Raw genomic sequence first — 230,686 nt, 5'->3', positions numbered from 1 at the left:
TGGATTTGAATGGAAACAAAAAGCGGGTAATACCGGATCGCTCCGGTATCACCCGCCCCTTGAAAGACTCAGTGCCTTCTATAAAACTCAGTGTTCGCCATGCTCCAAGGCTTCGGCTTCCATGGCTTCTTCGTAGGTCACGTGGATGGTGCCATGTGCGTGCTCCGGCGGAGCGTAGATCGAGTAGACGCGAAGGGGCTCATCACCGATTGCGGTGACGTTGTGCCAAGAGCCAGCCGGAACGAAAATGGCATCATCGTCTGAGGCTTCGGCCTCGAAGGACAGATTATCCTTGGTCGGCCCCATCTGCACCAGGCCTCGCCCGCCTTCGATGCGGAGGAACTGGTCGTGGTCTTCGTGAATTTCCAGGCCGATGTCGTGTCCGGGCTGGATGCACATGACGGTGAGCTGCAGGTTCTTACCAGTCCACAGGGTGGTGCGGTAGTTGGTGTTTTCCATCGTCGCATCTTCGATGTTGACGACGTACGGGTTGGGTCCCATGTCTTGGGTCATTGCGCCCTCCTATTGACGGATCATCTGCGGCCAGTAATGACCGCGCTCCCTTTCAAGAATAGAGGCACCCCTGTAGGGGTGCAGTGGCAACGAGAGATGAAGGTTAGAATCCCATGAGTTCGCGGGTCACATAATCGGCAAGAAGTCGCCCTTTCAGGGTCAGAACGACCCGCCCTTTCAGCGCATGTACTCCGTCGATCAGCTGGTCTGCGATCAAGCCTGGCAACGCGTGGATATTGATGACATCCGACGTGCGTATGCCTTCGGAGGTGCGCACGGCGAGCATGATTTTCTCCAGTGCTCGAGCATCGGATTCAAGTATTTCGCCCGCGAGCGCCGGAGAAACTCCCGCTTGCACGCGCCCCGCGTAGGCGGTCGGGTGTTTGACGTTCCACCAGCGGTAACGTCCCACGTGCGAGTGCGCGCCGGGCCCTAGCCCCCACCAGTCCCAGTCACGCCAATAGGCCAGGTTATGTCGACTTGCGTGGCGCAGTTCGGTCGGTTCCACGCCAGCTTCGTTTACGTCCGGGCGCGCAAAATTCGAGATTTCGTACCATTTGAAGCCCGCATCAGTAAGGACCTGGTCAGCGAGTTCATACTTGGTTGCTTCGTCGTCCGGGTCCGGCATGGGCAACTCACCGCGAGCGACCTGCGCACCCATTTTTGTGCCCTCTTCGATAACCAGCGCATACGCACTAATGTGATCCGTTTCCAGGGCGACCGCAGCATCCAACGACCGATGCCAATCATCGATGCTCTCCCCCGGCGCCCCATAGATCAGGTCGACGGACACGTCCAAGCCAGCATCGCGCGCGGCTTGGACGACAGAGGGGACTTTCTGGGGATTGTGCGTGCGGTCCAACGTTGCAAGCACCTGAGGTACTGCTGACTGCATTCCGAAAGAAACCCGAGTGACACCCGCCTCTTTTAGCTTGAGCAGCCCCTTGGCGTCGATTGAATCGGGATTCGCTTCAATCGTGAGCTCGGCTTGGTGTGCGATCCCAAAATGATTTCGCAGGCTATCGAGGATGCGTGCCAGTTCGTCGGTGTCAAGAAGAGTGGGCGTTCCACCACCGATGAAGACAGTTTCGGCTGGTCGCGGTTCAAATCCGGCATTCACGAGGCCGCGCATACCGAATTGTGCTTCGGCTTCAATTGAGCGCGCGTATGAGCCCGGCTCTGCCCCCACGCCGAACCCTGTTGTGTACGTGTTGAAGTCGCAGTATCCGCATCGAACCGTGCAGAATGGCACATGCACGTAGAGCGAAAGCGGACGCCCTTGGTCGACTTCAGCTAATGCTGGCTCAAGATGGCCATCTTTTGGCCATTCAATTCCATCGGGTTGGACCGGAGGCAACAGCCAGCTCCTTATTCCGCCTGATCGGAAGTATTTTCACCCTGGGTCGTACGCGCATTCGTGGTTTCACGAGGCAAACGAACTCCGACAACGTCGTGGGCAACGCGACCTTCGTTAAGGCCTCGGGTTTCGAAGTGCGTGACAATGCGACCTGCAAAGCGAGGGGCAAAACCACCGCGAGTCGGTTGTTCATCGGCTTCGTCGGGGCGCTCGCCTTCGTAGGGATTAGCCAGCAACGGGCATCCCTCTACTACGTCGCGCATCTGCCAGGCGTAGTCGTCCCAATCGGTTGCAAGTCGCCAGATACCGCCGTCAGCGAGGATTCGGGCAACCTCGAGCGCAAACTTGGGGGACACAAGACGACGCTTATGGTGACGCGACTTCCTCCACGGATCGGGGAAGAATGTCCACACCTCGTCTGCGACTGAGTCAGCGAAAACAATCGGGAACGCCTGCTGAGCATCGGCTTCGATCACACGAATATTCGTTGCTCCAGCTTCAACGGCTTTGGAGATCAGCTTCGCAATACCGGGCACCCACACTTCAAACGCCAAGTAATCACGTTCGGGGTGTGTGCGAGCCGCTTCAACGATCTGTTCACCCGTGCCCGATCCGATTTCAACGGTCAGAGGGGCCTTGCGAGCGAAAAGTTGAACCGGATCCAAGCGAAAAGTATCGGCGACAGTCGTATGGCCGATCCCTCGCTCAGGTTCGATCACATACTTCGACGCGTGAGCATCCCAGGTTCGCTGGAGATTCAGCGGGAGCTCACGACTACGACGTGTAAACGACTTGGTCCGCGCGAAGAAGACTTCCCCTTCGGGAGCCTCTCCTGGGCGATAGCTGGGGCGATCCGCCACAATCACTTCTTTCCGGTTGGAACATCCGATGTCAGAGCTGCGATGAAGGCTTCCTGTGGCACGTCCACGCGACCGATGGACTTCATGCGCTTCTTGCCTTCCTTCTGCTTTTCGAGCAGCTTGCGCTTACGCGTAATGTCACCGCCGTAGCATTTAGCCAGCATGTCCTTACGCAATGCCTTGATCGTTTCGCGAGCGATAACTCGTGCACCTACTGCCGCTTGAACAGGGATTTCGAACTGCTGGCGGGGGATCAGCTCCTTCAGACGCTTCGTCATCCGCTGACCGTACGCATATGCAGCATCGCGGTGAACAATCGCGCTGAACGCGTCAACGCGGTCACCGTTGAGCAAAATATCGACCTTCACCAGATCGGCACTCTGCTCGCCCTTCTCCTGGTAATCGAGCGAGGCGTATCCGCGAGTGCGCGACTTCAACTGATCGAAGAAGTCGAACACGATTTCTGCCAGAGGCAAGGTGTAGTGGAGCTCGACGCGGTCTTCGGACAGGTACTCCATGCCCTTCATGGTTCCGCGACGATCCTGGCAGAGTTCCATGATCGTGCCGGTGAAATCAGTCGGCGTCAGGATTGTTGCTTCAACAAGAGGCTCGCGAACCTCAGAGATCTTCCCTTCGGGGAACATCGCCGGGTTTTCAACGATGATCTCGCTCCCGTCTTCTGCAACGACCGTGTAGACAACGTTCGGCGCTGTTGCGATCAAGTCGAGTCCGAATTCGCGTTCCAATCGCTCCCGGATAATTTCGAGGTGCAACAGGCCCAAGAAGCCACAACGGAACCCAAAGCCGAGGGCTGCCGACGATTCAGGTTCGAAGGTGAGCGCTGCGTCATTGAGCTGAAGACGTTCAAGGGCATCTCGCAGATCAGGGAAGTCCGAACCGTCAACCGGGTAGATACCGGAGAAGACCATCGGACGCGGATCCTTGTATCCGGACAGCGGTTCCTCAGCGCCTCGAACGTTCAATGTCACCGTGTCACCGACGCGCGACTGACGCACGTCTTTCACGCCCGTGATGAGGTAGCCTACTTCGCCGGCGGCAATACCTTCGCTGGGCATCGGTTCTGGCGAAATCACACCGATTTCAAGCAGTTCGTGGGTCGCGCCGGTCGACATCATCTTGACGCGCTGGCGCGTGGACAGGGCACCATCAACGACACGAACATAGGTCACCACACCGCGGTAGGTGTCGTAGACGGAGTCGAAAATCATGGCTCGGGTTGCACCGTCTGGGTTGCCATTCGGAGCTGGAACGACTTCGACGATACGATCCAGCAACTCGGCAACGCCTTCACCGGTCTTACCCGACACTTTCAGGACCTCGGATTCATCGCAACCAATCAGCTGAGCAACCTCGGCAGCATACTTTTCAGGCTGAGCACCGGGCAGATCGATCTTGTTCAAAACGGGAATGATCGCAAGATCGTTTTCCAGAGCGAGGTAAAGATTCGCCAGAGTCTGTGCTTCAATACCCTGCGCAGCATCAATCAGAAGAACCGCGCCTTCACACGCTGCAAGCGATCGAGAGACCTCGTAGGTGAAGTCAACATGACCGGGCGTATCGATCATATTGAGCGCGTACGCCTGGCCATCTCGTGTCCACGGCATACGAACAGCCTGAGACTTAATGGTGATGCCACGCTCACGCTCAATATCCATACGATCGAGGTACTGAGCGCGCATATCACGCTGCTCAACAATGCCGGTCAACTGCAACATGCGGTCAGCAAGCGTGGATTTACCGTGGTCAATGTGCGCGATGATGCAGAAGTTTCGCAGGCGTGACTGCTCGGTGTGAGCAGGACGAATCGTTTCCACTTGTGCGGGCGTAGGGATTGGCACGGTACCTCCAATAGATATTCCCCTTTATCGTCCCATTAACGCGCCCCCAAGTGCCAACTATGAGCGCGCGACCTCGCGCACATCACGTTCTTCCGTGTAAAAGAACTGTGTCGCATCCCTACTCTTCACCTTCCATGACAACGATCTGACGATAGCTTTCACTAATCTGGCGGAAGGTTTCGATCTCTTCTTCTTCCAATTCTTCGGGGGGATCATTGACAAGCATCTCTGAGAGGTCGATAACCGCCTGCGAATCATCCATATCAATCGACGCAGCAAGAAGAACACAATGAATCTCAAGTGTCAGCGGATTATGTGCTCCAAGAACCTCTACGCAGTCGGTGAACGTCTGTTTCCACTCTTTCATCGCCTGTTTTCTGCGTCCAAGCAAGAATTTTGTTCGAGCAATTTCCCCGCGCAGGCGAAGAGTTCTTCCGTCTTCAAGCCCCCACTTCTTCTTTGAGATCCCATGCAGACTTCTATAGATTTTTAGTGCAGAGTCGTACTTATCAGCCAGCACCAAGGCTTCAGCCAAGTTGTCTTGCGCGGCCATCGCCAGCGAGTCGTCTTCGGCCAAGCGCGTCCCCATATCGCGCACAACGCGCCGATAAATTGAAACGGCCTTTGTAAAGTCACCCCTAGCTTTAGCGGGCATCGCGGAATTTGTTCGCACCGCCCACGCAAGTTCGCTGTGGTTCCCCATGACATGCTCAACATCGCGAATCAGAATCCGGTAGTTCTTATCGATATTTTGATAGTTTCCCAGCGTCACCTGCCAGTAAAGCTCAGAATTACGGGCAACCAACACATCCTCATCCAACGGTCCCAGGTTGCCCATTCCGATCTCGGTGGCGATACGTGCCACGCGAAGACAGTCGGTTGCTTGGTCATTGAGCGCATACCAATCAACAAGTGCGCGAGCAATCGTCAACCGCTCGTGCACATCAACTGATTCATCCTTGACCAGCTCCTCAATCTTTGCGATTACCTCGCCCGAGTCTGATTGGAGAGCCTCTTCCATACGCTCGCGCACACGCATGTGTGGAAAAACCATTCCGGTCCCACCCCAGTCAGGCGCATGCGAATCGGCGGGATTCCCTGCCTCGTCGATAGGGGTGGCAGACGTGCACTGAAGTGCCATGATCGCGTTCCTCCTTGTACGCATTGGTCACTGGTGCACCCACTGTCTACCTTCGACGACAAGTGCGCCACCTTCCCGGTGACACATTGTGGATAACTCAGGGGGTGTGCACTGTGTGGATAACTTCGCGCCCGCCATCACGCGGAAGTCGGAATCCTCGTGTCACACTTGACCGCAGAAAACAGTAAGGAAGGACCTCACGTGGCACAGGAAGCACCTAACGGCAGGTACTGGCTGGATATCGGATCGGGCACATGGGACACATCAGGTCGCCCATCCGAGGTTCGCTTGGACCGAGCTCTTGTCGTGAGCCCCAGCGCTATCAGGCGTGAGGGCGCCACTGTGCCTCGCGACACGTGGGAAATGATGCTTCAAGCGCTCAAGAAGCACCCATAAGCGCGTTTAGTGAGCGCATTCACGCCCACTTTCCGCTAAGAAAATAGCGTTCGACGTATCGCGCTGGTAACGTTGTTAGTCGGACTCCCGGCCTGGTCGGGCAGGGGGTCTGGTCCGAGCCGTTTGCGGATGTCCCCACGTCCCAGTCCCGGTTCTGACACAGCCCTCACCGACCCTGTAATCACTTCAAGCAAGGAGTTTTCCGACTGTGGCGAATATTAAGTCTCAGATCAAGCGGATCCGCACCAACGAGAAGCGTCGTCTTCGTAACCAGTCTGTGAAGTCCGAGCTCAAGACGCTCGTTCGCAAGACCCGCGAAGCTGTTGAAGCAGGAGACAAAGAGCTCGCAATCGAGTCCCTCAAGACTGCTTCCCGCAAGCTGGATAAAGCCGTTTCCAAGGGCGTTATCCACAAGAACCAGGCCGCTAACCGCAAGTCCAAGCTTGCAAAGCGAGTTTCTTCGCTCGGCTGATCGCTCATTCTTCACCTTTGGGGTCGCATCCACGTGAGATGCGACCCCAAAGTGTTTGTGTACGGCGTGTTCATCAGGCAACGGACGGACGTGTTGGGTAACCCGTTCGCCCCGCGAACTTGAGCGTTTAATGCCTTCGACGCAACCGACAGATCGTCGTAATGGCCTTTTCAACTGCGTAGCGCGGGTCTCGGGATAAGCCTTTTGTTTCACTGTCTGCACGTCCAAGCGCTTGGATAGCATCTGCGAGCGAACGATCGTTCCACCCCCGCAACTGGCTACGCACGATATCCACCTGCCACTGTTGCATTCCCACGTTGACTCCGCGTCCGCTTGATGAGGCAGATACTTTCACCATCTGTCGGATCTTGATTGCCAGGGCAGCGACAAGCTGTTGAGGTTCAACACCCGTAGCGAACGCGTGCCGTACAAGGGTGAGGGCTCGCGCTGTTTCACCAGCGATGGCTGCATCGGCTACTTCGAATCTGCTTGCTTCAATGCGTCCCGCGTGATAACGATGCACGTCCTCTAGCGTGATTGTGCCGTCGCAGTCAGAGAGAAGCTGGGCAACTGCGGCCGCCATTTCGCGCAGGTCGGAGCCAAGCGCGTCAACGATCGCTTGCATCGCATCACGATCCATCTGACGGTGAGCACGGCGAACATCAGAGCGGATCAGCTCAAGCTTGTCCCGGTCATATTTAATGATTTCTGCGGAGATAACGGGGAATTTAGCTTTTGCGATAGCGTCGGTGACCTTTTTTCCCTTCGCGTTTCCGCCGGGGTGAACCAGAAGAAGCCACACATCGAAGGCAGGGGCCGCAATATAGGTCAAGAGGTCATTGGCAAGAGCGTCGCTCATCGTTTCAAGGTCACGAATGATCACCAGTCGGCTTTCACCAAACAGTGATGGCGAGGTAATCATGTCTAGTTCACCCGTCTGATAGGTGGCAGCGTTCAGGTCTGTGCGTTCAAGGTTTGGATCTACAGAACGCGCCTGCGAGCGCAGAGAATCAAGAGCGCGATCGATCAGCAGCCCTTCTTTGCCCTTAATCAAGACAATAGGAGCCAGTTCAATAGCAACCGGAGCTGGCGGTTTATTTCCCCGACTAGCCATTGATTACCTCTCTTTCTTCGCACGCCCTATAAGTCTGACACGTTCCATGTACACATGCGTTTGCACTCGACGTAGTAGGGGGATGACGAGCGCACGCTTCCAGTAGAGCACCAGTGCCGCGCTCACAATGCTAGCGACGATCACGTCACGCGACGAAAGCTGATGACTAGCCCCTGGAAGGTGTGCAAAGAAGAAAGCAACGTTCGTAATCCACCGCGTGAAGAACGCTGATCCTTGCGCGCACGCGTGAGCGAGCCAAGGAGAGACTCCAAGCAGGCATGTTGCCGCGATCGCCAGCAATGTCGCCGGCGCAACCGCTACCGAGGCCATAACATTCGCAGGTATGCCGTATACCGGGACGCGTGGGTTGGCAAGAAGCAGGATGGGGAAAGTCATCGCATAGCAACTGACTGGGATTGCCAAGTAGTCAATCGCGACGCCAATTGTTTTGCCGATGAGTGTGTCCGAACGGATTTTTCTGCGCCGATAATCGAGGATGTGCCGAGCGATCACAACCATTCCAAAGGTCGCCGCTACGGAGAGTGAAAAACCGAAGTTACTTGCGACCCACGGGTTGAACAGGATTGATCCGATGGTGACTGCGCTTAACGTCGTCACCCCCTGTTTTCCCCTACCGCTAGCCTCTGCCCCAATCCCCAACGCCGAGGTGAGTACCGCTCGCATTACTGCAGGCGTTGCCCCAACTATTGCAACCACAATGGTCAGAACTACTACGATTCCGAACAGACGAAAACGTGTGCGGCCTCGTAGGACGAGGGCGGCAACTCCCATGATGATCGCCAAGTGCGAGCCGGAGACTGCAGTTAAATGCAATAGTGAGGTCCGGCGAAAAGCTTCCTTCAGTTCTTTCGTCATTGCAGAGTCATTACCGATTGCCATTCCCGGAACCAAAGCTTGCGCTTGAGGTTCCAAGTCAGCAACCAGATCGACGAGGCCGGTGCGAATTCTTCGCACCGTAGCTCGCCACCCTTGTGGCCTAGCAACACATTTCAGTTTCGAGGTGTGAATGATTCCTGCCCAAGGAAGATGCGCGCTGAACTCAGTGTCGATCACTCCCCTGGTTTCAACTGTGTCCCCACGATAGAGAGTGGGCCAGTGGCTTCCTGTTAGTCGCACTTTAATAGGGCGAGTTGGTCGCATCCCTTGTGTGCCCGCGCCTGTCACGCGAAGGGAAACGATCTGCGAATCTGACGAGAACTTCCCTGAGACTTCAGATGGATCATCTTCTAGCTCGCCACGTATCGTGATCAGCGATCCGGTTTGAGCCGCTTGAAAGACCTCGGTGCGCCGCGCACTGTTGTGAGCGACCGCCCCCAAACACACGGCCACAACAGTGGCAAAACAGACCAGTGCTAGCAGGGCTCGCAGGGAACCAAATGGGATCAGGGTGTGACGCCCTTGGCGTGGATGAACCGCATTCAACGATGCCAGCATCCACACGCACCCCAGGCTTGTAGCACCAGCAACAGCAGCTATGGCCGTGTTGCTGTCCGTTTTCGTTCCGAAGAGGGCACCGCACCAGACTGCCACCGCCACGGGGGCAAGACGCCAATCATGCATTGCCGGTGGCGGTTTCATTGACACGCCCGAGAACGGATCTTCTCTAGTAGTGCTGGTCCTATCCCCGGCACCGCATCAACGTCATCCACCGATTGGAACGGACCGGATTGGTCTCGGAACTCTTTGATTCGCCGGGCAAGTGCCGGACCAACGCCATCTAACTGCTCGAGAGCACCAACATCGGCCGTATTCAGGTCAATACATGAGCTCCCAGTTGTTGATGCGGTCGGTGACGAGGAATCAGAACGGGTGTGTGCGACCTCGCCCACCCGAGGAATCACAATATGTTCCCCGTCCACCAGTGGGCGCGCTAGATTTACTTGTTCAACATCGGCATCTTCTGCCACTCCGCCCGCTTCTTCGAGTGCGTCAGCGACCCGTTTGCCCATTTCTAGGGTCAATAGGGACGGCGAATTGACCGCTCCCGTCACATAAACGGTGACCTGTTCTCTGTTCTGTTGAGGTGCCGGAAGCGACGTGGGTTGGCTGGCGGATGACGCTACCCGAATCGACTGCCCAGACTCAGTGCTGGCGTAGTCTTCACTGTCATTCATCTGTTTCGCCGACGATGCCGTGGTTGTTTTCCACACACCGATCCCCGCAACAAGAAGAACAACGACTCCCAGTAGCACCATCGATTGAACCGACGGGAGCAGACGCACCTTCCACTCGGGACGCGGCTCATCGAGCGGATCCTCATCTTCAGGCTCAAACACTGCCTCGGTCAGACGAGCGACATTCAGACGATTCGTGACATTCATGCGCACACACTAAGAAGCAACACCTCCTCGCGCACCTACGCAATAAGAAAACTGTGGATAACTCATCCGGCTATCAACAGGTTGGCTTGAGTCACGCCACCCGGCCTCGTCCCCCTTGAGGATGAAAGGTAGAACGTCGAGTTCAGACATTCCCCGAAACGCCTTTGGCGTTGAACGAGGTTCTGACGCATCGTGGTACCGGACAAGCAGGTGTCACGGTTCTCAATGAATCAGGTCGCCCAACTCCGGTTGCGCCGACGTCCATGTGGGCACCGCTTGGGTCATGGGACCGGCAAGCGCTGACTTTTGAGAAGGACTCCAAATCAGACAGGCGCGCACACTACGGTCTATCCCAACTAAGCTAAGGGTTTAAGGAACACAGCAGTGGCGAGCATCTCGCTTCATCCACTGCGGGATGCTTCTTCATCAAGCAGAGCCTGAAAGAGGAATCGACATGCGCATCGGATTTATTGGAGCCGGTTCAATGGTCGCCGCAATTGCACGTGGTGCGGTTGCGGCCGGAATGAACGGAGCTGATTTCCTTTTCACTGACGCGAATGGTGTCCATGCTCCGGCGCTTGCCCGCGAAGTTGGTGGGCAGGTTGCTTCATCCAATGGGTCGCTCGCTCATCAGGTTGACCTGCTTGTCCTTGGGGTGAAACCTCATATTCAGTCTGAAGTGATCAAACAGATCGCTCATATCGTTCGCGAGCGTCCAGATATGGCCGTTGTTTCTTTGGCTGCCGGTCGCACCCTTGATTCGATGCTCCACGATTTCGGCGCAGCGGTTCCCTTGATCCGCGTGATGCCGAATGTCAACGCACAGGTTGGCCAGTCAATGAGCGCAATCTGCTCTCAGGATGCAACCGAGGCTCAGCTTGGAGCAACCGAACGCCTGCTCGGCGCTGTCGGGCGTACCGTGCGAATCAGCGAGAAAGAATTCCCTGCGTTCATGGCGTTGGCAAGTTGCTCGCCCGCGTGGGTTTTCCAGATTATTGAGACGCTTGCCCGAGCCGGCGTGAAACATGGGCTGACGAAGTCTTCTGCCACCTTGATTGCCGCCCAGGCTGTTGCTGGCTCAGCGGACCTGCTTCTTGCAAGCCAAGAACGCGGTGTGAATGCTGCCCAGCTTATTGATTCGGTCTGCTCGCCCAATGGCACCACGATTGCCGGTCTGCTGGCCGCTGAAAACGCCGGTCTGTCCCCCGCACTTGTGACAGCTGTCGACGCTGCTATTGCACGCGATCAGGAAGTGTCTTCCTGATCTTTGTCTATCCGGCGCGTCATCGCTCCCAGTTGCGCGAACCCGACCAAGAAAACCCCATCTCACAATGAATGCTGTTGTCCTCTGATTGCGGATTTCACACTCGCGTGACTGGCTACGAAGGAGACTTCGTAGCCAGCCTTTATTGTGTTTCATTGACGAGGTTCCTCCCCGGGCCTCGTTGATTGATCGCCAGGGGGCAAAGGTCGCGAATACCCGATGCGCACGTTTGGTTTTCCCCTTGAAACCCCACTACTCTAGTGGGGTACATGTCCACGACTCGGATGGAGAATATTGATATGGGTGGCCGTCTTTCGACCCCGACTTCTGTTGTAGCACCGACGGTTCCTGACCGTGTTGGCGCTGAAGGTTTGGAACACAAGTGGGGTGAGAGCTGGGAGAACGCAGGTACCTACGATTTCGATCGTACGGCAACGCGCGAGCAGGTGTACTCGATTGACACTCCGCCACCCACGGTTTCGGGTTCTCTTCACGTTGGACACGTGTTCTCGTACACCCACACTGACGTTATTGCGCGTTACCAGCGCATGATGGGTAAGTCCGTTTTCTACCCGATGGGTTGGGATGACAACGGTCTGCCGACTGAGCGTCGCGTGCAGAACTACTTTGGTGTTCGCGTTGATCCGACGCTCCCCTACGATCCTGACTTTGTTCCCCCACATGAGGGTGGCGAAGGTAAGTCGATCAAGGCTCGTGATCAGAAGCCGATTTCGCGTAAGAATTTCGTTGAACTCTGCGAACGTCTGACGGTTGAAGATGAGGCTCAGTTCGAGGCGCTGTGGCGCTACCTTGGTCTGTCCGTGGATTGGAAGCAGCATTACCAGACGATCGGTAAGCGCGCCCGCAAGGTCGCTCAGGCTGCATTCCTCCGCAACTTGGCTCGCGGTGAGGCCTACCAGAGCGAAGCTCCCGGTCTTTGGGACATTACATTCCAGACCGCTGTTGCTCAGGCTGAGCTTGAGTCGCGTGAGTACCCGGGCTTCTACCACCGTCTGGCGTTCCACCTCACAGATGCTGATGCTGCCGCGAAGGCTGTCGCTGCCGGTGCTCCCGTGGAGAACGGCGTGGATGTCTGCATCGAGACAACTCGTCCAGAGTTGCTCGGCGCGTGTGTTGCCCTTGTTGCTCACCCGGATGATGAGCGTTACAAGCCGTTGTTCGGAACGACCGTTGCCTCCCCCGTCTTCGGTGTTGAGGTTCCTGTTCTTCCTCATCCGCAGGCCGAGATGGATAAGGGCGCTGGTATCGCCATGTGCTGTACCTTCGGTGACACCACGGATATTGACTGGTGGCGTGACCTCGACCTTCCTCTGCGCGCGATCCTACGTAAGGACGGCCGTATCATCGCTGAGACGCCCAAGTGGATCACGTCCACTGAAGGTATCGCAGCATTCGAGGCGATCGCCGGTAAGACGACGTTCTCCGCACGCGAGACCCTGGTTGCGATGCTCGCCGAGTCCGGCGAGATGCGCGGTGAGCCGACGAAGACGATGCGTCAGACGAACTTCTTCGAGAAGGGCGATAAGCCACTCGAAATCGTGACCTCGCGCCAGTGGTACATCCGTAACGGTGGCAAGCCGTGGACGAACCCGGCGTCGGGTAAGGATCTGAACGAAGAGCTGGTTGCTCGCGGTCGCGAGCTGGCATTCCATCCCGACTTCATGCGTGTACGCTACGAAAACTGGGTGACTGGCCTGAACAATGACTGGTTGGTTTCGCGCCAGCGTTTCTTCGGTGTTCCGTTCCCGCTGTGGTACAAGGTGAACGAGGCCGGCGAGGTCGATTACAACCAGATCATTACGCCGGCCGAAGACGAACTGCCCGTCGATCCTTCGTCTGATGTTCCGACTGGATACACCGAAGCCCAGCGTGGCGTTGCCGGCGGTTTCGTGGGAGAACTGGACATCATGGACACGTGGGCAACGTCGTCCCTGTCCCCGCAGCTGGCATGTGGTTGGCTCGAGGACGAGGATCTGTTCAGCCGTACGTACCCGATGGATCTGCGCCCTCAGGGTCAGGACATCATTCGTACCTGGCTGTTCTCGACCGTTGTTCGCGCAAACCTCGAGTTCGGAGAACTTCCGTGGAAGCACGCTGGTATCTCGGGCTGGATCCTTGATCCTGATCATAAGAAGATGTCGAAGTCCAAGGGCAACGTGGTCACCCCGATGGGTCTGCTTGAAAAGTACGGTTCGGATGCGGTTCGCTACTGGGCAACGTCCGCTCGACTGGGCTTGGATGCGATCTTCGACGAAGCGCAGATGAAGATCGGTCGTCGTCTGGCAATCAAGGTTCTGAACGCTTCGAAATTTGCTCTGACCATGGGTGGTGAGGGCGCAGCGATCGATCTGGATCCGGCGCAGGTGACGGTGCCACTGGATCGTTCGGTTCTGGCGACGCTGGCCTCCGTCATCGACGAGGCCTCGGCTGCTCTGGCGTCCTACGAGCACTCTCGCGCGCTCGAGGTCACGGAGTCGTTCTTCTGGACGTTCTGCGACGACTACCTGGAGCTGGTCAAGGAGCGCGCCTACAACCGTGATGGCGCGTGGGACGAGGCCTCGGCCGTATCCGCCCGTGCGGCTCTGGCGATCGTTATCGACAACGTCGTGCGTCTGCTCGCCCCCTACCTGCCGTACGTGACGGAAGAGGTGTGGAGCTGGTACCGCGAGGGCAGCGTGCACACCGCTCCGTGGCCGGTCGTAGCTGACCTGGCTGGCGTCGAGGGCAATCCCTCAGTGCTCGAAGCCGCCTCTTCTGCTCTGATCGCACTGCGTCGCGTGAAGTCTGAAGCGAAGGTGTCGCCGCGTACGCCGTTCCTAGCGGTGACGGTGTGCGCCCCGCAGGCTCAGGTCGAGGCTCTGAAGTCCGTGAAGGGTGACCTGGAGGCCGCGTCAAAGGCCGTGGATGCCCTGACCGTGACCGCCTCCGATGACGCTGAGGCCACCGAGGCCGTCGTCGAGTCCTTCAAGCTGGGCGAGGCTCCTGCCAAACGCAAGGGCTGAGCGTTAGGCTGCTGGGGCCTCCGTGGGAAACCACGGAGGCCCCTCGTTTTACCCAGTATTGAAAGACGGGGCTAATGTCCGAAAGACACAGGTCTCAACAGCACTGATCTGCACGTTTACGACCTAGGGTGAAGCCATAGCACTCAAGAGGCTCAATGGGTTCCTGGCGGCCATCCCACACTCCGACAACCGCGCTCGGATGGTAGAGGTGGCGGACTGGGGTGTTCACAACTCCCCGGAACTGGAGCTACGCATCGCGTGGAACCAGCCGATGTTCACTCACCACAGCACGTATATCATTCGCGCTGAACTGGGATTGAATAGAACGAGCGATGCTCTCGCCTGATCCTGTCCCGCAAGGCTCGGCGACAGTTCAGAGAACTTCGACGCTCCCTCTCCCCCGTTCTACGGGCGCGTAGGATAGGGGGGGGGAAACAGTAGGAGCGCCGCTGGCCCCGTCCCGCAGCACACACCGCCCAGCGACCAGGGAGCAGACATGACCGCCGAAGAAACCCCGGCCTCGTCCAACGACGACACGACGACGCAGGCGCAGACGACCACCAAAGCCCTTGAGTGGCACGCCCCCGTCCTGGTGCGCATCGACGACCACACGACGATCCCCCACCTGCTGAAAGAGCGCGTGCAGCGCAGTGCCACCCGCCCCCTCATCCTGCGCAAAATCGGTATCGGCGACACGTGGCGTTCCATCACGGCGCGCGACTTCTACGATGAGGTGCACGCGCTCGCCGCTGGCCTCATCGCGCGGGGCCTCGAACCCGGCGACCGCGTCGCGATTATGAGCCACACCCGCTACGAGTGGACGCTCCTCGACTTCGCGTGTTGGGCGGCCGGCCTCGTCCCCGTGCCCATCTACGAGACCAGCTCCATCGACCAGGTCGCCCACGTCCTCGTCGACGCGGACGTCAACCTCATCATCACCGAAACCGTGTCCATGGCAGAGATCGTGCGCGCGGCAGCAGAGCGAGAAAACCGGGACAGCACCCACGTGCTCTCCCTAGACTCCGAGGCCATCGAGACCCTCATCGCGGAGGGTTCGGCCACCCCGCGCGAGCGCGTCCTCGCCCGCTCGGAGGCCCTCACCAAGGACGACATCGCAACCATCGTCTACACGTCGGGCACGATGGGCACGCCCAAGGGCGCAGTCCTGTCCCATGAGAATTTCACGAACCTATGCCTGAACGCCCACTCGTGGATGCCGGAGATTGCCGCCGGCAAGGACTCGCGCCTGCTCCTCTTCCTACCGCTGGCCCACGTGTTCGCGCGCTTCCTGCAGGTCTTCCAGATCAGTGGCAACGGCGTGCTTGGCCACGCCTCTAACATCAAGAACCTGCTGAACGACCTGGCATCTTTCAAGCCGAGCTATCTCCTCGTCGTCCCGCGCGTCCTAGAAAAGATCTACAACTCGGCGGACACGAAGGCTTCCGGCCCCAAGCGCAAGATCTTCCGCTGGGCCGCCAAGATCGCGATCGCCTACTCGCGTGCCCTCGACACTGAGGAAGGCCCCAGCGCCTCCCTCAAGGCCCAGCACGCGCTGGCGAATAAGCTCGTCTACCAGCAGATCATCCGCCTGGTGGGCGGCAACGCAGACTACATCGTCTCGGGCGGCGCACCCCTGGCCACTTGGCTCGCCCACTTCTATCGCGGCGTCGGTATCCCCGTTCTAGAGGGCTACGGCCTGACAGAGACGGTCGGCCCGGTCTCTGTCAACACGCCCCACCTGTCCAAGATCGGCACCGTAGGCCCGGCTCTGCCGCCCATGTCCTTCAAGATCAGCGACGAGGGTGAGATCCTACTCAAGGGCCCAAGCATCTTCCAGTACTACCACAACGACCCCGAAGCAACGACCGCCTGCTTCACCGAAGACGGCTGGTTCCGCACGGGCGACCTGGGGTCCCTGGACCGCGACGGCTACGTGTCCATCACGGGCCGCGCGAAAGAGATCATCGTGACGGCGGGTGGCAAGAACGTCGCCCCGGCTGTCCTCGAAAACCCGATGCGCTCCCACCCGCTCATCTCCCAGGTCCTGGTCGTGGGCGACCAGAGGCCGTTCATCGCCGCGCTTATCACGCTGGACGCGGAGATGCTGCCCGATTGGCTCGCCACCCATTCGCTGCCCCCGATGAGCGTGGCGGAGGCAGCCACGAACGTCGAGGTCCTGGCCTCCCTAGAGAAGGCGGTGGCCTCGGCGAATAAGCACGTCTCGCGCGCCGAGTCGATCCGCAAGATCAAGGTCCTCACGACCGACTTCACGGAGGCAAACGGCCTGCTCACACCCTCGCTCAAGGTCAAGCGCCTGAAGGCCACGCATCGCCTTGCCTCCGTCATCGACGAGATCTACGGCGGTCCCGTGCAAAACTGACCTGCTCATGAACAAAGCCGTGGCCGGCTCGCTCCCCTCTCGGTGTCGGGGTTGGCGAGTCGGCCACGGCTTTCTTATGTGGGCAACCTACTGCGAGGCGAGCGCCGCTGTGGGTGGCGTGCGGGCCGCTCGGATCGCGGGGTAGAGCCCGGCGACGGCGCCGATGAGGAGAGTGGAGCCGAGGCCTGCGGCGATCACCCACCAATGCAGAGTGGGCGGCCAGCCGTACGCGTAACACATGCCCCAGGTGACACCGGCGCCGATGAGGCATCCGGCGAGTCCTCCGAGGAAGGACAGCAGCAGGGCTTCGGCCAGGAACTGCACGGTGACGTGTCCCCGCTTGGCGCCGAGCGAGCGGCGCAGGCCAATCTCCTTGCGACGTTCCAGGACGGAAATGATCATCGTGTTGGCCACGCCGATGCCACCGACGAGCAGGGCGATCGAACCGACGCCGGCGAGCAGGGTCGTGAGCGTCTGGTCGGCCGCGTTTTGGGCGGCCAGTGCGTCGGAAGGGCGTGAGACCTTGAGGCCGGTGGCGCCCTGCGGGGCGAGCGTGGGTCCGAGGAGCTCGCGGACGTTCTCCACCTGGTCCTCGGAGGAGCGCTCATAGATCGTCGTGGGGGTCTTGCCCGCGCCGAAGTACGTGTCCGCGGCGGCAACGCCGATGAGGGCGGCGTTATCAAGTTCCTCGGCCAGGGGTGCTGGATCCATAATGCCCAAGACGGTGAACGACATGCCACCCAGCCACACCTGGGTGCCTGGCTCGACGACGCCGAGCAGCTGCGCGGCTTTCGAGCCCAGGACGACGCCCGGATACTTCGCGGTGGCATCGTTGAGCCACGTGCCCTTCTTCATGGTCCCGGATACGACATTCAGGAGGTTCGTGTCAGCCGCCATCGTGATGATGCCGCCGGTCGCGTTCGGGTCGGACAGGCGCGAGCGGTACACGGAGACGCCGCTCAGCGTCGACGTCGAAGCCGCGTCGGTGACGCCCGGGATCATGAGAGTGCGGCCCACGGCGTCCTCGGGCAGGATGAGGTCCGTCCCCGACAGGTCAGCGCCGCTGCGCGCCGTCAGCATGTTGGTACCCAGCGCCCGCAGCTGCTCTTGCAGGCGGGCCTGTGAGGATGCGGAGACGCCGACGACGCCGACCATGGCCGCGATGCCGATCGCGATGCCCAGGGCCGAGAGGACGGCACGCATAGGGCGAGCGCGCAGGCCCGTCAGGCCCAGGCGCGCGACGTCCGAGAGGCGCAGGGCGGAGCGACCGGTTTCTGAATTCTTCTCACTCTCCATGGCCACCTCCCGGGTGTGCGGAGTCGGAGACAATCTCGCCATCGCGGATGGCGATCTGCCTGGGCAGCGAGGCCGCCAGGTCGTTGTCGTGGGTGATCACGATGATGGTGGTGCCGGCCTCGTTGAGCTCGCGCAGGAGGGTGACGATGGACGCGCCCGAGCGCGAGTCGAGGTTGCCGGTGGGCTCGTCGGCCAGCAGCAGGGCCGGGTGCCCGATGATGGCACGAGCGATTGCGACGCGCTGGCGTTCACCGCCCGACATCTGGTGGGGCTTGTGGTCCATGCGGTGTCCGAGGCCCACGCGGGTCAGAGCCTCACGCGCGGCCTCGCGACGCTTGGCACGGGGCACGCCCCGATAGAGCAGTCCGTCTGCGACGTTGTCAAGGGCGCAGACGCCGGCCGTCAGGTGGAACTGCTGGAACACGAAACCGATCAGCGACGATCGCACTCCCGACAGCTCCGTGTCACGCAGGGAGGACACGTCTGTGCCGTTAATGCACACGCTGCCCGAGGTGGGGCGGTCGAGCGTTCCGATGAGGTTGAGCAGAGTGGATTTTCCGGAGCCGGACGGCCCGACGATGGCGACGAACTCTCCCTCGTCGACGGCCAGGGATACTCCGTTACAGGCATGCACGGGCGGGCTACCGAAGGACCGGTGCACGTCGGTCAATTGCAGGATGTGGCTCATCGGTTGGGCACCACCACGCGCTGGCCTTCGGCGATCTCGTCGCCGCTCACTTCGACGCGGTCTCCCGCGAACAGGCCGACGGTGACAGGGACCCGACGAATCTTGCCCGACTCATCCACGACCTCGACGCCGAACTGGTCGGCACTCAGGGCCACGAGCGCGCTGAGGGGCACGGACAGCACGTCCGTGCGAGTCTCGGAGGTCAGGCCCAGGGAGACCGAGGCCTCCTGGAGCCCTTCGAGGGCGGAGGTGTCATCGGGGGTGACGGTGATCGGAATAATTCGTTCCTTGGTCGTCTCCTCGGATCCCTCCTCGCTGGCTTTTTCGCGCGGGGGTTCGACCGAGGTAATCGTTCCGGTCGTCGTGGTGGTGGAGCCGGGCAGGCGCACGGTCACTGAGTTTCCGACGACGCCGAGAGCCTGGTCGGAGAGCTTCAGGTTCGCGGAGATGACTTGACGCGAGGAAGAGGCCGTGAACAGTTCCGTCTCCATCGTCGCGTTGTCGCCGACGCGGGCCTTCAGGGCACCAATACGCAGGTCCTCAGGTGCAAAGAGGACGGTGCCCAGCGGCAGTGAGCCGGTTTGGGGCAGGTTGAGGGCCTTTTGCCACCTCTGGATCGCCACGGTCGTGTTCCAGTCGAAGTGGGCATCGGGGGTAGCCTCGAAATAGCCGAGCTCGGACAGCGCGGTCTCCAGCTGGGTGACATCCTCGCCGTTGTCCATGCCTGCCTCAAACGTGCGCCAGGCGGGGGTAGAGCCGTGGAGCAGATACGTGTTGTCGCCACCGACCGTATACACGTGCGATCCCTGGGTGAGGGTCGTGCCGGGCGTGGGCAGGGAGGTGACAACGCCTTCGAAAGCACTCTTGAGGGTGTAGGAGTCGGCGTAGTGGAGGTTTCCCTGGACGGTGGTCTCCCCCGCCAGGTCTCCCTTCGTAATGGTCTCCGTCGCACCGTCAAAGGACTGGGGGGCTTGGGCGTCTGTGTTGGTGCCCGAGCAGGCGGACAGGGTCAGCGCGCCGATCGCCAGGATCGCGAGTGCCGCGGGGCGCAGGGTTTGCGAACGCTTCACTTGGCGGCCCCTGACTGTTGGAAGCACTTGTTGAGCACATCCTCGGGGATGTCCTTGACGCTGATGCCTTCGCCCGCCTGCGGGTCCTTGACGTCATATCCGGCCTCACGCAGGCACTGCGCTGCCTTGACCATTGACTCGCGCGCTGCGGGGTCGTTCGCAATGTTGTCCTCGCCGGTCAAGCCGGAGACCTTCATCATGCACTCGTTGAGGGCAGAGTCGAAGGCGGTGGAGTGATCGTTGAGCTGATCGGGCGTCAGGCCCGTGTCAGGCACGTCGAAGCCCTTGTCACGCATGCACTGAGCAAACAGCAGATTCGGGTCGTTGCTGGCCGCGTTGGTGGCCGTTCCGCTCTGGCTCTTGGTGCTGGACGCGGACGAGGTGGACGAGCCGGTCGATCCGCATGCGCTGAGGACCGTAGCCAGGGTGACGGCGACGACGGCAAGAGCGCGCATCTGCGTGCGATTCTTCATCAAAAAACTCCTTGAGGACTGCTTATCGGCAATGGTTCTCACTGCCTGAATAGATTACAGTCCACAACCCTGAAAGCTGCCTGAAAACTATCGGGGAGCCTGCGCAGAATTTCATCAGACAATCCTGAGAGGGCAAAACGAGACGGGGGACGCTCGCACATCCACCGTCTCTCAACAGATTCTCCTCCTCGTCGGGTGCTTATACGGTCAGTCTTCGCCCCCTCGGAGTGAGCCGTGTTTTTCTTGAGGATGGACAGGATCTCTACGTGCTTGGCCTCACTCAAGGCAACCTACCGGGTGCCCATCATCTCCCAACAATGCCATGCTTCGGTATTGAGTGGGTGCTCCCCTCGTCGTACTCGGCCTTGATGTCTTCGTGGTGGCGAATAACTTCCTTCACCATGAAGGCAAGGAACTTTTCAGCAAAGTCAGGGTCGAGGCCGGATTCTTCGGCGAGCGATCGCAGACGCGCAACCTGTCGTGCTTCACGTGCCGGGTCAGCCGGCGGAAGATCATGGAGAGCTTTGATGTGTCCGACTCGCTGGGTACAGCGGAAACGCTCAGCAAGAATATGGACGAGCGCAGCATCGATGTTGTCGATGGTTCCACGCGCGTCAGCCAGCTCGGCAGGGATGCCTGTTCCGATCAGGGCCTCCCCGGACGTGTGGGCGCTGATCTGCGTTTCTTCTGCCACTGGTTTTCCCATCCGGTTCAGGCGGTGCGAATCTGATGAGCGCGCTCGGCGTAGAGCTCAGGCTCACCTTCACCAAGAACGTACTCGCGCGTAATCACAACGCGCCCCACGTCGTCACGGCTGGGCAGCTCAAACATCAGGTCAGACAGTGTGTTCTCCATGATCGACGACAGGCCACGGGCACCGGTCTTACGCTCGTTCGCCAAGGCCGCGACCTCGAGCAACGCCTCGTGCGTGAACTCCAGATCAATGCCGTCAAGCTCGAAAAGATGCTGGTACTGGCGAACTAGGGAGTTCGTCGGCTCGGTCAGGACGCGGACGAGGTCTTCTTCGGTCAGTTCCTGCGTGGACGTCAGGATCGGCAGACGACCAATGAATTCTGGAATCATGCCGAACTTGTGCAGATCTTCCGGGGTGATCTCTTTGTACAGGTCACCCATTTCAGCAGCAGACTTCAGGTCTGAGCCAAAACCGGTGGAACGCTGACCCAAACGAGCCTTCACGATCTCTTCAATACCGGCGAAAGCCCCCGCTGCGATGAACAGGATGCCCGACGTGTCAATCTCAAGGAACTGCTGGTTCGGGTGCTTGCGTCCGCCCTGCGGCGGCACCGAAGCAACCGTGCCTTCAATAATCTTCAGCAGAGCCTGCTGGACACCTTCGCCGGAAACATCGCGTGTGATCGAGGCGTTCTCTCCTTTACGGCCAATCTTGTCGATTTCGTCGACGTAGATGATGCCCCGTTCAGCCTTTTTAATGTCACCATCCGCGGTCTGGATCAGACGAAGAAGAATATTCTCGACGTCCTCACCAACGTAGCCGGCTTCCGTCAGCGCAGTCGCGTCAACGATCGCGAAAGGAACGTCAAGCATACGCGCCAGCGAACGCGCCAAGTGAGTCTTGCCCGTACCCGTGGGGCCAAGCAGCAGAATGTTCGACTTGGTCCCCTGCATATCTTCAGCATGCCCAGCGTCACGCGACTTCACACGCTTGTAGTGGTTGTAGACCGCGACAGACAGCGCACGCTTCGCACGATCCTGACCGATCACCCACGAATTCAGGAAGTCGTTGATTTCAATTGGCTTCGGCAGGGGCAGCTCCGAGGTTTCTTCGGGAGCCTTGCCCAATTCCTCAGCGATGATTTCGTTGCAGAGGTCTATGCACTCGTCGCAGATGTAGACACCGGAACCGCCGATGAGCTTGCGCACCTGCTTCTGACTCTTTCCACAGAACGAGCACTTGAGCAGTTCAGCTCCGTCGGTCAGTCGAGCCACGTTAGCCCTCCATCGATCAAAATTCATCACTACCGCGCGCCACCGGGACGTCACACGTAGATATGTTGGTTGCCACCTAGGATTGGCGTGCAAACGCTTCCGTTCAGCGTGTCTTCAGCCTATGTGAGGACAGGTAAGTCCGCCATTCGGCGCGCCATTTTCTCCCCACAGCGTAGCCACCTTCACGCTAGTGAGCGCCAGCGTTTTAGCTCTTGCGGGACTGAAGAACCTGGTCGATCAGGCCGTATTCTTTCGCCTGGGGAGCGGTCAGGATCTTGTCGCGCTCGATGTCACGGCGGACCTGCTCAACCGGGGTGCCCGAGTGATGCGCGAGCGTATCTTCCAGCCACGCGCGCATACGGTCGATCTCGTCAGCAACGATCTGGATATCGGATGCCTGCCCCTGCATGCCTTCCATGGCCGGCTGGTGGATCAGAACACGAGCATTCGGCAGTGCCAGGCGCTTGCCCGGTGAACCGGCCGCCAGCAGAACGGCTGCAGCCGATGCGGCCTGACCAAGGCACACGGTCTGGATCTGTGGCTTAATGTACTGCATCGTGTCGTAGATTGCGGTCAGCGCGGTGAAGGAACCACCGGGGCTGTTGATGTACATGGTGATCAGCGAATCTGGATCCTGGCTTTCCAGAACCAGAAGCTGCGCCATCACGTCATCAGCAGACGCGTCATCAACCTGCACGCCGAGGAACACAATGCGATCCTCGAACAGCTTGGCGTAGGGGTCCTGGCGCTTAAAACCGTAAGCGGTGCGCTCTTCGAAATTCGGCAGAACATAGCGAGCCTGTGGCATCTGACGGGCGATACCTTCAAAGTACGGGGTGGTGCTCATCAGTTTTCTCCATCCTGGCCGAGCGTGCTAATTTCCTGCGGGTTCACGATGACCTTGTCAACGAAGCCGTATTCCAGGGCCTCGTACGCCGAGAACCAATTGTCACGGTCCGCGTCCAGTTCGATCTGCTCAACGGACTTGCCGGTACGCTCAGCGGTGATCTCGGCGAGTTCCTTCTTCATCTTCAGAATCAGGTCCGCGTTAATACGAATCTCAGTGGCGCTACCACCGGCACCACCAAGAGGCTGGTGGAGCAGGACGCGAGTATGCGGGGTGATGAAGCGCTTGCCCGGCGCGCCTGCGGTCAGCAGGAACTGACCCATCGAAGCAGCCAAGCCCATTGCGACAGTGACAACATCAGGCTTGACGTACTGCATAGTGTCGTAAATTGCCATGCCTGCGGTCACCGACCCACCCGGGCTGTTGATGTACAGGTAGATGTCGCGGTCCGGATCTTCGGCGGCAAGCAGAAGCATCTGGGCGCAGATCGCGTTGGCGTTTTCATCACGGACCTCGCCGTTCAGCCAAATGATGCGTTCTGCAAGAAGTCGCTGGTACACGGAGTCGGACAGACCCATCGGCGATTGCACGCCGCCGCCTGCCATTACAGCCTGGTCGCTCACGAGGATTCTCCTTGGTCGAATAGATCCGCTTTCAGATCCCACTGGGTATAACTTATCGGTTTCACGCGGACAAGGCTCAGCCAATCCCCCTCTGTTCGCTGTAGGCGCAGTGCTCATAGCAGTATGAGGCCTCCCACATGCAATGTGGCCGGTACCCGAAAGTACCGGCCACATTCACTAGCGTGTGTTGCTAGCGCATGCTTGAATCAGGCTTCAGTGGTCTCTTCTGCCTCTTCAGCTTCTGCTTCTTCCTTTGCAACGTCGCCGAAGAACTCAGAGAGGTCAACGACCGTGCCTTCGGTGTCCTTGACGGTGACCTGACGCAGAGCCTCGATCATAGCCTTGGAACGTCCGAGGTCTGCGACAACTGCTGCCATCTGCTGCGAGGAGGAGAACAGCTGGTTGATGTCGATGCCGAGGTTCTGCGACATCTGGATCGCGTAGTCGATGAGTTCCTGCTGGGAAACCTGAACATCGAACTTCTTCGCGATTGCCTCGGAGAGGAGTTCAGAACGCAGTTCGCGCTCGACGGCCGCGCGCGCTTCCTTCTTTTCTTTCGGCTTGGCATCTTCGGAGACGCGGCGCGAAACCTCGTGCTCGATGACCTCTTCAGGAAGAAGAATCTCAACCTGTTCGAGGAGGTCGGTGATCAGGTTGTCGCGGGCCTGTAGCGCCTGCTGCGAGGTCTTTGACTGGCCGGCCTGCGTGCGCAGGTCTTCCATGAGCTCGTCGATGGTGTCGAATTCAGAAACCATCTGAGCGAAGTCGTCGTCCGCCTTCGGCAGTTCGCGCGCCTTCATGGACTTCACGGTGATGGTGATGTCTGCTTCTTCACCTTCGTGGTCGCCGCCCTTGAGGGTGGACGTGAAGGAAACCTCGTCGCCTGCCTTGGTGCCACGCAGAGCCTTGTCCTGACCATTGAGCATGTTGCCCGAGCCGATTTCGTAGGACACGTCTGCGACCGAGTCGACCTCTTCACCGTTGATGGTGGCAACCATGTCGATGGTTGCGTAATCGCCGGTCTTGGCCTTGCGGTTGATGGTCTTCAGAGTTGCGAAGCGAGAGCGGAGCTCGTCGAGTTCCTTCTGGACGTCTTCGTCGGTGACCTCGGTGGTGTCGACGGTGACAACGGTCTTCTCGTCGAATTCGGGGAGCTCGAAGTCCGGCACAACCGGGACCTCAGCGGTGAAGATCAGCTGTCCCCCCTGTTCGCCGGTGGTGTTCGGGATCTCGGTGACCTCGACCTGTGGCTGTTGCATCGGGCGGAGCGAATGCTCTGCGACTGCATCCGAGTAGTGACCCGGCAGGACCTCGTTGACGACCTGTTCGATGACGGCTGCGCGACCGAAACGCTGGTCGATGATGCGAGGTGGCACGTGGCCCTTACGGAAACCGGGGATGGAGACCTGCTGGGAGATATCCTTGTAGGCCTTGTTCATCTCATCGGACAGTTCCTCGTAGGGAACCTCAACGGTCAGGCGAACCTTGGTGGGTTCGAGAGTCTCAACGGTGCTCTTCACGTGCGTGCACTCCAAAACGTTTCAAATTTGCGGGAGCACCCAATTCGGGCGCATGACAACTCGCCTAGTTTACGACAGACCCGCGTCAATGTCCCTATCGAGACCAGGTTTATGGCTTAAATGCGCGCAACTCCACTAATCGAGGGCGACTCCACCTTCGAAGTTTCCAAGGAGTGATCCACAGACCAGTCATTCGGCAGTCGTGCGCAAACTCGAGGATCCCTAGGCTCTCACATACATAACCCCGACACTGCAGCTTTCGCCAGTGAAAGATCTGGGGTCTTCATCTCAGGCATACAGAAATTATCGCGAGGAGTATCCGCTGGGCGCGCCATTTCCCAGAAGGAGATCCACTCAATCCGTCTGCCTCGCCCTACTTAATCGCCAGAAGAAATCATGGACGCACGGCGTATGCGTAGTACACCGACGAGGCCGAGGACAAGGAAGAGGCTCGCGGCTAGGAGCGCCCAGCTTGTGGCATCGCTAAAGCCCCTCGTCAGTGCTTCCACGGTGAGAGCAGTTTGATCACCAAGGGCGCTGTGATCGCCTTGAGCTCGCAGTTGCGCGATCATGACGCCGGCGGACGAGCGCGTTGCCTCGGCAATGGAATCGAATGCCTCCCCTGTCAGTCCGGCGTCTTCAAGCGCTTGAGGAAGAGCCATCGAGAGCGAAACGGAGAGCATGGCCCCCGCAACAGCAGTTCCCAAAGCCGAACCAATCTGCCTGACCGTACTCTGTGTCGCCGATCCTTGACCGGAGAATTGAACAGGAATATCCCGAAGTACCGTGCCCGTCAACTGCGCTGATGCAAGACCGAGTCCAAGACCATAGACGGTCAGAGGCAGGCCAATCCCCCATCCCGGGGTCGTCGGGCTCACAAGAAGTGCGAGAACCAGAATGCCTACCACTTCCAGAGCCAGTCCGATCAATACTGTCGCCGGAGCGCCGAACCTCGCCGCAAGATGTCGCGCAGACGCACCCGACAAGAACGCACCAACTGCCATCGCCGCAAGGACGAGCCCCGCGCCCATGATGTCCAAGCCAAGTGCGTTGATGAGATACAGGGGAAGAACAAAAATGATCGCGAATTCTCCCACTGCAACCATTCCGGCAGTCACGTTCCCCCACGCAAAGGTCGGCAGAAGGAAGAGGTCCAGGCGAAGAAGAGCTGTGCGCTGAACCTTCTCACGATGGCGTTCCCACATCACGAAGAGAGCCAGCGCAATCACTGCGACTCCCAAGGCAACGGGGACGGGAGAAAGCGCAGCAGTTGTCGGCCAATCCCACCCAAAGATGCTGAATTCACCCTTCGGAGTCCACCACCCAAGGTCAGGGCCCTCGATAATGGCGAAGACAAGAGCTCCGAAGCCAATCGCGCTGAGCATGGCTCCATCAACATCGATGCCGGGACGCCCACTCTTCCCCCGAGTATTCGGCACGGTAAACAGCGCGGCGACGAATACCAGCGCGCCAATCGGAAGGTTGACCAGGAAGATCCACGGCCACGAGGCCCACTGAGTCAGCGCTCCACCCGCAAGTGGCCCAACTGCGGCAGCGCCGGAAATAACGGCACCCCAGACACCGAATGCCGCCGCCCTATATCGACCACGGAATACCGCGTTTACCGTTGAAAGCGTCGAGGGCATGATGAAAGCCGCCCCCAATGCTTGGATCGCGCGCGACGAGATCAGAACCCCCGCGGTTTCGGATTGGGCAGCTAAGAGACTCCCCGCTACGAACACGACGATACCGATCAGGAATACTTTTTTACGCCCCCACCTATCAGCCAAGTTGCCCGTCGAAAGCAGAAGCGCTGCGAGCAGGACTGCATAGAGACTGTTTACCCATTGCGCGTCGGTGATATTCAGCTGCAAGTCCCCAATAATGACAGGGAGAGCAACTCCGACGATTGTGCCGTCAAGGACAATGAGCCCCAGACCGATGGAGAGAACTGCTAGAGCCATCCAGTCACGGCGCGTGGGTGCTACTTCAGAATTCTGGTTTACTGCGCTCATACTTCAATGACCTTTGACGTGGATCAACGAACGAATGCCATATACACAATTATTATGACACTCTGTCAGATACTTTGCTGAGCGAAACGCACATAAAAGAGGCAAAGCACCGAAGAGGGACAATCTCGCAGCGCTGAGGGCAAACTTTATCTGGCCAAAGAAGCGAAACCTCACCCCCGCTACCTCGCCACCTCGCCACCCCGCCCTTTTAACGCCACCAAGACAACGGCGGGCAGGTAGTCGCGTTGGGGTTACCTGCCCACCCTGCTGGCCGGCAGCAGGCCGGATACGGACTTGCGAGGGGCGGATGTTAGGAGTTGGCAGACGCGAGAGCGAGACAAGCCCATAATGTAGCTAATATCTGCCAGAGAATAGTTGGCGTCTTTGAGTGCTCGTATTGCTTTTCGGGACGCTACGGAGGCTACTTTGGCGGATTCTTCAGCTGTTTTAGATGCTTCGATGGATTGTTTTACTTGGCGGATTGCTCTATCTCAGGGACGATAGTGATGTTCCAGGTGGAGTGATCGACGTTTTCTTCCATCGTGTCGAGGTAGTCGATTACTTGCTGGCGGGCTTTGGGAAGAGTGCGCACTTGTGTCCAGATGTCGTCCCCGTTCCACAGTTCCCAGCCACCACTCCAGCGGCGGGCGGTGATGGTTATCGTGTTCATTTTGTGTTCCTTTTGCTTGCTTCGATTGTTTTGAGCGCTTTGCGGGTCAGACCTGGGGAGATTTCGCGGGTTTGGGTGATGGAAACGCTGAAAGACCCGTTTGACCATATTTCGTGGTCACCTTTGCCTTGGCGTGAAGTGAAGCCTGCCTGTTTGAGGAGTGCGGTCAGTTTATGGCATCAGGATCCGTAAAATCCTGACGAGTACTGGAGTCGAATCCTATTCAGAACGGCAATTCAATGATCTCAAGGCTGTTGGGAAGCTACTTGATCGTACAGAAACCGGGAAAAAGTACATCCTGGTAACTGGTAGGCATACTGCTGTAATCAGAAATACAGGGAGCAGATACGAATATTTGGAGCTACAAAGCCCCTATCCAGACGAAAACAGTTGGCATGAGCTCACAAAAACAGAACTGCGAGAGCGTTTCGCCTGTAAAATGTCACATAGTTTCCGAGGTTTTAGGTACGAGGCTGACTCGACAATCGCGGAAATCACCACACTTGCTAGCAGTGATGGCTACGCTGAATTGATGGGCTACCTTAACACTATGGAAACAGCGCAACGAAAGAGGTTGTTAGGTGCTGTTAAATGATGAGTTTGTCATCGACGACCCCGAAGTCGATGATCCTCATATGTGGACCGTAGAGCGCATCTCTGAAGATGGATCTTTTGAGATAGGCCCCCTGTATGTCACGTTCGATAAGAAAACAGTATTGAACCTGTGGACGGACTACCCGCAAAAGTTCACTCCAGAGCAGATTCAGATCCTGCGGGAAGAACAACCGTATTGGTATAAGTTCTTCCTGCCGAGGCTAGAAGAAGCTTGAGGGCTCTATTCAGACGCAGCACCAATACACATCGACATCAGTCGGGCCGAAAGCCGTTTACGACTACAAGCCGGTGCAGATTCATTTCAGCGTTCCCCAAGGAACTCGGGCGGTCAATCCGATGCGGATTGGTCAATACGGTGCAGCTGAGCGCGAAATCATTCTCCACCGTGGCCTGAAATACAGAATCGATCACGTGCAAGAAGATGAAATGGCGGATCAGATTCACGTCTTTGCTACGATTCTCGAGGAAAAAGAGTAGAATAATACCATGGAGCCGAAGAGGAAGAAGCCGCTCTCGAATGAGGAGCTGAACAGGCTCGTCGAAGAATCCGGATGGATCAACGGCGAGTGGCATTCTGCCGCTGCGGCAAGTCCAGCCGGCGAATCGTCCCTCCCGGAGGGTCGCTACCCATGCATGATTTTCCTCGTCGACGAGACGCCAGTCTCATGGGTTGACCTGATCCGCGATGGCAAGGTCGTCGCCATGATCGCCTGGTACGGAGACCCCGTCACCTACATCGACACGGACTGGATCTGCCTCAGCACGCGCGATGATGAGCTCCAGCACTACATGGATGAACTCGGGATCCGCGGGTTCACCATGACTGAGGCGCGCGACCACATCCTGGAGATCTGGGAGCACACCGAGATCCGCGCAGTCACCCTCGGAGAGTACAACGCGATCTACAAAGAACGGGTGAACAAGCTGAAGAAGCCCAAGCGTTAACAGCACCAACACCTTCAACACACAGAGAGAACCCCGAAGCCACTGAGGCTCCGGGGTTTCTTCATGCCGAGGCTAGAAGAAGCCTGAGCGACCAGAAGCTCACAAGCTACTCCCAACCCCTGTCACCCGTTAGTGGTGCCGGGGTTTTCTATACCCAAGTTTCCCTGACCACTGGGGTTCAGTGGGTTCACCATGGCCGACGGGCCTTGTACGGAGAGGACACACTATGGCAGACCAGCAGACCGAGCTATTCCCGATGGATTGATGAATTCACCACTTCCCGCGGCCTGCCGTCAGCGCCCCTCACAATCTGCACGGGAAAGTGAGGGCGTTTTTGCGTATCTGTCATCAATTGGTTGGCTTTGACCAGTTGCCGCGTCCTGGGCGGCGAGCGTTCCACTCGTCGATTGTTTCTGCTTTCCAGCCCATTGTGCGCCTGCCTTCGAGTCCGATGTACACGTCGGGCTCTGGAAGCGTGTAGCGCCCTAGAGTGCCTACTTGTACGCCGATACGGCGGGCAAGGTCAGAGCGAGACAGATAGACGGGTGTCTGGTCTGTCATTTCTTATTCCTTCCCATGATGAATGCAATCAGGTAGATGACCCCTGCGACGACAAGCAACGTGCCTGCGATTGCTGCGTAGACCGTATAGCCTTCGACGGCAAGCCAGACAATGATGCATACGAGGGCGAGCAAGATCAGGATGTCCTTGATGTTGTTCATATTGTGTGGTGGAATTTTTCGTAGGGGCCGGTGGCCCGGAGTTGCTAGTGACATCTCCGGACCATCGGTCTCATTTGCACTTGCTCCTCGATGCTGTGATCACCTTGGCGCTTGCCTTGATGATTTCAGCGATCCCGAAGAGAATTCCCAGTAATTCCTACGAAATCCGTTTCCTTCACCTCCTTCCTACACCCCCATAATACCACACTAGTAAAGTGTTGACAGGTGGAAAGAGGATACAAAGCAAGAAAATGACTAGAACTTAAAACTCTCCCCCAGCTTCCGCACATTCGGCTTCCTCAGCTTCCTTCTGACGCTTACGGCGCTCAGCAGGTGTGATATACACCCCACAAACCATCTCTGACTTCGCAATCGCCATCGCGTTTTGGGCGTCTTTCAGATTGGAATACGAGCCGATTAGATATCGTTTGCCTTCAAAACTGAAGCGAACGCGATATTTTCCTCGGTATTCCTCGATTCCACGCGGTAAATGTGGCATTTCAGCTCATTGTTTGCGCCTGGTATCAATTTCAGCGGCTCTTGGTATCAGACGGGCTTGATACCAGCATGATACCAATTTCAGGTATCTAAACGGCTTTCACTCTCACCCGCACCACCCCACCACAAACGGCGTGATAGCAACAAAAACCCCCGATTTTCAACGAGAACCGGGGGTTATCAGAGCGGATGACGGGAATCGAACCCGCGTGATCTGCTTGGAAGGCAGAGGCTCTACCATTGAGCTACATCCGCAGACGCATCAAAGCGCGCATGGTCGATAGTAGCGGGTTTTCACGTCGATTGCGAAATTTAACCCTCTAGGCCTTATGATCTTCCATGTAGCATTTCGCTTCGGCGCCCTCAAACGCCGTTGCGTGTGTTTCGGGGTGTGGCGCAGCTTGGTAGCGCGCCTGCTTTGGGAGCAGGATGTCGCAGGTTCAAATCCTGTCACCCCGACAGCCAAAAAGAGGCCGTGACCCGCATAAAGGTCACGGCCTCTTTCACTTCAATGCTCATGAAGCAACGTATTTCAGAACGTTGCCGTATCGATCACGTAGCGGTAGCGCACCTTGGAGTCGACAACGTTGTTGTAGGCCTCGGTGATGTCTTCGCCACTGATGATCTGAACCTGCGGGGCGATTCCATGCTCGCCACAGAAGTCCAACATTTCCTGCGTTTCGGGGATGCCACCAATGTTGGAACCAGCAACGATTCGGTTACCGCCAATGACCGCACGCCACGGCAGGGTCAGCGGCGTCTCGGGCAGGCCGACGTTCACGAAGGAACCGAGCGGACGCAGTGTTGCAATCAGCCCCGCGTAATCAAGGTTCGCGGCACTGACGGTGCAGATAATCAGATCAAAGCTGGAAGCAAGCGAGGCGACTGTCCCCTCTTCACTGGTGGCGTAGAAGTGCGTTGCGCCGAACCGACGCGCATCTTCTTCCTTCGAACGACCGTGCGAGATCACGGAGACCTCGGCACCCATGGCTGCCGCAATCTGGACCGCCATGTGCCCCAGTCCGCCCATGCCCACAATTGCGACCTTCTTGCCGGGGCCAGCTCCGAAACGCTTCAGTGGCGAATACGTCGTAATACCCGCGCACAGCAACGGAGCCGCTGCCTCAAACGGGATTTCATCCGGGATGCGGCACGCAAAGTTTTCCGACACCGTGAAGCCCTGGGAGTAACCTCCGGCAGTCGGATTTCCATCGGCATCCAAACCATAGGTCCAGAGCGCTCCTGGAAGGCCGGCCTCGTCCCCCGTACAGAACTGTTCGTAGCCCGAGGTGCACATTTCACACGTGCCACACGAGTTGGTCAGGCAACCGACGCCGACCTTGTCGCCGACCTTGTACTTCGTGACGCCTTCGCCGACTTTGGCGACGATGCCGGCGATCTCGTGGCCGGGGACCAGAGGGTACTTCTTCGGGCCTCACTCGCCCCTGGCGCTGTGAATGTCGGAGTGGCAGACGCCGGCGTACTTGACCTCGAAGTAGATTTTGCCGGGGCCGGGTTCGCGCAGGTGAATGGTGGTTTTGTGGAAAATGCTGGCGGTGTCGTCGCACGCGTAGGCGAGAACGTCGGGCATGATGCCTCCAAAGATTGTGAGGTGGGTTCGCCGATTATCGGCATCGTTTCATTATCCGCGTTGGGTGCAATTCGCGCACGCCGACGACGGTGATGAAGTTGCTGGCGGCATGAGCACGGTGGACGTGGGTGGATTCAGTTGCCATAAGTGGATCATTCCACGATGCACGAGATCGCACCCCTGATGAGGGCTCAACGCCTATTTGGCGCGAATATCACGAAGCATTTCCGCTGAGCGCTCTGGGGATCCTCGTAGCTCGTCGCCTTACCAGCGACGAAGCGGCACCAACCGTAATCTGAAGGTCGCGGTGGCTGAACCAGGTTTGCCTTCGTCTTCACACACAAACGAGAAAAGATCATCAATCATTTCTCGCAATTCGCGGAGCGTGTGACCCTGCGTGTGGTAGGTCTGCCCAGCGTACGTTAAATGAGCGATCCACCAGCCACGATCACGAGCGACCTCAACGGTCATCATTTCCCCTCCAGTTCCTCGTAGGAAAAATACCACTGTAGTCCTCAGGCATTCGCGGAGCACCCCTTATTCCCCTTATGCCCCCGTCAGCGTAGGAAACTCCTTACGAAAACAAAATCCCGGAACCGCAAGGTTCCGGGATTCATCTGGGTGGCTGACGGGACTCGAACCCGCGACGTCCTGGACCACAACCAGGTGCTCTACCAACTGAACTACAGCCACCATTGAAGCGCTTAGCGCAACGGAGAAAACTCTAGCAAATAAGTCACCTCAAATGAAAATCGTACTGGGTACTAGCGCGTGTCATTCGCCACGTCGCCCCCAACAAGCGCAAAGCCACACCAAGCAAGGCGCCACGTCACCAACCGCACCCAACGCGACAAAACCGAGCTTTTAAACCCACATTCGTCGCACCAAGTGCACGTGGGAACAGAAAAGACTCAGCCAGGCACCGATGCAATATCGGAATCAGACCCTTGAGACCCTAACCACCTAGAATTAAACCAGTCCAACTTCCGGGGGCTAGTTCACCAACTGCCGGGGGCTAGTTCAGGCCTTCGCGGCGTCCTCACTCAAGCGAGATGCTCACCAGTGCGCACGCACCGAGATTGCGTCAGCAAAGTTTCCGAGCGCTTCCGGCGTCGCCCCCAGGTACAGGTCAGCGTCAACCAAAGACACTTCCATGACCAGGAACGAGCCCTTACCGTCCGGCACCAGGTCCACGCGGTTGAACAGGAACTGTTCGTCGCGTCCAATGCGTTCCTTCACGTATGCGTGCAGGTTACGGCGGATTTCTTCGCCCCACTGCCATGCGACAGAGTCGGCTGCCTGAGCGGTAACGACTGCTTCGTGCATGCTCGGGTCGGTGACGGATGCGGGGTGCAGCTGCGCACGCTTCACAACAGCGTGCGAGACCAGACCATTGAAGAACACCAGCGAAATCTCACCGTTGGTGTCGATTTCTTCAAGGTAGCGCTGAACCATGACCGCACGTCCCTCGCCCAACAACTGCTGGACCTGCGCGATGGCGGCTTGACGCTGCGGGGTGGAAAGAGTGGTGTATCGGCCGATATCACGCACGCCGGACGAAACGGCGGGCTTGACAATGAACTCACCAGAGGCCGGGAATCGTGTGTGGATCTGGTGCTTCGACAGATTCTGCTCAGGTTCCAGCCAAGTGGTGGGAATGGTGGGCAGACCGCGCTTCGCCAGCGAGCGCAGGTAGGTCTTATGCGTGTTCCACTCGAGAATGTCGGGGTGGTTCAGGATTCGCGGAACCTTCTTGGTCCATTCGAGGAAGGTGTCGCGTTGCAACGGGTAGTCGCTGACCGAACGAACGATAACCATTCCGGCTTCGTTCCAGTCCACGTCCGGGTCGTTCCAGACTTTAATGTGGGGGTCGCATCCGCGTTCCGCGAGAGCATCCAGCAACCCTTCCTCACCGTGGTAGAGGTTCGGCATTGCAGATGATGTCACCAGCGTGACTTTGGGCTTGGTCGTCATAGTTCCAAAGATACCGAATCGGCGCATGCTTGTGGGAGTTAAGTCCTGAGAGCCAGCGCACGCCACAGTGGTCGTTTGTTCGCTCAGCGACGAGGCCGCCTCCACTTAGAAACCGTCTCACCACTACAGGGGCGGGGCACACTCGCGCCTAAGATCAAGGAGGGGCGTACTCAAATCTGGGTACGCCCCTTCCCGTTGTCATTATCGGTTCGACACTTATCGCAATCCGAGTTCCCGATCGAGCGCTTCTTCAAGAAGTGTGTCAATCAAGCTGGTGTAGTCGAGTCCTCCCTTTGCCCACATTTGCGGGAACATGGAGATCGGCGTGAATCCGGGCATGGTATTCACTTCGTTGATGATGACGGATCCGGTTTCTTCATTGTGGAAGAAGTCGACACGTGCCAGACCTTCGCATTCCAAAGCGTCGAACGCGCGGGCAGCCGTGTCGCGGATCTTCTTTTCGAATTCGGGCCCCACGTTTGCCGGACACACGAGGCCGATGGCTTCGGTGTCGACGTATTTGAGTTCGTAGTCGTAGAACTCGCCTTCGGGGACCTCGATTTCGCCGAGGGGCGCGGTGCGCGGGTGTCCCGTGGCGGATCCGAGGACGCCGCATTCGATTTCGCGTCCAACGATTCCGGCTTCGACGATGACGCGCGGGTCAGCGTTTTGCGCTTCCTTCATGGCGACTGCAAGCTCGCCCGCGGAATCGACTTTGGTGATACCGATGGAGGAGCCTGCGCGACAGGGCTTCACGAACACAGGGTATCCAAGTGCGCTCACGCGGTCGGTGCATGCCTTGGGGTCTTCTGCCCATTGAAGAGCGGTGATGAGTTCCCACTGCCCCACGTCGATTCCGGCTGCGGCAAGCACGGTCTTCGTCAGGTGCTTGTCCATAGAGATTGCGCTGGAGGTGACGCCGCATCCGACGTAGCGGACGTTCGCCATCTCGAAGAGGCCCTGGATGGTGCCGTCTTCGCCGTAGGGTCCGTGCAACAGAGGCAGGACAACGTCAACATGTCCAAGGTCTTCAACGCCGGAGACATGAGAATCTAAAGCCGAGGGATCGCCTTCGTAGGTGACGTCAAGCAACGACCCAGAACCGGGAGCAAGAACAACGCGCGAGGCGCCGGCCGTCACGCTCTGGCCGTGTCCGTCTTTGAATTCCAACGCCGAAGGGTCATCGGCTACGCGCACCCATTCCCCATCGTGAGTAATACCGACGGGCAGAACATCCCACTTCTCGCGATCAATTGCGCGCAGAATTCCGGCCGCTGTCGCACACGAAACCTCGTGTTCACCTGAGCGTCCACCAAAAACGATGAGGACGCGACGCTTTTCAGTTTCAGTCATGCGTTAAGAGTATCGCCACCGCGCGCCCGTTCGACTACGCGGTGGCGGTGTGCCCGTTTACTCGCATTGCCGAAGCCGCGTTCGGCATATTTTCACGCTACGCGTGAACACCGCCCGAACAAGGGCGCGAATAGGAACCTCAGAGTAGAGAGATCTCCCAGCCATCCATCTTCTGCGGGCGCGCAAGGAGCATCTGCCCCATCTGTTCGATCGTGGCGTCACCGCTGACAACGGCTAGAACGGCTGCGCTGATCGGCATATCGATGCCCAGCGAATCAGCGACGGCAAGGATCGGCTCGGCAGAACGCACGCCTTCAACAACGCCAGGTGACAACGCGAGGGCCTCGTCCAAACTCAAGCCCGTACCCATACGATGACCCAAGGAGAAGTTACGTGACAGGCGCGACGAACAGGTTGCCATCAGATCACCAATACCGGCGAGTCCAGCAAAGGTGGCGGGGTCTCCCCCAAGCGCTTGACCCAGGCGAGTCATCTCAGCAAGACCTCGTGTAATGAGAGTCGCGCGGGTATTGAGCCCCAGCCCCATCCCCTCTGCAGCGCCAATAGCCACGGCAATGACATTCTTCGTCGCGCCCGCGATCTCACAGCCAATAACGTCCGTCGAGACATACGGCCTAAAGTACGAGGTGTGACACGCCTTCGCAATATCGATAGCCAACTGCTGGTTCGTTGAGGCAACGACTGTGGCCGTCGGCTGATGCTCGGCGATTTCGCGCGACAGGTTCGGCCCGGAAATGATAGCAATACGATCTTGGCCTAGTCCCGAGGCTTGTTCGATAATCTCGTCGACGCGCAGATGACTGACAAGCTCCAAGCCCTTCGCAAGAGACACGATCGCAACATCATCACTCAAGCATGGGCGCGCAGCCTCCAGAGTCGAACGCACACCGGCAACCGGCACAGCGATAACGATCAGTTGAGCGCCGGTCACAACCTCTTCGATAGAGGTCGACGCACTGATCTGATCCGACAGTTCAATACCGGGAAGATAGGTCGCGTTCTCACCCGAGTTGATGAAGTCAACCGTGGTAGCTTTACGACCCCACATTGTTACATTGAGCCCAGCATCCGCAAGAATCTGCGCAAAAGTAGTACCCCAAGCGCCGGTACCTAAAACCGCCGCGCGCGTAAACACACGTTCCTTACTCATATGTGAGACCCTACTAGCACCTCGACAATTATGGCGGTGAAGATTCAATGATGTCTCGTAAGCGTGTGATTGGCGTTGCCCTGCTGGCATCCTGCGGTGTGATCTTGGGCGCGTGCGCACCTCAAGTCGACGACACTATGAGTGATGGATCGACACCACAACCGATGCCCTCACAATCTGGCCAGTCAGGCCAGTCGGGTGATGCCACCCCAGAAGCTGGCCCTGACGCACAAGAACAGGGCACGCAGCCAATTAACGGCGACGCTTGGGTCAACGAGTTGGAAGACGCCCCGTCTCAACCTGGTAAAACCCCCGCGATCTTCCACGATATGCGTGTTGGCGAACACGACACTTTCTATCGCATTGTCGTTGAGTTCACCGGCGAGGCCACCCTGGGCTACTACCAATCGTGGGCCGACAAGCCGATCGAACAGGGACGCGGACAGGAATTGGACGTGGAAGGCGTCGCCTATCTTGATTTCGTCCTGACCGGAACATCAATGCCGATCATGGACGGACAACTCGAGCAGTATTATCAGGGGCCACGAAACCTGCGGGTTGGTCCCTTGGACGTACGCGAAGACGGAACCTTTGAAGATTCGACCCACATCGTGATCGGTATGGATCACGCGAGGAATTTCCAGCTCGGCTTCCTGACACATCCGCTTCGAGCAGTAATCGACATCCAGAAATAGCAAGCAGAGCTAATCCAGAAATAGCAAGCAGAGCGAGAGCCTCGGGAGAGCTTGTCTCCCCCAGCCTATTTGCCTGCCTTCTTCGCCTTCTTCGCCTTCTTCTCTTCGAGTTTCTTACCTTCTTTTTCCCACCACGGGCCGGCCTTCGTCTTCGCCTGCCACATACGAGTCGGAGGTTCAAGGCCGCGCAGTTGTGCCACTCCCTTGGTCAGCGCAGTGTGCATGCGCGAAGTTGCTTCTTTAACTGCCTCGTGATTATCTGCCCCTTGGTCACTCATCAGATCCGACAGGTCAACAGGAGGCATAATCTGGTAGCGAATCGTGCGCCCAGGGCGGAAATCAATCTTCGACGAGTATGGGCCCTTGACGAATTGAGCACCCCATTGGGCAATCGGAACCACCGACACACCGGTGTCCAACGCCAGGCGCGCAGCACCCGTCTTGAACGACATCGGCCATTGATCGGGGTCTTGAGTGAATGTGCCTTCCGGCCAGATAGCGACAATATCGCCGTCTTTCAGAGCCTCGGTGGCAGCTTCCAAAGACTGAGCGGGATTCACTTCGCGGTCAACGGGGATCAGCCCCATGCCCGCAAAAATTGTGCCCATCACCGGCACAGAGAACATCGACTTCTTCGCCAGAAAACGAATCTTCGTCTTGCGCTTCATGTAGAACCAGCAGAGACTCAGCGGATCAACGGCTGACAAATGGTTCACAATCAGCAAATACGGGCCGTTTTCCGGGATGTTTTCGGTACCCTGCGCATCAATCTTCACCCACGGTGTCATGATCGGACGCAGGACGTTCTGGGCGAAGCGGTAGACGCCAGTGATCTTCGTGCTCATGGATCGAAGTCTAACGTGAGAACAGGCACTCACCGCGGAATGTCAGGGTGCTGTCCACCTGCACCTTTGCGTCTAAGGTCGGCGAATGGGTGCAAGAGCGATCCGCCACGCCTTACGCCGACTACGTTCCTCAGACCAGAACGTCGACGATGTGCGGCGCCGAAGTCACGGTGAAGGGAATCTCGGCCACCTTATCGCCGTCCGCCATGGCAACCATGCCAACGGGCTGGGTAATTTCAATCGACGAAGCCGGCTCCACATGGATGACCTCATGCCCCTGCGAGCGGCCACCCACAACCTTCGCCAAGATCGGAAGAGCCTTCAACAACGGGATGTCTTCAACGTGGCACAGTTCCATGATCCCGTCCGTCATATCGGACTGAGGAACAAGGCGAACGCCACCACCCAATCGTCCAGAGTTAGAAACGGACGTGATCCACCCAGTAAGCTCGCGTTCTTGCCCATCAATCTTCAGCGTAATGGTGGAAGGGCGATGGGTTGCGAGAGCAGCGAACGCTCCATAGCCATATGCGATAGGACCAGACGTAAACATTGACTCGTTCGCCAATAGATTCGCCTTCGCATCCAAGCCCAAAGAGACCAGGCCCAAAACCAGGGAATGAACAGTTCCGTCTGGGGTGGTCACCCACATTCCGTCCATCGGACGAATTCGCGAAGCAAATAGCTCGTCGCTTTCTTCGTTCACAAAACCCAGTTCTGCCAACTGTTTCGCGCGAGCTGACGCATCGGGGCTGATCCCAAGAGCTCGACAAAGATCATTGCCTCGTCCGCCAGGAATCGGCGCGAACAACGTGCCAGCTTCGTGGGCGCCTCGTGCGATCGCCGAAATGAAACCGTCACCACCCAGGGCGCCAATCACATCCTCGGTTGTTGCAGACGCAATCTGACAAGGGTCATCCGACGCTCTGGTGACGCTGACTCGGACCGCCCAACCACCGCCACGTAAAATGCGGACAACTTCGGGACCGACGTTCACTGAACGACCACCGGCTGACATAGAAGAAATCAGCAGATGGATTGATCGCCTCTCCGCCGTAGTGTGCGCAGTCATTGATTCGCTTACTTCACGTAGTCGACGCGAGCATCCAGCTGGTGCAGCTTCTTCGTAAAGTGCTCATAGCCTCGAGCAATCACGTCAATGCCAGCAACCGTAGACGTTCCCTGAGCGGCAAGCGCAGCAATCAGATGCGAGAAGCCACCGCGCAGATCAGGAACCTCGATGTCCGCACTATGCAGCGGAGTGGGGCCGGAAATAACAGCGGAGTGGAAGAAGTTACGCTGGCCGAAACGGCACGGTGTTCCGCCCAAGCACTCGCGGTAGACCTGAATATTTGCGCCCATCTTGCGCAGGGCCTTCGTGAACCCAAATCGGTTCTCATAGACGGTTTCGTGAACGATGGACAGGCCTTCAGCCTGAGTCAAAGCAACGACAAGAGGCTGTTGCCAGTCGGTCATAAAGCCCGGGTGCACGGCCGTTTCAAGGGCAATCGACTTCAGTTCGTCACCGGGATGGTAGAAGCGGATGCCGTCAGAGTCGATGTTGAACGCTCCACCAACCTTGCGGAAGGTGTTAAGGAAGGTCGTCATGTCGGGCTGGTGTGCGCCACGGACATAAATATCACCGCGGGTTGCCAGCGCAGCGGCGGCCCATGATGCAGCCTCAATACGGTCAGGAAGTGCGGTATGGCGGTAGCCCTTCAGCGTGGGCACGCCTTCGATGCGGATCGTGCGATCCGTATCGACGGAGATGATGGCACCCATCTTCTGCAGGACGTTAATGAGATCCATGATCTCAGGCTCGATCGCCGCCCCCTTCAAGGTGGTAATACCTTCAGCACGAACAGCGGTCAAAAGGGTCTGCTCGGTGGCACCGACTGAAGGGAACGGAAGCTCAATAACCGCACCGTGCAAGCCCTCTGCGGGCTTCGTGATGTGGACGCCGTCAACACGCTTATCGACGTTCGCGCCAAACTTGCGCAGGCCTTCAAGGTGGAAGTCAATGGGGCGACCACCGATGTTGCACCCACCCAGTTCCGGGATGAAGGCTTCACCGAGCTGGTGCAACAACGGACCGCAGAACAGAATCGGGATGCGCGAAGCCCCGCCGAGGGAATCGATGTCAGAGCGCGACGCAACCTGAACGTTCGTCGGATCCAGCGTCATCACACCGGTTGTTTGGTCGAAATCAACAGTCACGCCGTGAAGGCGCAACAGGTCCGACACAACATCAACGTCGCGAATCAACGGCACGTTCGACAGCTGTGACGGAGATTCACCAAGAAGCGACGCAACCATCGCTTTGGGCACGAAGTTCTTGGCACCACGAACAGTGATTTCACCGGTTAGCGGGTGACCGCCTTCAACGCGAAGCACGGAGGGCATGAATCAGGCTCCTCAAAAAGATGAATAGTCTGCCTCAACTTTAAAGCACGGCGTGCCGTGAGCGTCTGCAAAGGAGAGTCACGTCTCCCACAGATTCACTCACGGCACAACACACTCAGATGAAACCGAGTTTCGAAGTATTCAGTGATCCGAACTCGTTCAGCGAGCGGACGGCATTCCCAGCCCAACAGGACGAGCAGGAATGACCTCTTCCTTCGGAAGATACTTCGCCGGAAGCGTCTTCGGCTTGAAAGAAGGACGGCTGGTTTCGTAGGCGTCGATTGCGTCTTCGTCGCGGAGAGTGAGAGCAATATCGTCGAGGCCCTCCATCAGGCACCAGCGCACGTAGTCATCAATCTGGAAGGACGCGGTGACCGGACCGGCGGTCACCGTCTTGTTTTCAAGCGAGACAGTGACTTCGGTGCCCGGCTCGTTTTCGAGGATCTTCCACAGGGACTCACAGTCTTCTTGAGAGATCACGCCAGCAACAAGACCCTGCTTGCCCGCATTGCCTCGGAAAATATCGGCAAACTTGGCAGACAGGACGACGCGAAAACCGTAGTCCTTCAACGCCCATACCGCGTGTTCACGCGACGAACCGGTACCGAAGTCGGGGCCGGCAATCAGGACAGAGCCAGAGCGGTACGCATCCTGGTTCAAAATGAACTCGGGATCGTTACGCCAAGCAGCGAAGAGAGCGTCTTCGAAGCCACTGCGAGTAATGCGCTTCAAGTAGACGGCGGGAATGATCTGGTCGGTATCGACGTTCGAGCGACGAAGCGGAACACCAACACCGGTATGGGTCGTGAACTTCTCCATGAGTGTTATCTCCTTCTTCGTTTCTTACAGATCAGCGGGGCTGGACAGGGTGCCTCGAACCGCGGTTGCAGCGGCAACCAGCGGGGAAACCAGGTGGGTGCGACCACCCTTACCCTGGCGACCTTCGAAGTTACGGTTCGAGGTGGATGCTGAACGCTCCCCTTCCTTCAGCTTGTCGGGGTTCATTGCCAGGCACATCGAGCAACCGGCATTACGCCATTCAGCGCCGAAGTCGGTGAAAATCTTGTCCAGTCCTTCAGCTTCAGCCTGCAGGCGCACGCGAGCAGAGCCGGGCACGACCAGCATGCGCAGGTTGTCTGCCTTCTTACGACCCTTGATGACCCCTGCCGCTGCACGCAGATCTTCGATACGACCGTTCGTGCACGAGCCGAGAAAGACGGTATCGATCGGGATTTCACGCATCGGAGTGCCCGCCTCGAGCCCCATGTATTCAAGCGCACGCTCGGCTGCCATCTTGCCAGTCTCATCGGTGAAATCATCCGGATTCGGGACAGCGGCTGAGAGCGGCACGCCCTGGCCGGGGTTTGTGCCCCAAGTGACAAATGGCTCAATATCGGTGGCTTCGAGGATGACCTCGTTATCGAAGACGGCATCATCGTCGGATCGCAGAGTCTTCCAGTATTCGACTGCGCGTTCCCACTCTTCCCCTTCGGGAGCGTGCGGACGGCCCTTGATGTATTCGAAGGTGGTTTCGTCGGGAGCAACCATGCCGGCGCGGGCGCCCGCTTCAATCGACATGTTGCAGATCGTCATGCGGCCTTCCATCGACAGCTCGCGGATTGCTTGGCCTCGATATTCCAGAACGTAGCCCTGGCCACCGCCGGTGCCGATCTTTGCGATGACAGCGAGGATGATGTCCTTCGCAGTCGACCCTGCAGGCAGGGAACCGTTGACGGTGATTGCCATGGTCTTGAACGGAGCCAGTGGCAGGGTCTGGGTTGCCAGAACGTGTTCGACCTGGCTGGTACCGATACCGAATGCGAGTGCGCCGAATGCACCGTGCGTCGAGGTGTGCGAGTCACCGCAGACAATTGTCATACCCGGCTGAGTGATACCCAGTTGCGGGCCGACAACGTGAACGATGCCCTGGTCGGCATCACCCAGCGAGTGCAGACGAATACCGAACTCTTCAGCGTTCGAACGCAGAGTGTGAATCTGTGTACGGCTGGTCTCATCAGCGATCGGCAGGTCGATATCGAGGGTCGGGGTATTGTGATCCTCGGTGGCGATCGTCTGATCGGGACGACGAACCTTTCGCCCTGCCAAGCGCAGCCCTTCGAAAGCCTGGGGACTGGTCACTTCGTGAACAAGGTGGAGGTCAATGTAAAGAAGGTCAGGGGCGCCACCTTCGCCCTTTTTCACAATATGGTCTTGCCAGACCTTTTCGGCCATTGTGCCGGTCATGTTTCCCCCTTGCGTGCGTTCAAAATAGTCCTGAACAGCGCTTACTTACAGGCAAACGGTCACCGAGCGACTTATTCGCTTGCTGTTTCCTTGTTCATCGTCTGCCGTTTCAGCATGCGAAGAGTTGCAGTCTCATTGGTTGAGATGGCAAACTTTTGAATATGGAGGATTCAACGACTAGTGGAGTCGGAGTTCTTGACAAGGCAGCACTCGTTCTCGGCGCGCTTGAAGCCGGACCTGCTACCTTGGCTCAACTCGTCTCCGCGACAGGTTTGGCCCGACCCACCGCGCACCGTCTAGCGGTTGCCCTTGAGTACCACCGCATGGTTGCTCGCGACATGCAGGGACGTTTTGTTCTCGGTCCCCGCCTCCAAGAACTCGCTTCGTCTGCTGGCGAAGACCGTCTGCTTGCGGCGTCGATGCCCGTCCTGAAGGCTCTTCGGGATCATACGAAGGAATCCTCACAGATCTTCCGTCGCCAAGGCGACTACCGTGTCTGCGTTGCCGCATCCGAACGTGAGATGGGTCTGCGCGACTCCATCCCGGTTGGCGCAACTCTATCGATGTCCGCCGGTAGCGCAGCACAGGTTCTGCTTGCATGGGAAGAACCCGACCGCCTCCACCGTGGTCTTTACGGAGCCTCCTTCAACGCGACGACGCTCTCTCAGGTTCGTCGGCGCGGGTGGGCACAGTCTGTCGGCGAACGCGAGCCGGGAGTCGCGTCAGTTTCCGCTCCGGTACGAGGCCCCTCGGGTCGAGTCCTCGCTGCCCTGTCGATTTCCGGTCCGATTGAACGCATGGGGCGCCAGCCCGGTCGCCAGCACGGCCCGTCCGTCGTCGCAGCAGCAAACCGCCTGTCTGACTTCCTGCGTAGTGTCGAAGACGGCGAGCTCTAACCTCCTCTTCCGCCTTTAACCTCCAACGCATAAAAGTGTGAGTCCCAAGAAAACTCTTGGGACTCACACTTTTGACTATCGAGTCGTCAGCAGTCCGTTGTCGTGTTCAGACGCAGGACACCGTAGGTCCAACCGTGTCGGTGGTAGACGACGCACGGTTGCTTCGTTTCCTTGTCAATGAACAGGAAGAACGGGTGGCCAACCATTTCCATCTGGTTGAGTGCTTCATCAACCGTCATCGGTTCGGCTTCGTGAACCTTTTGACGAACCAGGATCGGAGTATCGCCAAGCTGCTCTTCGCGCGCTTCACCAACCTTGAGGTCTTCCGCAGAGCGAAGTTTGAGCGGAGCGGCCTCTTCGATGGTATCTTCAACCGGCGCAGGTTCTTCGAGGAACTCGACCTCATCCATCTCGTGAGAGTAGCGACGACGATGATCCTTGGCGCGGTCACGCAAGCGACGGAGGCGTTCGAAGAGTTTACCGGCCGCAATATCTACAGCTGCGTAGCGGTCGCCGGATTCTGCTTCTGCTCGAATGATTGGACCCTTGCCGTAGACCGTGAGCTCAATTCGCTCGGCGGTATCTGCTTGGCGAGGATTACGTTCGTGTGTCAGTTCCACGTCGACGCGCTGAGCGCGCGGGTAGAACAGGGTAATCTTCGAGACTTTCTCTTCGACGTACTCACGGAAGTTCGGGTGGATTTCCGCGTTGCGTGCGACGACAGTGATGTCCATTTTTCCTCCATGGGAAGCTGGCGAGCTTCGTTGCTCGCGGGGTTGAATGTCCGATTGCCTCATCGCATCGGACGGTGATCGTAGCTATCACCCCCAGTCGCTGGGCAAAGACGCCATTCTTCGGGTCATCTTTGCTCTATCGGTTATACGCCTATCATACCCCTTTTTGCGTGAGCTGCGTCATAGAAAGGCTAAACTCGGGCACATACGCCGACCGCGTCAACCCGTCCAACAGCGCGCGCCACCTCACGGCATGTCGCTCCTGTTGTCAACACATCATCAACAATCACTACCGCCACATTGGCGGGAATATGAAGCCGCCGGCGCATGGATCCGGCTCGATCGAGACGGCGGCCTCGTCCCCCACGACCCGCTTGAGAGCGCACGCCAAACCGCAAACGAACTGCGCCAACCACCCGCGCTGGCCGTCCACTGACCTGCGCAAGCCCTAACGCAACACCCCGGGCAAAAGCGCCGGTCACATTCTTACCGTGAAGCACTCGTTTCCAGCTCGACGGCGCAGGAATCACCCACCACGGCTCATCGCCTGGAAGCGCAGTGGCAAGACAACGCCCCACACTTGCGCCCGCGTCATATAAGAAGTCGTCGCCACGAAAGGTCGGCGAATGTTTAGAGGCGATGATGATGTTCCTCAACTCGCCGTCATACCTTCCGATAAACGCCATCGGCACGGTGGCGCCACTTCCGTCATTATCACAGGGCGCGCATGGCATTCCCGTTTCGCTCTTCCCTAAGGTCACGAGACCGATCCGCTCTAATCGAGCGGATCGAAGCGCGATACTACGACAACGCGGACACACGACATGATCCCAGACCATACAACCCGCACATTGAGCAGGCATCAGTATTGACAGCAGGGACAAAACCGCGATGCGTAAACGCTGAAGAAACTCCATTTCTCCATCATGTGCCTCTGCTTCAAGGAGAGCGAACGGGGAATCTGCATTCTGTGGATAACCCGCCTCAATTGCTACGGTGTTTAACAATTGTTCACTTTGACGTGAAAACGAAACTGAAAACGAATCAGATATGCACTCTAGCCGGGGAATCGCACGTCGGCGAAAGTTGCGGGCATAGCCTGCCATAAAGCACCCGTTCGACACGTGACGCTACCCGAACGGACCTTCACACACACATTCGCCGTCGTCAGACCAGCACTGACTGCTAAGGCCTGATCTGGAACCTCGGACTGGGAAACAAAGCCACCAATCGCAACTTCATCGAGTTCCATATCGTCACTATCAGCCGACGATTCAGCCGAACGAACAACCACATAGGACGACGAACCAGCCCACGAAAGATCAGCAATCTGCCCGTGAATACCGAGAATCGCCTGACCGTCTTCAAGGCCTAATGGCACACCGCTACTATCTCGCGCAACCGCGAACATCCAAGCGGTCGCGTTCGACGGCGTTCCAGACAAAACAAGAGCTCGCGCGCCATCGGGCGAAATGGCAACGCGAAGCACGCTCACAACACCTGTTTCATTCATGGGAACACGTCCAACCTGGCCGTCGGGAGTCGTTGCAATGATCGGTCCGCTTGTTGAAGCGGGCGACCAGACCCAGCCGAAGCGGTCAATCGAAGGAGCCCCGGCCTCGTTCCCCGCCGACCCCACGTCCACCGACGAATGCGCGCCTTGAGCACCCGAGGCGGACACGACCAGCGAATTTCCTTCGCGCCATGCCACAACATCGCGGTTAATCGGCGACACCGCCGGATACGACGCGGAAGACGCAGGAGAAATCGGCAAGTCGAACGGTGTCAGAGTGGAGCCCGCCAGCGATCCAATGCGACCTGCCTGCAAAGCAATTCGCGTATCCAACGAATAGGAGGGCAACGACGGAGTCTCGACCCCTTCGAGAGAAACCCCGGAAAGACTCAGATCCACTGTGGAAATCTGCGAATCCTGAAGGAGGGTTTCCGTCACCTCCCACGCAAGAAGCTGACGCGGGGTTCCCTCGCCAACCGTGGGGGCGCTCAGATCCACTTTCGCGATCTGATCACTGATTTCAACACCCTGAGCCGGGAACGTCGTTCCACCGGGAATCGCATTCGTGACCGCCGCTTCGATCGTTTGGCTCGGCCCAGCGATCAGACCTGAGAGCAGATGCGAGGCAAGGCGACGCGAAGGATACCAACGAGGATCCGCAACCAAGGCATCCCCGGTCGTCGCCGGGAAATAGAGGTTCGCTTGTTCATAGGCGGCACTGAACGCCGTTTGAGAAACGATGAACGCATCTTCGGGGGAATCGATGCGCCACTGCCCGCCCTCTTGGACCAGGTTGAACGTCGACGAGATCATGGAGTCTTCGCTCCGCGTCATCACGCCTTCACTGTTCACTGACGCGACAGCGGGAACAGTCACCGTTGCTGTTAACGTTCCCGATCCCTCATCACCTTTAATTGAAATCGACGGCGACGAAGCAGTGTCATAGATCAGAGCCTCATCATCTGGTGCCCACGCCTGCTGGGAAGCAGCCGTTAAAAACAAGCGCGCAGTCGCAAAATCATCATTCGTTCCCGCAGCGCTTGCAAGAAGAAAATCAGAAATCAACGTCTGCGGATCAGAATTCTTCAAAGGCCCATCAGCAGCAAATTCAACGGGATCAACGTCAGGAACAGACACCTCAAAGGGCGCTGGATCCGATGCCAGAGGCAAAGCAATACAGCCGGCAAGGCCAAACATGAGGATTCCGGACAATAATCCGGACGCACATCGTCGCTTGAGGGCACACCTCATCATGTGGCTTCCTCCCACAATTCAAGAGGAGTCGACACTACGGTCCCACCCGCCACCTTCGGCAGGGTCATCACGAACGAGGCTCCTTCGCCAATCTTTCCTGTCGCAACCAAAGTGCCCCCGTGAAGCGCCACGTCCTCTGCAGAAATGGACAGACCCAACCCGGTACCACCCGTTGTGCGTTTACGCGAAGAATCCGCGCGGAAGAAGCGGTCAAAAACGTGGGAGGCTGTTTCCTCACTCATACCGGCACCATGGTCGCGCACTCTGACAGCAACGTCTGTTTGACTCTGAGCGACCGTAATATCAACCGGAGTTCCTTCGGCGAATTCAAGAGCATTCACGAGTAGATTGCGTAGCACGCGCTCGATACGACGCACATCAATCGGGCACGCGCACCGTTCTTCGCCCGCGTGAAGTGCGACGGGTACACCCAGTCGATATGCCAGCTCAGTATTAGCTTCAATAACCCTGGCAACAACCGTCTTCAGGTCCGTCATTTCAGCTTCAAGATCAGCTGAGCGAGCATCGTAGCGTGAGATCTCAAGCAGATCGGTAAACAGTGAATCCATTCGTTCTGTCTGATCGTGGAGAAGTTCAGCCGATCGTTTCGCCGGAGCGGGTAGGGCATCCCGGTTATCCCAGATGACTGAATCCGCCATCTTGATTGTCGTCAAAGGCGTTCGAAGTTCGTGGGACACATCGGAAACGAAGCGCTGCTGAAGCTGTGAGAGCTCGTCGTATTCTTCGATCTTTAATTGTAAGGATTCAGCCATCAGGTTGAAGGCCCCCGACAGCTGAGCCATTTCGTCACTGCCCTTCACGTCAAGACGAACGTCCAGATCACCGGTAGCAAGTTTCTTCGCCGCATCTGCCGTTTTGCGAACGGGACGAAGCAACTGAAATAGCATCCAAAACGCGCCAACTGGCAGAGCAATCATCAAGGGAGTGGCGGCGACCAAAAGGACACGCATCACCATATTCACCTGGCGCTGATCGGAGGCAAGGGAATAGACGATGTACAGTTCGTGCGTTCCTGCTCGAGGAAGACGCACCGTCGTTCCGACAAGGATTCCCGGATCCACGTGATCGCCGTTGGCTGGGATGGCAACAGACTTCCACTGAGCCTGTCCCCCGTTTTGCACGGCATCGCGCATTTCGGTGTCGATCAACGCATCAACATTCGCGTCGACGATCTGGTTGATACGGAACGTCGATGTCGAGGTCTGAGAACGCAAGAGAATAACAGAAACAGCACCCGCACCACCGGCAGATGTCCGAATGTTCTGAACAACCTGACGGGCAGCTTCCTGAACCTGATCGGGAGTTGAAGCCGTTGACTGGTCGAAAACAACCTGGGCGCTTGAAAAACGCAGGGCTGCGTCTTCGAGGATCTGAGTTCGACGCGACTCAAATGCGGTATCTTTCAACTCAGCAGACACGAGCAGTCCGAAAACAGTGATCACTCCGAGGGCTGCAACCGTGATCGCTAAAGCCGAACGAAGTGATAGCGAGGCGCGGACCGCGCGCGCAGGCCCAGAGCGATAGACGGCTGTGTAGACACGCGAGTTCGTCCACTTACGCACACGTGAACGAAGGCTCTGAACCCACTTCTTCAGCCACGGGTACTTGTGATAAGGCGTGTCAGGCGAGCTGGCAACATCGCTGGTTGAAGCCACCGCGTCATCTTGAACGAGCTCCGAGTCAGTGTCGCTTGCCACGCCACGGTCAGGCGCCTGCGCCGGCACGGTAGCCGACTCCCCTCACCGTGATAACAACTTCAGGCTTTTCCGGATCTCGTTCGATCTTCGAACGCAGACGCTGGATATGAACATTCACAAGACGTGTGTCCGCCGCATGGCGGTACCCCCACACCTGCTCAAGAAGTTCTTCTCGACTAAACACCTTCCACGGTGCTCGCGCCAGCGCGACAAGAAGATCGAATTCAAGCGGGGTCAGCGAAATTGCTTCGCCCCCACGCATGACCTCATGCCCAGGAACATCAATCTCGACGTCATTAATCGACAGCTTTTCGTCACCTGAGTCGTCACGCCCACGCAGACGTGCACGAATTCGAGCAACAAGCTCCTTCGGCTTAAACGGCTTTGCCACATAGTCGTCCGCACCTGCTTCAAGGCCAGCCACAACATCTGACGTATCCGTGCGAGCGGTCAACATGACAATCGGAACATCCGACTCCAGACGAATCTGTTGGCAGACTTCAATTCCGTCGATACCGGGCAGCATGAGATCCAAGAGGATCAAATCAGGATTCGACGCGTGGAAAGCCGCGAGCGCTCCGCTTCCATCTGGGCAGGTGGCGATAGCAAATCCTTCGGCTTCTAATACGATGCCAATCATCTCTGCAAGGGCGACGTCATCGTCGACTACTAGGATTCGCGGAGTCATATAACGATCGTGTCACGATCGAACGGTTTTTGTGACTCGACTCGCCAAATGGTTCAACGTTCCCCTTTTCGCTGCCCATTTTCCTTATCTCTTTATCGTCTCATGCCATACTTTTTTCATCTTCATTGATTGAAGTGACCTCCAGAGAGCCGTCATGACTGATTCACACGACTTCCGCCACCTCCACGTGGGTTCATGGGGAGAACCGGATTCTCCGAACACTCCGCAGTTCCACCCACAGGACAATGCCACTGTGTGTGCCTCTCAGGATCCTTCGTCCACTCAGGGCTTCAATCAGCCTCCCATTCAGGCAATGAGCTCCACGCCGATGTCGCCCGGTTCTCCCTCCCCAGTTCAGCCCGGAATTGTCCCCCTGCGCCCACTGGGCGTGGGTGACCTGTTTTCTGGAACGTTCGAGGCTCTTTCAAAGAACCCGTTCATCTTGTTCATTCTTCCCGGAATCGTCACGATTGTTGCTGGGATCATTACGCTCGTCACGATCTATTTCGCGTTACCGAATTTCACGTCGCTTGTTGATTTTGACGGTCACATATCGACCGATGACCTGTCGACAATCGGGATGACGATGGCGCTTCGTACTATTCCCTTCGTTCTGATTCTGCTTGGTCTAGCTGGCTTGTTCCCAGCGATCGTGGTTCCAAACGGTACGGCTGACGCGATCATCGGTAAGAAGCTATCCGCCGAAGATGCCTTCAAGCGCTTTAAGTCCAGACTGCTTGCCATGATCGGTTTAAACATTCTCTGGGCATTCCTCTTCACCCTGATCGTCAGCGTTACGTTCGCCGTATTCTCGCTGGTCGCCCTAGGCGTAAACTACGTCACCGACCGTAGCCACACTCAGATGATGATGGTTTTCTTGCTCTTCGGCTCAGTTGGAGCGATCACGACATTCCTTGTGTGCGTGTTCTTCCACGTTCGGTTCATTTTTGCTCAAACGGTATGCGCGGTAGAAAATCTCTCCCCATTTAAAGCGTTGAAGCGCTCGTGGAAGCTCACACAAGGCGTAGCGTTCAAGACTCTTGGACGCACCATCCTGATTGCAATGGTGATGGGCGCGATCGGAAGTATTTTCTCCGGAGTGCTCTCCACATTCACTACGTTCACCATCAGTACCGACTTCACTTCGTTCACCATCAGTACCGATCCGCAGATGTATCTGACCGCAATTCCGTTAGCGGCAGTAGCATCCACGATCGTGCAGATGCTTGTCATGCCTCTTTCGCAGACATACATCGCGTTGATGTACGTCGACGAACGTATCCGCAAAGAAAACTTCGCTTACACGTTGATGGAGCAGATTCGTCACTGAGCCTGCTGAGCGCGTCCGTTTAGTGCGAGTGCGGAGCGTCAGAATCAGAAATAACCGTGAACTGAGCCCTGCGTTTCGCATACGGAGACTGCGGGTCAAGAGGGCTTGAAGTATCAGGATCTTGGGACGTAAACGGACCTCGTTCGCAGGCCTCGTAGGTTCGCGGTCTGGAACTACGCGATGGCGAATCCGTTGCCTGAGAGGCGGACGAACGCGGAGGAACTCCAGCCTGCGATGCTTCGGATGACGAGGTAGGCGTCTTGGCGGCCTGGCGAACCGCGTCCACAAGGGCAAGCAGATCGTCGCCCGAAGGCGGAACCGAATCAAAGTGGGTGACAAGTCGGATGAGCTGCCAGTCCTGAGGCGGATTAAAGCGGTTCGCGTGGTCTTCGCACATGTCATACGCGTTGGGTTGCGCATATGTTGACAGGGGGCCGAGGACAGCCGTAGCGTCCGCATAGTCATAGGTCAACGTGGCAACTGCCGGACGCGAGCATCCTGGCTTAGAACAAAGACGAGCCGAAATCACCCCCATAGCCTACGCCAGGATTACCCATTCGGGGCGTTGGCACTCTGGCTAAGGCGAAGCACGTTAATGTTGTGGGGTGCCTAGTCGAATTCATCATCCTCGTCGCGATCCTCATGGTCGTGGTGGCAGGGGTCCCGTCTTTTTCCCGGGAACACCCGCATGGCGAACCAGGCGCGAAGCCTTCGATGAAATGATCGGCGCGCACATCGTAGAGCTCACTCGACGCTGGCCCGAAGTGGCAACAATCGAATTCGCTACCGAGGATGTTCCTCCGTCAAATCCAGCTCCGTGGGAATCACACGCTGAAGTGCTTGCGCGCATTTTCCACGCTGATCGCAGGCGAGGTCTTCGAGACAGAATTGTCATCTATCGGCTTCCGATCGTTCTTCGCGCAGGCGATCAGGACGTCGTGAAGATTACACGTCAGATTCTGGTCGACAGGATCTCGCACATCTTGGCGATTCCGCCGGATGAATTAGACGAATACCTGCGCTGACAGGTTGAAGACACACTGCCAGCCGAACACGTTGTCAGCGCGTCGGCTAATATGCGTGCCTTACCTAGTTGAAAACACACTGCCAGCCGGGACACCGTCAGGGGCCGACGTGGACCCTAGCTTGTTGCGTTGCCAACCCTCCGGTGCCGACATTCCACGTTGCGTGCACAACACCATTCGGAGTTGTTGCGCTGACAACGATGGAGGCGTAAATCTGCTGATCAGATGTCACTTTGCCGTTATCTCTAGGAAGATCAACGACGGTGGATGTGCCCGCAGGAACTTGGATTTCCCGACCAGCAACGCTGACCGTAGCGTCTGAGGACGCATCCGTGAGAGGATTCACCAGTACCATCTGCGCATTCACGTCGCTCACACCGGAGTTACTTTCCAGAGACGTTGCGCGCAGAGGCGTGGCACTCAGTTCCTTTGTTACCAGATCACTCAGGGTTGTTAGCCCTGGAACATCTGCCTTCGAGAGAGCGTTCGCAGTGGCGATACTCGACAGGATCGTCCACGTCTGATCCGTCTGCGCCCACTTTCCGCCATCCCACGATTGTTCAATGGCACTCACGACCGGCGCATCGGAAGTGACCATAATGCCACTGGCGGTTGACGCGATACCCGTCAGTGGAATATCCAGAACGGTTTGGGCATCAATTTCCAGTTCTGTTCCTTCGACAACCTTTGACCCGTCCTCGCCGATCAAGGTGACCTGAATCGACGCGGGGTCTTCCCCGGGGACACCGATGCGGAGAAGAGACGCTGTTTCGCCACCAAGACCCGCGAACACTACTTGTGTCGCAGGTTTCGTCGACGCACTCCATGTGGCACCAGCGGGGATTTCGCCATCCAATCGGGAAGTTTGAGCCCACGCGGAGATGCCCACCGAATCGGACTCAATATGCAGGGCGATTCTCTCTTCGTCGGGGTACCAGCCCGAGGGCACGACGGTGATCGTTTTCCCAGCGGGCACGGTGAGCGTGTGCGGAGCATCGTCCAGCAATCCAATCGGCCCATAGCCGGTCACGGAAACGGTTGCTGGGGTTGCGCTGGGATTGGCCAGAGCAAGAACAACGTCATTACCCGCATACGTCGAGCCCGTAAGAATCCATTGATCACCGCTGGGAAGTGAGCAACCCGTGGCTGACAATCCCAGTAGTTCTCCGCCGCCTTGGCCAGTGATGACAACACCTGTAGGAACGCTGATTTCTTCATTTGGCGCCCCTGAGGCAGTGATCGATCGGGCCAGTTCATCACCGTCTGTGGGGGCAAGAGTCGACCAGATGTGTCCTGCAGTCGTGGTGGCAGGAGTCGACGCGAATGGGTCAATGATTCCCGGTGGACATGCAAGCGTCACCGACGACGGGGCAGCCGTGATGACGGGTGTTTCAATCGTCGTGGGTTCTTCACCGGACAGGAACGTTGTAGCGCTAGCGGCAAGCCCCAAGAGTGCAAGCGCACCAAGGGAAGCGAGCAGTGCGACCGGTTTGTTCATGCGTTCAGTCATGAGCGACGCTTCCTCCACGGCATACCGGCCAAGAACGCGAATCCTAGAGCCACCAGTGATGCGATCATCCACGGGAGTTGCCACCAGCTTTGATGCCACACGTGAAGCTCTCCGTCGGTAACCCCACTAAATGCTTGCGCCCAGCCATTGGAGGCCAGCTGCGGGGTTAGCTCGGTTCCGTTCACTGTTGCTTTCCAGCTGGAATGCGCGCGTTCTGCCAGTTGCACTGTCGCATTCGTTCCGGTGTTTTCAACCGTTCCACGCGCATCAAGCAAACCGGAGTCGAGGCTGGCGACGGTGTTGAACGCATTCAGTGTCACCCGCGCAGGGGTACGGCCTTGCGGGCGGATACGCCACAGGTATCCCGCATCGGTTTCGCCAACGCGTTCAATGTCGGGGGCAGATGCCAGTGCTTGCACGAACTGCTGGACTTGTACAGAATCAGAGCGCACCAGAATCGAGTCGATTCCGTGTTCACCGATTGCCTGGACTGTAGAGGCGTCAGGGTAGGAAACGAGCGTGAGCACCAGCGTTTGAAGGTCTGCTGTTGCTGCGTCCGATGGTGCACCCGCGGCGGCCTCGTGGTAGGCGATCGCGCGGGTAAGCGCTGTTGAGTCGGTGAATGACGGTCCGTTTGCGCGCCATACGTTGGCATCAATGACGAAGAATGTTGCGTCTGCGTCCAGGACAAGGACGCGTCCTGCAGTTTCGGACGTTTGCGCCTGCTTGGACACTGCCGCGATCACATTCGGGTTGGCGACGACGTGGTCTGAAGTCAAGCGTTGAGTTTGCGTCAAGTCGCCGTCAGCGCCAAGCGCACGAATGTGAGTAAAAGCAGGAAGCACCCCACCGGCGACGATTCCGATTGTGCCGATGAAAGCGACGAGTTTCAGCCAGAACGGTGCTTTGGCGTCCCACGTCTTGACGTGAGAGGACGAAAGTGCGATGGCAACAAGCATGCCGACCGCGCCAAGCGAGAAGTAAGTGCCAGTCCAGATAGTTGTCGTGGCTGCTCCGCTCAGGCCTGCATCGAGTCTGGAGGCGAAGGGTGTCGACGCAAGAATCAGTGCACTGGTGAACACGATCAGTGGGACGACGCGGTTGCGACGGTGCGCGCTAAGCGTCGACGTGGTCATGACTGCGAAGGAGCATGCCACTCCCCCGATGATTAAGAATGCCGAAGGCGCGACCCAGATGCTCATTTCAAGAATCGACGAGGCCGTGCTTCCCAATCCGAGCACCGTGAACCACGAGGGCGCGGACGTGGAAGCAAAGGTTCCGCCCGAAGCATCCAGCAAGGCTCGCCAGCCTCCGGGACTGGTCAGGGCGAAAGCGTAGAGCGGAGTGATAAGAACAACCGAAGGAAGAAGAGCGAGCAGAGCGTGAACCCATGGCAGGCGCCGGGTTGCGGTAGCCACAATCAGTGCGAAGAGCACTGCAAGAAGCCCGGAAGGAAGCGCTGCAACAAGGAAGGCCGAGGTCAACGCAAAGCGCGCTAACGCACCGGTTCGTTCTGACCTGAGCAGTTCCACGGTGCCTTGCGCTCCGGCAATTCGCAGAGGCTCTGGCGCAATGAGAACGCGGAACCATTGGTCAACGGCAAGGGGAAGCAGGACGTGGAAGAGTGCCGGTCCGATACGCCCCTGCGAGGCGGCAAGGCTGAGGGGCGGAAGGAATGCCCATGCGAGCGATCCTAGGGCACGCACTGCGATGGACTGAGTCAGACGACCGGTCAGGTGCCATGCGCTCAGGCAGGAAAGTGGCCCGGTGAGCATCGCAATGATGCCGATAACGGTAGTCGGTTCGATGCCGGCAAAAGAGAAAGGCCACGTAATAAGTGCGAAGGGAATCAACAGCGGATCGTTAGGGCCGGCCATACCATCGCCACCGGGGATCCATGAAGCCCATGCTGCGTCCCAAAGATCGCTCCACGACGAAGGGAGAGTACGCCACGCGCCACCACTCACTGACGAGGTACGTCCCCACCAGAAGGCCACGCCAAGGGCGATCGTGGCGAGCATGATGGTCGCGAAAGCTACGCGTGAGCGCGAACGATACTGAGCGCGCGATGCGGTGACCAGCGGGTCTTCGTCTTTGTCTTGACCGATTGCCTGGCGTCGTCTGCGCGCACTGTCACGCACCTGTCGACCGCTTACGTACAGCTCGCGAAGAACCTTGACGGGAACGATACGACTACGTGCTGCACGGTGACGCGCTAAGAGCAGGTGCGGGGTTATCGCAATCAGAGCCAACCATGCCCGCAATTCAGGCCAGAACAGTTCACCGCGACCGCTGACTAAGCGCCCAAAAGCACGTGCGGGCGACCAGAAGGCAAGCCAGAGCGCCAAGAATGGCAAAGTGAAGACTCGCACGCCCTTTGCCCAGTTATAGAGCTGGGCAAAGCGACGCTGGCCAAAACTCATATCGCGGGGGACGCGCACGGAAATGGAGGAAGGCTGGTTGAACAGATCGAGAACGCGGGCATCGTCACTCGCCGTTGCAGGCTGGTCGTCTAAAGACTCTTCAGTGTTTTCGCTGAGCGCCAGTAGTGCCGGAGGAATGTACGAGGTACGAAGGTGGCGAATCCTCGCTTTGGGCGCTACAACAACGCGATAGCCGGCAAGGTGCAACCGGCGGGAGAAATCGAGGCCTTCTCCGAACGGACCGAGAGCAGTGTCAAATCCTCCCACTGCGTTCCAGGCAACGGTGGAGACGAGCATTCCCGCAGTGCCGACGCCCAGGACATCAGAGGTTGAGTCGTATTGTCCTTGGTCGATTTCGCCACGGAGAATTCCGTCAGCTCGACGCGCGCTGGACGTTGCCTGAATACCGCATTCAATGATGTGGGACCCATCGGAGCACATTTGTTTTGGACCGACGGCACCGATGGTGCGTGAGCGGTCTGCATGTGCCCAGAGGGCATTCAAGCAGTCTGGTTCAGGAATGGAATCGGAGTGAAGGACCCAGGCCCACGCGTAGGTGTTCAGAGCAGCGTCTTTATCGGCGAACGCCCGATTGAGAGCCTGCGAAATGTTCTTGGCGCGGGGCGCGCTGATTCTGTGGGCCGTGGGAGCAATGCGACCAATGAGCCCAGCAATTTCAGTGTCTGACGCTGGAGAACAATCAATAACATAGATTGCACCAGGCTTCATTGTCTGGGCTTGAACAGCAACGAGGACATCGCTGAGGATTTCAGTGGCCTCGTGAGCAACAACGAGAGCTACGACAGAGGAGCTCACTGGAGAGTCATCTTTCAGATAGCGAGGCGACGCATACGACGGCGTTCGCGCTCTGACAGCCCGCCCCAAATACCGAATCGCTCGTCGTGGTCGAGAGCGTACTGCAAGCATTCTTCACGAACTTCGCAGGACTGGCAGACAGCTTTTGCTTCGCGTGTTGACCCGCCCTTTTCGGGGAAGAAGGCTTCCGGGTCGGTCTGAGCGCAGAGTGCGTGCTCTTGCCATGCAAGAGGACCGTCAATCGACGCGTAGAAGTCAGCATCGAGTGCTTCAGACCAAGAAATCGGTCCGTCACCGAGAATGTTCCACACGCGAATATCTCCTTGCAGTTTTACATCAATATAAGAATTACACGCGTGTCATCTTCATAAGTCAAGCCCGAGGGAGTAATTGAGAAATCCTTGCCTGCCAGTTGCAAGAAGTGAACTATTGTGGTTAGCCAGTATTTGTGCGCCTCAAGCAGGTTTTCGGCAGGAATCCGGCATTGTTATTCGATGAGCTTGGAGAACATCTGTCCACTACGATTCCACTTATGACCACTTTCCCGCAACTCATTTCGCTTCTGGCAACACGTCCATCCCCGCAAATGACGATCTATTCGCAAGAACGCGTTGAGTTCAACGGACCGGTCATTGCCCGCTGGTTCGCGAAGGTCGCCAATCTTCTGGGAAGCGACCTTGCTCCGAACCTGTTTGATGGCCCCTTTGGCTTCGAAACTCCCTCGACCGTCTCTTCTGACTCCAACAATGAGACGCGCCAAACACTGTGCCTCGCCGTGGGCCCGTGGCAGAAGCTCACGTGGAGCGTTCCCGCGCTTGCTATGGGATTGAAGCTCTGCAGTGATTCAGCAACGCTAGGTGTTTCCGACATCCTTGTGACAGATTCGGTTGACGAGGCCTCACGCGACGCGCTGAAGCGCGGCGCGTGGGTGTTAGCCCAACCAAGCACCTACCTCACGTTTTCGTGGAATGGAGAGCCCCTGCCTGATGGAGTGCTCGATGCACTCATGGAGGTCGGCGCTCAAAGCGACGCACTCGAAGTACCCATTCCACAGCGGGCACCCACATCCGTTGAAGAAGCGTGTGGCATCACCCACCCGCTTCCACCAGACACCGCGTCTTCTGAATCGCAACGCATTGCCCTTTATCAGTTGGATCATTGCGCCCCCATCGCAGTCACGCACTGGTTAACTGGGCGCAGCCTCGTACTTATTGATCCGAAACTGTATTCCGAGCAAGAGGCACAACGAATCGCTCAGTCAGAAGGCGCATCGCTCCTTCACGACGGCGCGCACTGAACGCGACCGAACAATCGGCGACTACCACACGCCCAATACGTGTGCGAGCGCCAGCTGGAAACCTTCACGAGGCTTGCGTCGAATCTGACGCCAACGACGAGCGAACTTCAGACGACCAGAAACAGACGTGTCCTCAAGCTCGCCGATCAGTGAGCTCAGATCCGCCATCACCTGATCGTCGTATCGTGCCACCTGACGCACAGCACGCGCGACCGCCAAAAACTGACCACGATAGAAACCGCTACGCAGACGCGCAAAACGGTCGGCATACGCTCCCAATCCCCTATTCGCGCCCTGCACATTCGCTTCATGCTGACGATAATCCAGGGTCGGCGTCGCACTCACAATCCACTTGGCACCAATCGCACGCGAAATCGCATACACGTACCAATCGTGGACCCCGATGGCAGAGTAGTCCAAAAGCTCTAGAGCATCACGAAGTTTTTCATGGAATTCCGGCGTAAAAACATAGGTCGACCCCGGTCCGGCAGCCTCAAAAATGTGGTCCCACCGTTGCATGGCACCCGCTTTATCAATCAGAGTCTTCTTCCCCGACTGATCGAAGCTCGTGACATTCGAGGATGTCACATCCGCATGTTCAGCTTCAAGAATCGCAATCTGTCTGGACAACTTATCCAGATGCCACACATCATCTTGATCCGTAAACGCAACATACGAACCATCCGGACGATGCGTCATGAACAGATGAAGGAAATTCCCCGTCACACCCGGCGTACCGTCGCGAGGCGGAAGAAGGCGAATACGTCGATCCTGACCAGCGCGCTGTGCAACGTGTTCAACAGTGCCGTCTGTTGACCCGTCATCAGAAACGAGCAACGTTACGTCGACTCCCCTCTGATCAAGGATTGAATCGATCTGTTCGTCAATCCACGTCCGACCGTTGTAGGTCGCCATTAAGACCGTGACGCGCGGGTTTTCACCCAACGCGCCACGTGCGTGGCTATCCACGAATCAGTGACCTTCAGCCGCGTACTTCGCTTCGACGGCTTCCTTCAGCGGCGCCCACCATGCTTCGTTATCGGTGTACCACTTGATCGTGTCGGCAAGACCCGAGCGGAAGTCCGTAAAGTGGGGCTCCCACCCAAGTTCTTCGCGGAGCTTCGTGTTATCGATCGCGTAGCGCAGGTCGTGGCCAGGGCGATCGGCGACATGATCGAAATCGTCTGCCGGGTAGCCCATCAGTTCGTTCAGGATCGTGACAACATCATGGTTGTTCGTTTCACCGTCAGCGCCGATCAGGTATGTTTCGCCGATACGACCCTTCATCAGGATGTCCCAGACCGCCGTGTTGTGGTCGCGAACATGGATCCAGTCGCGAACGTTCAGACCATCGCCGTACAGGCGCGGACGGACACCGCGCAGACGGTTCGTGACCATGCGAGGAATGAACTTCTCGATGTGCTGGTAGGGACCGTAGTTGTTCGAGCAGTTCGAAATCGTTGCTTCCACACCGAACGAACGCACCCACGCGCGAACCAGATGGTCCGAGCCGGCCTTCGATGCCGAGTAGGGCGACGAGGGGTTGTAGGGAGTGGTCGGCGTGAACTTAGCGGGATCGTCCAGTTCCAGATCGCCGTAGACCTCGTCGGTTGAAATGTGGTGGAAACGAACCTTGTGGCGTCGGACTGCTTCAAGCAGGGTGAACGTACCAACCAGGTTCGTCTGAATGAACGGCGACGGATCGTTCAGAGAGTTGTCATTGTGCGACTCGGCAGCAAAGTGCACGACAGCATCAGCTTTCGCAACGACTGAATCGACAAGATCAGCATCCGCAATGTCGCCTTCAATGACGCTCAGACGTTTCGCCATGTCCTCGGACACGTCGGTCAACGAGCCACGGTTGCCTGCGTAGGTGAACGCATCAAGAACAACAACATCCACATCCGGATGGTCTTCAAGAAGAGTGTGGACAAAGTTGGCTCCGATGAAACCAGCACCACCAGTAACGACGATTCGCACGATGAACTCCTAACGAATAAACAGTTATAGGCAATTATGCCGTACGAGGACAGTGAATGAACCTCAGACGCACCATCAATAGGAAAGAGAAGCCGAGGGAGGCACATTTCTTGATGCCGTGCCTGCGAGTAAAAGAAGCCCCGGCCCCGCGGGGAGAAACACGCCCTCCCCTGATCCCCATCAGCAAGATGTGCATCTCAGGAATCAAAGCTCCGCAGAAGATCACGACCGAACGCCCAGATACCCCGCGAATACTTCGAGTAGTTGCCTTTAGACGCCTCCCCCATAAGCGATGGGATCCGAGAAAGATGCCCTTTGGGCATGAGTGAACGAGCCTGCTGATGCTTCACAGCTTCTTCAAGGCGGTGTCGTTGTTCGGCTGTGCCACGCTGTGTTGTATTGACGAAGTGGGATGCGCTGAGGGCTCGCGTCAAGCGCCGCGCATCATCATCAGAGTCTGCTGAAATCTTGCGTTTGATCTGAACAAATAACGGTTCTTTTTTCGCGCCGATTTGGTTGTTCTCATGCTGGCGATAGTCCGTCAGAGCTTCTGGAAGAAGAACCAGCTGACAATCGAAAGCGGCAATGAACCCAAGCCACTCGTCGTGGATCCAGCCGTCAGGAACCGGCATAATACTGCGCGCGAATTCCCCCTTCACCGCAGCCGTTGCGCCCGTAACAAGGTTCCGCTTGAGTAGTACCGCGAGCGCATCGCCATCGACGAGGTTCCGTTTCTCCCACGCGCTGACGTTGAGCTCTTCAAGAAGCGCCGATCCCTTTGGATTCCCCTCAGCGTCGACAAGGCGGGCATCAGAATGAACGAGCTCTTTGTCGTCAAGAGTTTCAACTAGTTTCTCAACTTTGTCCTGATGCCAGACATCATCCTGATCGCACAAAATAATGACGTCACCGGTCGTCGCGCTGATTGCATCAGCAAAGTTACTCCTGACGCCAAGGCCGGGATTATGACGCCGGACCATGAGGTCGATGTTTGTTCCAGCAACACGCTCTTCAACAATCTGAACTGTGTTGTCACTAGAAGCGTCATCGCCCAGAACAATTTCATCCACCGGCATGGATTGAGCCAGAATCGACTCAATCTGCTGAGCGATAAATCGTTCGCCGTTATACGTACACAGGGCGACGCTGATGCGCGGAGAATCAATCATTGAAAGTAATTGTTGGCATCATCGCAATCGGCCCCGTACCTGCATAAGGCCCAGCAACGATCAAGTCCCACGCGTTGTGGCGATGATTGATGGTCCTCCCAAGTCCATCTGCAATCCCCGCATGAAGGCGATACATTCCATCCCCAAGAGGAAGATTAGGAATCGAGAATGTGACTCGATTCTGACCCGTAACTGAAGGCATCACCGATTTTGAGGCATTGGTATCAAATGTAAACAAGTGCTGACCAAGATTGGTCTCGAATGTAATACCAACCAGCCAGTCATCCATTTTCTCTTCAGTGGTGAAAACCATCTGGACTTTCATATCATCGCCAGTATTCAGGCGATGAACACGATTACCGTGTGCGTCCTCAATATAAACATCATCGAGACGGACTTTGCCAAACAAGTAATCTGAAGGATCGCTTTCCTTCTGTTCCCTATCGGCAAGCTCAAATGCTTCACGAAGAGCATGAACTGCTTCTTGCGTATTACCGTCAAAAACAACGTGTCCATGATCGAGAACAACACCGCGGTCACAGACCGCATTCACTTGATCTGCTGAGTGCGAGACAAGAAGAATCGTTCGTCCTTCACGTTGAAATTCGGAAATCTTATCCATGCACTTTCGTTGGAATGGCTCATCACCAACCGCAAGGACTTCATCAACAAGAAGAATGTCCGGATCCGAGTGAACCGCAACTGCAAAGGCTAGGCGCACATACATTCCGGAGGAATAGAACTTCACCTGAGTGTCGATGAAGCGTTCGATTCCAGAAAAGGCAACGATCTCATCGAACTGTCGTTCAGTCTCCACGCGAGTCATGCCAAGAACTGATGCATTGAGAAAGACGTTCTCTCTACCAGTTAAATCCTGATGGAAGCCAGCTCCAAGCTCAAGTAAAGCCGCCATGCGCCCACGTGTAGTCACCGTTCCTATCGTCGGACGAATGATCGAGCCCATGATTTTAAGCAGTGTAGATTTACCAGAACCGTTGTGTCCCATCAGACCGACTGTTTGATTCATTGGGATCGACAAAGAAACGTCTTCCAACGCATTAAACTCTTCGATATGAGCTTTTGAAGAATGGACGACTCGATCCTTTATCGACATATCTCGATGGATCTTAAAAGATTTTGACACATTATCTACACGGATAACATCTGGATAAGTCTTAGCCATTATCACAGCTCCTGTGCGAAGTTACCTTCGAGACGCACAAACACGCGGTGCGCTCCGAAAAGAAGAAGAATTCCGACAATCAAAGCAATTGTCATGCGGAGAATCATATGAGTGGGATAGGGAGCATCGACTCCTGCCGCCCACATTGTCCTTTGGAACCCAAGAATTGCTAGGGTAATTGGATTAGCCAGGTACAGTTCAAGAATCCATCCGGAAACTGTGTTTGCTACGAAAGAATAGGAATAGACAATAGGGGAAGCCCAGAATCCTAGAAATGTAATCACTTCAATCAGATGTTGAACATCACGCAAGTAAACATTTATTGCTGAGAGAAATAAGCCTCCAGCCAAGCCGTAAACGATAAGGAGAAGAAGGGCTAGCGGAAAGAATACGAGTAAATGCAGATGCGGGAATTGAAAAGTACATACGACAGCAATCAGGAGGATGATGAACTGAGTTAAGAAGTTAACAAGCGCATTTCCTGCAACAGATAGTGGGAATACCTCACGTGGAAGGTAAACCTTCTTTACAAGCCCGGAATTTGCGACAATTGATCCGGTTCCTCCATTAATGATGTCAGCGAATAGCGTCCATGCTGTCAACCCGGAGAAGACGAAGATAGCAAACTGCGGGATACCTCGCGCTGCTCCAAGAAAATGACCAATAACGATGAAGTAGATCAGCAATTGTGCCAGTGGCTTCACTAGCGACCAGGCAAAACCGAAAGTTGAGTCCTTGTATTTTGCTTTAAGCTCTCGTCTGACAAGGTAACCGAACAGTTCTCGACGTCGCCACAGATCTCGGACAGCCGTCCGCGTACCTTTGATAATTCCCGTCTTGTCCCCGAGCTCTTTAAGAGGTTCTTGAACCAGGCGTGCTTCCCGATCAGCAACGATCTTGTCGAGTGTTTCTGGTGTCATCCCTGATAATTCGGCTCCTGATTCAGAGGGGCTATGAAACTCTGAGTTCGCTCTTGTAGTCACTTCACTCTCCCCCTCATTCTCCATAGCGCTTCAACGCTGAACGCACTCCTCGACGTACGCCTCGCCAGCGCTGGACATGATAGGCCGGGTTCACAAGCAATCCGTGAAGCTTGCGTTTGGTTGTAACCTCGCGATCACGAACTAAACGAACAGCATCCCGAAGCACTCCACCAACAACAAGCTTTGCGACTGTAGGAATCGACGGAAGGGCTACATCAATCCCGACTTCGCGAAGGCCCTGCGTTTCTTCGAACATACGATCGTCGTATTCTAAGATCGTCATCTCGTTAGAGTGCCAAACGACAGCTCGCGGAGCGTACGCCTTAATATAGCCAGCATCAATGACATCTCGGCCAAGCAACTGATCCTCGGCATACGAAACATCGCGGTAAGGAATCTCGCCTGTGAGAACTGAACGACGAGCTGCCGAATTCACGTCGGAATAGAAGGTCACCGCATTACGCACGCCCTCGTCCTGAATGAAATCATCGTCGTAGAACAAGGTTGTACCGTGCATCGGCCCAAAACTGGCAAAGGTGTTTTTCACGTCGTAGCGCAGCAATGGGAATGCATCTGCACGAGGCACTTGAGAACCCATAACTGCAACAATGCGCTCGCTAATATCAAAGGGAGCAGTGATCTCATGAAGCCAGCGATCAGATGCTGGAGTCGCATCGTGAGTCAGGTAGACAACATAGCGCCCCTTAGCCAAGTGGGCACCAAGGTTGCGTGTTTTTCCATGACCAAACTCGCTATTCGGGATCTGATGAAGCCTGACCCACGGATTCTTCGCGATGATGTCGAGCGTCGAGTCTGTGGATCCCGAATCAATGACGAGCGTTTCAAACGTGCCACCATAGCGCTGAGCATGAACCGCATTAAGAATTTCCTCAAGGTGTTGCTCACCGTTATAGGTCAGAATGACGACTGTTGCGTCGAATTCATATTCTTTTTCAGAAGCCATGTTCACAAATCTCCTGCCACGTACGTTGAATACCGACCTCAAGTTCAGTCATTTCGAACGGTCCGAACTCGTTTTGGATGCGTGTCGTGTCAAGAACGCTACCGTGGACATAGGTGCTGGGAACGTCACGGTATTCGATAACAGGATGCCTACCCGTCACGTTGACCATCGCGTCGACAAGTTCGTTCACCGTAGTGCCACGTCCCGAACCAACGTTGTATACCGGCTGGCTTGGGCCCGTCGAAATCATCGTAGCGACGATATTCGCGAAATCTTTGACATAGATGTAGTCACGGAACATCGTTCCGTCTCCCATCACTGTCAGAGGCTTATTGTTCAGAATATTCCTCAAGAAAATCGGAATAATTCCCTGGCGCTTATGCGGGTTTTGACGAGTCCCATACGGGTTCGAAATACGGAAACTCGTTGAACGCAAACCATATTTCCGTTCAAAGAAACGCATGTAGTTTTCGATGGCAAGCTTTCCAATGCCATAGGGAGAAACTGGAAGCGTCAGATCCTCTTCGGAAAAGTTTTCTTGATCGCGGTCTCCGTAGATCGTGCCACCTGAAGAAGCAAAGTAGACATGCTCAACTCCCTCGTCAGCACAGATCTGGAACAACTCAACCGAGCCAAGAATGTTCGTGCGAATATCCACGATCGGGTCATTTTCTGCTGTTGCAGGATCCGTCGTCGACAGCATGTGAACAACAATCTGCTTGCCGCGAACCGCCCGTCGAAGATCAGCTATGTTCAGAAAATTTCCATCAACGATATCAACGCCTTCCGAGGCCCAATGGGTAGTCCCCGAAAACATGTCGAATACGGTGACACGATGCTCACGCACTACGAGAGCATCCACGAGGTGGGATCCAAGAAAACCGTTTCCGCCAATGACGAGAATGTTAGCCACGCATTGCCTCCTCGAAGGCGGTGACAAATTGAGCCCCCGCATCGTCCCATGAGAAATCCGAAACGGACGAGGCTGCCTCGCAAGATTTTTCAATCTGCTGAGAATCATCGAGAATTTCAACGATTCTATGCGCCAATGCCTTTGGCGACAGTGGCGTGTATGCGATATGCGGATTAGCTGAAACCAGACGGTTATTCTCTGCGTCATTGACGACCGGGATCGTTCCACACGAAAGCAATTCAAGTGGGAGCAACGACATGTTCGTCAGTGACATCACCAGAGCGGCCGCACATTTGTTGTAGAGAGGACTCAAATCACTGATACTCATCGCACCATGATCGATAAAGTCGAATGGCACATCCCAACCACCGAGAGGCCATCCTGCCATGTGAATCGTTGTTAGAGGACGTAGCCGTTTCACTTCAGCAAGAGTCATGACCCCCAGCTCAAACCCTCGACGAGCCGTCACTGGTCGCGCATAGAAGAACACATCTGATCGGCGCTGTTCATTCGTTCGCTTATAGAGTGAAAAATCTGCCGCAAAATCGAAGGGATGTGTTTTCATTCCGTAGTCAGTGGAAAGCTTCTTTGCAAGCCAGCGTCCAGCAGTGAAAGCTTCAAAGCCAAAGCGGTACGTATTTTCGGCAAGCACGGATTCGGAGCCAACAGAGTAGAACGACGGCTCGAAGTCCTGCACAAAGTAGTATCTGCGCGCATTCGAACGGTCGAGGTACGAGGGGTATGCCGTCTCCCAACCGGTGGAGAAGATCGCGTCGACTTCTTCGCCGACTCCAGCCGATGGCGAATACACCTCGATTGAAGCATTCAACTGAGGATAAGCAACCGAATCACGAAGTATCTTTTGGATGCCCTTGATGTTGATCGGCAGGGGGTTAGAGGAATAGAGAAAGATCTTGACCGTATGTCCGGCTTGTTCCAAGAAAGAAAGGAAACGGAATATATTCTGGTGTCCACCTGAATGCTCTCCGGGGGGAGACATAATCCAGGCAGTCGTAAATGGGCCGTCTCCGACCGATCGAGGCTCTTGTTTCCACTGCGGAGCTACTGTCCAGTCAGCAACCGCCGCGTCCTCGAACTTCACCAACGAAGCATTCCTTCGTCCGCTGAGCCCACCCGCATTTTTGGGAGAGGATAAGTGAGTGCCCACTCCAAGGAAGAGGCGCCCTACTGTCAGTCGTGCGCCGTTACGTTTGTAATACGAGGCGCCCAGCTTTGAATAGTTCGCGAGCTTCTTCATTCCATTCATACGCGTCAGTGTATATGTCCGAGGCCTTGATACAGGGCAGTACATACACAGGTCTGCCAGTTCCCCATCACACGACGTTGACGGGAAACTGACAGATCAGATCACTTCAACAGGTCCAGCAGGTACTGCCCGTAACCGGACTTCACCAGCGGTTCAGCGCGCTGACGCAGTCCTTCATCATCAATGAAGCCCATACGCCAAGCCACTTCTTCAGGAGCTCCAACCTTCATCCCCTGGCGTGCTTCCACTGTACGAACGAAGTTCGTTGCATCAGCAAGGGAATCAAATGTTCCAGTATCGAGCCAAGCAGTACCTCGAGGGAGAACCTCAACTTGAAGCTTTCCTGCTTCAAGGTAAACCTTGTTCACATCCGTGATTTCGTATTCACCGCGTACGGAAGGCTTGAGATTCTTCGCGATCTCTACGACGTTATTGTCGTAGAAGTACAGACCGGGAACCGCATAGTTCGACTTCGGATGAGCAGGCTTTTCTTCAATAGAAATTGCGGTGTAGTTATCATCGAATTCAACGACACCGTACGCGGTTGGATCTGCCACATGGTAGGCGAACACTGCACCACCATCAGGATCCACATGACGGCGAAGCTTCGTGCCCATACCGGGACCGTAGAAGATGTTGTCACCAAGAACGAGAGCCGCGGGGTCAGTTCCAACATGATCAGCACCAAGGACAAATGCCTGGGCAAGTCCGTTCGGCACTTCTTGAACGGCATACGAGATATTGACACCAAGCTGCGAACCGTCGCCCAGCAGGCGGTGGAAAGCTTCGGCATCATGTGGTGTCGTAATGACAAGGACGTCTTGGATACCTGCAAGCATCAGCGTTGACAACGGATAGTAGATCATCGGTTTGTCATACACCGGAACAAGTTGTTTTGACGTTCCCAATGTAATCGGATTCAGTCGGGTTCCTGATCCGCCGGCAAGAATAATGCCTTTCATCGTTCCTCCGCAGGTTGAGTGCGCGCACTGGTCGACTTACTTGTGCACCTTGACGCTCATTATGCCAAGACTTTTTCTCATGTTGCGCATCACACTCACACATGTACCAGAGTGCAACTGAGGAATATCACCGTCTGCTTCACCGATAAACAGCCCCCTATCACCTAAACTCGTTCCAGTACTAGTTTCCACTCAGCGCCAGCCATGGATGTAGGAGCACGATTCACGATGACGACAGCGACAGGAAAAGCTCTTGGCATTGAAGAAACCCCTATTCCTGGCTTCCTACGCATTGATCTCACCGTGCATGGAGACAACCGTGGCTGGTTTAAAGAAAACTGGCAACGAGAGAAGATGCTTGCTCTTGGGTTACCTGACTTTGGCCCCGTGCAGAACAACATTTCTTTCAACGATGAAGTTGGCGTAACACGCGGTATTCACGCTGAGCCGTGGGACAAGTTTGTTTCGGTCGCAACCGGCCGAGTCTTCGGCGCGTGGGTAGATCTGCGCGAAGGCCCTTCGTTCGGAACGGTTTACACGACTGAAATTGACCCCTCGGTTGCAGTCTTCGTTCCTAGAGGCGTGGGCAATTCATACCAGACTTTGGAACCAAATACCGCATACACCTATCTGGTGAATGACCACTGGTCTGCCGACGCACAATACACCTTCTTGAACCTCGACGATGAAACTGTCGCAATTGATTGGCCAATTCCGTTGGAGGACGCGATTCTGTCCGATAAGGACAAAGCTCATCCCAAACTCGCAGATGTTATTCCTTTCCCTTCCCCGGATACGCGACGTGTTTTGGTAACCGGAGCAAATGGTCAGCTTGGACGCGAACTCCTCAAGCAACTCCCCGAAGCTGGGTACAACGTGACGGGTGTCGATCTTCCAGAATTTGATATTGCTGACGATGCCGCCATGGACGCGCTCGACTGGTCGCAATACGACATCATTATCAATGCAGCAGCGTGGACAAACGTCGACGGAGCAGAGACACCTGAAGGACGCCCGCTTGCTTGGCGAGCCAATGCCCATGGACCTGCGAATCTCTCTCGAATCGCAAGCAAACACCACTTGACGGTGGTGCATATTTCTTCCGAATATATCTTCGACGGTTCAGTGGAATTTCACACGGAGACCGAGAATCCAAGCCCTCTAGGCGTGTATGGTCAGTCGAAAGCTGGCGGCGATGCAGCAATTGTCACCACTCCCCAGCACTACTTGGTTCGGACCAGCTGGGTTGTTGGCGATGGAAAGAACTTCATTAAGACGATGAAGGGTCTTGCTGATGAAGGTGTTAATCCCACCGTTGTCAACGACCAAAAAGGGCGTCTTACCTTTACTACCGACCTAGCAGCTGGCATCATTCACCTTCTTTCAACTAACGCCGAATACGGAACATACAACCTTTCTGGTGGAGGTCCCGTTGTCTCGTGGTGTGACATCGCGAAACGAGTTTTCGAATTAGTCGGCCGTTCAGCAGACGACGTTACCCCCGTAACAACCGTTGAGTATTACGCAGGAAAAGAACAGATTGCTCCCCGTCCTCTCAACTCGACGCTTGATTTGACGAAGCTTGAACAGACAGGCTTCACACCACGAAACTCGATGCAGGTTCTTACAAAGACTCTCAGCTGAGAGCAACTTACCCGTTATGACCGCCCTGGATACCAAACCAAGCGAAGGCACTCGCACCATCATGAACATGAAACTGTATCGGGATGCTTCTGAGGCGCCACTGTGGGTACGAACTATTCTTTTGGCTCTTATCTTTACGGCGCTCTCAGCGCTCGTCGGTTATCGCTATATTTCGGAGCATAGTGCGATCTCCCCGCAAGACGAGTACGTATATATCGACGCTGTTGATAAAGCAATGCACGGCGAAGTTACTCGTCAATACTCTGAAACGGACGAATACGCGCGTTCGCTCATTACATGCGTAGGCATCGAGATTTACGGCCCGCAAGGTCCTGCCTGTGGTGACACCAATGCGCCCTCTGAAGATTATCCCTTTAAAGGCTATTCAACCGCTTCAGTTCACTCACCTCTCTATTTCTTTATCACTGCTTTCTTGACGAAGATTCTTCTCTTCCTCGCCCCCGGCAAGCAGATGTATTTGTTAGCCAAGTTCACCGGTACTCTGTGGCTCGGGCTGGGATTAACTGCGACATGGCGCCTTGCACGATACCTTGGCGGTTCACGCCTTATCACAGCATCAGTGACCGCCCTTATGCTTGCAAGTCCCGCGATCAGGTGGGCGAACTTCTATGTCACCCCTGACTCGTTCAGTTTGCTCGCAGGTTCATTCATCTTCTTATCTACGCTGAAAATGGTCCGCAAAGAATGGACTTCGATTCCCCTCATCGTTGCTTCGATTTTTTTTGGTCTGATTAAGTTCCAGATGCTCTTTGCAACGGGTGCAGCACTGCTGTTTATCCTCATCTATTTCATACGCGTTAAAGAGGAACGTTCTTCACTCAAGCGACCAATTCTTCTTGCATTATTGGCCCTACTTTTGGGCCTTGTCGCTCAATTTGCTTACCAGCATTACAGGAGCCTCACTGCAATCCACATCAGAGAAGATTATTCAATCGATGCCCATGTTCCCTTCTCGCCGACTTTTGCGGTCGAGCAACTAGATAATTTCCTTACCTACCTTTACATGGGCCCTGTATCACTCAATGGAGGCTTACTCAGCGCAGTCGGGCTCCCTTATGCTTTCACAACGTTATCTTCCTTGCTTCTAGTTTCAGGTCTCGTTGGAGCAGCTCTCTTCGCTGTTAACACTGAAGTACTTAACCAATCATTCGCGCTTGCCCTATTGTTGGCCTCAATCTTCGTAGCCCCCGCGTTCTACATCTACCTGAACCTCACAATGGGTGTTGGGTTTGACCTTGCTCCGCGATATGGTGCCGCTCTTCTACCGGCTCTTGCGATAGGTCTACCCGTGACAGTAAAGTCCAAGAGTTCTTCGGTTCTAGTGGCAGTATTCGCCGTGTTTGCACTCGCGTTTGCTCTGATTGCAAACAGTATTGTCTAGGTCGATACATCCACTATGCACTCGACACCGATGAACAGAAAGTAACAGATAATGGCTGAAGCAAAATCACGAATCTTGGTCATCGTTCCGGCATGGAACGAAGAAGCAGTCATCGGACCTGTGCTTGAAGAACTTCGTAGCGAAGTCGGCTCGATGGCTGATATAGCTGTTGTCTCTGACGGCTCCGGCGATCGCACAGCAGCAATTGCCAAAGAACACGGCGCGATAGTTCTTGATCTGCCAATCAACCTCGGTGTCGGAGGAGCGATGAGGACAGGTTATTCCTATGCTCAACGCAACAACTACGACTATGCTGTTCAGCTCGATGCAGACGGGCAACACGACCCCAAGGAGATCTCGAATCTCTTGGCATCCGCGAAGAAAACGGATGCCGATGTTGTGATCGGCGCACGCTTCGCAGGAAAAGGCGACTACACCGTTCGAGGCCCCCGTCATTGGGCAATGAAAGTTCTCTCCACAATCCTTTCGAGAGTATGCGAAACAAAATTGACTGACACAACGTCGGGCTTCAAACTAAGCAACCGAAAAGCTATCGCTTTGTTTGCACGGAACTATCCGGCTGAGTACCTGGGTGACACAATCGAAGCACTTGTCATCGCAAAACGTCACGGTTTATCGATTCGGCAGGTCCCCGTAGAAATGCGTCCCCGTGCTGGAGGAGAACCCTCACATAATCCTCTTAAAGCTGCTCGATTCCTGATTCGCGCGTTCATTGCACTGTCCGTTGCCTTGACACGCCCCTCTGTTGGCTGACGAGTGAGAGAAACTGGAGATCAGAAATGACATCAACATACTGGCTCGGCATCCTTTTCGCGCTCGTCATCTTTTACGCAATCTTCATCAAGATGCGCAATGCTGGAATGAAGGAACGCTACGCGACGTGGTGGTTCGTCATTGCAATCGGGGTATTGATCGTTTCCTTGTTCCCGAAGGCCCTGAGCTTTGTTGCTCACTTCTTGGGAGTTCAGGTTCCTTTGAACCTCGCTCTAGTAACCGGCGCGGTCGTTTTTATGCTTCTTACGCTCCGAATGAGTGTTGATCTTTCCCATGCCAGCGAAGAACGACGAAAGCTCACTGAAGAAATCGCAATCCTCAACTACGAGCTCGACATCATTAAATCCCAGCAAGCTGGAAAGCAATCAGATCACTAAAGTCACTCAACGTGTTATCTCGGAGAGCTAAGACCTCACTGGCAACGTGACGAGCACCAATCTTTCCGCTATCAAGAACTCTAGATCAGTCAGGTACGCTCAAAACATGAATTTGCAGTTCCTAAGAGACTCCGTGCGTGCCACGGCACTTTTTCTGTTTTCTTTGATCGCAGTTGCTCTATTCGGAATGGTCGTCAAGACTGGCATCGCCTTGGTATTCTGGACAGCCATCATCGTTGCGCTTGTCCTTATTGGTGCCGTCATCTATCGGAACTACCAGACACTGAATCGTCGGTCTTTCTTCACCGCACTCGCAATTCTTCTTCCCTCTCTTGTCGGTGTCGCTTCAGTCGTCTATTTGCTCTCGTACTATGACGGTGGCGTTCCGGTTCAGTTCACGCGTAACGATATGGTGATGAATACCATCGAAGCGCTGACAATCCACCAGAACGGCGGACTAGGCTCCGGCGATGAGGTCAAACCTGTCTTCCTTACTGCGGTTATCACCTCAATTTTCTATGGGCCAGGTACTTCCTTCAGCCCACTTCTGACGATGTTGTATGGCAATATCGTTGCGGGTCTCGTTGTATGTTGTCTCGCCAGTATGTTTACCGGCTGGTTGACGTGGGCGTTGTTGTCACACGCTCCATGGCCTCTACGTACAGCTGCCGTGTTTGTTATCGGATGGGTCCCCTTTACTCGTAATATTTTTGGCGCGGTTGAATTTGATGGCTACCTCAACATCCCAGTTATCTATTTGATCTTGATCCTTTCGTGGATTACCTATCGGACCCTCCGTCCTGCCCAAGCACTCATCTGGCTTCCTGTGCTACTGGTCGCCACTCTTGCTACGTGGTCTCCGGCTTCCCTGATGCCCGGCCTGTTGCTACTAATGGCACTTGTACGTTGTCTGCATAATCTTCCCGCACATCGCCCAACGTCACGAGAGTTGATTTGGATCGCACTGACTTGGCTCTGCGTTGCAGTATTCTTCTTCGCTTGGTCACTCCCAGCACTCCGCGTCGACGGTGATTACCTCTCTGCTGGTCCCGGCTATTTTGCTGGTGAGATAAGCGACCACCTTACAATTGCCAGCATTCTTCTGCTTCTCCTGCTCTTCGTTTTCGCTGCTGCCCTTCCCCGGCATCGCTCGCCCGAGGCAATGGGACTTGGCGCCTTTGCAGTTGGCAGTTGGCTCGCGATCTTCTTCCTCCTCTTACTGCGAGAATCTGGCGATTCTCGCTGGGGCTACTATCCCCTGAAGATGATGTGGATCTCAACGATCACATTTGCAACCATCATGACGATTGAAGCGCTCCGCCAAGCGTTTACCCCTCGATCAGCATCTGACCGACGCTCCTACGCATGGTGGCGAGGGCGTTGTGTTCAAGCCGCCTTCTTTGCCCTGTCGGTAGTCATCATGGGCGTAGGCTCTCTTCTCCCATTTGAACATTTCGGTCGGGGTGGGACTCTCTTCCCCACGCTGCCTCGCTACGCAACAATGCCCACCGATAAAGACCACAAAATGCCGACCCCTGAGGAAAAGAAACTGTACGACCAATTGGTTGAAGTTTTTGACGAAAACCAGGGCGCTCCTGTCGTGTTCATTCGTCACGCGTCCAACCTCGCATTCGATGGTGATCGAAATCGGTACCTTATTCAATTCTCAGCGCCTACCAGTTATGATGTGCGTATTCACGCATACCGCGAATGGCACGGCGACTACTACGGAATGCTCTGCCCGCTCCTACGCGCTTGGGATAAAGAAGCGACTGTTATTACGTCCACTGAGGGCTACAAAACTACGCGCGAACAGATTGACTACTGTGGTCTATCGGATCGCGTCAAGCTCATCACCCTCGACAACTGATTCAGTCTTGTCTTTAGCTCTTGAGGAATCCATGCTTGATAAGCTACGAAAGACCTTCGTCCAAAAAGATCTCAGTTCTCGAGATAACTCGCTGAATTTTCTACGTTTGCTCTTCGCTCTACTCGTCGTCTTCTCCCACGCGCAGATTCTCACCGCTACAGGTGATGGCGTCGTTGTTCTAGGACAACACCTCGGAAGCTGGGCAGTTGTTGGATTCTTTGGAATTTCGGGTTACCTCATTACCGGAGCCCGAGTCCGAAGCGATGCGGGAAAATATCTGATTAACCGCGTCGCCCGCATCTATCCTGCATTCCTTGTAGCACTAGCATTCGTCGCTTTCGTGCTCGCTCCTATTGCCCACGTGATTGAAAAGGGCACTATTGACGGATATTTTGGTTCTTCCCCTACCCCACTTGACTACGTTTATAGCAATATCCTGCTGAAAGTCAGCTACTACCACATCGGTACAACCCTGTCAGATCATCCGCTTACGGCGTGGAATGGGTCGCTGTGGACGCTCTCATATGAATTCTGGTGCTACATCATCATCGGCGTATTCATGTCCTGGGCATTTATGCGCAAGCATGTCTGGCCAACTGCCGTTCTATTCGCAGTTTCAGTGTTGGCCCACGCTGGTATTGGACGCCTCAATCCCTACATCGATAGCAACTACGATTTGGGACTACTCATTTTCATGCTTCCCTATTTCTTGGGCGGTGCGCTGATTTTCCAGCTGAAAGACACTCTTCCAATGCGTGGTCGCTATGCACTGATCGCTGCTATCGCTTCAGTTGGCATCATCTATGCCCTGCCAGACTTCGGTAAGCAACTCGCCTCTCCACTCATGGCATACTTCGTTCTCTACCTAGGTACGATCGTGCCATCACCACGTTGGGTGAAAACACATGATATTTCGTACGGGATCTACGTATTCCACTTCCCCATCATTCAGTTCCTGATCACTCTTCACCTAGACAAACTCGGATTCATTCCATTCTTGATTGTCACTGCACTTATCACGATGACACTGGCGACTCTCAGCTGGTTTGGAGTCGAACGTGCTGCGATGCGGTGGGCACGTGGAAAATCACCATGGGGTGGCCTAAAGAAGACTTCTTCTATTTCTCCGGTGCCAGCGAGTGAACACACAACCGAAGACAGCTCTGTTGTACGTTAGAATCTGCTTTCCCTCACCGGGAATCTAGCTCGAAACCACAGCTGAGATTCCAAAAGGGTACTCAGATCATTAGACTCGCCTTATGGGATCTCATCGCATTCGCTCTGTTGCGTCACTGTGCTTCGCGCTGACACTGCTACCTTCAATGGCACTTTCTTCCAGCGCTGCACCAACTCCAGCCTCCCAGGACGGATGGTCACTCCAGGACAATAGTTGGGTGTTCACCCGTTCGGGACACATTCTGCAGGGCTGGTTCCAAGATCGCGGTTCTTGGTATTGGGCTGACTCAGAAGGTCGAGCCGTCCTTGGATGGAAGCAGATCAATTCTTCGTGGTACTACTTCAGTTCCTCGAACGCGATGACTACTGGCTGGCAGTCCATCGGTGGCAAATGGTATTACTTTGCCACCAGTGGCGCCATGCAAACTGGGTGGCTCCACAATGGAAACACGTGGTACTACCTCGACTCTTCCGGAGCAATGGCCACCGGCTGGACCCTCGTCAACAACACCTGGTACCACTTCACCCAGAGCGGCGAAATGAAAACCGGCTGGGTCGACAACGGTGGCACGTGGTACTACCTCACCACCTCCGGAGCAATGGCAACCGGTTGGCGATCAGTGAACGGAACCTGGTATTACTTTGAAGCATCAGGCGCCATGAAAACCGGTTGGCTGGAAAACAACGGCACCTGGTACTACCTAGCCCCTTCAGGAGCAATGGTCACAGGCCAGCAGGACATTGATTCGGCCACCTACTACTTTGCCTCCGACGGAACGTGGTTTACTCCTACGCCGATCATGGGAGCCCCCCACACAAACCGTGCCACAACAATCCAAGCAATGCTGAACGCATACGCCCAATCGGGTCACTCCTATCCCTCGGGTGCACTCAGCATTGGGGGCGCTCCCACCGCTTTAGACTTCTTCTCGATCCTCTATGACGAGGCAATAGCCGAAGGCATCAACCCGGAAGTTGTCTTTGCCCAGTCCATGCTAGAAACCGCGTGGCTCTCATTCGGTGGCGACGTCAAGATCCAACAGTTCAACTTCGCAGGACTTGCCGCAACAGGTAACGGAGCACAAGGCAACGGCTTCCCCGACGTGCGCACCGGTCTGCGGGCACAAGTCCAGCACCTACGCGCATACGCTGACCCACATGCAACTGAATCTAGTCTTGCCTACCCCTTGGTAGATCAACGGTTCGCCTACGTTTTAAGGGGAAGCGCGCCCATCGTTGAATACCTCGGCATTCAAGAAAATCCCCAACACCGCGGGTGGGCGACCGCCAAAAACTACGGGTTCCACATCGTTGCCCTGATGAAGCGGTCTTTCAGCTAAAAAGTGAACAGAGTGTACCCCGCGTTGGGATTGAAGTTGTTTCGGCTCTCACATACGACTACTGTTCGACGGCTTTCTTATCCCTGTTCGCCACCAGTACGAGTCCGAAGATCATGGAGAGCACGGTCATCGCTATCCCATAGGCAATCGAAGCACCCATAATCTGATAACGCGGGATCAGAATGGGAACAAGAGCTGCAATCGTCAACGCTGACACGGCGTACCCTACAAAGACCAGCTTCTGCTGGCGCATCGTCGTAATCGCGTAATACAGAATCACACTGGCAGAGTTCATGGCTCCACCAAAGACAAGAACGATCAGCTCCGTTCGATATGGAGCAATATCTTTACCGAAAACAAGATTGAGAATCGGAACACCAATAAAGTAGGTCACAATCGCAACCGCGACAAATGCGCCCGCTGTAGCGGTAAGCCCGCGACGCACGATCCCAACAAATCCTGACCAGTTGTGGCGAACCCAATGATGAGCCATCTGTGTGAGGAGTGGTCTAAAAACAACCAACGCCAGCAAATTGATTGCTACCGCAGGCATGTAAAGAATTGCGAAAATACCCTGTTCTGTCAGGCCCAAGTAACGGTCAATACCGAAACGTGGAGCATTCGCAAGATACATGGAAATAAACGATGCAAGAGCAAGCGGTAGACAATCAATGAGGAGAGCAGAAATCTCGCGTTTTGTCCATAGCGGTTTGAAAGCAAAAAGTCGCACGCTCTGAGGAACAAATAGAACGATCATCGCTACGAGCGACGCAACCAAAGTTGCAATTACTGTCATCCAAAGGCTCTGCGTAATGACAAGCCCAGCGCTAAATACAGCTGTAGTGACAAAAGTACGCCAGAACCCTGCTGCACCAGCAATATCCAGATGGCCACTACGTTGAAGCTCGCAGTAGTAAACATCTTCGAACGCATCAAAGACGCGGATCGAGGCAACCAGGATCATGAGCATCACAGCGGAGAGCCCATCGCCACTCACAACCGCGTATCCTGCAATGCCAATAATCATTGCACCGACGGTCAAGATTCTAGTTGCATGATAGGTGCCGAAAGTAAACTTCCCCGACGCATCTGTCACATGGTACGTGCGTACTTCAAACATTCCCAGCGTCTGGAATTGTTGACCGACCGCAATTGCTAACGAATATAAGCCGGCAATCTCAATACCGAGAACACGAGTGACAACGATCAACATGACTACCGTCGCAGCAGACTGCATCAGAGAATATGCAGTATTCCAAAAGTAGTCACGTTTGAGAGAACTACTGGCACTGGCGTCCGACATGGACTCGTCCTTCTCTCAGGCGAGGCTTTCGTAGGGACCGAAATCGATTTCTACCGGCTTATGGTTACGGCGCTTCTCTTCCGGTGGCATCTGCATGTAGTCGCCGTACGAACGTGTCAGAACCGCGTCGTACTCGCGCTGGAGTTTGACCGTAATGTCTTCAAACGGAACATCCAGAGCTGGGAAGAGCTCCTCGCGAGTCACTGTCCAGTTCCACGGATCACGCATCGAAAAGTCAGCGTAGATCCCTGTATCAACCGATTCGAAACGACGAGCAGCCTTATCCCACTTGTTCTGCAACATTTGTGGGGTTACACGGAATAAACGCATAGCCCAATGAGCAAGCGAGGTTGCACTGTGGATCGCAAAACGCTTGAAGCCGTGTGTGTCAATCAAGTAGGGAGTCGGGGTTCCCTGTACGTAGAGCAGACGACCCCACACCCATGTTCTGCGACTCATTGCTTTAACCGCTGCAGGATCATCGCCCGGAACATTATCGAGAGGGAGTAGATCGATTGCTAGGCGCATCCGGTACTTCGAGTCCTTGCCAAACTCAGGAATGAAGACAGTTCCATCCAGCCCAAGTTTGGTAAACATGAAGGGATATTCTGGCACCGTACGCGTATTGTCGAAACGATAGTCTTTCGACATAATCTTCGGCGCCTCGGCAAGGAAACGCTCGTAATCGGCACGAGTCATAAGCACGTCAACATCATCGTCCCACGGGATGAACCCCTGATGCCGCACAGCCCCAATAGATGTTCCACCGTAGACCGTGTACTCGACCCCAAGCTCGCGACAGGCTTGATCAAAATCCTTCAGAATCTTTAGGAGAACTGCCTGAATCTTCGCAAGTTGCTCCGGATCTGAAAATGCATCAGGCGTTGCCATACGTTGTCCTTAAACTCGAGCATCATTCCAACTTGATCGTTACCCGATTATCGCACAGGAGAGTATTTCAGCCGAGAAACACATCGTGCTTCAACAATGATCCCAGACTCGTTACGCCACAAGAATTCACATGCACATCCACGTTGTTCACCGCTGTCGTAGGTTGCACACGAGAAACAAGAGTCGATCAAGGGGAGCCAGATATGCGTCCATTACACTAAGTGACCATGCATCTGCCCCAACCATATACGCGAGATCTTGGCTCTCGCGATAACGCCCTCAACCTCCTGCGATTAGCCCTTGCGTTTCTGGTTGTGTTTTCTCACGCCCAGATTCTGGCAGGTGTTGGAGATGGTGTTGTCTGGCAGGGACAACACCTGGGTAGCTGGGCAGTCGTTGGTTTCTTTGGTATTTCCGGCTTTCTTATCACGGGCGCACGAACTCGAAGTAATGGCGCACACTATTTGATGAATCGCATTACTCGCATCTATCCCGGATTCTTGCTGTCCCTCGTTGCGGTTGCTTTCATCTTCGCACCGATTGCCTATTACGTTGAAAAGCACTCGTTCGACGGGTTCTTCGCAACTCCGACTACGCCACTCCACTACATTTACTCGAATATCTTCCTTTTAATTAATCACTACGATGTCTCGGGCACTCTTGCATCGGTGCCTTATCCGTCGGCTTGGAATGGTTCCCTCTGGAGTTTGTACTACGAGTTCTGGTGTTACATCATCATCGGTGTCTTCCTGTCATGGGCGTTCACAAAGAACCACGTGTGGCCAACAATCCTGCTATTCCTCGTGTCGGTAGCAATTCACGCGAGAATCGGTTGGTTCCTTCCCTACGTTGGAAATAGTGGCGATTTTCAGCTACTCATCTTTATGCTCCCGTACTTCCTTGGGGGCGCGATTATCTTCCAGCTAGGCGATAAGTTGCCAATGAGATGGGAGTACGCTTTTGTTTCCCTCATCCTTGCGCTTGTGTGTATCTACGGTTCGGACGGTTTCGGTAAGCAAGCAGCATCACCATTTATGGCCTACGTGATCCTCTGGCTGGGAGCTGTTCTCCCCTCTCCGAAACTCATTCAGGTTCATGACATCTCGTACGGCGTGTATATTTTCCACTTCCCCGTCCTTCAGCTTCTTATCCTGTTCGGCGTTCACACGATGGGGTTCTGGTTCCTTTTAATGGTTGCCACGTTCATCACTGTCATCTTGGCGACAGCGAGCTGGTTGGGTGTTGAACGTGCAACGATGCGTTGGGTTCGCGGAAAATCCCCCTGGGGAGAGCTCTCCTTAGCTGCTCGTTAGTAAGCCTCAGCAAACAAGGCTTTTCGCTACAGAGAACTCACTTCCCTCATTTCCGCCATTGCCTTCCAACGAAGTGATAGCCATTCACTGAAAGAGGTTGGTGGGCGCTTTTCAGAAGCACCCACCAACCTCTTTCAGTGTGCTCTGACACACTACGAAATCACATGCTTCAGAAGTTGCGAGACAGCCGCGTTATCCTTCTGCTTCAAGGCTTGGGGAAGCAAAGTCAGAGCATGTGCTCTCGACGTTGAATGAATACGCGCAGCACGTGCAGCGCGCCTCCAGCCATTCTTCAATACGAGCTTCTCGGCAATCGCAAAGTAATCGCGTTCTCCTTGGAAACGACGGCCATCAAAAAGTGCAGTCGACGATGCAGATTCAGCGTGACGACGGTATGCAAAACATACATAGGGATCGAAGAGCAGAGAGCCTCCAGCCACGATGACATCCATGACAAGCGCAAGATCCTGAATAATCGGGAAACCCGGACGGAACTGCGTTGTTTCAAAAACCTCACGCTTGAAGACGAGCGAAGGCCAGTACAACCAATCGGCTCGCAACAGCGATACGGCAAGATCCTCACCGGACAACAGACGAGGCCGCTGCGCATCAGGTCGCAGTAGGGACTTAACCCGGTCGACAACAGGAGTGACCGCAGAGCTGCTCTCATCAATGATTCGAACTCCCGGCTGGATAATGGATGCAGAGGGAAATTCAGAGTGAAGCTTCAAGATTCGTTCGACGAAGTCGCGTTCTGGAACATCATCGCATCCAAGCAACATAATGAGCTCCGCCGAGGCAAGTTCAACGCAGTGCTCATAGTTCTGAGTGATGCCCAGATTGTTTTCATTGCGAATATAAGTCACGCGCTCGTCATCAAGGTGCGAGAAGTACTCGCCCACCTGCGGATCTGGGTAGCAGTCATCAACAACCGTCAACTTCCATCCGCCCACGCTTTGGTTACGAACGGCCTCTACTGTTTCAAAGAGGTACGACGGTTCGCCCCAAAACGGCAACATAATGTCGAGGGTATGCATAGCTCAATCTCTCAGATTCTTCGGGGGAAGGTAGACAACGGGTCTGGCTTCTACCTTTCAGATAACTCCATCTTAGTTGCTCGATTATTATCTCGGCAGAACCTACAGGGAACGCCAAGATAGTGCGCGAACCCTCACCTATATTTTTCAGCTCACGGTGTCTGATTTAGCTCGTTTTATACGAGGTAATGGCAAAGCCAACTGATACCATCACACCTATGCGAAAGACTGTTCTCGTTACTGGTGCCGGTGGCTATATTGGTCGCCATGTCGTCGACGCTCTGCTGAAGCATGACGTCAATGTTTCTGTCGTGGATTTGAAGTTTGACGGAATCGATGAACGCGCTAAACGCCTGAACGTCAATATCTTTTCAGGCGACGCTGACATCTACGAGCAGCTAGGCAAGCCCGATGTTGTGCTTCACATGGCCTGGAGGGACGGTTTCAAGCACAATTCTCAGGCGCATGTGGACGATTTGGCTTCCCACTACCACTTCATCTCACATCTTCTTGAAGGTGGGTTGTCTCAGATTGCAGTGATGGGCTCAATGCATGAGGTCGGATATTGGGAAGGTGCTATTGATGCTGACACCCCCTGCCACCCCGCGTCCCTCTATGGAGTAGCAAAGAATGCTCTGCGTGATCTCACCGCTATTCGCGCTTCTCAAACTGGCTCATTGATGCAATGGATCCGTGGCTACTACATCGTCGGCGATGACAAATTCGGTAATTCCATTTTCAGCAAGCTTCTTCAGGCTGATGAAGAAGGCAAGACATCTTTCCCCTTCACCATGGGAAAGAATCTGTACGATTTCATTTCCGTTGATGGTCTAGCGCAACAGATCGCCGCGATCGTGACGCAGGATGAGTACACGGGCATCATTAACGCGTGCTCGGGTCAACCGATCTCATTGGCTGACCGCGTTGAGGCATACATCAAGGAAAACAATCTTTCTTTGACACTCGAGTACGGCGCCTTCCCCGATCGTCCTTATGACTCCCCCGGCGTTTGGGGCGATCCAACGATCATCAACCAGATCATGGCAAAGAACTGACTTCGCGTTCATATAGGTGTGGCCTCCCTACAGACAGGGAGGCCACACCTTTTTTGACCAGGATCCTATGTGAACTGCGAACGCAGTTCCTTCCAGTTCGGCGTAGCAGCCAGAACCGTACCCACCAAGATAACCACACAGCACACGATCTGTAGGACGCTGGGAACGGTCCCTTGCAAAAGGAATGCGAAGATCACCGCCCACGCAGAGTAAGAGATGTTCAGTGCCATCCCTCGCGAGGCGCCGACTGTGTCGATGGCCTTGTAGTAGAAGAGATACGAAGCCGTTCCGGCGATTGCGGCAATCGCGATCACACCAGTTCCCGCCGTCGGGATTGCACGGAGGGTAAACCCGACGACCCCAGCGATCGGAGCAACAACAATGACATACACGAGCGCCGATGTTGTTTCACGAATATGGAGGGCAGTCTCGTTGTCAACGGCATCGTCACGCATTCCCCACGCGAGAATGACAGCTTCGGAGCCCCAACCAAAAACACAGGCAAGAGCGGCAATGACGCCAAGGACAGGGTTGCCCTCGGTAACCGTCTGCGTTGACGAATAGCCGATCATCACAATGGCTCCAAGAGCTACGAGCAAAGCAATAATCTGCTTGGGGCTCATACGTTCTTTCAGGAATACGAACGCCAGAACGGTACCCACGGCCGGGTAGAAGGTGGAAATGATGGCCGTAAAGCCCGGCCCGATGTGATTGATCGCAATCAGGTACCCGGTCATACCGAACGGACCACCCAGCAATGCGCCGAGCATGACGGCTCGACCCGATCGAGTCTTCACCGCAGCTAAAGAGTCACGTAGACGACCTCTCAGGCCCATATAAACAAGCAGGACCAGGGCGGCCGTCACATCGTGCAGTAGTGCTGATGAAAGCGATGATTCTGACGCATCGAGGAACGGGACAAAGACTAGTGCGAGAGCCAGGATCGATGTGTCCAAGCCCCAGAGAGCACCCGAAAAAATACCCCACTTCATTGCGTGTCTCCTCTTCAGTTATCCAGCTCGGCGTTCTCGTACGCAGCAAGTAATTCGTTGAGCTTTCCGGTTGCGTGCGAGTAGTAGATGTACAGCCATTCACCGACGTTGTCGCCCTCTGCTTCCTTTACGAGGGACCAGATGTACCAACACCACCCGGCAAAGACAACGTATGACCAGAAGTGACGCTGTTCGGTTGGGGTGGGTGTTCGGCCAAAATAGTATTCGAGGGCTTGGGTAGCAAGCTCATCGGTGAGATCGGTCGCGCAGACGACCATTGTCCCGAAGTCAGCAGCGATATCGGACATCCCCGCGTATTCCCAGTCGATCAGGTCAAGATGCCCGTTCTGAGAAACAAGGAAGTTCAGGTTGAAGAAATCGTTGTGGCTGGGACCCAGCGGGAAGTTGTCCGCATCGGCGTGTGTCTTCAGCCGAAGGACCTTGGTGCGAAGCTCCTCATATCCAGGTACGTCGATGGGACCAAACTGTTTCAGAATCTCTTCGTATCGCAGACCTTCAGTGACGAAGTCAAAGTTGCGCGTGAGAGTCTTCCCGCTGTCATGTAGGCGTCGGGACATCTGCATCGCGCGACGAAGCTCGTCGGGATTCGTCACGTCAAGGTTGCGACAATCGGGGATAAAGCGAGAGATCTTCCATCCTTGAATCGGGTTGGAAGCAAGGAATGTCGAGTCTAGTTCCAGTTCACTCGCCAGATTCAGTGCTTCGCTTTCGGCTTGTCGGTCCACGATCTTGTCAGTTCCCAGGCCCGGATGGCGATAGACATACTCTTTGTCTCCCACAGCAAAGTGGCATGACAGATTAGTAATTCCCTGCTTGAGGGGGTAGACATCCTGGATATCATTCACATCGCAGTTCAATGTTGCCGTGATGTTGTCAAAAATCTCGGAGTCAACGTTCTCCATGAAGAACGGGTCAAAAGAGCGAAGTTCATCAAGAGAATCAAATTCGTTAATCAGGCCAGCAGGGTATGTGCGCATGACCATCGAGAACTGCTTGATATTGTCGACATAGATCTGTTCCCAGAGCTTCGGGGCGGTTTCTGGAAGGTGATAAACGCGCTCGAGGATCTCCACAAACGTGGCTGAGAATTCACGATCGAAGTAGACGTGGCCAAGCATGATCCACGCGTCATGTCCGCCAACTTCAACGCCGGTAATGCGACCGCCAGCGCCGGTTGTCAGACACCACTCATCGGTCTCACCTTCAACATACTGGGCCGAGTAGTAGGCGCGGTAAACGTGGGATTCGAAAGGATTCTCGGTGAAGTAATCGTCGGACGAGCAGACGTAGGTATTGGCCAGTTTGTCGCGTACTAGCCACAGCGAACCATTGTTGTTTCGCGTGGCGTATTCGGAGTTCACAACGATTTTCACGCCGTATTTTTCGACGAGGTAGAAGAAGTATTCCTTCTTGTAACCGACAACAACGGTGATGTCTGTAATTCCGGCTTCGTGGAGCTGCTCGATCTGGCGTTCGATCAGAACCTCTCCGTGAACACGCAGGGTCCCCTTCGGTCGTTCATAGGAGATGGGGGCAAAACGTGATGAGAGACCTGCTGCCATAATGACTGCGTTATCGACAGCATATGGCGCGAGAGCTTCCAGGCCAGCGTCAGTGATCTGACGGGCCGCAAGATACCCGCTCGCTTCAAGCTCACGAACAGCCGAGTTCACACGTCCTAGTGACATACCCGTTATTGCTTGGATCTCACGCTGAGTGAGCGTTTCTTCGTTACAGTTCACTGCGTAAAGAACATCGAATTGCGCATGTGACAGTGGTGCAGACATCAGCCATCCGTTCAAGAATTGTTTTCCGAGACTCACGTTCAAACATAAGCCTTGTGTAAATAATTATGAACATACAGCGTGGTGATGTCACGCATTTTTGCGTATTTCACATATTTTCAATCGACTTCAACGAAGCAAATACGTGCACTTCATCGACTTTCTGGCACGTTATTCACCAATAACGACGCGTGGCACCCCCGCCCACAACTCGGGTGAGGTCACGCGACGCCCATCGAGTAGCAGACGAATTCCTGGGCAATCCGCTGGGGTGAGCGTGCGGTACAGTGCATGATCGGCCTGAACAATGGCACAGTCGCACACATCAGCCCCCAGATGATACGGCTCCCAACCGAAGCCTCGTAACTCATCGTCTGAGTACATCGGATCATGAACGGCGACGTTTGCCCCGCGAGCGCGCAGAGCCTCAACCGTGGCGAACACGCCGGAGAACGCCGTCTCTTTCACTCCCCCACGGTACGAGGCACCTAGAACCGCAACTCGTAGCCCCGCTAGCGAACCCAGCACGGACTCCGCGCGAGACACAACGTATTCCGGCATCGTCGCGTTGTAGGAACGCGCAGTGCGCACGATCGATGCATCCGGGTCGGTCGACAGGTAGAGACGCGGGTAGACGGGAATACAGTGTCCTCCCACTGCGATCCCCGGACGGTGGATATGCGAGTAGGGCTGGGAATTGCACGCGTCGATCACTCGCTCAACATCAATCCCCACCTTGTCCGCATAGACTGCAAACTGGTTGGCCAAGCCAATGTTGACATCGCGGTAGGTAGTTTCAGCGAGTTTCGCCATCTCTGCAGCCTCGGCGCTTCCCATATCCCAGACTCCGTTGGGGGAAGGCAGGTCAGCGCGCTCATCGAAGTCGAGAACCGCTTCATAAAAAGCAATGCCCGCCGCTGTTCCCGCATCGTTCAGCCCACCAACCAGCTTCGGGTATTTACGCAGGTCAGCAAAGACTCGTCCGGTCAGCACGCGTTCGGGTGAGAAGACGAGATGGAAGTCTTGCTTTTCCTTCAATCCCGAAATCGACTCGATCATTGGCTTCCACCGGTTGCGGGTTGTCCCCACGGGCAGCGTGGTCTCGTAGGAGATCAGAGTATTCGGAGTGAGATGCGTGGCCAGCGAGCGCGTCGCATCATCCATCCACCCGAAATCCGGCTCCCACGTCTTGTCATTAACGAAAAGCGGAACGACAAGGACAACAGCGTCAGCGCCGGGAATCGCTTCTTCATACGACGTTGTCGCACGCAAGCCCCCTGAAGCAACAACGTCGCGCACGTATTCATCAAGGTGCGCTTCACCTGGGAAAGGTTCGACACCCTTATTCACCAGGTCAACGGTCGTTTCATTCACGTCGACGCCGATGACGTCATGCCCTTTCATCGCATACTGCACGGCCAGTGGCAGTCCAATTTTTCCGAGGGCAACAACAGCGATACGCACGGGTACTCCTTCAGGGCTCTGTTCGCCATCAAGTATGCGCTGAAGAAGCCGTGACTCTCTTGATTCACGCGCGGAGCGCCGGTATCCGTGGGCGCACACAGCAGATAGATAGAATGAATTCCATGTCACGTCCCCAGATTCTGGTCCTCTCATTTTCTCCGCTTATGCGCGATGCCCGCGTACTGCGTCAGCTCAGCGTCGTTGCTGAGTTTGGTGACATCACGACCTGCGGATACGGTCCTGCGACGCCCTATTCCACGCATCATGTTGAAATCCCAGCAGGCGCGGCCTCGTTGCCCCAGACTCCCCTGGGAGTTGCGTGCTTGGCACTTCATTGCCACCGCGCATCGGACTTGGCAGCCCCCGGCACGCGCGCAGTCATTGACGACTTACGGGCACGTCACTTCGACGCAGTGATCGCCAACGATGCGCGCGCACTTCCGCTTGCGTACGAGGCCGCCCAGTCTGCACCGATCTGGGCTGACCTGCACGAGTGGGCACCTGAAGAGCGCACCCACGTTGCAGCGTGGAGGATCCTTATTGCGCCGTGGATCGATTCGGTCTGTGAGCGTTATCTTCCCAGGGTCGCGAATGCGACGACGGTTGGCACAGAAATTATGAAGCTCTACGAGCGCCGTTATGGTGTTCGCCCGCAGCTCATGCGTAATGCCGCTCCTTTCGCGGACCTCACGCCATCAACTACTCCTACACACAGGCCACTACGCATCGTCCATTCGGGTGCGGCAGTGCCCGGGCGTAGCCTCGAAACAACGATCGACGCAACCCTGGCTACGGACGGCGATTTCAGCCTTGACCTGTACGTGGTGCCCGGTGGGGATAAGGGCGCTTATCTCAAAGAATTGAAGGCGCGAGCATCCGGTTCGGACCTCGTTCGTTTCCACGATCCTGTCGCTCCCGCTGACCTGCCGGCCACCCTGAACGCCTACGACATTGGTGCATTCTGGATGCCACCGGTGACAACAAACGCACGCCTCACGCTACCCAATAAGTTCTTCGACTTTGTGCAGGCACGTCTTGCCCTGGCAATTGGGCCGAGCATTGAAATGACCGCTTTACTCGAAGAACACGAACTGGGCGTCATCTCCGCCGGGTACGAGGTTCCTCAAATCGTTGATTCCCTGCGCCAGCTGACACCAGAAGTGGTTGACCAATTCAAACAGGCTTCGCACACCGCCGCACCCGAGCTCTGCTTTGAGAAGGAAGCTGAAGTCGCACGCGGAATCATGCGCGACATGTTGGGATGTTCTTAACGAATAGTTCGCTCCCACATCAGCACATTGAGTCGCAGGTTCCCCGAAGTGACCCCCTGTTGAAACTCAGCGTGAAGATTGAGCCACTTCCAGCACGATTGCGGTAGCTCGCGCAGATGAGACCGCAACCGATCGGTGTTCTACAACCCAGCGATGAAGGCGCGCACGATCACAGCGCGGATCATTGTCATCAAGAGTTGACAGCTCAACCATCGCATCACACACCGCATCGACATCTACATCAACTGCGCACCCCAGGTTTGCTTCCGCCACGTCGAGTGCAGCCTGCCCGGGACCAGCAAAAATAACAGGAGTTCCCGCTGAAAGGGACGATAAAATCTTCGTCGGATACGCGTAGTCGTAGGCGCCGGGCTTCATTGAGGCAAGCGACGCAGTGGCGAGCGCGTACCAGCGTTGGGCTTCCTCGGCGCTGACAGTTGGGTGGAATTCAATTCCAGCAATCCCGCGAGCGCGATCGCGCAACTGCGCCCACGCACTCCCCTGCCCTAAATAAATGAGGCGCGCCTCCGGAAGCTTCTCCTTCACCTTTTCGAACGCATCGATAAAGATCTCCGGAGCGAGCCACTGGGCGACTGTGCCCGCGTAAAGGAAGACGGGGCCTGAAGTTTGGGGGAATCCTTCGGGGACGAGGCCACGATCCCCGCTCAATTTGCCGTCGCTTGTTTCATCGCGGGTCGTATCAATGCCATTGGGGACGACGACCGCTTCCCGACCTGAAATGGCCTGGACTCGATCTGCGACCCCCTGGGATACGGCGATGACTGCCGTTGCTCGCTTCATTGCGGTTCGTTCCATCCACGTCACCGCGTCAACGACAAGTCCAGTGGTTCCTTGGGCGCGCGCCGCGTCCGACACGATATCCGCCGCATAGTAAATGTGAGGAATACGCCGTATACCACATGCGATAGCGGTAACAAGACCGGTGGTCGGCGGCGGTTCGTTGACCACTGCATCTGGGCGTTTCGCCGTGAGCAGGCGGAAAAAGAGCGGAAGGTCGAAAGACATATAGGGAACGTATCCGCGTACTGCTCCCGTTGCGTCACGAAGAACCGGCCAGCGCCTGACGTCGATATCGTTCATCCACGATGGGAGTGGGAGGCTCCGCAGTGATTTTTCGGGCTTTGAGGTGAAAACACTCACCTGAGCCCCGCGCGCATGCAGGGCACGAGCGAGAGCACTCAAGCGAAGTGCCGCGGCAGCTGGATCAGGCGTAAAAGTACGAGTCGCAATAACGACACGAGCCTGTGATCGCGATGGTGAGCGTCGTCGTTTCACCCTTTAAGTGTGCAGTACTCTCCCCTGATACTCCAAGCAGGCACCGTAATGGCACAATTGCACGTATGGGTTCGTCTATCCTGCGTCGAATGCGAGCTGAGCATCCTCAGCTGGCACATATTTCGACGCTTCTGACGGGAACCGTCATTGCACAGCTGATTGTCCTTGTGACAACCCCCATCATCGGGCGTCTCTATACTCCCGAAGATATTGGATCGTTTGCCGCGTTCCTTGCTGTTCCGCAGATTGTCGCAGGCGTGAGTGCTGGCAGATACGACATGGCAATCGTGCTTCCCGCCCGTGACAACGAGGCGCGACGCCTTGTCCGCGTTTCGCTCACGCTGACATCCATCGTTTCAGCGCTGACGTCCGTACTCTGTTGGATCTTTGCCCGCCCCATTTCCCGCGCTTTAAACCACGAGGAATTGGCAGGGATTCTTGGCTGGTCAGGCATTGTTGTCATGTGCCTTTCCGTCACGTCAGTGATGAATTACTGGCTCACTCGGCTCGAACGATTCTCAGCCATTTCATCAAATAGGGTGCTCAATTCTGCCGGTATTGAGTTGAGCCGCATCGGAGCCCCATTTGCTGGCTTAGCTCCCCTAACGGGTCAGATTTTCAGCCAGTTCTTCGGGCAGATCCTCTCTACTTCTGCTCTGCTGTATCGTGGCCGATCGAGCCTCGTTGCCCCCGAGACTGGCGGACGCACCACGAAGCAACTCCTGCGCCGCTACCGGCGAATGCCATTACTTAACGCTCCCAATGTGTTGGTTGATGCTGTGCGAGTCAACGGAATCGTCCTGCTGATTGGCGTGTGGTATTCAGCTGATCCGCAGGGGCAGTTTGCCAAAGCGTGGCTCCTCATGCAGGCGCCCGTAGCTCTGATTACCAGCGCAGTTTCTCAAGTGACCTATCGTTCCCTCGCGGTTGCACCCCGCGGAACAATGCTGGCCACAGTCCTCAGGTCGATCCGTTTATCCTTCTTTGCCTCCATCGGCCCCTTCGTTCTGCTTGCCTTGATCGCTCCTTCGTTGTTCCCCTGGTATTTGGGGTTCGGTTGGGAACAGTCTGGGCTGATTGCTCAAGCCCTCCTCCCCTGGCTTCTGCTCAATGTCGTGACATCGCCGATTTCAACGGTTTTCGTTGTCACAGACAGGCAAGGTCTGATGCTCGCTTTCGCGTGCATGTATGCGGCAACTCCCCTTGGAATCATCCATATCATGGGTGGCGCAGGCTTTCCGATCGTCACCACGCTCTGGGTTGTCTCCATCGTCCAGGCACTGTTACTTGCCGGCCTCACCGCGCTCACGGTTCGCGTTGCTAGAGTCTGGGATAAGTCTGACAATACGGAGTCTTACCCCGTTACGCCACGCACTAGTGGCGTGGCGCCCATGACCGTTGAACAGGCAGATACCGAATGAAAGTCACACTTGCCAAAGGTACCCTGTCGATTCCTCCCACGTATTTCGCCACCGCCCATGCGCTCGCAATGCCGGATATCGACTGGACCATCGTGACTCGTACGGCGTTCATCGATGATCCATCAATGAGCATTCCTGTTCTCCAGGTGGTTCCCGATCGTCTTGCCCCTACAGTTCAACGCGCTGCGAAATGGGCGTATGGGCACGCCATGACACGCATGATTGTTGCCAGCCACCCCGACATCATTCATCAACAGCAGGCAACGTGGTCTCTTCCAGCGGCTCGAGCATCACGCAAGCTCGGTGTTCCACTGGTGACAACCGTGCACGGTGGGGATGCCTATCATCATTCCAACCTTGGAATCCATCTTCCCTCTATACCGAGAAGAGCCGGCGCATATTGGAATGACCTCAATATTGAGGCTGCGTTCCATCAATCTACACAGGTGCTCGCCGTGTCGAGGTTCCTTGCTGACAAAGCTGTTCAATCTGGAGTAGATGCCCGCAAACTGACTGTTCATTACCAAGGCGTCGACACCAGCTGGTGGACTCCCGCCACTTCTTCCATCACCGGCGAACAATCTCCGCTTGCCACCGATGATCCAATCCTGCTTTTCGTCGGAGCGCTGAGCGAGCTCAAAGGGATCCCCGACCTGCTTTCTGCTCACGATTCCCTCTTAAGTTCGTACCCCCATCGCCTTGTCCTGATCGGAGATGGGCCGCTACGTTCTCAAGTCGACAAGGCCGCTTCCGCCGACCCATCAATTCACGTGCTCGGACGCGCAACAAAGGAAGAGGTCCGCAAGTGGATGCGTTGCGCGACCGGCCTCGTACTCCCCACCCAAACAACGAACGGTAGAGCCGAAGCCGCCGGACTTGTCCTTCTTGAAGCGCAAGCGTGCGGGACCCCCGTTATCGCGAATCGGGTCGGTGGAACTCCTGAAATGGTCGCACCATCGTGGAGTGAACATCTCGTAACGGAGCGCGATGTGCAATCCCTTGCATCCCAGATGACAGCCCTGTTGAGCATGAACGAGTCTGAGCGCGAAGAACGCGCTCAGCGTGCGTCACGCTGGGTCAAAGAGAATCGCAGTATCACACGCGCAACCAAGCAACTACGGGATATCTACAGTCAACTCACACACTCGTGAGCCTTGTGAGCGAGCGACTTACCGAAAAAACACCGTGGGCGTGTGAGGAGTATTCCTCACACGCCCACTTTGCTGTTTCTGGTCATCTAGCTGCGCACATCCGGGCTTTCATGAGAACTTCGTCTGAAACGGCACCGGTTCCACCGAGAGCGACAACCTTCTTGGGTTTAACGTCCTTCAAGTAGTCGCAGACACTGGAGGGCAATGAAGCGGTTTCGGTCAACAGACGAGGACCATCGGTGAGGGTGCCTGATGCAACACCATCCATGAAAACATCGCCACGGACAAGATAGACAATTGAAGGCTTTGTCGGATACGAGTGACGCGCTGAAGCAACCGACGTGGAGTAGCGATCTGTCCCTCCGAGCGAGGTGGCGCCAGCAGCTAGGGACACCGAGCCCAGCTGATACTTCTTTCCACCCAGCTTTGATGCCAAAGAAGCAGACGCACTATCCAAGCCAACTCCCGGCTTCGCCAAGAGAATCGGCCCGTCTTCGGCGTTCGCAGCAACCAGAGCGTCAGCTGAACCAACCCCGTTCACACCCAAGCCATCTGCAACGTAAACCGCTGCGGATCTCGTGGGAAACACGTATGAAGCAACACGACGAGCAGTATCAAAACGATCAGCTCCGCCCAAGCGCACCCGAGAAACACCCGGAAGCGAGTTCCAGAGCGAATCTGGCAAGACTCCGGTTCCACCAACCATGACGACCTTTGAAACACCAAGGCGCCGGATTTCGTTGACTGTTTCAGGCTTCACTCCCCCGCGCGAAGCGAAGAGAATTGGTCCGTCTTTAACAACGCCGGCAGCCAAAGCATCAACCGGCGACAGACGGTTCACCAGATAGGCTGTCGTCGCTCCCGAGGGGAAACGCGCTTGCGAAATGGCAACTGCGGTGGAATCACGGTCTGCACCCGAAAGACGCCCGCCTTCAGCGGAAACAGCTCTGGGCCTCTCCTGAACATTGCCTGCTCCGTCAATCCACGCGTTGTTGCCTTCAACGAGGCTGGCAACAACCTTACGCAGACGCGGAAGCTTGTCATAGAACGCTTGACCTGGGCACTCTGTTCCCCCAACGTCACGGTGGCCCGACAATGCTGGAATCCAACGACCACCGGCTGGCTGACCCTGAACCCAGATACCCTTGTAGGGATCCTCGATACCGATTCGTTTAAACAGCCACGCAGCAACCTTTGCCACGGAATTCTGAGCTGCATATGGCGGTTCTTCGTAGACGAAATTTCCGACAACAGAAATGCCCAGCGTGTTCGTGTTCGCGCCGTAGGCATGACCGCCTTCGTAGAAGCCAGTCAAAGATCCTTCGCGACCTTCATATACGGTGCCATAGCGATCAACGAGGAAGTGGTAGCCCACATCACCCCAATCATTCACGTTAGCGTGAAAATTCCAAATCCCCTTCACCACCGCCGCGGCGTCTGCCTTGGAGTAGTCGTTTGCCGAGGCAGTGTGATGGATAACAACACCCTGAGGCTTAATCGCTTCAAGAGTCCAACCTGACGACCGCGGCAGACCGTATTCTCCACGGGACAAAATATTCAGTCCCTGCATTCCAGTGTTGTACGAAGCACCTCGTAAAACAGTATTCACTGCACGCGCGTCTGATTGCTCCTTAAAGTCAACCTTCTTCAACGAAGAATCAGAGCCAAGTTCATTTTCCTGGGTTTCGGTGTACACCACGGCCATATGAACGTTCCCCAGGGCCTGGACATCAGTATCAGTGCCAGGCGCCGCTTTCACGACAGCTTCGATTTTCGAGGCATCCTCAAGATAAATGGGATTCGTGCTCTGCGTCATTGTCTCAGCAACAGCATCCTCAAGTTCGACGTCTGTCCAGCCAGACCACATACCATCGGCTTCGCTTCGGTATGCGATCGTGACTGCGCCTTCTTTAATACCGTCTTCGAACACAACACCGGCAATAACAACACCTGAAGGAAGATCAGACGCGACGTGCAGAACAGATTCTTCATTCTCTTCGGGAACTACTTCGGAAGCATTGTGAAGAGAGCGCTGTTCAACCTCAACAAGGAACGGATCTTCACTTTCACCAGTTCCGTATTCACTTGGAGCGACTTTTTCTTCCATGGGAGCTTCAGCGATGTCTTCCATGCCATGAATATCAGCAATGGAAACCGTGGCAGGAGCAACATCCATGTCAGAGGGAAGAACTAAGTCAGTAGCAGTCGAAGGCGTCGATGGCTGAAGGGCAAGAGCAGCAGCTAACGCGCCCACACTCAGAAGCGACACAATAGACAATCGGCGCACAATTACTCCAAAACGCGGTGACAGATGTTGCTAGTGTGACACATGTTGTTAATGGAAACAATGTGAATTCACCAGTATCACGCCATTGAGCCCCTATTTGTTACAGGGTCACCGCGTACCCTTCGCGCGCAGACTCCAGTATCGCTTCCGTGATTCGTAGGGTCTCTAAAGCTTCACGCATCGAAACATGATTCGCCCCTATACCGTTGATCGCATCGCGGAAGTTCTCCTGTTCAACAACAAGAGGTTCACGCTTATCAATCGCATAGCGAGTCACTGTTCCCTCACTGACACCCCTAAAAGCTGCCACTTGATCCCACTGAACGCGTGTTGAGCCGTTTTCGTAGAACGTCAGGTCCGCCATCGCAGTATCGGCGACCAGGGCCCCCTTCTCTCCAACGACAATCGTCGTGCGATCTTTATAGGGAGAAAGCCAGTTGATCTGGTGGTTGACCAAGATGCCATTATCCAAACAGCCCGAAGCAACCAGCATGTCTTCATCTTCGCGCCCCGAACGATACGCCGTTTGGGCAAAGATTGTCCGATAGCTACTCCCCGTCACCCACTGCGCAAGATCAATGTCGTGCGTTGCCAGATCCTTCACTACACCGACGTCGGAGATGCGCGCCGGGAAAGGTGATTGCCTCCTGGTTGAAATCTGAAAAATTCTTCCAAGCTGACCGCCAGCGATGCGCTGACGCATTTGCATGAGCGCAGGGTTACAGCGCTCAACGTAGCCAACAGCACCGATAACACCAGCATTATCGAATGCTTCAACGATCTTCTTGCCCGCTTCGTATGACGTGGCAAGTGGCTTTTCAACCAATGTGTGAACACCAGCGTCAGCAAGGCTCAGTGCCACTTGCTCATGGAACACCGTCGGTACAGCAACGATCGCCGCATCAATACCTTGGGAAATCATGTCATCAACGCTAGGCAGGACGTTCATGTCATTGCCGACACCAAAGCGATCTCCTGCTGGATCAACAAGGGCAACCAGCTCAACTCCATCGGTTTGTCGAGCAATGCGAACGTGATGGCGCCCCATTGAGCCAACGCCAACGATACCCAAACGAATAGTCATCGAAACCTCATGCCCCAGCGCGAGCAAGCGTGTTCACGGCTTCAACGATGCGTTCACGTTGCTGGTCGATCAAGGATGGATATACGGGCAACGACAATACCTCGCGCGCAGCGCGAAGCGTATTGTCGAGTTCGGTCGATGGCGCATAGGGTTTCAATGACTCAAGCCTATGATTCGGAATCGGGTAATACACTCCGCTTCCCACTCCCCATTCCTCAGCCAATGCCTTCATGAAACGGTCTCGATCAGTATCAATCAGACGAATCGTGTACTGGTGATATACGTGAGTCGCTCCCTCAGCGACACGAGGAACAATTACTCCTTCTAAATGAGTGTCAAAGAATGCGGCATGAGCTTGACGTTGCTTGGTCCACTGTCCAACTTTCGTCAATTGCACCCGCCCGATTGCCGCATGGATGTCGGTCATGCGGTTATTCAAGCCAACCAGCTCATTCGCATACCGTTGTTCCATACCTTGGTTACGCAAAAGACGAACGTTTCGTGCAATCGTCTGATCCGTTGTCGTCACCATGCCACCCTCACCGGATGTCATGTTCTTCGTCGGATAGAAACTGAAAGCTCCAAATGCTCCAAATGTTCCAACGAATTGACCATCAAGCTGAGCCCCGTGTGCTTGGGCCGCGTCTTCAAAGAGCATAAGCGAGTATTTGTCCGCGAGCGCTTTCAGCTCATTCATCGGCGCCGGATGACCATAGAGGTGAACCGGCATAATGGCTTTCGTTCGCTCAGTGATTGCATTTTCAACCGAAGCGGGACTCAGACAGAACGTATCAAGATCAATGTCAGCAAAAACAGGCGTTGCTCCGGCGAGTACAACTGCATTGCCCGTTGCCGCGAAAGTAAACGACGGAACAATAACCTCGTCGCCGACGCCGACCCCCGATGCAAGAAGACCCAAATGAAGCGCAGAAGTTCCTGAATTAACGGCAACGGCATTGGCGCCACCAGCAAGCTGAGCTGAAAACTCGTTTTCAAATGCGGCGACTTCTTTACCCTGGGCAAGCATTCGAGAACGTAGAACTCGGCAAACAGCGTCTACTTCCTCTTCGCCGATAAGGGGATGGGCGGCAGGAATCATTGCAGGCATCAGTCATCGTCTTTCGTCAGGACAGTATCGCCAACGACAGTGTAGGTTTCACCCGTCTTGGGGCAACGCAAACGCGACGGTTGTCCCTCAATCTCTTTCAGTGGAACGCCAGCCGTTCCTACCCAGCCAACCTGTCGGGCAGGAACACCAGCGACAAGGGCATAGTCTGGAACATCTCGCGTAACAACAGCGCCTGCTGCAACCATCGCCCAACGACCAATTGAGACGGGAGCAACCACAACAGCTCGCGCGCCCACCGAAGCTCCATCACCAATTGTGACGCCGACAGGTTGCCAATCATCAGCAGATTTGATGGAGCCATCTACGTTCACTGCTCGTGGAAAATGATCGTTTGTCAGGACGACTGCTGGCCCAATAAAAACTCCGTCACCCAATAGGGCAGGTTCGTACACCAAGGCATAGTTCTGAACTTTGCAGTTAGCTCCCAGCCTGACACCTTCGCCGATATACACGCCGCGACCGATGATGCAGTTCTCGCCCAGAATCGCGGCCTCGCGAATCTGAGCGCAATGCCAAACCGCGCACGAAGGCGGAACTGAGGCGTTCTCGCTCACATCCGCGCTTGCTTGAATACTCACCGGTCATCCTTTCATAGGCAACACTCCTACTGTACCGGCGACGTTTCTTTCCTCTCAATGCTCTTCATCCCCATACACTCACGTCGCCACGCTGCATATAAGAGTGCGAGAATAGCGGTCATGAGGATTGATGACGATACGTGGATCATCATCCCTACGTACAACGAGGGACAGATGATCGGCACCGTTATCGATGCTTTGATGCCTTATTTTTCTCGGATTCTCTGTGTAGACGACGGGTCAAACGATGATTCTGCCAAGGTCGCCCGCTCACATGGAGCCACTGTCATTACCCACCCGATCAATCTTGGTCAGGGCGCAGCTCTGCAAACAGGAATCGAATGGGTGAAGACTCATACATCGGCGCGCTGGATTGTCACTTTTGATGCTGACGGTCAACACGATCCGAAAGATGCTCGTTCAATGGTGGAATACGGGAAAGAGAATCAGCTGGGTTTCGTGCTTGGATCTCGTTTCTTAGGAAGACACGGCAAGTCCGTTCCGCTACTACGTCGCGTTGCGCTAAGAACAGTGGCATTCATTTCCGGTCTACTCGGGGGGCTTCGTCTGTCGGATGCACACAACGGGCTTCGAGCTCTGAACCGTGATGCTTTTAGCCACGTGCACCTGCATCACAACCGCATGGCACACGCCTCGGAGATTAATTCTCAGTTGGCACGCACTCACTTGCCTTATGCTGAGTACCCGGTCCACATCACGTATTCGGACTATTCGCAAGCTAAGGGACAATCCCTTTTAAACGGCGTCAATATTCTTGTTGATCTTATGTGGGAGCGATGATGACAGAGTATTTTCTTATCCGCGCCCTACTGATCATCGGTCTTGCCCTTGTCACGTGGCTACTGGTTCGCCCAGTTCAAAGCCAATCGCATCTTGCCGCCCAACGGCTACTGATCCTCGTCATCGTTATCTTTGCCATCATCACAATTGTGTATCCGCCACTTCTGAACCAGATTGCGCGGGTTGTCGGTGTAGAACGGGGCATTAACCTTTTGGTCTACGCCCTCATTATCTGTGTACTCGCCCAGATGAGCGCGTCGTATCGCAATTCCATGGCGCTGGAAAAACGAATCACTCTTCTTGCCCGCCAAGTCGCGCTTCGCAACGACCCACCTTCGCGCGAATCCCCTCTGACGACGCATACTCACACCACCGACGAGCCCGGGAATCCCTCAAGTGAGCCAAGTACCACTCTGAACAACACGGGCGATTAAAAACGCCACTTTTGGGTGCCCAACCGCCGAAAACGCTTCTATTCACGCTACGATCGACACCGATGAGTAAAAAAACGTTGAAGAATCGGGCAAACCTGGTTCAGCATGCCGCACGGAACCCCTTCCGTTTTGGTGTTCTGCGAACCGTGCTCGCATCTCTTTTGACCGTGACGCTATTCGTTGGCTCCACTGCGGCTTTCGTCTATCGGAGCCTTGCCAATCAGGTGAAGAACGCGTCGCTGGATATTTCTGCGCTTGAGGCACCTCAATCCACCAAACCAGAACCAATGAAGCTCATCGATGCTTATGTGGGACAACCGATCAATATTCTTGTCTCCGGTGTCGACTCACGCTATAACCAAAGCTCTGACTACGGTGACGCCGAAGAACTGACGACGATTCAGTCCGACACGACGATGATCGCCCATATTTCCGCCGATCGTTCGGAAGTCACATTTGTCTCCATTCCTCGCGATCTTCTGACCCATATCCCTTCGTGTATGCGTTCAGATGGTTCGATTACGTCGTCGTACTACGGAATGTTTAACTCAGCATTTGCAATGGGTGCCGGTACAAACGATCTGGCAGGTGGCGTTGCCTGTACCAAAGCAACGGTCGAAGAACTGACTGGTTTAACGATTGACGGATTCATTGTTGTTGACTTCACCGGCTTTAAAGGGTTGATCAATGCTGTCGGTGGCGTGTGGCTAGATATTCCTGAAGAAATGTACGATCCCGCGTCCGGTCTCGATCTTGAGGCAGGGTGCCAGTACCTCGACGCGAATAGCGCGCTAGCGTACGCGCGCGCTCGTAAAAATGTCGGCGACGGTTCAGATATTTCTCGTATTGGACGCCAGCAACAGCTGATCGCGGCAGCGCTTCGTGAACTTTTGTCCCGAAACTTTATTACTGATTTCCCCGCCCTGATTTCTTTCGTTCAGGCAGCAATTGCTTCTCTTACAGTGTCACCGAACTTCGGCGACATTAACGCTGATGCCGGTCTGTTTGCCTCCATGCTGAAGTTGCAGGCATCGAACATTCGCTTCACAACGATGCCGTGGGCTGAAGCCCCCGAGGATCCCAACCGAGTGATTGAGATTGAATACCTTTCGCGACCATTGTGGCAGGCATTAGCAACTGACACTCAGCTACCGGGAGGTACAGAGTACACCGACGGGACCGGGGCTCACATGACGATCCCTTATGAAGACGCACCTGCTGATTCCACTCAATCAGTTGCTCAGGCTTCTTCCTCCTCTTCCGGCGGAGTCATTGAAGAACAAGATGAATCTGACACGACTGCCGTGTCAGATACTGCATCATCTGCTTCCAGCGACACCGCTCAACCTGTCCCTGCAACCTGTCCCCCGAACCGATGAGCACCGAACCTCCCTCTTTCGTCCCTTCATCTGGTCGAAAGCGTCCTACACGCGCGGATGTAAAGAAGGTGAATGGCGAGACACGCCACCCTGATTCTCCGGGCATTCCTCGCCTCTCTGTCGAACAGCGAGCTATTTCGTCCTCAGAATCGGGAGCAGATTCGAAGGATCAGGTTCTTCAGCGCCCCGTTATTCGGCTCCGTGAACGCCCTCGTGTCAGCGGTATTGCGGCAGACGATGCCGAACCGCATGCGTGGCGAATCGGATCAGAATCAGCAGATGAACAGATGCCGAAGCGTTCTTTGCTCCCAACAACCGCTGACCAACCTGCTGAAAATCTTCCTCCATCTTTTGCTCCCGGACGCAAACATCGCGTGGGGCGAAACTCAGATTCAAGCGAGCATCGGCAAACAGCAAATCCCCCTGCTTATACTCCGGGTCGCACGATGTCGAAGCCTAGCGGGATCACTCATACTCCACCTACTCAGGAATCTCGCCAACGTGGAATGTCAACAACCACGTCTTCTGTTCAGCGCTTTCAACCACGGGGTCAATCAACGAACGCTGTCTCTTCGAAAGCGTCGCTTCGTCACCCTGTAGCACCAAAGAAACGTTCTGCTCATTGGGGACGCAAACTCGTCTCCCTTGTGGTCGCCCTTCTTGTCCTGATCGTTGCGTGGGGAGCTTTTTTGGTGTGGGATGCTAATTCTCACCTTGGTCGAACAAACGCTTTGACAAGCGGAGCGAACACGCCCGGTACAACCTATCTTTTAGCAGGATCTGATTCCCGCGCAGACGGCGCAGTGCAGGATGATTTTGACGGGAATGATCGCTCGGACACCATTATGTTGGTTCACGTCGCTCAGAATGGTCAAGCAACAGCCCTCTCCATCCCGCGCGACAGCTACGTGGAGATCCCCGGCTACGGCTGGGACAAGATCAATGCTTCTTTCGCATATGGTGGAGCAAATCTGCTGACACAGACAGTTGAAAATCTGACCGGATTGCACGTTGATCACTATGTTCAGGTCGGCATGGGTGGCGTTGCGAATATTGTCGATGCCGTTGGCGGAATCAATGTATGTTTCGACGGTGATGTCAGCGATGATCCTTCTGGGCTTGTCTGGCAAGCTGGATGTAGCGACGTTGATGGGATGACAGCCCTAGCCTTCTCACGTATGCGCTACTCGGATCCGAAGGGCGATATTGGTCGTGCTGAGCGGCAACGTCAGGTGATTTCAAAAGTTATTGACAAGTCCGCAAGCATCGGAACATTTGTTAACCCTGCACGTACTTTGCGCCTTGAGCGAGCTGGCTCTGAGTCTTTCACTGTCGATGAGGATTCGTCCGTTGTCGATGTTGGGAAGCTTGTTTTGGCGTTCCGCTCTGCATCGAATAACGGATTGATCGGCGCTCCCCCCATCGACGAGATTAACTATCAGACTGATATGGGCACCTCTGCTGTCCTTCTTGAAGGAACAACAGCCCCTGATTTCTTTGAGAAGCTGCGTTCAGGCTCACTCTCCACCGAAGATTTCAATATCTTCAACGGTTAATTCTCAGTTTCAGTATTGTTCGGTATCTATACGATAAGATTGCGATTGTCCCACCTGCGCTACTGCGTAGCCCTTCTTGAATCATGACTGGAATACCGAGAATGTCGAACTACCCCCCCCCGTTCATTTGCGCACTCACGTGAAATAATCGGATTATTAACGATTACTACAAGCATTATTCTGGGGAGTTCCGTTCTAGCGTCACCAGCGTTTGCGGAAGATAATCCTACTCATCCGGCGAAAAGCGCAACGGATGACAAGATCCATGTGATGGCGTTTGAAGGAAGTGACGCCATTATTCTTGAATCGAATGGGCGCTTTGCTTTCGTCGATTCAGGAGAAGATGCTGATTATCCTGACGGTTCGGATCCTCGTTATCCGCTTCAGCCAAACACCACACGGTCAACAACGTATGATAAGAAGCTCTTTCAGTACCTTGATTCACTCGGTGTCAACGAAACCAACGTCGACTTTTACCTAGGAACCCATCCGCACTCGGATCATATCGGGACTGCCGACGAGGTCATCTATCGGTATCGCCCGCATCGCGTTTATACACCAGAATATGACGACTCTTGGATCACCGAGCCAGCACGTCTTTGGGATAACCAGTATGTCTACGACCGTCTAGTCAGTGCGGCAAAAGAGACTGGGGCACATCTTATCCAGCATTTAGCACCAGGAGCTCCCCTTATTCCCGACGACGATAATCCCGGGGTCGCTTCACCCGAATTCGATTTTGGTGATATGCATATCGAGATTGTTCACTACGGCGAGGAATACCACCACGCAGGAGCGATCGCCGACGCAAACGAAATCGCTTGGGGCGTGAAAGTCACTGCTCACGGACATAGTGCTTTCTTGGCCTCAGATATTCAGACAACTCATGGTGCTGAACATGAGGTCGCCCAAGTAGTCGGAGACGTTGATTTCCTTAAACTTGGCCATCATGGAACATACACGTCGAATAGCGAAGAAATGTTGACAGCATTGCATCCCGAGATTGCTGTTCAAACTGGCTCTTTTGCGTATATGTTTGCTGATTCCGTGCAAGTTCTAGAAAGAATTGGAACGGAATGGTACCCGGTTGATGAGGTTCTCGCAGCCGGTTATCAGGCACTCGTTGTGAATTTTGCCGATGACGCACTCACCATCAGTGACCTCGGAAACGATGTCTTTTTCAGAAGACGTTTTAATGCTTCACCCTATGTGACCGCATATAGTGCAGGACATCCTATTGCTCAATATGGCTGGCATCGCATGAGCGACGGAACATATTTTTGGTTTGAGAACAGCCCCTATGCAACTGAGAATGACTGGATCCACACCGATAGAGAAACATACTATGCAGGAAGCAACGCACAGCTGACGCGTGGCTGGGCCAAAATCGACTCCTCTTGGTATCTGTTCAGTTCAACGGGCACATTGCAAAAAAATCAGTGGGTTTCTTCGAATGGCCGTTGGTCATATTTGAATGCCGATGGCCAAGCTGTCACCGGATGGCAGGAAGTGAACGGTGTTCTTTATCATTTTGACGACAATGCCGTTATGTCCACAAACGCCTGGGCACAGCGTGACGGTCATTGGTACTACCTCAACTCCAACGGGCATCCCGTCACTAATCAGTGGCTGAGCGATAACGGAGCTTGGTATTACCTGACTGCATCCGGGGCAACGGCAACCGGATGGAAAACCATCGGAGGCACCAGCTACTACTTCTTAGCCAGTGGCGCAATGGCGTCAGGTCAGTGGATTGAGGACAACGGCACTTGGTATTACGCTTCACCTTCAGGTTTTCTTGAACGAAATGCGTGGAGGAAATCTGGAAACACCTGGTACTACCTGACAGCATCAGGTGCAGCTTCTACTGGATGGACCAGCGTAAACGGAGTCTGGTACTACTTCTTTGAGAATGCTTCGATGGCATCGTCGCAATGGGTGAAGGACAACGAACGCTGGTACTACCTGGCTTCATCGGGAGCGATGGAAACGAACCAGTGGAAGCAATCTGGAAACACCTGGTACTACCTGACAGCATCAGGTGCAGCTTCTACTGGATGGACCAGCGTAAACGGAGTCTGGTACTACTTCTTTGAGAATGCTTCGATGGCATCGTCGCAATGGGTGAAGGACAACGAACGCTGGTACTACCTGGCTTCATCGGGAGCGATGGAAACGAACCAGTGGAAGCACTTCGCTTCTGACTGGTACTATTTAACTGGTTCTGGAGCAAGCGCAGTCGGGTGGTACAGCGTCGGGCACACGTGGTATCACTTTGGCCCCGATGCAAGGATGCAGTCAAACACGTGGGTTCGCGAGACTTCAGGTGGGGCTTCCAAGTATTTCCTCGGACCCACGGGCGCAATGGCAACCAACCAATGGGCACTCGATGGAGCAGAGTGGTACTACCTGTCTAACTCCGGATCTCCTGCAACAGGATGGCAAGCAATCCGTGGAAGCTGGTACTATCTTGGAAAGCTTGGCCGTATGGTGACTGGAACTATCCAGATCGGCGAGAAGACATATTCATTTGAACCGACAGGACGCTGGATTTCCTCAGTTTCAAGCTGAAGATCATGCAACGGGGTGTGGGGGATGGTCGTAACGACCATCCCCCACACCGCAAGTAATCGAAGACTTACTTCATGTACTTTGTCACGTCGATACGGCGAGGTCCGGCCTGCCAGCCGGAAAAACTTGACTCCAAAATATCGTGAAGCGTATGGCGTGCTACCCAACCGAGTTCTTCACTGATCCGTGTTGCGTCCCCAACAAGGACGGGGGGATCACCCGCACGCCGCGATTCCTCAACGACTTCGAAATCCCAACCGGCAACGCGTCGCAGTCCGTCAATGATTTCGCGGACAGAAGTGCCCCTCCCGGTTCCAACGTTGAAGACGTTATGTTGAAGTGGACGAGAATCAGCAAGAGCATCGAGGGCAGCGATATGAGCTTCTGCAAGATCTCGAACGTGGATGTAGTCGCGAACGCATGTACCGTCCGGAGTGTCATAATCCGATCCGAAAATCCTGGCGGGCTCATCGCGTTCAACACGATCGAGAACCATCGGAACCACGTTCAAGATTGCCAGATCTGCTAGATCATCCCAGCCAGCACCGGCAACATTAAAGTAGCGCAACCCGATCCATTTGAGGCCCCATGTGACCTCGCAGTCATGCATCATCCACTCGCCTATAAGCTTCGTTTCACCATAGGGATTAATCGGATGGCATTCGGTATCTTCGCTAATGATATGAACGTCCGGCATTCCGTAAACAGAGGCTGACGATGAGAAGATGATCTGTTCAATACCAGCATCGTTCATGGCGCGAAGGAGATTCGCGAGGCCACCAATGTTCTGCTGGTAGTACCACATGGGGCGTCGAACCGACTCCCCTACCTGCTTTCGTGCTGCACAATGAACAACGGCAGTGACGTCTTCATCCAGCATGACGTTCGCAAGATCTGTGCTTGCGCTATCGGTAGCGATATCAAGAGTGATGAGTTTTGCGTCTTCTACCCTTGATGCTGTGCCCGTTGAAAGATCATCGACAACGATGACCTTTTCGCCTCGTTCCAATAGCAGTCGGACTACGTGGGATCCGATATATCCAGCGCCACCAGTGACAAGAATGCTCATGCTCTCATCCTAGTCACCGTATAGCCGCCTCAAAGGACTTCGTCGGTTTCTTCCGCCTTTGTCCACCTATTGGCGAGGCCCAGCTAGGTCGTACTTCCGTCACACACAATGCGAGCCACGATGCCCGCGGGAATCTTGCGGAGCCACGTTTGTCTTGGCGTTAATGCTTAGCTCAACGAAGCTTTCACTGTGTCAGCTAGGGCGCTCCCCTTTGCCGTTGCAACGTCACGCAGAGCAACTTGGAATTGACGCATTTGGGCGCGCAGTTTCTCGGCCTGGGCTCCTTCACCTGCTCCAAGGATTCGTGCCGCCAGAAGGCCAGCATTGCGCGCACCGGCAATCGAAACCGTAGCAACGGGAACGTCTGCCGGCATCTGGACGATCGAGTGCAGGGAATCGACACCATCAAGGTGTTTGAGAGGAACGGGAACACCGATGACTGGAAGTTCCGTAAGGGCTGCGAGCATACCCGGCAGGTGCGCCGCACCGCCTGCGCCAGCGATGATGACGCGCAAACCTCGAGCGGAAGCGCTTCGCCCGTACGCAACCATGTCTTCGGGCATACGGTGTGCAGAGACCACACCCACCTCGCAGGCGATACCGAATTCTGCGAGCGCAGCAACAGCGGGTTCCATGGTGGGCCAGTCGGAATCGGATCCCATGACGATACCGACTGCAGGGTTGTCTCCGGTCTTTGTCAGAGTGATATCGAGCTGGTGTGTTTCGGTTGTCATCGATGGCTCCTTCACTAAAACGGTCAATGGGTCATGTATGCGGGCATGATTACGGATCGGGGGTGTGAGTGCCACCCGGCCTCGTCGGTGACGAAGAACGAGAGGCGAAATATGTGAGCGTTAGCCACGCAGAGTGGCGACAACGGCTTCAGCTTCGGCGCGTGCAACGGCTGGGTCCTTGTCGACGACGGTGACGTGACCGAGTTTGCGCCCGGGGCGAACCTCTTTGCCGTAGAGATGCACTTTGGCGCGCGGGTGGTCTGCGAGCGCAGAGGCAAGGTGGCGTGCTGGGTCGGCGAATTCGGAGCCAAGCAGGTTCACCATGACCGCGTGTGTTCCAGGATTGACGAGGTCTGTTGAACCGAGGGGCAGGTCAAGGACAGCGCGAAGATGCTGTTCGAATTGGCTGGTGAACGCCCCATCGATCGTCCAATGGCCGGTGTTGTGTGGGCGCATCGCAAGCTCGTTCACAAGGACGTGCTGGTCGCTTCCTTGTCCGACGACGAACATTTCGACGGCTAGGACACCCGTGACGCCAAGTTCACGCGCGACCGTTTCACCAATCGATGTGGCCTGGGCACGTGTTTCCTCAGTCAGGCCTTGAGCAGGCGCGGTAACCACGGAGCAGACTCCGTCCACCTGTTCGGTGGATGCGACCGGCCAGGATGCGATCTGACCGGAGGGAGTACGTGCGCTCAGGGAGGCGACTTCTGAGGTGAAGGGGACGCAGTCTTCGGCAAGAAGAGTTCCTTTGGCAAGCCAATCGACGGCGTCTTCAGCTTGGTGAATCACTCGTACACCGTGGCCGTCATATCCGCCGACCGGAGTCTTCACGACGATCGGCCACGTGCCAGCATCACCGAAAGAGGCGAGTTCTTCAAGGGTGGACACTTTCGCCCAACGGGGACATGGAATGCCCAGCTCGGTTAACTTTTCGCGCATTGCAAGTTTGTCTTGGGCATACAGCAACGCGGTTCGCGGGGGCTCTGCTGGAAGGTAGCCCTTGGCGACATCAAAGACCGAAGCCGGAATATGTTCGTGTTCGAACGTGACCACATCCGCACCGTCAATCAGCTGTGCAACGGCGTCGGTATCGCCTGGCATTCCGACGATCGACGTGGCGAGTGCCTGTCCTGTTGACCCATCCGAGGATTCAACAAGCGCACGAAGTTCAAAACCGAGGGCGATCGAACTTTCCGCCATCATTCGGGCAAGCTGCCCACCGCCAATTACTGCAACAACCGGACGAGTGTCCTTGGCTTGATCCATGGCTCTTAATCTAGTCGCAAGGGGCTTATGGGCGCACCTACGTTCACGGCGATGTCAGAGCCTCATTGTTCTTCCATTGGGATGCGCGCGAAAGCAACGCCAATTTCAGAAGCGACGAGAACGACGCCCCATCGAGACAACCGATCCCTGTGGCATGACGTGATCCGGGTCCATCGAAGCAGGAATCGCAGAAAGCGAAACGGTGAAAATCGGAGGATGGTTCTGTGTCAGTTCCAGACGCCCACCCATCGCTTGAGTCAGGTCTTTCGCCAGCGCTAAGCCGATCCCCGTCGAACCGTGGCCGGAAACTCCCTTGGCAAAAATATCGGGAGCAAGATCATCGGCGACACCCGATCCTTCGTCTGAGACTTCGATAATGACTCCGCGCTTGTTCGCCGACTTCCGTGCGACGACCAGGGTTGTGCCTTCACCGTAGTTCAGCGAATTTTCAATCAATGTGGCAAGGACCTGGGAAAGCTTGCTGGCGTCGGCAAGCAACGGCAGTTCAGCTTCGTCGGTGAATACGAGGCTGCGCCCGGCTTTTTCGAACGCGGATTCCCATTCTTCGCGCTGTGTGTTGAACGCTTCAAGAATGTGGATTGCTTCAGTTTGCGCAGATGCTCGGGCGTTCGCATCAAGGAGTTCAGCCACAACGCCCGTGAGGCGTTCGACCTGTTCGAGACAGTTGCGAGCTTCTTCTTGTACCTCGGGTTCAGTGGAGATCATTTCAATCTCTTCGAGGCGCATGGAAAGTGCAGTCAGTGGAGTGCGAAGCTGGTGTGACGCATCGGCTGCGAACTGACGTTCGGCAGCTAGCCTGCCCGCCATGCGTTCACTGGTACGCGACAGTTCTTCTTGGACCAAGTCGATTTCTTCGATGCCCGAAGGTTTGACCTGAGCACGAACCTGGCCCGCACCGACCTGCTCAGCGTGGGCTGCCAGGTAGATGAGGGGCGCGGATAGCTGGCGTGAAAAGCGGAGGGCAAGGGCTAAACCAACCAGCAGGCACACTGCGATTCCGGCAATAAAGATTCCGAACACGAATGCGATACGTTTCAGCGTTTGTTCTGCGGATACTTCCATGCGGATCGACGTTCCCGCCGTGGATGACGCATGCACGACGAACGACATTCCCCGGGGTTTTTCCCCGGCAAGCATCAGTCCGTGTTGGCGCGTGTTCACACTGATATAGGCATTACCCCGCATGTCGGTCACTGGTTTCGCCAAAGACGTGACCGTGTCTTGATCGACATCTGCACCAGTCGCTATACGACGATCGATTGTGTTCACAATCGTCTGTGCCCTGGCTTGGACGCGATCCTGATCAGCCTTCCACACAATGGTGGACGTTGCGACCGCACCGGGAATACCCATCAGGAAACACACCACTGCAACAGCAGTGACAATCATGCGAACGGCTTTTTTACGCATGGTCCCCTTTCATTCCCTACGATTCCCGGCGAAGCGATGCTGTCAGATCGTTCCCCTGAAATAGGTTACCCGCGGCGAAGGATTCGCCGCGGGCCCCATAAGGTTGTCAGTGTGTCAGCGGACTTCGAACCGGAAGCCCATACCCCTGACGGTGGTGATGTAGTGCGGTTTGGTCGCATCATCGCCAAGCTTTCGACGAAGCCATGAGACATGCATGTCCAGAGTCTTCGTGGATCCTGTCGGGTCCGATCCCCAGACCTCACGCATCAGAGCGTCACGTTCGACAACGCTTCCCGCGTCGCGAAGCAGTACGCGCAACAGGTCGAATTCCTTCGCCGTCAGCTGTAATTCTGTTGAACCAACGAAAGCACGGTGAGCGTTCACATCAACGCGAACATCCTGAGCGCCCAGGTCACCCTCGACGCTTTCGGTTCCCGTGCGACGCAGAAGAGCACGGACGCGCGCAAGAAGTTCTGCAAGGCGGAAAGGCTTGGTCACGTAATCATCGGCGCCGGTATCCAGGCCAACAACCATATCGACTTCATCAGTGCGCGCCGTCAGGATCAGAATCGGAACGCTCTTTCCCGACGCACGAATTTCACGCGCGACATCCAGACCATCCATGTCTGGAAGGCCAAGGTCAAGCAGAACGAGGTCAGCGCCATCTACTTCAGCGAGTGCGCCACGACCGGTGCCGTGCGCACGCACTTCGTAGTTCTCGCGGCCAAGGGCGCGAGCGAGAGGTTCGCTGATCGCGGGATCATCTTCAACGAGCAGAACAGTAGTCACGTACCCCATCATATACTTTCAAGATAATTTCTTTCAGATTTCTTGACCTTTTGGACACGGGTTTGTTGAGAAGCTCATGCACGTCAAAGTGCCCGGCCTCGTATATAAAAGCGGGCCCCTAGTCTTGGAGCGTCAGCAAGTAGGGGGAAACCGGACCAAATCCGTGGAGGTCCGCGGAGGGGAATTCCTCCAAGCGATACCCATCCCCCGCCTTCGAAGCAACGGCAGTAGCGGTCGCTGGGTCCGTCAAAATCTGACCGACCGGCGCAATATCAACCAAACGAGAAGCCAAGTTCACCGTCGGGCCGAACACGTCACCCGAACGTGAGAAGACATCGCCACGGACGAAAGATGCACGAACAGGAAGGATCGTATCATCCGCATTCAAGCGCTCAATCAGCGAAAAAATCACGTTCAAACCGGTCTCAAGATCATCGGCAATGTACAAAACAGCATCGCCCAGCGTCTTCACCACGCGACCGCCAGCCTGCGTGATCGCCTGACGCGATTCGGCTTCAAAGTGCTCGATCAGTTCGACGACCTCACCACCCAGGATTGTCGACGACGACGTGTAGGACACCATGTCGACAAAGCCCAACGAACGATTGAGTGGGAACCGAGCCTTGGAGTTCTCGTGACCGCGCTGGGACACTTCCTTATCCAAGCGCGACAGCAATGCCTCCATCTGACGCTGCCACGAGTGAATGAACATCCTCTCGAATGCCTCGACACGGTCCTTCATATGGTCTAGAACGTAGAGGCGAGCCGTCGTGTCATCCAAGCCTAGGCGTCGCACCGCGTCTTCAACAAGCGCTTCACACTGCCACAGCGCTAGACGATCGGCCAAGTGGGAATTCGCCCTCAGAAGCGAATGGCTGGTTGCCGTGTCAATCGCCTGTGAATCAATCATGTCGTTCCACGAGACGAACACGTCCAGATCACGTTCGGTGAACGTCTTTTCGCCAGGCTCAGGGGGGCGGAATCCCAGTGAATTCCAAAAGTCATTGATTTGTTCAACGGTAGTACCAGCGTGCTGGGCGAGCTCGTCGGCACTCATCGTCAGAGGACCGCCCAAAAGGCGGGGAACGTAGCGTTTAACGGTCTGATGGTCGTCCGAAGTAGGGGACTGAGACTGGTGAGCTTGAGCTTCGCCATTGGGCACAGCGCTGTCCATCTCTCCCCTTCACATACAGATCCACACAGATACTTTAGTAGCGTACATCACGTTTGACAGATTCGTGCAGTTACTGCACACAATTATCAAGATGTATCAATTGCCGATTGAAAAGGCAAAATAGACCTATGCGTTTTCTTCTTGCCTCAAAGTCACCGGCTCGCCGAGCAACTCTGATTTCCGCTGGCATCACACCTATTGTTCGCATATCCGACGTTGATGAAGACCTCGTGCTCGCCGACTTCTGCGCGCGTAGCGCCGGCGTTCCTTCGCCCGGCGATCAGGTGACAACCCTGGCAGACGCGAAGTGCGGTGCGGTCATTTCCGGCTTAGTCGATGGCACGATTGTGATCGACGAGGCCCACTGCGAACGCCTCCTCGTCGTTGCGTGCGATTCGATGCTGCTGCAGGACGGGCAGATGCTGGGCAAGCCCCACACTGCAGAAATTGCACGCGAGCGCATCCGAGCTTTCAGAGGCTCCGAAGCAATTCTGTGGACCGGCCATAGCGCAGCGCTCGTCGAGCGAGATCCCTCTACCCCGCTAGATTCCTACGCTCTGATTGCGCGCACCCACGCCTCGACTTCAACCATCGTCCGATTCGGCTCGATGAGCGACGCCGAGATTGATGCCTACGTAGACTCCGGCGAACCGCTCCACGTTGCGGGGTCTTTCACGATCGACGGTCTTGGCGGACCCTTCATTGCTGGGGTCGACGGCGATCACCACAACGTTGTCGGGATTTCACTCCCACTGGTTCACACGATGGCTGAAGAAATTGGTGTTTTCTGGCCGGATCTCTGGGATCATCGCCAGCCTCGCTGAACTTTCCCAGCATTTGGGAGCACTCATCACACCTTGCAAACCTGCCGAAAGGCGGAATGGGCACCCCACAGCGGGCACTCTCGCTTTACAGTAAGCCCATGGATACGAATCAGGCATGGGGCATTGGCCTCGCAACAGTGACGAAGAACGGCGAGACTCTCGACGTCTGGTACCCGCGCCCACACCTGGGTCAGATGGAACCTGGCGATGACACAGATCTGCTCGACACCCTGACTCACATGCAGCGCCACAATGATGCGCGCGGTGTTCGCACCACGGTTGTCACCTGCAGGTCAGATCTGGACGATCAACCGCAGTCCACTGCGGATTCCTACCTGCGCCTCCACCTGCTTTCCCACCGAATGAAAAAGCCGAACACCATCAATCTTGACGGTATTTTTGCTCGCCTCCCCAACGTCGTATGGACCTCCGAGGGCCCGTGCGCAGTCGCAGACTTCGAAGAAACACGTCTGCGTATGCGCGCTCACCTTGGCCACCCGGTCACCGTGATCGGCGTCGACAAGTTCCCCCCGATGGTGAACTACGTCGTACCGAAGGGCGTGCGTATTGCAAACGGTGCAACCGTACGCCTGGGCGCCTACCTGTCTGAAGGAACAACCGTCATGCACGCCGGTTTCGTGAACTTCAACGCCGGCACCCTCGGTCGATCCATGGTTGAAGGCCGTATCTCTCAGGGCGTTGTCATCGACGACGGTTCCGACGTGGGCGGCGGCGCATCCACAATGGGCACCCTGTCCGGCGGTGGCCGCCAGCGCGTGAAGCTTGGTAAACGGTGCTTGCTCGGCGCAAACTCCGGTCTCGGAATTCCTCTTGGCGACGACTGCGTCGTCGAAGCTGGTCTGTACTTGACCGCAGGAGCAAAGGTTGCCGTCATGGAATCCGGTGGCGTCGTCCCCGGTTCGAACGGCCTCTTCGCAGAACCTCGGACGGTTGCAGCGCGCGAGCTTGCAGGCGCATCAAATGTCTTGTTCCGACGCAATTCTCAGTCGGGTCGAATCGAAGCACTGGCCCGCGGTGGCAAGGGCATCGAATTGAACGATGAGCTACATGCAACCAACTGATGAAGGCTCGATCCTTTTCATGCTCACGGGGGTGGCAGACCACGGTCTACCACCCCCGTTGACGTTCAGTTGATCGGCCTCGTCCACGCGCGGCAAGGACTTTGGCTATGCGCCGAGCGCAAACCCGACAGCGCGTTAGTCAATCACGCGAGCCGAGCGCTGGCGAAGAAGCACATAGTCGCGTTCAGTCGAGCCAACGTACACCTGACGCGGGCGACCAATCTTCGTCGACGGATCCTCGGTCATTTCAACGTACTGCGCAATCCAACCGGGCAGGCGACCAAGTGCGAACAGTGGCGTGAACATCTTGGTCGGGAATCCCATCGCCGAGTAGATCAGGCCCGTGTAGAAGTCGACGTTCGGGTACAGCTTGCGCTCCTTGAAGTAATCGTCATTCAAAGCGATATCTTCAAGCTCCATCGCAATATCCAGGAGCTCGTCGCGCTTGCCGAGGCGAGACAGAACATCGTGTGCGGTTTCCTTCACCAGAGCCGCGCGCGGATCGTAGTTCTTGTACACGCGGTGCCCGAAGCCCATCAGACGTACACCTTCCGCCTTCGACTTCACCTTGTCCACATAGCTCTGGACCGACTCACCAGTGTCGCGAATCTGATTGAGCATGCGCAGAACCGCTTCATTCGCGCCACCGTGCAACGGGCCAGCAAGCGCGCCCACGCCGGCCGCAACAGACGCATACAGGTTCGCTTGCGAGGACCCGACCAAACGAACGGTCGAGGTCGAACAGTTTTGTTCGTGATCAGCGTGAAGAATCAGCAACATATCGAGTGCTCGAACAATCGCAGGATCAATGTCGTACGCCTGATAGGGCATGCCGAAGGTCATGCGGATGAAGTCTTCGGTGTAGCTACGTTGCGAGTCTGGGTACAGCAGTGGCAAGCCTGCGGCACGCTTCGCGATGTAGCTGATCATGGTCGGCACCTTCGCCAGCAGAAGCACCAGCGCGGTATCCAGCTGAGTGCGGTCGCGCGGATCAAGCGTGTCTTCGTAGTAGGTTGCCAGGCCTGCGACACCCGCTTGGAGAATCGCCATGGGGTGGCCCCTGTGCGGGAACGCGGTGAAGAAAGCCTTGAAGTCTTCGTGAAGCAAGCGGTGACGGTGGACGGCGCGAATGAAGCTTTCCAGTGTGGAGGCATCAGGGAGTTCGCCGTAGATCAGCAGGTAAGCAACCTCTAGGAACGACGAGCGCTTTGCCAATTGTTCGATCGGGTAACCGCGGTAGCGCAGAATTCCCGCACCACCATCGATGTAGGTAATCGCAGACTGGCATGACGCTGTGTTCGTAAAACCGGGGTCGAGGCTGACTACGTCGCCGTCGGCGAGCAAGCGGGAGACGCTCAAGCCATCATTACCGACGGAGGCGCTGGTGCGCGGGAGAACGATCTTCTTTTCCCCGACGGTAAGCACACCGTCGGGAGTAGTGTCGACCGATTCCACTTTTGCCTTGGCCATGAGGACTCCTTAACGCGTTGGGCAATGCGGAGCCATGCAAGCACACAGGTTGGAAGAATGCGCGAAAGCGCTTTCGTTCTCAACGAGTCGCTTCACTGCGACCACAATCGCCACTTAGGACGAAAGTCCGTTATTTCTGTCACTCTATACGCCACTGTTCGGCCTGTAAAGCGCTAGAACATCAAACTTTCTCAAAGTTATTGTAAAGGACTAGTCAACAACATGCTAAGTGTGGGCCATTATTCGAAAACAGGAAGACACCACGCCCGGGAGAGTTTCCCCTTACGCAAGGAAATTGACGCACGTTTCAAGGCGCTGCGAGGCAGCCTCGATTCGCTCATCATTTGCCGTCAGAGCCACTCGCACACGCCCCTCCGCAGCCTCCCCATAAAAATCGCCGGGGGCAACCAGAATTCCCAGTTTCGCGAACGCGTCAACCAACGCCCACGAATCCTGCGTGCGCGGATGTGCGAGCCAGAGATAGAGTCCGGCAACAGAATTTTCATCATTCACGAGGCCAGCTTTACCGCACGCTTCGACCAGCCTCTTACGTCGCCGTTCGTACACAGCACGCTGAGCCTCGACATGCGCCTCGTCGCGAAGAGCGATTGCCATCGCATGCTGAACGGGAGCAGGAACCATCAGTCCAGAGTGCTTGCGGACCTCGACGATCGGGGCGACGAGCTCAGGATCCCCGTAGACGAGTGCGGCGCGATACCCCGCGAGGTTCGACTGCTTGGAGAGCGAGTAGAGGACGAGGAGGCCGCTCGGGTCGCCCTCGCACACGGTCTCGTCGAGGAGGGAAGGGACGCCCTCCGAGATCCAGGGCTCGGCCCAGGGCAGGGCCGCGTAGCACTCGTCGGACACGACAACGGCATCGTGCTCACATGCCCACTGACGAACGGCACGAAGTTCGTCAGCTGACAGGACATGACCATCCGGGTTTCCAGGAGAATTGAGGAAAACAAGAACGGCATCCGGCCACGTATCCGGCTTCCTAGGATCAACTGGAACGGGGGTCGCGCCCGCGAGACGCGCACCAATGTCATAGGTCGGATAAGCAACCTCTGGGACAAGCACCGTATCCCCCGGGCCAACTCCCAGCAGACGCGGAATCCAGGCAACCGCTTCCTTCGAACCGATGGTGGGAATAACGCCGGACAAGCCAACGTCCACCATATTGCGACGTTGCCCCCATGCAAGGATCGCTTCGCGCACTTCCCGAGTGCCAATAACCGTCGGATAACCGTGAGCATCCGACGCTACCGAAAGTGCCTCGCGGATAAAACCCGGCGTCGAATCGACGGGGGTTCCCACCGAAAGATCGCAGATCCCATCGGGATGCGACGAAGCAAGCGCCTTCGCGGGAGCGAGGAGGTTCCAGGGGAACTCGGGCAGTCCGAGCGGGCGGGGCAGTGTGATCATCACTGGTGCGACTCGAGGTAGTCCGCATTCTGCGGGGGCAGCGCGGCGACCATCTCGTCGTCGAAGTCCTGGACACCGGTCTTCTGCGCGCCACCGGGGGAACCAAGATCCTTGAAGAAGTCAGCGTTTGCTCGGTAGTAATCCGACCATTCCTCGGGCAGATCGTCCTCGTAGAAAATTGCCTCGGTCGGACACACCGGCTCGCACGCACCACAGTCCACGCATTCTTCGGGGTGAATGTAGAGAGTACGCGCACCTTCGTAGATGCAATCGACCGGGCACTCATCAACGCAAGCGCGGTCCTTCACGTCAACACAGGGCTGTGCGATGACGTAGGTCATGGCAACTCCTCATTGGAATCGATAGGGAAGCTTCTGCCCTCTATTATCTCCTTTATGAGTCAAAGTGCCCCAATTGAAAGCGCCAATGCGCATAATCGCGCCGAAGACAAGGCCTCGTCCCCCACGAGCGAGACCAACGCGAAGGCGCGATTTTCCAAAGACCCACGGGGCGCAATTCCTGCCAACATAACCGAAGGCGCGAATCTACCACCACTCCCATGGCTCGCATGGATACCTGGCGAACGCGTTGTTGTCCGCTACCGTTTAGCCGACGGACTCCATGACGCTCTTGGCACCCTCAAAACAACGTCCCGCGACTACGTCGAGATTGAAACCCGACGTGGACTGGTCCGAATCGATGCCGAAACCATGGTCACGGGTAAAAAAGTTCCGCCCCCACCAGCCTTCGGATCGTTTCAGAAGGAAAACTGACGGGGACGGAATCTATAGCTGAGCTAGTAAAGCATGGTCGCGCCACTCACTTCGCTGCGCGACGCTCGCGTGCTGCGATCTTGAAACGTTCCTGCGCATCCAAGACGACCTTGCGGACGCGAACCGCTTCAGGCGTGACCTCGACACATTCGTCGTTAGCCGCAAATTCAAGCGACTCTTCAAGAGTCAGCTTGCGCGACGGAGTCAGCGATTCGTACACATCAGCGGTAGCTGAACGCGTGTTCGTCTGCTTCTTCTCACGGCAGATGTTGACGTCCATATCTTCGCCACGCGGATTTTCGCCAACAACCTGGCCTTCGTAAACCTCGGAAGAAGGCTCAACGATGAAGGAACCGCGTTCCTGCAGATTCGTCATCGCATACGGAGTTGCCTGGCCTGCACGGTCAGCAACCAGCGAGCCGGTCAGACGCTGCTCGATGACACCCTGCCACGGGGCGTAGCCGTCAGCGATCGACGATGCGATACCGGTACCGCGCGTTTCGGTGAGGAAGCGGGTACGGAAGCCGATCAGACCGCGCGCCGGAACGACAAACTCCAGGCGGATCCAGCCCGAACCGTGGTTCGACATGGTTTCCATGCGACCCTTACGGGCTGCCATCAGCTGCGTAACGGAGCCGAGGTACTCTTCGGGAATGTCGATAGTCATACGTTCCATCGGCTCACTGCGAACACCTTCAATGTCCTTCGTGACAACCTGAGGCTTACCGACGGTCAGTTCGAAGCCTTCGCGACGCATCTGCTCGACCAGGATGGCAAGAGCCAGCTCCCCGCGACCCTGAACCTCCCAGGCATCGGGACGCTCGGTCGGCAGAACCCTCAGAGACACGTTGCCCACCAGCTCGCGGTCAAGACGATCCTTGACCTGACGTGCGGTGACCTTCGCACCCTTGACACGACCAGCCATCGGCGAAGTGTTGATACCGATCGTCATCGAGATCGCCGGATCATCAACGGTGATCAACGGCAGAGGACGAGGATCTTCAAGGTCGACCAGCGATTCACCGATCATGATGTCTTCAATACCGGCAACAGCGACGATATCGCCGGGGCCAGCAGTCTCAGCAGAAACGCGCTCCAGGCCTTCAGTGCGTAGCAGTTCGGTGATACGCACGGAACGAATGGTGCCGTCATGGCGGGCAAGACCCACATTCGCACCCTTGGTCAGCGTGCCATTGTGGATACGAAGCAGAGCAAGACGACCTAGGAACGGCGATGCATCAAGGTTCGTAACGTGTGCCTGAAGCGGAATGTCCTCTTCGTATTCTGGGCCGGGGATACGGTTCAGAATCGTTTCAAACAGGGGCTCGAGATCCTCGGTCGGAAGCTGGCCGTCACCGGGGTTTTCCAGCGAGCACACGCCAGCCTTGGCGGACGCGTAAATAACGGGCACATCGAGCAGAGAATCAACATCGGTTTCAATACCGTCATTCAGCAGATCTTCACCCAGCGACAGCAGAAGGTCGGTCGTTTCAGAAACGACCTCTTCGATACGAGAGTCCGGGCGGTCAACCTTATTCACAACGACGATAACCGGGAGCTGTGCCTGCAGAGCCTTACGTAGAACGAAGCGAGTCTGAGGAAGCGGCCCCTCGGAAGCATCGACCATCAGGACAACACCATCAACCATGGACAGACCACGTTCAACCTCGCCACCGAAGTCAGCGTGACCGGGGGTGTCAATAACGTTAATGGTGACGCCGTCTTCAAGACCGAGCTTCTGAGCGGCTGGACCACGGTAGTGGACAGCTGTGTTCTTCGCGAGGATCGTAATGCCCTTTTCGCGTTCAAGATCGCCCGAGTCCATGACGCGCTCGCCCGTCTTCTCGACGGTGTCACGGTCAGAAAAAGCGCCGGACTGCCAGAGCATCGCGTCGACCAGGGTTGTCTTACCGTGGTCAACGTGCGCCACGATTGCGACATTACGCAGGTCAGAGCGGGTTGGCATAGATGAACTCCTCAATAACACGATGGCCAGCAACACCTGAATCAGTCAGTGCGAGCATGGCCGGTGGGTACACATTCGACCCACAAAATAGCTGAAACCAGAATATCGGCTTAACGCCGGCATTCCCCTACCCATACCTGCGACGTTCACCACGTCATGTGGGACGCTCATGCACGCTCGCGAGCGGGCGTACTACCGTTAGAGAGGAAGTGAGACCGCATGATGCGCCTCGTCGCCCATCATTGTCGAACACCACACAACCACCCCGAAGCACCCACCATCGAGAGGGACACTGTGCGAATACGCCCGCTGATCGCCCGCACGTACATGAAGTTCTCGCGTTGGACTCTGTCCGCCGAGCCACTGCCTGAAAAAGTCATGGTCATCGGTGCGCCTCACACGTCCAACTGGGATGGCGTTTTCATGGCGCTCGCATTCTGGTCGATTAACCGCGAATTCACGTTCCTCGTCAAAGACTCCGTGGTGAAGGTCCCCGTCTTCGGTAGGTTCGTCAAGTGGATCGGCGGACGTGCGATCGATCGCAGTGGTGCACACGGCGTCGTGGGGCAGATTGTGGAGCAGTCGAACGTCGCGGATAAATTCACCATCGTGCTCACCCCGAAGGGTACGAGGTCCCCGCGCGACTACTGGAAGTCCGGTTTCTACCGGATTGCGACGGGTGCCCACTTGCCTGTTCAGCTCGGGTTTGTCGATAAGAAGACGATGACTTTCGGATGGGGTCATAACATCACCCTGACCGGCGACGTGCGCGCTGACATGGAGGTCATACGCGAGTTCTACGCTGACAAGGTGGGCGTGAACCCCGAAATGGCGTCGGTTCCACGCCTGCACGCTGAGGACGAAGAGGCCTAACCCCCTGGTTTTTTACGGGCAGAACGCCAGATTGTGTGGCCTCGTCTCCTATTTTGCGTTGAGAGAAGTCGCTCCCTTGGGGCGCGCAAGGCACCGTCGCAGGCCTCGAGTCCGGTGGCGGCGGAACGGTCGCAGTGGTCATCATTTCGATCCTTCTGATTGCGTTCTTCTGGCTGCCTCAGGCAAACGCATGTTTCATCAGGACCACTGAAGAAGCTGACCGGGCATCGGGCATGACCCCCTAACCACACAGCTGATTTCAGAAGCAGCCGAAGAGCGTTCCCTAGTCGATGACGAGGGAACGCTCTTCGCTTACAACGAGCACCTCGGCCCCCTTGAGGGCCTCACCGAGAACGTCGTTGACCGCCCACTCAAGAGAGTCAAGGGCGTCTTCTCCCCCGCTGATGGCCTCAGCCTCGCAGTCGTTGACCCGGATGAGCGCAGCCCCGCCGATTGACACAACACCCTCGGCATCAGAACCGTGCTCTTCAACAATGCGCGCCCACGCGGAGTCCAGCGCTTTCGGCGTTATGACACGCACCCGGACTCGGTATGCCAGGTCTTGGGTTGTGTGCCGATCAAACCAGTCATCAGACACTTTCCACATCGTCATGCTTCAAGTATCAGACCGAGCAGCAGAAAACTGCAATGGGTGGGGCACCTCGCTCAACGTTGAAGCGGAGCTCAACCACGTTTCGCACGAGACGAACGTCACAGCCTCTATTCTACTTCTTTGATGTAAGCCCCGTTCGGAACTTGGTCAGAGGTTCAGACGTTGAACCTGAACTCGACGATGTCGCCGTCAGCCATCACGTAATCCTTGCCTTCCATGCGGACCTTGCCGGCCGCGCGGGCTTCCTGCATGCCACCGTATTTGATCAGGTCGTCATAGGACACGATCTCAGCTTTAATGAAGCCCTTCTGGAAGTCCGTGTGGATAACGCCGGCAGCCTGCGGAGCAGTATCACCGCGATGGATCGTCCACGCGCGCGATTCCTTCGGACCTGCCGTCAGATAGGTCTGCAAGCCAAGAGTTTCAAACCCAACGCGCGCCAGCTTGTCCAAGCCGGCTTCGCTCTGTCCGGATTCTTCCAGCATCTCGCGCGCATCGTCTTCATCAAGCTCAACCAGTTCGGCTTCGAACTGAGCGTCAAGGAAGATGGCATCAGCCGGAGCGACCAGCTCACGCAACGATGCTTGCAGGGCCTCGTCTTCCATCCCCTTCGCGTCCATGTTGAACACGAAAATGAACGGCTTAGTCGTCATGAGCTGGAACGATTTCAGCGCATCGGGATCCAAGTCAGCGCCCGCAGGGCCCGACAGGAGCTCGCCACGTTCGAGGATTTCAAGAGCTGCCTTGGCAGTTTCAAGAACGACCGCTTCGGTCTTCTTACCTCGTACCTCTTTTTCGAGGCGCGGGATCTGCTTTTCCAGCGTCTGGATATCGGCAAGAATCAGCTCGGTCTGGATCGTCTCAATGTCGGAAGCAGGATCAACCTTGCCGTCAACGTGCACGACATCCGGGTCTAAGAATGCGCGAGTTACCTGGCAGATCGCGTCGGCCTCGCGAATATTCGCGAGGAACTGGTTGCCCAGGCCTTCACCCTCAGACGCACCTCGGACGATACCTGCAATATCAACAAAGGAAACCGTCGCGGGAATGATCTTCTCTGAATGGAAGATATCCGCCAGCACCTTCAGGCGAGGATCCGGCAAAGGCACAACGCCAACGTTCGGTTCAATGGTTGCGAACGGGTAGTTCGCCGCCAGAACGGTGGCGCGAGTCAGAGCATTGAACAGGGTCGACTTGCCGACGTTGGGCAGTCCTGCGATTCCGATAGTAAGAGACACGCTGACCATTCTAGGTCAGCGCGCCATCGTATGGAGTATCAGCTAGTGTGATCAGGGCCAGCCTTGCGCGGTGCGTGCGGGCGCGCGTCGACTAAGCCGTTCGCTTTCAGTTCCGTTCGCAAATTACGAGGCAACGCGAAGGTGATCGTTTCCGTTTCAGTTCGAACAACGTCAACCGTGGGGAACCCACGAGGTTGCAACCACTCAATAACATCGCGAACCAGGATCTCAGGCACGGAAGCACCCGAGGTCAGTCCGACCGTCTTGGCGCCTTCAAACCAGACTTCCTGCAGTTCTTCAGCCTTATCCACGCGATACGCTGCACCGGCACCGGCTTCAAGAGCGACTTCGACAAGGCGCACCGAGTTCGAGGAGTTCGCCGAACCGACAACCACCATGACGTCAACCTTCGGGGCAATCGTCTTAACGGCAACCTGACGGTTTTGGGTCGCGTAGCAAATGTCATCCGACGGCGGGTCAATCAGATTGGGGAAACGCTGACGCAGACGGTCAACCGTTTCGCGCGTCTCGTCAACGGACAGCGTGGTCTGTGAAATCCACACGACACGGTCAGGATCACGAACCTCAACGTTTGCGACCTCGTCGGGGGTTCCCACGACCTGAATATGCGAAGGGGCTTCACCGAAAGTACCTTCGACCTCTTCGTGCCCCTGATGTCCGACCAGAATGATGTCGTAGTCTTCCTTCGCGAAACGCATGGCCTCGCGGTGAACCTTGGTCACCAACGGGCACGTCGCATCAATCGTGGCAAGCCGACGACGTTCAGCTCCATCACGTACTTGTGGCGAAACACCGTGCGCGCTAAAGACAACGCGAGCTCCTTCGGGGACCTCGTCAGTCTCTTGGACGAAAACCGCACCACGCTTCGTCAGTGACTCAACGACGTATTTGTTGTGCACGATCTCTTTACGCACGTAAACCGGCGCACCGTAAAGGTCCAAGGCCTTTTCAACGACATCAACAGCCCTGTCCACTCCGGCGCAGTACCCACGTGGGGCGGCCAAGTAGATATGGCCGGTCTCGTTCCCCGATTCCTTCGAAGAAGCGGAGTAGGTCGAATCGATGGCGGGAAAAGCATCCGTCAGGTCACTCATGCTCTCAATTTACCGACATCTGTGTCGTGAGTGCGCGCTGAACGAGGCTTTGAGCACAGCTCCACATTTCTGCAATTCGATTCACCCATGGCCTGTGGCATTCTTGGATGCGTGACGAATCAACCTCTGGCACTTCGGGCCGCGGACACAACCGCAGATAACCCCTGGCCTCTCCGCAAGCTAACGGAGAACATCAAAATCTACGTCGAACGCATGTCTACGCTCTGGGTCGAAGGCCAGATCGTTGAATATAAGCCACGCGCTACCTCGAAAATCGCATTCTTCGTCCTCCGTGATGTTGAGACCGACACTTCGATGACCGTCACCGCATGGCCGGGGATGCTGAAGGAACTTGGTGGCGCTTTCACAGAGGGCGCACGGATCGTCACGCGTGTTACCCCTCAGTTTTGGACATCTAAGGGTTCCCTGAATCTGCGCGCACAAGAAATCCGTATCGCGGGCTCGGGCAATCTTCTGCTTCAGATCGAGCAATTGCGCGCTCAGCTTCAAAAAGAAGGACTCTTTGCCCTTGAGCGAAAGAAGCCCATCCCCTTCCTGCCCGGTCGAATCGGCCTGATCTGCGGGTCGAACGCGAAGGCGAAAGACGATGTCCTCGTCAACGCCACAGACCGCTGGCCCGTCGCCGACTTCGAGATCAGGGAAGTCGCCGTTCAAGGCGAGCGCTGCGTACCCGAAGTCATGAGTGCTCTCAGTGAATTGGACGCACGGCCTGATATTGATGTCATCGTCATCGCACGCGGCGGCGGCTCCGTCGAAGACCTTCTGCCGTTCTCTAACGAGCGACTACTGCGCGCCGTCGCATCAACTTCCACTCCGGTCGTGTCGGCGATTGGACACGAGGCCGACGCTCCCCTGCTGGACTTTGTCGCCGATTTCAGGGCGTCGACTCCGACGGATGCCGCGAAGCGAATCGTCCCGGACTATGCAACTGAGCAAGCGCACATTCAAACAGCAATCGACACAATGCGCGGAGCCATCATGCTTCGATTGGGCCGCGAGCGCCAGCTCATCGATTCATACGCTTCTCGCCCGGTTCTGCTCAGCCCGGGGGCAGTCGTCGATACGCATCGCGCGGGGCTTGCTCAAACGCTCACCGGTTTGCGACATGCAGTCGAGCGACGCCTTTCAGCTGAAACAACCGCACTGGGACGGATGCAGGCAACACTCACTGCTCTTTCCCCGCAGGGAACACTCGATCGCGGATATTCAATTCTGAAGCTTCCCAGTGGAGCAATCATCAAGGATGTTGCCGACGCACCAAAAGGTAGTTTGATCGAAGGCATCCTTGCATCGGGCCGAATGGTCGCTCAGGTTGTGGGAACTACGCCCGCGTCGCCGACAGGCCAAGCGAACGGATAAATGGGCGCGACCTCGTCCCCCTTTCTTTGCACATCAACCATTCACTCTCACATCGACTGTCATACCCCGGAGGTACATATGGATAACGAACTGGCTCCCGTCGAGTCACTGTCCTACGAGCAAGCACGCGACGAACTCGTGCAGATCGTCAAGCAACTCGAATCGGGTCAAGCACCGCTTGAAACGACTCTGTCTCAGTGGGAGCGCGGGGAAGCGTTGGCCACTCACTGCAAGCAGATTCTTGATGTTGCCGCGTCTCGTCTGGATAAGGCTGAGGCCCCCACACAGTAAGCTGGCAGGCGCGAATGATGGTTCGCGATAGAGCTTGTATCAGATTCATTTGGGAGTCTTTGTGGATGTGCTTGAGATCCAGTTGATATCCGCTTTGGGGTCGAACACGGCGACCATGGCGGGCAACAGACCAACACCCTGCGCACAGATGCCACACGCGAGCATCGATTGGGCACGTTGATACCCTGCTCAGACTAAAATCGGTACAGATCGCGCAGCCTGTCTGCGCACCCGACAAAGGATGTGCCATGGATCTTGCTCACGAGCCTCATATTCTCGCCATCGGCGAAGCGCTCATTGACATCGTTACGCCTATTTCTCACCCTGAAGATGCACGCGAAATCCCCGGTGGTTCGCCAGCGAACGTCGCTATGACCCTCGGGCGTCTGGGACGCCCGTCGGTGCTCTCCACCTGGTTTGCAAACGATCAACGTGGCAAGGTCATCGAGGAACACTTCACCGCTTCCCACGTGGTCATCACCCCCGAATCGCGCGGGGCTCACCACACGACCACTGCTCTTGCATCCATTGATGACAAGGGCGCGGCCACCTACACCTTCGACTTCGACTGGAACCCCACCAGCCCGATCCCCGTTTCTGACCAGGCGCTGATCGTGCACGCAGGCTCGATTTCCGCGGCCGTCCAACCCGGTGCCGACACCGTGTACGAGGCCCTGAAAACCGCGCGCCCTCACGCACTGATCACCTTCGACCCGAACGCTCGTCCTGCCATTATGGGCTCGCCAGAAAAAGCCATGCCCCTGGTCGAAAAATTTGTCGCAGTATCGGACGTCATCAAGGTGTCCGACGAGGATCTTGAGTGGCTTACCAATGGTGAAGACCTCGATCATGTGATTGCCCGTTGGCTTGACCTTGGGCCTTCGTTGATTATCGTCACTCGTGGCAAGAAGGGCGGTCTAGCCGTTTCGAAGTCAAGTGTCCGCGTCGAAGCTACCCCCGGCGATGTCAAGGTCGTCGACACCGTTGGTGCCGGTGATTCGTTCATGGGTGGCATTTTGGATGCAATGTGGGGTCTTCAGCTGTGCGGTGCTGAAGGACGCGTCGCTCTTGAGACAATTGATGCTGACCAGGTTCAAACAATTCTTGACCGCGCTTCCCGCATCTCTGACGTGACCGTGTCGCGCGCGGGCGCTAACCCACCGTGGTCGTACGAAATCGACTGACGCGCTACGTACAATACGGGCGATACCTCATGAAGTATCGCCCGTATTCTTTATCCAACAGGTGGCTTTACTCCACCAGTGTCACACTCCGACGGATCTATTTTCCCAGCCTGCGTTCACGTTGAGCATAGGAGCGCAGAGCACGCAGGAAGTCCACGCGCCTAAAGTCCGGCCAATAGGCCTCGCAGAAGTAGTACTCCGAATGGACTGACTGCCAAATCATGAACCCGGACAGTCGTTGCTCGCCGGACGTGCGGATCACCAAATCGGGGTCCGGTTGGTCTTTCGTGTACAGGTGAGCAGTGATATCCGCATCGGATAGACAGTCCGCGACTTCGTCAAGGTTCTTCCCCTGGGCCGACGCCTCACGCATGATCGCGCGAACAGCTTCGGTGATTTCGTGGCGTCCTCCGTAGCCGACGGCAACGTTGACTTTCATGCCCCGAACGGTCGCGGTCGATGCAACCGATGCGCGGATCCGCGCTGCTACGTCTTCGGGGAGTAGGCCCAAGTCTCCAACGACGTTGAGATGCCATTTTCCTTGCATAGCCAAGTGGTCAACGGCGTCGGCGATGATACCAAGGAGTTCGGTCAGTTCCTCTGATGTGCGAGAAAGATTGTCGGTCGACAGCATCCACAAGGTGATGACTTCGACGCCGAGTTCTTCTGCCCAGACGAGGAATTCGGAGATCTTTTCGGCGCCGGCACGATGACCTTGCGACGCTTGTTTTCCGGTGGATTTGGCCCAACGACGGTTTCCGTCAAGAATGACACCAATGTGTCTGGGGATGGCCGACTGGGGAAGCTGCTTGCGCAGACGTTCCTCGTACAGGTCATAGGCCAGAGCGAGTCGCGCCATGGTCCCTCCCATTTCAGACTACCGGTAGCAGTTGACAGTGTCGTAACCGTTAGCGACACCGTATTGGGCAACCGCTAGCGATCGTTGATCTGCGTTAAGGGTAATCGTTTTTCATAGTGAAAGTGACCTTACCTGCGCGCGTATGCACAGTGGAGGTGCGCGATGACCACGATTGTTGGAACCGAACACCTTGGAGGCCTTGGAAGATGTTCATCTGCTGAATTGCCACTCGTACGCATTCGTTAACTTACGGTAACGTAGGTTATGTGGATGTCAGCGTGAGACTGACAGCCACGGTTTGATTAATTCGCGTTTGAATTCGTTGTGGGAGGCATCATGAAGGTCGCATCGCTTCATCCGAAGTCGTGGGTTCCAAACCAGCTGATCGCTATTAAGCCTCACCTGCGAGGATGGTTGCATCTTGTTACAGCCCCACTCTCGCTAGCGGCATCAATTGTGCTGATCTGTCTTGCCCCAACGACTCCGACGAAGTGGGCATCCGCGGTTTACCTTGCCTCGTCTCTTCTTCTTTTTGGCATCTCGGCTCTCTATCATCGCTTCTACTGGAAGCCGAACTGGGAGCTCGTGTGGAAACGGCTTGATCACTCGAATATTTTCCTTCTCATCGCTGGCACATACACTCCCTTGTCGGTTGCCTTGCTCACCAGGCACGATGCAATGGTTCTGCTGTCGATTGTCTGGATTGGGGCCGTCATCGGGATCCTCATCAACCTTTTCTGGCCGACCGCCCCGCGGCGGCTCTCAACGTTAATCTACGTGGTTTTGGGATGGACTGCTGTCGCATACCTCCCTCAGCTCTGGAGCGCTGGTGGCCCGGCTATGGTCTGGCTGATCGTCGCGGGGGGCATTCTTTACACACTGGGCGCAATAGTCTACGCAACAAAGCGTCCGGATCCTTCCCCGACGTGGTTCGGGTTCCACGAAATCTTCCACGCTTTCACCGTTGCCGCCTGGGCATGCCACTGCGTGGGCGTGTACTTGGCCGTTCTTCTCTGATTTTCTCTGCCCGTGTTGACGAGGCCGGACGGCTCATCTGCACGTTACGTTTGCGCCCGGAATTCACCTGACTACTTCACATTCGGGCAGGAATGTTTTGACATTGCTAGACTGACTGAGTCTTAGCGCCGGTACCATCGTTCCGGCTATCGTTTTTGGAGGACACTTATGGCCGACACTCAGTGGCTGACTCAGGCTCAGTACGACCTTCTGCACAAAGAGCTCACCGAGCGCATTGAAATCAAGCGCCCGGAAATTGCGAAGCTGATCGATGCGGCTCGCCAAGAGGGCGACCTGCGTGAGAACGGTGGCTACCACGCTGCACGCAACGAACAGTCGATGAACGAAACGCGCATCCAGACTCTCCAGGAGATGCTCGCTTCAGCAGAGGTTGGCGAAACGCCCGCTGATGACGGCATCGTTGAACCCGGCATGGTTGTGACTGCTCTGGTTGGCGGACGCGAGATGACGTTCCTTCTCGGTTCACGTGACGCTGGTGGAGACTTGGGCGTGCAGGTCTTCTCTGCGAAGGCTCCTCTGGGTGCCGCGGTCACCGGGCACAAGACGGGCGACAAGGTGTCATACGAGGCTCCAAATGGCAAGGAGATCGAGGTCGAGATCCTCACAGCAAAGCCTTTCGCGGGCTGATCCGCTCTAGAGCGCCCCTTCATTCCTACTCTTTCACGGTCAGCGTTTCAAAGAAGATACGCTTCCGTAGAACACCCGGAGGGAAATAGCGCCGAAGCATGTGTGGCGGGGTCAGTAGTCTTTGGCTACTGACCCCGCCACACGTGTTGAACAATCTTAAACGCTACCTAGCCTCCCTGGGCTTTCCATGCTCTGGGCACTTTCAGTGCCGTCCATATCCGGTTTTTCCCCTGGAACGGGGGCCTCACGCCTAGAAGTGGACGCAACCGATCCGTCAGCCACGATCTGAGACGCCGCGTCTTGGGATGAAGATTGAGCTGGGGCCTCGTTGACGTGCGTCTTCGACGCGTACGATGCTGCGACCATTTCATCGAGCATTCCAGGAGGACCGCCGGGACGATCCTGCTTTGTTGCCAGCTCTGGCATGGAGTCATATCCGTGCAGGTAGAGGAACGTGGCATTCAAGAACGCCGCAATCGGAACACCGAAAACAGCGCCAGGAATGCCACCCAGCGAACCAGCGCCTGCCACGACAAGCAACACGGCTATCGGGTGAAGAGAAACAGCGTGAGACATCAACAGAGGCTGAAGAAGATTCGATTCGACCTGCTGAACCACCAAGATAACAACCAGCATGATAACGCCAGCCGTAATCCCCTGATCAACCAAAGCAACCAAAACAGCGATGGCACCAGACACCATTGCGCCAGCAATCGGAACGAAGGACGCAAAGAATACGACCACAATGATCGGAAGAACCATGGGGAGCCCTAAGAAGAAGGCTCCCAAACCGATACCCACCGCGTCGATAGCGGCAACTTGAATCTGGGTTCGAACGTACGAACCGAGCGTCACCCAGCCACGAATCGCAGATTCGTGCAGAGGAGTACGTGCCGGAGCTGGGAACAGTCGCACAATCCACAGCCAGATTGTGCGTCCCTCTTTAAGGAAGAAGAACAGGCAGAACAGCATGATCAGGAAGCCGGAAACCAGCGATACCACCGAGGATGTAACCGAGTAGGCCTGGCTGAAAATCTGCTGCACGTTCTGCTGCACATAGTTGGTAATCTGAGTCATCGCACTGGTGACAACGTTGTCGAAGACCGTCATGTCGATCTTCCATGGCAACTGAGCCAACCAGTCACGGAACGTATCAAGACCACCGCTAGCCTTCCTCATCAGATCAGGCAACTGCATGGCAATTTCTGTTCCCGCCTGCGACAGAGCACCGGCGACAAGCGCAACCAGGAATAGCAGACCCAGAGCTGCTGCCAGCGTCCTCGGGAGCTTTGCCTTTACTGTCAGCCAACGCACAAGCGGTTCAAGTAAGACAGCAAGAAGCAAAGCGATCGCGACGGAAATAATCAGCGTCCAGATCTTGGAGGCAGCCCACGCGATACCCGCAGTTGCGATCGCAACGACAATCAGACGCCATGACAGTGCGGCAGATAAGCGAAGGGGCCAGGGAACGGACCTTGTTGCATCGCGTTCACTTTCAAGCGTATCCCCGCGGTGAAACTCCATCGTGGGCTCTTCTGCGCCGACGGCATTCTTGTGCTCCGCTTCTGACGCAAACCGAGCAACAAACGCACCAAGGCGCGCTTTGTTTCGTCCGCTGCGATCAAACATCGCGACCCCTTTCACTGTTGAACTGTTTCAAGACTACCCAAGACCATGTACAAATTCCTTTGTAGCCTATTTCCTCCTCCTGTCGCGCCTTGGCGTATTCAGTGTTTGGATGAAGCCATGAAAAACCTGACTGACCTTTTCAGCGGTGGCAGTTTCATTGCCCCTGTCGCTCTCAACGCTCCCATTCACACCGAGCCCGGCGAAAACGAAGAAATCATTTATTTTGCAGCGGGGTGTTTCTGGGGAGTCGACAAAGCCTTCTGGAATACTCCGGGGGTCGTTGCAACCGCAACGGGCTACATGGGTGGCACGCTGGAAAACCCCTCCTACGAAGACGTCTGTAGCGGGCTGACCGGCCATGCTGAAACCGTGCGTGTTGTCTATTCAACCGAAAAGACCAGTGCGGCTCAGCTCATTTCCCTCTTCTTTGAGATTCACGATCCGACTCAAGTGAACCGCCAGGGTAACGACCGTGGACCCCAGTATCGCGGTGCAATCTGGACTTCGACGGATGAACAGTTGGCAGTGGCTCTCGCTGCCCGTGATGCGTATCAAGAAAAGATCAGCGAAGCTGGCTTCGGCCAAATCGCAACTGAGATCGCCCCTGCATCTAAAGCCGGTCAATTCTGGTACGCAGAGGACTATCACCAAAAGTACCTGTTTAAGAATCCCAACGGATACGAATGCCACGCACGAACAGGGATCCCCTGCCCGATCGTCTAGTCACCTCGCACGTCAACACCCAACGTTTTCCGTTCGGCTTGTGCGCATATATACGAGGCCGCGCCCGCAGCAACGCATTGTGCTTGCTACGGGCGCGGTTCGTTGTCTCTGAACTCAGGCAACGCCCATGATGTCGGTGACGAACACCAGCGTGTCACCGCCACCGATACCTGCCTGCGGAACACCACGTGCGCCATAGCCGTATTCCGGCGGAATGGAGAGCAGAACGCGCGAACCAACGCGGTGGCCTAGCAGGCCCTCGTCCCATCCGCGGATGACCATGCCAACGCCGATCTGGAAACTCAGAGCCGCCCCACGATCGTAGGAGTTGTCGAAGATATCGCCACCGAACACCTGGCCAAGGTAGTGGCAGTGGATGGTGTCTCCGGCTTCAACGACATCGCCGTCGCCTTCTGTCAGGACCTCGACAAGAAGTTCGTCGGAGGGATCATTTTCGAAGGCGAGCTGAGGCTTACGGGCAAAGTCGCCGGTAACAGTGATGTTTTCCATGAGGATTCCTTCAAGATTCGTGATGCACGGTAAGGATTCGATTCCTTGCGTTGGAATCGGAGAGGAAGAGTCAGTTGTCCCTGAATGCTGCGATGAGTCGCAGAATCTCCAGGTACATCCACACGACGGTGACCAGAATACCGAAAGCACACATCCACGCATACTTTGCAGGAACGCCCTGCTCTACACCGATTCGCGCTTGGTCAAAATCGCCGATCAGACAGGCTGCTCCAACGAAGACAGCCAGCAGACCAACGACAATGCCCAGCGGAATACCCATCACAGTAATCGAGTCGAAGCCACCGGAGGAAAGGACACCCGTCAGGGTCAAAACCCATGACAAGAGTCGGTAAACGAGGATGCCGATCAGTGCAATCAGCGTGAACTTCATCAGCTTCGACGAATTACGGACCTTACCGGAAGCAAAGAGCGCAAGGGTCACACCGAAGACGGCGGCCGTCGCAACGAGTGCTTGAACGACGATTCCGGGGTACATCAATTCGAAGACGGCAGAAACTGCGCCAAGAGCCAAACCCTCGAAGGCTGCATAAGCGAGGATCAGAGCGGGACGAATCGTCTGAGAGAACGAATTCACCATCGCCAGAATGAAGCCAACAAGCACGCCAACACCGGACAGCGCGATCGCCATCGACGGGTTCACGGCAGACAGCATCCACGTTGCCGTAGCGGCAACCAGCAGGACACCCAGGGAAATTCCGGTCTTCATAATGACGTCGTCGTAGGTCATCACTCCACGGTCAACAGCATCCGCGGCCGGCGCTTGATACATCGACTCCATCTGAGACTGCGTGTACTGCCCGTAGTCCATCGACGAGGCCGACCCAGCTTGGGTGGAATACGAGTTCGCCGTCGAATATGGGTAACGCTGATCCGCAGCGTTACCGGCGCTCGGCTGCGATGATGGAGTGTATCCGGGCATTGCGGGGTATCCCGCCGGCGTATACTGCGATTCCTTTGCCCACTGAGTTTCAAGCTTGTCAAAAACTGGGTTAGACAACTTCTGGCCTCCTAGGTCTTACGTGTCTATCTCTATTGTCCCATGACTATCACGGACTTTCCCTAGAAGAAACCGCACAAAACCGCCACAAAACCTGTGTCTTTCCTGAAAACACTCGTCCCTCGCCAGAGGGAGAAGGCCTAAGAAATCGGTGAACAAGCGCGCATGGCCGGCAGATCCTTATGCTCAGGCAGTGCGTTCTTTAGGTTAGAATGAGACGCGCACATGCGCGGCCCCCATGGCCCAATTGGCAGAGGCAACCGACTTAAAATCGGTGTGTTGTCGGTTCGAGTCCGACTGGGGGTACTTTTCACTCCCCACCTATCTCAGGCAATTCCTCTGGGCCTAAGCAAGCGATATGGCAATGCCATCAAGAATGTCATGCTCGGACGTCACAACATGGTCAATGACACTCCCCTGCTCAGTTGCGCGAGCAACAACACGCTTGACGATACGGCTCCAAATCAGCGCACCCGCCGCAATCACATCTTCACGCCCCTCAGGCATAAACCCGAGAGCGGCCTTCACCTTCGTCGGTTGATCCACCATGAAACGCACCGCTTGATCAATCTGATCAAGACTCAACGACGCACCGTGAATGAGTTCCGGCTGGTATGTCGCAAGCCCCAAAGCCTGAGCGGTCAACGTCGTGACAGTGCCAGCAACACCCACCAATGTCTTCACACGCTCAAGGTCAACAACCTTTTGCGCCCCATCGAGCTGTTCATCAATCCACTCGATTGCACGCTCTTGATGAGCAAGGGGAATTCCCGCTTCCGGATCACAGTCAGCAAAGAATTTTTCTGTCACGCGCACTGCACCCATATCGACAGAAATTGCCTGACGAACCTCAGTATCGCCCAAGACCAGTTCGGTCGAGCCACCACCAATATCGACGACAAGCATCGGGCTTTCGACGCCTGCCCCTAGGTCAGAGACTGCGCCCGAGAAAGACAGGGCGGCCTCGAGCGTTCCTTCAACAACCTCCGGCTCGATGCCGAGAATCGAACGAACAGCATCGATAAATTCATCACGATTGGACGCATCCCGCGACGCAGACGTCGCCACAAACCGCACCTTCGACGCACCCAGGCGGGAAATCATGCGCTCATACTCAACAACGGCATCAATTGTGCGATCAATCGCAGCCGGATCGAAACGACCCGTCTTATCTACTCCCTGCCCCAAGCGAACAATACGCATCTGACGAGTCAAATCAGTCAGGCGCACACCGTTTTCATCACGCTCCACATCGGCAACAAGCAACCTGATGGAGTTCGTTCCACAATCAATACCAGCGACACGATTCATTAAATACACATTCCTTTTCGGGGCACACTCCCAAGCTACGCCGTCACCTAATCAACGACACCATCATTGCCACACAACAACCGCCGGTCGGAAACCACCAATTAGCAGGAGCAGTGCTGAGCGCTCCACATCCCTCGTTCTTCCATCATCGCTAACGCGCGATCACCAATCGGATTCACACCGGGACCCGCTGCCAGGGCATGACCAACCAGAGCATGAAGGCACTTGACACGCGTCGGCATGCCACCAGCGGAAACACCCGAGATTTCAGGAACATCCCCCAATTCGAGACGACGTTCAATATAGTCATGATGAGCTGCCTGGTACTGAACGGCAACCTCTTCATCATTGGCCAGCAGGTCATTGAAATCTTCCATGACATGCTCGGCCTCGAGCGTTGAACACGCCTTCACGATCGGAGGGCTGGTCAGATAGAACGTCGTCGGGAACGGACTACCGTCTTCAAGACGCGGGGCCGTCTTCACGACAGTCGGACGGCCGCACACGCAACGTGCACCAATACCGACAACACCACGAGGCACACGATCCAACTGCTCACGCAAAACATCCAGATCTGCTTCGGTAGCGATCGACGGGTCTTTCCCCACTTCGGTCACGATAACGTGCTCCTTACGATTTGGCCGCGACACGCGGCTATTGAGATTGAGCGCTTTGCGCGCCACTGGGCGCTGGCTGATCACCAGACTGCGATGGTACAGCCTTCGACTGACCCACTTCAGCTTCGTCAGCTTCTTGAATCAGTTTACCGACAACTTGAATCCACGGCCTTGCTGGACCTTCAGGCGACGCAGCGTTGATCTGCGCTTTGTCCACATACTCCTCGCCAGGATCAACCACCGCGTACTGCACCTCACCCGGCTTCACGTACCCGAGTCGTTCACGAGCCTGCGAGGCAATGAACTCCGGGTCGCTCCACAAGTCGAGCTGCTCACGCATCTGAGCATTCTGTTGCTTCGTCTGTTCTACCTTCGCGGTGATGTCGCGAAGCTCCTGCTCCTGTTTCCACCACGCATACAAATTGGGGACGAGCAATGCCCCAAGCACACCAACAAGAACAACAACGGAGAGCAAACGCGTCGAAAGCTCCAGACCGCCAACAAGGAACGTCTTTCCTTCAGCAAGACGGCGTTCTTGGCGAGCTTTCTTCTCTTGACGACGCTCGCGAACTTTAGCTCGACGGCGTTCTTCACGACTCTGCGGAACACGTGCAGGACGGAACTGATGAGCTGAAGCGGCGACATTCGCCTTATGAGCGCTACGAATCTCCCGTGCTCGCTCTAGGCGTTCTGCGGGAGAGGGTGGCACCTGCACATCTGCCTGCACCTTTGCGCTATCAGACTTCTTGGAGCGCTTGAACAAGGATGATTTTTCTGAAGCCTTCTGATCCTTTTTGGGCGCGGTTCCACGCGATAGACCACGATTGTGGTCTGGTCGTCGGGGCGCTTGGGGACGCTCACTGCGTGGATTACGAGGCATGCTTCTAATGGTGCCCCACTTCGGGCTTTGGCGCGCGTCAGCCTAACGGCGAGCCGAAGCGTGCACCTGTGATGTGCTCCAACTTTTAGGTTTCATTGACTTGATACAGCAGTGGGCCCCGAACCGTCGGTTCGGGGCCCACACGTCGCCTCAGTGCGTGGAGCACATCGTCAACGAAGCGTTTTTCCTAGCTACGCTCAGTTCAGCGACCGAGGCGCGGGAAGGAGGAGCGGCCAGCGTAAACAGCTGCATCGCCGAGTTCTTCTTCGATGCGCAGGAGCTGGTTGTACTTGGCAACGCGCTCGGAACGAGCCGGTGCGCCAGTCTTGATCTGACCGGAGTTGGTGGCAACTGCGAGGTCAGCAATGGTGACGTCTTCGGTCTCGCCGGAACGGTGCGAGGTCATCGAACGGTAGCCGTTACGGTGTGCTTCCTCAACTGCATCGAGGGTTTCGGTGAGCGAACCGATCTGGTTGACCTTGACCAGCAGAGCGTTGGCGGCACCGAGCTCGATGCCCTTGCGCAGACGCTCCGGGTTGGTAACGAAGAAGTCATCGCCAACGAGCTGGACGCGATCGCCAATCTTGTCGGTGAGGGACTTCCATGCATCCCATTCGTCTTCCGACAGCGGGTCTTCGATGGAAACCAGCGGATACTTCGAGATGAGGTTCTCGTAGTACTCAACCATGTACTCGGTCGTGCGGCCTTCGCCTTCGAACTGGTACAGGCCGTCTTTGAAGAACTCAGAGGAAGCAACGTCGAGGGCGAGAGCAACGTCTTCGCCTGGCTTGAAGCCGGCCTTTTCGATTGCTTCGATGATCAGGTCGAGTGCTGCAGCGTTGGACTCGAGGTTCGGTGCGAAACCGCCTTCGTCGCCGAGGCCGGTGGACAGACCGCGTTCCTTGATGACGCCCTTGAGGGTGTGGTAGACCTCTGCGCCCCAACGGAGGGCTTCGCGGAAGGTCGGTGCACCGATCGGAGCGATCATGAATTCCTGGATGTCAACGTTGGTGTCGGCGTGCGAACCACCGTTGAGGATGTTCATCATCGGGACGGGCAGAACGTGAGCGTTCGGGCCACCGAGGTACTGGTAGAGCGACAGACCAGCGGATTCAGCTGCTGCGTGCGCAACAGCGAGGGAAACACCGAGGATGGCGTTTGCACCAAGCTTGCCCTTGTTCGGGGTGCCGTCGAGATCCAGCATGATCTGGTCGATGGCGCGCTGATCTGCAGCGTCCTCGTCGATCAGTTCGGGGGCGATGATGTCGTTCACTGCGTCAACGGCGTCCTGAACACCCTTGCCCAGGTAACGACCCTTGTCGCCGTCGCGACGCTCAACTGCTTCAAATGCGCCGGTGGAAGCGCCTGAAGGCACGGATGCACGTGCAAGCGTTCCGTCTTCGAGCAGGACCTCAACCTCAACGGTCGGGTTACCGCGCGAGTCCAGAATCTCGCGAGCTCCAATAGCCTCAATCCTTGCCACGTCATTCTCCAATCGATCAATTTCGTGGACTGTTGTCAGTCATAACGGTAGTACGTTTGCGGCCATTCGGCCTAGTTGCAGACGCAAATCTGAACAAGCATTCACGCCGTGTGGGGTGCGATGATCCGTTCAGCCGCCTTTGGTCCCGATCTTTGACGGAACCAAGGAGGAATGGATCACACGATCACTCGCCAGACTCAGCTCCGCCACTGGTCTGGTCAGCCGTGAAAACGGAGGCATCCACAACGTCACCGAAGATCGGTGCCTTGAGGCTGCCATCTTCTGTAATCGTGCCGTAGCGGGGGTTGATGTCAACCTGCTGCGTAGCAGCGATTTCCTGGTAGTCCTCCGCGAGGGTGGCAAGCGCATCCTGGCCCATCTGGTCCAGCTGAGCTTTGATCACCGAGTAGCGAAGAATCTCGGTCAGAACGGGGCTGAGGTCACCGGATGGAGCATGAATACGTCCCTGGTCGACGAGCGACGCAACGAACTCATTCACCTGCTCATCGGTTGCAGAAATCTGGTTCTCATTAGCCAGCTGCGTGAACTTCAAAGCATCGGGAAGCATGGCCACAAGGGTTGCGCGATCCATCGGCTGGCCGGTCAACTCAGCGTACTGGGAAAGGGCGTCTGAGACATCAGCTTCGGAGTAGTTGACGCCGTTCACTGAAACTGCGGTGCCCGGGTGTGCCGAGCATGCTCCGAGTCCCAGGATGGAAATGCTTGCTACAGCAACCATTGCTGCTTTCTTTACGCTGAACACGTAGGTCCTCCCTGCCGTATAGCCCATGTTGGCCATGGTTATTTTATGACACGTTCCTTTAAAAGTGCTGAAAGCGCCGTGATGATGAAATCAGGCGTTGAAAGGGACAAGAATCTTCGTTACCAAAGTTTCAACCCAATCCAGCAACGCTTCATCCGTGAGCGGTTCTCCGCCGATTCGACTAGTCATGGGAAGGGGAACCATGACCTGTCGAACAGCAGCTTTAATGACCGCACCCGGGTGTAAACGCTTCAAGCGAAGAAGCTGAGACTCGCGCAGGTCTACCGGACCAACACGCAGATACTTGCCCTGGGTCACGATCTCTTCAATACCGGTTGCGCGCACGATAGTGCGAAGGCGAGCAACATCGAACAGCAATTCCACATTTCGGGGCAACGGCCCGTATCGGTCAATCAGTTCCTCGCGCACATCGGCTGCTCGTTCGGGCGACGTGATCGACGCAATCTTGCCGTATACCTCCAAGCGCAGACGCTCACCGGGCACATAGTCCTCAGGAATGTGGGCATCAACGCTCAGATCCATCCGCAGGTCGCTCTTCTCTTCAGGAGCCTCGCCCCGATAGGCTGCGACCGCATCGGCGACCATCCTCACATACAGGTCGAAGCCAACCCCTTCAACATGACCGGATTGAGCCCCGCCCAGCAGGTTGCCGGCACCTCGGATCTCTAGATCCTTTTGTGCGACAGCAAGCCCTGCACCCAGGTCGGTGTTCGCAGCGATAGTTTTCAGGCGCTCATGCGCGGTTTCCGTCAGAGTCTTGTCCGCCGGATAGAAGAAATACGCGTACGCACGCTCGCGGCCTCGTCCCACTCGACCACGCAACTGGTGCAATTGGGACAAACCGAACACATCGGCGCGATCCACGATCAGCGTATTCGCGTTGGAAATATCCAAGCCGGTTTCCACAATGGTGGTACACACCAGAACGTCGAACTCGTGGTTCCAGAAGTCGACGATCACGTCCTCTAGCTGGTGTTCGCTCAGTTTTCCGTGAGCGATCCTCACGCGCGCCTCGGGAACGAGTTCCTGAATGTGGGCTGCGACCTTCGAAATTGAATCCACGCGATTGTGGACGAAAAACACCTGTCCGTCGCGTAGCAACTCACGGCGAATTGCCGCGCTGACCTGCGCATCCGTGTACGCTCCAACAAAAGTCAAAACCGGCTGACGTTCTTCTGGCGGAGTCTGCAGAATCGACATCTCGCGAATACCTGACACTGCCATTTCCAGCGTTCTTGGGATCGGCGTGGCTGACATCGACAGCACATCCACATCGGTGCGCAGCGCCTTCAGCGTCTCTTTATGCTCAACGCCGAAACGCTGTTCCTCGTCAATCACGACAAGGCCGAGGTTCCTGAACACCACCGTTCCCGTCAGCAAGGAATGAGTGCCAATCACAAGGTCAACGCGCCCCGAGGCAAGCCCCTCTTTCACCTCTTGCGTTTCCTTCGGCGTTGAAAAACGCGAGAGGGACGCAATGGTCACGGGGAAGCCCGCGTAGCGTTCGGTGAAAGTTTCGACATGCTGTTGTACAAGCAGGGTCGTCGGAACAAGCACTGCAACCTGCTTGCCATCTTGAATTGCTTTAAACGCAGCGCGAACAGCGATTTCTGTCTTGCCGTATCCGACATCGCCCGTCAGCAGGCGATCCATGGGGATCGGCTTCTCCATATCAGCTTTCACTTCATCAATTGTCACCAGCTGATCGGGGGTTTCCACATATGGGAATGCATCCTCAAGTTCGCGTTGCCACGGAGTATCGGGGCCGAACGCGTGTCCTTTGGTTGCTTGGCGAGCAGCGTAGAGACGAATAAGCTCCTTAGCAATCTCGTTGACCGCTTTCTTCGCCTTCGCTTTCCGCTTCGCCCAGTCAGCTCCACCCATCTTCGTCAGCGTCGGCTGATCCGAACCCGTGTACTTGGAAATCTGTCCAAGGGCATCGGTCGGAATAAACAGCTGATCCCCACGCTGGCCTCTCTTTGAAGGCGCGTACTCCAAAACCAGATAGTCACGGGTGACAGATGCGGAGCCACGTCCCACGGTGCGCGAGACCATCTCAATGAATCGGCCGATACCGTGTTGCTCGTGGACGATGTAGTCACCCGGGTGCAGTGACAGCGGGTCGACACCCTTCTTGCGACGCGAGGGCATCCGTCGCATGTCCCGGGTTGTAGAACCCGTACGACCCGTCAGATCCGACTCCGTGAGGATAACGAACTGCTCATCCGGCAGGACAAAACCCTGTCCAGCTTGCGCGGTCGTAACGGCAACCGAACCGGCTTCGACAGGAGTCTCAATATCGTCGCGCAGAGTTGCCCGAACCCCTGCTTCAGCCATAATTGTGCGGATTCGGCGTGCAGGACCGGGGCCTTCGGTTGTGATGACAATCCGCCAGCCCTGCGACGCAAGCTGCTTCAAATCTGCGCTCGCCGACACAAAATCGCCCCTGTACGAGCGTACGTCACGCGCTCCCATGCTCATCAGAGTTGGGGACGCAACCACTGCCTTCGTCTCTTCCGCGAGCGCGTCGGAAGTGTCCTCGCCAAGCGCGTCGGCAAGTTCGGGTGGGGGGAGCGTGGTCAATTCCCACCAGGCACGATCGTCCGACTTCCAGATGTCCTCGTACTGAAGGAACGAGGCCTCGCCTGCTTGAATGGGCACGTGTCCCCCACCGGCGGCGGTGGACCAGGCGGCCGCTAAGAATTCTTCGGTCGTTGCGATCAGGTCTTGGGCGCGGGCAGCGATCCTCTCCGGGTCGCAGGCGATAATCGGGCTATCTGCGGGCAGAAGGTCAAGCAGACGATCCATGCCGGAGGTCAGAACCGGTGCCAGGGATTCAATGCCGGGCGCCGCGATACCTTCGGAAGCGAGTGCCAGCATTTCTGCCGCTCCTGGAAGCTTGGTAGCCAGTTCGCGTGCGCGAGCTCGCACGGCCCTATTGAGCAGGAGCTCACGGCATGCGGTTGCCCAGAGGCCGTCCGGTGCTTCCCCTAAGGTTCGCTGGTCTTGAAGAGAGAAGGCACGAATCTCGTCGACTTCGTCCCCCCACAACTCGATGCGTAGTGGATGCGCTTCCTGAGGCGGGAAAACGTCAAGGATTCCACCGCGAACGCTAACTTGTCCGCGAGATTCGACCATGTCGGTGCGCTGGTATCCCAGTTCGGTCAGTCGGTCAACAAGATCCGTCAAGTCAACACGATCCCCGACTTTGACGCGTACGACTTCAATGTCAGCCAGACCTCGAATAATTGGCTGGAGGAACGCGCGGATCGGGACAACAAGAACCGAAAGTGGACCCGCATGCGGATCGCCTGCAACGGGATGGACCAGCCTGCGGAGCACAGCAATACGACGGGCCATCGTGTCGACCTGAGGTGAAAGACGCTCATGCGGGAGCGTTTCCCAGGAAGGGAACATTTCAACACTGTCCGTCCACGACCTCAGGGCAGCAGTCAAACGTTCAGCTTCACGCCCTGTCGCAGTCAGGGCAATCAGTGGCTGTGCCTGTCCGTATTCGCTTAGAGCAGCAAGAACGGGAGGATGCGCGCCAGCGGGAGCAACAAAACAACCGTTCCGTGCCGACGAGATCGAACCGCATGCCTGATCAAGTGCAGAATCTGAGGCAATGATGCCTTTTAAACCGGTAAGGTTCACTCTTTACTTCCCTGAGTTCGCTGAGTGCAGAGCCATCTGAGTCGGAGCAAAACCGTTTGTCACGATGGATTCGACGACGTCGGCAGCATTTTCAAAGGTCACGTCCCATTCGGGGCGGTCTTTGGCGCTCAGACGAGCAAGAACAAAGTCTGCGGGGGCCTGCCTGCCTGGCGGGCGACCGATACCAATACGCAGGCGATGATAGTCCTTCGTTCCAAGGACCTGAGAAATGGACTTCAACCCGTTGTGGCCACCTTCGCCACCGCCCTTTTTCAAGCGAAGCTCATGCGCAGGAAGATCCAGATCATCGTGAATGACTAGAAGATGACCGGCATCGATTCCAAGGAACTTCATCAGTCGGCCAACCGGGCCACCCGAGGTGTTCATATAGGAATCCGACTTTGCAAGCACAACCTTCGGGCCGGGCACACCACCAGGAAGAATTCCAAGACGCACATCCGCTACGTGGGTGCCACTTCGATGAGATGACCACGATGCACCTGTACGTTGGAGCAACACATCTTCGGTCAACTGACCGACATTGTGACGGGTCGCAGCATACTGCTCCCCCGGATTACCAAGGCCAACAACAAGCCACGTGGATGAAGACGTCATACGTCGATTCTGCCATTAGCGTCCACACAATGACGTATAAGGCGTTGCACACCACGCGGACCGAAGTGGGTTAGCGGGCATATGCGTTGCTCACGTAGGCTTGTCAACAGCTACTCCGCTTGTTCACCATCTACCCTAGGCATTGCAATGTTTCTTCCTCAGCGTTCCCCCGGCCAAGACTGGCTCGGTGTCGTTGTTGCAATCCCGGAGCCGTGGGTCACACAGCTGACAGAACTTCGCTTGAACCTCGGAGATCTTCAAGGGTCGATGGTGCCGGCGCACATTACGATCCTTCCGCCGACGCCGTTCCCCTCGGGCGAGCGTCCCGAAGTCATTCGTCACCTGCGTGAAGTGGCAAAACACCACCGCCCCTTCCGCCTGACCCTCAAAGGCAGTGGCTCATTCCGTCCGATTTCACCGGTTGCCTTCCTCAATGTGGATCACGGTGCACGTGAATGTGAAAGCCTCGCCGACGAAGTCCGCACTGGGCCACTGAACATCGAGCAACGTTTCCCCTACCACCCGCACGTCACCTTGGCGCAGGGTCTTGAGGATCCTGTGCTTGACTTGGCCGAAGATATCGGCGATACCTTCGAAGCCTCGTGGATTGTCCCCGGATTCCGCCTCGACAAAGTCGATGAACGAGGTATGTACTCCACCATGGCCCTATTCGACTTCGAAGCAGCCACACTCTAATCTCTTCACCCCCTCACTAAAGGGATCCGTCACGTTCGTTGTGTCCATTCATCCACCACCGTTACGGTGAGTACATGACCAAAGAACAGGCGGCCTCGTCCCCTCAAACACAAGAGGATGCCATCCCCACTTCCGCACCCCCGCGTCTCGGCGACGCGCTCCGCGCCCCGACCCTGGGCGATAAGGTCGCCCAACTTGGCGCCTGGTGGGCACATACGCGCCTGGCGCGCATGCTCGCACGCTACAACGGGGTCTCCGGCAACCTAATTTCTTCAGGCATGGCCCTGACCGCAATCCTGTCATTGACCGCCGCTTTGACCGTTCTTGTCACTGTTTTCCTGTCGATCATCGGCGACAATCAGGAGCTCCGCACCGCATTCTTCGATGCGATTGCGCATGCCATCCCATCCCTGATCCAAACAGATGACAACCCGAACGGCATGGTCAGCCCCGATGATTTCGTGATGACCGGAGCCGTGTCGATCACCGGCATCATCGCTCTTGCGATCATGGCGTGGAGTGCCATCGGCGTGATTGGACAGCTCGCGAATTCGATTCGCAAAATGTTCGCGATCCCCACGGTCCCCGACAATCCGGTGATACAGATTCTGCGTAACGCGCTGGGGGCACTCGGCCTTGCGCTCTCCATCATTCTGGGCGCCGGCCTTGGCATTGTCGTCGATCTTGGTGGCCAGTGGATCCTAGGCACGATTGGTTTGTCTTCCGGACCCGTTGCCACCGGCCTGCTGAAAATTGCTTCCTACGTGGTCGCTTTCGTCGTCTATGCGCTGGTCACATGGCTTCTCATCTGGGTTGTCGCACGCGTTCATCCTCCGCGCAAAGACCTGATCTGGGGGCTGGCAATCATCTCAGTCGCATCGATCGTGCTACGAATTCTTGGCACGTCTGCAGTCAGCGCTTCGTCGAGCCCACTCCTTGCGGCGGGCGCTTCCATCATCACGCTGATCCTCTGGATCAACCTACAAATGAGAGCTTTCCTGATGGCATGCGCGTGGATGGCAAACCCGCCGGCACCCGGAAAGCCCGCGGATGCTGACGAAGTCCATTTCACAGAACGCCCGAACTACATCACCTGCTCGGATCCGCGAACACTGCTCTGGCCACACCACCCGATTTCCGGGGAAGTTCGCCCCGACCCGTTGTATTCGGCAAGCCGTGACTTGGAGTGGCAGACGATCAAGTAACTGCCCTCCGCCGTTAGTTCACGAGGCCGGGCAAGCTGAATACGACTGTGGGGGAACACCAGATGGTGTTCCCCCACTTCGCTTGTTTCATGCTCGAGTTGAAAAGAAATCCAGAAGATTCCCTTCCAGGACCCACGACAGCCCTAGCGGTCAAACCTGGTAGGTCACGGTGAGTGGTGCATGATCAGAGAATCGCTGGTCGTAAGCCTGAGCGCGCCCGATCGCGAATGCAGTCGCGGTCGATGCCAGAGTCGGAGTTGCATAGTGATAGTCGATGCGCCAGCCCGTGTCGTTATCGAAGGCTTTGCCTCGCCACGACCACCACGTGTACGGCCCCTGCACGTCACCGGCTAGGTCACGAACAACGTCATGCCAGCCGGCATCGACCCAATCGTTTAAGAATACGATTTCCTCGTCCAAGACACCCGCACGTTTATTGTGGTTCGGCGTCCAGTTCTTTATGTCCTGACGTGAGCGAACAACGTTGTAGTCACCGCAGACGACAGCCTTTTCACCCGACGCAAGAATCTCAGCCATGCGCTCGCCAATGCGAGGCAGATGAGCCATCTTCGCTTCTTGCTTCGGCGTATCCTTTTCACCCGAATGGAAGTATGCGGACACAACACGAACACTCTGAGAGTCCGCGGTGACAACGGCTTCAATCCAACGCCCAGAGTCAACGTCAGTGTCCGAGTCCCCCAACCCTGCGCGAACATCATCTAGGGTTGCACGGCCTCGTCGCACTGCAATCGCAACACCCGCGCGACCTTTGATGCGACACGGCTCGGTGGCAAGCAACCACTCTTGCCCCAAGATGTCTTCGGTGATCTGAGTATCGGCGCGCACTTCCTGCATCAGCAGAACATCCGGGTCTTCGACCGCAATCCAATCAAGAAAACCACGTTTTACCGCTGCGCGGATCCCGTTCAGGTTAATGCTTGTAATCTTCACGCTTATCCCTTGTGCGTTGAATTCGGCAGGGTGTCAGTCGCCCAGCGTGGCAACCATGACCGCCTTGATCGTGTGCATACGGTTTTCTGCCTGATCGAAGACGATCGAAGCGCCTCCTTCGAAGACCTCGTCGGTCACTTCGATACCATCCATACCGGTGGCTTCAAACAGCTGCTCACCGATCACGGTCTTACGATCGTGATACGCCGGCAGGCAGTGCATGAACTTTGCCTGCGGGCCAGCCTTTTCCATCAGCGAAGCATTCACCTGGTAGTCACGTAGCATCTCGATGCGTTCATTCCAGACATCTTTCGGCTCACCCATCGACACCCAAATGTCAGTGTGGACGAAGTCAACACCCGCAACACCTTCATCAACGTTGTCGGTCACCGTCACCTTCGCACCGGTTTCTTCGCCAATACGGCGTGCGTGAGCGATGCATTCTTCATCCGGCCAAAGTTCACGCGGCGCAACAATGCGGACATCAGCTCCGATCAACGCGCCATTGACCAGCAGGGACCGACCCATGTTGAAACGAGCATCACCAACGTAGGCGTAGGACACCTGATTCAGAGGCTTACCAGCGTGTTCACGCATGGTCAGTGAATCGCAGAGCATCTGAGTCGGATGCCAGTCATCGGTCAGACCATTCCACACCGGAACACCGGAGAGCTCCGAAAGAACCTCAACCTTTTCCTGCTCATCACCGCGGTATTCGATACCGTCAAACATGCGACCCAGAACGCGAGCGGTATCAGCAGTCGACTCCTTGTGTCCCATCTGCGAACCGGAAGGATCTAGATAGGTGGTGTGTGCCCCCTGATCGAAAGCTGCCACCTCGAAGGAGCAACGCGTGCGCGTCGACGTCTTCTCGAAGATCAGCGCAATATTGCGCCCCTTGAGGTGCTGAACCTCGGTACCATTCTTCTTCGCGGCTTTGAGTTCAGCTGCCAGATCAATCAAAGACAGCCATTCGGCAGGAGTGAAGTCGATTTCGCGGAGGAACGGACGACCATGAAGAGCGTGAGGCATGGATGCTCCTTGTGAGATTGTGTAGGTCTGAGAGTAGGAACGTTGAACGTTCGAGGCGTCAAACGTTAAACGCGTGCGGGTAAAGTATCGCGCACAATCGGGCAAGTCATGCAGTGCGCCCCGCCACGTCCGCGACCAAGTTCATTACCGGGGATCGTAATGACCTCGAAACCCTGGTCCGAGAAGTAGTCGTTCGACACCGTATTTCGTTCGTATGACATGACGACACCGGGCTCTAGGGCAAGGAGATTCGAACCGTCATTCCACTGTTCGCGTTCGGCGGTCAAGGAATCCGTGGGGACCGTCAGCACGCGGATGGAATCGAATCCCAATCCGGCAGCGATGACGTCATACATCTCATCAGCTTCGTGAACGGTGATATCCAATTCGCCAGCAGCACCGGGGCGAATCACCTGAGTACGAACCTTCCCCAACCCGGCATAGGCAGTAAATGTTGCTTCATCGAGCATCGTGAAAATCGTGTCGAGGTGCATCTGAGCACGCTTCTTTTCGATCTGCAAAACAATCACGGTGGACGCTACTTCGCCGGCAAAAAGCCTGCGAGCAAGACGTTCAATTCCCTGTGCAGTCGTACGTTCTGAGGCGCCAATAATCAGTGTGTCGTTTCCAGCGTTAATGATGTCGCCACCTTCGATTGTGGCCTGGCCGTCAAGAGTCCCGTGATTCCAGAAGGGGATGTTGAGATCAGCGAAACGCGGGTGCAACCGGTAGACGATCTCTTGGTTGATCGTTTCGCGACGACGAGCCTGTTTCCGCATAGACAAAACCGCAACTCCCCCGCCGATCCACGACGAGGTGTCACGAGTGAACAGGTGGTTCGGCAACGGGGCAAGAATGAAGTCATCCAAGTCCATTCCGGAGATCCAGGCGGACTTCGGTTCATCGATCTGTTCTAAAAGCTCACGCTTCGTCATGCCGGCAATCAAGATCTCGGCAAGGTGAGACGAATCCAGTCCGGCTGTAAAAGCGCGGAGTGAATCCAAAGCTGCAGGACCAACCGTTTTATCGGTGAAAACGAGTTCCAGGGCTTCATCACGACCGCCTGGAACTTCGAGGGCTTCAGTCAAAAGAGTCGAAAAATCAAGAACCTCGATGCCATGACGACGCATCTTTGAGGTCATCGCATCGTGTTCTTCTTGGGCGCGCTCCAACCAGATCACGTCATCGAAGAGGAGTTCTTCCATGTTCGTTGGCGTAATACGCGACATTTCGTTACCGGGACGGTGAACGAGGACTGTCTTCAGCGCACCAACTTCAGATGTGACTGACGGATTCAATGAACTCACTATCTTCAACTCCAACATATGTGGCACTGGGGCGGAGCCTCAACGCCAAGGCTCCACCCCACCACCACAAACAGTTACGCGAGGCGCTCTGCTGCCTCGACAACGTTCGTCACCAGGAGCGCGCGAGTCATGGGACCTACGCCCTTCGGGTTCGGGGACAACCACGATGCGACCTGGTCAACACCGTCTGCAACGTCGCCGCGCAGGCGAGCCTTACCGTCTTCACCTTCAACGCGGGATACACCAACATCGAGCACTACTGCGCCCGGCTTCACCATGTCTTTGGTGATCAGTCCAGCACTACCCGCTGCGGCCACGACAACGTCCGCCTGACGCACGTGAGCAGCAAGATCCTTCGTGCCGGTGTGGCAGACGGTGACGGTTGCATTGATTTCCTTGCGGATCAGTAGCAAACCAATCGAACGGCCAACAGTGACACCGCGACCAACAACGCACACATCCTTGCCACGAAGGTCAATGCCGTGTCGTTCCATCAGTTCGATGACGGCGCGAGGCGTGCACGGAAGCGGAGTATCGATCGGCCCAGAGCCACGAAGAACCAAGCGACCAAGGTTCATCGGGTGCAGGCCATCTGCGTCCTTCGCAGGATCAATGCGTTCTAGGATCGCGTTCTGGTCGATGTCCTTCGGCAGTGGCAACTGAACGATGTAGCCCGTGCATGCCGGGTCAGCATTCAACTGGTCAATCGCTGCTTCAATTTCAGCCTGCGAAGCCGTTTCCGGCAGGTCAACGCGGATGGATTCGATACCCACTTCAGCGCAGTCGCGGTGCTTGCCCGCAACGTAGGACACCGAACCGGGATCTTCACCGACGAGGATCGTGCCAAGGCCGGGCACAACACCACGAGCGCGGAGATTCTTCACACGCTGGGCAAGTTCCGCCTTGATTGTGGCAGCTGTACCCGCACCGTCGAGGACCTTAGCGGGCCCTTCCCAGGGAGCCCTCATTCGCCAAGTCCAACGTAGAGCGGACGAGCGTCGGTCAGAGCCTTCACGCGTGCGCACAGGCCGTCAACGTCAACCGATGCGCCCGATGCCCCCTGAACCAGCGTGGTGCCGATGATGTCGGCGACCTCAGCGAAGTCCTTGGCGTCGAAGCCACGGGTTGCTAGAGCCGGCGTGCCGATACGCAGACCGGAGGTGCGCATCGGGGGACGCGGATCAAAGGGAACTGCGTTGCGGTTGACGGTAATGCCGACCTCGTGCAGAAGATCTTCTGCGTCGCGACCGTCCAGCTTCGATTCGACGAGGTCAACAAGGACCAAGTGAACGTCGGTACCACCGGTGACCAACTTGATGCCGGCTGCTTTCGCATCGTCTGCATTGAGACGATCAGCCAGTAGCTGAGCACCTTCGAGAGTGCGACGCTGACGATCCTTGAATTCTTCGGTCTGCGCGACCTTCATGGCGATTGCCTTTGCGGCAATCGCGTGCATGAGCGGACCGCCCTGCTGGCCGGGGAAGACTGCGGAGTTAATCTTCTTGCCCCACTGCTCGCCACGAGACGACAGAATCATGCCCGAACGCGGGCCACCGATCGTCTTGTGGACGGTAGTGGTGACAACGTCAGCGTGCGGGACTGGGCTGGGGTGCAGGTCTGCTGCGACAAGGCCGGCGAAGTGTGCCATATCGACCCAGAGTGCTGCGCCGACCTCGTCAGCGATCTCACGAAATGCCGCAAAGTCCAGATGACGCGGGTAGGCGGACCAGCCGGCGATGATGACCTTGGGGCGCTCACGCAGAGCAGCTTCGCGCACCTGCTCAGCCTCGATACGCATGGTCTGACGGTCGACCTCGTAGGCCACCGCGTTGTAGTTTTTGCCGGAGAAGTTGATCTTCATGCCGTGGGTCAGGTGACCGCCGTGAGCGAGGGACAGGCCAAGAATCGTGTCGCCCACGTTTGCCATCGCCATCAGGGCTGCAGCGTTTGCCTGCGCGCCGGCGTGTGGCTGAACGTTGACGAAGTCGGCACCCTTGAAGACCTGTTGTGCGCGCTCGATCGCAAGGTTTTCTGCGACGTCAACGGCTTCACAGCCACCGTAGTAGCGACGACCCGGGTAGCCTTCCGCGTACTTGTTCGTCAACACGGATCCCTGCGCTTCTAGGACTGCGCGCGGGACGAAGTTCTCTGACGCAATCATTTCGAGGGTCGCCCGCTGACGTGCCAGTTCAGCGTCGAGCACAGCCTGAATCTCGGGATCCAGCTGGGCAAGGGTCATGTCATTAAGGGAATCCATTGGGTTCTCCTGCTCCTTGAACTGCCGATTTCTCGGTCGGCGCCTTAGCCCAGGCGGGCGGCTATGGTGCCTGTTCATCGCTCCCCGGTGGTTTCCCACCTGTTCGCCAGTCACGACTCATCCACCATATCGCGAAGCGACCAGTTCGCGCACTGCCTTCCCACGTACGAGGCCACCTCCATCTAGGCACTCCCAGCCTGCTATGGGGCGGATGTGGCGAAAGCCGAAACCGTCGCTCACACTCACCAGCGAGAAGCGGTCTCGGCCTCGTGAATCAATTCCTCAGCAGTGCGTGCGTCACGCATCCGCCTGGGGAATAGACGAAAACTAGCGGGAGAACACCACGGTTCGCGTGCCGTCCATAAGGACGCGACGCTCGGCGTGCCAACGGACTGCCTGAGCCAAAACGCGACGCTCCACATCCTGGCCAAGCGCCACCATGTCCGGCGTGGAGTCGGCGTGCGTCACGCGCGTGACGTCCTGCTCGATGATCGGGCCCTCGTCCAGGTCGGCGGTCACGTAGTGTGCGGTCGCACCAATGAGCTTCACGCCACGATCATGCGCCTGCGCGTACGGGCGAGCACCCTTGAACGACGGCAGGAACGAGTGGTGAATATTGATGACGCGCCCCTGCATTTCTTCGCAGACCTTCTCAGACAGAATCTGCATGTAGCGTGCCAGAACAACTAGCTCCACCTTTTCCGAGCGGACCAGGTTGAGCAACTCACGCTCAGCGTCAGCCTTCGTTTCCTTCGTCACCGGAATATTCAGGAAGGGAACGCCGTAGAACTGAGCAACGGGAGCAAGATCCGGGTGGTTACCCACGACCGCGACAACCTCGATCGGCAGGCCCTGGCTACGCTGACGGTAGAGCAAGTCAGTCAGGCAGTGGCCCTCGCGCGACACCATGATGACCGTACGCAGGCGACGACCGAGGGCATCAATATGCCAGGTCGCATCAAAAGTCTTCGCAACCTTCGCCAGACCTTCTTCGACGGGACCTCGACCGACCGGCGAGTCAACCTCAATACGCATGAAAAACAGTCCCGAATCCGGATCCCCGAACTGCTGGGACTGAATAATATTGCCGTTCACACTGCCGATCACACCCGTCACCGCGTGGACAATACCCGGCTGATCCGGGCAGGACAGCGTGATGACAAGCTTCGTGTTTTCTACGGTCGATTCACTCATGGGTACAGATTAGCGGAGGCGGACGAGATCGGGTCGGACCGCCCGGCCCTCAGTCGCGGAGGCGGTCGGCCTCGCGGAGCATCGCGAGGGCCCCCTTCTCGTCGACGATGAGGGCGTTCGCGATTCCGATCCGCAAGGAGACGACCAGGGGCAGGGCCTTCGCTTCGCCCCAGCCTATCGCGAGGGAGCGCTTCGACGTCCGCACCGCGTCGAGGGAAACAGCGATGGTGCGCTTTTCGAGCTCAGGTGAGATCGCGTTGCCGTCAACGTCGACGACGTGGGAGAAGAGATCGGTGACGGCGCCGAGCTCGCGCATCCTCTGCATGCCCTCCGCCGTGAGGAAACCCGAGCGGACGAGGACCGACCCCGGCTCGAGGATGCCGGGCGAGAATACGACGAGGTCGGCCCTCGGGCCGGCGTCCAGAGTCGCCGCGACCGAGGGCTCGCGCAGCAGTCGGACGCTGAGCTCGGGGTCCGTGACGATCGCCGGGGCGGGGAGCATGTGGCCGACGCCCTGCCCGCGACGCGCCATGAGACCGATCGAATCGGCCACCTCGTCGTCGTTCGAGCGGACGAGGCCGCCGTACATCTGGTAGACCTCCAGGCCGCTCGTCCATTCCTCGGGCATCGCCCGGGCGACCGCGGTGAGCGATCGGCCCCAGGCGATGCCGAGGGATTGCGGAAGCGGGCGTTGGGCGGTGATGTAGTCGGCCGTCGTCGCCGCGACGAGGGCGCCGGTCGCCGCCTCGGAGTCCTGGCTGCGGACGACGAAGACCTCTGAGATCCCGAAGCGCTCCGCCAGCTCCTTCTCGAGGTGGCGGACCCTCGCGCGGGGGTGGTTGATCGTGATCCTCACGATCCCCGACTGGCGCTCCTCCTCGAGGAGGCGCCCGACGGTCCAGCGCGTGCAACCGAGACGGTCGGCGATCGAGTCCTGCGTCATGTTCTCGTAGTAATAGAGCTGCGCCGCGCGGAGCACAGCCATTTCCCGATCGTCGTCCATCACGTCGGATCCGTACCTCTCTTCAGCCGGTCACTCCCCGGTGAGGGCGCGGTCGCGCAACCTCTTAAGGGAGTACATCCTGTTGTCGCCGCGGCCGAAGGAGTCGTAGAGGTCCCTGTACACGGCGTAGAGCTCATCGTATACGGCAGCGGCCTCCTCGTTCGGCTCGTAGGCCGTCTCGGACACTCCGCCCATCGCCTCGGCAGCGGTCGGCACATCCTCGTAGAGCCCCGCGGCGACGGAGGCGAAGATCGCGGAGCCGTGCGCGCCGGCCTGCAGGGTACGCGCGGTCTTGAGCGGGCGGCGTGTGACGTCGGCGTACATCTGCATGAGGAATGCGTCCTTCAGCAGGCCGCCGGCGACGCGCACCTCGTTCACGGGCACGCCGTGCTCCTCGAAGTTCTCGATGATCATGCGTGCGCCGAAGGCCGTCGACTCGAGGTGGGCGCGGTACATGTCCTCGGTACTCGTCCGGAGAGTCTGCCCGATCATCAGGCCGGTGAGATTCGAGTCGACGAGGATCGATCGGTTGCCGTTCCACCAGTCGAGAGCGACGAGGCCGTGCGCGCCGACCTTCTGCTCAGCCGCCTTGTTGCCGAGGACGCGGTGGATCGACACGCCCTGGCGCTCGGCCTCGTCGAAGTAGGACTGCGGGACGCAGTGGTCGATGAACCAGGCGAAGATGTCGCCGACTGCGGACTGTCCGGCCTCATAGGCCCAGTAGCCCTCGCAGACGCCGCCGTCGACGACACCGAAGACGCCAGGGACCTCCTCGAGGGTCGCGGACGGGAGGATCCAGCACGTCGACGTCCCGAGGATGCCGGTGAGCTGGCCCGGGAGCACCGCCCCGACGGAGACGCACTGGACGTGCGCGTCGATGTTGCCGGCGGCGACCGCGATTCCCGCGGGCAGGCCGAAGGCCTGCGCGTACTCCTCGGTGAGGCCCGCGACCTTCGAGCCGAGCGGGACGATCGGGTGGCTCATCTTCTGGGCGAAGACGTCGCCGAAACCGGGGGCGAGGGCCTCGAGGAACTCGGGGTCGGGGTACTTCCCGTCCTGGTACATGCGCTTGTAGCCGGAGTCGCCGGCTGCGTAGACGAGGGTGCCGCTGAGCTCCCAGGTGAGCCAGTCGACGATGTCGAGGACCTCGGCGGTCGCCCGGTAGAGCGCAGGCGCCTTCTCGAACATCTCGAGGGTCTTCGGGAGGAGCATCTCGGCGGAGAGGACGCCGCCGTAGCGGGAGAGCCACTCCTCGCCGCGCTCCTTCGCGAGCGCGACGATGCGCTCGGACTGCTCCTGGGCGCCGTGGTGCTTCCACAACTTGAGGTAGGCCTGCGGCTCGTCGACGAACTCGGGGTACTCGCACATCGGCTTCCCGTCGGCGTCGGTGACGACGACGGTGGCGGAGGTGCAATCGAGGCCGATGCCGACGACCCGGGAGGGGTCGACGCCGGATGCGAGGATCGCTGCGGGAACGACCTCGCGCATCGCCGCGATGTAGTCGGCCGGCACCTGGAGCGCGAAGTCGGGGGGCAGGGGCGCTCCCCCGCCGACCGCGAGGGTCCTGTCCATGATGGGGGTCGCGTATTCGCTGACGGCGTCGGCGAGCACTTCGCCGTCGCTCGTGCGGACGACCGCGGCGCGCACGGAGAGCGTGCCGAAATCGAGGCCGATGGTGTACGTGATGTCGAGGTCTTCCTTGATCATGCTCTTCGCCTTCTCATGAGTCGAACGGGCCCGCCCCGACGGGGCGGGCGGCGCGAGGGCGCCGGAGCGGGCCCCTGTGAGCCCGCGGAGTCGGCGCGCCCGCCGCCGAGTGATGGGCGGTGGGCGCGCCGACGGGTCTCAGGCCTCCTTGTGGGCGTGACGGCCCCAGTAGCCGTCCTCGGAGAAGAGGCGCTCGACGACCTCGTCGAGCATCCCGAGGTCGGTGAGCAGGTCGAGCACGGTGTAGCGATTGCGGATGGTCTGGGCCTTGATGTGCGTCTCGCGGAAGCGCGCCATGTCGATGCCGATCATCTCCGGGTGGTACGGGGCGCCGACCTTCTTCAGTCGGTCGACGGCCTCGTCCGCGGTGATGAGCTGGTCCTTCACTCGCGCGACGATGCGGGGCCAGGCCTCGCGGATGGCGGCGATGCGGGCGCGCAGTTCGTCGCCCTGGAGGTTCTTCTCGATGGAGTGCTTGACGGCCTCATCGGCGATACGCGGGATGAGGAGGCCGCGGACCTTCGCCTCGATCTCCTTGTCGGTCTTCGCGGCCGCGACGATCGCGTCAACGTCGAGGGCATCCATGTCGATCTTGAGGGCCTCCTCCCAGATCGCGCAGGAGGCGACGGTGCCGACGCCGACCTTCATGCCGTGCGAGAGCGGCGGCTCCCAGTCGAGGCCGTGGCCCTCCATCTCCCACACGTGGGAGAACTGGTGGCCGGCGCCCGAGGCCGGGCGCGACGACTGGGCGGCCTGCATCGCGAGGCCGGACATGATGTTGCCCTCCGCGAGTCCGGTGATGGCCTCGGCGTCGCCCGCGCCGATGCGCTCGGGATCGGCGAGGGCGCCGCGGAGCGGGCCCTGGACGAGAGACCACACGTAGTCGTCGATCGGTTCGATGCCGAGCTCGTCGGCGAGTATCCAGTCGGCGCCCGCGGGGATCTTCTCGATGAGATCGCCGTAGCCGGTGGCGATGAGGCGCTGGGGAGCCGCGGCGATGACGCGCAGATCGGCGACGAGAGCGGTCGGCGCAGGGCAGGAACGGGTGATCTTGAAGCCGTCTTTCGAGATCGACGCGCCGAAGGCGGCGTAACCGTCGACCGAGGGCGCGGTGCAGACGTTCATATACTTGCGGCCGAGCTCGCCCGAGGCGAGCTTCGCGATGTCGTTGAGCGTGCCCGAGGCTATCGAGCAGACAACCGTGTTCTCGAGGGGGCGGATGTGCTCGCGGAGCTTCTCGACGTTCTCGTAGCCCGCGTAGAGGGTCGGGGTGCCGGGGAAGACGTAGGGTTCCTCCGCGAATTCGATCCCCGCGGCCTTCAGGGAGGCGACGACCGCCTCGCCGGCTGCGGCGAAGGTGTTGCCGTCGGCGACGACGAGGACCCTCGCTCCGGGGAACATGCGGACGAAGAGCTCGCCCGTCTTGTCAAGGACGTCCGTGCCGAAGACGATGTCCTTCGTCTCGGTGGCCGTCTTCAGCGCCTGTTCGATGAGTTCTTGCGACATTTCTTCTTCACTCCTTGCCGGTCACGCGAGGTGATCGATCATCTGATGCGAGAGGTCCTGCATCTGCGGGTAGGTCTCCATGTACTTCTCGAGGTAGAACTGGTACTCCTCGTGAACGTCGGGGCGGGGCTCGATGCGCGCAGTCTCGCGGACCATGTTGCGGGCCGCGTCCTCGATCGACTGGTACTGGCCCGAGCCGACGGCGGCGAGCATGCACGAACCGAGGACGACGGCGTCCCCGACCTCGGTGAGCGTGATGGGCAGGCCCGTGACGTCGGAGTGCATCTGCATCCAGTCGCGCGACTTCGTGGCGCCGCCGCAGGCGACGAGCTCGGTCGACTCGAAGCCCGCGTCCTTGAAGGCCTTGAGGACGTGCGCGGTGCCGTAGCAGACGGCCTCCTCGATCGCGTGGTAGACCTGCTCGGGCGTCGTGCCGAGGGTGAGGCCCCACATGATGCCACGGGCCTTGGAGTCGGTGTAAGGGGTGCGGTTGCCCTGGAAGTACTCGTTGATGATGAGCCCGTTGGAGCCGACCGGGATGTCGGCGACTCGCTCGTCGAGGATCTTGTAGGGGTTCATGCCGAGGCGCTCGGCCGCGCCCGTGAGGTCGCGGCAGAAGTTGTCCTTGAACCACTTGAGCACGGATCCGGAGGAGACGAGACCTCCCTCGCACGTGTACTGGCCGGGGATGACGCCGTCGGTGTATCCGCCGAAGAAGCCCTCGCCGTGGAGCGGGTTGCCGGACTGGCCCGTGATGACGTGCGAGGAGCCGGTGATGACGGCGGTCTTGCCGGGCGAGACGACGCCGAGGCCGATCTGGCCAGCCCACGCGTCGGCGCAGCCCTGGGCAACCGGAGTGCCGGGGAGGAGGCCGAGCTCCTGGGCGGCGGAGATCGAGAGGCCACCGATCGGGTGGCCTAGATCGTAGATCTTCTCGGGGATCTTCTCGAAGACGTCGCCGCAGCCGATGTGCTCGTAGAACTCGACCGGCCAGCCGCCCTTATCGCGGTTGTAGTACATGCGCAGGGCCGCGGAGTTGATGTTGAGCGTCCACTCGCCGGTGAGCTTGTAGGTGAGCCACTCGGGCGCGTCGACGAGGCGGTAGGCGTTCTTGTAGGTCTCAGGCTCGTTCTCCTTGAGCCACGCGGCCTTGAAGGGGTACCACTCGGCGGTCGCGGGCATCGTGCCGCCGCCGTTGTAGAGGCGCGCCCAGTGATCGATCGTTTCGGCGCGGGCGGACTGCTCGGTCGCGCGGACGTCCATCCACATGATCGCGTTGCGCAGCTCACGGCCGTTCCGATCCATGGCGACGACGGTCATCGTCGTCGCGTCGTAGGAGATGCCGGCGATGTGGCGAGCGGGGATGCCGGTCTCGTCGAGGACCTTGCGGGTCGAGGCGACGAGGGCATTCCACCAGTCGGCGGGGCTCTGCTCGGCCTGGCCGGGGCGGGGGTGGTGGGTCTTGTAGGGGGTCGCCGCGAAGGCGATCGGGTGTCCGGCGAGGTCGAAGATCGCGGCTCGGCACGACTCCGTACCGTAGTCGAATCCCATGACGAACGGGCCTTCGTATCCGGGTGCAACCATTTCTTGGTCTCTTTCTTGTCTGCCGCGGCACTGCGGCTCGGGTGCTGTTGGAGTGGGGCGCTCGGGGCGCTCAGACGATGGGGTCGTTTTCCTCGGTCCAGCCGATCTCGTCCCAGAGTACCTTCGGGATGAGGCGGTCGACGCGGTCGAGGACGTGGGTGGGGCGCTCGGCCTCGGGGAGGGCGAGCGCCTCCTCGAGGGTGGATTCCCCCGTGAGGGGCATGGCCGAGAACATGCCGGTGTTCACGGCCATCTTGATGTCGGTCATGATGCGGTCGCCGACCATCACGCATCGGGTCGGGTCGACATCCGTATTGCCGAGGGCGGCCTCGGCCATGACGGGATCGGGCTTGCCGACGACCATCTCGCACGTCGTGTTCGTGCACGCCTCGATGGCGGCAATGATCGACGCACAGTCGGGTTCTCCGCGTCCACCCGGGAACGGGCAGAAGCGGTCGGGGTTGGTCGCGATGAGGGTCGCGCGCTTGTGGAACCAGATCGCGTCGAAGGCGATCTGGAGCTTGCGGTAGTCGAAGGTCCGGTCGTAGGAGGCGACGACGACATCGATCTTCTCCGGATCGTCGCTCATCTCGATGCCTGCCTCGTGGAAGGCACGGATGAGGGGCTCCTCGGCGATCGGGAAGACGACGGCGCCGGGCTTGTTCTCGAGGAGCCAGCGGGTCGTCGTGACGACCGTGTTGGCGATCTCCTCGACCGGGGTCGGCAGTCCGAGCCGTTCGAGCTTCTCGACGTACTGCTCGGGATCCTTCGTCGGGTTATTCGAGAGGAAGCGGACCGGGATGCCGCGCCGCCGCAGCTCCTCGATGAGGCGCTTCGCCCCGGGGAGGAGGTGGTCGCCGAGGTAGATGGTCCCGTCCATGTCGAAGACGTACGCGTCGTAGAGGCGCTCGGGCCAGGCGGTGAGGGCTGTGGCGGACACGGCGTTCCTTTCGGTCGGTTCGGGTCGCCGTTCAGGCGACGAGGGCGGCGGCGGAGACCGCGAGGGTGTTCATCAGCCAGATGACGCCGGCGGGCGGATCGATGTGCGTGTCGCCGTGGGCGTAGGTCCAGCGGGCGAAGTACTCGCCGGCGAAGCCCGCGAGAACGCCGAAGCAGGTGCCGACAAGGACAGCGAGCATTCCGGAGCCGGTCGCGTTGAAGAAGAGGACGGCGGCGAGGCCGGCCGAGATCGTCATGTGATGCGTGACCGGGAACTTCAGGCCACCGGCGACGAAGAAGATGCAGAGCGCGGAGATCCCGAAGGGGATCGCCTGGGCGTTCGCGATGATGACGTCGCCGTTCGCGCTGTTCGGGGCGATGTAGCCGACGAGCATCGTCGCGATGCCGGAGGCGAAGAGACCCGCGAAGGCGGAGACGGTGAGGAGCTGGCCGGGGGTCTCCTGCCAGTCGAGCCAGCGGGTCGTGCCCTCGGGCTTCGTGATCGAGTGGAAGACGCCGGTCTTGCCGAAGATTACGCGGACGAGGATGCCGGAGCAGACCACGGTGAAGGCGACCGAGTCGGTGTGCGTGCCGAACCACGGGACGAGGGCGACGAGCTTCTGGAAGAGGTAGCCGCCGACGCCGAAGAGGGCGCCGATGAGGAGCACGTCGGGCTTGCCGAGGCCGGCGAGCGGGCTGTTGATGTCCTTTCCGCCGGACTTGAGGTAGCCCTTCTTCGCGGCGTAGGCCGCGGCGGCGACGCCACCCGCGAAGGCGATGTGCGGGCCGAAGGCGGGGCCGAAGGAGACGTAATCGAGAACTGTGGTAGAGCCGGTGGCCGCGGCGACGCCGAAGCCGAGGAGAATCGTCACGCCGGTGAACGAGAAGGCGTAGTTCGCGCCGATCATCGTGCCGAACACGCCGCCGGCGGCGGCCATGAGGAGCCAGAAGAGGTTCATGTTCGAACCGATGGCGAGTGCTGCGTCAGGTGTCATGTCTTCATCCTTGAAGATTCGGGGGTCGGCCTCGTCCTCGAGGCCCTCGCCCTGCTGTCAGATGGGGTGGTCGCGAGCGATGCCCTGGGGAGGGCGCCGGGACTGCTCGTGCTCGCAAACGAGCGGTCCCAGGTTCTGGGGGCTTCAGCAGCCGACGAACTGAAAGTCGGGGTCACGGTCGTAGGCCTCGAGGGCAGCGACCTTGGGGGCGGAGGCGGAGGTCTCGTCGAAGGTGTAGCCGAGCCACTCCTTCGCGAGGCGCCGGGCCAGCTGGAGCCCGATGACGCGGGCGCCGAAGGTGAGGACCTGCGCGTTGTTCGAGAGGATGAGGCGCTCAACGGAGAAGGAGTCATGCGCGACCGAGGCGCGGATCCCGGGGACCTTGTTCGCGGCCATCGCGACGCCCATGCCGGTACCGCAGACGAAGAGACCGCGATCGGCCTTCCCGTCCGCGATCATGCGGGCGGCGGCGACGGCGACGTGCGGGTAGTCGACGTCCTCTCCGGGCTTAAGGCCGGCGTCAATGACCTCGTCGACGCGCGGATCTGCTTCGAGATCCTTCTTCAGGACATCCTTGTACTCGACGCCAGCGGAATCGGCGGCGAGAACGATTCTTAGACCCACGGTGGCCTCCTCATCGATCCTAGGCGGCGCCCGGGTGGCTCCGCTCCTTCGCGATAGGTTCATCCTAGCCACCGCGCACGGGGTCGCGCTGGGAATGCGCACAGGTGCGAGGGGTCCCCTCACGCTCATGCGTTGCCGAGTGCGCGCCGCCCACAAATGTGCACATCGAACCCGGTTGCGGAAATCCGCCGGGGCGTCTCCCCGGGGCCCTCGGGTCTCCCGATCCGCGAAGGCGAGGCCCGGACACGACGAGGCGGCCGGGGATCACGAGGATCCGCGGCCGCCTCAGCCCCGAGCGCGGGGCCTACAGGCTCACTTGATGAAACCGAGAGCCTTCACTGCGTCATACTCTTCCTGCAGAGCCTTGATGTTGTGATCGATGCCTGCGCGAGTTGCCTCGGAGATCTCCAGACCGTCGACAATCTGCCACTCGCCACCGTCAGAGGTGACCGGGAAGCCGAAGCAGAGGCCTGCTGGGACGTCGTAGTGGGTGCCGTCGGACATGACGCCCGCAGTGACCCATTCACCCTCGGGGGTGCCGTGGATCCAAGAGTACATGTGATCGATTGCTGCGTTTGCAGCCGATGCTGCTGAGGATGCGCCACGAGCTTCGATGATGGCGGCGCCACGCTTTGCGACAACCGGACGGTAGGTCTCAGAGAGCCATGCTTCGTCAACCAGGTCAGCAGCCTTCTTGCCAGCAACGGTCGCGTAGGAAACGTCCGGGTACTGGTCTGCGGAGTGGTTGCCCCACACGACAACGTCCTTAATGTCGGCAACTGCTGCGCCGGTCTTGTGGGCCAGCTGAGCAACTGCACGGTTGTGGTCAAGGCGCATCATTGCGGTGAAGCGGGATGCCGGAACATCCGGAGCAGCGTTCTGAGCAATGGTGGCGTTGGTGTTGGCCGGGTTGCCAACGACGAGGACGCGGATGTCGTCTGCTGCGCCATCGTTGATAGCCTTGCCCTGCGGGCCGAAGATGCCTGCGTTGGCTTCCAGCAGGTCTGCGCGCTCCATGCCCGCCCGACGCGGCATTGCGCCAACGAGGTAGGCAACGTTGGCACCTTCGAATGCCTTGGTGGCATCGTCGAAGATTTCAACGCCGGCAAGAGTCGGGAATGCACAGTCATCGAGCTCCATTGCGGTGCCCTCAGCGGCCTTCACGCCCTGGGGGATCTCAAGAAGGTTGAGCTTGACGGGGACATCGGGACCGAACAGCTGGCCGGAGGCAATACGGAAAAGCAGGGCGTAGCCAATGTTGCCGGCGGCGCCGGTGACGGTAACGATGCGAGGTTCTGCCATGATTCGGCACTCCTTCTTAGTTTGTGTGCGTCGGCGGTGTTCGCCGTCGCCTGGTGGCGGTTTCGCCACATACTGACGTTCCAAGCCTAAACGCTTTCGGCGTGGGAAAACAGGGCTAGCAGTCCTACTTTTCATATACGCAAGCACGTGATCTAGACCATGATTAGAGTTGCACATACGTACATTCGTTTTCGAGCCTTGCATTTTCTAGGTTGCGTCGAGGTCATGCGGTGGAGGTCATCATGGAATCGAAAGAAAACACAGGTCAGGAGTCACCTGAAGACACCATGACCTACGTGTCTGGGCCGTCGAAGTATTGGACGGGTGATCCGCGCGATCTGCTGGTTGCCTCTGAGGCGTTCGACCTGAATTCCTTCATTCGTGACGCCACGCCCGGTTGGGGCGCAAGCAAAAAGAAGGCGTTGAAAGCGATGGCTAAGCGGGCAGTTGATTTTTCTGAACTCCAAGAACGCCTGTATGCCGCGTCGAAGGAAGGTGCGTCGGATTCAGTTCTGTTGATCCTTCAGGGTTTAGACACGGCTGGTAAGGGCGGAATCGTTCGCCACGTCATCGGGCAAGTGGATCCGCAGGGTGTTGCTCTGAAAGCATTCAAAGCGCCCACGGAAGAAGAGCGTGCCCACGATTTCCTTTGGCGTGTCCGCCCACACTTCCCCCGCCCGGGATACATCGGTGTTTTTGACCGCTCGCACTATGAGGATCTTCTGGTTCCCACCTCCGCGCGTAACGCCAACCAAGAATCTATCTTCACCGCTGATGAGGATGAGCTAAACCGTCGCTATCACGATATCTACGAGATGGAATTAGAAGCCGTTCGAGCCGGGATGAAGATCATTAAAGTCTGCTTGGTCGTCTCCTATGAAGAACAGGGGGAACGTCTGATGGAGCGCTTGGAGCGCCCAGATAAGCACTGGAAGTTCTCCACGGGTGATCTCGATACTCGCGACAACTGGAGCGCCTACCAAGACGCCTATTCCGAAGTGATTCGCCGGACCTCGACGCGTATTGCTCCGTGGTATGTCATTCCTGGCGACCACAAGTGGTATGCACGCTTGGCAGTCCAAGAGCTCCTTGTCCGTACGCTCGAAGGCATTAACCCCACATGGCCACAAGCCGATTTTGATGTCGATGCTGCGAAAGATCGTCTTTCGGCTTCGCTCACTCCTGAGGTTCTGTCATCTCATGCCCACGAGAAGTCGGGTGACGCGGGATCCCAAGATAAGAATGAGGGCGAATCAAAGTCCAAGAAATCCAAGAAATTCGACAAGAAGAAGTCGGATGCTTCCGCTTCACAAGATGCGCCCCACATTTCCGTGAGCGCCTGGGGATAGGTGCTCCCCGCTCACTCCCGGCTATGAAGGGAGAGAGCGACAATAAAGTTTCGGCCTCGTCGATAATGAAATCAACGAGGCCAAAACTGTGGCGCTACGCTTGTCGCGCACAGCCGTCAAACCGGCGCAGCACTTAAGCTGAGAAGGGTCACTTGCGGTTCGCGCGGTAGTACTCGATGAGAGCCTTCGTGGAGGCATCCTGCGCGTCGAGTGCAGCCGAGTCACCTTCGATGGCCGGCAAGATCTGCTTGGCCAGGACCTTGCCTAGCTCTACGCCCCACTGGTCGAAGGAATCGATGCCCCAGACGGCGCCCTGGACGAAGGTGATGTGCTCGTAGAGAGCAATCAGTTCGCCAAGAACACGCGGGGTCAGGGCCGGTGCCATGATCGACGTGGTCGGCCGATTACCGGTGAAGACGCGAGCCGAAACGATGGCCTCCGGGGTGCCCTCGGCGCGAACCTCGTCCGAGGTCTTGCCGAATGCCAGAGCCTTCGTCTGAGCCAGGAAGTTCGACAGGAACAGCTCGTGCATGTCAGCCTCGCCATCCTTCAGGGGCCACGCCGGATTAGCGAAGGCAATGAAGTCGGCGGGAACCATGCGGGTGCCTTGGTGAATCAGCTGGTAGAAGGCATGCTGACCGTTGGTTCCCGGTTCGCCCCAGAAGACCTCGCCGGTCTCGTAGGTGACGGGAGCACCATCGCGCCGGACGGACTTGCCGTTCGACTCCATGGTCAGCTGTTGAAGGTAGGCCGGGAAGCGGTGCAAGTACTGCGAGTACGGCAAGACAGCGTGTGTGTCGGCACCGAGGAAGTTCGAGTACCAGACGTTCAGCATGCCCATGAGAATAGGTAGGTTTTCTTCCGGCTTCGCGGTGGCGAAGTGGACATCCATCGCGTTGAAGCCCTCAAGGAATTCAGCGAAGCCATCCGGGCCGATCGCGATTGCCAGCGAGGTGCCGACAGCGGAATCCACGGAGTAGCGGCCGCCAACCCAGGACCAGAAGCCGAAAGCATTGTTCGGGTCGATGCCGAACTCAGCGACCTTGTCCAGAGCGGTGGACACGGCGACGAAGTGCTTGGCGATGGCGCCCTTCTCGGTTGCCTCGTCGGTAACGATGCCACGGTCGCGCAGGGCGCCGAGGAACCAGTCGCGCACAACCTTGGCGTTCGTGATCGTTTCAAGCGTCGTAAATGTCTTCGACGCAACAATAACCAGGGTGGTTTCCGGATCGAGATCCTTCGTGGTCTCACCCGCGTCGGTCGGATCAATGTTCGAGATGAAACGGCATTCAAGACCATCCTGGACAAAGGGCTTCAGGGCCTCGTAGGCCATGACCGGGCCCAGGTCCGAGCCACCGATACCAACGTTGACAACCGTTTCAACCGGCTTGCCGGTAATACCGGTCCACTCGCCGGAGCGAACGCGCTCTGCGAAGTCGTAGACCTTGTTCAGAACCTCGTGAACGTCCGCGATCGCATCCTGGCCGTCAACGGTCAGCTCGTCGGTTGCCGGGCGACGCAACGCGGTATGCAGAACAGCGCGGTCTTCGGTGACGTTGATGTGCTCACCGGCGAACATGCGATCGCGCAGGTCGTAGACGCCAGTCTGCTCAGCAAGAGCCAGCAGGTCAGCAAGCACGCCTTCGTCAATCAGGTTCTTCGAAAAATCAACGTGCAGGTCGGCGCCGTCAATCGTCCAGCGAGTTGCACGGTTCGGATCAGCTCCGAACCAAGCGCGAAGATCCGGGTCAAAAGCGTCGGCACGTCCGTCCAGTGCTTCCCACGCGGGAGTCATTGTGGGGTCAACGACCGGATTGTCAGTCATGAATTCTCCTGTATCAATGGATCTGCGATGAGTTCGCGGTTCTTGAATGAAAAAACAGTTTTGGTCGAATCAGACGATTCGGCGATGTCTTACTCGGGATCTGCGTCTGCGATGGAAATCTCGACAGCGGGCTTACCCGAATCCTTCATCGAAACGATGCGCTGAACCGGGCTGAGCTCTCGCCACCACTGATCGAACGGACGACGATTGCGGATATCCAGATCCTCAAACATGTTCTTCACCAGGCGAGCTTCGATCTGGTTGCGCACCTGACCGATGTACACGCCCTCGGATTCGCCACGATTGAACTGGTTGTTGATGTGGTCGAGCGCGCGGTGAGCAAGACGCGTTGCCAGCAGGCGGTCGAACGGGCTGGGCGAACCCCCCTGTTGCAGGTGGCCGAGCGCCGCATGACGCACGTCGTACTTGCCGTCAGATTCTGCCTCGTACACGGACGCAAGGAATTCGCGGTCGTAGTACTTCGACACTGCCTCGTTGACGAGGACCAGGAACAGGCGGCGTCCTTCAGCGAAGGAATCAACCATGCGCTTCGTGTCATCAGCGATCTCATTCAGAGTCACATCATCTTCGTTGAGATAGATGTACTCAGCACCGGATGACAGTGACGCCATCAGCGTCAGGTACCCGCAACGTCGTCCCATGATTTCGGCGACGAAACAACGCTTGGTCGCTGCGGCGGATTCCTTGATGCGGTCAAGCGCCCAGGTGGCATTGTTGATCGCGGTATCGGCACCGATCGATAGTTCCGAACCGGGCAGATTGTTGTCGATGGAGGCGGGAACCAGAACGATCGGGATACGGAACGCCGGGTAGCGGTCACGCTCGGAGATCATCGAGTGGACAGCAAGGTAGGCGTTGAGGCCGCCAATAACAATCAGCGCATCCAATTCGTTACGTTCAATAGCGCGTCCCAGGGCGTAGAACTGCTCAACTTCGGGGACATCGCGCCTCGTGCCGAGTTCCGCGCCACCCTTGAACGCCCAGCCTTCAACGTCAGCCCAGGTCAGTTCTTTGACCGCGTTATCGGCCAAACCCTTCCACGAGCCTTCGATTCCCAGCATCGTCCAACCGCGAGCGATGCCTAGGCGGACTGCCGCGCGCGCTGCCGTGTTCATGCCAGGTGCAAGACCGCCAGCGTGCAGGATACCGATTCGACGAGGCTTTTCAGTAGGTTCGGGCGTCAGCTGAGGCGGAGTCGAAAGGATCGTGTTAATTTCGACCATCGTCGTGAAAGAAACACCGCGCGAAGCCTGGGCAGCTTCATAGTCGCCAGCCACAATCAGGTGCTTGACCGCACGAGTATCGTGCACCGCCTTCATCAGCGGAATACGGGTCACACGATTGTGGCGGACACCCAGAACATTCGGGGTGTTTTCCGGCGTTGCTGAAAGCATTTCCTGAACAGCGGCGTAGCCAAGCAACGATGACATCCAACGGTCATAGGCTGACGGCGAGCCACCACGCTGGACGTGGCCAAGGATCGTCACGCGAGCGTCTTCACCCGTGCGCTCAGTAATCACATCGGCAATGTGTTGAGTGGTCAGTACATTACCCTCGCGGTCGGTTGCACCTTCGGCGACCAACACGATGGATTCGCGTCGCCCTGCTTCACGACCCAAACGCAGGTGTTCAGCGAGGTCTTCTTCCCAGCCCGGTCCAACCGGATCTTCGGGGGTAAACACGTAGTCAGCACCACCGGCAACCGCTGCCATCAGGGGGAGGTAGCCACAATGGCGACCCATGACCTCGACAACGAATGTGCGCTGGTGAGATGCTGCCGTGGAGGTCAGCTGATCCATCGCGTCCAAAATGCGATGGAGTGCAGTATCCGCACCGATTGTCATGTCGGTGCCCACCATGTCATTGTCGATCGAGCCGACAAGACCAACAACCATCAGAGCCGGATGCTTTGCCGCTTCTTCTTCACTGAGCACGCCTTCATCAACGAGTTCGCGAATGTGCTGCGACCATTCGCCTCGGAATTCATCCGTGCCAGAGAGGGAGCCGTCGCCACCAATAACGACAAGGTGGTCAATACCGTGTTCGACCAGATTCTTCGCGGCCGCATGCCGGCCCTCGTAATCGCGGAATTCTGGACACCGGGCCGTACCGATGACCGTGCCACCCTCGGCGAGGATTGATGAGACGTCCGACCAGCAGAGCTTCTTGATCGCATCTCCGCCTTTAACGGCGCCGGCCCACCCTTCCATGACCGCATAGGGTTGGGCGCCCACGGCAAGCGCGGTTCTCACGACGGCGCGGACGGCCGCATTCATTCCCTGCGCGTCACCGCCTGATGTGAGAACGCCGATCTTGAAGTCAGCAGGGGCTTTGAGCGGTTGCGGAGTAGCCATTGCGTGAAGCTCCATTCCTGTTCACGGTCTGAAAGTGTTACCAGCTTCGTCCAGTTTACGTTTCGTCCAGTTTACGGCGAAGCGGGAAGTGATGGGTAGAGCAATCGGGTATTCAGGGGTGTCAGAACACTTTTCGGGAATAAAAGAGTGGTGGCCCGCATGTCTCATTGCGGACCACCACTCTGAAGGGGCATGTGAGCTCGTGCGTTGAAGAATCAGCGTCTATTCGTTTGATGACGAATAATGACGGGTACGCGCTTGAGCCAATCCGTCAGTTACTCGCCGACGGGTTCGCAGCAGCAGATGCAGCGAGGTCTTCGGCGCTGACAACGCCTTCGACCGAGACGCGGTCAAGGTAAGCCATACCGTCGAAGGAAAGCTCACGAGCGTTCTCCGGATCGCCTTCTGCGCCGATCTTGCCACCGGCCATCCGGTCAACGATGATCGCGATTGCGCCGTCACCGGTCACATTGGTTGCGGTGCCGAAGGAGTCGAGGGCGATGTAGGTGGCGATCATGAGGGCAACCTGGGCATCGTCGAAGCCAAGCATCGACGAGAGTAGACCGGTTGCTGCCATGATTGCACCGCCGGGAACGCCGGGGGCTGCGACCATCGTGATGCCGAGCATGAAGATGAAGCCAACCCACTGTACAGGGCCGACATCGATGCCCTGGGTGATGACGATGGCGAACGCGAATGCGAAGATCTTCGAGGTCGAGCCTGCCAGGTGGATCGTTGCGCAGAGCGGAATGGTGAAGGATGCAACGGCGTCGGAGATGCCGTTCTTCTTTGCCTGACGCAGAGTGACCGGGATAGTCGCCGCGGACGACGAGGTGCCGAGTGCCGTCAGGTAGGCGGGCATCATGGTGAGCAGCGACTTAATCGGGTTCTTCTTGCCGATTGCGCCAGCAACGATGTACTGCGTGAGCAGGATGACGACCTCAAGCAGGAGGACGACGACAACAACGCGGACCAGGGTGCGCATAATGTCCCACGCCTCACCGGTGTAGGTGAGGTTCAAGAAGATACCAAAGATGTGCAAAGGCAACAGCGGGATGATGATGCGCTCGATGAGCTTGGTGATGATGGCACGGAATTCAATGAAGCCCTTACGCATAACACCACGCGGGATCATTGCAAGTCCGATGCCGACCACGAAGGAGAGCAACAGCGCGGTCATAACCGGGACAGCTGCAGGCATTTCGATGGTGAAGAACGATTCGAGTGCCGAGCCGGGCTCGGTAACATCAGCAAGACCGTTCGAAAGGAGCTTCGGGAAGACGGCTGCTGCGACCAGGTAGGTCAGGAAGCCTGCGAAAAGAGTCGAGGTGTAGGCCAGCGCGGCGGTAATGCCGAGCCACTTGCCCGCGCCACGTCCGAGATCAGCAATAGCCGGAGTGACCAGACCGATGATGATGAGCGGAATCGAGAAGGACAGGAACTGGCTGAAGATAGCTGAGAATGTCGCGAAGACTCGTCCAACTGCGACAGGCACCAGGTGCGAGTCACCCACTTTGATGGATCCCAGCACGAGGGCGAGGATGATTGCGACGAGCACCCACACGAGGATGCTGCTCTTCTGCATAAACTTTCGCATGATTTTCCTTGAGTCGTTCGACTGATCGGGATACGTACAGGATGCCCACAGACCGCATTCCGATTAGTTTTCGTTCACTATTCGAACATTCCGACACCGCTACTCGGGCAGTTTCACGCGCTATAGAGACGAAACCGGGGCGGGCAAGCCGAAGCTCACCGCACCCCCGTTTCGTTGAGTGAGCAGATCAAGCGAGGGCTTTCGCCAGATTATCGTCGAGCGCTACAAGGAACTCTTCGGTGGTGAGCCACGGAGTATCGCCACCGACCAGACGAGACAGATCGCGCGTCATCTTGCCTGAAAGAACCGTGTCAATGATGACCTTCTCAAGCGTGTGGGAGAAATCGATAATCTCAGGCGTATTATCAAGCATTCCTCGGTGAGCAAGAGCGCGGGTCCAAGCGAAAATCGAGGCAATCGGGTTGGTTGACGTTGGTTCCCCCGCCTGATGCTTGCGGTAGTGACGGGTAACAGTGCCGTGAGCGGCTTCAGCTTCCATCGTGCGACCATCTGGGGTCATCAGGACGGAGGTCATCAGACCCAGCGAACCGAATCCCTGAGCGACAGTATCCGACTGAACATCACCGTCGTAGTTCTTGCACGCCCAGACGTAGCCGCCTTCCCAGCGCAAGGACGAGGCAACCATGTCATCAATCAGACGATGTTCGTAGGTCAAGCCAACTTCGGCAAATCTTTCCTTATATTCGCGCTCGAAAACATCGGCGAAAATGTCCTTGAACGCACCATCGTAGGCCTTGAGGATCGTGTTCTTCGTCGACAGGAAGACCGGATAGTTGCGCTTGAGTCCGTATTCAAAGGATGCTCGAGCGAAGTCTGCGATCGATTCGTTGAAGTTGTACATGCCCATCGTGACGCCACCACCTTCAGGCATACGGATCACTTCGTGCTCGATCGGTTCCGAACCATCGTCGGGAGTGAAGGTCAGCGTGATGGTGCCCGCTCCCGGAACCTTAAAGTCAGTCGCACGGTACTGGTCGCCGAATGCGTGTCGACCGATAACGATCGGCTTGGTCCATCCGGGGACGAGGCGCGGAATGTTGTCAATAATGATTGGTTCACGGAAGACAACGCCACCAAGAATATTGCGAATCGTGCCGTTAGGGCTACGCCACATCTTCTTCAGGCCGAACTCTTCAACACGCGCCTCATCGGGAGTGATTGTCGCGCACTTGACGCCCACACCATGCTCTTTGATCGCATTGGCAGCATCAATCGTCACCTGGTCGTCAGTCGCGTCGCGATTCTGGATCGACAGGTCGTAGTAACGCAGATCAACATCCAGGTAGGGGTGGATCAGACGGTCTTTAATGAACTGCCACATGATGCGGGTCATTTCGTCACCATCGAGTTCAACGACTGGGCCTGCAACCTTAATTTTCGACATCGTTTCTCTTTTCGTCGGGCGAGCTGGCGCTACGCGAGAAATTATCTTGACATCAAGATTAGTTGATTAAATACACTCGCGCTCATAGATGCGACAGAAGAAATACGTTCGCCAACCCAAAGACCCCGACAGCACAACCATGTCGGACCGAGCGGTTAGGACAGAAGGTTCATCGTTGCCGTGAACGGCGAAAAATACCAAATACCAAGCGCCAAGAAAGCGAGCACCACGGCATCCATCCACCGATTACGTGAAGCAAACCATGGGCGTCCCGGCAAAACAAGACGCGCACAGGCCATCACAAGCAACGTGCCAGCAAGGGCATAGACCGCACGATGAGGGTGGTTCAAAAGCGCCAAAATCGCCGTAACACCAACACCGACGAGGACGAAAACGATCGTCCCCCAGTACGCATACGACGGCGAAGTATTCATTCGCACCTGCTTCTTCACACTGCAAGCCTACGGGGTAATGCATTATTCACACATCTTCACGTCTTAATTTGCCTCCGGAGCGCGCTACCATGTTCATGCGACCGTGCAGGCCGCGCACATTTTCACGTGTTGAAGGAGCATCAGTGACTTCCCGTTACATCGTTGTCGGGCCCGATTCCGCAAATGCTGCAACAGACGCAGCTCACGAACTTGCCACCGCGCTTTCAGCGCGTGGAACGCTTGCGCGCATGAACGCGCTCGCTGGCACGACCCCATCCGCAGCAGCGACCTCCGGCACCTCGGCTTTGCCGGCAGCTGTCGAAGCTGTTCGCGCAGCTGACGCAGACTTCGTCCTCATCGACGGAGTTGTCGCCGGAGAAGCTCGCACGTTCGATGCCATCCGTTGGAACGTGAACCTGGCAGCATCGGCTCGCGCAAACGTCATCTTGGTCCTCGACCCCGAAGGTGTTCCAGCCGAACTGCTCACCGAAGAAATCAACGTTTTCGCTGCCCGCTGCAAGTCGCACCAGGCGCAGCTCGTGGCAGTGATTCTGCCCGGCACCCCCACTGCTCTCGGCGTCGACGTCCCCGTCTTCTCCCTTCCCCTTTCCGACGAGGCAATCAAAACCCTGGTTGAGGCCCCCGCCCCGACCGCAGTCACTCCCCTCGCTTTCCAGGCAGATCTGATTGACCGCGCACGCGCAGACCGCAAACGCATCGTCATGCCCGAACCGGAAGACGATCGCGTCCTCCTAGCAGCTGCTGAGGTCCTCGCTCGCGGTATCGCAGATGTCATCCTCGTTGGTGACGCAGCTGCCGTTGCAACCCGCGCAGGTGAACTTGGTATTGACCTCACCGCAGCATCCGTCGTCTCCGTAGACGACCCAGAACTGTCCGAAAAATACGCCGTTGAATTCGCACGCCTGCGTGAAAAGAAGGGCGTCACCGTCGAGCAGGCTCGCGAAAAGATCAAAGACGTGTCCTACTTCGGCACGATGATGGTCCACATGGGCGACGCAGATGGTATGGTTTCCGGCGCAGCCCACACGACCGCGCACACGATCGTTCCCTCCTTCCAGATCATCAAGACCGCTCCCGGTGTCTCGATTGTTTCTTCTATCTTCCTCATGCTGATGAAGGATCAGGTGTGGGCATTCGGCGACTGCGCCGTGAACCCAAACCCGACTCCAGAACAGCTTGCCGACATCGCCATCTCCTCGGCACGCACCGCCGCTCAGTTCGGTGTCGAGCCTCGCGTTGCAATGCTCTCCTACTCCACCGGCACTTCCGGCTCCGGCCCGGACGTCGACGCCGTTGTGGAAGCAACCCGCATTGCTCAGGCAAAGGCTCCAGAGCTCGCTCTGGAAGGCCCGATCCAGTTCGACGCAGCCGTTGACGTGGCCGTTGCTTCGAAGAAGCTCCCCGGTTCCCCCGTTGCCGGCAAGGCAAACGTCTTCATCTTCCCGTCACTATCCGCAGGCAACATTGGCTACAAGGCCGTTCAGCGTTCCTCCGGTGCCGTTGCTGTCGGCCCGGTTCTGCAGGGTCTGAACAAGCCGGTCAACGATCTGTCGCGTGGCGCACTGGTCGAGGACATCGTCAACACCGTTGCTCTGACCGCCGTTCAGGCACAGGGCTGAAGCTTCCAAGTTTTTACCGATTACTCACAGGAAAGGCGAACTCGTGTCCCAGACCGTTCTCGTCATTAACTCCGGCTCTTCATCGATCAAGTACCAGCTGGTCGATCCCGAAACCGGTGAAGCAATCGCCAAAGGCCTTGTCGAACGTATCGGCGACCCGGTCGGCAAGATCAAGCACACCCACGGTGACGACGTCACCATCGAAGAAATTCCGATCGCAGACCACGAAGTTGGTATGCGTGAGGTTCTTCGCCTCTTCGACAACAAGGGCCCGAAGCTTGCAGAAGCTGGCATCGTTGCCGTCGGCCACCGTATCGTTCAGGGTGGCAAGTACTTCGATGGCCCGGCCGTCATCAACGACGAGGTCCGTAACCTCATCGAAGAGCTCTGCCCGATGGCTCCCCTGCACAACCCCGCACACCTCAAGGGCATCGACGTGGCTCGCGAGCTCATGCCGGAAATCCCTCACGTTGCAGTCTTCGACACCGCGTTCTTCCAGGCTCTTCCCGAAAAGGCCTACACCTACGCACTCAACGCCGAAGTCGCTGAGAAGTACGCTGTTCGCCGCTACGGCGCACACGGCACCTCGCACCAATTTGTTTCCCGCGAGGTCGCAAAGTACCTGGGTCGCGATGATCTCAAGCAGATCGTCATGCACCTCGGAAATGGCGCTTCCGTGTCCGCAGTCCTCAACGGTAAGCCGATCGATACCTCCATGGGCTTGACCCCGTTGGAAGGCCTCATGATGGGCACCCGCACCGGCGACATCGATCCGGCCGTTGTCTTCCACCTGGCTCGCCAGGGTGGCATGACGATTGACGAGATCGACACGCTGTTCAACAAGCAGTCCGGCATGAAGGGCCTGACCGGCGAATCCGACATGCGTAGCGTGTGGGAAATGATTTTCAACGATGACGACAAGGAAGCGCAGCACAAGGCTCGCGTTGCCATGGACGTCTACATCAACCGCCTGCTCAAGTACGTTGGCTCCTACACCGCTGAACTCGGTGGCCTGGATGTCATCACCTTCACCGCTGGCATCGGCGAGAACGACTGGGATGTTCGTAAGGAACTCGCCCAAGCATTAGAGCCCTTCGGCGTGAAGATCGACCTGGCAGCAAACGACGGTCGTATCGGCGAGCCTCGCGTGATCTCCACCCCCGATTCGAAGGTCACCCTGCTGGTGTACCCAACGAACGAAGAGTTCGCGATCGCGCGCCTCGCACGTGAGGTGATCTGAGTTCTGCTCGCGCCTCGCACGTGATGAGCTGTGGTGGGCTGGCTCGAAAGAGCCAGCCCACCATTGTTTTTCCTGCCATCAGCTTTGAGCGTAAGCGCGTGGGCAAACGGATGGGTCATGGGAGACAATAGAGGCAACACTAGGAGGAAAGTTGAACTTCCATTCGCTTTACGATCAGGGCTTCGCGCGCGTTGCTGCGGTGACGGTTCCTGTTCATCCCGCTCAGCCACTTGCTAACGCTAACGAGGTCATTGACGTTGCTCGCGAGCTTGATGCCAAGGGTGTTGCCGCGGCCGTCTTTCCCGAGCTGGGCATTTCCGGCTACGCCATTGATGATCTGTTGCTTCAGGATGTCGTGCTGGATGAAGTGACTGAGGCTCTGCATCGCATTGCTGTTCAGACGAAGGATCTGTTGCCGATCCTCATTGTTGGTGCCCCGATTCGCAACGATGGTTCCCTCTACAACTGTGCGGTAACGATCCACCGAGGCAAGATCCTGGGTGTCACCCCGAAGTTGCACCTGCCGAACTATCGCGAGTTCTACGAGAAGCGCCATTTCGCGACTCCCGGCCCGACAACTCCTTCCTTCATTGACACAACCGCGTGGGGTTTTGTCGACGATGACTGTGCTTCGGCATCCGTTCCTTTCTCTCCGATCACAATCGATGTTGAGGATGTTCCTGGCCTCGTCATTGCCCCCGAAGTGTGCGAGGACATGTGGGTTCCGCTCACCCCGTCGACTCTTGCTGCTCTGAATGGCGCAACGGTTCTGATGAATCTTTCCGCTTCGCCGATCACCGTTGGTCGTGCGGAAGACCGCCGACTGTTGGTTCGCAGTTTGTCAGCGCGCCTCAACTCCGCCTACGTGTACTGCGCGTCGAGTGCGGGCGAATCGTCAACCGACCTGTCATGGGACGGCCAGACGATGGTGTACGAGGCCGGCGACCTGCTGGCAGAGGGTGAGCGTTTCAAAGCCGGCGGTCGTCAGATCACGATCGCTGACGTGGACATTGATCGTCTTGTCACTGAACGTACGCGCCAGAATTCGTTTAAAGACAACGCGGATCGCTACCTGGGCGAGGATCAGGGGCTGAAGGCAACCGCTCCTATGGACGTCTACACCCAGCTGAACCCACCCCGCACGGATCTTGGTTTGGAACGCGCCGTTGATCGTTTCCCTTTCGTTCCCGACGATCCGGAGCGCCTGGCTCAGGACTGCTACGAGGCCTACAATATTCAGGTTCATGGTCTGGTTCAGCGCCTCAAGGCGATCGGTAATCCGAAGATCGTTATTGGTGTTTCCGGTGGCCTCGATTCCACGCATGCTCTGATCGTCGCGGCGCGCGCAATGGATATGCTGGGTCGGGCGCGAACGGACATCTTGGCCTACACGATGCCCGGTTTCGCAACGTCCGATCACACGAAGTCGAACGCGATTGCGCTGTGCGAAAGCCTCGATATTCCCTGCCAGACGATCGATATTCGCCCGGCGGCTCGCCAGCTGTTGGCCGACATGGGGCATCCCTACGCCGACGGCAACGACACGTATGACGTCACCTTCGAGAATGTTCAGGCGGGTCTGCGCACCGACTACCTGTTCCGCATTGCCAACCACAACGGAGGAATTGTTCTGGGCACGGGTGACCTGTCCGAGCTGGCGCTCGGTTGGTGCACGTACGGCGTGGGCGACCAGATGAGCCACTACGCCGTCAATACGGGTGTTCCGAAGACTCTGATCCAGCATCTGATCCGCTGGGTTGCAGCTTCCGGCCAGTTCTCCGATCGTGCGGGCGAGGTTCTAACCTCGATCCTCGGCACGGAGATTTCTCCCGAATTGGTTCCCGCTAAACCCGGTGAGAAGATGCAGTCCACGCAGGACAAGATCGGCCCGTACAACCTGCAGGATTTCAACCTGTACTACGTGTTGCGTCGAGGGGCTCGTCCGTCGAAGATCGCCTTCCTTGCTGAGAAGGCGTGGGCTGATGTGAATGCTGGCGAGTGGCCGGCCGGGTTCCCCGAAGGCGACCGCGTCGCCTATTCACTCGAAGAGATTGTCAAGTGGGAGACCCTGTTCCTGCGCCGCTACTTCACGCAGCAGTTCAAGCGTTCTGCTCTGCCAAATGGCCCGAAGGTTGTGGCTGGTGGCGCCCTATCGCCTCGTGGTGACTGGCGAATGCCGTCCGACGTGACTGGTGCACGGTGGATCGCAGAGTTGGAAGAGGCCGTCGCGGGCGTTCCTCACAGTGGTGTTCCGGCTACTCAGACGAAGGAGAACTGATGACGACGCTGACGTTGACCGGCGTGATCGGTTTTGCCGTGATCGCGTGTGTTTTCGGCTTGGTTGCCCTGAAAGGCAGGGCCGGCACTCTGGCACGAGGCTCAGGCTTGGGTCTTCATTCGGCAGTGTTGGAGTCCTCCGACGACGCATGGAATACGGGTCACGAGGCCGCCTGGCCGATCATGGCCATGGCCTGCGTTGTGGCGGTGTTTCACGCGGTTGGCTGCGGTCTTGCTTCACTCATGGGCAATGACGGCGAAGCCTTCCTTCACGTTCTGTTGATCTCCGGGATTATTGTGTCCCTCGCTCTTGGGGCGTTGGCGCGCGCGGCCGCGATTAACGCGGCAAAGCGCCAGGCGGAGTCTGATCAAGCCGAGAGCTGATCTTTATCCTTGATACGGCGCGCCCCCCGGGTTTCTACCCGGGGGGCGCACGCTATTTCACAGTCAGTGTTTAACGCTCAGTGTCAGCCGGTGGCGCATACGCTGACATCGGGGTGAGCGCCGATTGCGGGGTGTTCACTTCTGCGTTTATACCTGCCGGCTGAATCATATGAGGAATCCGAGGCACCGGATGAGTGCCAGCGCTTCGTGCCACTGCTCGACGGAGAAGAACCTCCAGGGGACCTCGTTGATATCCCTTCGATTCGAGCACCCAGCAGAACAGCGCCATCAAGGTCCAGACCGCGAGCGCAATAGCAAGCCCGAGGGTCTGGGAAACTCCTCGAATACCCGCCAAGCCGAGAGCAATGAACGTGGCAAGGAAAAGAACGGTCTGGCCAACATATGCGGTCATTGAACGCTTACCAACCGCGATAAAGAAGTGGCGCACTCCCCCGAGATTTTCGCGTGCAGGACCGGCAAGCAACCCGAGCAGGGCCAGCCAACCTGCAGCTCCAAGCAAACCAGTAATCTCGTGAAGAGCGTCCTGACCGAAGAAGTAGGAATCCATCAGGCCCGAATCCTTCAAGGAATAGGACAGGCCACCAAGGGCACCCAGAGCAAGACCCAGGAACGCCACCAGCATCAGGCGCCCCTTGTGAACGTCCGGGCGCGAAATATAGTCCGTGGTGGCCAGCCAAGCACCGAAGACGGTCGCAGGAAGGATGGTCGTCATGATCAGCCCAAGGAGCGACGAGAATACCCAGCCAAAGACGCTGATCAGCGGGTAGTACCAGCCGAGCATCAGGTCGGCGGGAGCGTTCGTCATCTGCGTATTGGTTGCGCCACCAAACCCCTTCAGGCTCTCGCCCCAGTTCACGAACGATTCGGCTCCAAACTGGCTGAGCATCATGATGACAAGGACGATGAGAGCAATCACGGTCAAGATCGTGAAGCGTCGCCGCGCAATGAGTCCTGCGAAAACAATCGCAACCAGCGCATACGCGCCGATAATGTCGCCGGAGAAGAAGAGTGCGTGGACAAAGCCGAAGAGGAGCATCCACCAGCCGCGCCTACGGATCAGACGGCGAGAGTCATCAATACTCTCGTTTTCGAATCCTGCGATCCACGTTGCGCGCACCTGCTCAGGCATTCCGGGCAGGTTCTCATCAAGTTCGTCGATTCGACGTTCCACGTATGCACGCTGGCGTCGCAACACCATCGTCATCAGACCGAAACCGAAAAGCATCGAAAAGAGCGGATACGAGCGGTGGTCGATGAACATTCCGCGAATGAACACCCACCACTGATCGCTCAGTGAGTATTCGGGATTGTCGGGGAAGAAAGAAAGCCAAAACGGCACGTTTGCGACCGCGATCAGAATCAGCATGAAGCCGCGCGCAAGATCCGGCGCGGGATAGCGGACAGAGTTCTTCGGGGTAAACGAGGCCGAGCTAGACATACTCGAACACTATCCAAGGATTCGGGCTCGCTTCAATCAGGTGTCTCCCTGATTTGCTTGTAGGCGCTCGCTGAACAAGCGCGACCGCAAGCTAGGCAAACGGTGAACAAGCGCGGCTGAGCAAGGTAGCGAAAATAAAGGAGGCGCGGCCTCGTCGAAGACAACACGACCACGCCACATTGAAACTTTTCGCTCAGGCGAACAGCTTCTCACCCACGTAGGTGTCGGAATCCTTCACGCCCGGCAACATCAAGTACATGCCGGTCGCGATGTGCTGGAGGTACTCCGTCATCTGGTCGTTCACCATATTCGACAGGATCGGAATGAAGTTCGTCGAAGGATCACGGACGAAAACGATGAAGAACAGGCTGGCTTCGAGGCGACCCAGCTTGTCCACCTGCTCTTTTACCGCGCTTGTTCACCGCTTCACCCCTCTATTCGAGCAGGAAAGGTTAGGCAAACCGTAGAGATATCCGCAAAATACGTAGCCCGTTAAGCGTCGCAAATCCGCGCCACAGACAAGGAAAGACACTAGGAATGTGGGCGTGGCCTCGTGAATTCATCAGTGCACGTCACCGAATTATTCGCACCAGCTTGCGAAAAACAAAAGGCGAGAAAAACACCAAAAGATCTGACGCTTTCAAACGGGACAACGGTCCCGAATTGGTGAACAAGCGCGCAATAGCGTGGGGACGAACATGGCGTTTTCTGGGCGCAATCCAGCGCACGGAAACTGCCAGATCTACTGACACATTCCCTTCCAAGGAGTCCTAATGACCGAGTTCTTCTACGAAGACATGCTGCCGCTGGGTGAAGACACAACCGAGTACCGTCTGCTCACCACCGAAGGCGTCGAAACCGTTGAAGGCCCTGACGGAACACAGTTCCTCAAGGTTGCCCCCAGCGCACTCGAACTACTGGCGAAAACCGCGTACCACGACATCTCGTACTACCTGCGCACCGCGCACCTCGAACAGCTGGCGAAGATCCTCGAAGACCCGGAAGCATCCGCAAACGACCGCTTCGTCGCACTCGACCTACTGAAGAACGCAAACGTTGCCTCCGCAGGCGTTCTGCCGATGTGTCAGGACACGGGCACGGCCATCATCAAGGGCGAACGTGGCCAGCGCGTCATCACCGAAGGTGTGGACGGCAAGCCCCTGGCGCACGGTGTCTACGACGCCTACACCGAGCTCAACCTGCGTTACTCGCAGAACGCTCCGATCACCATGTACGAAGAGAAGAACACGGGCTGCAACCTGCCGGCGCAGATCGAACTCTACGCGGACACGCAGGTCGGTCACGAGCTCGACTACCACTTCCTGTTCATGGCTAAGGGTGGCGGTAGCGCGAACAAGTCGTACCTGTACCAGATGACGAAGGCAATCCTTGATCCGGAACACATGATGCAGTTCCTGGAAGAAAAGATTCGTTCCCTCGGCACCGCAGCATGCCCGCCGTACCACTTGGCAATCGTCATCGGTGGCACCTCCGCTGAATACGCGCTCAAGACCGCGAAGTACGCGTCCGCCCACTACCTCGATACGCTACCGACCACCGGTTCGGAACTGGCGCACGGCTTCCGCGATGTCGAGATGGAAGACGAGGTCTTCAAGCTGACCCAGCAGATGGGCATCGGCGCCCAGTTCGGCGGCAAGTACTTCTGCCACGACGTCCGCGTCATTCGCCTCCCTCGCCACGGCGCATCCCTACCGGTCGCCATCGCGGTATCCTGCTCAGCTGACCGCCAGGCAAAGGCAAAGATCACGCCCGAGGGTGTCTTCTTGGAGCAGCTCGACTTCAACCCCGGCCGTTTCCTGCCGGCAACCGACCCGTCTGAGCTGGGCGAAGACACCGGCGCCGTGTCGATCGACCTCGACCGCCCGATGAGCGAAATCCTTGCCGAACTGTCGAAGTACCCGGTGAAGACGCGCCTGTCCTTGAACGGCACGATGATCGTTGCCCGCGATATCGCCCACGCGAAGATCCGCGAGCGCATCGAAAACGGCGAGCCGATGCCGGAATACATGCTCAAGCACCCCGTCTACTACGCGGGCCCAGCGAAGACTCCGGAAGGTATGCCGTCCGGCTCCTTCGGCCCGACGACCGCGGGCCGCATGGACTCCTACGTGGATCAGTTCCAGGCGCTCGGCGGATCCATGATCATGGTCGCGAAGGGCAACCGCTCCAAGCAGGTCACCGACGCCTGCCACAAGCACGGCGGTTTCTACCTCGGCTCAATCGGTGGTCCGGCTGCTGAACTGGCCGCAAACTGCATCAAGAAGGTCGAACTTCTTGAATACCCGGAGCTCGGCATGGAAGCCGTGTGGAAGATCGAAATCGAAGACTTCCCAGCCTTCATCGTCGTCGACGACAAAGGCAATGATTTCTTCGCTGGCACGCAGGAGGTCACACTGACAATCGGCAAGCGCCCCGGCATGTGCTGATTGTGTTTCTGCCGGCGGGCATCGCGGTTGCGTGGTGTCCGCCGGCAGCTGCGTGTCGGCTTCGTGATTGAGATGAACGAGGCTGCCGCCACGCCCTACCCCGCGCTTGTTCACGTTCCTTCCGGTTCAAGTGCGCGCTTGTTGACCACTCAATCAACCTCAGAGGGGAATGACATCACCGTCGGCGGTGAACAAGCGAAGTCCTCAGCAAGTAAGTCGGTGAACAAGCGCGGTCGGACCTAAATTCCGATCGCGAGCGCGAACTCGGCCTTGATGGTTTCGAGTCTCGCCCGAGCCTCGTCCCACGGCACTTCTCCGCCACCTGGAGCATCGAGAATGACCTCAAGGTAGCACTTGAGCTTCGGCTCGGTGCCGGACGGCCGAGCGATGACGCGGTCGTTCGCCTCAGTGGTGACCATGATCGCGTTCGTACCCGGCAGGCCGTCCCACCCCTGAGACATGTCGACGACGGAGACGACCGACGAGCCCGCGAGCTGCGCCGGCGGGTTCCCGCGCAGACGATCCATGCCCTCGGCGATGAGACCGAGATTCTCGACGCGGAAGGTGAGCGGCATCGTCACGTAGCAGCCGTAGGCGCGAGCCATGCGCTCGAGCTCGTCCTGGCCGGTGCGGCCCTGCGCCTTAAGCTCAGCGAACAGGGAGGCGGCGACGACCGAGGTCGAGATGCCGTCCTTGTCGCGCACGTGCTCGGGATCGGGGCAGAAGCCGATGGCCTCCTCGTAGCCGAAGACGATGCCCGGGGTGCGGGCGATCCACTTGAATCCAGTGAGGGTGTGGCGGTAGTCGAGGCCGTGCGCCAGGGCGATCCGCTCGAGCTGGCGGCTCGACACGATCGAGTTGGCGAAGACCCCGCCCTTCGGGGCCCGCCCGGCCAGGAACTCGCCGAGGATCGAACCGGTCTCGTCGCCGGTGAGCTGACGCCATCCGCTCGCCGAGGCCTCGTCCGGAATGGCGAGGGCGCAACGATCGGCGTCGGGGTCGACTGCGATAATGAGGTCCGAGCCGTGCTCGCGCGCATGCGCCATCGCCAGATCGAGGGCGCCGGGCTCCTCCGGGTTCGGGAAGGAGACGGTCGGGAAATCGGGGTCGGGCGCCGCCTGCTCGGCGACGAGCGACACCCGGGTAAAACCCGCCTCCTTGAGGACGCGCTCGGTGAGCGCTCCGCCGACGCCGTGCATCGCGGTCAGGGTGATCTTGAGGTCTCCCCGGTGGTCGCCGGCGGCCAAGGCCGCGGCGACTGCAACGTAGTCGTCGCGCGGATCGACCTGCTCAATGCGCTCCTCGTCCTGGGGGACCTCGTCGGCCGGGGCGGCTGCCGCGATGGCGGTGGCGATGCCCGCGTCGTGCGGAGGCACGATCAGGGCGCCCTGACCGGCGTCGGTGACGATGCTTCCGCCGAGGTAGACCTTGTAGCCATTGTCCTTGGCGGGGTTGTGCGAAGCGGTGATCATGATGCCCGCGTCGGCGTCGAGGGCGCGCACCGCGAAGGAGGTGAGCGGGGTGGGGTGCGAGACGGGGAGGGCCAGAGCCCGGCAGCCCGCCGCCGACACAACGCGCGCGGCCACACGGGCGAAATCGACGGAGCCGTGCCGGGCGTCGCAACCGATGACGACGCGAGGTTCGCGCTCGGTTTGCGTCTTGAGGTAGGCGGCGAGGCCCGCGGTCGCACGGATGACGACGGCGAGGTTCATCCGAGATTCACCCGGGCCAATCTCGCCGCGCAGACCCGCGGTGCCGAACTCAAGGGGCCCGTTCATCGCGGCCCGCAGTTCGGCCAGGGCGCCCTCGTCACCCGCCGAAGCGGCCTCGACGGAAGCACGGAGCGCTGAGGAGGTCTGGCCGTCCGGATCATGGGTGGCCCATTCGCGGGCCGTCGCGAGAAGCTGATCGTTCATCGTCTCACTCTTCGATCCCCTCGAGGATCGCGACCGTCGCAGATACGCCGAGACGCGAGGCTCCGGCCTCAATCATGGCGAGCGCGGTCGTGGCATCGCGGATCCCGCCCGAAGCCTTGACGCCAAGGCGGTCGCCGACCGTTTCGCGCATGAGCTTAACGGCGTGCACCGAGGCGCCACCGGCGGGGTGGAAGCCGGTGGAGGTCTTCACGAAGTCGGCCCCCGCGTTCTCGGAGGCGCGGCAGGCCATGACGATCTCCTCATCGGTCAGGGCAGCGGACTCAATGATGACCTTGAGGACGCGTGGAGCGGGGACGGCGTCGCGCACGGCGCGGATCTCAGCTTCGAGCTCAGCCTCACGGCCTTCTTTCACGAGGGCGATGTTGATGACCATGTCGACTTCGTCGGCGCCGTCCTCAACGGCGCGCGTGGCCTCGGCGGCCTTGATCTCAGGCTTGACAGCGCCCGAGGGGAAGCCCGCGACGCAGGCGACCATGAGGCCCTCGGGGGTCTCGAGGGGCAGCATGGAGGGCGAGACGCACACCGAGTAGGTGCCGAGTTCGGCGCCCTGGGCGACGAGGGCCGCGACATCGGCGGCGGTCGCCTCGGGCTTGAGGAGGGTGTGGTCGATCATCTGGGCGACTTCAGTCTTCTTCATGGTGGTGCCTTCCTCAGATCTGCGCCAGGGGTGGCGCGAGTTCCATCATCTGGGTGAACGCTGTCTCGCGTTCCTTTGCGGTTGTGGCTTCGCCCGGGACGGCGAAACCATTCGCCGGGCGTCCTTGCGCCGGGGTCCGATTAGACTAATCAGAGGTATTCCAAAGTGTCAAGCTTTACTTTTACATTTGTTTGCGACGAGGGCGGGGCTCAGGCGGGAGAGGATTCGGCGAGAAGCATCCTCGCGAGATCCTGATCGACCACGACATGCGTCGCCAAGCCCATCCGCAGAGCTGCCGCAAAAGCCACAGCCTTCTTCGGACCGCCCGCGACGAGCACGCGGATTGGACGCGAGGCAAGATCCTTCAAGGAAATGCCCACGGTCCTCTCATCGATTCCCGGCACCGCGATCTCGCCCTCGGCGGTGAAGAAGCGCGAACACGCATCCCCCACCGCCTTAGCGAGCAACTCAGTCACCTCGGATCCCTTGAGGCGGGAATGGCTAATCGCCAGGCTCTCGGCGGCGACGTCCCCGACCGTGAAGACCACGAGATCCGTCTGCCTGCCAGCCTCGAGGATCGCCGCGATATACGGGTCCGAGCACACGATCTCCAAGGTGCGGACATCCTCGAAGATCACCGGCAGGGGCAAGTAGCGCGGAATCGCATTGAAGGCCTCGCAGAAAGCCCTCATGACCTCGAAATCATTGGCCACCTCCGAGGAATGCGAGATCCCGCCCTTGAGCTGCACGATCTCGATATCGCGCCTCAGCGTGCGACCCAGACGCGACGCGATTGCGTTCATCGTCCGCCCCCAAGAGACGCCGACGCTCATGCCGTCCTTGACGAGGGACTCGACGAGGCCGGCGCCGACGCGCCCGAGATCGTCAAGGTTCTCGCGCTCGGATGCACCGAAACCATGGACGACCCGCGCTTCAACCAAGCCGAATCGCTGAGCGAGCTGCTCGCCCAGCACAGACGAAGTCTCTCGTGGATCGTGGATCTCCACGGTGACGAACCCGGCCTTTTTCCCGCGTAGCAGGAGCTTGGCGACGGTCGGACGCGAAATGCCCATCTTAGCCGCAACTTCGGCCTGGCTCAGGCCACGCTCAAAATAGAGCCGGACGGCGTCGATCGCCTGTTCGTCTCTCTTATCCACTCCTCCTCCTTCCGAATCGTGATCCGCGCCCCGATGCACGCAACCACGGGCATCCTTGCCAGGGGATCGGAATCGAAACGGGCATCAACTTTGACATCCCGCAAATCCCAAGATTAACAAATAGACACCCTACTCGTGAACGAAAATCATTTATTTACTTCTCAAAGACCCTTATTGTCCGCCCGAGTATGCGAATACAGAACATCCCAGTCGGGATCGAAGCACACATGGTTACCACGGGGCCCTCACCCTAGTAAGGGCCACCTTGCTCCATCAAACATGCCGAAGCCCCCACCACACACTCGCCCTACAACGGCTAAACGGAGACGAGAAGCGCCCAAGCACGGCAAAGAACCGCGACCGTACGCACCTAGGCGATCCCACAATGGAGGTTGAAGAAGTCAGCTTGGCTGATAGGGCGAGACCACCACATCCACCTTCTGCAAGTCTTTGACTTCCGAATAGCCGGTCGATGCCATGGTTCTCTTCAGGGCACCAACAAAGTTCAGGGAACCGTCTGCACGCGTCGAAGGACCGTAGAGAATCTGCTGCAGGCTTCCGGATGTGCCTACGTGAACACGCTGACCGCGAGGCATGTCTGGGTGCGTGGCCTCGGAACCCCAATGCCAACCGCGCCCGGGCGCTTCTTCCGCGCGAGCCAGAGCGGCACCCAGCATGACCGCATCCGCACCACAGGCGATGGCGCGCGATAAATCACCAGAACGCCCGATGCCACCGTCAGCAATGACGTGAACGTAGCGTCCTCCGGATTCATCCATGTAATCGCGACGCGCAGCGGCCACATCGGCGATTGCTGTTGCCATCGGGGCGTGCACGCCGAGCGATTGACGGGTCGAGTGTGCCGCTCCCCCGCCAAATCCGACAAGAACACCGGCGGCACCCGTGCGCATCAGATGCAACGCTGCCGTATTCGTGCAGACTCCACCAACAATGACGGGGACGTCGAGTTCATAGATGAACCGCTTGAGGTTGAGGGGCTCAGATCGGCTGGAAACATGTTCTGCAGAGACTGTTGAGCCTCGGATGACGAAAAGGTCCACGCCCGCATCGACGACTGCTCGCCAGTACTTTTGGGTACGCTGAGGCGACAACTTACCTGCAACAACTACGCCGGCTTGCCGAAGTTGAGCGAGGCGAGCAGTGATAAGCGACGGCTTAATTGGTTCCGAATAGATCTGTTGGAGTCGCGCAATAGACTCGTCTTCTCCAAGATGGGAGATTTCTTCGAGAAGCGGCTCCGGATCTTCGTAGCGCGTCCATAGACCGTCCAGATCTAGAACACCCAACCCGCCGAGTTTTCCGAATGCGATTGCTGTTTCGGGGCTCATGACCGAGTCCATGGGGGCAGCCATGATCGGAATATCGACGTGGTAGGCGTCGATTTGCCAGCCGACGTTCACATCTTCGGGATCACGAGTGCGCCTTGAGGGAACCAAGGCAATATCGTCCAGACTGTAAGCGCGTCGCGCACGCTTTCCACGACCAATTTCAACTTCGTTGCTCACGACTTGATACTAACCACTTTGGGCCACTGACATGCGCTTTTGTTGATGATTGCAGCGTGGGTGCGATGAGGTAGTCGACGAGGCCGGCTTCGCCGACCTGATGATTGCCATTTTGTTTCTCCATGGTTTAGGCGACACTAGTTCCATGAATGAAAACACTTCTTGGATTGATCAGCCTTGGCTTGGTTTCGACACAGAGACAACCGGCACAAATCCTCTTTCGGATCGCCTTGTCACGGCTGCGCTTGTTTTGCGACGCGGGGGTATCAACCCGTCTGGCCCTGACGAAGTTGTCACATGGCTAGCTAATCCCGGGGTAGAGATCCCTGAAAGCGCCAGCGCTATTCACGGGATTTCCAACGAAAAAGCTCAAACCCAGGGACGGAATATTTCCGAGGTTTTAAATGAGGTTGCTGATTCTTTGGTTGCGCACTGGCAACGCGGATTCCCTGTTGTTGTCTTCAATGCGGCGTTCGATATTACGTTGATGAATGCCGAGCTCACTCGCCATGGTCTGCAGACTTTGGAAGAACGCCTTGGTGGCCCTGTTGGACTCATTCTTGATCCGATCGTCCTTGATCGTCACTTCGATAAGTACCGGAAGGGAAAGCGAACCCTGACCACCATGGCACCGCACTACGGTGTGGATCCGGATCCGAATGCTCACACGGCAGAAGTTGACGTTTCGATGACATTAGACGTGTTGGCGAAGATTGTCCAGGCGTTTGGCGCTCCGCTCACGCTAAGCAGCGCTCATGCGTTGATGGCATTGCAGGCCAGCGCTTTTAAAGAATGGGCTCAGGGGCTTGAAACCTACTTTGCACGTCAGGGTAAACCCCAGCAGATTGATTCCCAGTGGCCACAAAGGGCTCTCAATAGCTGAAGGGGTTAGCATCCCCATCATTAAACGGGTCGGTTAATGAAAGAGGTCGATGACCCAATAGAACGCCCTTGTTGCTATCGGGTCACCAGTCTTCAGCGCGCTGTCACTTCCATGTGCGGGCGCGACTTCGTCCCATAGGTGGGACTGATTGGACGCGTGGTGGTCAGCGCTAAGCGCTGTCCACCACTGTGACGTCACTTGGTATCGATCAGGTCTTTCCATGTGCGCTTCTCACCGACCAGAAGGCTGAAGTGCTTGTTCTGTTCAGCGATCGCCGCATCGGTTGCGGGATTCTTAATCAGTGCCGCAAGAACCTCGGGGGCAGCAGTGATAGCACCAACGCCCTGGCGGACCAGTTCAAGAACCTGTTCAGAGTTCTTGAAGGACGCAGCTAAAACATCAGCTTCCATCCCATACGACTTCAGCGTGCGGTGGATTTCGCTAGCAACGCGAACACCATCAATGCCGTAGTTATCCATGCGGTTCACGTAGGGAGCAACATAGCGGGCACCAGCCTTTGCTGCCATGAATCCCTGCATCGAAGAGTGAATGCCTGTTGCCGTCACCTGCATGCCCTCTGCGACAATGCGAGGAATTGCCGCGAAGCCGTCGCGAGTGACAGGAAGCTTCACAAATAGGTTGCCACCAATTTCTTCACGCAGAGCACGCGCTTCGGCAACCATATCGTCGGCTCGTTCCGACACGATCTGAACATGCAACTGCGACCCATAGGGCAGCAAATCTTGGATCTTATGCAGAACATCCAAAGGCTCTTTGCCCTCGCGGTACAAGATGGTCGGGTTAGTCGTAACACCGTCAATCGGAAGGTAGGACAGTGTCTGTTCAATTGCTTCGACGTTTGCATAATCGATCAGGATGAGCATGTGCGCGATCCCCTTTTCAACAGTGTGAAAACATGTTCCGACAGGTTCAGATTAATGCCCAATTTGGCACAAAAATAGGACCCCCGTCGCATGCGTGAAACCGCCTGCGACGAGGGTCAATACCTGTCAAACGTTTATCAGCGAGAAGACCCTGACGAATGGTAGTTCGGAGCCTCGCTGGTCATCTGCACATCGTGCGGATGAGATTCGCGCAGACCTGCAGATGTGATTCGAACAAAGCGACCATTCTTCTTGATCTCCTCGATCGACGAAGCACCCAGATAGAACATCGTCTGATGCAGGCCACCAACAAGCTGGTAAATCACCGAGGCAAGTGAACCAGTGAACGGAACCTGCCCTTCAATACCTTCTGGAACGATCTTGTCATCACTGGTGACATCGGCCTGGAAGTAGCGGTCCTTCGAGTAGGACTTGCGACCACGCGAACTCATTGCGCCCAGCGATCCCATACCACGGTAACGCTTGTACTGCTTACCGTTCGTGAAGACAACCTCACCCGGGGACTCTTCACAGCCGGCCAGAAGCGAGCCGAGCATGACCGTATCAGCACCGGCCACAAGAGCCTTACCGATATCGCCCGAGTACTGCAAGCCACCATCAGCGATCAGCGGAACACCGGCGGGCTTACACGCTTTGGCAGCCAAGTAAATGGCAGTAATCTGCGGGACACCGACGCCAGCAACCACGCGGGTGGTGCAAATCGAGCCCGGGCCAACACCAACCTTCACCGCATCGACACCGGCATCAATCAGCGCTTGAGCACCTTCAGTGGTTGCGACATTGCCACCGATGATCTGAATGCCAGCGAACAACGGATCCGCCTTAATACGGCGAATCATATCCAGCGCAAGCTGGGCGCCACCGTTAGCCGTATCAACAACAAGAACGTCAACACCTGCTTCAGCAAGCGCGGTTGCACGTTCCCACGTATCACCCCAATAACCAACAGCAGCGCCGACAACCAGACGACCACGGTCATCCTTCGTCGCGTTCGGGTACTGCTCGGTCTTCACGAAGTCCTTGACCGTGATCAAGCCGGTCAACCTATTATTCTCGTCAATAATCGGAAGCTTCTCCACTCGATGCTCAGCCAGCAAAGCCTTCGCATCTTCACGAGAAATACCAACCTGACCCACAACAAGATCCTCGCGCGGGGTCATGCAATCGCGAACCTTCAGCGTTGCCCACTGGGATTCAGGGACAAAACGCAGATCACGGTTCGTGATGATGCCAACAAGACCATTTTCTTCGTCAACAACAGGAAGACCAGACACACGATAGTGACCGCAGAGCTCATCAAGCTGTTCGATGGTCGCATCGGGACCAACAGTCACTGGATCTTCAACCATCCCAGATTCGGAGCGCTTCACCTGACGAACATGCTGCGCTTGTTCTTCAATCGAAAGATTGCGGTGAAGGATGCCAATACCACCCTGACGAGCCATGGCAATCGCCATACGAGCTTCAGTCACAGTATCCATTGCTGCAGAAAGCAACGGAACACGCAGGGTAATTTTCTTCGTCAGCCGCGACGTAGTGTCAACAGTGGATGGAACGACGTCAGTCAGCTCTGGGAGCAGAAGAACGTCATCGTAAGTAAGGCCAGTCAGTGAGAACGGATCATGCTCTAAAAAGTCTCCCATGAGCCAAGTCTAGGCTGTGGCTCAAGCCGGATAAAAACTTCGGACGAACCTCACAATTCCGAGTGGTCGTGTGCCCTCAACTGCGCTAATGCCGCCGCAAATCCGGGATACAAGCCAATACGAGGCAACAGCAACATCTGACCGACATGGTAGGCATCAGCCTTGCCTGCCCAGACACTTTCACTCTCGTGTCCATCTGCGTCGACTTCATGGATCCAGCGTCCTGGGCCAGCATGAATGACCTGATCCGCCCACGCCACATAGCGGGCGAAACGCTCCGACTGGACCATGACGTCGTCATCATTACCTAGTTCTTCACTGACTTTCCCCAGAGCGAGCGTTGCATTCACAGCTTCGCAAGCAACCCAGTGCATGCGAGTATCCACAACAGTCTTTCCATCAAAGTCCGTCGTGTAAACGATCCCACCCTTTTCACTGTCCCAACCATCCTCATCCGCTCGATCAACAAGGCAATGCGCAACGTCATACATCCATTCACCCGGAGTATCCCCGCACGCAATGAGCGAGGCTCGACCATGCAGGATCAAACGCGCCCACTCAAACCCGTGTCCCGGAGTTGCACCGTAAGGACGGAAAGGATCAGCGGGATTTTCAATGAACATCTCGGGACAAACAACCCAGTTTTTATCGAAGTGCTCAGGCAAGCGCCAACCAAAGCGAGCACCAAGATCGGCAACAAAACGCATCATTTCGCGCGCACGATCCAACCAACGTCGTTCACCCGTCGCATCGAAGGCAGCAAGATACGCCTCGACCGTGTGCATATTCGCGTTCAGACCTCGATATTCTTCACACTCGCTCCAGTCGCGGTTCCACGAGTTCGCGACGCGCCCATACGACGGTTCCCACCAGTGCGCGTCCTGATCGGCAAGCGCTTCATCAAGCAACGCCCGGCCTCGTTCATGCCCAGCCAAATAGGACGCGGCAGTCGCGAGAATCACGAACGCGTGCGCATAGGCTTCCTTGCGGATCGGTTCAACCGGGCGAGCCTGCTCCCCCGTCGCATCCAGAGCGGAGAACCACCCGCCGTATTCATCGTCATGCAACGAGGTGGACAGCGCATCAAGCCCGTGCTCGACAAGACCAGACACTCCCTGGACACCACGCATCTCAGCAAGTGCAAACATGTACGTCATTCGACACGTAATCCACAGCTCAACGCCCTTGGACTCTGTAATAGCACCATCAGCATCCAGATAACCGAAGCCAGCAGGGCACGCTGAAGCTGAGGCGAACTCAACAAGCGCAGAGAAATCAGCATCAAAAGCGTCGATAAGAGCGGAATCATTCCAGGGGGTCTTCATTGTCACTCCCGGTCAAAAGATGTGCGTAACACCGATAAAGGTATCACTGCCTCAAGTTTCGATGAGAGGTTCTATGGGACTTGTTAAGACACAACCGAGGAAAGATCAACACCGGGCGCAAGTACCGCAAGAGTTTCTTCTACGCCGGCAGCAATTGTGCGCACGCGCAGGACGCGCTCATCAACGACCTTCGGAGCATCCGCGCCAACCAGCATGACATCAAGGTCAAGATCAGTAGTAAGACCATGAATAAATTTCTCGCAGGTTGCTCCAGAACCCATGACAATAGCCAACACGACCGGGCGTTCTTCGGTATGAAGCGCAACGCGAGCACACGCTCCCTGATCATCAACTGTCGCAGTCGAAACGACGCGCACATCAATGCCGTACCAGCCAAGAGCAACACCAAGAACGTGCGCTCCCAGCTCGTGGGCAACGTCCGTAAGAACAACAACAGCCCCCGGGGCTGTCTGAGGAGAAACGCACTCGCTAGCAAACTGAGCAAGCACATCAAGGAAAGCGTTTTGAAGAATCGTAGACGGCGCACATCCAGGCTTCTGCCCGCATGTAGAGGCACGCAAGGTGTCGAGCGCTGGGCTGACTAAGCGACTCCAAGTATGAACAAGCCCCTCGTCGCCCACCGCGGAACGAAGGACATTCTTCAGCTGATGCCCGTGGCAGGCCGATACACAATTCAGTAGTTCAGAAACCGTATGAGGAACGGGCAGGTCTTCTTGACGTGAACGCGCAGGGGCCGTCGCCAACACGGTAGCGGCAGCATCTGCGGGAGAAACCCCCTGATGCACAAGGTCAACCATCGCGGTCAAACGCGCAACATCGCTGGCACGATAGCGACGATGAGTTCCTGCTTGGCGTTCATCTGGGCCAAGACCATAGCGTCGTTCCCAGGTGCGAAGAGTCGAGGGGGAGATTCCGAGACGAACGGAAACAGCAGTCACTGTCAGCGGAGCATCGACGCCTGAATCAGCTGAAGACGCAAGATGTGCGCGAGGCATGTCGTTTCCTTTCCGCTCGCCAGCTACCAACGTTTTTATTCAACGTTGTTCACCCCTACAACGATTGTTCACCGAAGAGCGAGCTTTCGCCACCGGAGCGAAGAAGATGTGTCAAGTAAGTGAGACAAATCTTCTTCATGGCATTCCGCATGTTTTGTAGCGATATATTCAGATTTTTCTCAGGTTTATTGCCTTTTCTGAGAAATAACTAAGAATGTATGAACGGGTCTTGAACAACTTACGAACAATATCTAAACTGATGGAGGCTGCTCGCGAAGAAGTACTTCGACTGGCAGTCACCGAATGAGAGGTACACATGTCTGACGTTTCACGTCTCCCCGGCCCAATGATCGACGCTTGGGATTGGCAGTACGACGGCGCATGCCGTGACCTCGACACCGAGCTCTTCTTCCACCCTGAAGGCGAACGCGGTTCAACGCGTCGCCGTCGCGCAGCAAACGCAAAGGCAATCTGCGCAACATGCCCCGTGATCGACCAGTGCCGCGAATACGCGCTGGCATCACAAGAGCCCTACGGCATCTGGGGCGGAATGACAGAAGAAGAACGACGCGAAGAAATACGTTCATCGCATCGTCAGCGTCGAGCGTCGTAATCTACCCCAGTCTTACAGAGGCGTTGCGCACATAGCGCGACGCCTCTTCACTTCTCATGCCACACTAAAGAATCATCGATAGTTTTCACTATTCCCCAACAACCAATCGGAAGCGAAGTCGTGACATCACCAGTTGTTTCATCCCAGCCACGCCGTAAATCCCGATCGCTCATCATTTCGATCGCACTCATCATCATTGCAGCATTCGTCCTTGCCGTCAGCATTTGGACAACTAGTGGAAACAAGCAAGCAGATTCGGCAGCATCAGCGCAATCGTCAGACTCGACGCACACTCAATCTGCCCAATCTGCATCAGCGACGCCAGGAGCCTCGTCCGCTGCCGCGGCGGCCGCCGACGTTGACCCGAACGTCGCAGCACCCAGTGAGAAGAACGCAGAGCTCCTTGCAATCATTCGATCCGCACCCAAGCGCGACGCCAACGACAATCAGGCCAAAGGCGCTCTGGACGCTCCGGTTGTCCTCACACTCTTCTCTGACTTCTCCTGCCCCTACTGCACGCTGTTTGCTAAAAAAATCGAACCCCAACTTGCCGATCTGATCGAAGACGGAACTCTTCGCATCGAATGGCGCGACCTGGCACAGATCACCCCCACGTCCCCCTTAGCAGCTCAAGCGGGACGTGCGGCAGCCGATCAGGGCAAGTTCTGGGAATTCCACGACCTGCTGTATCAGGCAACCAACGAACACGAACACCCGGAATACACCGAGGAATCTCTCGTCGCATTCGCTGAACAAGCTGGCGTTTCAGACATCGACACCTTCCGCGCCACGATGAATGCGGCCGAAACCGTTCAGGCTGTCGCCGACGCGAAGAAGGAAGCCTACTCCATCGGCATCACCGGCACACCTTTCATGTTCATTGGGGACACCTACATTTCGGGCTACCGCGATTACGAGTATGTGCGCACAACGATTGAACTTCAGGCGGAGGCTGCCCGTTCATGACTTTGACCCCATTGGCTGCCCTGCTCGGTGGCGTATTGACGGTCTTCGCCCCCTGTTCGGTGATGATCCTGCCAGCATTCTTCGCATACGCATTCCAGTCGCGTTCTGCACTGCTACTGCGCACCGGAATCTTCTGGCTGGGTTTGCTGACTTCTCTTCTGCCTTTGGGCGTACTTGTCGGCGCGGCGGGATCAGCTCTGCGCGATCACCTGGATCTGATCACACGCATCTGCGCCTTCATCATCATCATCCTTGGCATCGTTGAGATTATCGCTCTTGAAATCCCCACGCCCCATCGCAAGGCGTCGGCGGGAGTACGCAAAGAACGTGATCGCACTCATCCTCTGTCGATCTACCTTTTGGGGCTCACCTATGGCTTTGCCGGTATCGGTTGCGCTGGGCCAATCCTAGGGGCCGTTTTGGTGGCCGCAGGTATCGGAGCTTCGCCGGCAACAGGCGCTGCTCTGATGGCTCTGTACGCCACTGGCATGGTTGTTCCTCTGGCAGTGCTCGCATTGGCGTGGCAGTCTACGAATTTGTCCTCAAGCACCTGGTTGCGTCCCCGCCCCCTTCGACTATTCGGTCGCGATACAACGTGGACGAACGTTGTCTCAGGCATCGTTTTGGTTGCGCTGGGCGCGGCGCTTCTGGTCGCTGGCATCGCGAATCCACTTGGGGGATTGATTTCAGCAACGACCTTGGCTTCGTGGGAACAGTCTCTGATGCGGTTCGGTTCGACGATTCCTACGTGGGCAATGATCACAGTTGTTGTCTTGGTGATTGCCGCCGCGTGGTTCGCGTGGCCTCGTCGGACAAAGGAGACGGAAACAAACGCCGCGTAGTTCTTTGCTGTTCTCGATACAGTGTGGGCCTGGCACCTGAGGTGCCAGGCCCACACTGTTTGTCAGTGGTGAACTCTAGGTTCAGCGCTCAACGATTGCGAGGACGTCGCGTGCGGAGAGGATCTGGTATTCCTTGCCTTCGTACTTGACCTCGGTACCACCGTAGCGCGAATAAATCACAACGTCGCCGACCTTCACGTCGACGGGAACGCGGTTTCCATTGTCATCAACGCGGCCAGGGCCGACTGCGATAACTTCGCCTTCCTGTGGCTTTTCCTTGGCGGTATCCGGGATAACCAGGCCAGAGGCGGTGGTCTGAACTGCCTCGACCTGCTGGATAACAATACGGTCTTCGAGGGGCTTGATGGAGATCGACACTGTCGCTCCCTTTCTTCTTGAAAGTTTCCGTCATCCCTTCCCTGCCGTCGCGGGGGTCAGGGGCAGGATCGCTTCGCGGTTTTCACCGCTTCATGCATGAGCATATTCCGCCTCTGGCACTCGAGCAACCTGAGTGCCAAACAGTTCACTTTCAGCAGATTTCCCACCGCGCTTGTTCACCAAACCACCACCTCCACCACCGCGCTTGTTCAAGAAAAGTGACCAGTTCATGTGCGCGGCCTCGTCCCCAACATCTGAAATCCAGACGCACTAACGCTGAACAAGCGCACTAAATCGGGGAAAGCGAATGCCCAACAATGTGCGTAAACGTCGAACAAGCGCGGTCCGTGGCAGAATCGGAGGGTGAATTCTTCCCTCGACCCTGTTCTGACGCGCGAGGGGTGGGACCTGCTTACCCACCTGCAGGCCCTCCCGCACACAACAGAAGCAGACCAGGCACAATTGAACGCGCTCTTACGGAAAGAAGGGATCGAGCCGGCGCTCGTGTCAGCGCTCCTCACCCAATTGGATCTGCGCGTTCACGCTCACACGAAGTTCGGCGAATTTGCCAACCTTATGATTTTCACGCGCGACGGGCTGGAGCAGGCAACGCGCCTTAATGTCGCCGCACACCACGCTGGGCGGTTTCGGGACAGCGGAGCAACCTACGTCGCAGACCTCGGATGTGGGATTGGTAGTGACTCGCTGGCGATTGCCGGCCTGGGATTAAAAACGCTCAGCGTCGACCTGAATCCCGATGCCGTCGCATGCGCAGCAACCAACCTGCGCGATTTTCCGGACAGCGACGTGTTGCTTGGGAATGTCCTGGATCTTGACATTCATGAGCTTGCCGACCGTGGCGTCGACGCTATCTTCGCTGATCCTGCACGACGCACCGGAGCAAAACGCGGATCCAGGCGTCTCATGAATCCTGAATCCTGGTCTCCCTCACTTTCAACGGTACTGGGCTGGCGCGAGGCAATTCCCCGCGTTGGCATCAAAGTCGCGCCCGGAATCACCTATTCGGCTCTGCCTGAAGACGCGTGCGTGCAGTGGACAAGCGTCGATGGATCCATAGTCGAGGCGGCAATTTGGACTGGCCCGCTCGCCCACGATGGCTCGGGTCGGGTTGCGTGCGTCATCAAGGGATCGCGGACGTTCACCTTGCGCGCAATTCACGAGGCCCCAGCAAACGCTCCACTTATCCCAACCCCCGTCGGAAAGCTGGCGGATTACTTGGGTGAACCCGACGATGCAGTGATTCGAGCCGGGCTCATTTCAACGCTCGCCGACCAGTTGGATGCACACCTGATCTCTGAGTCGATCGCGTATGTGAGTGCGACTGAGGCAACGCCGAGCGAATTCATCCGCTGGTTCAAGGTCGAAGATGTCGTCACGTTGAAACCGAAAACAATTTCCGCTGCTCTTCGAAGCCTTGGCATCGGACGCATTGAAGTCAAAAAGCGAGGCGCCGACATTGACCCTGCGACTCTGAGGCGTTCACTCAAGCTCTCAGGCGATAAGGACGGCGTCGTCATTGCCACGCGCATCGAGGGACGTCACCGCGCGATCATTGCAACGCGTGTCAGCTGATCCGCGCACACATGCGCAGTGATGTGACGGTCAGTGACCTCGTCAATTAACTTCTTCGCGCCGCCGACGCGCCAACCTGAACGGTGAACAAGCGCGACCTCACCCCACACAAACGGTGAACAAGCGCGGTGGTGATTAGGCGCAACCGATAGCAAAGAGGAAGATCAGGCGCTAGGCAACATTGACGTCTGCGTCAGAGGCATACCCGAATCTGGCGAGAAATTCCAATCCGACGGAGCAACACCTGCGCGAACAAGCTCCGACCCCATCGCAGCGATCTGCGCACCGTTATCCGTGCAGAAACGCAACGGGGGCAGGCGAACCTCAAGACCAGAAGCCTCAGCACGCTCAGCAAGAAGCGCACGCAGGCGAGAGTTCGCAGAAAAACCGCCACCCACAACGATCGTCTGGCACCCCGTGTCCAACGCCGCGCGCACTGCTTTAGCGGTCAGAGAGTCATTCACTGCCTCAGAGAAGCCTGCGCACACGTCTTCAGCGTTCACAGCTTCACCGCGAGCCTCAGTACCCTCTATGTAGCGAGCAACAGCGGTCTTCAGACCGGAAAAGCTGAAATCGTACTTGTGACGTTCTTTATCCTTGCCACCGGACAAACCGCGCGGGAACTTAATGGCATTCACGTCGCCAGCCTGGGAGAGCCGATCGACGTGCGGCCCACCCGGGTAAGGCAGATTGAGCAGGCGTCCAACCTTATCGAAGGCTTCGCCGGCAGCATCGTCAAGCGTGCCACCCAGTTCTTGAACGTCGGTTGCAATGTCGTTAACCAGCAAAATATTCGAGTGACCACCGGAAACAACCAGACCGATAAAGCGCTCAGGGAGCGGGCCGTCAGCAAGCTTATCGACAGCAAGATGGCCGATCACGTGGTTCACACCGTACAGGGGCTTACCAAGGGACGAGGCAAGCGCCTTCGCAGCACAAATACCGACCGTCAAAGAACCAACGAGGCCCGGGCCAGCAGCAACAGCAATCGCATCCACGTCATCAAGCGTCACGCCAGCTTCATCAAGCGCCGCATTCAAGGTTGGGATAAACGATTCAAGGTGAGCGCGCGACGCAATTTCTGGGATGATACCACCGTAGCGGGCATACTGATCCATCGATGTGGCCGTGCGGTCGACGAGCAGTTCGCACCCGCGCACAAGACCAATGCCAGTTTCGTCGCAGGTGGATTCGATTCCGAGGATGAGTGGTTCCTTCACCCTTCCAGTTTATGCCGGCAAAGAACGAGGCCGTGAATCCAAATGTGTGACATCCGCGCCGTGGCACGGACCGCCATCACTGTGAGTTTTCTACGGGGTCATCATCCTTCAGTGGAGTCCGCTTGTTGGCAACGATCATCGCAACACATGCAACGGCGAAGGCAACAAGCGACCAGGGGAGTGCTTTATCCGCGGTGACCTTGATTGCATCCGAGCCGAACACCAAGCCGAGCAGAAGCAGGATCGACAGAATCGCGAAGACAATCATTGCTCCGATAGCAATCGATGATGAAACCTTGTAGCGACGAGTGTGAGTGTTCGGGCCTGTTTCGTCGAATTTCTCCATTGAAATCACCTTCCGCATCGACGCCGAACAATGACGCTGACCAGCAGTTTTATCTGCTCTTATTCTAGCCTCTTCTGCATTGAGTAGTCGGCGAGATGGGCCGATGCTTCCAGACTTAATGTGTAATTCTGAGCGCCCGATGGTGAACAAGCGCGGTATTACTTGGAGGCGAAACGGTGAACAAGCGCGGTCAGGGAAGACGGATATAGGGCAAGGAAGATGGAGAAACAAAAGCGGGGTCCCGGTGGCAAACCACCGGGACCCCGCGAAGGCCACAAGCCGGATCAGACGCCCTTCAGGGCAGCCTTTCCGAGCTGACGGTTCAGCGTGGAGATGACATCAAGCGGGATCTGCTTCGGGCAGACCGCAGCACACTCACCGATGTTGGTGCAGGAGCCGAAGCCCTCTTCATCCATCTGGTTGAGCATGTTGACAACGCGCTTGTAGTTCTCCGGCTTGCCCTGGGGCAGAAGCTGGAGGTGCGTCACCTTAGCCGAGGTGAACAGCATCGCCGAAGCGTTCGGGCAGGCTGCCACGCAAGCGCCACAGCCGATGCATGCAGCCGCTTCGAATGCGCGGTCTGCGTCCTGCTTCGGGACCGGGGTTGCGTGAGCATCCGGGGCTGCACCGGTGTTGACCGAAATGTAGCCACCAGCCTGGATGATGCGGTCCAGTGCGGAACGGTTGACAACCAGATCCTTGATGACCGGGAATGCTTCTGCACGCCACGGCTCAATGGTGATGGTGTCACCGTCATGGAAAGTACGCATGTGAAGCTGGCAGGTCGTGGTGACCTCTGGGCCGTGGGCAATGCCGTTGATGACAATGCCACACTGACCGCAGATGCCTTCACGGCAGTCAGAATCGAATGCGATGGGTTCTTCACCACGTGCGAAGAGTTCCTCATTGAGGACGTCAAGCATTTCAAGGAAGGACGACTCCTCGGAGATTCCCTTCACCTGGTACTCGTGCATCGCGCCACGGTCCTCGGGACCATCTTGGCGCCAGATCTTCAGTGTCAGGTTCACTTGTAGCTCCGCTGCTTCAGCTCGATGTTGTTGTAAATGAGGTCTTCCTTGTGGAGGATCGGTGGCTGGTCTTCGCCACCCCACTCCCACGCGGCGACGTACAGGAACTTGTCGTCATCACGAAGCGCTTCGCCTTCGGGGGTCTGTGACTCGGCGCGGAAGTGGCCGCCACAGGATTCCTCGCGGTGAAGAGCGTCGATGCACATGAGTTCACCAAGCTCCATGAAGTCGGCAACGCGACCAGCCTTTTCGAGGGACTGGTTGAGTTCACCAATGGATTTGCCGGGAACGCGAACGTTCTGCCAGTACTCTTTGCGAAGTTCGCGAATCATACCGATTGCCTTCTTCAGGCCTTCCTCGGTGCGCTCCATACCGCAGTATTCCCACATGATGTGGCCGAGTTCCTTGTGGAAGGAATCAACCGAGCGGGAACCGTTGATCGACATCAGGGTGTCGATGCGCTTCTGAGCCATCGAGAGAGCTTCGACAACGTCAGCGGACGATTCGTCCAGCTTCGGCAGATTGAAGCACTTGGAGAGGTAATCGTTGATTGTGTTCGGCAGGACGAAGTAGCCGTCCGACAGCCCCTGCATGAGCGCGGATGCACCCAGGCGGTTGGCGCCGTGGTCGGAGAAGTTTGCTTCGCCAGCAACGTACAGACCGGGAAGGTTGGACTCGAGATCGTAGTCAACCCACAGCCCGCCCATGGTGTAGTGGACTGCCGGGTAGATGCGCATCGGCACCTCGTAGGGGTTGTCGCCCGTAATGCGCTCGTACATATCGAACAGGTTGCCGTACTTCGCAGAGACGGCGGCCACACCCATGCGCTCGATCGCATCGGCGAAGTCGAGGTAGACGCCGCGGGCGACGCCGGCGATCTTCGGGCCGACGCCACGACCTTCGTCACACATGTTCTTTGCCTGACGCGATGCAATATCGCGGGGAACCAGGTTGCCGAAGGACGGGTAGATGCGCTCCAGGTAGTAGTCGCGATCCTCTTCGGGGATCTGACGCGGGTCCTTTTCGCAGTCTTCAGCCTTCTTAGGAACCCAAATACGACCGTCGTTACGGAGAGACTCCGACATGAGGGTCAGCTTCGACTGCTGATCACCGTGCTGCGGGATGCAGGTCGGGTGGATCTGCGTGAAGCAGGGGTTACCGAAGTAGGCACCCTTGCGGTATGCGCGCCAGATTGCGGTGGCGTTACACCCCATCGCGTTGGTTGACAGGAAGAAGACGTTGCCGTAACCACCGGTTGCCAGGACAACTGCGTCAGCGACGTAGGTTTCCAGCTTGCCGGTTGCCATGTCACGGGCGACGATGCCACGGGCGCGACCATCGGAAACGATGATCTCAACCATTTCGTGGCGCGAGTATTCCTTGACCGTGCCGGCTGCAACCTGACGCTCCAGCGCCTGGTAGGCGCCGATCAGGAGCTGCTGACCTGTCTGGCCACGCGCGTAGAACGTACGGGAGACCTGGACACCACCGAAGGAGCGGTTGTCGAGCAGACCACCGTATTCGCGCGCGAACGGAACGCCCTGTGCGACGCACTGGTCGATGATGTTCGCGCTGACCTCTGCCAGACGGTAGACGTTGGTTTCGCGGGCGCGGTAGTCACCACCCTTAACCGTGTCGTAGAAGAGGCGGTAGACGGAGTCATTGTCATTGCGGTAGTTCTTCGCAGCGTTGATACCACCCTGTGCAGCAATAGAGTGCGCGCGACGAGCGGAGTCCTGGTAGAAGAACACGTCGACGTTGTAGCCCATTTCGCCGAGCGAAGCGGCAGCAGCGCCACCCGCAAGGCCGGTGCCTACGATGATGACACGGAGCTTACGACGGTTAGCCGGGTTCACCAGAGCGGCGGAGAACTTACGCTGTTCCCAGCATTCGGCGATTGGCACATCAAGAGGAGCCTTGGCGTCAGCGATCTTCTCGCCTTCACGGTAGAGGCCCTTGATCAGGGTTTCAGTCATGAGTAATCAGCTTCCTCAAGAGATGAATCCGGCGGCGATTGCGATCGGAGGTGCCATGAACATCACGAAGATGATGGCGCCAACGAGGCCGGAGAGGACGATCATCGGCTTACGAGTCGCGGGGCGAACCCAACCGAGCGTCTGGAACATTGACCAGAAGCCGTGCGAAACGTGAATGCATGCAAGACCGACGAAGATTGCGTACACGATGACGAGCAGCGGCGAGTTGAACGATGCAACCATGCGCTCGTAAGGCGTCGAATCAGCGGTGAAGCCCGTGCGGACAGTGCCGGTCGTGAAGTGCAGGATGTGGAAGATGAAGAGGAACAGGATCAGAACGCCGGACATGCGCATGGTGCGTGCAGCGTACGAATCGGTAACGGACTTCTTCACGACGTAGCGGGTCGAACGTGCGCGACGCGAACGCTTCCACGTGTATGCAGCTGCGTACAGGTGGATGACAAGCATCAGGAACATCGCGGCGCGGAATACCCAGATGAATCCGCCGTGCGGGAAGATCGGCACGAAAGCCTCTTCCTTCAGCCAGTGCGCGTAATGGTCATACGCTTCCTGACCGAGGAACATCTTGAGGTTGCCGTAGGAGTGGAACAGCAGGAAGAAGACGAAAATGAAGCCCGAGATGGCCATCAGTTGCTTAATAAAAACACTGGTGGTCCACGCGCGGCGCTTCTTCGTTGCGACATTTGTAGTGGCCATGTCCCAAGAATATCCACACGTCTTCGAGCGTTTTAGGACTGTTGTCCGCCCTTGGTCCTAGATGAGCGTTTTGTCAGCTCAGTTTTCCGCGTAATTTAGCAAAATTCTAAGGGGCTTCCTTGGCAGTTTGGAGGCTGCTTACGCGTGTGACAGAGATGTTTCAGGCGGGTATTGACTGTCTTTTACCTAACCGTCCTGTTTCAAATTTCGGGCATATGACAGTTTTGAGAAACCCGTCGTAAAACGCAGGTGCGCGCCTACTTGTGTGCTCTCTTCCGCCACCGTCACGCTCGACATTGAAGGGACGAGGCCACCCACACTTTCAGTTCGTCAGGTCCAATCGCATGGCGATGCCGTCTTCGAGTGGATTCTTGAAATATCCCCTCAAACGGTCCAGGACGATAAAACCTGAGCGTTCGTAGAGGCGTCGCGCAGCTTCATTCGACTCGCGAACTTCAAGGAACACGTAGTCCGCTCCAGCTTCACGTGCGCGAGATACCAGCAGGTCGAGGATCTGTTTACCCAGGCCCTGGCCTCGTACATGGGGGAAAACGCCGATTGTCATAATGTCGGCGCCGTCGCCCACCACTTTCACTCCCCCGTAGCCGACAACCTGCAGGTCAGGGCCATCTGGGAGCGCCGCCAGGTAGTAGGTGGAAAACGGGGAGGCCAGCTCGTCGGCGATCATTCCCCACGTCCATGGGTCCTCCGAGAAAAGAGCTTCTTCAAGCGTAACCAGGATCTCTTCATCCCCCGGTTTTGCCTGATGGAATTCAACCGGAACGCCGATCACATGCGCTCCATCGGCTGGCCGTGAATCTCGGGACGGCGCAGGTAGAGCGGCTCGGTGCCGAGACGATCTTCTTCACCCCTGGCCAAACGAGCAGAAACAATACGCGACAGAACTGCCGGATCTCCATCAACGATCGGCCCCTTACCTGCGGAGGCAAGGCAGTCGACGGAGTGAGCGGGAAGTTCACCCGCGCTGATGATCAGACCGTCCGCATCACGCATCGAGTTGAGCAGGCTCTGAGCCGTGCCGACCTCAAGGCGGCCGATCAGACGCACATCATCGGCACCTTCTGCGACGTAGTGTCCCCAGTACAGTTCCTTACGGCGCGCATCAGAAACGGCGTACACGTGGGTGTCCGGGGGAAGCAAGTCGAGTGCCTGGCGGGCAATGACATCCAAGCTTGAGGCTCCGTAGACGGGCACGCCTGCCGCGAGCGCAAACACTCGCGCGGAGACGAGGCCCGCGCGCAGACCGGTAAACGGTGCAGGACCCGTACCAACCAACACGCGTTCAATACCAGCGTCCTTCGCCTCGACCGGCAGACCGGCTTGACCGAGTGTCTCGCGGACAAGCTCGGTGATCGATTCAGCGTGGTGACGCGTCGATTCGTTGCGAGCGTGTCCCACCACGGTTCCGTCTTTCAAGAGGGAAACGATCGTGGCGGCGGAGGTATCAAGGCTCAGTTCAATCACAGGGGTAATCCTACTCGTCGGATCAGCGGGTCACGATGTACGCTTCGGGAGCGGGCGACCCCAAGAAACGCGTGGCTTGCCAATCAGTCTTCGTCCAAGGTGGCAATCAGTTCGCTGGCGCGCGCCATGACTGCTTCGAGAACGCCGTCCCAGCGGTTGCCGTGCGGGTGGAGTGTAATGACGCGCTCGCCGTCATCCATCGTTTCAAGGTCGATCGTGTCTCCGTCGTGGGCAGCTTCACCACCGGTCTTGCGCGTGACATCAATTTCGAGGCGCTCATCAGACAGGGCTTCCGTCTTACCTTCGCCCCATTCGACGACGGTCACGGACTCTGCCAGAGAAGAATCGAGGTCCAGGGTTTCGAGGTCTTCGAGGTCGCGGATGCGATAGGCGTCGGCGTGGATCAAGTCAGGACCGTCGCCGAGGTTCGGGTGAACGCGGGCCACGATGAACGTTGGGGATGCCACACGGCCTCGTACCCCGATTCCTTCACCCACGCCTTGAGTGAACGTCGTCTTACCCGCGCCCAAACCGCCACGCAACATGATGAGATCGCCGGCGCGCAGGTTTTCACCCAAGGCGCGCCCGAGGCACCGCGTTTCATCAGCGGAAGCAGACACCAACGACTGGGGTTCAGCGGTCATGAACAGTTCTCCTCACGTCGAGCCGCGCCAATATAGAGGCGCGGGATGCGTTCGCCCAAGCGGGCAACGATTTCGTAGTTGATGGTGCCGGCTTGGCTTGCCCATTCGTCAGCCAGTGGCGCGCCGGTGGCCGGGTCACCGAAAAGGATGACGCCGTCTCCAACCTGTGCGGGCGCATTCTCGGTGCGGCCAGTCGACAGACCCGCCTCCCCCGATGCTGGGCCAAGGTCGATGATGAACTGATCCATACACACTCGGCCTACAATATGCGTGCGAATCGGACCCCTATCCGTGTTAACAAGGACGGGGGCGCCGTTCGATCCGGCGCGCAGAATACCGTCGGCATATCCGAGGGGCACCAGACCAACCCAACGCCTCGAGGGCGAACGCCACGTGCCACCATATGAAGCGGGGGTGTCCTCTGCGATTACTTTGACGCTGGTCAGTGGCGCTTGCAGGGTCATCGCGGGACGCAACCCCAAGTCAGATGCGGACGCCACAGCGGAGTCGGGACTCAGTCCGTACATACCGATGCCGGCGCGCACCATGTCGTAGTGCGCTTCGGGATGCCAGAGGATGCCTGATGTGGCACTCAGATGGCGAAGTTCCGGCCTAATTCCAGCCTGCGCCAGAATTGTGCAACCGGCCTCGAAAATGTGGACATGCGAGGCGGTCGATGCATTGCCCTCGTCGCTGGGGTCGTCCGCGCGCGACAGGTGACTCCACGCGCCGATCACCTCAACAAGACCCTCGTCGCGGGCCATCCGCACTGCCGAAGCAAGCGCCGGCAGATCCGCAAGCGTTGAACCCGCGCGCGACATGCCTGTATCGATCTTCACGTGAATGCGCGCCTTCTTACCCGTTTCGCGTGCAGCCGCGCAGATCTGGGCCAGCACCCAGGTCCAGGACACCGACAGATCTAAGTCTGCTTCGAGCGCCTGCGCCCAGTCAGCTCCCGAGGGGGCGATCCACGTCAGAATCGGCGCTTTCTCACGTGCTATTCCAGCTTCGTCGAGTGCGTATCGCAGAGTGAGTGCTTCACCGAGTTGCGCGACACCGAGCCACGAGGCTCCTGCCTCAAGCGCAGTCATCGCAACGGGAAGAATTCCATGCCCGTAGGCATCTGCCTTGACAACTGCCATCTGAATGGCAGTCGGCGCAGATTGTTTCAGCACCGCCAGATTGTCGGCAATGGCGCTGAGGTCAACGACAGCGCGCGCCGGGTACTGGGCGAAAGCGGAAGACTCTTCGTTCATCACGCTTCTAGTATTGCACCGGTGAACAAGCGCGCGTTACGGAGGGTCATCATCGTTGCGTCCATCTTCGGATTCGCGCGTCTCCCACCGCGCTTGTTCACCGTTTACTCATCAAACAACACTGCGCTTGTTCAAGAAAACAGCTCGTCAGCACCAATTTGTTGAAACGGAGCACTGAACAAGCGCGGTAAAAATCAGGCGAGCAACTCCCCGATCACGCTCGACACGCATTTTGCAATCTGGATTGCGGTCACCGGGCCACCGCTCACACTCACCTTCGACGCAGCGCGTTCGCCGGCACGCGCGTGAACAAGCGCACCCGCAGCCAGAGCTTCAACAAGCGAAGTAGTTGATGAGCCTCGTTCACTCTTCGCACCCCACTGTGCCGCAAAGCCTGCGAGCAGGCCCGCCAGCACATCGCCACTTCCTGCGACTGCGGCCCAGCCACTCCCTCGCGGAACAACAACGATTTCGCCTTGCGGTGTTGAAAGAATGCACGAGGCCCCTTTCAGCAACACATTTGCTCCACTGAGCTTCGCAAGAAGACGCGCTGCCTCTACCGGGCACTGCTCAACCCACCAGCGAGGGCGCTTCTGGCCCCATTGGCTAAACATAGCCTCGGCTTCGCCTGCGTGAGGGGTGAGGAGCACCCGCTCCAAGCCTCCCACCGTCGCCACTTCTCGGACAAAGGACAGCGCACCAGCATCAACAATCAGGGGAAGATGCGAGGCAACGCAGAACTTTGCCAGCTCGAGCGCGTTCACACGCGTGTCATCATCCATTCCCGGACCAACCAGACCCGCCTGGATTCGACCACCGACACCAACGATCCCCGGCTCGCGCGTCAACACCAAGTCAAGGACTTGATCGGGCGCATCCAGACGCACCATGCCCACGCCGGAATAGCTGGCACCCAGACAACTCAGAGCCCCTGCTCCGGGGTAGGTTTTTGAGCCGACTACCAAGCCTGCGACTCCGCGCGTGTACTTGTGGTCCGCCCAATCGGGGCGAATGACAGTGCGGGCAACATCTTGGTCGGTCACGACTCGAACGTCTGATTCTTGGGCGTTAAAACCCAGAGGAACACACTGCAGAGTCCCCGTGTAATAGGCGGAGGGAGGAAGGACGAGTGGTGTCTTCAGCAATCCCATAGTGACGGTCGTTGTCGCAGACACTACTGGCCCAGTCACTTCCCCATCATCTGAGAACTGCCCGGAAGGCACATCGACTGCGACGACCTTCACTCCCCGCGCTTGTTGAAGCTGGACAAGCTCATCGATGAACGAACGCGTCGGTTCCCGAAGCTCGCCTGACGCGCCGATTCCAAGAATTCCATCGATCCAGATAGGAGCTTCCAAAGCCGTAGCAATGTTTGAAATGTCAGTGAGCGCCCACAACTTCGACCGCGCTTGTTCACCGTCAGCGCCACCGGCTGGATCCTGCTGATCGGCAAGCTTTTCCTGAACAAGCGCGTAAGCATCAAGAATCTGCGCACCTGCCTCAAGCGCAACTGATCGGCCTCGTGAATGAGGCTTCGGAGCAAGAAGCAGAGCCGAGCAGGAAAACCCCTGTTCAGCTAGGTAGGCGAGCGCATACAGAGCATCGCCTCCGTTGTCCCCGCCTCCAACAAGCGCGCACACGCGAGGAAGCGTCAGACAATCATCGCTTTCAACGCATCCGGGTGAAAAAGCGGGTGAACGGTGAACAAGCGCGGTGTTGCCGCTGTGAACAAGCGCGGTCACGGCTTCAGCTACTGCGTGTGCCGCTCGCTTCATTAACCGATCCGGATCGCCATCTCCAGCTTCTGTGTGGCGCGCTAAAAAGTCAGCCTCAATGGCACGCGCAGTCGCGCGATCGTTCACGAAGATCATGCAGTGATAGTGTCACCCCTTTGGGTACGCATCAACCTATTGCGCGGATTGTCGCGGTTTCTTCACTCTCAGGGGTCGGTGCCGCACGGTGAACAAGCGCGGTCGTATACACCCCAAACGGTGAACAAGCGCGGTGGCATAAGACCGGGGGATGTGCGCCAAGGCGCGGACGAAAGAGCACCTCAGGCGACGTCGAGCCCCTTAGCGACCCCCGCAAGCACCGCGCCGACGATAACCAGCGCAACACCAATGACAGTCCAACGCAGTTCGCGACCCGCGCGGTGTTCACCCAGCCAGAGGATACCGAGAGGGGTCGAAATCAGAATGCCGAGCTGCGACAGAGTGAAACCGGTCGCGACACCTACGCGTCCAGCGCCGACCTGGAGCAGGACGACGGCGGCACCCCACATCAGGCCGAGTGCCGTCATTTGCGCCATTGGGAGACTCACTAGCTTTGGAGCCTCGTCCCCCTTCCGGCGCGCGTCGACAACGTACGCGATCAGGGCAACAAGGAAGTAGCCCGTCGCCTGCGGCAACAGGATCGAGGGACCATCCAACCCAAAGGCACGACCGATCAGCACGTAACTCGAAAAAGCGAAGGTCGATGTAATCAGCAAACGCGTTCCGCGTGCCCAATCCAGGTTCTTCGTATCGGAGCCTTCCTCGGTGCGTGAGACGAACCAAATACCCAGAATGAGGACGATAATCGCAGTCGCACCGACCGGGAGCGCCCCACCGTGACGCCATTCGCCGAACAGAAGAACACCACCCAGCGAGATCGCCGCCAACTGCCCGCCCGTCGACACCGGCATCGTGCGCGAAACGCCCAGCACGTTGAAAGCAGCGACCTGGTCCACCAAACCCCAGCCGACAATCAATCCGGTAACAAAAGCGACGATCACATCGCGCACATTCCACTGAACCCCAAGGAAGGGCGTGACGGCGAGCGCAAAAATAAAACCACCCATCGTCAAACCGAGAACACGCTGCTGGTCAGTTGTCTTGACCGCGCCGGTGATGGTGGTTTGAAGGCCAAACAAAATCGATGGAACGAGCGCCCAGAGAATGTCGATCACGATAATCTCAATCCTGTTTTTGGTGTACGAGGCCGGGCTCGCATACTCGGTCAACAAGCGGATACAGCCCGATGGTAGTGGGATTTGTCCCACGAAAGCGAAAACGTCCGCACAAAACGAATCCTGCGTCTGCCACGACGTGTGGCAGACGCAGGAAAAGTCCAGTCAGGGATGCTTACTCAACGGTCACAGACTTAGCGAGGTTGCGTGGTTGATCGACGTCAAGGCCCTTCACGGTTGCAAGTTCGCAGGCGAAGATCTGCAGTGGGACAACCGTCAACAGGGGTGCGTACAGCGTCGGAATCGGAGGAATCCTGAACACGATTTCAGCGAATTCGTCGACGGAGGTGTCGCCTTCTTCAGCGATGACGATGGTCTTTGCACCGCGAGCGCGAACTTCCTGAATGTTTGCCAGAACCTTGTTGTGCAGTTCGGGACGACGCGGGGTCGGAACAACGATGATGACTGGCTGGCCTTCGTCGACCAGTGCGATCGGGCCGTGCTTGAGTTCGCCGGCCGCGAAGCCTTCTGCGTGGATGTAGCAGATTTCCTTGAGCTTCAAGGCGCCTTCAAGGGCAACCGGGTATCCGACGTGGCGACCGAGGTAGATGACGGACGTCGCGTGTTTCATGGTGCGAGCAAACTGTCGGACAGTCTCGCCCTGATCGAGGATCTTCTGGATCTTCGCCGGTGCTTCAGCCAGCTTTTCCATGTAGTCGATGATCTCGTCGGAGTACTTGTTGCCACGAACTTGGGCAAGGTACAGGCCAAGGATGAAGCAGGCGGTGACCTGAGACGTGAACGCCTTGGTGGAGGCGACAGCGATTTCCGGGCCCGCGTGGGTCAGCAGAACAGCGTCGGACTCACGCGAAATAGTCGAGCCCGGAGTATTCACGATCGCCACGACCTTCGCGCCCTGCTCGCGAGCGTGACGGATCGCCTGGATCGTGTCCATGGTTTCACCGGACTGCGAGATGGCCACGACCAGTGTTTTTTCGGTGACGACCGGGTCGCGGTAGCGGAACTCAGAGGAAAGCTCGACCTCGACGGGGATACGGCACCAGTGTTCGATCGCGTACTTGGCGACCTGACCGGCGTAGGACGCGGTACCGCAACCGATCATGACGATCTTGTCGACGCCACGCAGAATGTACTCGGGGATACGGACCTCGTCGAGTGCAAGGTGACCGGTGGAATCGATACGGTCTTCCAAGGTTTCGCGAACACCACGGGGCTGTTCGTGAATTTCCTTTTCCATGAAGGTCGGCCAGCCGTCCTTCGTCGCGCGATCCGAAGTGAAGTCAACTTCGTATTCCTTGAGCGGAACAACATTCCCATCATGGCCAAGAACAGTCACGCCACGAGCCGTGACAATGGCCATCTGATCCTGATCGATCTCGACAGCGCGGTTCGTGTGCTCAATGAATGCCAAAACGTCAGAACCGAGGAAGTTTTCGCCGTCACCCAAACCAACGACCAGAGGCGAAGAACGGCGTGCCGCAAGAATAACCTCCGGCGCATCGGCTGAAACGAGTAGCAGCGTGAATGTGCCCTGCAGGCGCTCAGTAACAGCGCGCATCGCAGCAATCAGGCGACGAACAGTATCTTCGCCAGCGTGCACTCCGGCAAGAGAGCCGCCCCACTGCCCAGCGGTCCCGGCCTCGTACATCTTGGCAATCAGGTGGACGACAACCTCAGTATCCGTATCGGACGCAAAAGTGACGCCATCGGCGCGAAGTTCGGCGCGCAACGCGTCAGCATTTTCGATGATGCCATTGTGTACCAGAGCGAAACGACCGTCTGCGGACGAATGCGGGTGAGCATTCGCAACAGTCGGACGACCGTGCGTCGCCCAACGAGTATGACCGATCGCAGCGAAAGCATCGGCAGGCTTGAGGACCTCGATCTTGTCAGCAAGGTTCGCGAGCTTACCGACCGCGCGAATCACCTCCAGGCCGTCCGGAGTTGACAGAGCCAAACCGGCAGAGTCGTATCCTCGGTATTCCAGGCGAGCGAGGCCCCCCATGACGACCTCACGCGAACGAGCCGAAGGGGCACAACCAATATGTCCAACAATTCCACACATGCAAGCAATTCCAGCACATCGAGCGGAGTTGCGCTCGTCGCCTTGCCCATGTCCGACAGATACCCGCCATTCTTCACACTTTTGCCTCAAAGGTGCATTCGAACAAGCGAGTGCGAGACAATGCCATCGTGACTTCCCACAACGCACACGCCTACTCTGCGATCTCCCCTTTTACGCGCATTGAACGCGCCGATTGGGATAGGTTGGTCGACCACACTCCCCTGCCGTTGACGCAAGAAGACATCACCAGGATCGCTTCCTTGGGCGACCCCATCGACATGAGCGAAGTCGACGCGATTTATCGCCCTTTGTCTGCGCTCCTTCAGCTGTACGTTGACGGCAGGCGACGCACCGCCCGCGAGCGCGCCACCTTCCTGGGCGAGCAAACGCCCACACCCACCCCTTTCGTCATCGGAATTGCCGGCTCTGTTGCCGTTGGAAAGTCAACCGTCGCCCGCCTTCTACAACTTCTGCTCCAGCGTTGGGAGCACACCCCGCGCGTCGACCTGGTGACAACCGACGGCTTCCTCTATCCGAACGCCGTGCTCGAAGAAAAGGGCATCATGGCACGCAAGGGCTTCCCGGAGTCCTACGACCGTCAGGCTCTGCTGAATTTCTTGGCCGCCGTGAAGTCGGGGGCGGGCGACGTCACTGCTCCCGTGTACTCGCATGTCATCTACGACGTTGTCCCGGGCAAAATCCTCCACGTTGAGGCTCCCGACATTCTGATCGTCGAGGGAGTGAACGTTCTGCAACCCCCGCGCCTACACCCTGGGGCGCTCGGTGTTTCCGTGTCTGACTACTTCGACTTCTCGATCTACGTCGATGCTGAAGAATCCGACATCGAGCAGTGGTATGTCGACCGGTTCCTCACTCTTCGCCAAACTGCCTTCTCGCGTGAAGATTCCTTCTTCCGCACTTACGCCAGTTTGACGGACACGGAGGCCGAAGCGACGGCGCGCATGGTCTGGTCGGCAATCAATTTGCCAAACCTGCGTGAAAACATCGCTCCCACTCGCGAACGCGCCACGATGATCTTCCACAAAGACCAGGATCACCGCGTCGATTCGTTGCTACTGCGTAAGGACTAGCGACCACCTTTCCCAGTTCGTGTCAGGGGCGACGAGGTCCCTTCTGAGACGCTGAACGCCTCTGGTGGTGAAGACAAAGCTCAACGGGCTCGGTAGAGGATTCCCCTACCGAGCCCGTTGATTGTCTCAGTCACGCCCCTAAGCGGATGCCTCGTATCAGATCGCCAAGTTTTCCTTCACCACGTCAGCGAGTGAGGCTGCGACTAAATCAGCCTGTTCCTGGGTGGCGGCCTCAACCATGACGCGCACCAACGGCTCGGTGCCCGACGGGCGAAGAAGAACACGACCGGTATCGCCGAGCTGTGCTTCAGCAGCCTTGACAGCCGTCGCAACAGCTTCGTTCGTCGCTGCACCGCTACGGTCAACCCCGCCCACATTGATGAGTGTCTGGGGCAAGCGCTCAACGAACGCAGTCAGATCCGCCAGGGAGCGACCGGATTCCTTCACCATGCGAGCAACCAGCAGGGACGACAGGATGCCATCACCCGTCGTTGCATGGTCGAGATCAATAATGTGGCCGGACTGTTCGCCGCCCAGCACATAGTTGGAGGCGCGCATTTCTTCGAGCACGTAACGGTCACCGACTGCGGTCTGAACCGTCTTAATACCTTTGTCACGCATCGCGAGAATCAGACCGAGGTTCGACATCACGGTCACGACAAGGGTGTCTCCCTTGAGCTTGCCACGCTCACGCGCATCCTCCGCGAGTGCGCCCATGATCTTGTCACCGTCGATCAGGTTGCCTTCAGCATCGACTGCCAAGCAACGGTCTGCGTCACCATCGTAGGCGACACCGAAGTCTGCCTTGTGCTCGACGACGGCCTTCTGCAGGCCTTCAGGGTGGGTTGAACCAGCATTGAGGTTGATATTGCGGCCGTCGGGTTCAGCGTTGATCACGATGACCTCGGCACCCGCTTCACGTAGCGTTAGCGGACCGAGCTCGAAGGCGGCACCATTAGCACAGTCAACGACGATTGTCAGACCATTCAAGTCCGTGTTCACAGACTTCACCACATGGTCAACGTACAGGCGCTTCGCCTTCTCATGTTGCTCGTCGACCTCGCCGACACCGTCGCCGGTCGGGCGATCCCACTCGGTTCCGATCAGTGCTTCAATCTCATCTTCAACCGCGTCGGGGAGCTTGTAGCCACCCTGCGCGAAGAACTTAATGCCGTTGTCAGCCATCGGGTTGTGTGACGCCGAGATCATGACACCCAAGTCAATGTCGTCCTGCGAAGCAGTCAGGTAGGCAACGGTCGGAGTCGTCACAACGCCAAGAAGAGTCACGTCCATGCCTGCGCTTGCAAGCCCGGCAGCCAGAGCGTGCTCAAGGAACTCACCCGAAATGCGCGTATCTCGACCAATGACGACACGCGCTTTCGTCCCGTCACTGCGGAGCGCACCAAAGTAGCGAGCAGCAGCTTCACCGATCTTCAGCGCCAGGTCAGCCGTAATATCAACATTCGCGAGGCCACGGACACCGTCGGTGCCAAACATTCGTGCCATTTTAGTTCCTTCATTCACGCCGGCATCGCGCCGGAAAGCGTTGTGTCAGTTGCCCCCTAGCGTACCCGTGGCCCCGGCGAGTTCGGTTCTTCTGCGGCCCCGTCTGTCACTTTGCGAGAATTTCCACCCTCGCGTATTTCCGGTATCGCAAAGGACCACGAGGCCCGGATTCCGCTCTTCCCACCGCGCTTGTTCACCGCCAACACCGCAAAAACAGCGCGCTTGTTCACCGCCAACACCACAAAAGCAGCGCGCTTGTTCACCGCTGACACCCAAAAAGACCGCGCTCGTTCACCACTAACACCCAAAAAGACCACGCTCGTTCACCACTAACACCCAAAAAGACCACGCTCGTTCAGTGCGAGGCATCAACAAGTACGCGGCCTCGTCAATGAGAGACCACGCACACGACAAAGCCGGATGCCGTGAACAAGCGCGCTAGTCGCCGAGTAGCACGATGCCCTAAAAACACTTGTGGCCCCGCTCCACAAGGAGCAGGGCCACAAGCCAAGAAAACGAAGGATCAGCGCTTCGAGAACTGCGAAGCCTTACGTGCCTTCTTGAGGCCTGCCTTCTTACGTTCGATGACGCGAGCGTCACGAGTCAGGAAGCCAGCCTTCTTGAGTGCCGGGCGGTTGGCATCGCGGTCGATCTCATTGAGAGCGCGCGAAATGCCGAGGCGCAGGGCGCCTGCCTGGCCGGAGATGCCGCCACCGTTGATACGGGCGACAACGTCGAAACGGCCATCAAGGTCAAGAAGGACGAACGGGGACTTCACGAGCTGCTGGTGCAGCTTGTTCGGGAAGTAATCCTCGAGGGTGCGTCCGTTGATCTTCCATTCGCCGGTTCCAGGAACCAGACGAACACGGGCAACGGCCTCCTTGCGGCGACCAAGGCCCGCGCCGGGCGCGGTGATGGACTGGCCGGCGCCTGCGGGCGCGGTTTCAGTCTCAGTGGTGTACGAGCTAGGGGCGTTCTCCTCATCCAGCTCGACGATTTCGGTGGTCTCAGCCACGGTTCTCCTCAGTGCTTATGTCGATTATTCAGTGGCACGAAGCTCACTGAGCAACCTGGGTGATCTCGTAGGGAACCGGCGACTGGCCGGCGTGGGGGTGCTCAGCACCGGCGTAAACATGCAGCTTCTTGAACTGCATACGGCCGAGGCTGGTGTGAGGAAGCATGCCGCGAACGGCCTTCTCAACCGCGCGCTCAGGCGACTTGGCCATGAGGTCACGGTAGGAGGTTGAGGTCAGACCACCGGGACGACCAGAGTGGCGGTAGGCCATCTTCTGTTCGAGCTTCTTACCGGTCAGAACGACCTTGTCCGCATTAATGATGATGACGTTGTCACCCATATCCATGTGAGGGGCGAACGTCGGCTTGTGCTTCCCACGAAGAATGGCGGCAACCTGAGCCGCCAGGCGGCCGAGGACGACGTCAGTGGCGTCGATGACGTACCACTTCTTGTCTGCGTCCCCAGGCTTGGGTGAATAGGTGCGCACGGGCGTAACCTTCAATTCTTATCAGTCATGGAGCGTCGATCCCCAATGTCAGGATCGCGCTCGCGATGTAACGGTTCGCGCGAGGCGTCAGTTGCAACTCAACGGCGAGTGGGAATACACCGAGGGCGCTAGCTAACGCACAGCGTCATCAAGTCTATCGGGCAGGATTGAGCCGGTCAAAGTTGCCGGGCCTTTGTGTCCGATTCCTCAGTTGCTACTCCCTACCCCCACCGCGCTTGTTCACCGTGCGGGCAACCCGAAGAAAACCGTTCCGGTGATGATCCCGGCCCCGTGAATTGGTGAACAAGCACGCACGAACGCTGGCGCACCAAGGCAGACTGGGCCTAACTCCCGTCGCCACAACACGAATCGCGACGCGACCGCGCTTGTTGAGCGCGCGAGGCCCACTGATCCGGCGCCGGATAGTCCACGCCCTCCAAAGTCAGTCCGTGCGCAGGAGCAATCGGCGCCGCGCTTGTTCGAGAGCAGGCTTGAAGCAGCTCATACGGCCAGTCGACGCTCCGGCGACCCAAACCCACTTCAACAAGCGCGCCAACAAGCGAACGCACCATCGAGTGGCAGAACGCATCAGCGTCGACAAAACACTCAACAAGCACGGACTCTGATACGCCCTGTTGGGGAGTAAGCGCCCCCGAACGGTGAGCAAGCGCTGTCGAAGACGGCTTGAATTCCAGGCGCGTCAGCGCGCGAATCGTTGTGGCTCCTTCGCGTGGCCGGCAGTACGACAGAAAATCATGCTCGCCAAGCAATGGGGCTGCTGCCCGATTCATCAAGTCAACATCTAGAGGTTGTTCAAGACTCAGAACATCAAAACGGCGGAGCGGATCGACTCCCCCGCTCATCAGCCGGTAGCAGTAATGACGTCCTAGAGCAGAAAAACGCGCATCAAAATCCGACGAAACAACATGCGCCTCGCGGATCACAACATCGGCCGTACCTTTGGGCGCATTCAGGGCGCGATCGCGCATCCACTGCCCATACGCGCGCGCAATCACACCGTTCAATCGGCGAACAAGCGCGTTCGCACAGGCCTCCGCAGTCGCTTCCGCCCCTCGAGGCGCGAGCTTTTCCCACCGCGCTTGTTCAACGTCGAAGTGGACCACTTGATGGCGCGCGTGCACTCCGGCATCCGTTCGCCCAGCGACCGTCAGCACAGTTGGGCACCGAAGTACGAGGCCTAAGCCAGCTTCAATTTCACCTTGCACGGTTCGTTGGCCCGGCTGGGAAGCCCACCCGTGGAAATTCGTCCCGTCGTAGCTGAGGTCAAGACGGATGCGAAGAGTGTGAGGTGCTTGAACAAGCGCAGCGGATTCTTCAACAAGCGCGACAGGTTCGTGAACAAGCGCGGTAAAAGCTAAGGGGTCGGAGTTGCTCATAGAGACCACGCGCGCACTCCCCCGATGATGCCTGCATCATTGGGCACGATGATGACATCGTCACCTAGGCGGGCGCGATGTCCGCTTGTAATCAGCTTCGAGTTGCCGCCTCCAAGGTAGAGACGGTCCCACATGTACATGGGACGAAGTCCATCGATGACGCGACGGACGCGACGCGACCAGTGTGCATCGCCAAGTCGTAGCCGTTCGTGTTCCCCGATGTAATCGTCGTAGGTCAGGCCCCAACGGACGAAGCCCTGCGACACTTCAACGTGAGGTGCCAGCACTCCGGAATCAAAGACTGCATTTCCGAGGCCCGTCCCCAGGGTGATGATCATTTCGAGCCCCGTACCGGTAATGACACCGGCTCCAGCAACCTCGGCGTCATTCAAAACCTTCGTGGGCAAGCCAAGCGCCCTTTCGATGCCTCCTCTCATGTCGAAATGGTCCCAACGTTCAACAAGTTCGGGAACCACTTTGGAGCGAGGGCCGGAGCGCGTGATGTAGTGCGGGGTAGCCACAACCACTCCGTGTCGGATCATTCCAGGCATTCCCATAGTCACACGGTCAGCTTGAGGGAGCTTGTTCGCCAGATCCTGCGCAACTTCGATCAAGAGCTCCGGCGGTAGCGGGTACGGCGTAGGCGTGCGAATCGCCGGTGCGATCATCGTGCCTCGTTCGTCAACGACGGAGCCTTTAATTCCGCCACCACCGCAGTCAATTGCGAGCGTCATGGGTTCAGACATGCCACCAACTCTAACGATCCACCGCGCTTGTTCACCGATTTAGTCCGAATTGTCGTCGATTCCCACCGCGCTTGTTCACCGCCATGGGCCCGCCTGCATATGCCCGATAGTCGGCCTGAGCATGAACAAGCGTGGTCACAAAACACCCCAAACGCGAACAAGCAGAGCCACAAAAACACGCCACACCTGAACAAGCACGGTGGACGCAAACAAAAAGGTGGGGCCGGAAACGCATCAGCGTCTCCGACCCCACCTCAAAAGTGAGAGTCAATCACGGGCAAGCCCGCGACCTAGTCACTCAGCTTCAGATGCCTCAACCTCGGTCTCTTCGGACTTGGGGGCTTCCTCAACCTTTTCAGCCGGCTTTTCAGCTGCCTTGGCGGCAGTGTCTTCAGCCTTCTTCACAACAGCCTTCTTCTCGAGCTTCTCGAGAACGATTTCGATGCGCATGAGAGGAGCGTTGTCACCCTTACGGTTACCAACGCGGATGAGGCGGGTGTAGCCACCCTGACGCTCAGAATCGATGGCCGGCGCGATCTCGTCGAAGAGCACGTAGAGCGCTTCCTTCGAGGTGATCTTCTTAGCAACCGTGCGACGAGCGTGCATATCGCCACGCTTTGCCTTGGTCACGAGCTTCTCGAAGTAAGGCTGCAGAAGCTTAGCCTTGGCTTCGGTGGTCGTGAGTGCGCGGTGTTCGATGAGCTGAGTCGCGAGGTTCGACAGGATCAGCTTCTGGTGTGCCGGGCTTCCGCCCAGACGAGCACCCTTCTTGGGGGTGGGCATTGTGTCTCCTACGGATTAGGTGCGTCCATCGGACGCATAAGGGTCAGATGGACTGTTCGTCGCTGAACTGGACCGAACCAGACTCAGAGGCACCCGGGATCGGCATAACCGAATCCTTGAGTGTCATGCCGAGAGTGGCCAGAGATTCCTTGATCTCTTCGATCGACTTGGTGCCGAAGTTACGAATATCAAGAAGATCAGCCTCGGAGTGAGCGACAAGCTCGCCCACGGTGAGGATCCCACGACGACGCAGCGCGTTGTAAGAACGAGACTGCAGGTTCAGGCTTTCGATCGGCAGAGCAAGGTCTGCTGCGAGGGTTTCGTCGGTGGTCGACGGACCCACTTCGATGCCTTCTGCTTCCTCATTCAGTTCGCGCATGAGGCCGAACAGTTCAACAAGGGTCTTACCAGCCGATGCAAGAGCATCACGCGGGGTGATCGCCGACTTGGTCTCCACGTCGATGACGAGGCGATCAAAGTCGGTACGCTGCTCAACACGAGTTGCCTCGACCTTGTAGGTGACCTTGACAACCGGCGAGTAGATCGAATCGATCGGAATCCGCGAGATTTCAGCTTGAGGATCCTTGTTCTGCGCTGCGGAAACGTAACCGCGTCCACGCTCAACGGTCAGTTCGATCTCGAGCTTGCCCTTGTCATTGAGGGTGGCAAGGTGAAGATCCGGATTGTGGATCTCAACGCCTGCCGGCGGGGTGATGTCGCCAGCGAGGACGACACCGGGGCCGGCCTTACGCAGGTACATCACGACGGGTTCATCCATCTCAGAGGAGAGGACGATCTGCTTGATGTTGAGGATGATCTCTGCGACATCCTCCTTCACACCTTCGATAGTGCGGAATTCGTGGGCAACGCCATCGATACGGATGGACGTAACCGCCGCGCCCGGGATCGAAGAGAGCAGGGTACGACGCAGGGAATTACCCAGCGTGTAACCGAAGCCCGGTTCGAGGGGTTCGAGTGTGAAGCGTGAACGGTGTTCGCTGACTTTTTCCTCGGTGAGGATTGGTCGCTCTGCAATGAGCACGTCTTGGTCCTTTCTTCCCGGCGCCCGCCATATGACGCCGGACAGTGGATCCCACATGAGTGGGACGGAGGGTGTGAGCACGACCGAATGGTGTGCTCAGACGTGGGGATGCGATGCCGGACGGCAAAGCATCCCGGTGCGACGAATCAGACGCGACGACGCTTCGGGGGGCGAGCGCCGTTGTGTGCCTGAGGGGTAACGTCCTGGATCGAGCCGACCTCGAGGCCAGCGGCCTGGAGGGAACGGATCGCGGTTTCACGGCCGGAGCCGGGCCCCTTAACGAAGACGTCGACCTTCTTCATGCCGTGTTCCTGGGCGCGACGCGCGGCCGCCTCTGCTGCAAGCTGCGCAGCGAAGGGGGTGGACTTACGCGAACCCTTGAAGCCGACCTGGCCAGACGAGGCCCAGGCGATAACGGCACCAGTGGTGTCGGTCAGGGAAACGATGGTGTTGTTAAACGTCGACTTGATGTACGCGTGACCGTGGGTGACGTTCTTGTTGAGCTTGCGGCGCGGCTTACGAGCAGCACCGGAGCGCGAAGTTTTTGCAGCTGCCATTGTGTTTAACAGTTCCTTCTTCAGTCGTATGAAGAACTATCCGCCGTAAAAGCTGGAAGTCCTTAGGCCTTACTTGGCCTTCTTCTTGCCTGCAACGGTGCGCTTCGGGCCCTTGCGGGTGCGAGCGTTGGTCTTGGTGCGCTGACCATGGACCGGCAGGCCACGACGGTGGCGAAGACCCTGGTAAGAGCCAATTTCGATCTTGCGGCGAATGTCAGCCTGAACCTCGCGACGAAGGTCGCCCTCAACCTTGAAGTTCGATTCGATGTATTCACGGAGCTTGACGAGATCTTCCTCGGTGGCGTCCTTCACGCGGACGTCCGGGCTGACACCCGTTGCTTCGAGGGTCTCGGCGGCGCGGGTGCGGCCGACTCCGTAAATGTAGGTAAGTGCAATCTCCAGTCGCTTTTCGCGGGGGAGGTCGACACCGGCAATACGTGCCATGTTGTTGGTGCTCCAGTTGTTCTTCGGAGGTCGTCATCACATCTTCCGGATGAGCCATCCGGCCTCGGCCTCCGAACCAAGGGTCGCGTATTCGCGCTTGATGTGATCCTGTGGGCGTTTGTGCCCGGGTCAGCTACGTGAGGGGTTCAGCCCTGACGCTGCTTGTGCCTGGGGTTGTCGCAGATGACCATGACATTGCCGTGGCGACGGATCACCTTGCACTTGTCACAAATCTTCTTGACACTCGGCTTGACCTTCATGGTTATTCCTCCACCGCCCGTAGACGGTCGTGTCGGGGTTTACTTGTAGCGGTAGACGATACGGCCTCGGGAGAGGTCGTAGGGGCTCAGTTCGACGAGAACTCGATCCTCGGGGAGGATTCGAATGTAGTGCTGTCGCATCTTTCCTGCAATGTGGCCGAGCACAACGTGCCCATTGGCCAGTTCCACACGGAACATCGCGTTCGGCAGGGCCTCAACGACCGTGCCTTCCATTTCGATGACGCCGTCTTTCTTTGCCATATCCTCCGTCTGTCCTCTACGTTCTTCGGATGAGTCATGGCCCAAGGGCCACGGGGCGCATGCAACACGTACGACACAGCCGACATGCGACACGCCCGAAGATCTAGAGTACAGCAAAAGCACATCCCTCTGGTAGTTGACTGCCCTGTCGACTGCCTCACCTTCGGCCGGATTCATCGACAAGGACGAGAGCACGAGCCGAGTTCTTCAACAAGGAGGGAGCGGCGGCAGCGGACGAGGCAAAAGGTCTCGCCTTCCTCCCCCTCCTCGCCTTACGGTGATGCCTTGTTGCTTCAATGACATTTGGAAGCCACACAGAGCATCACCATCGCCGCATTCCACACAGCATCTTCTGTAACGAAAGTGGCCCCTCCGTCTTGAAAACATGGATATATTGGGACCACCTGCCTCAAATCAACAAAGGACTTGTCATAACGCACAGACTCAGACGCACGGTGGCGTCATGTTCATAAACGGCAGAGCATCAACCGGTAGGGCTGTCTGCTGGGACGTCGGCTTCGCCCTCTGGCTCGTAGGCGTCGCGTTGATTGCACCGCGCTGGAACTGGATCTTCTGGGTGGGCGCCCTCGTCTACATCGTCCACGCCTTGGTCATCGTCGCGAAGACCCGCAGTTCCTCGAAGAAATCAGGACATTCCCCGGACGAGCACTCCCCCCGCTAACGGATCGGTCGGCTTGGGCTCAGTCGATCAGCGATCGCCCAACCTGATACTCCGGCAGGAGAATCGCAGAGTCGCGGGGCATGGACAAAGGTAAGTGTCCGCGTCGCTGTGTACATTGTCGCACCACGCTTACGGCGCCGACCTCGCCACGAGGAGCAGAGCCAGCGTTGCGACATCTGTGTCAGAGCTCGATCGGTTCGACCCCGAAAGGCGCGAGCCCGGCCTTTCCATAGTCGGGGGCGGTGAGCACGCTGATGCCATCGTCGAGGATCGCGACCGTGTGCTCCCAATGGGCGGCGTCCGAACCATCGACGGTACGGACAGTCCATTCGTCAGACTCGGTGAGGGTCTCGATCGAACCCGAAGTCAGCATCGGCTCAACCGCAAGAACCATACCGGGCTTCACGCGCGGGAAGATTCCACGAGCGTCGTAGTTCAGGACCTCGGGATCCTGGTGCATCGCGGTGCCGATACCATGGCCTGTGTATTCCTCGATGATGCCGGCTTCCCAACCGAACTCATCGTCATACTTGGCAACGACTTCTTCGACGGCACGACCGACGCTGGAAATGCGACGCCCCTTTTCGAGGGAAGCGAGAGCTGCCCACAGAGACTCGCGCGTCACAACGTCCAGTTCACGGCGACGCTTCATCGTGGCCTCGTCAACTCCCTGAGGGTGAGCACCCGAGCCACGCTTTCCTGCCATGAAGGACTCGTCGTCCACCCACTCGTCACCAACGATGATGGAGAACGCCGCGTCACCGTGCCACTGCTTGCCACCGTGAGGCAGCCACGCACCGCAGTCGAAGGAGACGATGTCCCCATCCTTCAGCTTCTGCTTGCCGGGAATACCGTGGACGACCACATCATTTACGGAGATGCAGACCGTGGCTGGGTAGCCGTAGTAATTGAGGAAGTTCGAGGTCGCTCCCCCGCGCCTAATCGCGTCAGCGGACACTTCATCCAGTTCAGCCGTAGTCACACCAGCGCGCACCGCTTGGCGCAGGCTCGCGTGAATGTCAGCAACAATCAAGCCAGCTTCACGCATCCAGCGGATCTGGTCTCGAGTCTTCAACTCAATACGCTGCATAACGGTCAGTTCTTCGCGACAGAATTGAGGACAGCGAAAATACGCTCGGTCACTTCGTCGATCGAACCCGAACCATCAACAACCTGAAGCAAATCATGGTCGGCGTAGTACGCCGCAACCGGTTCTGTCTGCTGGTGGTAGACCTCAAGGCGGTGACGCATGACAGGCTCAGTATCATCGGTGCGATGCTGTTCCTCGGCACGCTTCATCATGCGGGTCACAACTTCGTCCTCATCAACCTGGATTTCAAGAACCAGGTCAAGCTTGATGCCGAACTCTTCGCACATGTCGGCAAGCACATGAGCCTGCTCCACGTTGCGCGGGTAGCCGTCAAGAAGAAAACCGTTCGCAGTGTCCGGAGCAGACAGACGCGCCTTCACCATCGCATTGGTCACCGAGTCAGGAACGAACTCACCACGGTCGATGAATGCCTTGGCCTGCAGGCCAATCTCAGTGCCTTCAGACATATTCGCACGGAAAATCTCTCCGGTAGAAATAGCCGGAATACTCAGCTTTTCCGCGATTCGAGTAGCTTGCGTCCCCTTGCCTGCGCCGGGCGGACCCAAAAGAACCATGGCGGTCATTGCAAGAATCCTTCGTAGTGATGCTGCTGAAGCTGAGTATTAATCTCCTTCACAGTCTGCAGACCGACGCCCACAATAATCAGAAGCGTCGTGCCCCCGAACGGCATCTGCGACTGCGAAATCTTCAGGGGGATAATAAGGAGTGACGGCAACAGGGCAACGATCACAAGGTAGAGCGCGCCGGCACTCGTAATGCGGTTGATGACGTAGGACAGGAACTCGGCGGTCGGACGACCTGCGCGAATACCCGGAATGAAGCCACCGTAGCGCTTCATGTTGTCAGCAACCTCTTCGGGGTTGAATGTAATCACCGTGTAGAAGAATGCGAAGAAGAGAATCAGGAGTGCATAAATCGTGAGGTAGACCCACGATCCCTGATGTAGGTTCGCCGAAATCCACTGAACCCAACCGTCGGTCTGGGCACCAAACTGAGCAATCATCAACGGCAACGCAAGAATCGACGAGGCGAAAATAACCGGGATAACGCCAGACATATTGATTTTCAGCGGGATGTACGTCGTCGTGCCACCGTACTGGCGACGACCGATCATGCGCTTCGCGTACTGAACTGGAATGCGACGCTGAGCCTGCTCAATGAACACCACAGCGAGCGTAACGGCGAAGAGGAGCAGAAGGATCGCGATCACGGCACCCCACTTGCCAGACTGACCGATGGCCAGCATCTGGGAGGGAAGACGGGCAATGATCGAAGTAAAGATAAGGAGCGACATGCCGTTGCCGATGCCACGCTCGGTGATCAATTCGCCGAGCCACATGACCACGCCGGTACCCGCCATCATGATGATGATCATGATAAGGAACATCCACCAAGAGTCATCTGCCAAAACGTTCGCGGAACAACCGGAGAACATACGTCCGGTGCGAGCCAATGTCAGTGTTGTCGTGGCCTGTAGAACGCCCAGGAAGATCGTCAGGTAACGCGTGTACTGCGTCAGCTTGGCTTGACCGGTTTGTCCTTCCTTATGGAGGTCATCGAAACGCGGAATGACAACACGCAAAAGCTGAATGATGATCGACGCTGTGATGTACGGCATGATGCCGAGTGCGAAGATCGATAGCTGGAGCAACGCGCCACCGGAGAACAGGTTCACGAGGTCAAGAAGATTCGCTTCTTCCTGCTGAGCAAGACATTGTTGGATCGCGGTCGAGTCAACGCCGGGGGTCGGAATGTATGAACCCAGGCGGAACATCGCCATGATAAATAGCGTAAACAGCAGCTTACGACGAAGGTCAGGGGTGCGGAACGCCTGTGCAAATGCACTAAGCAAGGCTTCCTCCTACGGGTAACGGGAGTGCTGGAGCATATGCCCTAGCGACCGTGTCAGACTACCGGAAAAATGGCTCCGTGTAGACATCGGCCTTGGGTTCAAAGGTTCTGCGAGGAACCGTCTATCAGTTTAAGACACTAAAAGGGGGTGATCCGGGTTGATGCCGGACCACCCCCAATCAGCTGTCAGCGTGCGGAAATGGTTCCGCCAGCTGCGGTGATCTTCTCCTGAGCAGAAGCTGACCAGGAGTCAACTTCGATCTCAAGCTTGACGGTGAGCTCACCGGTGCCGAGCACCTTAACCGGAGCGCCGTCACGAACCGCATGCTTTGCGACAAGATCCTCGACCGTCACCTTGCCACCCTTGGGGAACAGTTCCTCAAGCTTGGCAACGTTGACGACCTGGTACTCAACGCGGAAGGGGTTCTTGAAGCCACGGAGCTTGGGCAGACGCATGTGAATCGGCATCTGGCCACCTTCGAAGCCTGCAGCCACCTGGTAGCGAGCCTTCGTACCCTTGGTACCGCGACCAGCCGTCTTGCCCTTGGAGCCTTCACCACGACCAACGCGGGTCTTGGCGGTCTTGGCGCCGGGGGCTGGACGGAGGTGGTGCAGCTTAACGATCTGCACCTTTTCGCCTGTTGTGGACTTGGAGTCCGCCATGGTCAGTCGACCTCCTCAACGGTCACCAGGTGACGAACCGTGTGAACTGCACCGAGAACGGTCTCGGTGTTCTCACGGACGACGCTCTGGCCGATCTTACGCAACCCGAGGGTGCGCAGAGTGTCCTTCATGTTCTGCTTGGCGCCGATCGACGACTTGGTCTGCGTGATCTTGATGTTCGCCATCACTCATTCACCCCCGCGGAAGCCTTTTCTGCCTCAGCCTTTTCAGCCTTGGCCCGCTTCTCAGCTTCACCCTCTGCGCGTGCGCGGAGCATCGAAGCCGGAGCAACGCGCTCCAGCGGAAGACCGCGACGTGCTGCAACAGCTTCAGGCTGTTCCAGTTGCTTGAGGGCATCAACAGTCGCGTGAACAATGTTGATTGCGTTGTCAGAGCCGAGCGACTTGGTGAGCACGTCGTGCACGCCAGCTGCCTCGAGCACTGCACGAACCGGACCGCCGGCGATAACGCCGGTGCCCGGTGCTGCCGGGCGCAGAAGCACGGTGCCGGCGGCATCGTGACCCTGAACCAGGTGCGTGATAGTGCGACGGATCATCGGAACGCGAATGAAATTCTTCTTCGCTTCCTCAACGCCCTTGGAAATGGCCTGGGGAACTTCCTTGGCCTTTCCGTAGCCAACACCGACGGTGCCTTCGCCATCGCCCACGACAACCAGAGCGGTGAAGGAGAAACGACGTCCACCCTTCACAACCTTGGAAACGCGGTTGATGGTCACAACACGTTCGATGTATTCATTCTTTTCGTTGCCACGACGTGTATCGCGGTCGCCACGACCATTACGGCGGTCGCGACGCTCGCCGTCGCCCGAACGCTCAGAGCCTTCCTGACCGTTCCTGCCTCGCTGCGGTGCAGCCATCAGATGATCTCTCTTTCCTTCGATCCGGTCACAGCTCGAGGCCACCCTGACGGGCAGCTTCGGCGACGGCCGCAACGCGGCCGAAATACTTGTTGCCACCACGGTCGAAAACGACGGCGGTGATGCCGGCCGCCTTCGCACGCTCTGCAACGAGAGCGCCAACCTTGGTTGCCTTTTCGGTCTTCGTGCCAGTCATGGTTTCGACGCCGGACTCGAAGTCGGAAGCAGAAACCAGGGTGTGACCGACGGTGTCGTCGATAACCTGAGCAACGATGTGACGATTCGAGCGGGTGACGACCAGGCGCGGACGCGCCGGGGTACCGTTGATCTTCTTGCGAAGGCGAATGTGACGACGCTTGCGAGCGACGAACTTGCCCTTGCCCTTGACCGTGTACGCCATCACTTACCAGCCTTTCCGACCTTGCGACGGATCGTTTCGCCCACGTAGTGGATGCCCTTGCCCTTGTAGGGTTCAGGCTTCTTCAGCTTGCGGATGCGAGCTGCGGTTTCGCCAACGAGTTGCTTGTCGATGCCGTGGACCGTGAACTTGGTCTGCGACTCAACGGTGAACTCGATGCCTTCCGGAGCTTCGACCGGAACGGTGTGCGAGAAGCCGAGAGAGAACTCGAGGTTCTTGCCCTTGGCGACCACGCGGTAACCGGTACCGGTGATTTCGAGTTCCTTCTTGTAGCCCTCGGTCACGCCAACGATCATGTTCGCAATAAGGGTGCGAGTCAGACCGTGGAGCGAACAGGAAAGGCGCTCATCGTCCGGACGGGAAACCAGAATCTGACCGTCTTCAATAGCCACCGTGATGGGGGCTGCGACGGTGTGTGAAAGTTCGCCCTTCTTGCCCTTCACCTTAACGTCTGCACCGTTAACGGTGACGTCGACGCCTGCGGGGATAGCAATGGGTTGCTTACCGATTCGCGACATTGTTCAGCCTCCTGTTCACCAGATGTAGGCGAGGACTTCCCCACCTACACCCTTGTCGGCTGCCTGACGGTCGGTGAGCAGACCGGAGGACGTGGACAGAATTGCCACGCCCAGGCCGCCGCGAACCTTAGGCAGGTTGGTGGACTTGGCGTACACGCGCAGACCCGGCTTGGAAACGCGCTGCAGACCCTGGAGAGCCGCTTCGCGGTGCGAACCGTACTTCAACGTGATGGTGAGGGTCTTGCCCACGCGGGCATCCTCAACCGAGGTCGAAGCAATGTAGCCCTCTTCGACCAGAATGTTTGCGATCGCGTTCTTCATCTTGGAGTACGGCATGGAAACCGTATCGTGATGCGCACGATTCGCGTTACGCAGACGCGTCAGCATGTCTGCAATGGGATCAGTCATTGTCATTGGGGAAATTCCCCTTCCTCGTCGTGGTTTCTCCTTTTGAGACCTACGACGTCAGTGTTTTACCAGCTGCTCTTGGTGACTCCGGGGAGTTCGCCAGCAAGGGCGAGCTCTCGGAGGCAAACGCGGCACAGGCCGAACTTGCGGTATACCGAGTGGGGGCGACCACAACGGTTGCAACGCGTGTATGCACGAACGCCGAACTTCGGCTTACGTGCGGCCTTGACCTTCAGGGATGTCTTCGCCATGGGTCAGTCCTCCTTGAACGGGAATCCGAGATGACGCAGGAGCGCACGGCCCTCATCATCGGTGGAGGCCGAGGTAACGACGGTGATATCCATACCGCGAACTCGGTCAATCGAATCCTGGTCGATCTCGTGGAACATGGACTGTTCCGTCAGACCGAAGGTGTAGTTACCGTGACCGTCGAACTGCTTGGCCGACAGACCGCGGAAGTCGCGGATACGCGGAAGAGCAGTTGAGAGAAGACGATCGAGGAATTCCCACATACGATCGCCACGGAGCGTGACGTGAGCACCGATGGCCTGGCCTTCGCGTAGCTTGAACTGTGCGATGGACTTCTTTGCCTTGGTGGTCACGGGCTTCTGGCCAGTGATAGCGGTGAGGTCGCGGATTGCGCCCTCGAGTGCCTTCGAATCGCGAGCTGCCTCACCCACACCCATGTTCACGACGATCTTGGTCAGACCGGCAACCTGCATGATGTTCTCATGCTTGAACTCGGTGCGGAGAGCGTCACGAATTTCGGAGACGTACTTTTCCTTGAGACGCGGGGTCATGTTCAGATCTCCTTGCCCTGCTCGATGCCGCGCTTGGCGCCACCGCGGGTCACGCGAACGCGGACGGTGCGGGTGCGGCCATCGCGCTCGACGACATCCTCGCGGAAGCCGACGCGCACGCGCTGCTTGGTTTCGGGATCGACCAGTGCGACCTTTGCGATCGAGATCGGGGCTTCGATGGTCTCGATGCCGCCGGTCTGCCCCTGGGTCTGGCCCTGGCGAACGTGACGGGTCTTCAGGTTGATGCCTTCGACGAGAACCTTGCCCTCAGCCGGGAAAACCTTGATGACGCGTCCCTGCTTGCCCTTGTCGCCAGCCTTGAGGGGTTCGAGGCCCTCGGCTGCACGGTGGGCGTTGCGCTCTGCGAGCTTCTTCTCGTCGGATGAACGACCGCGAACGACCTCAACCAGGTCACCCTTACGGATCTTGGCTGCCATCAGATCACCTCCGGTGCGAGCGAGACGATACGCATGAAGCGCTTGTCGCGCAGCTCACGGCCGACTGGGCCGAAGATACGCGTGCCACGCGGTTCGCCGTTGGAATTGATAATGACGGCTGCGTTCTCATCGAAACGAATGTACGAACCGTCGGGACGGCGGGTTTCTTTGCGAGTGCGGACTACGACTGCCTTGACGACTTCGCCCTTCTTGACGTTGCCGCCGGGGATTGCGTCCTTGACGGTGGCGACGATGGTGTCGCCAATACCCGCGTAGCGTCGAGCCGAGCCACCGAGCACGCGGATGGTCAGGATTTCCTTTGCACCCGTGTTGTCGGCGACCTTAAGTCGCGACTCCTGCTGGATCATTTTCTATTGACTCCTGTTGTCGAGCTGGTTCTGTTGGGAGCATTACTTCCCTCGAGCCTTGCCGAACGTGCATGAACTATTGCGCATCGATGCCGACAATAGTGAGAACGCACCACAGGATTAAATATGGTGTTGCTCGCTCTCACTACCGACGCGAGGCACAGTGCACCTTGCGTCACGCAACCCTCCAAGAGTACCCCACTTCCCCACTGACTTGAAACCGCCAGTTTCGTGAGGTGTGCCCCATCCACCGCGCTTGTTCGCCAACATCCCCTCCCTCCACCCCGCGCTTGTTCACCGTTTCGAGTTCACGAGGCCACGCAGCTTCATTAACCAACACACGCGAATAGGCGCGAAGAACGATGTTCGATTTCTTGAACAAGCGCGGCCAAAAAAGGGGTGGCCAACAGTGAACAAGCAGGTTCAAGCGTGGACAAGCGCAGTCACCTTGAGGCGCTATTTCGTGAACAAGCGCGGGGAAAGCGCGCAAAACAGCAGGGAGCCCGGCTCCCCAAACCGGGGAACCGGGCTCCTTACAAACCTCAGTGACGAATCACTTGGCCTTTTCGATGATCTCCACTACTCGCCAGTGCTTGGTAGCGGAAAGCGGACGAGTCTCCATGATGCGAACGCGATCGCCAATGCCACATTCGTTGTTCTCATCATGAACCTTGACCTTCTTGTTACGACGCATGACCTTGCCGTAGAGGGCGTGCTTCACACGATCCTCAATCTGGACAACGACGGTCTTATCCATCTTGTCAGAGACAACCAGGCCAATACGAACCTTGCGGTCGTTACGCGCGGTGCTATCTGCCATCAGAATCACTCCTCAGTGCTCGGGGCGGTGCGGTAGCCAAGCTCCCGCTCACGCGCGATCGTGTAGATACGGGCGATGTCACGGCGCACGGTCTTCATGCGACCATGATCCTCGAGGTTGCCAACAGCCTGCGCGAAGCGCAGGTTAAAGAGCTCGGCCTTAGCCTTCTCGAGTTCCTTGGACAGCTGGGCGTCGTCCATGGCATCGAGGTCGGAAGGGGTAAGTGCCTTTTCCGCCATCAGATGTCACCACCCTCTCGGACCACGAAACGGGTCTTCATCGGAAGCTTGTGCTGAGCGCGACGCATAGCTTCGCGTGCAAGCGCCTCGTCGACGCCACCCAGCTCGAACAGAATACGACCCGGCTTGACGGGGGCAACCCACCATTCAACCGCGCCCTTACCGGAACCCATTCGGGTTTCAGCCGGCTTCTTGGTCAGCGGACGGTCCGGGAAGATGTTGATCCACACCTTGCCGCCACGCTTGATGTGACGCGTCATAGCGATACGAGCTGCCTCGATTTGACGGTTGGTCACGTATGCGCCGGTGAGTGCCTGGATACCGTAATCGCCGAACGCCAGTTCGGTGCCACCGGTTGCATTACCGGTACGGTGCGGGCGGTGCTGACGGCGCCACTTTGTACGACGGGGAATGAGCATTGGGCTCAGGCCTCCGATCCGTTTTCAGTAGCTGCGGGCGCCTCGGTTGCGGGCGCCTGCTGCTGAGCGGTCTCCTGGTTCTGGCGTCCGCCGCGGCGCTGGCCACGACGATCACTGCGACGTCCGCCACGGTTGGCCTGCTCGGCCTGCTGGCGTGCGAACTCGCGCTCGGTGATGTCGCCCTTGTAGATCCACACCTTGACACCGATACGACCGAAGGTCGTGCGTGCCTCGTGGAATCCGTAGTCAATGTTCGCGCGGAGGGTATGAAGCGGAACGCGACCCTCACGGTAGAACTCGGAACGGCTCATTTCGGCGCCACCGAGGCGACCGGAAACCTGAACACGAATACCCTTGGCGCCTGCGCGCTGCGCGGACTGAATGCCCTTGCGCATTGCACGACGGAAGGAAACGCGAGCAGCGAGCTGTTCTGCAATGCCCTGTGCGACAAGCTGAGCATCCATGTCGGGGTTCTTGACCTCGAGGATGTTGAGCTGAACCTGCTTGCCGGTGAGCTTTTCGAGGTTCTGGCGGAGGCGATCAGCCTCTGCACCACGACGACCAATGACAATGCCCGGGCGAGCGGTGTGGAGGTCAACGCGAACGCGATCACGCGTACGCTCAATATCGACCTTCGAGATGCCTGCGCGCTCGAGGTTCTCGGTCAAGTTCTTGCGGATTGCAACGTCCTCTGCAACGTAGTCAGAGTAACGCTGTCCCTTGGTGGTCGAGTCGGAGAACCAGCGGGAGCGGTGATCCGTGGTGATTCCCAGGCGGAACCCTGTGGGGTTAACCTTCTGGCCCATTTCAGCGGGCTCCCTTCTTCTTGTCTTCCTTGGTACCGACGACGAGGGTGATGTGGCTCGTGCGCTTCAGGATGCGACCTGCGCGTCCCTGTGCACGCGGGCGGAACCGCTTCATGGTCGGACCTTCATCGACGAATGCTTCGATGACCAGCAGGTCTGCCTCGTTGAAGGTTTCGCCAGCCTGTTCGGCCTTGACCTTCGCGTTGGCAACGGCGCTCATGAGCACCTTGCGGACATCGGTGGCGACTGCCTGCGGTGCAAACCGCAGGATGTCAGCGGCCTCCAGAGCAGCCTTGCCACGAACCTCGTTCACGACACGGCGGGCCTTCTGGGGCGTGACGCGGACAAAACGCGCCTGCGCCTTAGCTTCCATTTATCTGCCTCTTCTTCCGTGGAGGCCGGCTCAGCGCCGGCGTCCCTTTCGATCGTCCTTGTCGTGGCTGCGGAAAGTACGCGTGGGAGCGAACTCGCCAAGCTTGTGACCCACCATCGACTCGGTGATGAAGACGGGAACATGCTTGCGGCCATCGTGCACCGCAAAGGTCAGACCCAGGAAATCCGGGGTGATGACCGAGCGACGCGACCAAGTCTTGATGACATTCTTTGAGCCGGATTCGATTGCGGCGTCCACCTTCTTGAGCAGGTGGTCGTCGACGAACGGGCCCTTCTTCAAACTGCGTGGCATAGTTATCGACTCCTACTCAGCGGTTCTTACCGGTCTTGCGACGGCGAACGATCAGGCGATCGCTGTCCTTGTTCGGACGGCGGGTACGACCCTCAGGCTTACCCCACGGGCTAACCGGATGACGGCCACCAGAGGTACGACCTTCACCACCGCCGTGCGGGTGATCAACCGGGTTCATAACAACACCACGGACGTGCGGGCGCTTGCCCTTCCAGCGCATACGGCCGGCCTTGCCCCAGTTGATGTTGGATTGTTCAGCGTTGCCGACCTCGCCGACCGTTGCACGGCAGGTGATTTCGACGTTGCGGATTTCGCCGGACGGCATACGCAACTGGGCGAAGCGGCCTTCCTTGGCGACGAGCTGAACGGACGAACCGGCGGAGCGGGCGATCTTTGCGCCGCCACCGGGCTTGAGTTCGACAGCGTGGATAACGGTACCGAGCGGGATGTTACGCAACGGCAGATTGTTACCGGGCTTGATATCGGCGCCGGCGCCTGCTTCGATGCGGTCACCCTGGTTCAGCTTGGCCGGTGCCAGGATGTAGCGCTTTTCGCCATCTGCGTAGTGCAGGAGGGCGATGCGAGCGGTACGGTTCGGGTCGTACTCGATGTGAGCGACGACTGCCGGGACGCCGTCCTTGTCATGACGACGGAAGTCGATGACGCGGTACTGACGCTTGTGGCCACCGCCACGGTGACGCGAGGTCACGCGGCCGTTCGAGTTACGTCCACCGGTCTTGTGCAGCGGACGAACCAACGACTTCTCGGGCTCGGAGCGGGTGATCTCAACGAAATCGGAGACCGACGCGCCACGACGACCCGGGGTCGTGGGCTTGTATTTGCGGATTCCCATTTTTGTCCTCTACCTCTCCGGTTTTCAGGCCTGATCGCCGAAGATGTCGATGGCGCCTTCACGCAGGGTCACGATTGCTCGCTTGACGTCCTTGCGCTTGCCCTGACCCGTGCGGGTCCGGTAGGTCTTGCCCTTACGGTTCTGAGTGGCCACCTGACCGACCTTGACACCGAAGATTTCTTCGATGGCAATCTTGATTTCGGTCTTGTTGGCGCGCGGGTCAACCTCGAAGGTGTACTTGCCTTCATCCATGAGGATGGAGGATTTCTCGGTGACGACGGGCTTCAGAATGATGTCGCGCGGGTTCTTGCCCGCTTCGAGGGTGCTCACTTGGTCTCCTCCTTGGTGCCGAGGAAGGACTCCATGGCTGCCAGAGTGAACACGATATCGTCGGCGTCAAGGACGTCGTAGGTGTTCAGCTGGTCTGCCCAAAGGACGTGAACCTCGGGAGCGTTACGCAGGCTGAGAGCGGTGAGCTCATCGTTACGCTCGATGACGACGAGAGCCTGACGGTCCTCGACGATCGCGCGAAGCGCTGCGAGAGCGGACTTCGTCGACGGCTTCTCACCTTCGATGAGAGCGGTGACGATGTGGATGCGACCTGCGCGTGCACGGTCAGACAGAGCGGAGCGGAGTGCGCCCTGCTTCATCTTCTTGGGGGTGCGCTGATCGTAGTCACGTGGCTGCGGGCCGTGGACGACGCCACCACCGGTGAAGTGCGGTGCACGGATCGAGCCCTGACGAGCGTTACCGGTGCCCTTCTGGCGGAACGGCTTCTTGCCGCCACCAGAAACCATGCCACGCGTCTTGGTTGCGTGCGTACCCTGTCGGGCAGCAGCAAGCTGTGCGACGACGACCTGGTGCATCAGCGGAATGTTCGTGGGAACGTCGAAGATCTCGGCGGGGAGGTCAACCGAAGCTGCCTTCTTGCCCTTGAGATCGAAGACGTCGATGGTCTGAACGTCAGCCATTTCACGCACCCTTCACGGACGAGCGAACCAGGACCACGGAGTTCTTCGGACCCGGGATGGCGCCACTGATGAGCAGCAAGCCCTTCTCGGTGTCGACTGCCTGGACCTTGAGGTTCTGGACGGTACGACGAACGCCACCCATGCGGCCGGCCATGCGCAGGCCCTTGAAGATGCGTCCTGGGGTTGCGCAAGCACCGATCGAACCGGGCTTGCGGTGGTTACGGTGTGCACCGTGCGAAGCGGAAACGCCGGCAAAGCCGTGACGCTTCATAACGCCTGCAAAGCCCTTGCCCTTGGTGTTGCCGGAAACGTCAACAGCCTGTCCAGCCTCGAAGGTGGAAGCGTCGAGTTCCTGACCCACCTCGTAAGAGTCATGGGCGGAGGTGCGGACCTCGGTCAGGTGACGACGGGGTTCGACGCCAGCCTTTGCGAAGTGGCCTGCGAGAGGCTTGGTGACCTTGCGTGCTTCGATTTCGCCGAAACCGATCTGAACGGCAGAGTAGCCGTCGACCTCTTCGGTGCGAACCTGGGTCACAATGTTAGTGCCGACCTGCACGACAGTGAGGGGCACGAGGCGGCCGTCAGCGTCCCAAACCTGGGTCATGCCGAGCTTGCGGCCGAGCAACGCCTTAATCGGCGCAGCTGCGTGCTGCTTGTTGTCAGTAGTCATTGCAGATGTCCTCAGAGCTTGATCTCGATGTTGACGTCTGCGGGCAGGTCGATACGCATGAGCGAATCGACAGCCTTCGGCGTCGGGTCGATGATGTCGATGAGCCGCTTGTGTGTGCGCATCTCAAAGTGCTCGCGGCTGTCCTTGTATTTGTGGGGCGACCGAATGACGACAAACACGTTCTTTTCGGTCGGCAGTGGAACCGGGCCCACAACAGTGGCACCTGCTCGCTGCACGGTGTCCACGATCTTGCGCGCGGAGCTGTCGATGACCTCGTGGTCATACGACTTCAGCCGGATGCGGATCTTCTGTCCCGCCATGCCGTCTTACCTCTTCTCGTACAGATTCGTCACCGGTCCCCGCACTCGGGCGTGTCGCTTAAAAAAGTGACACACATATTGCGCGGTTCCTTCTTATGTGAAGGTGGACCGTTGTCTTGTCCAAAGATCACGGGCGTTTCAGCCCAGTCCGCAGAATCCCTGCGGAACCGCCCCACGGGTCGCGAGGCAACCGTTCAAGTCTGACAGAGCCACACCTTTCCTAGCAAGTTTGAACTCGCCATCTGGAGTGTGAATCCTCATACATTACACGGACGATCAAATTACTTGTCAGCCCCCATGCGCTTCGACTTGGAGCCTTTAGCCCACAGGTGCTTGAAGCACCGCGAATCAGTGTACCCGCACTCGGGCGTGTCGTCTACATGGGGGTGTACTAGCGCGAGGCGCCTGGGGGCACCGACCAGAGGTTCAGTGCTCCACAGGCGCCTTAGTGTTCGCTAATGGCGCTGGGCCTCTCAGTCGCGTTTCTGACGAACTACAAACACACCCGCGACCAGGCAGAGGATTCCGAGTCCGCCAACGAGCGTTCCATTGAAGCCGGTCTTCGCGATCTTTCGCGGTCCCGAATTGGTGGTGTTCGGGGTTCAGACGGTGTCGGGTTGTTCGGCCCAGCCGGGGCGGGCTTGTACTTCACCGTGTACGTAATACCCGCCTGAGTCTTCGCATCCGCACCCTCAGGCGTCTGCTCACCAGTCCAGATGAACTTGAACTGAATATCACGACCACCCGTCGCAGCCGACTTCGACGCCAACGCAGCAAAGTGCCCCGACACCGACCCTTTAACCGTGTACTCCGTATCCGCCGTCGACGCCGCCCCGACGAACAAGCACACAAACAACGACGAACAAGCGCACAAAAAGCGAAAAGGCCGCCACCCCCTGACGGGGATGGCGGCCCACTCTGGTCAAAAGACCTCAGGCGATCATCCGGTCCAAGCGATCCGCGAACGGTTCAGTCGACCGGAGTCGATCACTTCTGGATCGCGGTGACACGACCGGAACCGACCGTGCGACCACCCTCACGGATCGCGAAGCCCAAGCCCGGCTCCATAGCGATCGGCTGGATGAGTTCGACGGTGATCTCGGTGGTGTCGCCCGGCATGACCATGTCGGTGCCCTCGGGGAGGGTGATGACGCCGGTCACGTCCGTGGTACGGAAGTAGAACTGCGGACGGTAGTTCGAGAAGAACGGGTTGTGACGACCGCCTTCTTCCTTCTTGAGGATGTAGACCTGTCCGGTGAAGTTGGTGTGCGGGGTGATCGAACCGGGAACGGCAACGACCTGACCGCGCTCAACCTCATCGCGCTTGGTGCCACGCAGAAGGAGACCACAGTTCTCGCCTGCCCATGCTTCATCCATGGACTTGTGGAACATCTCGATACCGGTAACGGTGGTCTTCTGCGGTTCGCGGATACCGAGGATTTCAACCTCAGAGTTGATCGCGAGCTTGCCACGCTCAACACGACCGGTCACAACGGTGCCACGGCCGGTGATGGTGAAGACGTCTTCGATCGGCATGAGGAACGGCTTGTCCATGTCGCGCTCAGGAGTCGGCACGAAGGTATCGACTGCCTCCATGAGCTCCTCAATCTTAGCAACCCACTGCGGATCGCCTTCGAGAGCCTTCAGCGCGGAAACCTGGATGATCGGGGCGTCGCGATCGAAGTCCTGGGACTCGAGCAGGTCGCGGCACTCTTCCTCAACGAGCTCCAGCATTTCCTCATCGTCGACCATATCGGCCTTGTTGAGGGCAACCAGGATCGTCGGAACGCCAACCTGGCGAGCAAGCAGAACGTGCTCGCGGGTCTGAGCCATCGGGCCGTCGGTGGCGGCGACAACGAGGATTGCGCCATCCATCTGA

General features: G+C 57.4%; 218 protein-coding genes, 4 tRNA genes, 2 pseudogenes and 1 riboswitch (1 of these 225 running past the window's edge). Of the genes and pseudogenes, 59 read left to right on the top strand and 165 right to left on the bottom strand.

What is annotated here, in order from left to right; translation table 11 throughout:
• Nucleotides 1-87: 87 nt before the first annotated feature.
• The 5 genes from QP442_RS04510 to QP442_RS04490 all read right to left on the bottom strand — a co-directional run bounded on the left by QP442_RS04510 (nt 88) and on the right by QP442_RS04490 (nt 5,730).
• On the bottom strand, nt 88-513 hold the full coding sequence (locus QP442_RS04510) for a cupin domain-containing protein (protein ID WP_103631947.1): 426 nt from the start codon (nt 511-513) through the stop codon (nt 88-90).
• A 103-nt stretch (nt 514-616) separates the two neighbouring features.
• Nucleotides 617-1,870 carry a radical SAM family heme chaperone HemW gene (hemW, locus tag QP442_RS04505; protein WP_103631948.1) on the bottom strand — a complete coding sequence of 418 codons (1,254 nt, stop codon included), beginning with the start codon at nt 1,868-1,870 and terminating at the stop codon, nt 617-619.
• A gap of 11 nt (nt 1,871-1,881) precedes the next feature.
• On the bottom strand, nt 1,882-2,736 hold the full coding sequence (gene trmB, locus QP442_RS04500; RefSeq protein ID WP_006681287.1) for a tRNA (guanosine(46)-N7)-methyltransferase TrmB: 855 nt from the start codon (nt 2,734-2,736) through the stop codon (nt 1,882-1,884).
• The gene (gene lepA, locus QP442_RS04495) at nt 2,733-4,589 is read right to left on the bottom strand and encodes a translation elongation factor 4 (RefSeq protein WP_006681288.1); all 1,857 of its coding nucleotides are present in this window, start codon (nt 4,587-4,589) and stop codon (nt 2,733-2,735) included. Before lepA ends, trmB begins: the two co-directional genes overlap by 4 nt.
• A 118-nt stretch (nt 4,590-4,707) precedes the next feature.
• On the bottom strand, nt 4,708-5,730 hold the full coding sequence (locus QP442_RS04490; protein ID WP_103631950.1) for a tetratricopeptide repeat protein: 1,023 nt from the start codon (nt 5,728-5,730) through the stop codon (nt 4,708-4,710).
• Between the two features lie 201 nt (nt 5,731-5,931).
• On the opposite strand from QP442_RS04490, the gene QP442_RS04485 reads away from it, so the two are divergent.
• Nucleotides 5,932-6,126, top strand: a complete 195-nt coding sequence (locus QP442_RS04485) for a hypothetical protein (RefSeq protein ID WP_103631951.1) — start codon at nt 5,932-5,934, stop codon at nt 6,124-6,126.
• Between the two features lie 208 nt (nt 6,127-6,334).
• Nucleotides 6,335-6,598 (top strand): 30S ribosomal protein S20, encoded by a 264-nt coding sequence (gene rpsT / locus QP442_RS04480; protein ID WP_006681291.1) that lies wholly within the window; start codon nt 6,335-6,337, stop codon nt 6,596-6,598.
• 127 nt (nt 6,599-6,725) lie between these two features.
• Here rpsT and holA read toward each other — a convergent pair whose 3' ends face one another.
• From holA to QP442_RS04465, 3 genes are read right to left on the bottom strand one after another with little or no spacing between them, the layout of a single operon-like run.
• The gene (holA, locus tag QP442_RS04475; protein ID WP_103631952.1) at nt 6,726-7,712 is read right to left on the bottom strand and encodes a DNA polymerase III subunit delta; all 987 of its coding nucleotides are present in this window, start codon (nt 7,710-7,712) and stop codon (nt 6,726-6,728) included.
• Between the two features lie 3 nt (nt 7,713-7,715).
• Nucleotides 7,716-9,311, bottom strand: coding sequence for a ComEC/Rec2 family competence protein (locus QP442_RS04470; protein WP_103631953.1), 1,596 nt, complete (start codon nt 9,309-9,311; stop codon nt 7,716-7,718).
• Entirely contained in the window at nt 9,308-10,054 is a 747-nt protein-coding gene (locus QP442_RS04465; protein WP_103631954.1) for a helix-hairpin-helix domain-containing protein, read from the bottom strand. Before QP442_RS04465 ends, QP442_RS04470 begins: the two co-directional genes overlap by 4 nt.
• A 137-nt stretch (nt 10,055-10,191) precedes the next feature.
• Here QP442_RS04465 and QP442_RS04460 point away from each other — a divergent pair.
• The 4 genes and pseudogenes from QP442_RS04460 to QP442_RS04445 form a co-directional block, all read left to right on the top strand.
• Nucleotides 10,192-10,355, top strand: a pseudogene (locus QP442_RS04460) (helicase HerA-like domain-containing protein); the annotation flags it as partial.
• A gap of 153 nt (nt 10,356-10,508) precedes the next feature.
• Nucleotides 10,509-11,318 (top strand): pyrroline-5-carboxylate reductase, encoded by an 810-nt coding sequence (proC, locus tag QP442_RS04455; protein ID WP_103631955.1) that lies wholly within the window; start codon nt 10,509-10,511, stop codon nt 11,316-11,318.
• Between the two features lie 299 nt (nt 11,319-11,617).
• On the top strand, nt 11,618-14,341 hold the full coding sequence (gene valS, locus QP442_RS04450) for a valine--tRNA ligase (RefSeq protein ID WP_103631956.1): 2,724 nt from the start codon (nt 11,618-11,620) through the stop codon (nt 14,339-14,341).
• A gap of 496 nt (nt 14,342-14,837) precedes the next feature.
• The gene (locus QP442_RS04445) at nt 14,838-16,721 is read left to right on the top strand and encodes an AMP-dependent synthetase/ligase (RefSeq protein WP_006681297.1); all 1,884 of its coding nucleotides are present in this window, start codon (nt 14,838-14,840) and stop codon (nt 16,719-16,721) included.
• An 87-nt stretch (nt 16,722-16,808) separates the two neighbouring features.
• Here the strand turns inward: QP442_RS04445 and QP442_RS04440 are convergent, their stop codons facing one another.
• The 11 genes from QP442_RS04440 to QP442_RS04385 form a co-directional block, all read right to left on the bottom strand.
• Nucleotides 16,809-18,017: an ABC transporter permease gene (locus QP442_RS04440; protein ID WP_006681298.1), complete on the bottom strand. Its 1,209-nt coding sequence runs from the start codon at nt 18,015-18,017 to the stop codon at nt 16,809-16,811.
• On the bottom strand, nt 18,007-18,705 hold the full coding sequence (locus QP442_RS04435) for an ABC transporter ATP-binding protein (RefSeq protein WP_006681299.1): 699 nt from the start codon (nt 18,703-18,705) through the stop codon (nt 18,007-18,009). Before QP442_RS04435 ends, QP442_RS04440 begins: the two co-directional genes overlap by 11 nt.
• Nucleotides 18,702-19,775, bottom strand: a complete 1,074-nt coding sequence (locus tag QP442_RS04430) for a peptidoglycan-binding protein (protein WP_181002091.1) — start codon at nt 19,773-19,775, stop codon at nt 18,702-18,704. The genes QP442_RS04435 and QP442_RS04430 overlap by 4 nt, the downstream gene beginning before the upstream one ends.
• Nucleotides 19,772-20,248: a hypothetical protein gene (locus QP442_RS04425; RefSeq protein WP_103631957.1), complete on the bottom strand. Its 477-nt coding sequence runs from the start codon at nt 20,246-20,248 to the stop codon at nt 19,772-19,774. The genes QP442_RS04430 and QP442_RS04425 overlap by 4 nt, the downstream gene beginning before the upstream one ends.
• Nucleotides 20,249-20,552: 304 nt before the next feature.
• On the bottom strand, nt 20,553-20,942 hold the full coding sequence (locus tag QP442_RS04420) for a chorismate mutase (RefSeq protein ID WP_103631958.1): 390 nt from the start codon (nt 20,940-20,942) through the stop codon (nt 20,553-20,555).
• A 17-nt stretch (nt 20,943-20,959) separates the two neighbouring features.
• The gene (gene clpX / locus QP442_RS04415; protein WP_006681303.1) at nt 20,960-22,216 is read right to left on the bottom strand and encodes an ATP-dependent Clp protease ATP-binding subunit ClpX; all 1,257 of its coding nucleotides are present in this window, start codon (nt 22,214-22,216) and stop codon (nt 20,960-20,962) included.
• Between the two features lie 205 nt (nt 22,217-22,421).
• On the bottom strand, nt 22,422-23,063 hold the full coding sequence (locus QP442_RS04410) for an ATP-dependent Clp protease proteolytic subunit (RefSeq protein ID WP_103631959.1): 642 nt from the start codon (nt 23,061-23,063) through the stop codon (nt 22,422-22,424).
• The gene (locus QP442_RS04405) at nt 23,063-23,668 is read right to left on the bottom strand and encodes an ATP-dependent Clp protease proteolytic subunit (RefSeq protein ID WP_040318567.1); all 606 of its coding nucleotides are present in this window, start codon (nt 23,666-23,668) and stop codon (nt 23,063-23,065) included. The genes QP442_RS04410 and QP442_RS04405 overlap by 1 nt, the downstream gene beginning before the upstream one ends.
• Nucleotides 23,669-23,892: 224 nt before the next feature.
• Nucleotides 23,893-25,206: a trigger factor gene (tig, locus tag QP442_RS04400; RefSeq protein WP_006681306.1), complete on the bottom strand. Its 1,314-nt coding sequence runs from the start codon at nt 25,204-25,206 to the stop codon at nt 23,893-23,895.
• 377 nt (nt 25,207-25,583) lie between these two features.
• Complete coding sequence (locus QP442_RS04395; protein ID WP_285069662.1) at nt 25,584-27,221, bottom strand: MFS transporter; 1,638 nt, start codon at nt 27,219-27,221, stop codon at nt 25,584-25,586.
• A 469-nt stretch (nt 27,222-27,690) separates the two neighbouring features.
• Nucleotides 27,691-27,891 (bottom strand): hypothetical protein, encoded by a 201-nt coding sequence (locus QP442_RS04385; RefSeq protein WP_103631961.1) that lies wholly within the window; start codon nt 27,889-27,891, stop codon nt 27,691-27,693.
• A 581-nt stretch (nt 27,892-28,472) separates the two neighbouring features.
• Between QP442_RS04385 and QP442_RS04380 the strand changes: the two genes are divergently transcribed.
• The 3 genes from QP442_RS04380 to QP442_RS04370 are packed head-to-tail and all read left to right on the top strand — an operon-like array spanning nt 28,473 to nt 29,451.
• Entirely contained in the window at nt 28,473-28,721 is a 249-nt protein-coding gene (locus tag QP442_RS04380) for a DUF7675 family protein (protein WP_285069661.1), read from the top strand.
• Between the two features lie 7 nt (nt 28,722-28,728).
• Nucleotides 28,729-28,983 (top strand): ADP-ribosyltransferase, encoded by a 255-nt coding sequence (locus QP442_RS04375; RefSeq protein WP_285069676.1) that lies wholly within the window; start codon nt 28,729-28,731, stop codon nt 28,981-28,983.
• A 9-nt stretch (nt 28,984-28,992) separates the two neighbouring features.
• Nucleotides 28,993-29,451: a hypothetical protein gene (locus QP442_RS04370; protein WP_006681892.1), complete on the top strand. Its 459-nt coding sequence runs from the start codon at nt 28,993-28,995 to the stop codon at nt 29,449-29,451.
• Nucleotides 29,452-29,799: 348 nt separating this feature from the next.
• Here the strand turns inward: QP442_RS04370 and QP442_RS04365 are convergent, their stop codons facing one another.
• From QP442_RS04365 to QP442_RS04350, 4 genes are all read right to left on the bottom strand, one after another.
• Nucleotides 29,800-30,012: a helix-turn-helix transcriptional regulator gene (locus tag QP442_RS04365; RefSeq protein WP_285069660.1), complete on the bottom strand. Its 213-nt coding sequence runs from the start codon at nt 30,010-30,012 to the stop codon at nt 29,800-29,802.
• Nucleotides 30,009-30,173 carry a hypothetical protein gene (locus tag QP442_RS04360; protein WP_285068049.1) on the bottom strand — a complete coding sequence of 55 codons (165 nt, stop codon included), beginning with the start codon at nt 30,171-30,173 and terminating at the stop codon, nt 30,009-30,011. The genes QP442_RS04365 and QP442_RS04360 overlap by 4 nt, the downstream gene beginning before the upstream one ends.
• A 262-nt stretch (nt 30,174-30,435) precedes the next feature.
• A complete protein-coding gene (locus QP442_RS04355) occupies nt 30,436-30,672 on the bottom strand; it encodes a hypothetical protein (RefSeq protein WP_103631967.1) in 237 nt (78 codons plus the stop codon).
• Between the two features lie 183 nt (nt 30,673-30,855).
• Nucleotides 30,856-30,926, bottom strand: a tRNA-Gly gene (locus tag QP442_RS04350).
• Nucleotides 30,927-31,056: 130 nt separating this feature from the next.
• Here QP442_RS04350 and QP442_RS04345 point away from each other — a divergent pair.
• A tRNA-Pro gene (locus QP442_RS04345) sits at nt 31,057-31,130 on the top strand.
• Nucleotides 31,131-31,203: 73 nt separating this feature from the next.
• Here the strand turns inward: QP442_RS04345 and QP442_RS04340 are convergent.
• The 5 genes and pseudogenes from QP442_RS04340 to QP442_RS04320 form a co-directional block, all read right to left on the bottom strand.
• Nucleotides 31,204-32,262 (bottom strand): annotated as a pseudogene (locus QP442_RS04340) (NAD(P)-dependent alcohol dehydrogenase).
• A gap of 620 nt (nt 32,263-32,882) precedes the next feature.
• Nucleotides 32,883-32,955: transfer RNA gene (locus QP442_RS04335), tRNA-His, on the bottom strand.
• A 363-nt stretch (nt 32,956-33,318) separates the two neighbouring features.
• Complete coding sequence (locus QP442_RS04330) at nt 33,319-34,236, bottom strand: ATP-grasp domain-containing protein (protein ID WP_040318568.1); 918 nt, start codon at nt 34,234-34,236, stop codon at nt 33,319-33,321.
• Nucleotides 34,237-34,452: 216 nt separating this feature from the next.
• A complete protein-coding gene (locus QP442_RS04325) occupies nt 34,453-35,589 on the bottom strand; it encodes a D-alanine--D-alanine ligase family protein (protein ID WP_285069659.1) in 1,137 nt (378 codons plus the stop codon).
• 139 nt (nt 35,590-35,728) lie between these two features.
• Entirely contained in the window at nt 35,729-36,760 is a 1,032-nt protein-coding gene (locus QP442_RS04320) for an NAD(P)H-dependent glycerol-3-phosphate dehydrogenase (RefSeq protein ID WP_103631971.1), read from the bottom strand.
• Nucleotides 36,761-36,810: 50 nt separating this feature from the next.
• On the opposite strand from QP442_RS04320, the gene QP442_RS04315 reads away from it, so the two are divergent.
• Nucleotides 36,811-37,455 carry an AMIN-like domain-containing (lipo)protein gene (locus tag QP442_RS04315; protein ID WP_285069658.1) on the top strand — a complete coding sequence of 215 codons (645 nt, stop codon included), beginning with the start codon at nt 36,811-36,813 and terminating at the stop codon, nt 37,453-37,455.
• 65 nt (nt 37,456-37,520) lie between these two features.
• On the opposite strand, the gene QP442_RS04310 is transcribed toward QP442_RS04315, so the two are convergent.
• From QP442_RS04310 to leuC, 5 genes are all read right to left on the bottom strand, one after another.
• A complete protein-coding gene (locus QP442_RS04310) occupies nt 37,521-38,300 on the bottom strand; it encodes a lysophospholipid acyltransferase family protein (RefSeq protein WP_285068046.1) in 780 nt (259 codons plus the stop codon).
• Between the two features lie 130 nt (nt 38,301-38,430).
• Nucleotides 38,431-39,372: a diacylglycerol/lipid kinase family protein gene (locus tag QP442_RS04305; protein ID WP_006681321.1), complete on the bottom strand. Its 942-nt coding sequence runs from the start codon at nt 39,370-39,372 to the stop codon at nt 38,431-38,433.
• A gap of 8 nt (nt 39,373-39,380) precedes the next feature.
• Nucleotides 39,381-40,703: a UDP-N-acetylglucosamine 1-carboxyvinyltransferase gene (gene murA / locus QP442_RS04300; protein ID WP_103631974.1), complete on the bottom strand. Its 1,323-nt coding sequence runs from the start codon at nt 40,701-40,703 to the stop codon at nt 39,381-39,383.
• Between the two features lie 159 nt (nt 40,704-40,862).
• Nucleotides 40,863-41,522 (bottom strand): 3-isopropylmalate dehydratase small subunit, encoded by a 660-nt coding sequence (leuD, locus tag QP442_RS04295; RefSeq protein ID WP_006681323.1) that lies wholly within the window; start codon nt 41,520-41,522, stop codon nt 40,863-40,865.
• A gap of 24 nt (nt 41,523-41,546) precedes the next feature.
• A complete protein-coding gene (gene leuC, locus QP442_RS04290; RefSeq protein WP_103631975.1) occupies nt 41,547-42,947 on the bottom strand; it encodes a 3-isopropylmalate dehydratase large subunit in 1,401 nt (466 codons plus the stop codon).
• A 161-nt stretch (nt 42,948-43,108) separates the two neighbouring features.
• Between leuC and QP442_RS04285 the strand changes: the two genes are divergently transcribed.
• Nucleotides 43,109-43,843: an IclR family transcriptional regulator gene (locus QP442_RS04285; RefSeq protein ID WP_006681325.1), complete on the top strand. Its 735-nt coding sequence runs from the start codon at nt 43,109-43,111 to the stop codon at nt 43,841-43,843.
• Nucleotides 43,844-43,929: 86 nt separating this feature from the next.
• Here the strand turns inward: QP442_RS04285 and hpf are convergent, their stop codons facing one another.
• From hpf to mtrA, 5 genes are all read right to left on the bottom strand, one after another.
• On the bottom strand, nt 43,930-44,577 hold the full coding sequence (gene hpf / locus QP442_RS04280) for a ribosome hibernation-promoting factor, HPF/YfiA family (protein WP_006681326.1): 648 nt from the start codon (nt 44,575-44,577) through the stop codon (nt 43,930-43,932).
• 191 nt (nt 44,578-44,768) lie between these two features.
• Nucleotides 44,769-45,263, bottom strand: a complete 495-nt coding sequence (locus QP442_RS04275) for a ComF family protein (RefSeq protein ID WP_285069657.1) — start codon at nt 45,261-45,263, stop codon at nt 44,769-44,771.
• Nucleotides 45,264-45,634: 371 nt separating this feature from the next.
• The gene (locus QP442_RS04270) at nt 45,635-47,302 is read right to left on the bottom strand and encodes a GerMN domain-containing protein (protein WP_285069656.1); all 1,668 of its coding nucleotides are present in this window, start codon (nt 47,300-47,302) and stop codon (nt 45,635-45,637) included.
• A gap of 38 nt (nt 47,303-47,340) precedes the next feature.
• The gene (gene mtrB / locus QP442_RS04265) at nt 47,341-49,089 is read right to left on the bottom strand and encodes an MtrAB system histidine kinase MtrB (RefSeq protein WP_103631977.1); all 1,749 of its coding nucleotides are present in this window, start codon (nt 49,087-49,089) and stop codon (nt 47,341-47,343) included.
• Nucleotides 49,070-49,750: an MtrAB system response regulator MtrA gene (mtrA, locus tag QP442_RS04260; RefSeq protein ID WP_285069655.1), complete on the bottom strand. Its 681-nt coding sequence runs from the start codon at nt 49,748-49,750 to the stop codon at nt 49,070-49,072. Before mtrA ends, mtrB begins: the two co-directional genes overlap by 20 nt.
• 154 nt (nt 49,751-49,904) lie before the next feature.
• On the opposite strand from mtrA, the gene QP442_RS04255 reads away from it, so the two are divergent.
• On the top strand, nt 49,905-51,080 hold the full coding sequence (locus QP442_RS04255; RefSeq protein WP_141089603.1) for a hypothetical protein: 1,176 nt from the start codon (nt 49,905-49,907) through the stop codon (nt 51,078-51,080).
• A 19-nt stretch (nt 51,081-51,099) separates the two neighbouring features.
• On the opposite strand, the gene QP442_RS04250 is transcribed toward QP442_RS04255, so the two are convergent.
• Nucleotides 51,100-51,609 (bottom strand): DUF3499 domain-containing protein, encoded by a 510-nt coding sequence (locus QP442_RS04250; RefSeq protein ID WP_006681332.1) that lies wholly within the window; start codon nt 51,607-51,609, stop codon nt 51,100-51,102.
• Between the two features lie 76 nt (nt 51,610-51,685).
• Here QP442_RS04250 and QP442_RS04245 point away from each other — a divergent pair, with 76 nt between their 5' ends.
• Entirely contained in the window at nt 51,686-52,105 is a 420-nt protein-coding gene (locus QP442_RS04245; protein ID WP_219810861.1) for a metallopeptidase family protein, read from the top strand.
• A gap of 97 nt (nt 52,106-52,202) precedes the next feature.
• On the opposite strand, the gene QP442_RS04240 is transcribed toward QP442_RS04245, so the two are convergent.
• The 3 genes from QP442_RS04240 to QP442_RS04230 are packed head-to-tail and all read right to left on the bottom strand — an operon-like array spanning nt 52,203 to nt 57,165.
• On the bottom strand, nt 52,203-53,615 hold the full coding sequence (locus QP442_RS04240) for a DUF5719 family protein (RefSeq protein ID WP_103631981.1): 1,413 nt from the start codon (nt 53,613-53,615) through the stop codon (nt 52,203-52,205).
• Nucleotides 53,612-56,854 carry a glycosyltransferase family 2 protein gene (locus QP442_RS04235; protein WP_181002094.1) on the bottom strand — a complete coding sequence of 1,081 codons (3,243 nt, stop codon included), beginning with the start codon at nt 56,852-56,854 and terminating at the stop codon, nt 53,612-53,614. The genes QP442_RS04240 and QP442_RS04235 overlap by 4 nt, the downstream gene beginning before the upstream one ends.
• Nucleotides 56,855-56,868: 14 nt before the next feature.
• Nucleotides 56,869-57,165: a WhiB family transcriptional regulator gene (locus QP442_RS04230; RefSeq protein WP_103631983.1), complete on the bottom strand. Its 297-nt coding sequence runs from the start codon at nt 57,163-57,165 to the stop codon at nt 56,869-56,871.
• Between the two features lie 221 nt (nt 57,166-57,386).
• Between QP442_RS04230 and QP442_RS04225 the strand changes: the two genes are divergently transcribed.
• The gene (locus QP442_RS04225; RefSeq protein ID WP_179369795.1) at nt 57,387-58,151 is read left to right on the top strand and encodes a hypothetical protein; all 765 of its coding nucleotides are present in this window, start codon (nt 57,387-57,389) and stop codon (nt 58,149-58,151) included.
• A gap of 21 nt (nt 58,152-58,172) precedes the next feature.
• Here the strand turns inward: QP442_RS04225 and QP442_RS04220 are convergent, their stop codons facing one another.
• From QP442_RS04220 to rfbA, 9 genes are all read right to left on the bottom strand, one after another.
• On the bottom strand, nt 58,173-59,120 hold the full coding sequence (locus tag QP442_RS04220) for a glycosyltransferase (RefSeq protein WP_103631985.1): 948 nt from the start codon (nt 59,118-59,120) through the stop codon (nt 58,173-58,175).
• A gap of 3 nt (nt 59,121-59,123) precedes the next feature.
• Nucleotides 59,124-60,131, bottom strand: a complete 1,008-nt coding sequence (gene rfbB, locus QP442_RS04215; RefSeq protein ID WP_103631986.1) for a dTDP-glucose 4,6-dehydratase — start codon at nt 60,129-60,131, stop codon at nt 59,124-59,126.
• A gap of 197 nt (nt 60,132-60,328) precedes the next feature.
• Entirely contained in the window at nt 60,329-61,300 is a 972-nt protein-coding gene (locus QP442_RS04210; RefSeq protein ID WP_103631987.1) for a glycosyltransferase family 2 protein, read from the bottom strand.
• Nucleotides 61,293-62,483 carry an ABC transporter ATP-binding protein gene (locus QP442_RS04205; RefSeq protein WP_006681341.1) on the bottom strand — a complete coding sequence of 397 codons (1,191 nt, stop codon included), beginning with the start codon at nt 62,481-62,483 and terminating at the stop codon, nt 61,293-61,295. Before QP442_RS04205 ends, QP442_RS04210 begins: the two co-directional genes overlap by 8 nt.
• A 2-nt stretch (nt 62,484-62,485) precedes the next feature.
• A complete protein-coding gene (locus QP442_RS04200; RefSeq protein ID WP_219810862.1) occupies nt 62,486-63,466 on the bottom strand; it encodes an ABC transporter permease in 981 nt (326 codons plus the stop codon).
• A 13-nt stretch (nt 63,467-63,479) separates the two neighbouring features.
• The gene (locus QP442_RS04195) at nt 63,480-64,430 is read right to left on the bottom strand and encodes a glycosyltransferase family 2 protein (protein ID WP_006681343.1); all 951 of its coding nucleotides are present in this window, start codon (nt 64,428-64,430) and stop codon (nt 63,480-63,482) included.
• Nucleotides 64,420-65,343, bottom strand: coding sequence for an NAD-dependent epimerase/dehydratase family protein (locus tag QP442_RS04190; RefSeq protein ID WP_006681344.1), 924 nt, complete (start codon nt 65,341-65,343; stop codon nt 64,420-64,422). Before QP442_RS04190 ends, QP442_RS04195 begins: the two co-directional genes overlap by 11 nt.
• Nucleotides 65,336-66,610 (bottom strand): rhamnosyltransferase WsaF family glycosyltransferase, encoded by a 1,275-nt coding sequence (locus QP442_RS04185; protein WP_103631988.1) that lies wholly within the window; start codon nt 66,608-66,610, stop codon nt 65,336-65,338. Before QP442_RS04185 ends, QP442_RS04190 begins: the two co-directional genes overlap by 8 nt.
• A 101-nt stretch (nt 66,611-66,711) precedes the next feature.
• Complete coding sequence (gene rfbA, locus QP442_RS04180) at nt 66,712-67,572, bottom strand: glucose-1-phosphate thymidylyltransferase RfbA (RefSeq protein ID WP_103631989.1); 861 nt, start codon at nt 67,570-67,572, stop codon at nt 66,712-66,714.
• A 228-nt stretch (nt 67,573-67,800) separates the two neighbouring features.
• On the opposite strand from rfbA, the gene QP442_RS04175 reads away from it, so the two are divergent.
• From QP442_RS04175 to QP442_RS04145, 7 genes are all read left to right on the top strand, one after another.
• On the top strand, nt 67,801-69,216 hold the full coding sequence (locus QP442_RS04175; RefSeq protein WP_103631990.1) for a sugar nucleotide-binding protein: 1,416 nt from the start codon (nt 67,801-67,803) through the stop codon (nt 69,214-69,216).
• Between the two features lie 16 nt (nt 69,217-69,232).
• Complete coding sequence (locus tag QP442_RS04170; RefSeq protein WP_006681348.1) at nt 69,233-70,618, top strand: hypothetical protein; 1,386 nt, start codon at nt 69,233-69,235, stop codon at nt 70,616-70,618.
• Between the two features lie 51 nt (nt 70,619-70,669).
• Nucleotides 70,670-71,392 (top strand): glycosyltransferase family 2 protein, encoded by a 723-nt coding sequence (locus tag QP442_RS04165; RefSeq protein ID WP_006681349.1) that lies wholly within the window; start codon nt 70,670-70,672, stop codon nt 71,390-71,392.
• 26 nt (nt 71,393-71,418) lie between these two features.
• Nucleotides 71,419-71,790, top strand: coding sequence for a DUF2304 domain-containing protein (locus tag QP442_RS04160; RefSeq protein ID WP_103631991.1), 372 nt, complete (start codon nt 71,419-71,421; stop codon nt 71,788-71,790).
• Between the two features lie 106 nt (nt 71,791-71,896).
• Nucleotides 71,897-73,660, top strand: a complete 1,764-nt coding sequence (locus QP442_RS04155) for a hypothetical protein (RefSeq protein WP_103631992.1) — start codon at nt 71,897-71,899, stop codon at nt 73,658-73,660.
• A gap of 7 nt (nt 73,661-73,667) precedes the next feature.
• A complete protein-coding gene (locus tag QP442_RS04150) occupies nt 73,668-74,837 on the top strand; it encodes an acyltransferase family protein (RefSeq protein ID WP_285069654.1) in 1,170 nt (389 codons plus the stop codon).
• 217 nt (nt 74,838-75,054) lie between these two features.
• A complete protein-coding gene (locus QP442_RS04145; RefSeq protein ID WP_219810866.1) occupies nt 75,055-76,176 on the top strand; it encodes a glucosaminidase domain-containing protein in 1,122 nt (373 codons plus the stop codon).
• 58 nt (nt 76,177-76,234) lie between these two features.
• Here QP442_RS04145 and QP442_RS04140 read toward each other — a convergent pair whose 3' ends face one another.
• Nucleotides 76,235-77,479 (bottom strand): lipopolysaccharide biosynthesis protein, encoded by a 1,245-nt coding sequence (locus QP442_RS04140; RefSeq protein WP_103631995.1) that lies wholly within the window; start codon nt 77,477-77,479, stop codon nt 76,235-76,237.
• A 15-nt stretch (nt 77,480-77,494) separates the two neighbouring features.
• A complete protein-coding gene (locus QP442_RS04135) occupies nt 77,495-78,370 on the bottom strand; it encodes a LicD family protein (protein WP_006681356.1) in 876 nt (291 codons plus the stop codon).
• Between the two features lie 227 nt (nt 78,371-78,597).
• Here QP442_RS04135 and QP442_RS04130 point away from each other — a divergent pair, with 227 nt between their 5' ends.
• Nucleotides 78,598-79,683 carry an acyltransferase family protein gene (locus QP442_RS04130; protein WP_103631996.1) on the top strand — a complete coding sequence of 362 codons (1,086 nt, stop codon included), beginning with the start codon at nt 78,598-78,600 and terminating at the stop codon, nt 79,681-79,683.
• Nucleotides 79,684-79,835: 152 nt separating this feature from the next.
• Here QP442_RS04130 and QP442_RS04125 read toward each other — a convergent pair whose 3' ends face one another.
• A complete protein-coding gene (locus QP442_RS04125) occupies nt 79,836-80,720 on the bottom strand; it encodes a glycosyltransferase family 2 protein (protein ID WP_006681358.1) in 885 nt (294 codons plus the stop codon).
• 218 nt (nt 80,721-80,938) lie between these two features.
• On the opposite strand from QP442_RS04125, the gene QP442_RS04120 reads away from it, so the two are divergent.
• Nucleotides 80,939-81,775: an NAD-dependent epimerase/dehydratase family protein gene (locus QP442_RS04120; RefSeq protein ID WP_040318641.1), complete on the top strand. Its 837-nt coding sequence runs from the start codon at nt 80,939-80,941 to the stop codon at nt 81,773-81,775.
• A 65-nt stretch (nt 81,776-81,840) separates the two neighbouring features.
• Here the strand turns inward: QP442_RS04120 and QP442_RS04115 are convergent, their stop codons facing one another.
• The 3 genes from QP442_RS04115 to QP442_RS04105 all read right to left on the bottom strand — a co-directional run bounded on the left by QP442_RS04115 (nt 81,841) and on the right by QP442_RS04105 (nt 86,036).
• Complete coding sequence (locus tag QP442_RS04115) at nt 81,841-82,767, bottom strand: DMT family transporter (protein ID WP_179369807.1); 927 nt, start codon at nt 82,765-82,767, stop codon at nt 81,841-81,843.
• A gap of 14 nt (nt 82,768-82,781) precedes the next feature.
• Nucleotides 82,782-84,575 (bottom strand): NTP transferase domain-containing protein, encoded by a 1,794-nt coding sequence (locus QP442_RS04110; protein WP_103631998.1) that lies wholly within the window; start codon nt 84,573-84,575, stop codon nt 82,782-82,784.
• Between the two features lie 168 nt (nt 84,576-84,743).
• Nucleotides 84,744-86,036, bottom strand: a complete 1,293-nt coding sequence (locus QP442_RS04105; RefSeq protein WP_103631999.1) for a nucleotide sugar dehydrogenase — start codon at nt 86,034-86,036, stop codon at nt 84,744-84,746.
• Nucleotides 86,037-86,158: 122 nt separating this feature from the next.
• On the opposite strand from QP442_RS04105, the gene QP442_RS04100 reads away from it, so the two are divergent.
• Nucleotides 86,159-87,307 (top strand): hypothetical protein, encoded by a 1,149-nt coding sequence (locus QP442_RS04100; protein ID WP_219810868.1) that lies wholly within the window; start codon nt 86,159-86,161, stop codon nt 87,305-87,307.
• 66 nt (nt 87,308-87,373) lie between these two features.
• Here the strand turns inward: QP442_RS04100 and QP442_RS04095 are convergent, their stop codons facing one another.
• Entirely contained in the window at nt 87,374-88,603 is a 1,230-nt protein-coding gene (locus QP442_RS04095; RefSeq protein WP_103632001.1) for a glycosyltransferase, read from the bottom strand.
• A gap of 65 nt (nt 88,604-88,668) precedes the next feature.
• Here QP442_RS04095 and QP442_RS04090 point away from each other — a divergent pair, with 65 nt between their 5' ends.
• Both QP442_RS04090 and QP442_RS04085 read left to right on the top strand, forming a co-directional pair.
• Nucleotides 88,669-90,024 (top strand): oligosaccharide flippase family protein, encoded by a 1,356-nt coding sequence (locus QP442_RS04090; protein ID WP_181002095.1) that lies wholly within the window; start codon nt 88,669-88,671, stop codon nt 90,022-90,024.
• Nucleotides 90,021-91,175: a glycosyltransferase gene (locus QP442_RS04085; RefSeq protein WP_006681366.1), complete on the top strand. Its 1,155-nt coding sequence runs from the start codon at nt 90,021-90,023 to the stop codon at nt 91,173-91,175. The genes QP442_RS04090 and QP442_RS04085 overlap by 4 nt, the downstream gene beginning before the upstream one ends.
• Before the next feature lie 82 nt (nt 91,176-91,257).
• Here the strand turns inward: QP442_RS04085 and QP442_RS04080 are convergent, their stop codons facing one another.
• From QP442_RS04080 to QP442_RS04065, 4 genes are all read right to left on the bottom strand, one after another.
• The gene (locus QP442_RS04080) at nt 91,258-93,462 is read right to left on the bottom strand and encodes a cell wall-binding repeat-containing protein (RefSeq protein ID WP_103632003.1); all 2,205 of its coding nucleotides are present in this window, start codon (nt 93,460-93,462) and stop codon (nt 91,258-91,260) included.
• A gap of 100 nt (nt 93,463-93,562) precedes the next feature.
• Nucleotides 93,563-94,546: a Gfo/Idh/MocA family protein gene (locus tag QP442_RS04075; protein ID WP_103632004.1), complete on the bottom strand. Its 984-nt coding sequence runs from the start codon at nt 94,544-94,546 to the stop codon at nt 93,563-93,565.
• 7 nt (nt 94,547-94,553) lie between these two features.
• Nucleotides 94,554-95,654: a DegT/DnrJ/EryC1/StrS family aminotransferase gene (locus QP442_RS04070; protein ID WP_103632005.1), complete on the bottom strand. Its 1,101-nt coding sequence runs from the start codon at nt 95,652-95,654 to the stop codon at nt 94,554-94,556.
• Nucleotides 95,654-96,253, bottom strand: a complete 600-nt coding sequence (locus QP442_RS04065) for an acyltransferase (protein ID WP_006681370.1) — start codon at nt 96,251-96,253, stop codon at nt 95,654-95,656. The genes QP442_RS04070 and QP442_RS04065 overlap by 1 nt, the downstream gene beginning before the upstream one ends.
• Before the next feature lie 120 nt (nt 96,254-96,373).
• On the opposite strand from QP442_RS04065, the gene QP442_RS04060 reads away from it, so the two are divergent.
• The 5 genes from QP442_RS04060 to QP442_RS04040 all read left to right on the top strand — a co-directional run bounded on the left by QP442_RS04060 (nt 96,374) and on the right by QP442_RS04040 (nt 102,994).
• Nucleotides 96,374-97,054, top strand: coding sequence for a glycosyltransferase family 2 protein (locus tag QP442_RS04060; protein WP_101627541.1), 681 nt, complete (start codon nt 96,374-96,376; stop codon nt 97,052-97,054).
• A complete protein-coding gene (locus QP442_RS04055; protein WP_103632006.1) occupies nt 97,054-97,488 on the top strand; it encodes a DUF2304 domain-containing protein in 435 nt (144 codons plus the stop codon). The genes QP442_RS04060 and QP442_RS04055 overlap by 1 nt, the downstream gene beginning before the upstream one ends.
• 62 nt (nt 97,489-97,550) lie before the next feature.
• Nucleotides 97,551-98,867 (top strand): LCP family protein, encoded by a 1,317-nt coding sequence (locus tag QP442_RS04050; RefSeq protein ID WP_101627543.1) that lies wholly within the window; start codon nt 97,551-97,553, stop codon nt 98,865-98,867.
• On the top strand, nt 98,864-100,423 hold the full coding sequence (locus QP442_RS04045) for an LCP family glycopolymer transferase (protein WP_285069653.1): 1,560 nt from the start codon (nt 98,864-98,866) through the stop codon (nt 100,421-100,423). Before QP442_RS04050 ends, QP442_RS04045 begins: the two co-directional genes overlap by 4 nt.
• Before the next feature lie 270 nt (nt 100,424-100,693).
• Nucleotides 100,694-102,994, top strand: coding sequence for an MBL fold metallo-hydrolase (locus tag QP442_RS04040; RefSeq protein WP_285069652.1), 2,301 nt, complete (start codon nt 100,694-100,696; stop codon nt 102,992-102,994).
• Between the two features lie 67 nt (nt 102,995-103,061).
• Here the strand turns inward: QP442_RS04040 and galE are convergent, their stop codons facing one another.
• From galE to QP442_RS04010, 6 genes are all read right to left on the bottom strand, one after another.
• Nucleotides 103,062-104,063, bottom strand: coding sequence for a UDP-glucose 4-epimerase GalE (gene galE / locus QP442_RS04035; RefSeq protein ID WP_285069651.1), 1,002 nt, complete (start codon nt 104,061-104,063; stop codon nt 103,062-103,064).
• Between the two features lie 167 nt (nt 104,064-104,230).
• The gene (purE, locus tag QP442_RS04030) at nt 104,231-104,797 is read right to left on the bottom strand and encodes a 5-(carboxyamino)imidazole ribonucleotide mutase (protein WP_285069650.1); all 567 of its coding nucleotides are present in this window, start codon (nt 104,795-104,797) and stop codon (nt 104,231-104,233) included.
• Nucleotides 104,798-104,917: 120 nt separating this feature from the next.
• Complete coding sequence (locus QP442_RS04025; RefSeq protein WP_285069649.1) at nt 104,918-106,066, bottom strand: 5-(carboxyamino)imidazole ribonucleotide synthase; 1,149 nt, start codon at nt 106,064-106,066, stop codon at nt 104,918-104,920.
• A gap of 105 nt (nt 106,067-106,171) precedes the next feature.
• Entirely contained in the window at nt 106,172-107,497 is a 1,326-nt protein-coding gene (locus QP442_RS04020) for an ATP-binding protein (RefSeq protein ID WP_285069648.1), read from the bottom strand.
• A gap of 114 nt (nt 107,498-107,611) precedes the next feature.
• On the bottom strand, nt 107,612-108,286 hold the full coding sequence (locus QP442_RS04015; RefSeq protein ID WP_103632065.1) for a response regulator transcription factor: 675 nt from the start codon (nt 108,284-108,286) through the stop codon (nt 107,612-107,614).
• Between the two features lie 118 nt (nt 108,287-108,404).
• Nucleotides 108,405-109,460, bottom strand: a complete 1,056-nt coding sequence (locus tag QP442_RS04010) for an adenylate/guanylate cyclase domain-containing protein (protein ID WP_103632014.1) — start codon at nt 109,458-109,460, stop codon at nt 108,405-108,407.
• A gap of 128 nt (nt 109,461-109,588) precedes the next feature.
• Between QP442_RS04010 and QP442_RS04005 the strand changes: the two genes are divergently transcribed.
• Nucleotides 109,589-110,284, top strand: coding sequence for a Maf family protein (locus QP442_RS04005; RefSeq protein WP_103632015.1), 696 nt, complete (start codon nt 109,589-109,591; stop codon nt 110,282-110,284).
• A 98-nt stretch (nt 110,285-110,382) separates the two neighbouring features.
• On the top strand, nt 110,383-111,366 hold the full coding sequence (gene dapD / locus QP442_RS04000) for a 2,3,4,5-tetrahydropyridine-2,6-dicarboxylate N-succinyltransferase (protein ID WP_103632066.1): 984 nt from the start codon (nt 110,383-110,385) through the stop codon (nt 111,364-111,366).
• A 135-nt stretch (nt 111,367-111,501) separates the two neighbouring features.
• Here dapD and QP442_RS03995 read toward each other — a convergent pair whose 3' ends face one another.
• The 3 genes from QP442_RS03995 to fdxA form a co-directional block, all read right to left on the bottom strand.
• Nucleotides 111,502-112,836 (bottom strand): citrate synthase, encoded by a 1,335-nt coding sequence (locus tag QP442_RS03995; RefSeq protein ID WP_103632016.1) that lies wholly within the window; start codon nt 112,834-112,836, stop codon nt 111,502-111,504.
• A 282-nt stretch (nt 112,837-113,118) separates the two neighbouring features.
• A complete protein-coding gene (gene dapC, locus QP442_RS03990; RefSeq protein ID WP_103632017.1) occupies nt 113,119-114,261 on the bottom strand; it encodes a succinyldiaminopimelate transaminase in 1,143 nt (380 codons plus the stop codon).
• Nucleotides 114,261-114,602: a ferredoxin gene (fdxA, locus tag QP442_RS03985; protein ID WP_103632018.1), complete on the bottom strand. Its 342-nt coding sequence runs from the start codon at nt 114,600-114,602 to the stop codon at nt 114,261-114,263. The genes dapC and fdxA overlap by 1 nt, the downstream gene beginning before the upstream one ends.
• 54 nt (nt 114,603-114,656) lie before the next feature.
• On the opposite strand from fdxA, the gene QP442_RS03980 reads away from it, so the two are divergent.
• Nucleotides 114,657-115,034, top strand: a complete 378-nt coding sequence (locus QP442_RS03980) for a 2-hydroxymuconic semialdehyde dehydrogenase (protein ID WP_257878423.1) — start codon at nt 114,657-114,659, stop codon at nt 115,032-115,034.
• Nucleotides 115,035-115,080: 46 nt separating this feature from the next.
• Here QP442_RS03980 and typA read toward each other — a convergent pair whose 3' ends face one another.
• On the bottom strand, nt 115,081-117,000 hold the full coding sequence (typA, locus tag QP442_RS03975) for a translational GTPase TypA (RefSeq protein ID WP_179369821.1): 1,920 nt from the start codon (nt 116,998-117,000) through the stop codon (nt 115,081-115,083).
• Between the two features lie 294 nt (nt 117,001-117,294).
• Here typA and QP442_RS03970 point away from each other — a divergent pair, with 294 nt between their 5' ends.
• Entirely contained in the window at nt 117,295-117,873 is a 579-nt protein-coding gene (locus QP442_RS03970; protein ID WP_442953366.1) for a 1-acyl-sn-glycerol-3-phosphate acyltransferase, read from the top strand.
• A gap of 283 nt (nt 117,874-118,156) precedes the next feature.
• Here QP442_RS03970 and QP442_RS03965 read toward each other — a convergent pair whose 3' ends face one another.
• The 3 genes from QP442_RS03965 to QP442_RS03955 all read right to left on the bottom strand — a co-directional run bounded on the left by QP442_RS03965 (nt 118,157) and on the right by QP442_RS03955 (nt 120,839).
• A complete protein-coding gene (locus tag QP442_RS03965) occupies nt 118,157-118,486 on the bottom strand; it encodes an XRE family transcriptional regulator (protein ID WP_285069647.1) in 330 nt (109 codons plus the stop codon).
• Between the two features lie 155 nt (nt 118,487-118,641).
• Entirely contained in the window at nt 118,642-119,724 is a 1,083-nt protein-coding gene (gene ychF, locus QP442_RS03960) for a redox-regulated ATPase YchF (RefSeq protein ID WP_219585357.1), read from the bottom strand.
• A 38-nt stretch (nt 119,725-119,762) separates the two neighbouring features.
• Nucleotides 119,763-120,839: a 4-hydroxy-3-methylbut-2-enyl diphosphate reductase gene (locus QP442_RS03955; RefSeq protein WP_103632021.1), complete on the bottom strand. Its 1,077-nt coding sequence runs from the start codon at nt 120,837-120,839 to the stop codon at nt 119,763-119,765.
• 87 nt (nt 120,840-120,926) lie between these two features.
• Here QP442_RS03955 and xseA point away from each other — a divergent pair, with 87 nt between their 5' ends.
• The 3 genes from xseA to QP442_RS03940 all read left to right on the top strand — a co-directional run bounded on the left by xseA (nt 120,927) and on the right by QP442_RS03940 (nt 123,694).
• Complete coding sequence (gene xseA, locus QP442_RS03950; protein ID WP_285069646.1) at nt 120,927-122,219, top strand: exodeoxyribonuclease VII large subunit; 1,293 nt, start codon at nt 120,927-120,929, stop codon at nt 122,217-122,219.
• Nucleotides 122,220-122,297: 78 nt separating this feature from the next.
• Entirely contained in the window at nt 122,298-122,510 is a 213-nt protein-coding gene (locus QP442_RS03945; protein ID WP_103632023.1) for an exodeoxyribonuclease VII small subunit, read from the top strand.
• A gap of 248 nt (nt 122,511-122,758) precedes the next feature.
• Nucleotides 122,759-123,694: a carbohydrate kinase family protein gene (locus QP442_RS03940; protein WP_285069645.1), complete on the top strand. Its 936-nt coding sequence runs from the start codon at nt 122,759-122,761 to the stop codon at nt 123,692-123,694.
• 97 nt (nt 123,695-123,791) lie between these two features.
• On the opposite strand, the gene QP442_RS03935 is transcribed toward QP442_RS03940, so the two are convergent.
• Entirely contained in the window at nt 123,792-124,553 is a 762-nt protein-coding gene (locus QP442_RS03935; RefSeq protein ID WP_219585367.1) for an isoprenyl transferase, read from the bottom strand.
• Between the two features lie 336 nt (nt 124,554-124,889).
• On the opposite strand from QP442_RS03935, the gene trhA reads away from it, so the two are divergent.
• Both trhA and greA read left to right on the top strand, forming a co-directional pair.
• Nucleotides 124,890-125,570, top strand: coding sequence for a PAQR family membrane homeostasis protein TrhA (gene trhA / locus QP442_RS03930; protein WP_103632026.1), 681 nt, complete (start codon nt 124,890-124,892; stop codon nt 125,568-125,570).
• A 168-nt stretch (nt 125,571-125,738) separates the two neighbouring features.
• A complete protein-coding gene (gene greA / locus QP442_RS03925) occupies nt 125,739-126,218 on the top strand; it encodes a transcription elongation factor GreA (RefSeq protein WP_103632027.1) in 480 nt (159 codons plus the stop codon).
• 156 nt (nt 126,219-126,374) lie between these two features.
• Here greA and QP442_RS03920 read toward each other — a convergent pair whose 3' ends face one another.
• Nucleotides 126,375-127,847 (bottom strand): AI-2E family transporter, encoded by a 1,473-nt coding sequence (locus QP442_RS03920; protein ID WP_103632028.1) that lies wholly within the window; start codon nt 127,845-127,847, stop codon nt 126,375-126,377.
• A 117-nt stretch (nt 127,848-127,964) separates the two neighbouring features.
• Here QP442_RS03920 and msrA point away from each other — a divergent pair, with 117 nt between their 5' ends.
• The gene (msrA, locus tag QP442_RS03915; RefSeq protein ID WP_285069644.1) at nt 127,965-128,570 is read left to right on the top strand and encodes a peptide-methionine (S)-S-oxide reductase MsrA; all 606 of its coding nucleotides are present in this window, start codon (nt 127,965-127,967) and stop codon (nt 128,568-128,570) included.
• Between the two features lie 114 nt (nt 128,571-128,684).
• On the opposite strand, the gene QP442_RS03910 is transcribed toward msrA, so the two are convergent.
• Together QP442_RS03910 and QP442_RS03905 are read right to left on the bottom strand one after the other, a co-directional pair.
• The gene (locus tag QP442_RS03910; RefSeq protein ID WP_103632030.1) at nt 128,685-129,080 is read right to left on the bottom strand and encodes an FKBP-type peptidyl-prolyl cis-trans isomerase; all 396 of its coding nucleotides are present in this window, start codon (nt 129,078-129,080) and stop codon (nt 128,685-128,687) included.
• Between the two features lie 70 nt (nt 129,081-129,150).
• Nucleotides 129,151-130,098 (bottom strand): Bax inhibitor-1/YccA family protein, encoded by a 948-nt coding sequence (locus QP442_RS03905; protein WP_285069643.1) that lies wholly within the window; start codon nt 130,096-130,098, stop codon nt 129,151-129,153.
• Between the two features lie 232 nt (nt 130,099-130,330).
• Between QP442_RS03905 and QP442_RS03900 the strand changes: the two genes are divergently transcribed.
• Nucleotides 130,331-130,404, top strand: a tRNA-Leu gene (locus QP442_RS03900).
• A 39-nt stretch (nt 130,405-130,443) separates the two neighbouring features.
• Here the strand turns inward: QP442_RS03900 and QP442_RS03895 are convergent.
• From QP442_RS03895 to pth, 7 genes are all read right to left on the bottom strand, one after another.
• On the bottom strand, nt 130,444-131,409 hold the full coding sequence (locus QP442_RS03895; RefSeq protein ID WP_285068086.1) for a Ppx/GppA phosphatase family protein: 966 nt from the start codon (nt 131,407-131,409) through the stop codon (nt 130,444-130,446).
• A gap of 101 nt (nt 131,410-131,510) precedes the next feature.
• Nucleotides 131,511-132,026 carry a DUF501 domain-containing protein gene (locus QP442_RS03890; protein ID WP_103632071.1) on the bottom strand — a complete coding sequence of 172 codons (516 nt, stop codon included), beginning with the start codon at nt 132,024-132,026 and terminating at the stop codon, nt 131,511-131,513.
• A gap of 37 nt (nt 132,027-132,063) precedes the next feature.
• Nucleotides 132,064-132,789: an FtsB family cell division protein gene (locus QP442_RS03885; RefSeq protein ID WP_181002096.1), complete on the bottom strand. Its 726-nt coding sequence runs from the start codon at nt 132,787-132,789 to the stop codon at nt 132,064-132,066.
• A gap of 319 nt (nt 132,790-133,108) precedes the next feature.
• Nucleotides 133,109-134,389: a phosphopyruvate hydratase gene (gene eno / locus QP442_RS03880; protein ID WP_179369854.1), complete on the bottom strand. Its 1,281-nt coding sequence runs from the start codon at nt 134,387-134,389 to the stop codon at nt 133,109-133,111.
• 184 nt (nt 134,390-134,573) lie between these two features.
• Nucleotides 134,574-135,188, bottom strand: coding sequence for a hypothetical protein (locus QP442_RS03875; protein ID WP_285069642.1), 615 nt, complete (start codon nt 135,186-135,188; stop codon nt 134,574-134,576).
• A 54-nt stretch (nt 135,189-135,242) separates the two neighbouring features.
• Nucleotides 135,243-138,827 carry a transcription-repair coupling factor gene (mfd, locus tag QP442_RS03870; RefSeq protein WP_285069641.1) on the bottom strand — a complete coding sequence of 1,195 codons (3,585 nt, stop codon included), beginning with the start codon at nt 138,825-138,827 and terminating at the stop codon, nt 135,243-135,245.
• A 3-nt stretch (nt 138,828-138,830) separates the two neighbouring features.
• On the bottom strand, nt 138,831-139,442 hold the full coding sequence (gene pth, locus QP442_RS03865; protein ID WP_103632037.1) for an aminoacyl-tRNA hydrolase: 612 nt from the start codon (nt 139,440-139,442) through the stop codon (nt 138,831-138,833).
• A gap of 147 nt (nt 139,443-139,589) precedes the next feature.
• Here pth and QP442_RS03860 point away from each other — a divergent pair, with 147 nt between their 5' ends.
• The gene (locus tag QP442_RS03860) at nt 139,590-140,138 is read left to right on the top strand and encodes a 2'-5' RNA ligase family protein (RefSeq protein ID WP_103632038.1); all 549 of its coding nucleotides are present in this window, start codon (nt 139,590-139,592) and stop codon (nt 140,136-140,138) included.
• A gap of 74 nt (nt 140,139-140,212) precedes the next feature.
• The gene (locus QP442_RS03855) at nt 140,213-141,343 is read left to right on the top strand and encodes a YhjD/YihY/BrkB family envelope integrity protein (protein ID WP_103632039.1); all 1,131 of its coding nucleotides are present in this window, start codon (nt 140,213-140,215) and stop codon (nt 141,341-141,343) included.
• A gap of 150 nt (nt 141,344-141,493) precedes the next feature.
• Here QP442_RS03855 and QP442_RS03850 read toward each other — a convergent pair whose 3' ends face one another.
• The 14 genes from QP442_RS03850 to QP442_RS03785 all read right to left on the bottom strand — a co-directional run bounded on the left by QP442_RS03850 (nt 141,494) and on the right by QP442_RS03785 (nt 157,744).
• Nucleotides 141,494-142,300 (bottom strand): exodeoxyribonuclease III, encoded by an 807-nt coding sequence (locus QP442_RS03850; RefSeq protein WP_103632040.1) that lies wholly within the window; start codon nt 142,298-142,300, stop codon nt 141,494-141,496.
• A 27-nt stretch (nt 142,301-142,327) separates the two neighbouring features.
• On the bottom strand, nt 142,328-143,326 hold the full coding sequence (argF, locus tag QP442_RS03845; protein ID WP_103632041.1) for an ornithine carbamoyltransferase: 999 nt from the start codon (nt 143,324-143,326) through the stop codon (nt 142,328-142,330).
• Between the two features lie 65 nt (nt 143,327-143,391).
• On the bottom strand, nt 143,392-144,624 hold the full coding sequence (locus QP442_RS03840; protein ID WP_181002097.1) for an arginine deiminase: 1,233 nt from the start codon (nt 144,622-144,624) through the stop codon (nt 143,392-143,394).
• A gap of 83 nt (nt 144,625-144,707) precedes the next feature.
• Nucleotides 144,708-145,601, bottom strand: a complete 894-nt coding sequence (locus QP442_RS03835) for a bifunctional methylenetetrahydrofolate dehydrogenase/methenyltetrahydrofolate cyclohydrolase (protein ID WP_103632043.1) — start codon at nt 145,599-145,601, stop codon at nt 144,708-144,710.
• Nucleotides 145,598-146,890: a serine hydroxymethyltransferase gene (glyA, locus tag QP442_RS03830; RefSeq protein ID WP_103632044.1), complete on the bottom strand. Its 1,293-nt coding sequence runs from the start codon at nt 146,888-146,890 to the stop codon at nt 145,598-145,600. The genes QP442_RS03835 and glyA overlap by 4 nt, the downstream gene beginning before the upstream one ends.
• Before the next feature lie 40 nt (nt 146,891-146,930).
• A riboswitch (ZMP/ZTP riboswitch) is annotated at nt 146,931-147,014 on the bottom strand.
• 203 nt (nt 147,015-147,217) lie between these two features.
• Complete coding sequence (purU, locus tag QP442_RS03825) at nt 147,218-148,084, bottom strand: formyltetrahydrofolate deformylase (protein WP_103632045.1); 867 nt, start codon at nt 148,082-148,084, stop codon at nt 147,218-147,220.
• A 49-nt stretch (nt 148,085-148,133) separates the two neighbouring features.
• A complete protein-coding gene (locus QP442_RS03820; RefSeq protein ID WP_285069674.1) occupies nt 148,134-149,087 on the bottom strand; it encodes a sugar-binding transcriptional regulator in 954 nt (317 codons plus the stop codon).
• A 30-nt stretch (nt 149,088-149,117) separates the two neighbouring features.
• On the bottom strand, nt 149,118-150,794 hold the full coding sequence (locus QP442_RS03815; protein ID WP_103632047.1) for a ribulokinase: 1,677 nt from the start codon (nt 150,792-150,794) through the stop codon (nt 149,118-149,120).
• Nucleotides 150,795-150,932: 138 nt separating this feature from the next.
• Nucleotides 150,933-152,300, bottom strand: a complete 1,368-nt coding sequence (locus tag QP442_RS03810; protein ID WP_006681419.1) for a sn-glycerol-1-phosphate dehydrogenase — start codon at nt 152,298-152,300, stop codon at nt 150,933-150,935.
• A gap of 21 nt (nt 152,301-152,321) precedes the next feature.
• Entirely contained in the window at nt 152,322-153,884 is a 1,563-nt protein-coding gene (locus QP442_RS03805) for an FGGY-family carbohydrate kinase (RefSeq protein WP_006681420.1), read from the bottom strand.
• A 70-nt stretch (nt 153,885-153,954) separates the two neighbouring features.
• Nucleotides 153,955-154,824 (bottom strand): HAD-IIA family hydrolase, encoded by an 870-nt coding sequence (locus QP442_RS03800; protein WP_006681421.1) that lies wholly within the window; start codon nt 154,822-154,824, stop codon nt 153,955-153,957.
• Between the two features lie 31 nt (nt 154,825-154,855).
• Nucleotides 154,856-155,818 (bottom strand): hypothetical protein, encoded by a 963-nt coding sequence (locus tag QP442_RS03795; protein ID WP_103631722.1) that lies wholly within the window; start codon nt 155,816-155,818, stop codon nt 154,856-154,858.
• 144 nt (nt 155,819-155,962) lie between these two features.
• Complete coding sequence (locus QP442_RS03790) at nt 155,963-156,442, bottom strand: ribose-5-phosphate isomerase (RefSeq protein WP_006681423.1); 480 nt, start codon at nt 156,440-156,442, stop codon at nt 155,963-155,965.
• 312 nt (nt 156,443-156,754) lie between these two features.
• Entirely contained in the window at nt 156,755-157,744 is a 990-nt protein-coding gene (locus tag QP442_RS03785; protein WP_103631723.1) for a malate dehydrogenase, read from the bottom strand.
• A gap of 242 nt (nt 157,745-157,986) precedes the next feature.
• On the opposite strand from QP442_RS03785, the gene QP442_RS03780 reads away from it, so the two are divergent.
• Nucleotides 157,987-159,093: a PPK2 family polyphosphate kinase gene (locus QP442_RS03780; protein WP_219810830.1), complete on the top strand. Its 1,107-nt coding sequence runs from the start codon at nt 157,987-157,989 to the stop codon at nt 159,091-159,093.
• A 148-nt stretch (nt 159,094-159,241) separates the two neighbouring features.
• On the opposite strand, the gene pgi is transcribed toward QP442_RS03780, so the two are convergent.
• From pgi to QP442_RS03755, 5 genes are all read right to left on the bottom strand, one after another.
• Nucleotides 159,242-160,918: a glucose-6-phosphate isomerase gene (gene pgi, locus QP442_RS03775; RefSeq protein WP_006681426.1), complete on the bottom strand. Its 1,677-nt coding sequence runs from the start codon at nt 160,916-160,918 to the stop codon at nt 159,242-159,244.
• An 89-nt stretch (nt 160,919-161,007) separates the two neighbouring features.
• Nucleotides 161,008-163,293 carry a 6-phosphofructokinase gene (locus tag QP442_RS03770; RefSeq protein WP_103631725.1) on the bottom strand — a complete coding sequence of 762 codons (2,286 nt, stop codon included), beginning with the start codon at nt 163,291-163,293 and terminating at the stop codon, nt 161,008-161,010.
• 271 nt (nt 163,294-163,564) lie between these two features.
• Nucleotides 163,565-164,890 carry a dicarboxylate/amino acid:cation symporter gene (locus tag QP442_RS03765; RefSeq protein WP_103631727.1) on the bottom strand — a complete coding sequence of 442 codons (1,326 nt, stop codon included), beginning with the start codon at nt 164,888-164,890 and terminating at the stop codon, nt 163,565-163,567.
• Nucleotides 164,891-165,077: 187 nt separating this feature from the next.
• Complete coding sequence (locus tag QP442_RS03760) at nt 165,078-166,295, bottom strand: NADP-dependent isocitrate dehydrogenase (RefSeq protein ID WP_103631728.1); 1,218 nt, start codon at nt 166,293-166,295, stop codon at nt 165,078-165,080.
• Between the two features lie 155 nt (nt 166,296-166,450).
• Nucleotides 166,451-166,729 (bottom strand): DUF3017 domain-containing protein, encoded by a 279-nt coding sequence (locus QP442_RS03755; RefSeq protein ID WP_103631744.1) that lies wholly within the window; start codon nt 166,727-166,729, stop codon nt 166,451-166,453.
• Between the two features lie 143 nt (nt 166,730-166,872).
• On the opposite strand from QP442_RS03755, the gene pta reads away from it, so the two are divergent.
• The 4 genes from pta (at nt 166,873) to QP442_RS03735 (ending at nt 172,270) form a co-directional block, all read left to right on the top strand.
• Nucleotides 166,873-168,369 carry a phosphate acetyltransferase gene (gene pta, locus QP442_RS03750; RefSeq protein WP_103631730.1) on the top strand — a complete coding sequence of 499 codons (1,497 nt, stop codon included), beginning with the start codon at nt 166,873-166,875 and terminating at the stop codon, nt 168,367-168,369.
• 43 nt (nt 168,370-168,412) lie between these two features.
• The gene (locus tag QP442_RS03745; protein ID WP_006681432.1) at nt 168,413-169,609 is read left to right on the top strand and encodes an acetate/propionate family kinase; all 1,197 of its coding nucleotides are present in this window, start codon (nt 168,413-168,415) and stop codon (nt 169,607-169,609) included.
• A 151-nt stretch (nt 169,610-169,760) separates the two neighbouring features.
• Nucleotides 169,761-171,887, top strand: a complete 2,127-nt coding sequence (locus QP442_RS03740; protein ID WP_103631732.1) for an NAD(+) synthase — start codon at nt 169,761-169,763, stop codon at nt 171,885-171,887.
• On the top strand, nt 171,887-172,270 hold the full coding sequence (locus tag QP442_RS03735) for a hypothetical protein (RefSeq protein ID WP_285068093.1): 384 nt from the start codon (nt 171,887-171,889) through the stop codon (nt 172,268-172,270). Before QP442_RS03740 ends, QP442_RS03735 begins: the two co-directional genes overlap by 1 nt.
• Nucleotides 172,271-172,340: 70 nt before the next feature.
• Here the strand turns inward: QP442_RS03735 and QP442_RS03730 are convergent, their stop codons facing one another.
• Together QP442_RS03730 and QP442_RS03725 are read right to left on the bottom strand one after the other, a co-directional pair.
• On the bottom strand, nt 172,341-173,729 hold the full coding sequence (locus QP442_RS03730) for a DUF418 domain-containing protein (RefSeq protein WP_285068094.1): 1,389 nt from the start codon (nt 173,727-173,729) through the stop codon (nt 172,341-172,343).
• 193 nt (nt 173,730-173,922) lie between these two features.
• A complete protein-coding gene (locus QP442_RS03725; RefSeq protein ID WP_285068095.1) occupies nt 173,923-174,126 on the bottom strand; it encodes a Dyp-type peroxidase domain-containing protein in 204 nt (67 codons plus the stop codon).
• Between the two features lie 376 nt (nt 174,127-174,502).
• On the opposite strand from QP442_RS03725, the gene QP442_RS03720 reads away from it, so the two are divergent.
• Together QP442_RS03720 and QP442_RS03715 are read left to right on the top strand one after the other, a co-directional pair.
• Nucleotides 174,503-176,176 carry a fumarate hydratase gene (locus tag QP442_RS03720; protein ID WP_006681437.1) on the top strand — a complete coding sequence of 558 codons (1,674 nt, stop codon included), beginning with the start codon at nt 174,503-174,505 and terminating at the stop codon, nt 176,174-176,176.
• Nucleotides 176,177-176,239: 63 nt separating this feature from the next.
• On the top strand, nt 176,240-176,419 hold the full coding sequence (locus tag QP442_RS03715; RefSeq protein WP_285069640.1) for a hypothetical protein: 180 nt from the start codon (nt 176,240-176,242) through the stop codon (nt 176,417-176,419).
• On the opposite strand, the gene QP442_RS03710 is transcribed toward QP442_RS03715, so the two are convergent.
• From QP442_RS03710 to QP442_RS03695, 4 genes are all read right to left on the bottom strand, one after another.
• Nucleotides 176,416-178,092 (bottom strand): phospho-sugar mutase, encoded by a 1,677-nt coding sequence (locus QP442_RS03710; protein ID WP_285069639.1) that lies wholly within the window; start codon nt 178,090-178,092, stop codon nt 176,416-176,418. The two genes, QP442_RS03715 and QP442_RS03710, sit on opposite strands and share 4 nt — an antisense overlap.
• Before the next feature lie 4 nt (nt 178,093-178,096).
• Nucleotides 178,097-178,750 (bottom strand): deoxyribose-phosphate aldolase, encoded by a 654-nt coding sequence (gene deoC / locus QP442_RS03705; RefSeq protein WP_006681440.1) that lies wholly within the window; start codon nt 178,748-178,750, stop codon nt 178,097-178,099.
• Nucleotides 178,751-178,959: 209 nt separating this feature from the next.
• Nucleotides 178,960-179,907 (bottom strand): sugar-binding transcriptional regulator, encoded by a 948-nt coding sequence (locus tag QP442_RS03700; protein WP_285069638.1) that lies wholly within the window; start codon nt 179,905-179,907, stop codon nt 178,960-178,962.
• Nucleotides 179,908-180,308: 401 nt separating this feature from the next.
• Entirely contained in the window at nt 180,309-181,433 is a 1,125-nt protein-coding gene (locus QP442_RS03695; RefSeq protein WP_270772143.1) for a GuaB3 family IMP dehydrogenase-related protein, read from the bottom strand.
• 145 nt (nt 181,434-181,578) lie between these two features.
• Here QP442_RS03695 and QP442_RS03690 point away from each other — a divergent pair, with 145 nt between their 5' ends.
• Nucleotides 181,579-182,316 carry an exonuclease domain-containing protein gene (locus tag QP442_RS03690; RefSeq protein ID WP_285069637.1) on the top strand — a complete coding sequence of 246 codons (738 nt, stop codon included), beginning with the start codon at nt 181,579-181,581 and terminating at the stop codon, nt 182,314-182,316.
• Nucleotides 182,317-182,510: 194 nt separating this feature from the next.
• Here QP442_RS03690 and QP442_RS03685 read toward each other — a convergent pair whose 3' ends face one another.
• The 4 genes from QP442_RS03685 to QP442_RS03670 form a co-directional block, all read right to left on the bottom strand.
• On the bottom strand, nt 182,511-183,200 hold the full coding sequence (locus QP442_RS03685; RefSeq protein WP_040318656.1) for a transaldolase family protein: 690 nt from the start codon (nt 183,198-183,200) through the stop codon (nt 182,511-182,513).
• 137 nt (nt 183,201-183,337) lie between these two features.
• A complete protein-coding gene (gene guaB / locus QP442_RS03680; RefSeq protein ID WP_285069636.1) occupies nt 183,338-184,864 on the bottom strand; it encodes an IMP dehydrogenase in 1,527 nt (508 codons plus the stop codon).
• Nucleotides 184,865-184,914: 50 nt separating this feature from the next.
• Complete coding sequence (locus tag QP442_RS03675) at nt 184,915-186,189, bottom strand: AGE family epimerase/isomerase (protein WP_285069635.1); 1,275 nt, start codon at nt 186,187-186,189, stop codon at nt 184,915-184,917.
• 83 nt (nt 186,190-186,272) lie between these two features.
• The gene (locus tag QP442_RS03670; protein ID WP_285069634.1) at nt 186,273-187,205 is read right to left on the bottom strand and encodes a MerR family transcriptional regulator; all 933 of its coding nucleotides are present in this window, start codon (nt 187,203-187,205) and stop codon (nt 186,273-186,275) included.
• Between the two features lie 316 nt (nt 187,206-187,521).
• Here QP442_RS03670 and QP442_RS03665 point away from each other — a divergent pair, with 316 nt between their 5' ends.
• The 3 genes from QP442_RS03665 (at nt 187,522) to QP442_RS03655 (ending at nt 189,626) form a co-directional block, all read left to right on the top strand.
• Nucleotides 187,522-187,818 carry a WhiB family transcriptional regulator gene (locus QP442_RS03665; RefSeq protein WP_006681448.1) on the top strand — a complete coding sequence of 99 codons (297 nt, stop codon included), beginning with the start codon at nt 187,522-187,524 and terminating at the stop codon, nt 187,816-187,818.
• A gap of 120 nt (nt 187,819-187,938) precedes the next feature.
• Complete coding sequence (locus QP442_RS03660; RefSeq protein ID WP_101627611.1) at nt 187,939-188,784, top strand: DsbA family protein; 846 nt, start codon at nt 187,939-187,941, stop codon at nt 188,782-188,784.
• Nucleotides 188,781-189,626: a cytochrome c biogenesis CcdA family protein gene (locus tag QP442_RS03655; RefSeq protein WP_006681450.1), complete on the top strand. Its 846-nt coding sequence runs from the start codon at nt 188,781-188,783 to the stop codon at nt 189,624-189,626. Before QP442_RS03660 ends, QP442_RS03655 begins: the two co-directional genes overlap by 4 nt.
• Before the next feature lie 81 nt (nt 189,627-189,707).
• Here QP442_RS03655 and groES read toward each other — a convergent pair whose 3' ends face one another.
• Nucleotides 189,708-190,004 carry a co-chaperone GroES gene (groES, locus tag QP442_RS03650; protein ID WP_006681451.1) on the bottom strand — a complete coding sequence of 99 codons (297 nt, stop codon included), beginning with the start codon at nt 190,002-190,004 and terminating at the stop codon, nt 189,708-189,710.
• A gap of 363 nt (nt 190,005-190,367) precedes the next feature.
• On the opposite strand from groES, the gene QP442_RS03645 reads away from it, so the two are divergent.
• Nucleotides 190,368-191,597, top strand: coding sequence for a class I SAM-dependent methyltransferase (locus QP442_RS03645; RefSeq protein WP_285069633.1), 1,230 nt, complete (start codon nt 190,368-190,370; stop codon nt 191,595-191,597).
• A 164-nt stretch (nt 191,598-191,761) separates the two neighbouring features.
• On the opposite strand, the gene tsaD is transcribed toward QP442_RS03645, so the two are convergent.
• The 12 genes from tsaD to glmS form a co-directional block, all read right to left on the bottom strand.
• Entirely contained in the window at nt 191,762-192,817 is a 1,056-nt protein-coding gene (gene tsaD / locus QP442_RS03640) for a tRNA (adenosine(37)-N6)-threonylcarbamoyltransferase complex transferase subunit TsaD (RefSeq protein WP_285069632.1), read from the bottom strand.
• Nucleotides 192,818-192,893: 76 nt separating this feature from the next.
• A complete protein-coding gene (locus QP442_RS03635; RefSeq protein WP_103631665.1) occupies nt 192,894-193,163 on the bottom strand; it encodes a hypothetical protein in 270 nt (89 codons plus the stop codon).
• A gap of 284 nt (nt 193,164-193,447) precedes the next feature.
• Nucleotides 193,448-194,191, bottom strand: coding sequence for a succinate dehydrogenase/fumarate reductase iron-sulfur subunit (locus QP442_RS03630; protein ID WP_006681455.1), 744 nt, complete (start codon nt 194,189-194,191; stop codon nt 193,448-193,450).
• The gene (locus QP442_RS03625) at nt 194,188-196,167 is read right to left on the bottom strand and encodes a fumarate reductase/succinate dehydrogenase flavoprotein subunit (protein ID WP_285069631.1); all 1,980 of its coding nucleotides are present in this window, start codon (nt 196,165-196,167) and stop codon (nt 194,188-194,190) included. Before QP442_RS03625 ends, QP442_RS03630 begins: the two co-directional genes overlap by 4 nt.
• A 15-nt stretch (nt 196,168-196,182) precedes the next feature.
• Nucleotides 196,183-196,884, bottom strand: a complete 702-nt coding sequence (locus QP442_RS03620; protein ID WP_285069630.1) for a succinate dehydrogenase cytochrome b subunit — start codon at nt 196,882-196,884, stop codon at nt 196,183-196,185.
• Nucleotides 196,885-197,206: 322 nt separating this feature from the next.
• Nucleotides 197,207-197,677 carry a ribosomal protein S18-alanine N-acetyltransferase gene (gene rimI / locus QP442_RS03615; protein WP_285069629.1) on the bottom strand — a complete coding sequence of 157 codons (471 nt, stop codon included), beginning with the start codon at nt 197,675-197,677 and terminating at the stop codon, nt 197,207-197,209.
• A complete protein-coding gene (gene tsaB, locus QP442_RS03610) occupies nt 197,674-198,369 on the bottom strand; it encodes a tRNA (adenosine(37)-N6)-threonylcarbamoyltransferase complex dimerization subunit type 1 TsaB (RefSeq protein WP_285069628.1) in 696 nt (231 codons plus the stop codon). The genes rimI and tsaB overlap by 4 nt, the downstream gene beginning before the upstream one ends.
• 83 nt (nt 198,370-198,452) lie before the next feature.
• A complete protein-coding gene (gene tsaE, locus QP442_RS03605; RefSeq protein ID WP_285069627.1) occupies nt 198,453-199,013 on the bottom strand; it encodes a tRNA (adenosine(37)-N6)-threonylcarbamoyltransferase complex ATPase subunit type 1 TsaE in 561 nt (186 codons plus the stop codon).
• Entirely contained in the window at nt 199,010-200,269 is a 1,260-nt protein-coding gene (gene alr, locus QP442_RS03600) for an alanine racemase (RefSeq protein ID WP_285069673.1), read from the bottom strand. The genes tsaE and alr overlap by 4 nt, the downstream gene beginning before the upstream one ends.
• 194 nt (nt 200,270-200,463) lie before the next feature.
• The gene (locus QP442_RS03595; RefSeq protein WP_285069626.1) at nt 200,464-202,140 is read right to left on the bottom strand and encodes a bifunctional ADP-dependent NAD(P)H-hydrate dehydratase/NAD(P)H-hydrate epimerase; all 1,677 of its coding nucleotides are present in this window, start codon (nt 202,138-202,140) and stop codon (nt 200,464-200,466) included.
• 182 nt (nt 202,141-202,322) lie between these two features.
• Entirely contained in the window at nt 202,323-203,216 is an 894-nt protein-coding gene (locus QP442_RS03590; protein ID WP_285069625.1) for a GRP family sugar transporter, read from the bottom strand.
• Between the two features lie 175 nt (nt 203,217-203,391).
• Entirely contained in the window at nt 203,392-205,302 is a 1,911-nt protein-coding gene (glmS, locus tag QP442_RS03585) for a glutamine--fructose-6-phosphate transaminase (isomerizing) (protein ID WP_285069624.1), read from the bottom strand.
• A gap of 128 nt (nt 205,303-205,430) precedes the next feature.
• Here glmS and coaA point away from each other — a divergent pair, with 128 nt between their 5' ends.
• Nucleotides 205,431-206,393, top strand: coding sequence for a type I pantothenate kinase (coaA, locus tag QP442_RS03580; RefSeq protein ID WP_103631694.1), 963 nt, complete (start codon nt 205,431-205,433; stop codon nt 206,391-206,393).
• A 156-nt stretch (nt 206,394-206,549) separates the two neighbouring features.
• Here coaA and glmM read toward each other — a convergent pair whose 3' ends face one another.
• The 11 genes from glmM to infA all read right to left on the bottom strand — a co-directional run bounded on the left by glmM (nt 206,550) and on the right by infA (nt 214,891).
• Nucleotides 206,550-207,899 carry a phosphoglucosamine mutase gene (glmM, locus tag QP442_RS03575; RefSeq protein WP_285069623.1) on the bottom strand — a complete coding sequence of 450 codons (1,350 nt, stop codon included), beginning with the start codon at nt 207,897-207,899 and terminating at the stop codon, nt 206,550-206,552.
• A gap of 523 nt (nt 207,900-208,422) precedes the next feature.
• Nucleotides 208,423-208,914 carry a 30S ribosomal protein S9 gene (gene rpsI / locus QP442_RS03570; RefSeq protein WP_006681467.1) on the bottom strand — a complete coding sequence of 164 codons (492 nt, stop codon included), beginning with the start codon at nt 208,912-208,914 and terminating at the stop codon, nt 208,423-208,425.
• A gap of 43 nt (nt 208,915-208,957) precedes the next feature.
• Complete coding sequence (rplM, locus tag QP442_RS03565) at nt 208,958-209,401, bottom strand: 50S ribosomal protein L13 (protein ID WP_103631684.1); 444 nt, start codon at nt 209,399-209,401, stop codon at nt 208,958-208,960.
• A 344-nt stretch (nt 209,402-209,745) separates the two neighbouring features.
• Nucleotides 209,746-210,807 carry a tRNA pseudouridine synthase A gene (locus tag QP442_RS03560; protein WP_285069622.1) on the bottom strand — a complete coding sequence of 354 codons (1,062 nt, stop codon included), beginning with the start codon at nt 210,805-210,807 and terminating at the stop codon, nt 209,746-209,748.
• Nucleotides 210,795-211,544 carry an ROK family protein gene (locus QP442_RS03555; protein WP_006681470.1) on the bottom strand — a complete coding sequence of 250 codons (750 nt, stop codon included), beginning with the start codon at nt 211,542-211,544 and terminating at the stop codon, nt 210,795-210,797. Before QP442_RS03555 ends, QP442_RS03560 begins: the two co-directional genes overlap by 13 nt.
• Nucleotides 211,545-211,838: 294 nt before the next feature.
• The gene (gene rplQ / locus QP442_RS03550; RefSeq protein WP_006681471.1) at nt 211,839-212,327 is read right to left on the bottom strand and encodes a 50S ribosomal protein L17; all 489 of its coding nucleotides are present in this window, start codon (nt 212,325-212,327) and stop codon (nt 211,839-211,841) included.
• Between the two features lie 43 nt (nt 212,328-212,370).
• On the bottom strand, nt 212,371-213,369 hold the full coding sequence (locus QP442_RS03545) for a DNA-directed RNA polymerase subunit alpha (RefSeq protein WP_006681472.1): 999 nt from the start codon (nt 213,367-213,369) through the stop codon (nt 212,371-212,373).
• Nucleotides 213,370-213,515: 146 nt separating this feature from the next.
• Nucleotides 213,516-213,926 (bottom strand): 30S ribosomal protein S11, encoded by a 411-nt coding sequence (rpsK, locus tag QP442_RS03540; RefSeq protein ID WP_006681473.1) that lies wholly within the window; start codon nt 213,924-213,926, stop codon nt 213,516-213,518.
• 69 nt (nt 213,927-213,995) lie between these two features.
• Entirely contained in the window at nt 213,996-214,370 is a 375-nt protein-coding gene (rpsM, locus tag QP442_RS03535; RefSeq protein WP_006681474.1) for a 30S ribosomal protein S13, read from the bottom strand.
• A gap of 146 nt (nt 214,371-214,516) precedes the next feature.
• Complete coding sequence (rpmJ, locus tag QP442_RS03530) at nt 214,517-214,630, bottom strand: 50S ribosomal protein L36 (protein WP_003790577.1); 114 nt, start codon at nt 214,628-214,630, stop codon at nt 214,517-214,519.
• A gap of 39 nt (nt 214,631-214,669) precedes the next feature.
• Nucleotides 214,670-214,891 (bottom strand): translation initiation factor IF-1, encoded by a 222-nt coding sequence (gene infA / locus QP442_RS03525; protein WP_040318576.1) that lies wholly within the window; start codon nt 214,889-214,891, stop codon nt 214,670-214,672.
• Between the two features lie 463 nt (nt 214,892-215,354).
• Here infA and QP442_RS03520 point away from each other — a divergent pair, with 463 nt between their 5' ends.
• A complete protein-coding gene (locus tag QP442_RS03520) occupies nt 215,355-215,573 on the top strand; it encodes a hypothetical protein (RefSeq protein ID WP_285069621.1) in 219 nt (72 codons plus the stop codon).
• A 181-nt stretch (nt 215,574-215,754) separates the two neighbouring features.
• On the opposite strand, the gene QP442_RS03515 is transcribed toward QP442_RS03520, so the two are convergent.
• From QP442_RS03515 to tuf, 26 genes are all read right to left on the bottom strand, one after another.
• Nucleotides 215,755-216,663, bottom strand: a complete 909-nt coding sequence (locus QP442_RS03515) for a type I methionyl aminopeptidase (protein WP_285069620.1) — start codon at nt 216,661-216,663, stop codon at nt 215,755-215,757.
• Between the two features lie 5 nt (nt 216,664-216,668).
• A complete protein-coding gene (locus tag QP442_RS03510) occupies nt 216,669-217,247 on the bottom strand; it encodes an adenylate kinase (protein WP_285069619.1) in 579 nt (192 codons plus the stop codon).
• Complete coding sequence (secY, locus tag QP442_RS03505; RefSeq protein ID WP_285069618.1) at nt 217,244-218,536, bottom strand: preprotein translocase subunit SecY; 1,293 nt, start codon at nt 218,534-218,536, stop codon at nt 217,244-217,246. The genes QP442_RS03510 and secY overlap by 4 nt, the downstream gene beginning before the upstream one ends.
• 185 nt (nt 218,537-218,721) lie before the next feature.
• Nucleotides 218,722-219,198, bottom strand: a complete 477-nt coding sequence (rplO, locus tag QP442_RS03500) for a 50S ribosomal protein L15 (protein WP_006681480.1) — start codon at nt 219,196-219,198, stop codon at nt 218,722-218,724.
• A 2-nt stretch (nt 219,199-219,200) separates the two neighbouring features.
• Nucleotides 219,201-219,386: a 50S ribosomal protein L30 gene (gene rpmD, locus QP442_RS03495; RefSeq protein WP_179369897.1), complete on the bottom strand. Its 186-nt coding sequence runs from the start codon at nt 219,384-219,386 to the stop codon at nt 219,201-219,203.
• Complete coding sequence (gene rpsE, locus QP442_RS03490) at nt 219,383-220,075, bottom strand: 30S ribosomal protein S5 (RefSeq protein WP_006681482.1); 693 nt, start codon at nt 220,073-220,075, stop codon at nt 219,383-219,385. Before rpsE ends, rpmD begins: the two co-directional genes overlap by 4 nt.
• Before the next feature lie 28 nt (nt 220,076-220,103).
• Entirely contained in the window at nt 220,104-220,475 is a 372-nt protein-coding gene (gene rplR, locus QP442_RS03485; RefSeq protein ID WP_006681483.1) for a 50S ribosomal protein L18, read from the bottom strand.
• Entirely contained in the window at nt 220,475-221,011 is a 537-nt protein-coding gene (gene rplF, locus QP442_RS03480; RefSeq protein WP_006681484.1) for a 50S ribosomal protein L6, read from the bottom strand. The genes rplR and rplF overlap by 1 nt, the downstream gene beginning before the upstream one ends.
• Before the next feature lie 15 nt (nt 221,012-221,026).
• The gene (rpsH, locus tag QP442_RS03475; RefSeq protein ID WP_006681485.1) at nt 221,027-221,425 is read right to left on the bottom strand and encodes a 30S ribosomal protein S8; all 399 of its coding nucleotides are present in this window, start codon (nt 221,423-221,425) and stop codon (nt 221,027-221,029) included.
• 59 nt (nt 221,426-221,484) lie between these two features.
• Nucleotides 221,485-221,670, bottom strand: coding sequence for a type Z 30S ribosomal protein S14 (locus QP442_RS03470; RefSeq protein WP_006681486.1), 186 nt, complete (start codon nt 221,668-221,670; stop codon nt 221,485-221,487).
• A gap of 3 nt (nt 221,671-221,673) precedes the next feature.
• Nucleotides 221,674-222,219 carry a 50S ribosomal protein L5 gene (gene rplE, locus QP442_RS03465; RefSeq protein WP_101627638.1) on the bottom strand — a complete coding sequence of 182 codons (546 nt, stop codon included), beginning with the start codon at nt 222,217-222,219 and terminating at the stop codon, nt 221,674-221,676.
• Between the two features lie 2 nt (nt 222,220-222,221).
• Complete coding sequence (gene rplX, locus QP442_RS03460) at nt 222,222-222,656, bottom strand: 50S ribosomal protein L24 (RefSeq protein ID WP_285069617.1); 435 nt, start codon at nt 222,654-222,656, stop codon at nt 222,222-222,224.
• A complete protein-coding gene (gene rplN, locus QP442_RS03455; protein ID WP_006681489.1) occupies nt 222,656-223,024 on the bottom strand; it encodes a 50S ribosomal protein L14 in 369 nt (122 codons plus the stop codon). Before rplN ends, rplX begins: the two co-directional genes overlap by 1 nt.
• Before the next feature lie 553 nt (nt 223,025-223,577).
• Nucleotides 223,578-223,844: a 30S ribosomal protein S17 gene (gene rpsQ, locus QP442_RS03450; RefSeq protein ID WP_006681490.1), complete on the bottom strand. Its 267-nt coding sequence runs from the start codon at nt 223,842-223,844 to the stop codon at nt 223,578-223,580.
• 5 nt (nt 223,845-223,849) lie between these two features.
• A complete protein-coding gene (rpmC, locus tag QP442_RS03445) occupies nt 223,850-224,083 on the bottom strand; it encodes a 50S ribosomal protein L29 (protein ID WP_006681491.1) in 234 nt (77 codons plus the stop codon).
• A complete protein-coding gene (gene rplP / locus QP442_RS03440; protein ID WP_006681492.1) occupies nt 224,083-224,502 on the bottom strand; it encodes a 50S ribosomal protein L16 in 420 nt (139 codons plus the stop codon). Before rplP ends, rpmC begins: the two co-directional genes overlap by 1 nt.
• 5 nt (nt 224,503-224,507) lie before the next feature.
• Nucleotides 224,508-225,308, bottom strand: coding sequence for a 30S ribosomal protein S3 (gene rpsC / locus QP442_RS03435; RefSeq protein ID WP_006681493.1), 801 nt, complete (start codon nt 225,306-225,308; stop codon nt 224,508-224,510).
• A 1-nt stretch (nt 225,309) separates the two neighbouring features.
• Nucleotides 225,310-225,681: a 50S ribosomal protein L22 gene (gene rplV / locus QP442_RS03430; RefSeq protein WP_006681494.1), complete on the bottom strand. Its 372-nt coding sequence runs from the start codon at nt 225,679-225,681 to the stop codon at nt 225,310-225,312.
• A 30-nt stretch (nt 225,682-225,711) separates the two neighbouring features.
• Entirely contained in the window at nt 225,712-225,993 is a 282-nt protein-coding gene (rpsS, locus tag QP442_RS03425; RefSeq protein WP_006681495.1) for a 30S ribosomal protein S19, read from the bottom strand.
• Nucleotides 225,994-226,009: 16 nt separating this feature from the next.
• Entirely contained in the window at nt 226,010-226,846 is an 837-nt protein-coding gene (rplB, locus tag QP442_RS03420; protein WP_006681496.1) for a 50S ribosomal protein L2, read from the bottom strand.
• A 24-nt stretch (nt 226,847-226,870) separates the two neighbouring features.
• Nucleotides 226,871-227,176: a 50S ribosomal protein L23 gene (gene rplW / locus QP442_RS03415; RefSeq protein WP_006681497.1), complete on the bottom strand. Its 306-nt coding sequence runs from the start codon at nt 227,174-227,176 to the stop codon at nt 226,871-226,873.
• Nucleotides 227,173-227,817, bottom strand: coding sequence for a 50S ribosomal protein L4 (gene rplD / locus QP442_RS03410; protein ID WP_285069616.1), 645 nt, complete (start codon nt 227,815-227,817; stop codon nt 227,173-227,175). The genes rplW and rplD overlap by 4 nt, the downstream gene beginning before the upstream one ends.
• Nucleotide 227,818: 1 nt before the next feature.
• Complete coding sequence (rplC, locus tag QP442_RS03405; protein ID WP_006681499.1) at nt 227,819-228,487, bottom strand: 50S ribosomal protein L3; 669 nt, start codon at nt 228,485-228,487, stop codon at nt 227,819-227,821.
• 11 nt (nt 228,488-228,498) lie between these two features.
• Nucleotides 228,499-228,807, bottom strand: coding sequence for a 30S ribosomal protein S10 (rpsJ, locus tag QP442_RS03400; RefSeq protein ID WP_006681500.1), 309 nt, complete (start codon nt 228,805-228,807; stop codon nt 228,499-228,501).
• Nucleotides 228,808-229,300: 493 nt separating this feature from the next.
• A complete protein-coding gene (locus tag QP442_RS03395) occupies nt 229,301-229,597 on the bottom strand; it encodes a hypothetical protein (protein ID WP_285069615.1) in 297 nt (98 codons plus the stop codon).
• Nucleotides 229,598-229,794: 197 nt separating this feature from the next.
• Nucleotides 229,795-230,686: the 3' portion of an elongation factor Tu gene (gene tuf, locus QP442_RS03390; protein ID WP_285069614.1), read on the bottom strand. It continues 296 nt past the right edge of the window; only the last 892 of its 1,188 coding nucleotides appear in the window; its start codon lies beyond the right edge, outside the window; the stop codon is at nt 229,795-229,797.

Source organism: Pauljensenia sp. UMB1177 (genome assembly GCF_030217965.1).
Lineage (GTDB): Bacteria > Actinomycetota > Actinomycetes > Actinomycetales > Actinomycetaceae > Pauljensenia > Pauljensenia turicensis_A.
The sequence above is the reverse complement of the archived record's forward strand: the minus strand, read 5'-3'. Positions and strand labels throughout refer to the sequence as shown.

Excerpts from the sequence above, each read along its gene's own strand:
- QP442_RS04510 (WP_103631947.1), bottom strand. The coding sequence starts at position 513 with ATGACCCAAGACATGGGACCCAACCCGTACGTCGTCAACATCGAAGAT.
- QP442_RS04490 (WP_103631950.1), bottom strand. The coding sequence starts at position 5,730 with ATGGCACTTCAGTGCACGTCTGCCACCCCTATCGACGAGGCAGGGAAT.
- holA (WP_103631952.1), bottom strand. The coding sequence starts at position 7,712 with ATGGCTAGTCGGGGAAATAAACCGCCAGCTCCGGTTGCTATTGAACTG.
- QP442_RS04470 (WP_103631953.1), bottom strand. The coding sequence starts at position 9,311 with ATGAAACCGCCACCGGCAATGCATGATTGGCGTCTTGCCCCCGTGGCG.
- QP442_RS04465 (WP_103631954.1), bottom strand. The coding sequence starts at position 10,054 with ATGAATGTCACGAATCGTCTGAATGTCGCTCGTCTGACCGAGGCAGTG.
- proC (WP_103631955.1), top strand. The coding sequence starts at position 10,509 with ATGCGCATCGGATTTATTGGAGCCGGTTCAATGGTCGCCGCAATTGCA.
- valS (WP_103631956.1), top strand. The coding sequence starts at position 11,618 with ATGGGTGGCCGTCTTTCGACCCCGACTTCTGTTGTAGCACCGACGGTT.
- QP442_RS04445 (WP_006681297.1), top strand. The coding sequence starts at position 14,838 with ATGACCGCCGAAGAAACCCCGGCCTCGTCCAACGACGACACGACGACG.
- QP442_RS04440 (WP_006681298.1), bottom strand. The coding sequence starts at position 18,017 with ATGGAGAGTGAGAAGAATTCAGAAACCGGTCGCTCCGCCCTGCGCCTC.
- QP442_RS04435 (WP_006681299.1), bottom strand. The coding sequence starts at position 18,705 with ATGAGCCACATCCTGCAATTGACCGACGTGCACCGGTCCTTCGGTAGC.
- QP442_RS04425 (WP_103631957.1), bottom strand. The coding sequence starts at position 20,248 with ATGAAGAATCGCACGCAGATGCGCGCTCTTGCCGTCGTCGCCGTCACC.
- QP442_RS04410 (WP_103631959.1), bottom strand. The coding sequence starts at position 23,063 with ATGAGCACCACCCCGTACTTTGAAGGTATCGCCCGTCAGATGCCACAG.
- QP442_RS04405 (WP_040318567.1), bottom strand. The coding sequence starts at position 23,668 with ATGGCAGGCGGCGGCGTGCAATCGCCGATGGGTCTGTCCGACTCCGTG.
- QP442_RS04395 (WP_285069662.1), bottom strand. The coding sequence starts at position 27,221 with ATGAGCGCAGTAAACCAGAATTCTGAAGTAGCACCCACGCGCCGTGAC.
- QP442_RS04385 (WP_103631961.1), bottom strand. The coding sequence starts at position 27,891 with ATGAACACGATAACCATCACCGCCCGCCGCTGGAGTGGTGGCTGGGAA.
- QP442_RS04370 (WP_006681892.1), top strand. The coding sequence starts at position 28,993 with ATGGAGCCGAAGAGGAAGAAGCCGCTCTCGAATGAGGAGCTGAACAGG.
- QP442_RS04365 (WP_285069660.1), bottom strand. The coding sequence starts at position 30,012 with ATGACAGACCAGACACCCGTCTATCTGTCTCGCTCTGACCTTGCCCGC.
- QP442_RS04360 (WP_285068049.1), bottom strand. The coding sequence starts at position 30,173 with ATGAACAACATCAAGGACATCCTGATCTTGCTCGCCCTCGTATGCATC.
- QP442_RS04355 (WP_103631967.1), bottom strand. The coding sequence starts at position 30,672 with ATGCCACATTTACCGCGTGGAATCGAGGAATACCGAGGAAAATATCGC.
- QP442_RS04330 (WP_040318568.1), bottom strand. The coding sequence starts at position 34,236 with ATGACGACCAAGCCCAAAGTCACGCTGGTGACATCATCTGCAATGCCG.
- QP442_RS04325 (WP_285069659.1), bottom strand. The coding sequence starts at position 35,589 with ATGACTGAAACTGAAAAGCGTCGCGTCCTCATCGTTTTTGGTGGACGC.
- QP442_RS04320 (WP_103631971.1), bottom strand. The coding sequence starts at position 36,760 with ATGAGTAAGGAACGTGTGTTTACGCGCGCGGCGGTTTTAGGTACCGGC.
- QP442_RS04315 (WP_285069658.1), top strand. The coding sequence starts at position 36,811 with ATGTCTCGTAAGCGTGTGATTGGCGTTGCCCTGCTGGCATCCTGCGGT.
- QP442_RS04310 (WP_285068046.1), bottom strand. The coding sequence starts at position 38,300 with ATGAGCACGAAGATCACTGGCGTCTACCGCTTCGCCCAGAACGTCCTG.
- QP442_RS04305 (WP_006681321.1), bottom strand. The coding sequence starts at position 39,372 with ATGACTGCGCACACTACGGCGGAGAGGCGATCAATCCATCTGCTGATT.
- murA (WP_103631974.1), bottom strand. The coding sequence starts at position 40,703 with ATGCCCTCCGTGCTTCGCGTTGAAGGCGGTCACCCGCTAACCGGTGAA.
- leuD (WP_006681323.1), bottom strand. The coding sequence starts at position 41,522 with ATGGAGAAGTTCACGACCCATACCGGTGTTGGTGTTCCGCTTCGTCGC.
- leuC (WP_103631975.1), bottom strand. The coding sequence starts at position 42,947 with ATGACCGGCACAATGGCCGAAAAGGTCTGGCAAGACCATATTGTGAAA.
- QP442_RS04285 (WP_006681325.1), top strand. The coding sequence starts at position 43,109 with ATGGAGGATTCAACGACTAGTGGAGTCGGAGTTCTTGACAAGGCAGCA.
- hpf (WP_006681326.1), bottom strand. The coding sequence starts at position 44,577 with ATGGACATCACTGTCGTCGCACGCAACGCGGAAATCCACCCGAACTTC.
- QP442_RS04275 (WP_285069657.1), bottom strand. The coding sequence starts at position 45,263 with ATGGCGTTTATCGGAAGGTATGACGGCGAGTTGAGGAACATCATCATC.
- mtrA (WP_285069655.1), bottom strand. The coding sequence starts at position 49,750 with ATGACTCCGCGAATCCTAGTAGTCGACGATGACGTCGCCCTTGCAGAG.
- QP442_RS04255 (WP_141089603.1), top strand. The coding sequence starts at position 49,905 with ATGACTGATTCACACGACTTCCGCCACCTCCACGTGGGTTCATGGGGA.
- QP442_RS04240 (WP_103631981.1), bottom strand. The coding sequence starts at position 53,615 with ATGACTGAACGCATGAACAAACCGGTCGCACTGCTCGCTTCCCTTGGT.
- QP442_RS04225 (WP_179369795.1), top strand. The coding sequence starts at position 57,387 with ATGACCACTTTCCCGCAACTCATTTCGCTTCTGGCAACACGTCCATCC.
- QP442_RS04210 (WP_103631987.1), bottom strand. The coding sequence starts at position 61,300 with ATGATTGATTCTCCGCGCATCAGCGTCGCCCTGTGTACGTATAACGGC.
- QP442_RS04205 (WP_006681341.1), bottom strand. The coding sequence starts at position 62,483 with ATGGCTAAGACTTATCCAGATGTTATCCGTGTAGATAATGTGTCAAAA.
- QP442_RS04195 (WP_006681343.1), bottom strand. The coding sequence starts at position 64,430 with ATGGCTTCTGAAAAAGAATATGAATTCGACGCAACAGTCGTCATTCTG.
- QP442_RS04185 (WP_103631988.1), bottom strand. The coding sequence starts at position 66,610 with ATGAATGGAATGAAGAAGCTCGCGAACTATTCAAAGCTGGGCGCCTCG.
- rfbA (WP_103631989.1), bottom strand. The coding sequence starts at position 67,572 with ATGAAAGGCATTATTCTTGCCGGCGGATCAGGAACCCGACTGAATCCG.
- QP442_RS04175 (WP_103631990.1), top strand. The coding sequence starts at position 67,801 with ATGACGACAGCGACAGGAAAAGCTCTTGGCATTGAAGAAACCCCTATT.
- QP442_RS04170 (WP_006681348.1), top strand. The coding sequence starts at position 69,233 with ATGACCGCCCTGGATACCAAACCAAGCGAAGGCACTCGCACCATCATG.
- QP442_RS04165 (WP_006681349.1), top strand. The coding sequence starts at position 70,670 with ATGGCTGAAGCAAAATCACGAATCTTGGTCATCGTTCCGGCATGGAAC.
- QP442_RS04160 (WP_103631991.1), top strand. The coding sequence starts at position 71,419 with ATGACATCAACATACTGGCTCGGCATCCTTTTCGCGCTCGTCATCTTT.
- QP442_RS04155 (WP_103631992.1), top strand. The coding sequence starts at position 71,897 with ATGAATTTGCAGTTCCTAAGAGACTCCGTGCGTGCCACGGCACTTTTT.
- QP442_RS04140 (WP_103631995.1), bottom strand. The coding sequence starts at position 77,479 with ATGTCGGACGCCAGTGCCAGTAGTTCTCTCAAACGTGACTACTTTTGG.
- QP442_RS04135 (WP_006681356.1), bottom strand. The coding sequence starts at position 78,370 with ATGGCAACGCCTGATGCATTTTCAGATCCGGAGCAACTTGCGAAGATT.
- QP442_RS04130 (WP_103631996.1), top strand. The coding sequence starts at position 78,598 with ATGCATCTGCCCCAACCATATACGCGAGATCTTGGCTCTCGCGATAAC.
- QP442_RS04125 (WP_006681358.1), bottom strand. The coding sequence starts at position 80,720 with ATGCATACCCTCGACATTATGTTGCCGTTTTGGGGCGAACCGTCGTAC.
- QP442_RS04120 (WP_040318641.1), top strand. The coding sequence starts at position 80,939 with ATGCGAAAGACTGTTCTCGTTACTGGTGCCGGTGGCTATATTGGTCGC.
- QP442_RS04115 (WP_179369807.1), bottom strand. The coding sequence starts at position 82,767 with ATGAAGTGGGGTATTTTTTCGGGTGCTCTCTGGGGCTTGGACACATCG.
- QP442_RS04110 (WP_103631998.1), bottom strand. The coding sequence starts at position 84,575 with ATGTCTGCACCACTGTCACATGCGCAATTCGATGTTCTTTACGCAGTG.
- QP442_RS04100 (WP_219810868.1), top strand. The coding sequence starts at position 86,159 with ATGTCACGTCCCCAGATTCTGGTCCTCTCATTTTCTCCGCTTATGCGC.
- QP442_RS04090 (WP_181002095.1), top strand. The coding sequence starts at position 88,669 with ATGGGTTCGTCTATCCTGCGTCGAATGCGAGCTGAGCATCCTCAGCTG.
- QP442_RS04085 (WP_006681366.1), top strand. The coding sequence starts at position 90,021 with ATGAAAGTCACACTTGCCAAAGGTACCCTGTCGATTCCTCCCACGTAT.
- QP442_RS04075 (WP_103632004.1), bottom strand. The coding sequence starts at position 94,546 with ATGACTATTCGTTTGGGTATCGTTGGCGTTGGCTCAATGGGGCGCCAT.
- QP442_RS04070 (WP_103632005.1), bottom strand. The coding sequence starts at position 95,654 with ATGCCTGCAATGATTCCTGCCGCCCATCCCCTTATCGGCGAAGAGGAA.
- QP442_RS04060 (WP_101627541.1), top strand. The coding sequence starts at position 96,374 with ATGAGGATTGATGACGATACGTGGATCATCATCCCTACGTACAACGAG.
- QP442_RS04055 (WP_103632006.1), top strand. The coding sequence starts at position 97,054 with ATGACAGAGTATTTTCTTATCCGCGCCCTACTGATCATCGGTCTTGCC.
- QP442_RS04050 (WP_101627543.1), top strand. The coding sequence starts at position 97,551 with ATGAGTAAAAAAACGTTGAAGAATCGGGCAAACCTGGTTCAGCATGCC.
- QP442_RS04045 (WP_285069653.1), top strand. The coding sequence starts at position 98,864 with ATGAGCACCGAACCTCCCTCTTTCGTCCCTTCATCTGGTCGAAAGCGT.
- QP442_RS04040 (WP_285069652.1), top strand. The coding sequence starts at position 100,694 with ATGGCGTTTGAAGGAAGTGACGCCATTATTCTTGAATCGAATGGGCGC.
- galE (WP_285069651.1), bottom strand. The coding sequence starts at position 104,063 with ATGAGCATTCTTGTCACTGGTGGCGCTGGATATATCGGATCCCACGTA.
- purE (WP_285069650.1), bottom strand. The coding sequence starts at position 104,797 with ATGACAACCGAAACACACCAGCTCGATATCACTCTGACAAAGACCGGA.
- QP442_RS04025 (WP_285069649.1), bottom strand. The coding sequence starts at position 106,066 with ATGGATCAAGCCAAGGACACTCGTCCGGTTGTTGCAGTAATTGGCGGT.
- QP442_RS04020 (WP_285069648.1), bottom strand. The coding sequence starts at position 107,497 with ATGCGTAAAAAAGCCGTTCGCATGATTGTCACTGCTGTTGCAGTGGTG.
- QP442_RS04010 (WP_103632014.1), bottom strand. The coding sequence starts at position 109,460 with ATGGACAGCGCTGTGCCCAATGGCGAAGCTCAAGCTCACCAGTCTCAG.
- QP442_RS04005 (WP_103632015.1), top strand. The coding sequence starts at position 109,589 with ATGCGTTTTCTTCTTGCCTCAAAGTCACCGGCTCGCCGAGCAACTCTG.
- dapD (WP_103632066.1), top strand. The coding sequence starts at position 110,383 with ATGGATACGAATCAGGCATGGGGCATTGGCCTCGCAACAGTGACGAAG.
- QP442_RS03995 (WP_103632016.1), bottom strand. The coding sequence starts at position 112,836 with ATGGCCAAGGCAAAAGTGGAATCGGTCGACACTACTCCCGACGGTGTG.
- dapC (WP_103632017.1), bottom strand. The coding sequence starts at position 114,261 with ATGATCACACTGCCCCGCCCGCTCGGACTGCCCGAGTTCCCCTGGAAC.
- fdxA (WP_103632018.1), bottom strand. The coding sequence starts at position 114,602 with ATGACCTACGTCATCGCACAGCCCTGTGTTGACGTGAAGGACCGCGCT.
- QP442_RS03980 (WP_257878423.1), top strand. The coding sequence starts at position 114,657 with ATGAGTCAAAGTGCCCCAATTGAAAGCGCCAATGCGCATAATCGCGCC.
- typA (WP_179369821.1), bottom strand. The coding sequence starts at position 117,000 with ATGCCAACCCGCTCTGACCTGCGTAATGTCGCAATCGTGGCGCACGTT.
- QP442_RS03965 (WP_285069647.1), bottom strand. The coding sequence starts at position 118,486 with ATGACGATGTGGAAAGTGTCTGATGACTGGTTTGATCGGCACACAACC.
- QP442_RS03955 (WP_103632021.1), bottom strand. The coding sequence starts at position 120,839 with ATGAGTGACCTGACGGATGCTTTTCCCGCCATCGATTCGACCTACTCC.
- xseA (WP_285069646.1), top strand. The coding sequence starts at position 120,927 with ATGGCCTGTGGCATTCTTGGATGCGTGACGAATCAACCTCTGGCACTT.
- QP442_RS03945 (WP_103632023.1), top strand. The coding sequence starts at position 122,298 with ATGGATAACGAACTGGCTCCCGTCGAGTCACTGTCCTACGAGCAAGCA.
- QP442_RS03940 (WP_285069645.1), top strand. The coding sequence starts at position 122,759 with ATGGATCTTGCTCACGAGCCTCATATTCTCGCCATCGGCGAAGCGCTC.
- QP442_RS03935 (WP_219585367.1), bottom strand. The coding sequence starts at position 124,553 with ATGGCGCGACTCGCTCTGGCCTATGACCTGTACGAGGAACGTCTGCGC.
- trhA (WP_103632026.1), top strand. The coding sequence starts at position 124,890 with ATGAAGGTCGCATCGCTTCATCCGAAGTCGTGGGTTCCAAACCAGCTG.
- greA (WP_103632027.1), top strand. The coding sequence starts at position 125,739 with ATGGCCGACACTCAGTGGCTGACTCAGGCTCAGTACGACCTTCTGCAC.
- QP442_RS03920 (WP_103632028.1), bottom strand. The coding sequence starts at position 127,847 with ATGTTTGATCGCAGCGGACGAAACAAAGCGCGCCTTGGTGCGTTTGTT.
- msrA (WP_285069644.1), top strand. The coding sequence starts at position 127,965 with ATGAAAAACCTGACTGACCTTTTCAGCGGTGGCAGTTTCATTGCCCCT.
- QP442_RS03910 (WP_103632030.1), bottom strand. The coding sequence starts at position 129,080 with ATGGAAAACATCACTGTTACCGGCGACTTTGCCCGTAAGCCTCAGCTC.
- QP442_RS03895 (WP_285068086.1), bottom strand. The coding sequence starts at position 131,409 with ATGAATCGTGTCGCTGGTATTGATTGTGGAACGAACTCCATCAGGTTG.
- QP442_RS03875 (WP_285069642.1), bottom strand. The coding sequence starts at position 135,188 with ATGGCCAACATGGGCTATACGGCAGGGAGGACCTACGTGTTCAGCGTA.
- pth (WP_103632037.1), bottom strand. The coding sequence starts at position 139,442 with ATGACGTCTTCATCCACGTGGCTTGTTGTTGGCCTTGGTAATCCGGGG.
- QP442_RS03860 (WP_103632038.1), top strand. The coding sequence starts at position 139,590 with ATGTTTCTTCCTCAGCGTTCCCCCGGCCAAGACTGGCTCGGTGTCGTT.
- QP442_RS03855 (WP_103632039.1), top strand. The coding sequence starts at position 140,213 with ATGACCAAAGAACAGGCGGCCTCGTCCCCTCAAACACAAGAGGATGCC.
- argF (WP_103632041.1), bottom strand. The coding sequence starts at position 143,326 with ATGCCTCACGCTCTTCATGGTCGTCCGTTCCTCCGCGAAATCGACTTC.
- QP442_RS03835 (WP_103632043.1), bottom strand. The coding sequence starts at position 145,601 with ATGAGGGCTCCCTGGGAAGGGCCCGCTAAGGTCCTCGACGGTGCGGGT.
- glyA (WP_103632044.1), bottom strand. The coding sequence starts at position 146,890 with ATGGATTCCCTTAATGACATGACCCTTGCCCAGCTGGATCCCGAGATT.
- purU (WP_103632045.1), bottom strand. The coding sequence starts at position 148,084 with ATGAGTGAATCGACCGTAGAAAACACGAAGCTTGTCATCACGCTGTCC.
- QP442_RS03820 (WP_285069674.1), bottom strand. The coding sequence starts at position 149,087 with ATGGACGACGATCGGGAAATGGCTGTGCTCCGCGCGGCGCAGCTCTAT.
- QP442_RS03815 (WP_103632047.1), bottom strand. The coding sequence starts at position 150,794 with ATGATCAAGGAAGACCTCGACATCACGTACACCATCGGCCTCGATTTC.
- QP442_RS03810 (WP_006681419.1), bottom strand. The coding sequence starts at position 152,300 with ATGTCGCAAGAACTCATCGAACAGGCGCTGAAGACGGCCACCGAGACG.
- QP442_RS03805 (WP_006681420.1), bottom strand. The coding sequence starts at position 153,884 with ATGGTTGCACCCGGATACGAAGGCCCGTTCGTCATGGGATTCGACTAC.
- QP442_RS03795 (WP_103631722.1), bottom strand. The coding sequence starts at position 155,818 with ATGACACCTGACGCAGCACTCGCCATCGGTTCGAACATGAACCTCTTC.
- QP442_RS03785 (WP_103631723.1), bottom strand. The coding sequence starts at position 157,744 with ATGGCAGAACCTCGCATCGTTACCGTCACCGGCGCCGCCGGCAACATT.
- QP442_RS03780 (WP_219810830.1), top strand. The coding sequence starts at position 157,987 with ATGGAATCGAAAGAAAACACAGGTCAGGAGTCACCTGAAGACACCATG.
- pgi (WP_006681426.1), bottom strand. The coding sequence starts at position 160,918 with ATGACTGACAATCCGGTCGTTGACCCCACAATGACTCCCGCGTGGGAA.
- QP442_RS03770 (WP_103631725.1), bottom strand. The coding sequence starts at position 163,293 with ATGGCTACTCCGCAACCGCTCAAAGCCCCTGCTGACTTCAAGATCGGC.
- QP442_RS03765 (WP_103631727.1), bottom strand. The coding sequence starts at position 164,890 with ATGCGAAAGTTTATGCAGAAGAGCAGCATCCTCGTGTGGGTGCTCGTC.
- QP442_RS03760 (WP_103631728.1), bottom strand. The coding sequence starts at position 166,295 with ATGTCGAAAATTAAGGTTGCAGGCCCAGTCGTTGAACTCGATGGTGAC.
- QP442_RS03755 (WP_103631744.1), bottom strand. The coding sequence starts at position 166,729 with ATGAATACTTCGCCGTCGTATGCGTACTGGGGGACGATCGTTTTCGTC.
- QP442_RS03735 (WP_285068093.1), top strand. The coding sequence starts at position 171,887 with ATGACGACGCTGACGTTGACCGGCGTGATCGGTTTTGCCGTGATCGCG.
- QP442_RS03730 (WP_285068094.1), bottom strand. The coding sequence starts at position 173,729 with ATGTCTAGCTCGGCCTCGTTTACCCCGAAGAACTCTGTCCGCTATCCC.
- QP442_RS03720 (WP_006681437.1), top strand. The coding sequence starts at position 174,503 with ATGACCGAGTTCTTCTACGAAGACATGCTGCCGCTGGGTGAAGACACA.
- QP442_RS03710 (WP_285069639.1), bottom strand. The coding sequence starts at position 178,092 with ATGAACGATCAGCTTCTCGCGACGGCCCGCGAATGGGCCACCCATGAT.
- deoC (WP_006681440.1), bottom strand. The coding sequence starts at position 178,750 with ATGAAGAAGACTGAAGTCGCCCAGATGATCGACCACACCCTCCTCAAG.
- QP442_RS03690 (WP_285069637.1), top strand. The coding sequence starts at position 181,579 with ATGAATGAAAACACTTCTTGGATTGATCAGCCTTGGCTTGGTTTCGAC.
- QP442_RS03685 (WP_040318656.1), bottom strand. The coding sequence starts at position 183,200 with ATGCTCATCCTGATCGATTATGCAAACGTCGAAGCAATTGAACAGACA.
- guaB (WP_285069636.1), bottom strand. The coding sequence starts at position 184,864 with ATGGGAGACTTTTTAGAGCATGATCCGTTCTCACTGACTGGCCTTACT.
- QP442_RS03675 (WP_285069635.1), bottom strand. The coding sequence starts at position 186,189 with ATGAAGACCCCCTGGAATGATTCCGCTCTTATCGACGCTTTTGATGCT.
- QP442_RS03670 (WP_285069634.1), bottom strand. The coding sequence starts at position 187,205 with ATGCCTCGCGCACATCTTGCGTCTTCAGCTGATTCAGGCGTCGATGCT.
- QP442_RS03665 (WP_006681448.1), top strand. The coding sequence starts at position 187,522 with ATGTCTGACGTTTCACGTCTCCCCGGCCCAATGATCGACGCTTGGGAT.
- QP442_RS03655 (WP_006681450.1), top strand. The coding sequence starts at position 188,781 with ATGACTTTGACCCCATTGGCTGCCCTGCTCGGTGGCGTATTGACGGTC.
- QP442_RS03635 (WP_103631665.1), bottom strand. The coding sequence starts at position 193,163 with ATGGAGAAATTCGACGAAACAGGCCCGAACACTCACACTCGTCGCTAC.
- QP442_RS03625 (WP_285069631.1), bottom strand. The coding sequence starts at position 196,167 with ATGACTGAAACCCTGATCAAGGGCCTCTACCGTGAAGGCGAGAAGATC.
- QP442_RS03620 (WP_285069630.1), bottom strand. The coding sequence starts at position 196,884 with ATGGCCACTACAAATGTCGCAACGAAGAAGCGCCGCGCGTGGACCACC.
- tsaE (WP_285069627.1), bottom strand. The coding sequence starts at position 199,013 with ATGACCGCTGAACCCCAGTCGTTGGTGTCTGCTTCCGCTGATGAAACG.
- alr (WP_285069673.1), bottom strand. The coding sequence starts at position 200,269 with ATGAACGAAGAGTCTTCCGCTTTCGCCCAGTACCCGGCGCGCGCTGTC.
- QP442_RS03595 (WP_285069626.1), bottom strand. The coding sequence starts at position 202,140 with ATGATCTTCGTGAACGATCGCGCGACTGCGCGTGCCATTGAGGCTGAC.
- glmS (WP_285069624.1), bottom strand. The coding sequence starts at position 205,302 with ATGTGTGGAATTGTTGGACATATTGGTTGTGCCCCTTCGGCTCGTTCG.
- glmM (WP_285069623.1), bottom strand. The coding sequence starts at position 207,899 with ATGGCACGAATGTTTGGCACCGACGGTGTCCGTGGCCTCGCGAATGTT.
- QP442_RS03555 (WP_006681470.1), bottom strand. The coding sequence starts at position 211,544 with ATGTCTGAACCCATGACGCTCGCAATTGACTGCGGTGGTGGCGGAATT.
- rplQ (WP_006681471.1), bottom strand. The coding sequence starts at position 212,327 with ATGCCCACCCCCAAGAAGGGTGCTCGTCTGGGCGGAAGCCCGGCACAC.
- rpsK (WP_006681473.1), bottom strand. The coding sequence starts at position 213,926 with ATGGCAGCTGCAAAAACTTCGCGCTCCGGTGCTGCTCGTAAGCCGCGC.
- rpsM (WP_006681474.1), bottom strand. The coding sequence starts at position 214,370 with ATGGCACGTATTGCCGGTGTCGACCTCCCCCGCGAAAAGCGACTGGAG.
- rpmJ (WP_003790577.1), bottom strand. The coding sequence starts at position 214,630 with ATGAAGGTCAAGCCGAGTGTCAAGAAGATTTGTGACAAGTGCAAGGTG.
- infA (WP_040318576.1), bottom strand. The coding sequence starts at position 214,891 with ATGGCAAAGAAAGACGGCGTCATCGAAATGGAAGGCACGGTCGTTGAG.
- QP442_RS03520 (WP_285069621.1), top strand. The coding sequence starts at position 215,355 with ATGTTCATAAACGGCAGAGCATCAACCGGTAGGGCTGTCTGCTGGGAC.
- QP442_RS03515 (WP_285069620.1), bottom strand. The coding sequence starts at position 216,663 with ATGCAGCGTATTGAGTTGAAGACTCGAGACCAGATCCGCTGGATGCGT.
- QP442_RS03510 (WP_285069619.1), bottom strand. The coding sequence starts at position 217,247 with ATGACCGCCATGGTTCTTTTGGGTCCGCCCGGCGCAGGCAAGGGGACG.
- rplO (WP_006681480.1), bottom strand. The coding sequence starts at position 219,198 with ATGGCGGACTCCAAGTCCACAACAGGCGAAAAGGTGCAGATCGTTAAG.
- rpsE (WP_006681482.1), bottom strand. The coding sequence starts at position 220,075 with ATGGCTGCACCGCAGCGAGGCAGGAACGGTCAGGAAGGCTCTGAGCGT.
- rplR (WP_006681483.1), bottom strand. The coding sequence starts at position 220,475 with ATGGCGTACACGGTCAAGGGCAAGGGCAAGTTCGTCGCTCGCAAGCGT.
- rplF (WP_006681484.1), bottom strand. The coding sequence starts at position 221,011 with ATGTCGCGAATCGGTAAGCAACCCATTGCTATCCCCGCAGGCGTCGAC.
- rpsH (WP_006681485.1), bottom strand. The coding sequence starts at position 221,425 with ATGACAATGACTGATCCCATTGCAGACATGCTGACGCGTCTGCGTAAC.
- QP442_RS03470 (WP_006681486.1), bottom strand. The coding sequence starts at position 221,670 with ATGGCGAAGACATCCCTGAAGGTCAAGGCCGCACGTAAGCCGAAGTTC.
- rplE (WP_101627638.1), bottom strand. The coding sequence starts at position 222,219 with ATGACCCCGCGTCTCAAGGAAAAGTACGTCTCCGAAATTCGTGACGCT.
- rplX (WP_285069617.1), bottom strand. The coding sequence starts at position 222,656 with ATGGCAGCCAAGATCCGTAAGGGTGACCTGGTTGAGGTCGTTCGCGGT.
- rplN (WP_006681489.1), bottom strand. The coding sequence starts at position 223,024 with ATGATCCAGCAGGAGTCGCGACTTAAGGTCGCCGACAACACGGGTGCA.
- rpsQ (WP_006681490.1), bottom strand. The coding sequence starts at position 223,844 with ATGGCAGATAGCACCGCGCGTAACGACCGCAAGGTTCGTATTGGCCTG.
- rpmC (WP_006681491.1), bottom strand. The coding sequence starts at position 224,083 with ATGGCGGAAAAGGCACTTACCCCTTCCGACCTCGATGCCATGGACGAC.
- rplP (WP_006681492.1), bottom strand. The coding sequence starts at position 224,502 with ATGCTCATTCCCCGTCGTACAAAGTGGCGCCGTCAGCACCGCCCGCAC.
- rpsC (WP_006681493.1), bottom strand. The coding sequence starts at position 225,308 with ATGGGCCAGAAGGTTAACCCCACAGGGTTCCGCCTGGGAATCACCACG.
- rplV (WP_006681494.1), bottom strand. The coding sequence starts at position 225,681 with ATGGAAGCTAAGGCGCAGGCGCGTTTTGTCCGCGTCACGCCCCAGAAG.
- rpsS (WP_006681495.1), bottom strand. The coding sequence starts at position 225,993 with ATGCCACGCAGTTTGAAGAAGGGCCCGTTCGTCGACGACCACCTGCTC.
- rplB (WP_006681496.1), bottom strand. The coding sequence starts at position 226,846 with ATGGGAATCCGCAAATACAAGCCCACGACCCCGGGTCGTCGTGGCGCG.
- rplD (WP_285069616.1), bottom strand. The coding sequence starts at position 227,817 with ATGGCTGACGTTCAGACCATCGACGTCTTCGATCTCAAGGGCAAGAAG.
- rplC (WP_006681499.1), bottom strand. The coding sequence starts at position 228,487 with ATGACTACTGACAACAAGCAGCACGCAGCTGCGCCGATTAAGGCGTTG.
- rpsJ (WP_006681500.1), bottom strand. The coding sequence starts at position 228,807 with ATGGCGGGACAGAAGATCCGCATCCGGCTGAAGTCGTATGACCACGAG.